Source organism: Prevotella melaninogenica ATCC 25845 (assembly GCF_000144405.1).
In the GTDB taxonomy this organism is placed as follows: Bacteria; Bacteroidota; Bacteroidia; order Bacteroidales; family Bacteroidaceae; genus Prevotella; species Prevotella melaninogenica.
In genome coordinates this window covers 1127230-1357915 of record NC_014370.1, presented here as the reverse complement: position 1 = coordinate 1357915, position 230686 = coordinate 1127230, and the positions used below count along the sequence as shown (strand labels likewise).

Sequence of the window (230686 nt, the reverse complement as noted above, 5' to 3'; positions counted from 1 at the left end):
GTGTTCAAGGAAGTGAGCTAATCCTCTTTGGTTAGGTTCTTCGAGAATACTTCCCACACGCTGTGCAATGTAGAAGTCGGCTATTCCTTTCTCCTTAGCATTGTGGCGTATGTAATAAGTCATACCGTTCTTCAACTTACCCATACGGAAGCTGTTGTCGGTACTGACATTCTGCGCCATAGCACCTGTTACGAGGAGCAGGAGTACAAGCGCATTGATAATTCTTTTGTTTATTAACATAATATGTGATAGATTCCTTTTATAATTCTTTTATGTCTGTCTGATTTTTATTCTTTATAGGATAATGTCTTCCTATCGATGAATTGCTTTCGTCTTAACAGCAAATTGCACCTTTTTAAGTACTCCGCACGAGTGGTGCGGAGGCTCAGCACCATACGTGCGAACGCTTAGCACCATTCGTGCGGACCAATAGTAAGACTGTTAGAAGGTGCAACCAATAGTCAGTCTGCCCGTTGAATAGTTCCTACCTACAAGGTAAGCGTTGCCGTCGTTGGTATGCCGATGAGTGAAGTCGAAGGCTGTGTAGGTCTTCATCTTGGTGCCTGGGAGTATAAAGGCATATTTAAGTCCGAGTTGGAGGGAGTATTGTGGGTCTGTAAGATACTTATACTCACGATACATCAGTACGTCCATCGTAGGGAAACCGTTCTGCTTGTCAGATGGTTTAGCTAATGTTCCATCCTCGAAAGCATCACCTTTTCCCTTCTTATAGGCAAAGCCCGCCTTTAATGACAATACTCCTTTGCGGAAAAGGAGGTTACGTGTAAGACCTGTGTAAGCCTCCATCGTATGGATATCCTGACGGCGGAAGTAAGGATAGCTGTAGCCAGTCTGCTTACGTTGTGCAATGTTCGCACCTGCTTCTACCGTCCAGAGAGGCAACTCGTTTATCACTCTATAATAGCCCGTATAGCCAAGATGCACATCATTCCAAGCCTTATTGGCACTCTTTACGGGGTCAAGATACTGATAGAAGTAGGCTCCCTGTTCATTTTTGTTAGAACGATAAGCATTCATCTCGTTGACAAGGTTCTCGCTTGAGAAACTAAAGTCAAGATGATGTATCTGCTTGTCGAGTTTCAAAGATAGGCGTGTCTGATAGTCATAGATATGGCTGTGATGATTGGTGTGAACAATCGTATAGGGTGACTTCCTACCGTAATAACCTTTTCGATATGTACCGCCAAAGTTGTTAAACCATGAGAGATTAGGTAGGATGTTCCAGCTAAATTGTAGTCCTAAACCATGATATTCATTGAGCATAGGTTGCTCCCTATTGCTATCAGTAAAGCCCGAACTACTGAAGGGTTCCGTCTTACCAATCCACGGACCATAGTTGATATAAGATGTATATTCTTGTGCATTTGAAGCGTAGGTACTAAAGATTACGCTCTCTGTGTTCCGTCGGTAAGTATAGTTAAGACCAAGACTAATAGGCTGTAACGGTACATAGATGCCAGTAGTGAGGACTAAATCCATTAGCTTTGTCTTATGTCTTAAATCCTTATACTTAGCAACGTTTGCTGCAGTGAAGTCCACCTTTGTACCAATGGCAAGTCCTTTATATATCTCCCAAGACAATGCGCCCATAAGATTATAGGTGTCACGATGCTTTGTGCCAGCATTATTTAGTGAGTCTTCGACAATATCGAACGGCAGACGTTGGGTCTGTATGAACGCCGAGCCTGTCATATTACGTCCAGAGAAGTTATCATAACGCATACTCCCCGATAGGACAATCCTGTCTGTTAGGCGATAGAATGAAGATACGTTGGCACCCGCTTGCACGGTACGTGGCGACTCGTCATAGTTGACAAAGCCTCCCTTGCCATATTGTGCATAGACTTCAGCCAAGGAAATGTTCTTTGTCTTAAATCGTGTCAAAGCTGCAGCATTGTCACTTCTCAGCCATGCATCGCTGTTGGCAACGAAGCTAAAATCACGATGGAGCAGACTATCTTTAGCCTGCTCCTGTGCGTTGAGGCTGGCAGAGAGGGTTACTCCTGCCAGTATAAGTGTCATGAACCTATATCTCATCTTACAGGTTATGTTCTTTTATCATCTATTTTACTTGTCTCTAAGTGAGAACTGTTTGCGCTCGTGGAAGTCAGAAGTAGAGTTGTTTGTGTCCATGTAGACGATCTTTGCTCCATTCTTTATAGATGCTTCAGCGTCAATATGACTTGGATCTGCACCATACTGATAGTTATAAACCAATTTAGCAGTATTGCCTTCAATCTTCTTTGTCGCTTCAACGTCTACATTACGATACACGCTATGACCAAGTTTGATAGTCTGCTTCACATAACCAGCATCTACGTCAGAGCCGAAACGCTTCTTACTCTTACTCTCGTTAATATCCTGATAAACCTCAACACCGTCAATAATCCAGTCTGTTGGGACCTTCAATACAGCATTTACATTTGTCTTTGCTTTGCCTGGTACGTATGTGATATTGCTTGCATCCTTAGCAAAAGCGGCAGGTGTTGTGTTCTTTGTTTGGAAGATAAAGAAGGCTGGAGAAGACTGACTAAGTGGCCAAGCATTGGCTTGTCCAAATTTTACTGCCTTAAGGTATTGGCTGGATGGGATTACCTCAGCTGGTGTTGGATAATAGGATGTCATGTTGAAACCAGTCTCAGGATCGTACATTGTGTAATAATCCTTGTTGGCATAGTTAACGCTCTTTGAATAGGTCTTGGTGTTATCTATTGCTCCCATACAGCTGATAACAACCTGTGAATAAGGCTCAATCACCAATGAATTCTGGAAGTACCATATACCTGTAGTTGCTGGGACCCATTTCTCTGATACGTAAGATGGCTCTGTCGCACTTGCACTATACCATGCATTTGCAGCATGTGCATTGTATGGGTCTAACATACCAATAGCCAAGTTGCTGATTACCGCAGTTTTGCCACTATTGTTATAGAGGATAAAACCCTTGTCTGATTGGAAGAACTTCTTGGGGTCTTTATCGTCTGGTACACCAGTCGTGTACAGTTCCTTGATGATAATCTGGTCAGCATTCTGATCAGGTAACTGGAAAGTAACGTTCTTTACATCTGATGCTTTGATAACTTGGACAGTACCATCGTTATGTGTCACAACCATATTCCATGTTTGTGCATTGATGTTGCTGATGGAAGCAAATACAGCAACAAGGAGAAGTAATATTTTCTTCATATCTTTTCTATTTAATTTCTTATGTTATTCTTACTTATTCATAAACTTAAAGCTCTTGGTAGGTGTACGGAGGATGTAGACACCCTTAGGTAAAGACGAGAAATCAAGGGCAACTCGTCCTTCACCATCAGCTGTTACAGAGCTGATTTGTGTACCATTAAGATTGTAAATAGCCACTTTTGCACCTGCTTTCAATCCACTTACTTCTGCATTACTGAATGAGAATTGAGGTGTGTTAGATTCATTCTTTGGGTCATTCGAAGGCACACTACTAATGCTTGTTGTCACCGTCTTCTCAATAAAATGGTAATCCTGTACGCCTGTAAGGGCTGTTGTTAGTTGATTCCCATTATGGGTAATAACAAGGTTGTTACCCTCTATGGTTATAACAGGAAATGACTCCAAAGCGAACTCGGTCGTTGTTCCATTCGTCTCGGTCAAGACAAGGCAGGTTATCATCTTCTTTTGTACTGTCTGTGCAAAGCCACTAAGGGGAATGAACGACAGTGCTAAAGCGATAAGCCCTATAAAACTTATTTTCTTCATAAACATTGTTTTTAATTTATACTATCTTTATTTCTCTTTTAATTTACGATACGTTTCTTCGACATTACTAATGGTAGGGTTACCACGTGAGGAGAGTCTATGGCAACGACTACCTGTGACTTGGCTCCATTGAAGAAGTAACGGTAGTCCACAGTCTCCTTTCTTGCTGAGCTGCTGACCTTATACAAACCTGAGGGAACACTGAAGTGAGCCACTCCTTCAGCGTCTGTACTGTCAACGAAGGTGCTTGCCACGGCATCTTGTAACTCTACACGTAAGCCTTCATAAGAACCTTCATAAGTGTTGGGGAATTCTAACTTTACATCGAAGTTGACTACCTTAATGCCCTCCTCATAATCAGCACACGAGATTAACATTGTCATCACGCATACTGCAAGTAAACTAAATATCTTTTTCATTATATCTTTAATCTTAATGAAAGTCCATAATAGAAGCTCGGAACATATCCACTACCAAAGAGACTTGTCTCAAGTCCTGTCTGAGTAGAGTGTACCTGAGCAAGCGTGTTGAAGAAGTTATTGGCATAAAACGATATAGATACGTGTTTGCCTATTTCCTTTGTTACACTCAAGTTAGCCGACCAGAACGCACTCAACTTATTCGGATTCAACGTGTACGGGTAGTTTGTTCGTACAACCAATTGTGCTAAGTCGTTGTATAACCCTCTGTCATTCGTTGCTGCCCAACGCAATTTCTCTGCAAAAGGAACCAATGTCTCTGGTGCATCCCATGTGCTGTAATACTCTGGATAGACGATAACCGTCTGATTCTCTGTCTTACCATTATACGGCTCACCAAAGTATTCATTGCCACTATTCACAACATATCCTCGACTGCTGGTAGCTCTACTATATGTATAGAGTGAACTTTCCAGACGCAAAGCTACGATAAGTCGAATCTTTGGTATGTGTGTCGTTAGTGTGACATTCATATCTACTTGACCACTGACAGAGCCATTTGAAGCAGAAGCATCAGCTGTATAGTTGGTTGATGAGGCTGCACCGCCACGGTAATAACCAATATATTGATAGAGTCTACCGTCTGACTGACGTGTGTTAAGTCCTACAGGTACGTCCGCAAAGAGGGTTTCGTCCTGTGCCTTATAATGATAATACTTACCATCAACACGCACCTGTGTGCGGAGCGCCTTAATCTGTTTGAAGTCTACAATCCATTCTAAGCCATAGCGACTCAATGGGTCAGCATTCACATATTTTGTGTTGGTAACGTAGGTGTTACGTTCGTCATAACCGAGAACGACTGGGGCTTTCGCACCGCTGGCATCACTTACCGTCACAATACCTGTCTGTGGGTCAATCGCAAAGAGTCGATTAGCCGTCGCAATACCGCTCGCTTGAAGTTTAGCAGGTGATGTGTACTTATAGGTGAAAGGTGTGTAAGTGTTTGTTGCCATGTAAGGATTGAAAGTCTTACTATGGAAGAATGAAAGGTTGATGTCCGCAATTTTTGTTCTCAGTTCCACACCTAAATCCCACTGGTTGGCATATTGCCATTTCAAGTCAGCATTGTATCGTGCCTTTGAAGGGTGAGTGTAATAGGCATAATAAGAACGATTATTAGCATCACTGGTAGATGAGAATGCCAACATATCACGATAAGATGGAGAAGGGTAGAGTACTTGGAAACTTGGGAGTTTCACGCTCTTTCCCCATCCTGAATGCAAGCTAAGACTGTTCACCCAACTTTCTTGTCCAAAGCGAAGCATATAGCGCATATTCACACGTGGTGAAAGACTACCCACTGTTCCATACTCTGAGCCGGGAATAGAGGTGATATCCTCACGCACACCTGCTGTCAGTTCAACATTCTGTTTGGTGTTAATAGCCATTGAGAGCTTATCCTCGGCATAGAGTGCCATGTTGTTCAAAGCGGGTAGGACATCAAAACGATATTCACGCCATGTTGGTGCATAGCGCATATCTTCGTAGTGTGTACCCTTTCCCTTATTCCTACTGCTTGTCCATTCAGCACCAACAAGTAAGCGGTTGCGGAACTTTCCGAATGATTTATTCCAATTAGCCTTTAGCTTCAAGCTATAGGTTAATGGCTTGGAATCGCCAAAAACACGCAGATACCAATAGCCTGTAGGACCAAGAATGATGTTGGCAGAAGGGTTCTTATCGTAGTCTTCTGCAATGTTATATCCTTCCGTCAAGGTGTGTATATAGGGTTGTGTAGAACTACTACTTTCATTGCTGTAGCTTTCTGAGCGTTTGTCAGCGTAGGTGAAGGCTGCTGTAAAATTAAGATTGGTTATCCATGACTTGTTCAATAACCAGTCAAGGCGCACATTACCACCCACATTATTGTCCTTAACCTTATAATAACTGTCCAAGTTGCGGTCTGGGTCAGCCTTTGAATCATAGCCTCCCACACCGCCATTCAACCCAATGTCCAAGGTCAGAGGCTGTGTCTTCTTCATAAAGACATTCATATAGTGCAACGATAGAACGTTGCGCTGATAAGCAGTGTAAGGCGATGCTGCATCCGAGAAAGAGCGTGCATGCTCAAGAGAGAAGTTGATGAGTCCTGTATTCTTGCCCAAGTCTAAGCCTTTGTGAAGGGCTATCTGGCGGGTGTGTTGGTTGATACTTCCTTCCAAGATGAAAGGTGAACTGCCTCTACGTGTCTTCACTTTTACTACACCATTGGTGAGGTCGCCGTATTCTACAGAGGCAATACCGGGTACTACCTCCACACTTTCAATGTTAGAAGCACTTACCCCCCGTGTGCTCACACCAGCTGTTTCACCCATCATAGCATTATTGTTCAGACGAACACCATCCACTTCAATGGCTGTACCAAACGACGCATTGCCTCGCTCTGACGAACCGCTACGCAAAGTCAATTTGCTATCATTCATCAAAGAAGGGTTCACACTCTTACCACCCGGCAGGAGTTGGGCAATATCACCCAAAGTCATTATCTGTTGATTGTCTAATGTCTTACGGTCAATGGTGTAAGAGGTTGTTATCTCGTCTTTCTTTCGATGCGCAACAACCTGTACTTCATCGAGTTGAAGGTTGTCTTCGGCAAGGCGCACGTTGAGCGTGGCACCATCAGTATTAATGGTGACAACTACTGTTTGTTCTGCGTAACCAAGGCAGGAGATAACTGCAGTACACTTTCCTTTCGGTACGTTTTTTATCGTGAAACAACCTTTTTCGTCCGTAAAAGTGTACAAGCGATTTTCCTTCAATGTGACTGATGCGTAGGCTATAGGCTTACGATCATCCTTTCCCACAACACAACCTGTAAGTGTCTGTGCAATTCCATTGATACTTAGTCCGCAAAATACAATAGACGCTATTATCCTATTCGTGAAGTCCATGACTTGCAAAGATAAGATGATTTAACAAACTCTACAATACTCAAAAATAGGTATTTATTTGCTTTTCTTTATGAATAGAAATTGATTTTATCATATTAGATAAGCTCCTTCTGATATATGGAATGATAAGGGGGAGCCCAATGTGTGAGAAGAAACGATATCTAATACTTTATGAGTAGTATATTTTTGTAAGGATATAAACTGCCCAAAAGAGTGGTGTTAAGCATCCGCACTATTGGTGTTTATCGTCCGCACCATGTGTGCGGAGCCTCCGCACGTTTGATAAGAAATTGCATCTGTTATATTGAAGTTCCTTTTGCAGAAGTAAGCTTTATCACTCTATATATCGGATAAAGCTTATAGGATTTTCTAATTTCTCAAGTGATATAACCTATTGCATAGCTCTTGATATTCTCCTAACCCTTTTGGTAGATTCGTAATAATTAGAGGCTCACCACACGCTCTGTTTCAGAGTGCCGATTATATAGTACCTTAAATAAAATAAATTTTGCTGTCATTTCTGTCATCCAATGTTGTGTCCTAACTGATTAGTTTACAGTGTAGTTACATGAAATGTTAAAAATGACAGCAACTTAAAATAAAACTATTCTTGTAAGCTGTGTAATAGTTTTAGTCTTGTTGGGGCTTTGTCACTCGGTAGATTGGAAGGACGCTTTATCTTGAGGTTAGATAGTTCTTTAGAGGACTAAAGAATCTCTAAGACCTCTTGTACATCCTTAATATTCTTCATATTTTCAACGATAAACTGTACATCCTTGCGGTCGTGGACTTGCATCTCAATCGTTCCGTCAAAGATTCCATTATCACTGGAAATTGTTATCTTACGGATATTAACACCTAACTGGTCGGAGAGAACATCAGAGATGTCGTGTAGCATACCACTACGGTCAATACCACGAATCTCAATCGTTGCATCGAAGAACAATCGACGGTGCATATCCCATTTGGCATCCAAGATTCTACCACCATAGCTTGCTTTTAGCTTTGCAGCTACTGGACAGGCACGCTTATGAATCTCGATGTGGTTTTTGTTGTCAATATATCCGAGAATGTCATCACCCGGAATAGCATGGCAGCAGTGTGGGAAGAGATAGCGATGTATGTTTTCTTCGTTGATGAAGATAGGCTTCTTTCTGTTGAGTTCTTTGGTTACAACGATTAAGCCTTCAGTACACTCTATATCTTTAGCCTCTACAGACTCTGTTGTCTTCTTGTCATTCGACTTCAAGAAAGGAACGTATCGACGCCAACCACGTGAGGTAACAGTCTTCTCTGACTTTGACTTTCCACGAAGTTCATTCAAATCAGTGTCGCCAAGGATAACGGTCTTGTCTCCAACGGCAAGGAAAAGACTGTCATGCTTACGAAGGTCGTGTAGTTCGCAAAGCTTATCTAAGGTAGCAGTTGTCATCTCAAGGTCGTGTGCCTTTAGCCACTTCGACAGCTGCTCTTCACCTGCTTTTTGCAACTCACGGCTCTCACGTCGCAAGATAGCTTGTATCTTTGCCTTCGCCTTCGCTGTAGACACAAAGTTAATCCATGAAGGATTGACGTGTTGCGACATCGAAGTCAGGATTTCTACTTGGTCACCACTTTGGAGTTTATGGCTCAATGGGACAAGCTTGTGGTTGACCTTTGCACCGATACAATGGCTACCGAGGAAGGTGTGGATTTGGAAAGCAAAGTCGAGTGCTGTACAACCTGCAGGCATCGTCTTAATCTCTCCCTTTGGTGTAAAGACGAAGATTTCAGAGGCAAAGAGGTTGAGTTTGATAGCATCGAGGAAGTCCATAGCATCTGGCTGTGGGTCGTCGAGAATCTCTTTTATCGTACTGAGCCACTCGTTCAATTCGCCCTCATCCTCAGTAATCTCACCACCATCCTTATATTTCCAATGTGCAGCAAAGCCTTGTTCAGCTAATTCGTTCATGTGCTCAGAACGTATCTGAACCTCAATCCAACGGCCCTTAGCAGACATGAGAGTTACGTGCAATGCCTGATAACCATTAGCCTTAGGATGGTTCACCCAGTCGCGCAGACGGTCAGGATGACTCTTATAAATCTGACTGATAGCCACATAAATTTGGAAACAATTGTTGATTTCCTCATCAGGTGACTTCGGTTTATAGATGATACGTACGGCAAGGATATCGTATATTTCTTCAAAAGTGACGTGTTTGTTCTGCATCTTATTCCAAATAGAATAAGGACTCTTTACACGTGCTTTAAGTTCATATTCAAAGCCCATCTTGTCAAGTTCAGCACGGATAGGTGCTGTGAACTGTTCAAAGAGGGTGTCACGCTGTGCCTGTGTTGAAGCAAGTTTCTTCTCAATAGAGGCATAAGCATCAGGATGTTCGTAGCGGAAACTAAGGTCTTCCTGTTCAGTCTTAATCTTGTTCAGTCCCAGTCGGTTTGCAAGCGGTGCATAGATGTAGAGCGTTTCACCAGCAATCTTATATTGCTTGCTGGCAGGCTGAGAAGCAAGAGTACGCATGTTATGCAGACGGTCGCATATCTTGATAAGAATAACACGAATGTCGTCGCTCATAGTAAGCAAAAGCTTCTTGAAATTCTCAGCTTGTGCTGAAGCCTGTTCGCCAAAGATACCACCAGAAATCTTGGTTAGTCCGTCAACGATTTGTGCAATCTTAGGACCGAAGATATTTTCCATATCTTCCACTGTATAGTCGGTATCTTCTACGACATCATGTAAGAGGGCTGCACAGATACTCGTTGCTCCGAGTCCCATCTCTTCACAAGCAATTTGGGCAACGGCAATAGGGTGCATGATATAAGGTTCGCCCGAGAGTCGGCGCACACCCTTATGCGCTTGTCGTGCGAAGTTGAAAGCCTTGGTAATGATATCAACCTTCTTTCGATGACGTGAAGCAAGATAGGTATCAATGAGATGCTGAAATGCATCATCTACCATCTTCTCATAGTCAATCTCCTTAACTTCAATATTGTCCTTGTCCATTGTGCATCCTCCCTTTATATAATAAGGTAAAAGAATCTTGTTAGTATGGCATGGTTCCTTGGCTTGTATTAGTAGCCGCGATAGTCATGCTTGGTTCTTCGTTTGGTGTTTCGTTTTGGTAAATTAGATCTTTGTAACCTTTGAACTTCTCAATCATTTCAGAAGGTAGGCGTAGCTTAGCAACACCATTGTTAGCAAAAGCCTTGATAAAACCCTGTCGATACTGTGGGTTAAGTACTTTTAAATCGTCCACATTCATACCTAATACGTTGGCAATCTTGGCAAGTGTAACGTCCTTCTCTATAATAATCGTGTCGCAGCAGTTAGGCAGACCTGTTGACAGAGGTGTGATGTTGTAATCAGCATAGTAGTTCATCACATAATTTGCTGCGATGAAAGCGGGAACATAACCGCGTGTCTCCTTTGGTAGATGCTGATAGACAGCCCAGAAGTCAGCACCACCACCAGCCTTTGTGATAGCACTGCTAACACGTCCCGGTCCACAGTTATAGGCAGCAAGTGCCAAAGTCCAGTCGCCAAATCGTTTGTAAAGGTCGCTCAGCATACGTGCTGCTGCGTAGGAAGACTTCTCTGGGTCGCGGCGTTCATCAATATAACTGTCAATCTGAAGGTCATATTGTTTACCGGTTGTTGCCATGAATTGCCATAGTCCTGCTGCTCCCACACGTGAGGTAGCATTAGGGTTTAAGCCCGACTCTATCACAGGAAGATACTTCAGTTCTAATGGTAAACCATAGAAACGCAGTGCTTCTTCAAAGATAGGGTTGTAATAACGTGCACGTCCCAAGAGGTAAGAAGTTGATTGGCGTCCTGCCTTTGTGTAGCGATCGATATATTTCTTAACTTCCTCATTATAGGTCATTGTCATAACATTCGATAGATTGCGCATCTTACGATCTATAACTTCCATACCGTTTTCTGGCTCTGTTGTATTCGTAGAGGGTGTATTCTTAAACCCTGTTTGTATGCCACTATTATAGAACTTATCATCTACATAGTCCACATCAACATATCCTGCCATCGTCTCTGATGCATCTGGAATCATCACATTCACAGCTTTACCACGATTATCAACGACAGTTTGCTGTTGTGCATAGATTCCACAGGTTGCTCCCATTGTAATAAGGAAGGAAACAATATATCTCTTTCTAATCATTATTTCTGATTTAGTTAGCGCAAATACAGTACGCTGCTGCTTAGAATGTCAGACTACATCCAATACCTATTGCCGATGAACGGAAAGGGTTGTTAGGTGTAGCGATACTCTTATTTGATATGACCGTTGGTGCAATATGCAGTGAGAGGTCATCTGATATATCAAAGTCGGATAAGGAAGCATCTACGTAAGCGTCAATAACTGACAAGGCATAAACCGCAATAGTAGTAAAGATACTTAGATCACGCCATCTGCGGTAGCGATCCTTGCGCTGTTTGAAGATGTTCTTATAACGCTCTTCATTGGCAGGGGTAATCGTAGCTCCGAGGTGTAGGAAGTTATTATAACTCTGCGTTGTTGGGTCATTATCCATGATGTCCATATAAGCCTGCGCATAATCATGATACATCTGGTTGTTCCATGTCATGGCATAGATACAGCCTACAAAGCCTCCGTAGAAGATTGGTAGTTTCCAGTACTTACGGTTGTAGACCTGTCCAGCACCAGGGATGACGAGTGCAAGCCACAAAGCACGCTTAGGATTAGGGCGCCACTTAGACCAGTCTCGTCCCTGTTTTTTTACCATGCCGACACTATCCTTTCGCAGAACAGAAGTGAGTTTTCCCTCATCATCTGGTGTGAGGATTGCCTTCTCTTCTATATATTTATCCTGCGAACTCGGTATCTCAACGACTGCGGAGTCGCCTGGATACATAACCTTTAACGTGTCATGGGGCAGATCTTGTGCCTGCATGACCGTAACACTGGTGAGCATTCCGGCTATCAACAGTCCTCTGAGGATTCTATTCTTCATCTTCATCACTACCCTTTGTCTTGCTTAAGTTACTGGTTTGAAGGTTTGTTACTTATTCATTGCTTTGTAGTCAGCCACTTGTTGAGGCTTCCTAATGCTTGTGAATCGTTCTTCTAAACCAGAACACTTGCTTATCTTATACTTACTAATACCTTAATCTTTCCGTATGGGAAGTATTACTTCATCTTATCCATCACTTCCATGATGTGAAGTAATTCCTCTTCTGATGCGAACGGAATACTAATCTTACCCTTTCCATCAGCGTTACAACTCATCTGTACCTTCGTATCGAAGAATGATGAGAGTCGCTGCTTGAGGATATTAAACTCCTCTGGAAGGCGAGTTCGAGCAGAAATCTTCTTCTTTGCACTCTGGATATCTTCTCCGTTATTGAGTTGCTGACACAGTTCTTCAACCTTGCGAACACTATATCCGTTCTTTAAAATCTCACGATAGAGTTTCAATTGCAGTGAAGGACTATCCAAAGAAAGCAATGCACGAGCATGTCCCATGTCTATTTCTTTCTTTTGCAGACCCATCTGTACCAATGCAGGAAGCTTCAACAAACGAAGGTAGTTAGCAATAGCAGCACGGCTTTTACCCACACGCTCTGCTACACGCTCCTGTGTCATTCCGCTCTTTTCAAGCAGATGTTCGTAAGCCAAAGCAATCTCAATCGCATTCAAGTCCTCACGCTGGATGTTCTCAACCAGCGCCAACTCCATTACATTCTCGTCCTTAATCGTACGGATATAGGCTGGAACAGCTTTCAAGCCTGCCAACTGACTGGCACGCCAACGGCGCTCACCAGCAATAATCTGGAAACGGTTATCGTCTACCTGACGTAAGGTTATTGGCTGAACGAGTCCTAATTCACGGATACTATTCGCCAACTCTTCCAACGCAACAGGGTCGAATTCTCGACGAGGTTGGTTAGGATTCGCTTCAATCTGGTCTAAGGCAACCTCGTTGATGGTAGAACTTCCTTGTGTACTGACAGCTTCAGTAGATATTAAGGCATCCAGACCACGGCCGAGGGCATTGGTCTTTGCGTTTCGATTATATTTCTTTTGTACAGCCATAGTCTTTGTTTGGGAGTTAATGGAGTTAAGGAGTTTGGTGGAGTTAGCGGTTGTTTTGCCCGATGCTACGATGCTCTTCGTTTCCAGTCCTTTGTTTCTTTATTTTCTACAGCTAATCAATCTGTGATAGAAACATTAGTTTTACAACCAGAAAACGGCACATCCGTGAGTCTCAAAGCATACCTTTACACTCCGTATCTTTCCCTTTTTTATTTCTTATTCTTTTCAATGATTTCCTTTGCAAGGCTAAGATGATTCTTTGCACCTGTAGAGTCAGCATCATAGAGGATAACTGGTAAACCATGACTCGGACTCTCAGAGAGTTTCACGTTACGCTGGATAACAGCCTTGAATACTAACTCTTGGAAGTGGCGCTTCACCTCATCGTAAATCTGACGGGCAAGACGCAGACGACTGTCGTACATCGTCAGCAGGAAGCCCTCTATCTCCAACTTCGGATTTAGCTTACTCTTGATAATCTTAATGGTGTTCAACAACTTGCTGATACCCTCCAATGCAAAGTATTCACACTGCACAGGAATGATGACAGAGTCAGCTGCTGTCAATGCATTGACAGTAATCAAACCGAGTGACGGACTACAGTCTATGAGGATGTAGTCGTAATCGTCACGGATTGGAGCAAGCAAACTGCTCATAACCTTCTCACGACCATTAAGCTTTAACATCTCAATTTCAGCTCCAACAAGGTCGATATGGCTCGGAACAATGTCCAATCCTTCTATGTCAGTTGTGTAGATAGCGTCTTTTATGTCGGCATGGTCAATGATACATTCGTAAAGCGAACAATCCACCTCCTTGATATCCACGCCCAAACCGCTGGAGGCATTCGCCTGCGGATCGGCATCAATCACCAGTACAGACTTCTCAAGCGTTGCTAAAGAAGCCGCCAAGTTAATGGTGGTAGTCGTCTTTCCGACGCCGCCTTTTTGGTTGGCAAGTGCGATAATCTTTCCCATTTTTCTATTTAATCCTATACATTTATTAGGCTACAAAGATACATATTTTATATGAGATTGGAGGGCTTTATAAACCTTTTTTCGTACTTTTGCACTGAAATCAAAGTGAAATTTATGAATTCTAAGAAACCACTCATACTTATATCTAACGATGATGGATACCACTCTAATGGTATTCGTACGCTCGTTTCATTCCTTACAGATTTTGCAGATGTTGTTGTCTGTGCTCCAGAAGCAGGACGTTCGGGCTTTTCGTGTGCTTTTTCTGTGGTTGATTATCTGTTGTTGAAGAAGCGTCATAATATTCCTGATTGTGAGGTGTGGTCATGTACAGGTACGCCTGTTGATTGTGTGAAGTTGGCGTTAGACCAGATTCTTGTTGACCGAAAGCCTGACCTTATTTTGGGAGGTATCAATCATGGAGATAATTCCTCTGTGAATAATCATTACAGTGGTACGATGGGTATTGCGTATGAGGGTTGTATGAAATATATCCCTTCTATCGCTTTTTCAAGTTGTGATTATGATCCTAATGCCGACCTGTCTTACCTACGTGATTACGTAAGACTTATTGTCAAGAAAGTTCTTGCTGATGGTCTGCCAAAAGGTGTCTGTCTGAATGTGAACTTTCCTAAGGTTGAGAAGTTTGCAGGACTGAAGGTTTGCCGTATGGGTTGGGGTAGTTGGACGAGAGAAGTTGAGGCTTGCAAGCATCCTCGTGGCTTTGATTATTATTGGATGACAGGGCATTATCGTAACGATGAGCCTGATGCAAGCGATAATGATCAGTGGGCTTTAGCGCATGGATATGTAACTGTTACGCCATCAAAGATTGACGTGACGGATTATGAAGTGCTCGATAAGATGAAATCGTGGGAGTCTCTTTAATTCTTTGATATTATGAAGTATTACCTGATAGTTGGTGAAGCATCTGGCGACTTACATGCCTCACGCCTTATGCAGTCGTTGATGCAGTATGATCCAGAGGCTGAGTTTCGCTTTTTTGGTGGTGACCTGATGGCGAAAGTAGGCGGTACACGTGTGAAGCATTATCGTGAACTTGCCTATATGGGCTTCGTTCCTGTATTGCTACACCTACCTACCATCTTCAAGAATATGAAGATGTGTAAGGAGGATATTATGCGTTGGAAGCCTGATGCGGTCATCCTCGTTGACTATCCAGGGTTTAATCTTAGTATTGCAAAGTTTGTAAAGAAGAATACAAATATTCCGGTCTATTACTATATCTCCCCAAAGATATGGGCATGGAAGGAGTGGCGTATCAAAGCTATCAAGCGTGATGTAAAAGAAATGTTCTCTATTCTTCCGTTTGAAGTTCCTTTCTATGAGAAGAAACATAATTACAAAATACATTACGTTGGTAACCCTACTGCCGAGGAGGTTGATAATTTCCGTCATGTTTATTCGGAGTCAAAAGACGAGTTTTGTCAGCGTAATGGCTTGTCTTCTAAGCCTATCATTGCTCTTCTTGCTGGTAGTCGTAAACAGGAGATAAAGGATAATTTGCCTTCAATGTTGGAGGCTGCACGTCATTTTGAAGATTATCAGATGGTGGTTGCTGCAGCACCTTCTATTGCTGAAAGCTATTATAAGAAGTATTTAGGTGATAGTGAAGCAAAGATGGTAAAGACACAGACTTACGAACTTCTGAGTCATGCTACAGTAGCACTTGTTACCAGTGGTACGGCAACTCTTGAGACTGCTTTGCTAAATGTTCCACAGGTTGTTTGCTATGAGACTCCTGTCCCTAAGTTGATTCGTTTTGCTTTTAAGCATATTATCAAAGTGCGTTTTATCTCTCTTGTCAACCTTATTGCTGATAAAGAGATTGTGCAAGAACTGCTTGCTGATCGTTTCTCTATTCGCAACATTGCCAACGAGTTGTATCGTATTCTTCCTGGTCAGCCTTTGCGTGAACGTATGTTGGCGGATTACCAGCTTGTTCGTGACCGTTTAGGAAACAAGGTGGCACCAGATAATGCGGCGAGGATTATGGTCGAAAAACTATCGGGTAGGCAGGTTTATGAGCTGTCAAATGAACCTGAAAATGAGTTTGTAAGTGAGCAAACTTATGAATAAGTAGACTGCTTGAAACCATGTGTATTAGTAAAGTTGTACATTTGTTTTAGTCAAATAAGCCTATCTATTTCGAATTATTTTCACGAACAAAAAGATTTCTTTTCATGAATAAAAATATTTATTGTCGCGTAAATAATTATTTCTTTTCATGTAAATAATTTGAGAGAAATAGGTAAATAAAAAAATAAGGAGAGCCGAAAGCTCTCCTTATTCCTTGTATTTTATAGCATTATAAGCTAATTAATTCAATCACTTTATCCACAGCTGATCTGATGCCATCTGCATTCTTACCACCAGCCTGAGCGTAGTGTGGCTGACCACCACCGCCACCCTGGATGAGTTTAGCAGCCTCGCGAATAATCTTACCAGCGTTCAGATCATAATCTTTCACCATGTCATCACTAAGCATGATTGATAAGAGAGGACGATTCTCGTATACAGAGCCGAGTACGCAAACAAGCTTTTCTGGCAATGCTTCACGTACCTTGAAGACGATGTCCTTGGCAGAAGCTGGGTCAATTGGCAGCACAGTTTTTACGATATGCACGCCATTTACGGTCTCAGCATGCTCAACCATGTTCTTTGCAGCACGGCTAACAGCTTGGGCACGGAAACTCTCAAGCTCCTTCTTAATACTGTCGTTCTCTTCAACAAACTTTGTAAGAACTGCTTTGAGGTCCTTCGCATTGTTGAACATTGATTTTAAATCACGCAAAGTATCTTCAAGAGCGTAGATAGCGTTCTCACAAGTTTCACCTGTCATAGCCTCAATACGGCGTACACCAGCTGCTACACTACTCTCACCGACAATCTTAAAGAAGCCGATACGACCTGTTGATGTAGCATGAATACCACCACAGAACTCACAGCTTGGACCGAAGCGAACAACACGAACCTTGTCGCCATACTTCTCACCGAAGAGGGCTACGGCACCCATCTTCTTTGCCTCCTCCATTGGCGTATCACGATGCTCGTCCATTGGATAATCCTTACGAATCATCTCATTGACAAGCTTCTCTACCTGACGAAGTTCTTCATCAGTAATCTTCTGGAAGTGAGAAACATCGAAGCGGAGGGTGTCAGGACTTACGTATGAACCCTTCTGCTCAGCATGCTCACCGAGAACCTGCTTCAAAGCATAGTCGAGAAGGTGAGTTGCGGTGTGGTTGGCAGCTGAAGCGTCACGCTTCTCAGTGTCAACACAAGCCATGAAATCAGCCTCAAGGTTCTTTGGCAATTCCTTAACGATGTGTACACTCTGATTGTTCTCACGCTTGGTATCGATGACATTAATAGTCTCGTCCTCACTAACAAGTACACCTTGGTCACCTACCTGACCACCCATCTCACCATAGAAAGGAGTATAGTCGAGTACAAGTTCATAGAAACTGTTCTTCTTCTGAGTCACCTTGCGGTAACGGAGGATGTGGCACTCATATTCTGTGTAGTCGTAACCAACAAACTCCTGTTCGCCTTCACGCAGTACTTCCCAGTCACCATTCTCTACAGCGGCAGCATTGCGCGCACGTGCTTTCTGCTGTTCCATCTCCTCGTTGAACTGCTTCTCGTCAACAGTATATCCGTTCTCTGCGCAGATAAGTTCGGTGAGGTCGAGTGGGAAACCGTAGGTATCGAAGAGGCGGAAAGCCTCCTTACCATCGAGTTGGGTCTGACCATGTGCCTTTAGCTCGTCCATTGCACCGTTAAGGAGCATGATACCCTTTTCCAATGTGCGAAGGAAAGAGTCTTCCTCTTCCTTCATTACGCGACCAATCAGTTCACGCTGTGCGGTGAGTTCTGGGTATGCAGTACCCATCTCACGTACCAACACGTTGAGCAACTTATACATGAAAGCTTCCTTCTGACCAAGGAATGTATAAGCGTAACGAACGGCACGGCGAAGGATTCGACGAATAACGTAACCTGCTTTAGCATTGCTTGGCAACTGACCGTCAGCAATAGAGAAGGCAACAGCACGAAGGTGATCGGCTACAACACGCATAGCAATGTCTACCTTCTGCTCTTCATTGATGCCTTCACCATTATCACCCTCAGGGAAGGTGTGGTTATACTTCTTGCCTGAAATCTTCTCAATCTCTGCAATAACTGGTGCAAAGATATCTGTATCGTAGTTAGAGTTCTTGCCCTGCATGAGACGAACGAGACGTTCAAAGCCCATGCCAGTATCGATAACATGCATCTTCAATGGGTCAAGACTGCCGTCAGCCTTACGATTAAACTGCATGAACACGATGTTCCAAATCTCAATAACCTGTGGATGATCCTTGTTTACAAGTTCCTCACCAGGCACCTTTGCCTTCTCTTCCTCTGAACGGAAGTCAATATGAATCTCTGAACAAGGACCACAAGGACCTGTGTCACCCATCTCCCAGAAGTTATCGTGCTTGTTTCCGTTGACGATATGATTCTTTGGGAAATGCTTCTCCCAGTAGCTTGCTGCCTCATCATCACGTGATATTCCCTCTGCCTTATCACCCTCAAAGACAGTTACGTAGAGGTCTTTTGGATCAAGGTGGAGTACGTCTACAAGGTATTCGTAGGCGTAATCAATTGCTCCTTCTTTAAAATAGTCACCGAAACTCCAATTACCTAACATCTCAAACATCGTGTGGTGGCTGAGAGCTGCATCACGACCAACCTCTTCCAAGTCATTGTGTTTACCACTAACACGCAGACATTTCTGTGAGTCAGTGCGGCGGCGAGGCTCTGGATCCTTTGTTCCGAGGATAATATCTTTCCACTGGTTCATACCAGCATTAGTGAACATCAGCGTAGGGTCGTCCTTAATAACCATAGGGGCAGACGGTACGATAACGTGTCCCTTCGACTCAAAGAATTTCAAGTAAGAGTCGCGGATTTCGTTTGCTGTCATCATCTTTATTTTATTTTAATTCAATTTTTCTACCTAAAAGTGTTGCAAAGATACTGACTTTTGAGTATTTTTGCAAACAATTAGGCTGCTGAATACGTAAAAACTTCTTTTAGAGGTGGACATAGTCTTCCTATTCAGACCTAAGATTGTGTAAATAATTGATATAAAAGTTACTAAGACATGGCAGAGAATCCGCGCAAACTGTATTATTCTATCAAGGAAGTGGCACAGCAGATTAACGTTACGGAGAGTCTGTTGCGATACTGGGAAACTGAGTTTCCACACCTTCGTCCTAAGACGACGGGTAATCGTGTACGCCAATATACGGAGAAGGACATTGAACAGATCAAGGTTATTTACAACCTTGTCAAGGTGCGTGGCTTTAAGATTGCTGCAGCTCGCAAGATGTTGCAAGAGAACAGAAGTGGTGCTGACAAGAGCCAAAAGGTTATGGAAACCCTCTTCTCTGTACGCGACCAGCTGAAAGAACTTAAGAAACAGTTAGACGGTTTAGTGTAGAATATCATTATATATTCCCTTTTATTTTTATACAAAAGAAGCATAAAAGGGCTATTTTAACTTTCCACGTAAATACAGAATCTTCACTTCCAGATGGGATTCTCTCTCCAGCCATCAGAAAAGCCAAGCATGTATATGGGAACTTTGGGATGAAGAGAGAAAATTTTTATGATTTGTTCTTTTATAGTATTCTTAGGATTTAAGTTGTTAATGAGATAAAGCACGCATGAAACAACTCCAAAAGCGCGTTTCCTCTGATTATCTGTCATATCTTGATTAAGCCACTTTTCATGATGGCCCTTGATGTTAACAGGTTTCTTTGCAAACACTTTATACCACAATCGTGAGTGGTGGGCTATCATATTTCTTAATAGAGATATTGATTCCAGCCAACTTGAAAGTTCTTTTGATGAATTCAGTCCAAAATCCTTAGCGATTGCCGATTGCAAAGGAGATTGAGCCTTAAGGTTCTTATACATCTTTGAGAGCGTGCCAAATGAAGCTGTCTCTATAATCATCCATGCATCAGGATTATCTCCTTCAAACGATAATTCATCCCAGTGCTTACTCTCACGGATAAAATCACGTGCAAAAGGGTCTGTACTTCTTCCAAATTCATATTTTAATTTTAGAACAAATTCCTTATGATAATACTTATTTTCAAACAGGCTATTATCAAGGTACCATAATCCTGTGCCAGTCGATAATGAAAGGGTAGATATAATTCTGGTACGAAGCCCTATTTCCAAGGTCTCTATCGCATCAAATATTATTTGACGAAAAGATTTGTCTAATTCATATCTATCAATAACATCTTCGAAATATATGTCCTTCTTGAAATCTCCAGATTCCATATCTAACATGTCTATCCAAAAGTACTTCAAACGGAAATAATTTATACGATTAAGAAACTCCTTAGCTAATTGTTCATTAAGGAAATGCATTCCACGATTTTTTAAAGTGGAAAGTTGATCATCTAACGTTCGTGGTTTCTGGTTCTTCATAATAAAAAAAATGACCCACCTGCAGTTCTAATGGGATGCAAGTGAGTTCTGTTATCTTTGTCACGAGCTTAGTCGTGATATTTTAATGAGTTCACACTACTTCAAGGTTTATTTATAGATTCAGTTACATCTTACTTTGCAAAGATAAATAAATTATCTCAATATCGCAAATTCTTAATTAAGAAAATTATAATAATCCTTTTCTACTTTTAGTTGTTGTAAGGCTTACATTGTTTCGTGTTACATACCAACACATAGCGTGTGTGTCCTCAGCACGATATGTGTTGAGTGTATAATGGGATAAAATAAGATATTTTATAATGGATGCTATAGTGATATACGTGTAATGCTACATATTAGACGCTCTTTAACAGAGTGTTTAAATAAAATACATTGTGATATTGTTGCTAATTGAGGATTTAAATTTGCTGTCATTTCTGTCACTTACATTTCTTTTCTAATATGTTATGATCCAGCTAATTATGTGAAGTGTTAAAAATGACAGCAACCGTTTTCAAACTTAATTCTGGTATATGAGTATTGCTTTTACGCCTTCTTTCCCATCAAAGCGTCAATAGTATTTCTCACTCTGCGCTCTGTTGTTAACATGATAGTGTCTTCATCAGCACCCTCAGCACCCATATAGACGGATGGGTTAGAGTAGGTCATGCGACTTGCTTGTGGTTCACGGGCAGAGAAGTGGAAAGCAGGTACACCTGTTTTTTGGCGTATGCGAGCAATGTTCTTTTCGTTCACACCACATCCCGCCATGATTTTTATGCGACCATTAGCTAATTGATTCAATCGCTGGAGTAGGGAAATACCCTTTTCGGCAGTGGGTTGCTGTCCCGATGTAAGTACTCTCTCAAAGCCGAGTGCAATGAGCTGTTCCAAGGCTTTCTCTGGTTCGCGGCAGTGGTCAAAGGCACGATGGAAGGTGACACTCATCCCTTTTGTATGTGACATTAGATATTCGTTGGCAGCCAAGTCGATATCTCCTTCAGGCGTCAGGCAGCCAAAAACAACGCCATCCACACCTAAGTCACGGCAGAGATCAATGTCCATAGCCATGCGCTGAAGTTCCTGTTTAGTATAAAGGAAGTCGCCACCACGGTTGCGGATGATGACATGTAGACGTGTTTCCTTCAACACTTCTCTCGCCATTTTTATTTCACCATACGATGGTGTGGTGCCACCTTCGGGAATACCCATGCAGAGTTCTACACGATTAGCTCCACCTTTCTGTGCTTCGATACAGCTTTCAACGCTATTAGCACATATCTCTATCTCAAAATCAGTTCGGTTCATATTGGATTATTTGAGGAGTTAAAGGAGTTAAGGAGTGAAAGGGAGTTAAGACAACACTATCTGTTAGTGTGATATATGACCGTTTATTGTCTGATATATTACAACTATAAAAGTATTGTCTTAACTCCCTTTCACTCCTTAACTCCTCTCCCTCCTTAATTAAAGTTTACTACTTGTCTTCACGAGCTGCTCACCCAATCCGATTGTATATCCTTGAGAAAGGAAGACAATACGGTTGAAGGTATCAGCGATAATGAATATTGGCAGCTGTTCAGTATTGCGGAGTTTCATCTCTTTCACTATCTCCTGCTGAATGGTTCCATCCTTATCAATACCGAAGATAGTCTTCGCAGGGAGATTAGGGAACTCACCCTTCTGTGCTTGGAACTTCTTAGCTTCCACCTCGTTCTTAAAGAGTAAGACGAATGGACGACCCCATTTATCGAGTTTATCCTTCATCTTTTCAATATCATGCAATGCGTGGTTCGTTGGCTCCTGACCAATACCCAATACGCCGAGAACGTAATAGCCACGTCCCGTCTGGCTTAGGATAGAAACGCTCTGACCGTCTTTGTCAAACAAGTCCTCACTATTGAAGCTACCAATAACCTTCACACCTTCACTTTCCTGACGTACATCGAGTGGGAGAGTGGTCGTCTCGCCTGGTTTAATCTGGAAGAAACGGCTGTGCGCAAGTACACTACCATCTGCCATACGCTGACCAGTCACGAGGATGTAGGTACCCTCATCAAGTGTAGCCCCATTCTTAAAGGTGTTCGACCATGTAGCTCCTCCACCCATATCTACCTGTCCTTCGTCAAAGTTCATCAGCCATGTCTGTCCGTTAACAATCTTACTAATGCTGAAATGGCTATAATACTTAGGATCATCGAGGAAGCCATCAGGGGTGAATGTCAGTACTAATTTACCAGTCTTAGCAGTCTGCTGAGCTGCTGCATCAAAGTCAACATCCACCCATTTGCCCTCTTGTTTATACTGAATCTTCCATGCCACAGGGTCCATACGGGCCTCAATACCAAGACTGCGAGCTACATCTACGAAGAAGATATCACGGCTGCGGCTATCGGTAATACGGCTCTCCCATACACTTCTTGGGGTCTGTGGGATTCTCATCGCACGACTATCAGGGTTCATACGGATATTCTTTTTAATCCATTCAACCAACAAAGCTGGGTTCTTACGGAAACTTGCAGCCTCCTTTGCAAAGGCTTTCTCAAAGAATTGTTTGAACGGTGTGAGAATCATTTCACTCTCAACACGTGGAGAGAGTTGGCTGCTCTTAGCCTTCATGTTATCCTCTAAGATATACATTGGCATGTCACGAAGGTCCTTGTCGCTCAAAGTACTGAGTAACTTTAGTGCACGATCTTGCTGATTAGCATACTTCTCAACAAATGCCTGAATAGTCTTCCAATTTCCACGTGCCTTTATAATATAAGGTGTGGCAGCTGAATAACGATAATCCTTCATTGATTCTGTAGTCGGGAAGGTGGCAATGTAAGCATGACGGATAGAATCCTCATAGGTCAAACGACGCGTGTTCTCATCCCGCTGTGCCTTGGTAACGGCAGGTAATGTAGTATTAGAAGCAGGTGGAACGATGTCGAGATCAGCCTCCTTAGGCATATTTTGCTCGTTATAATCCAGTTTGATAGTGATTGACTTATCCTTTCCAAAGGTAGCTTTAGCAAAGCCAAACTGTCCATCCTTTGATGCCCAGACAATCATATCACCCTTACCAGCAGAGAGGAAGGTAGTTCCATCAGTACCAGTGTACTTAGACACAGCTGTATAGAACTCGGCATAATTATAAATCTTGAAGTCTACCTTTGCGTTGTCAACAGGCTTACCATCCTTGTCGACAATCTTAAAATCAATCTTAGACGTACTGCCATAGTTGTCGATGAGATTAATCTCGGTGAAGTTATTGGTACGTAGCATCACCTCCTCTGGACCCTCATAATCACCGAAAGCACGTGTGTGCATGAGCATTGCACGTGATGCTGGCTCGTTAAACCAAGCAAGGTTGAGTACTGGTTCAGGTTCACAAGCACCTAAGAAATACCATTTACCATCCGCCCACGCTTCTACCCAAGCATGATTGTCGTCCGTATGTGCCCAGCGAGGAGTATATACCTGACGAGCTGGAATACCGATAGAACGCAGGGCAGCTACCGTAAAGGTGCTCTCTTCGCCACAGCGTCCACGCCCCGTACGGATAGACTGTAGTGGTGAAGAAGTACGAGCATCGGAAGGCTCGTAGGTAACTCGCTCATGACACCAGTGGTTCACTTCAAGGATAGCATCCTTCATAGGAAGTCCTTTTACACGCTCACTCAGTTCACGATAGAAAATAGCACGAGAACTATCAAGTGGTTCATTGTTCACACGCATTGGCAGAACGAAATGTCTGAAAAGCAATTCTGGGACATCCTTTCCCCATGCCATCGATTTTCTTGTTTGCAAAGCGGTGCGTATGTTTTTAAGATGATAGGCTGTTGGATAGTCTGTTGCATCAGCAATAGGCATATAAGCATACAAGAAATGTAATGCCTCCTCTTCTTCAGGAGATACCCGAAGTCCCTTTGTGTTATAGAACTTCTTACCAATAACCTTCATCTTGGCTTGGAATGCATTTTCTACTTTCTGTCTGAAATTAGGGTCTGTAATAAAGTGCTGTGCATAACTTGAAAGGCTGACAGCAGCAAGAAACAGACTCAATAAGATTCTCTTCATAGATTTGTTTTTAGTTTATGCGACTTTCATCAGCCGCTAATTTGCGTATGCAATATTCGTAAAAAAAAACAATATACGCAAATGTTTTACATAGAAAATGCCTGAAAGCATGGTCAAAGTGATAGGATAGGATGCCTTCTTTTCATGTACTGCCTTTTATTTTTATGAAATAAACTCTTTTCTCTTCACCAAAAGAAATTGTTAAGCTTTCCCTTTTAGGTAGAATTTATCAATATCAATGATGATTTTCACACATTATTACAACAACAATGGGAAATAAATAGTATCTTTGTAGAAAATAAGTTTTTAATAACCCTTTACCTTAATATTATTAAAAAAACAATGAGAAAGAATATGTTTATAGCCTGTGGCTTGTTAAGTTGTGTGCTTACACTTCAGGCACAGACGAAAGATGGTGGTATTGATGCACAGATGTTGCAGCAGATTCAGAAGTCTGGATTGACAACATCTGACCGTGCTTTATCGAATGCAATCGCCACAAATTCTATTGATGATCTTGCTCGTAACTTCCGTAATTCTGGTCCTGTAGACACCTACTTTAGCGTGGAGACACCGAAACAGAATATCCAAGATCAGAAAAGTTCGGGTCGTTGCTGGCTCTTTACTGGACTGAATGTTTTGCGTGCTAACTTTGCTCGTCGCCATAAGGATACATTGAGAGTGGAATATTCTCACGTTTATCTCTCTTTCTATGACCAGTTAGAGAAGGCAAATTTGATGCTGCAAGGTGTGATAGACAATGCTGGTAAGCCATTAGACGACCCACGTGTGCAGTTCTTCTTTAAGAATCCTATCAGTGATGGTGGTACGTTCTGCGGTGTATCTGACTTGGTTGAGAAGTATGGTGTTGTACCAATGGAAGCCATGCAAGAAACCTATTCAGCTGAAAATACCTCTCGCATGGCAAGGATTGTGTCATCAAAACTACGTGAGTATGGTTTAGAGCTGCGTAAGATGGTAGCTGACAAGAAGTCGAAGGCAGCTATCAAGGCACGCAAGACAGAGATGTTGGGTAATATCTATCATATACTCTCACTTTCTTTGGGTGAGCCAGTGAAGACGTTCACCTTTGCTTTCAAGGATAAGAATGGTAAGCAGATTGGTAAGGCTAAGACCTATACACCACAGGAATTCTATAAGGAGACGGTGGGAGGTCCACTCAATGGAACCTTTATTATGGCTATGAACGATCCTCGTCGTCCTTACTATAAGACCTACGAAATTGAGTATGACCGTCATACCTACGATGGTCATAACTGGAAGTATGTGAACCTTCCAATGGAAGATATTGCGAAGATGGCTATAGCTTCGCTGAAAGACTCAACGAAGATGTACACCAGTTATGATGTTGGTAAGCAGCTCGACCGTAAGCGTGGTTATCTTGACTTAGATAATTATAACTATGCAACACTTTTCGGAACAACCTTCCCAATGAACAAGGCAGAGCGTATTGCAACCTTTGACAGTGGTTCTACGCATGCGATGACACTTACAGCAGTAGACTTAGATGAGAATGGTCAGCCAAAGAAATGGAAGGTAGAGAACTCTTGGAGTGCCTCTTATGGTCAGAATGGTTACTTGATTATGAGTAATCCTTGGTTTAATGAATACACCTTCCGTCTGGTTGTTGATAATAAGTACGTACCAGAGAATATCATGAAGGCTGCTCAGCAGAAACCAATAATGGTTGTTCCTGAGGACCCATTGTTCCAAGAGGATATGTAAAGACCTCCCCCAACCCCTCCAAAGGAGGGGAGAAAGGATAGGCTGGCGGCGATAGATTTCTTAGATAAATACTGACTTTATGTTTTATAGGAAACCTTGGAATGCTATATTAGCTATGCAAGCCATATGAGAAGAAAGCAGGGATAGGCAGCTTCGTCTATCCCTGCTTTCTTTATCTTTTAGGATTCTTCCGAATTATGAAGTGATAGTTTAAACCTATTATATAATAAGATACACAGAGCAACTCTAAGTTTCTTGCAGCAAACTTAGAGCCTTGCTGTGTGATATTTCTTAAGGTTCTAAGCGTAAAATGCAAACCTTATCACTCCAAACTTCTCTATGTTTGTCCGGATTTTTCATATATTGATTTTGTAAAGACCACCAAATGGCTTGCAATTAACGCCCAATTGGCTTGCAAAAGATGCCCTTTTGAAGTCTTGTTAACGCCCTTTTGGAACCTTATTAAGCACCTTTTAAAACCTCTTTTTACAACTACTTGATAACAAGTAACTTACGAAGGTGCTAAAATAACTCGCTTTTAAGCTATTTTCCTACCTTTTCTTTGAATATTTTGTCAATATATTTCTTAGTCTTGCAGCGTTGAACCTCACGCAGAAGCATGGGGTTGACGGAGGTTTTATTTAGCGTTTATAACCTTTATTCTGTTTCAGTTTTTCGTTGAGGTCTAATGCACGTGATGGAATAGGGAAGACGATAGTATGACGGTCGGCTTCTGTTGCGGGTGCAGTATGAAGGTCGTAGGACTGGTGGAAACGATTGAAACGGATGAGGTCATTACGACGCCAGCCCTCCCACATTAGTTCCATCAGGCGTTCAGCAAGAATGTTATCTAATGTAGCAGTTCTATTTCCCATGCCACTACGGCTGCGAACGAGGTTCAGTTCAGTATTACCATTCTCTCCGTTGCGTACTGCAGCTTCAGCCTTCATTAGCAATACATCGGCATAACGGAAGAGAACAATGTCGTTGTCTGGGCTTTTACCATCGTTAAAGGCGTTGCGGTCCACCTCATATTTAGCCATTCTTGCTCCTGCCGTCTTGATATATGGGCTGTTGGTGAGATTTAACTCTACAGCAAGTGGCATATAAACAAGTGGTTTGCCACTTTCTAAATATATGATATTTCCATCTACTCGAACAGTGTCAGAGTAGAGGTTATAAGCATATCGCTTGTCAACATTTTTAGTACCATAGCCGAAAGTCTTCACTGTTGAAATAGTTGCGCAGGCTCCATTCTCAGAGCCTGTACCGAAGGCACCGCCATGTGAGTAGTGACGAGAGCGGAAGAGATACTGGAATTGGCTCTTGTAAAGGTGTTTGTCGAGTGGGATAGTAAAGATATTCTCTGGTGAATTCTCGTTGTTAACAGAGAAGTTGCTGAGATAATCGGCTGCTAAGGTAAAGCCATCAGCAGTCAACTCATCGCAGTAATATTTGCAGGCTTGCCATATATTCATCTGCTGACCATTGATGGTAAAGTAGGTTTGCTTACCATTAGGTTGTTGATTATCTGTCCAATCAGCATCAGAATAAACCTCACCATTCAGCATTAACTTAGCAAGAAGGAAGTTGGCTACAGAACGTGTTACACGTCCATAATTCTTGCCAAGAAGGTTACTATGACCTGTAGGAAGCAGTGGGGTGACTTCTTGTAGTTCTTTTACAATAAACCGATATACCTCAGGGCGACTTGCTTGATCTGCGTTTTCAGTACTTTCGCCAGCCGTAGTTACTAATGGTATATTTCCAAACATATCCATAAGGTAATAGTAGTATAAGGCACGGATAGCCCTAACCTCAGCCCTATAAGCCTTGTATTGCTCATCTGTAAGCAGTTGTTTATGTTTGTCGATGGTTGTAAGTGCATCATTACTGAATACAATTACTTTATAGAGATATTTCCATGTATCGTAGAGCGGTTTGCTGTCTTCTGCCCAGTTATGAGTATATAAATCAGCCCAAAAGCCTCCATCATACCAGTCTCCACCACGGACAGGTATGATTGCTTCATCGGTAGTGAACGTATTATAATCATATACACCACGATAAGTACCTTGTAATCCCTCACTGTCTTTATCACTTCCTATGTAGTTATACAAGGTAGCGACGGCATTGACATATACATCTCTATCTGTCGTGTAGGTATGTTGTTCATCGAGGCTATCTTTGCTATTCTCGTCCAGACAACCAGTCAATGTGAGGAAAGTTAGAAAAAAGAGTGGGCGAAGTAAGTATTTCATACTTGACAGTTGTTTATGTTGTGTTAAATTGCTTAGAACTTAATACTCACACCGATAGAGTAAGTGCGATAAGGAGGATAGGTACGTTTGTCATCAATACCTAAAGTGTTATCTACTACATAACTATTGATAATCGGTGTTAAGCCACTATAACTTGTTATTGTTGCAAGGTTATTGATGCTAAAAGACACACGTAGTGAACTGATATATTTGTTTTTAATAGGCGTATTCCAACCTATCGTAAGATAATCAAAGTTTAGATAATCACCTTTTTCCAACCAATAATCCGTCACATTCTGGTCAACAATATTCCGTGCTGGAGCTTCTGCAAGGACATTATAGTCTGGGAAGTTTGACATGTTCAGGAAAGAAAGAGTTGTTCCGTTAAATATCTTATGTCCGAAAGCACCATTCATCTGTAAGGAAATGTCGAATGCTTTGTATCTGAAACTTATGTTAGAACCTAAGGTCATCTTAGGTGTTGCTTGTCCTGCGATATATCGGTCGCCATGGTCGCTGAGGTCGATTACATTGTCATTGTTCAAATCAGCAATGTCGTATTTGTTGTGTCCATGTCCGTTGTCTACGATTCCTTTGCAGTGAGGAAGATAGAAAACTCCTAAGGGTTGACCTACAATCTGATAGATAATATCATTATATCCACCATGGAAACCTGCGCCATTCATACCACCGATAGGGGTTATTTCTGACGCTGTCATCTGTCTTCCATTATGTTTACCATTGAGAGAAAGGAGTTTGTTCTTTTGCCATGCCATATTGACATTGACATTGAGTTCCATGTCTTTCTTTGATATAGGAACGACGCCAATACCCAACTCAAAACCACTGTTAGACATAGAACCGATATTTGCCAATAGCTTGTCGAAGGCGAAAGTTGGTACAGGTACGTCATATTCGTAAAGCATATCGGTAGTCTTGGAATAGTAATACTCTGCTGTAAGGAGCAGACGATTGTTGAACAACCCAAGGTCTGTACCAATATTAAAGGTGCTGCGCGTCTCCCAACGTAGGTCAGGGTTACTATTGCGTAAGGTACCCATAGTGACTGTTGGTGTACCATTGTACGAGATTAAACCTACTGGGATATATTGCCTTAAGGTCAAATAAGAACTGATTCCACCAAGGTTTCCAGACCGACCATAACCGGTTCGAAGGTTCAGAAGACTAATGCTCTTATTGTTGCGTAGGAAACTTTCTTTCTTCATATCCCAAGTTGCTGAGATAGAAGGGAAGATGCCCCATGTATGGTCTTTGCCAACCATTGACGAACCATCTGCACGTGTTGTCAGATTAAGTGTGTATCGGTCGAGCAGTGTGTAGGTAAGTGTACCCATAAAAGAGGTAAGACTTGGGTCAGCATAACTACTACCAGTTCCTCCATAAGGACGGTCAGAAGCAGCCCCAAGATTGTCATAACCAAAGTAATTGTTGGTTAATCCCTTTACTTGTGTCCAAAAAGCTGCTATCTTTTTCTTCTGATATTCAGCAAGAATGGTGGTAGATAATTTGTTAATCCCCCAACGATATTTCCAATCAAGAGAGATGTTACCTAATATATCTTCGGTCTTTCGTTCTCCTCTATATGCTAATCCTTGCGCCCATACCCATGTCGGGGCAAATCGTCCGTTCTCCGTTGAGGTGTAAGAATAGGAACCTAAGGCTGCTAAATGAAGGTTATGTGTTAACTGTAAGGACAACTGTAGATGTGAATTGAACGTAAGATTCTTTTCATCGTTACGCTCAAACAGCAATGGTTCTGTCGGTCCTATCTGTGATGCATTGCCATTCCTCTGCCATCCGTTTCCTGTTTTGTGGAATGGGAGTGTTGGATTCATTGCAGCAGTAGAGTAGGAAAGTGCTTGAATATCAAATATCTTTTCATCTTGTTGAGATGAACCGAAGGCACCAAAGTCTATCTTTAGTCTCTCGTCAAAGGCAAGCTGTGAGATGTCTAACTTAGCCACGAAGTTATTGTAATCCTTGTTTTTAATAACCGTTTGACCGCGCACATAGCCTAATGAGGCACGATAGTTAGACTTCTCACTGCCTCCACTAAAAGCCACGTGGTGTGAGTTTACGAAACCTGTTCGTACTATTTCTTTTTGGAAGTTAGTATCATAGCCCTTATCAACATAGTCTAATCCCAATGCTTTTGCAGCACTAACATACTCCGTAGCATTGAGCATTCGAAGTCGTTTGTATACAACGTCGAATCCAGCAGTTCCGTCATAGTAAATCTGGAACTTACTACCATTGCCACGCTTTGTCTTTACTTCGATAACACCCGATGCTCCTCGTGAACCATACTTAGACGTTTCTGAAGCATTCTTGAGGATAGTAAAGCTTTCGATATCAGCAGGATAAATGGTGGATAGGGTAGATAAATCAGATGAAACACCATCTATAAGGACCAGAGGGTCATTACCACCAGTAAGCGATGTCGTGCCACGAACACGCACACTGGTCAACATTGCCATACGATCCTGCCCATTCGTAACGACATTTACACCAACGGCTTGTCCGGAAAGGGCATTAATGGCTGAGTTTACCAAACCTTTATTCATCTGTTTCTTACCTATCTTTGCCATTGAACCGACGATAGGTAGGGTATCACTCTTGAGGAATAACGGCTGCTTTTGCTTTTTAGTAATGGCTTTATGTCTTCTTTGCGCATTTGCAATATTTGTAGAGCCAATTAGTAAAAGGCAGCAAACAAGTGAATGGGTTAGGAAGTGTTGTCTGGCCATATAAGGAATACAATAAATGTTATTTATACTGTTTATCTAAGCAAATATACATATTTTTCGTGACATAAGTCGATGATTACAGGTTTTTTTGCTAATTTTGTTGTGTTATCCTTTTATATACTCTTGTGTGAGTTAAGGATTTTAAAGAAAGAAACCTAAATTATTATCAATATGGATAAGCTTTTTCTAACGGCTTTATTGATGGGCATGTCTGTGTCTGGTATTCATGCACAGAACGCCACTATTGAGCCAACTTTCACCGAATGGCATGATCTTCAGGTGAATGCTGTCAATCGTTTTGCAACGCATACAGACTTCTTTGCGTTTGCACCATTTGAAAATCTGCGTGGAACAAAGTTTGATATGAAGAAGTCGGCTAATTACCTTTCACTTGATGGGGACTGGAAGTTCAATTGGGTTGAGAATGCTGATCAACGTCCAACAGATTTCTTCCGTACCGATTTCGATGACTCGCAGTGGAAGACATTCCCTGTTCCTGGTATCTGGGAGGTGAATGGTTATGGCGACCCTGTTTATGTTAACATTGGTTTTGCATGGCGTGGTAATTTCAAAAACAACCCTCCAGAGGTTCCTATTAAGGAAAACCACGTAGGCTCTTACCGTCGTACTATCCGCATACCAGACAACTGGGACGGCAAACAAGTTATTGCTCATTTCGGTTCGGTGACATCTTGTGTATATCTATGGGTGAACGGTAAGTTCGTTGGCTATAGTGAAGACTCTAAGATTGGACCAGAGTTTGACGTAACGAAGTTCCTCAAGAAAGGGGATAACCAGATTGCTTTTCAAGTATTCCGTTGGTCAGATGGCAGCTATTGTGAGGACCAAGACTTCTGGCGTCTCAGTGGTGTTGCTCGTGAAAGTTATCTCTATGCCCGTGATGCAAAGCAGCATTTGAAAGACATTCGTGTAACTCCTGACCTCGTAAATGATTACAAGGACGGTACGCTTAGCGTCAATCTCCAGTTGGCAGGTGGCACAAAAGCTTTCTTAGTCTTGGAGGATGCAGACAATAACCTTGCTGCAAAGACAGTCGTTACGGCAGACAAGGCTGGACAGGCTACGGCTTTTATGGAACTCAGAAACCCAGAGAAGTGGACTGCTGAAACTCCTTATCTCTACAATCTCTATGTTTATGTAGAGGATGCCAAGACTATTGAGACTATCCCGCTCAAAGTTGGTTTCCGTAAGGTTGAAATCAAGAACTCGCAGGTATTAGTCAATGGTCAACCTGTTCTCTTCAAGGGAGCTAACCGTCATGAGATGGATCCAGATGGTGGTTACGTTGTGACACGTGAGCGCATGATTCAGGATATCAAACTGATGAAGCGTTTGAATGTCAATGCAGTGCGTACTTGTCACTATCCTGACGATCCTATTTGGTATGACCTATGCGACGAGTATGGACTCTATGTGGTTGCTGAGGCTAATCAAGAAAGCCACGGTTTTGGCTATAATAAGGATGCAGTGTCGGGTAGTCCGCTTTTTGCTAAGCAGATTATGGAGCGTAATCAGCATAATGTCGGAACGAAGTTCAATCATCCAAGTGTCATTTTCTGGAGTCTTGGTAACGAGACTTGCTACAGCAAGAACTTCGATGATGCATACGATTGGATTAAGTCGCAAGACCAAAGCCGTCCTGTACAGTATGAGCGTGCTGAGTTGAATGGCTATGCTACGGATATTTTCTGCCCAATGTACTATTCTCCAAAAGCTTGTGAGGATTACTCAAAGAACACTCAATACACTCGTCCACTTATCCAGTGCGAGTATAACCATACGATGGGTAACTCTGGTGGTAACTTGAAGGAGTACTGGGACCTTGTTCGTAAGTATCCTAAGTTCCAAGGTGGATTTGATTGGGACTTTGTAGATCAAGGCTTACACCGCAATCCTAAGTTTGATGCTTCTCGTAGGTTGGAAGACTATGAGCGTGCGGCTGATGCGGTTGATGTGAAGACGGAATACACATACGGTGGTGACTATAATAAGACTGACCCATCAGACAACAACTTCAACTGCAATGGTATGATTGGTCCTGACCGTCAGTTGAATCCACATGCTTATGAGGTTGCCTATGAATATCAGAATATCTGGGCTCGACCAGTTGACCTCAAGCAGGGCAAGATAGCTGTTCACAACGAATACTTCTTCCGTGATCTAAGCAACTATCGTATGGAATGGAGCCTTGTTAACGAGGGTAAGGTTGTTGAGAAGGGTGCGATTGAAGAACTGAATGTTGCACCACAGCAGACAGTTGAATACACATTGCCAATAGCTGGTAAGGAGTTTGATGGTGAAGTTCTCTTGAATATCGACTTTAAGTTGAAAACTGCTGAGCCATTGATGGCAGCTGGTCAGACTGTAGCAGAGATGCAGATGGAGGTGCAGCCTTGGCAACCGATGCCAAAGATGGAGCCTGTTGCAAAGAATAAGGTGAAGGTAAGTGACAATGTGAAAGAAGGAGTTGTACGCTTTGCAGGCAACAACTTCGATCTTGTATTCGATCGCAAGACAGGTTTCCTCAGCAGTTATCAGGTTGATGGTCGTAACTTCTTGGGCGAAGGTGGTAGCTTGAAACCTAACTTCTGGCGTGCTATGACAGACAATGATATGGGTACTAACTTCCAAAAACGCCTGTCTGTATGGAAGAATCCTACAATGACATTGAAGTCATTAGAGGTTGATAAAAAGATGAATCGCCTCACAGCAGAATATGATTTGCCACAGGTAGGTGGGCAGTTGTGCCTTGTTTACCATGTTGCAAGCGATGGTGCGCTCCATGTAAGTATGGATATGGAAATGAAGGAGGGTAGTAAGGCTCCTCAGCTTCCACGTTTCGGAATGTTGATGCAGTTGCCTTATAATATGGATAAGTCGGTGTTCTACGGTCGTGGACCTATCGAGAACTATGCCGATCGTAAGCTTTCACAGCGCATCGGATGCTATGAGCAGACTGCTGACAAGCAGTTCTTCCCTTACATTCGTCCACAGGAAACAGGTACGAAGAGCGACATTCGCTGGTGGCAGCAGACTGACAACAGCGGTCGTGGATTCCGAGTATTGTTTGATGAGGCTGTATTCTCTGCGAGTGCATTGCACTATAACATCTCTGACCTTGATGAGGGAAGTGAGAAGCATCAGCGTCATAGCTATCAGGTACCATTGTCTAAGTACACTAACCTCACGTTGGATGCCGCAATGATGGGTGTAGGTGGTATTGATAGTTGGGGTGCTGAACCTCTGAAGAAGTATCAGTTGCCAGCTGAAAACCGAGCTATGCACTTCTGGATTGTGCCAGTGTTCTAAGCTGATAGACATCTTTTATAAAATAGAAAACGCCTTTGCAGAAGTCCTGCAAAGGCGTTTTTTGTTTAATATCCGTACTGTCAGCATACCTATCAATGGCAGTGTCTAAATTCTTTTCATGAAAATAAATATTTTTCTTCACGTAAATAAATATTTTTCTTCATGAAAATAATTCTTTCTTGTTGTGAAAATAATTCGTTTTTAGGCTTCTATCAGCCTTTTATTTTAGTAGTTTCATCTTCTCAATCATCGTTTCGTAGACCTCTGCAGACACTTGTCTACCACGCAAAGAGCGCACACGTGGCATACTGCGGAAGTATTCATCTTGTGACTGATACCACGCGTAATGTGCTATTTCACGAGCGCGAGCAAGGGAAATTGCCAATTTCCCAGCAGCAGAGGGATTGACGGAAGAGAGAAAATACTTGCCATCTTTCATCTTTAATGCCAATATGAGATAGTCTTTGGGTTGTTGTGCGCTGCGTGCTTGTAGGTTGCGTGTGCGCACAGAGATAGTGATGTGTCTATTGAAAGTACGGTTTATTTTGTCCATCATACCACGAAAGACAATGCCATGTGCTGATGTGTCTTTCAATCCTGTATAGGCAATAGAGTAGTGTATCATCTCGTGGATGAGCACATCGTCTATCTGTTCTGTTGTCAGTTTATAATAGTTAGAAACGGAAATACTAAAGTCATAAAACTTTGTACGCCCCCAACTCATCTTTCTTTTACATGCCATCTGTCCTAAACGAGTCTTAGCACGCGACCACTTCAGCTTTGGTACGGGTAGTTTACCGTCAAAGATGAGGTTGTTATAATGTTCAAAAGCTTGTCGAAGATAATCTATGGTGAGTTCTGCGTTCATTGTCGGAATAGGACAAGATTATAAACAATATAGGGACAGACGGCTCCGTCTGTCCCTATACGTCTGTTATTTCTTTTTTTATTATAGTTTAATAGAAGAATGTCAATGTATAGAGATACACGACAGCAGCTGGTATTGCTAAGAGTGATGAGTCAAAGCGGTCGAGCATACCACCATGTCCAGGCAGCATATTACCGCTATCCTTGACACCGAGTGTACGTTTGAGAAGACTTTCAACAAGGTCGCCCCATGTTCCGAAGACCACTACGACGAGTCCGAGACCTACCCATGCAGGAATGCTCAGCATGTGAGGTGTAGCACCGATGTTTGCAAAGTAGCCTATAACACCAGCCACAATCAGAACGAGAATACCGCCACCAATGCTTCCTTCCCAACTCTTCTTAGGACTGATACGTGGGAAGAGTTTGTGCTTGCCGAAGAGCGAACCGCAGAGATAAGCACCTGTATCATTTGTCCAAAGGAAGATGAAGATACTCAATGGAAGAAGGAAATCAAAGGTTACCTGTCCCATCTCACCCTGCTGGAAAGCTAATACGTTAATCATAGAGAAAGGCAATGCGATATACATTTGTCCTAACATCGTGTATGCCCAACTGTTAATAGGGTTCTCATTCTTCAGATACAGTTCTGAAATCAACAGGTAGAGAATTGTCAGAATGTAGGGTACAAAGATGACGAAGCCCTCAACTGGTGTCAGACGTAGTCCTGCAACCGATAGGAAGAAATAGACTCCCGCTATGGTTGAGATAAAGCGGTTTACCCTTACTCCTTTGATATTGTTCACCAATCCTGTGTATTCCCAGATGGAAAGACCCGTGATGAGTGCGAAAAGAGCAATCAGTGCGTGAGGATGAAGGATACCCAACACCATCACGGTGACGAAGAATACGCCTGTAACGGCTCTGACAATCAGGTTCTTTAGTTTATCACTCATAACTGTATGTTTGTTTATAAATCACTTGCGTTGTCGTTACCTTCTTTTGCGATTCTTGCTTCGTGCTCTGCTTGTGCCTGCTTAACCTCCTCTGGCATGTCCTCTAATTTAGGCTGAGACTTCTCTTCCTGCTCAAGCAATTCTTGTGTACGGCTTACCCAAGGACGCTTTCCGAAGATTTCCTCAACGTCTTCTGCCATGATTACCTCACGTTCTATGAGAATCTGTGCCAAACGGTTATGACCTTCTTTGTGCTCTGTCAGAATCTGTTTTGCACGCTCATACTGGCCGTTAATCATCTTCAGAACCTCCTCGTCGATGGTCTTAGCCGTTGTGTCAGAGTATGGCTTCTGGAAGTTATATTCATCATTGTTATAATAACAGATGTTTGGCAACTTGTCACTCATACCTGCATAGGCAATCATACCGTATGCACTCTTGGTCGCACGTTCGAGGTCATTCATTGCACCTGTTGAGATATGACCAGTGAAGAGTTCCTCTGCAGCGCGTCCACCGAGCAATGAACACATCTCATCAAGCATCTGTTCCTTTGTAGTGATAGGACGCTCTTCTGGCAGATACCATGCTGCACCGAGTGCCTGACCACGTGGTACAATGCTCACCTTTACCAATGGGTTGGCATGCTCACAGAACCAACTGATAGTTGCGTGACCTGCTTCGTGAAGGGCAATAGTGCGCTTCTCGTCAGCTGTCATAATCTTTGTCTTCTTCTCTAAGCCGCCGATGATACGGTCTACAGCGTCTAAGAAGTCTTGCTTTGTTACCTCTGTGCTGTCGTGACGGGCTGCAATTAGGGCAGCTTCGTTACATACATTGGCAATATCAGCACCTGAGAAACCTGGCGTCTGACGTGCAAGGAGGTCGATATCAAGATTCTTCTCTAACTTCAAATTGCGCATATGAACGAGGAAGATCTCCTTACGTTCTGGCAAGTCTGGTAGGTCAACGTGGATCTGACGGTCGAATCGTCCGGCACGAAGGAGTGCCTTATCGAGCATGTCAACACGGTTAGTTGCAGCAAGAACGATAACGCCAGAGTTCGTTCCAAAGCCGTCCATCTCGGTCAGAAGGGCGTTGAGCGTATTCTCACGTTCATCGTTTCCGCCCATAGCTGGGTTCTTTGAGCGAGCACGTCCAACGGCATCAATCTCGTCAATAAAGATGATACAAGGCGACTTCTCTTTAGCCTGATGGAATACATCACGTACTCGGCTCGCACCAACTCCGACGAACATTTCAACGAAGTCAGAGCCACTCATAGAGAAGAATGGTACACCAGCCTCACCTGCAACAGCCTTAGCTAAGAGGGTCTTACCTGTTCCCGGAGGACCAACAAGCAGTGCACCCTTAGGGATTTTACCACCTAAATCGGTATATTTCTTAGGATTCTTCAAGAACTCAACAATCTCTTGTACCTCCTGTTTAGCACCTGTCTGACCAGCAACATCCTTGAAGGTGATACCCATTTCGTTGGCTTTCTCATAGAGTTTTGCCTTAGATTTTCCAACGCTGAATACTCCACCACCTCCGCTGGCACCTCCACCCATACGGCGCATGAGGAAGTACCAGATGCCAAAGAAGAATATCCATGGTGCAATAGAGCCAAGAATATCGAGAATCGTGTTGCTTGTTTTGTTCTCATAACTATAGCTTACGATTTTCTTTTGAGCTACAGCTTGATCGAGGAAGGTTTCTACCTTATCAACCGAACCAATCTCCACGGTAACATAAGGGGCTGTACCCACTTCTTGTGTACCCTTCTTAAAGATGTCACGGATATGGTTTGGGCTTACATACATGCGTAGGGTATTGTCATTCCGATTGACAATTACCTTTGTTGCATAGCCTTTAGCAACGTATTGTTTGAACGTGGTATAGTCCTTGTCTATACCTGCACTTGACGGAAAAAGCCCATTCCCCCCAGCAAAGAATACTACTCCGAGGGCAATAATAACGAATATGTAGAGCCAATTCATATTGAATTTTGGCATATTCGGCTTGTTCTTTGGATTTGAATTGTCCATTTTGAAGTCTGATTTTTTATATAAAAAGGCGATTACCAGGTTACTTTATCAGTCTAAATCTGGCAGAGTGGTCAACTTGGCGTCCTCCCAAAGGTGTTCTATGTCATAGAATTCACGTGTCTCTGGGGTGAAGATGTGGACGATAACGTCCGCATAATCAATCGCCACCCACTGTGCATTACCAAGTCCTACGCAGTTGATAGGCTTCTCACCAATCGTTTCACGAACATAATCGCTCACTGATCCGGCAATAGCTTCTACCTGTTGTGTGGAGTTACCCTGGCATATAACGAAATAGCGGCAGATAGTACCATCGATCTCTGATAGGTCTGCAATAACTATGCCATGTCCCTTTTTATCTTGAATTCCCTTCGTAATTAATTCTACTAAATTCTTTGTCTTATCCATTAAATCACATTATAATATACGAGATGCAAAGGTAGCGCAAAAGGAATGAAGCACAAAATAAATTTCATTTTATTTAGCAATTTGTTCCTGTTGGGCTTATTTGGGCTATTTAGCAATGAAAAACTGTCTTTGAGAATATTTTTATCTCTTTTCATGAAAAAAGTTGGTAGAAGTTTTGGTAGTTCAAGAAAAAGTGCTAACTTTGCACTCGCAATTCGGAAATGAGTTGTGAGGTCAATGGGATATGGTGTAATGGTAACACTACAGATTCTGGTCCTGTCATTCCTGGTTCGAGTCCGGGTATCCCAACAAAGTGAGAGAGTTGAGTTTTCAACTCTCTTTTTTTGTTTCATTCAATAGCTTAAATATTTACCTGATAGAGTATGAAGAAGTTATTTACAGCCATTTTGGCAGCATTGGGAATAGGTATGGGTGCATGTGCGCAGAATCCTTATACGGATGTAGATGTTAATCGTTTTGAGCAGATTATTAAGTCTGACTCTGTTCAGTTGGTGGATGTTCGTAAACTTGATGAGTTTACAGAAGGGCATATTCCAGGTGCAACACATATTGATGTGTTGACGCCTTCTTTCCTTTCTAATGCTCTTGCCAAGCTTGATAAGAAACGTCCTTGTGCCGTTTATTGTCGTTCTGGTAAGCGTTCTGCTATGGCAGCGACTCTTCTTGCCAAAGAAGGATACACCGTTACCAACCTTTTAGGTGGTATCATTGCATGGACTGAGGCAAAGAAGAAGACAGTAAAGGAATAAATAAGTCAGCTTTTAGGTTCTTCCGTTAAATCCAAATCGGTCAGTAGAGGCTAAACATATTTTGTTTTATTATCGAACAGATTGTTTGGCTTTGTAACGCAGGCGTAGTGGGTTACGTCAAGTTGCAAAGACGGATATCATAGATGTTTGTAAACTATTTTCATGTGCATCGAAGGCAATACATGGTCTTTTGGCTTCTAAAAGATGCCTAATTGACTTGTAAAAGATGCTCTTTTGGAGTCTAACTAACGCCCTTTTGAAGTCCAATTAAGCATCTTTTCTTGTACTACTTTATAACCATTTGATTTGCTGTTGGTTACAAACTTGCATTTTACATGTGTATTTGCCATTATTTATTGGTATTTTATTCGGATTTATGTAATGATTTTTCGAAAGCTAATCTATGGATTTTCGAGGTATAAAAATTATTGCTTTGCGATAAAAACAAAATATGTTTAGTTTCTAATGACTGATTTGGGGTTAACGGATGAACTTACTTTTAGGGCATATTTTATGGTTGACAGGTACACTTTCTATCTCTCTCTTGGGAAATTCGTATCTGTTACGAATTCTTTTTACGAAAATAATTCGACAATAAAACTTTTTTGTGAGAGAAATAATTGCGTTATAGATGATAAGAAAAGGGGCAATTCTGCAAAGAATTGCCCCTTCTCTTGGTTCTATTTCCTTCAATCTACCCTTGTATTATTATGAAACTGAATAGATAAGAATGTCCTTTTTATTTGTTTTCAGCATCGATAGCCTTAATCTTCTGCTTCACTTCATCCATATCATCTTTGAGTTTCTGGATGCGACGATTCATTTCGTCAATAAGGCTGTTGCCCTTCTTTGAACTGATGTTGAGGAAACCGAGATTGTTCTCGTAAGTGTTTACCTCCTGCTTTAACTGTTCAAAGCGACGGAGCAGACGACCACGCTCGTTGTCGAGTGCATCAATGCCGCGGTCAGCAACCTTCTTGAGGTTATTGCGGAAGTTGTCAACTCGTTTACGTGCTGCAGAGATATGGAGGTCTTTATAAATCTTATCCAATACCTCGTGGTATTCCTTGTAGAGTTTATCTTTCTCTTTATAAGGAACGTGACCCACCTTATTATATTGCTCAGTCAGTTTCTGTACCTTCTCTTGTAAGTTCTCACCTGTTTGTTCAACAAGTTCTTTCAGCTGGCTGATGATATCACGTTTCTTGTCTAAGTTCTCATGTTCCTCATTGCGAGAATCAGCGTGAACGGCGTTGCGGGCCTCGAAGAAACGGTTGCAAGCAGCAAGGAAATCATTCCACAACTGGTCGCCAATCTTCTTAGGAACCATTCCGATGGTCTTCCACTCTTTCTGTAAAGCGATGAGCTTATCAGATGTTGCCTTCCAATCGGTAGACTCACTCAATGCTTGAGCCTTTTCAACAAGTGCCTTTTTCTTTTCTGTATTCTCAGCAAACTGCTCTTTCAACTGCTTGAAGAATTCGCCTTTACGACCAAAGAAGTCGTCACATGCTGCACGGAAACGTTCAAAAATCTTCACGTTCATCTTCTGTGGAGCGAAACCAATGGTCTTCCACTCCTGCTGGATAGCAATGATTTCCTTAGTGCGTTTCTCCCAATCAGCAGAAGACTTATTCTCTTGTTTTGCAAGTTCTTCAGCCTTTTCGCAGAGTGCAGTCTTCTTTGTTAGATTCTCTTCTTCGCGTGTTCGGAGTGTTTCGAAGTGCTGTTGGTGACGCTTGTTGATAACAGTGCTGGCGGCTTTGAAGCGTGCCCAAATCTGCTCGCGAAGTTCCTTAGCAACAGGACCTGTCTCACGATATTCTTGATGAAGTTCCTGTAACTGGTGGAATGCACTGATAACATCTGTTTCTTCCGCCAACTTCTCAGCTGCTTCACAGAGTTTAGTCTTCTTCTCAAGATTCTTCTTGAAGTCGTATTCGCGTGCCTCACGATTGAGGTTTAACAAGTCATAGAATTGCTCAACATAGAGTTGATAGTTGCGCCAAAGTTCGTTAGCTTTTTCAGCAGGAACCATCTTGATTTCTTTCCACTCGTGCTGAAGCTTCTTGAACTGGTCAAAGTTCTTGTTAGCCTCTTCAGGAGTAGTAGCCATCGCCTTAATCTGTTCGATGATAGCTTCTTTCTTCTTGAGGTTCTGCTGCTTCTCCTCTTCAAGTGCGAGGAAAGCCTTTTGGCGTTTTTCCTTAATGATGGTCATCTCTGCCTTGAAGATTTCTTCATCCTCATCAGGCAATACCTGGTATTTCTCTGGGTCACCGCCATTCTCGAGATAAGCCTTCTGCTGTGCTTCGCGTTCAACAAAATGCAGCTTGTAGAATACCGTTTTCAGGTGCTCTACTTCAGCTTTCTCTGGTGTTTCATTACTGTCAACGATAGCTTTCAGGCGCTCAATAATCTCCTTTTTTGAACTATAAGTCTTAGTAGCGAGATTCTCCTTCTCGCTCTCTGACTTCGTTTCAACTGGTTGATTGAGGTTTTCTTCTACAGCATCAGTATTAACATTCTGCACTTCGGAATTCTCCGTTGTAGCATTGGCTGCAACTTCTTCAGACAGCTTAACTTCTTCTGTACCCTGATTCAGGGCTTTTTCTTGAGAGTCCATCATTTCACTTTTTGTTTGTGATTTGGGTTTTTCCACATTTAAGGTTTCAGACCATTGCAAAGATGCACGGTAGTCTTCTACCACTAATATATCAACTGCAAACTTAGATAAAAAGTTTGAAAGTACCTAATTTTAAGTTGATTTTTTTTAATTTCTCTCTTCTAAAGCAGGCGTTTACGGCGTAGCAACCACCATGATGCAGCAGAAACGACGACTGATAAGAACATTGCAACAGGGAATCCCCATGGATTCGTTTCCATTCCATTGACAAGGTTCATACCGAAGAGGGAGGATATAAGCGTTGGCAACATCATAACAATTGACACCGAGGTGAGTGTACGCATCACGGTGTTCATGTTGTTGTTGATAATGCTTGAGTAGGTGTCCATGGTGGATTCAAGAATGTCAGAGTAGATACTCGTTGTTTCTCGTGCCTGTGACATCTCAATATTTACGTCTTCAATCAGGTCGGCATCCAACTCATCAATCTGCAACTTAAACTTCAACTTAGCCAAAAGGTTCTCGTTGCCACGAATGGATGTGATGAAGTAGGTAAGCGAATCCTGCAGACGACTCAGTCCAATCAAACTTTCGTTGTCTACACCTTTGTCCAAGTTACGCTTAGCCTTTTCAATCAAAGTACTGATTTGCTTCAGTCGTTTTAGATACCACACAGCAGAAGAAAGGAAGAGACGGAAGATAAGGTCTACATAGTCAGTAAAGCCCTCATTTCTCTTTTGCTGATAGCTGACGAAGTCGAGCATCATATTTGTCTCGAAATTGCAAACCGTGATGGTTACATCTTTCTTGTGAATGATACCTAATGGTACTGTTGTATATGGGGTTCGTGAGCGAATTTCCTTCACGTAAGGGATACGGAGGATTATCAGCATCCAACCATCATCATATTCATAGCGTGCTCGCTCATCGGTATCGCTGATATCCGATAAGAAGTAGTCTGGAATATGAAAAGTGTTTTCGAGTTCTTGCTGATCCTGCTCTGTTGGGCAAGTAACCTGAATCCAGCAGTTAGGCTGCCATTCCTTAATGGTATTCAGGGTTCCGTTAATGTTCCAATATGTCTTCATTAGCTAATCTCCATAGTTAAATAATAGTGTGGGGATTAGCAACTTCTTGTTGTAATCCTCACGCCTACAGTTTGAAATTCTCCGCGTGATAATCGTCCATTTAAAAATTACGTATTGGTTTTGTGACTGCAAAATTAGCTAAAAAAATCGGTTGTGGCAAACAAAAGGTTAAGTTTTTCATTGTTTGTGAGGGGCTGAGAAGATGTGTCTGGAGATGAGATGAAGAAAAGTTGTAAGGATTAATATCATTTGTGACAACGTGTGTGTTTTTTGCTAATAGTATGTTATATCTTCTCGTCTTGTGCTTTTTTCTAAGCAACTTATGTCTAAGTTAGCTTTTACTTGTTATATCCTACCATTGATTAAGTTCGTTATGACGAATCTCTCTTAACCTTTTTAATAGATGTGCTGATGGTCCGCACGTGTGGTGCTGATAGTTCGCACATATGGCGCTGATAGTCCGCACCATTGGTGCTGAGTACTAAATAGGATGCAGAATGTAGTTGGATTGAGGGCAATGTTATGCTTTTGAATCACATAACTGGCGTGCCAAAGCCTTAATCTCTGCTCTTGCTGGTTTTCCATTACCTGTTTGGGGAAGGGTAGGAACGTGGAAGATGAAACGAGGTTGCCAGAACTTTGGAAGACGTTGTTGGCAGAGTGTTCTGACTGCATTGGTGTTGCCTTGTGTAGTGAGTAAGACCACAGCTTCTCCAAAACGCTCGTCAGGGCAGCTTGTTATTGCAAAATCGGCTGTAAGAGAGGATTTCAGTAGGTGTTCTACTTCCTCAATCTGAATCTTAATACCGCCAGAATCAATCACATTATCTTTTCGTCCAAGGATACGGAAGCAAGGAGTATTAAGTCCTTCCTTTGTGTTCGTAGGGAGAATTTTAGCTCTGTCGTTGGTTACTAACGGGTGAGAGCAAATAGTAGGGGCATCAATAACAAGGCAACCTTCTTCATTGAGCCATACTTTCACACCGTCAAAGGGTTTGTACCACTCACTGGCGTCAGGTCCATTCAGACGTCGGAGCGCAATATGTGAGAGCGTTTCCGTCATCCCGTAGGTACTCCAAACGGCGTTAGGGAAATCCTGTAAAGCAGCTGATAGTTTATCATCAACAGCACCACCGCCTATAATAAGATGGTGGATACGGCGCAAACGCTCACGCTCTTTAGGTACTTGTAGAGAGTTATAGACCTGCAGTGGTACCATTGCAGCAAAGGTTATCTCCTCGTTCGAGATACCTGCTTCAGACAAAGAATGGTCAGAGAGAGGGTGTCCAGACGGTGTTACGCTCAGCAGGCGCAGGTTACGCTCAATACTTCTTACCACTACCATCTTTCCTGCAATGTAGTCGAGTGGCATACAGAGTAGGGCGGTATCGCCAGCCTTTAAGCCCAAGAAATCACAAGTGATGTGGGCTGAATTGAGCATACGTTGCTTCTCTACCCACAGCGGTTTAGGCTTTCCAGTTGAACCACTGGTATGCACAAGGAGTTGTGGATTATCATTATGCCATTCTGAGAGGAAGTCTTGTAGTGTCATTATTGTTTGATTTTATGCTATTGGGCTAATTAGGCTAATTGGCCTAATAGGGCTAATAAATTTTTTCTCAATCGCTTATCCAAAGCTGATCGCCCCTGATTTCTAATGGCATTGGGATATTGTCAGTGAAGAGTTGTCCCGTACCTAAGCCTTGTGGAGTGGTGATGTTTGGACCGTAGATGTCAGCTGTTAGCTGGGCGATAGCATTCAGTCCGATGTTACTCTCAAGTGCTGAGGTTATCCATGAATCAATATTACGTTCTCTTGCTATTGTAATCCATTCTCTTGTTCCAGTCATACCGCCATGTAGACTTGGCTTTAGGATGATATATTGTGGGCGAATCGTATCGAGTAAAAGCACTTTTTCTGCGGGGTCATTGACACCGATAAGTTCCTCATCAAGGGCTATCGGTAGGGGAGAGTCAGCACACAAGCGTGCCATCTCCTGCCATTGATGCTGTCGGATAGGTTGTTCAATGGAGTGGATATCGTATTGTGCCAAAGCTTCTAATCGTTGCATGGCATCTTCTGGAGCAAAGGCACCATTCGCATCAACGCGTAGTTCCACCTGTTCACGTGTGAAAGTTTGACGGATATGGCGTATAAGGTCGAGTTCTTTCTCAAAGTCAATTGCACCAATCTTCAACTTTACACAACGGAAGCCAGCCTTGAGTTTCGTTTCCAATCGCTGATACATCTCATCGAAAGTTCCCATCCATACGAGTCCGTTGATGGTGATTCCTTCCTCTCCTCGTCCAAAAGCCGTGTTGAAGAAGTTGATGCTTCCCTTGGCATCCAACTGTGCCTTAGCTGTTTCTAACCCAAAGAGCATTGAAGGGAAAGGGCGCATAGCATCAATGTCAATAATCCCTGTGCGGCAGAAGTCATCACAGAAACTGCGGAGCTTCTGCTCATATTCCTCGTCAGTCATGGTATCGCAAGACAGGTCGGGGAGTGTTGCGCATTCCCCAATACCCACTACGTCAGGCTGATTCGTGTCAGACAGTGTGACATAATAGCTCTTCCTTGTTGTGTAGACACCGCGTGAAGTACTTGCAGGGCGGAGGAAGTGGAGGGTGCGGGAGGAGATGTTTATCTTGTACATAGTATACTCTTAATTAAACATGATAATTTGGGACAATAGAACCGTGGGGGAATGGAAGACATAGTAACATATGAACATAGTTCTGAAAGTAACATTATCTTTTTGAGATATAGTAACAGAGGGGTACTTTCTTAGTGTAATACGACTCTTTATAGTTTACGATATATACGATACTTTCGCTTAAATTGAAGCTTATCAGCCCCGAAGTTTATAAGTAACCCATCATCTATTTGTGTTGATGTCAGATAGTTTACCAGTTGAACTTCATTGGCTATTGATAGGTCCTGCGTAGCTTTGAGTTCTAAAATGAGCTTTCCCTCAACAATGATGTCAGTACGATATTCACCGACAACAATCCCATCATAGAGTACTTGGATGAGTTTCTCTGTTTCAAAGTTGAGCTTTAGTTTTCGCAGTTCAACAACCATTGCATTTTTATAGACCTTTTCTAAGAATCCTGGTCCAAGTTGTCGACGTATGCGTTTAGCACATTCTATAATCTCAGTTATTAGCTGATCGGCTGTTATAATATCAGGTTCCTTCATGTTAAGTTCCTTTGTATTTTCTCAAAGTATGATTATAAGCATTTGACTCTTTTGTTACTCAGATGCTAAATGTGTTATTAATAGGATACTCTTATATTATCATATAATTAGAAGAATATGTTACTATTAGAACAATGTTCATCTGTTACTATGTCTTAATGGCTCCAATATTTTGTCCCACAGTTCCCTTGTCTTATGGGAACTGCGGATACTTGTCAAAGTCGGGTTTACGTTTCTCAAGGAAAGCTTTGCCACCTTCCTGTGCTTCGTCAAGTGTATAGTAGAGCATGGTGGCGTCACCTGCAAGCTCCTGAATACCTGCCTGACCATCAAGTTCAGCGTTAAAGCCAGCCTTCATCATACGGAGTGCCAATGGAGAACGCTCTATCATTGTTTCTGCCCATTCTATACATTCGTCTTCGAGACGGTCGAAAGGGACCACTTTGTTGACTAATCCCATTCGTTCTGCCTCTACAGCAGAGTACTGACGACACAAGAACCATATCTCACGAGCCTTCTTCTGACCCACGACACGTGCCAGATAAGATGCACCGAAGCCAGCATCAAAGGAACCAACCTTAGGTCCTGTCTGTCCGAAGATAGCATTGTCTGATGCTATTGATAGGTCGCATACCACATGAAGAACGTGTCCACCACCAATGGCATAACCATTAACCATAGCGATGACTGGCTTTGGAAGGCGTCGAATCTGCATCTGTAAGTCAAGCACATTGAGGCGTGGAACACCATCAGTACCTATGTATCCGCCATGTCCCTTTACGTGCATATCACCGCCAGAGCAGAATGCTTTGTCGCCAGCACCAGTCAGAATGACCACGCGGATGTCAAGGGCTTCACGACAGTAGTTGAATGCCTGTGACATTTCCCACACTGTTTTCGGGGTGAAAGCATTACGATAGCGAGGACGATTAATGGTTACTTTTGCTATGTGGTTGTACTCTTCAAAGAGGATTTCCTCAAAGTTAAAGCCTTCAATAGGCTTCCATTCTCTTTTCTCCATAAGGTCTTTTTGTTTTTGATTGATTATAGGGAGCCTGCCAAGTTGTTCCTAAAAGGCGGATAGACTGTGGCAAGTTATTATTATTTATGTTGGATATACAAGCTGAAAGTTGATACGTTGAGGGCCATTAAAAGGCTTGATAATAATCCTTCAAAGCCTGTGTATCTTCCTCTGCGTTGGTGAATACTTCTAAAAGTACTGGTCCTTCCTCTGAGTTAAAGAGCTTGTCAAGACTCTTGTCAAGCTCTTCTTCGTTGCGAGCAGAGAGGTAAACGATGTCGTGTGTCTGACAGATTCCTTCTGCAGAGGTTGTATGTTGGGCAGCAATAGCACTATCCCGATAAGGTGAACGCTCCAAACCTGGCAGCTGATGGAAGATACCTCCACCGCCATTGTTAAGTAGGAGGATAGAAAGATTAGGCGGAAGAGATTCGTTCCAAAGTGCGTTCTGATCATAGAAGAAACTCAAGTCACCAATTACACAGTACACATCCTCTTCTTCCTGATGAGCAATGGCATAGCCAACAGCCGTAGATAATGAACCTTCAATACCATTCACGCCTCGATTAACATAGATATATTGATTAGAGAAGATGTTGCCAAGGCGCACAGCCGAGCTATTTCCATAGAACAATTCACCATCGACAGCCTCCTCTCTCATCTTCTCATGGAAAGCCTTAACAGCCAACATCTGTGAGAAGCGTGGTTTTATCGTTTTTCGGATGGCTAAGGCTTTATCGAAAGCCTTGTCCCATAGCGTTACAAAGTCACGCTTTTTAACGCCTTCTGTCTCATTGGCAAAGATTCCGATAACGTCCTCTGGTAAACCTTGAATCATATCAGTGGTGTACATGAAGGTGTCACAAAACTCATCAATCCCATTCACAACGATAGACATCTTGCACTTACATTCACGCAAGAACTGGCGGAGTCGTTTGCTGACAATTGTTCCTCCTATATATATAAGGTGGTCAGGGCGATAAGCTTCATCCTTCCCAATCATCTTCAACACTTCGTCGATGGGTTGTGCAGGGCCAATATCGTCATCTGCCAACTTCTCTTGAAGGACGACAGCAACCCTCTTTAATGCCTCAATTGCCTCAAGCGAATTGCCCACAACCTCAGGTGTCAGCTGACCAAGAACAAACATTAGCTTCTTTCCACGGAAGAAATCAGCAGCCATTTCATAGACGCAGATACTATCAGTTGTGGCATGAAGCATGAAAATATTACGTTCATCTGGAAGCTTTGGTACGTCGTATTCAAAGAGCGGTTCACTGATAGGAACATTGATATGCACAGGACTGCCATCGTTCATTCGTACTGCATTCAGCGCTTCGTTAACTAATCGATTGCAATACCAGCGTTCCTCCTCGTTATGAGGCTCTGGTAGTGTCACACTCTTACGAACATTTGGTTCCAATGCACGATGTTGTTGAAGCGTTTGTCCATCCTGTTGGTCAATCCACTGTGCTGGTCTATCAGCTGAAATAATAATCAGTGGACGTTTCTGATAGAACGCTTCAGCTGCTGCCGGTGCTAAGTTAAGCAGGGCAGAACCCGATGTAACGCACACAACAACAGGCTCATTGTCTGCTAAAGTCATTCCTAATGCTACGAAACCTGCTGAACGTTCATCGGTAACAGGATAGCACTCAATGTCGGGACAAGCACAGAGATTGTGTACGATAGGTGAGTTGCGAGAACCAGGACATACAACGGCTTTTGTTATTTTTTTCTTTACGAGCAGGGCTGTAAGGATGTTTACGTTTTCTTTGTTGCTGTACATTGTGGGTGTTGGGTGGTGAATGTTGGGTGTTGAGGGTTAGGGATATTGGGCTAATAGGGCTAATAAGGCTCATAAGCCCAATATGCCTATAAATCTAATTATGCTTTAACAACTGGCGCATAGTGTCAAGTTTGGCTTCTGTTTCCTGCCATTCATTCTCTTCAATACTTTCCTTTAAGAGTCCGCCACCTGCATAAAGGCGACACGTAGAACGAGAGAGTTGCATGCAGCGAAGGGTGACATAAAGTTTTGCTGCACCCTTCTCGCCAAGCAATCCACTGAAACCACTGTAATAACTGCGGTTCAGTTGCTCATTATGAAGGATAAACTGCTGTGCCTCATCCTTTGGCATACCGCATACGGCAGGGGTAGGGTGGAAGGCGGTAAGGAATGTTCCGAGTCGCTGTGTGTCTTTAAGTTGAAAAGTGAAGTCTGTGCGAAGATGCGCCAAATGTGCTGCACGTGTAGTGTAAGGCTTACTTTCAGTAATCTCAGCAGCAAACGGTTGCAAGCAAGCACGGATATAGTCGGCAACGAGTTGTTGTTCTTCTTGATTCTTAGAAGACCACTTCATATCCTCACCTTCATATTTCATCGTACCAGCTAATGCCATTGTCTGATAGCCCTCAGCATTACCGCGGAGTAGAACTTCAGGACTTGCAATAAGCCACATGCCTATCTCTGCAGTATAGAAAAGTGCAATATAAGAGCGTGGGTACTTCTCACAAGCCTTAAGAAAAATACTTCGCGGAGTCGTACGCTCGTCTTTTGTTTCGATAATCGAGCGCGCCAGAACTAACTTACGGAATCTATTGTGTTCTAACTCTTTATGAAAACGGCAGAAGTCGTTGTGATAAGCCTCGCGAAGAGAAGGCGTTTCGTTAGTAAGTACCGCCTCGTCCTGCCAGTCGGGAATAGCATCAAAGCCCTTACTACCGTCTAAAGGTAGAACCGTTGAAGAACCTTTCTGACCATCCAGTAAGTAAAGTATGTTACTGTCATCGCAAAAGAAAGGAGCAATGACAAATCCCTTGCGCCCATTAAGTTCAGCAAGTGAGGAAATAGCCGTTGGCTTCTCTGGTTGTGAATAGCAATGACAAACCTTTTCGAAAGGCTCACGATAGATAAAGAAAGCATCCATTTACTTCTCTTGTGGGGCTATGATATAGTTGGTAACTTGTACGCTTGAGATGAGTTCGTCTTCACCATTCTTGATATCAATGTTCCATACGTGTAATGTATGACCCCTGTGAATCAGTTTTCCGTAAGCCGTAACTGTTCCACCGTATGGCATTGCCTTGACGTGATTGCCGTGAACATTAATGCCCATAGCCATTTTCCCGGGGCATAACGCCATCGAACCGACACCTGCAAGATTCTCTGCAAGTGCCAATGAAGCACCGCCAGCGAGGAATCCGAAAGGCTGTTTGTTACGGTCATCGACAGCCATTCTTGCCTTCAAAGTGTCGTCCTCGGGCGTAGAGATAAACTCCATACCGAGTGTACGGCTTAGTCCATCTTCCTGATGAATACTTTTTATGATGTTTTCTACGTTCATAACCTAATCAACTTAATGTAATGCAAAGATAATAAAAGTTGGATAGATAACAAAATCATAGTAGGTTTAATAGGTAGATAAGTATAGACAAAGGTTATGTTTGGGTGCTTTTGAACTTAGCTATAGACACCTTTAAACTAACCTATGGACTTGTTAAAGATGATGTTTTCGCTTCTTGCGAGTGTATTAATGCTCCGCACGTGTGGTGTTAATGCTCCGCACATGTGGTGCTGTTGGTTAGCACCCTATGTGCGAACGGCTAAATAGCTTGCAATATACCATCTGTGTGAGTGCAAGTGTTGGGATGTAGCAACGATATAGATATCATAAGCGACACCATGATTTAGCTTAAACCCCAATCGCTCATTAGACCACAATATGTATAGTTCTTCTTACTATGGTGTTGTTTCCTAACATCTTTTATTTTCTTATCGGCATCTTGTCTGCCTTCGTAACTTGACGTAGCCCGCTACGTCTGCGTTCCAAAGCCAAACAATCTGCTCGATAATAAAACAAAATATGTTTAGGCTCTAATGATCGATTGGGGTTTAAGAATATTCCAATGCCATAAAAAAGGAAAAACCAGTCATAGTTTGCGAATTATTTAGTAAATTTGCAAACTATAAGAATATATTCGATTTAATTATAAATATGAACGTTTTAGAATTATCTGAGCAGGAGATTGGTCGCCGCCAAAGCCTGCAGGAATTGCGTGAGATGGGGATTGATCCCTATCCAGCAGCAGAGTTTCCAACGAATGCTTACTCTACTGATATTAAAGAGCAGTTCAAGGAGGGCGAACAGCGTGAGGTCGTAATCGCTGGTCGTATGATGGGACGCCGTGTCATGGGCAAGGCTTCCTTCGCTGAGTTACAGGATAGCAAGGGTAGAATCCAGGTTTATATCACTCGTGATGACATCTGTCCGGGTGAGGATAAAGAATTTTATAATAAGGTCTTCAAGAAGTTGCTCGATATTGGTGACTTCATCGGAGTGAAGGGTGAAGTGTTTAAGACACAGATGGGAGAAATCTCTGTTCATGCTAAGGAGATTACCGTTTTGTCTAAGAGCTTGAAGCCACTGCCTGTTGTTAAGTATAAGGACGGTGAGGCATACGATAAGTTTGAAGACCCAGAGCAGCGTTATCGTCAGCGTTATGTTGACCTCGTTGTGAATGAGGGTGTGAAAGATACCTTCTTGAAGCGTGCTATCGTATTGCGTACCATGCGTAAGTTCTTCGATGAGGCTGGTTATACTGAGGTAGAAACTCCTACCTTGCAGAGTATTGCTGGTGGTGCAAGTGCACGCCCATTCATCACTCACTTCAATGCTCTCAACGTTGATATGTATATGCGTATCGCAACAGAGCTTTATTTGAAGCGTCTGATTGTTGGTGGTTTCGAGGGTGTTTATGAAATCGGTAAGAACTTCCGTAACGAGGGTATGGACCGCTTCCATAATCCAGAGTTTACTTGTATGGAGCTTTATGTACAATACAAGGACTACAACTGGATGATGTCTTTCACTGAGAAACTTCTTGAGAAGATTTGTATAGAGGTAAATGGTAAGCCAGAGGTACAGGTTGGTGACAAGGTTATCAGCTTCAAGGCACCATTCCGTCGTCTACCTATCCTTGATGCAATCAAGGAGAAGACAGGTTTCGATCTCTATGGTAAGACAGAGGAGGAAATCCGTAATATTGCTGTTAACGAGTTGAAACTCGAAGAAATTGATGAGAGTTTCGGTAAGGGTAAGCTCATAGATGAAATCTTTGGTGAGTTCTGTGAGGGTACATATATCCAACCAACCTTCATCACTGACTATCCAGTTGAGATGTCACCACTGACCAAGATGCACCGTTCTAAGCCAGGACTGACAGAGCGTTTTGAGTTGATGGTAAATGGAAAGGAGCTGGCTAATGCTTATTCAGAGCTGAATGACCCAATTGATCAGGAAGAACGTTTCGTTGAACAGATGCGTTTGGCTGACAAGGGTGACGACGAGGCGATGATTATCGACCAAGACTTCCTTCGCTCTTTGCAGTATGGTATGCCTCCAACTTCTGGTATCGGTATTGGTATTGACCGTTTGGTAATGCTGATGACTGGTAAGGAATACATCCAGGAAGTATTGCTCTTCCCACAGATGAAGCCAGAACCAAAGATTCCACAGTCTTCTGTTAAGGAATGGGCTGAGCTTGGTGTTGCTGAAGAGTGGGTATATGTTTTGCGCAAGGCAGGCTTCAACCTCATCTCTGACATTAGAGAGGAGAAGGCACAGGGCTTGCAGCAGAAGCTCGGAGAAATCAATAAGAAGTACAAGCTCGGTTATGAGAAGCCTTCTGTTGAGGCTATTCAGCAGTGGATTGACGGAGCTAACGAAAAGTAAAAAGTAAAAGAGAAAAAAGTAAAAGGGTAGGAAGTAGGATGAATAACTAAAAGAGAAGTATTATTATAGCAATGGTATTAGGTCATAATACAATGCTGATATTTTTCACTTTCTCTACTTTTTCCCTTTTTACTCTTATTCTTAACGTCTATGTTCGACATCGGTAAAATAGCAATCATAGGAAGCGGTAGCTGGGCAACGGCTATCGCTAAGGTTGTTGTGGAGCATACGCATCATATTGGTTGGTACTTCCGACGTGACGATAAGATAGAAGAATTTAAGCGGAGAGGACACAATCCTTCTTACCTCACAAGTGTTAAGTTTAACATGAATGAGGTGCTGCTCTCTTCGGATATCAATAAGATAGTGCAGGAGTATGACACCTTGGTGTTCGTTACTCCTTCTCCTTATCTGAAAGCTTTACTGAAGAAACTGAAGACAAAGCTCAATACAAAGCTAATCTTAACGGCTATCAAGGGTATTGTTCCTGATGAGAACCTTGTTTGTTCAGAGTATTTCCATGAGGCATACGGCGTTCCATACGATAATCTTGCTGTTATTGGTGGACCGTCTCATGCGGAGGAAGTGGCGATGGAACGACTCACCTATCTTACTGTTGGCTGTTCTGATCTTGAGAAGGCACGTGCCTTCACGGAGGTGTTAGCATCAAACTATGTCAAGACTAAGACCTCTCCCGACGTCCTCGGTATAGAGTATGCTTCTGTCTTGAAGAACGTTTATGCTATCTCTGCTGGTATTTGTTCTGGCTTGAAGTATGGTGATAACTTCCAAGCAGTGTTGATGTCGAATGCAATGCAGGAGATGGAACGCTTCCTTAATACTATCAATCCTATTCAACGGTCCATCATTGACAGTGTATATCTTGGTGACCAGTTGGTGACAGGATATAGTAAATTCTCGCGTAACCATACCTTTGGAACAATGATTGGAAAGGGATACAGCGTCAAGTCGGCACAGATTGAAATGGAGATGGTAGCTGAAGGATATTTTGGTACAAAGTGTATGAAGGAGATTAATCGTCGTCTGCACGTCAATATGCCAATTCTCGATGCGGTTTATAACATCCTCTATGAACGTATCAGTCCACAAATAGAAATTAAATTATTAACAGATTCATTTAGATAAACACAAATGGAAAGTATTAAGTTAGACATCACGAAAGCCGCCCAGTTCTTGAATCCGGGCGCAGTAGAGGCTTATGCTCCTCACGTAGCTGCAGCTCAGGACGCTTTGGAGAAAGCTACTTGTCCTGGTAATGACTTCCTTGGATGGTTGCATTTGCCATCAAGCATTACTCCAGCGTTCCTTAATGAGATTCAGGCGGTTGCCAATACACTCCGTGAGAAGTGTGAGGTGGTTGTCGTTGCTGGTATCGGTGGTTCTTACCTCGGTGCTCGCGCTGTCATCGAGGCTTTGGGTAACAGCTTCGCTTGGCTTGTAAATGACAAGAAGAATCCAACTATTCTCTTTGCTGGTAACAACATCGGTGAGGATTATCTCGCTGAGTTGACAGACTACTTGAAGGATAAGAAGTTTGGTGTTATCAATATTTCTAAGTCTGGTACAACAACAGAGACAGCACTTGCATTCCGCCTTTTGAAGAAGCAGTGTGAGGATCAGTTGGGTAAGGAGGCTGCAAAGGATGTGATTGTTGCTATCACTGATGAGCATAAGGGCGCTGCACGTGCTGCCGCAACTAAGGAAGGTTACAAGACATTTATCATTCCTGACAATGTAGGTGGTCGTTTCTCTGTGCTTACTCCAGTAGGTTTGTTACCAATCGCAGTCGCAGGTTTCGATGTTCAGAAGCTTGTTGAGGGTGCACAGGTAATGGAGAAAGAGACTTCTGCTGACGTTCCTTTCGCAAACAATATTGCTGCACGTTATGCTGCTGTTCGTCAGGGTCTCTACTCACAGGCAGGTAAGAAGATTGAGATTGTTGCTAACTTCCAGCCAAAGCTCCACTTTTTTGCTGAGTGGTGGAAGCAACTTTACGGAGAGAGCGAGGGCAAGGATCGCAAGGGTATTTTCCCTGCAGCTTGTGACTTCACAACCGACCTTCACTCAATGGGTCAGTGGATTCAGGAAGGTGAGCGTTCTATCTTCGAGACTGTTATCTCTATTGAGGAGCCTAATGCAAAGGTACTCTTCCCACATGATGAGGAGAACCTCGATGGCTTGAACTTCCTCGCTGGTAAGCGTGTTGATGAGGTTAACAAGATGGCAGAGCTTGGTACACGTTTGGCTCATGTTGATGGTGGTGTTCCTAACATCCGTGTCAGCGTTCCTACATTGAACGAGTACTATCTCGGTCAGCTTATCTACTTCTTCGAGAAGGCTTGCGGTATCAGCGGTCTTATTCAGGAAGTGAATCCTTTCAATCAGCCAGGTGTTGAGGCTTATAAGAAGAATATGTTTGCTCTTCTCAATAAGCCAGGTTATGAGGCTGAGAGCAAGGCTATTCAGGAAAGACTGACAAAGGAATAAGAACCTCCCTCCAACCCCTCCAAAGGAGGGAAGGGAAGCCCCACCCGACCTCCCCGAAAGGAGAGGAGTTCCTAATGGAATCTAATTTATATAGTGTGGATAGGGCATATAGGAGATAATATTTTTAATGTATCCTCAAGTTCTTCACATAGTTGAGGAACTTGAGGATAATAATATATAATAAAGGTAAAGCAAGCAGCGATGACGTCTCAATCTCAGCAAGACATATCCTCCTTCGGAAAGACTGGTGTAAGTCCCAAAGTTGTTCTCTTTGATATGGATGGTGTTCTTTATGACTCAATGCCAAATCATGGTGTTGCGTGGCAGCGTGCTATGAAGGAGTTTGGTATTCACTTCACCCTTGAAGACTCTTATGCAACGGAAGGAGCGCGTGGTGTAGATACTATCCGTAAGTATGCTAAGGCTCAACTCGGTAAAGAACTAAGTGAGGAAGAGGCACAGCAGATGTATGATGTCAAGGCTCATTACTTCCATGAAATGTCTGAAGCAAAGGTGTTTGATGGTGTCGTCGATCTTATGCAGAAGATTAAGGCGAGCGGATTAAAGATTGGTATTGTAACTGGTAGTGCACAGCTTCCATTGATAGAGCGTGTCACGCGTGACTTCGGTGAGTTCGTTTCTAAGGATCAGATAACAACAGCATACGACGTTAAGCGTGGTAAACCAAATCCTGACCCTTACTTAATGGGATTGAAAAAAGCTGGTAATTATGCGCCCGCAGAAGGTATTGTTGTTGAGAATGCACCACTCGGAGTGCACGCTGGTGCAGCAGCAGGTTGCTATACAGTTGCCATTAATAGCGGTCCTCTGGCTGATTCAGTACTTTTGAACGAAGGTGCTAATATTCTTTTCCCTACTATTCGAGCGTTTGCAGATAATTGGGAGTGTGTTTTGGAGAATCTTTCAAAGCGTTAATTAGGGTGTTTTAGCGGTTAGTGGAATCGTTCTATGCTGTAAACTTTTGTACATTCCAGCTCCCTTCGTTATCTATAAACCTCCCTACGCTTAATAAGTTTGTGTGCTATTGCTCATGATATTATCACAGAGTTAACGCCTTAATAGTCCTTTCTGCTTTAAGAATCCTACGTTGTTAGCATAGCTATAAGTTATCCGCACGATTGGTGTTAAGCCTCCGCACCATGTGTGCTTACCATTCGCACCATGTGTGCTGAGCCTCCACACGATGGCAAGGAGTGGAAAGACAAACTTATTATGGTCTATCCTTACTATGGAGAAAAGAGGTATATTAATGAGAAACGGCTTCTTAATAATTCTCATGAAAAACGTTTCTTTGATGCAATACGCAAATCATCATTTTCATTTTATACCTCTGCCTTGTCACAACAAAGAAAGTTTTTAAATCAAAATTTCCTGTCACTTCCGTCATTGGATTTTGATATCTAACTAATTGATATATAGTCTGTCTGTGCGAAGTGTTAAAAGTGACAGCAAATAGAAAACACAAATACTATGGTATTGTAGTGGCGTACTTCATAATTCGGGAGGTCCGAATAATTCTTTTATCTTCATAAAAGACTTTGAAATAAACAAAAATCGTGAGACTTAAAACGCCTCACGATATTTATTTTCTTCCTTATCTTCGAGCATTGAAAGGTAACTGTTATATCGACTTTCAGCGATATAATGTTCTTCAAGAGCCTTTCTTACAGCGCAGCCAGGCTCATGTGTGTGCGTACAGTTTGAGAACCGACAATCTTTTGAAAACTTAAATATTTCACGGAAGTAGCTTGTCAGCTCTTCAGGTTCTATATCAAAGGTTCCAAATCCCTTGATACCCGGTGTGTCAATAAGATATCCACCCATTGGCAACTCTAACATCTCACTGAATGTAGTTGTGTGCATACCCGTGTTATGTACATCGGAAATCTCTGCCGTACGAAGGTTGACATGGGGTAGGAGGGCATTAATAATCGTTGATTTTCCTACGCCACTATTACCACTCAAGAGGGTTACTTTTCCTGCTAATAACGGCTTCATTTTCTCTACGCTGAATTCATCTTCAGGTTCGGCACTCGCCTGTATTTCTATGCACTGATAACCGATGGTTTCGTAGAGATTCATTACTGCATGCTGGTAACGCAATTCATCCTCATCGAGCAAGTCGTGTTTATTAAAGACGAGTGTTACTGGAATGCGGTAAGCTTCGGCACTGGCAAGGAAGCGGTCGATGAATGTGGTGGAAGTTTCGGGATAGTTTGTTGTGACAATCAAGAACGCTTGGTCGATGTTTGCAGCAATGATATGGCTCTGCTTAGAGAGGTTAGGCGACTTTCGGATAATATAATTCCTACGGTCTTCTATCTCAGTGATGAAAGCCGTTCCCTCCTGATTAGGTGTGATGACAACATGGTCACCAACAGCCACAGGGTTAGTAGAGCGAATTCCCTTCAGACGAAAGTTGCCCTTAATCTTACTATCTATTGTCTTGCCTTCCTCGGTTTTTACCGTGTACCAGCTACCAGTGTTCTTTATTACTAAGCCGCGCATAAAAATAAGGGAGCCTCCCCCAACCCCTCCGAAAGGAGGGGAGTGCCTAACGGAAGCCAGTTAGAATAATATTTTATCGCTTACAAACAGTCTATTATAACCGCTTGTATGTTTTCGTTTGAGAGAGGTATTGATAATATACCAGAAACATTTGCCTATTACATCCCCTCCTTTCGGAGGGGCTTGGGGAGGCTTCCTAAACGGTCATAATCTCTTTCTGCTTATCCTCTAACAGCGTGTCAACCTGCTTGATAAACTTGTCATGAATCTTCTGCAAGCTTTCTTCAGCATCCTTCTCGTTGTCTTCAGAAAGACCATCCTTGATAGCTTTCTTCAGTTTCTCTTTGATGTCAGAACGAACATTGCGAATCTCAACCTTTGTACGCTCACCAATCTTGTTACACTGCTTTACCAAGTCACGACGACGCTCCTCTGTTGGCTGAGGCAAGTTCAGACGAATTAACTCACCATTGTTCTCTGGTGTGATACCAACATCTGAGTCCATGATAGCCTTTTCAATATCTTTGATAGCCTTCTTATCCCATGGCTTGATAGCAATGGTACGTGCGTCAGGCACCATGACTGAGGCAACCTGATTCAAAGGAACCTTTGAACCGTAAGATTCTACTCGTACACCATCGAGGATGGCTACGTTTGCACGGCCAGCACGGATGCGCTGCAACTCATCACCGAGATACATCGTTGCCATTTCCATGCGCTCGCTGGCATCATTTAATGTCTGCTTAACGTCTAACATATATTCGTAATATTAAATTTCTACTTTACAAAAATAGGTATTAATTCGGATATGCACAAGATTTTACTTTACTTTTTTGTCAAAACAAGGTTTTCTATCCTTTCTATTGGAAGAGGTCATGTGTTTCTGCCATTAGTAGTTCGATGATACGTTCCAAACCTTCTTTATCGTCTTCGTTGAAGTCGTTGAGACGAGTGCTATCAATGTCGAGTACACCATGGAAAGTATGTGAGTCATCATACATCGGAACAACAATCTCGCTGCGTGAAAGACTACTACAAGCAATGTGTCCAGGGAATTTCTCTACATCGGGAACAATGAGGGTGCGTCCTTCTTCCCATGCCTTTCCACAGACACCCTTGCCGAATGGGATGACGTAACAGGCTACTGACCCCTGAAAAGGACCTAATCTCAACATATTTCCATTCTCTTGGAGATAAAAGCCCACCCAAAAGAAACGCTCAGGAAAGGTGTCATGCAATGCTGCTGACACATTTGCCAAGATACCCACAAGGTTTGTTTCATCCTTAATAAGTTCGGCAATCTGTAGTATGAGTTGGTTATATTGTTCTTTTCTTGTCATTAGGAGTTATATTTCTTCCTATTTATTGCTCAATAATCTTCAACTGTTCGTCAACCATGTTTGTTAGTTCAACAAACTGAGCGATAGATAATTGCTCTGGACGTTTGGTCATGATGTCTTGCTCATAGAAACCATCAGTAGGTTTAACCGCATTGAATATCTGTCGTAAGCTCACACGTAACATCTTACGACGCTGGTTGAACACAGTCTTCACCACACGTTTAAAGAGTACCTGATCACAGCCAATGTCCGTCACTTCGTTGCGTGTCATACGGATAACGGCACTCTTAACCTTGGGAGGAGGGTTGAAGACATTCTCATCTACGGTAAAGAGATATTCCACATTATACCACGCTTGCATCAAGACGGATAAGATACCATACGTCTTTGAACCAGGTCCAGCAGCCATACGCTGTGCAACCTCACGTTGTATCATACCCGTACAGCAAGGAATAAGATCCTTATACTCAAGCATCTTAAAGAAAATTTGAGACGAGATGTCGTAAGGATAGTTGCCTGTCAACACAAACGGTCTACCATCAAAGACTTCATTTAAATCCATGCGGAGGAAGTCTTGTCCAAGAATATTCTCACGTAACTTAGGGAATTTCTCGTAGAGGAAAGCAACACTTTCCGAGTCTATCTCTACAGCTTTCACTTCACGTGGCTTCTCAACAAGATATTGAGTAAGGACACCCATACCCGGTCCTATCTCTAACACTGGGATATCTGGACAGGCATCAACGGTGTCAGCAATCTGACGAGCTATGCTTAAGTCAGTGAGGAAGTGCTGACCCAAATTCTTCTTTGGCTTGACTAATTTCATAATTTTTCTTTATTTGCCTACAAAGATACTCATTTTATTTTGCATTAAAAAACATTTTAATTATCTTTGCTCCATTATATGAGGACGAAGAAACTGTTCAACAATACTGTAAAGATTGCATTGCCGTTACTACTTGGAAGTGCAATCCTTTATTGGATGTATAGGGGATTCGACTTCTCCAGTATCAAACATGTACTACTACATGAGATGAACTGGACTTGGATGATTCTCTCTCTCCCTTTCGGCATACTGGCGCAGGCTTTTCGTGGGTGGAGATGGAAGCAGAGTCTTGAACCCATCGGTGAGCATCCACGCGCATCGGTCTGTGTTAACTCTATCTTCCTTTCTTACGCTGTCAGTCTACTCATTCCCCGCATTGGTGAGTTTGCTCGTTGTGGAGTGTTGAATAGATATGATAAGGTTGCCTTTCCAAAAGCTATTGGTACAGTAGTGACTGAGCGTGCAGTAGATACGCTTATCGTATTACTTATCAGTGCCACAGCCTTTTTGATGCAGATAAGAGTTTTCACGAACTTCTTTTCAAGGACGGGTACACGTATTGATGATATCTTCGGAATGTTCTCACCAACGGGTTGGCTGGTAACGGCTATCTGTGGTGTTGCATCTATTATCCTCTTCTATTATGTATTTCGTCATCTTGCTTTCTACAAGAAAGTGAAGGAGATGTTAGGTGGTATATGGCAGGGAATAAGCTCTTTGCGTAAAGTTAAGAATATTCCTTTGTTTATCTTCTACAGTCTGGCGATATGGGGAAGTTACTTCCTTCATTATTACTTGACATTCTATTGCTTTGATGCAACAGCAAACCTCGGTCTTTCTTGTGCGCTTGTTAGCTTTGTCGTTGGCTCGGTAGCTGTTATTGTACCAACGCCTAACGGAGCAGGACCATGGCACTTTGCAGTCAAGACAATGCTAATACTTTATGGTGTGGCAGACAATCAGGCACTCTATTTTGTGCTGATTGTACATACCATTCAAACCTTATTGGTTATTCTCTTAGGTGTTTATGCATGGATTGCACTGAGTTTCACTAAGACGCCAGTATCATTGGGTGGACCAACAGAGCTTACTCGTCCAGCAAAGTAATGTAGAGGAAAATAGTTTTGAACGAATGAATAAACAATGATAATAACCTTTTAAAATCAACATTATGAGTGAAATAAGAAATCTTAAGCCAGAAGGCCTTTGGAGAAATTTCGATGATCTGACACAGGTTCCACGTCCTTCTGGATTACCAGAGAAAGTACAGAAGTTCTTGTTAGACTTTGCTGCAAGAGTTGGTGTTGAATCATACGTAGATGCTGGTGGCAATGTTGTAATGCGCAAGCCTGCTACACCGGGATTTGAAAACCGTAAGACAGTTCTGTTGCAGGCGCACATGGACATGGTTCCACAGAAGGCTCCAGATAGTAATCATAACTTTGAAACAGACCCTATCGTGACACATATCGTGGATGGATGGGTATATGCAAACAACACTACACTTGGTGCTGACGATGGTATCGGTGTTGCTGCTATCATGGCTGTCATGGAAGATAAGACGTTGAAGCACGGTGTTGTAGAGGCGTTGATTACTCGTGATGAGGAAACGGGTATGTATGGTGTTAATGAGATGCCAAGTGGTGAGTTGCACAGTGACATCCTTATGAACCTTGACTCTGAGACATGGGGTAAGTTTGTTATTGGTTCTGCAGGTGGTGTTGACATTACTTCAACCATAGCGTATAAGGAAGTTGCAAATGATCAAGAAGCTGCTGTCAAGGTAACTTTGAAGGGTTTCCGTGGTGGTCACTCTGGTCTGGAAATCAATGAGGGGCGTGCCAATGCTAATAAGGAGATGGTTCGCTTTGTACGCAATGCAGTTAACGAACTCGGTGTACGTTTAGCTTCTTGGGAAGGTGGTAATATGCGCAATGCTATTCCATTCAAGGCTGAAGTTGTTTTGGCATTGCCACAGAGCAAAGTTGCAGCTTTAAAGGATATGGTTGCTCGTCAGAAGACACTCCTCGAAGATGAATTCAAGGGTATTGAACCAAATGTAGAGTTCTTCGTAGAGGATGTAGAGAAGCCTGCAAACCTTGTTCCTGCAGATGTTCAGGAGAAGTTAATCAATGCTATCTATGCCTGTCATAATGGCGTTTTGCGTATGATTCCTTCTTATCCAGACGTTGTTGAGACTTCGTCAAACCTTGCAATTATACATATTGAGCCAACTAAGGCCTCTATTATGATTCTTGCTCGCTCAAGCCGTGAGGACATGAGAGACTATATCTCTGCTCAGTTGGAGAGCTGCTTCAATATGGCTGGTATGAAAACAGTCTTCAGTGGCCAATATGGTGGTTGGGATCCAAACCCAGAGAGTGAAATCCTTAACCTCTTGAAGAAGGTTTATAAGGAGCAGAACGGTTTAGAGGGTATTGTGCAGGTAGACCACGCTGGTCTTGAATGTTCAGTCATCCTCGGCAAGTATCCAGGTATGGATGTTGTAAGTCTTGGTCCAACTCTCCGCAGTCCACATACAGCGAAGGAGCGTCTTGAGATAGCAACTGTTGAGCCTTTCTGGAAACTTCTCGTTCAGACTTTGGAGGAAATTCCTGTCAAGTAGAGCTGATGAGGCTGTGATAAACAGCTGAATAGAGGATAAATAAAAGAATAGATAATAGAACTGTTTTCCGTCTTTTTATCTGAAGATGGGAAGCAGTTCTTTTTTATCTATATTATTTAAGGTATAAACTTGCAATGCTAAACTTTTTTATTTATTTTTGTGGGCAAATCTATGAATTAGATTTGTTGTTAATTATAAAAAGAAATACGATGAAAAAGAATAGAAATACAAAGTCATTTAAAGCTTTGTTACTTGTCGCTTTGGGTATAGGTATTCTGTCTGCTTGTTGTGCACCAGGAGTTCGGAAAACTCCTAACGCTGCTCAGGTTGAGGATACATCTGCTGTTCAAGAGGATACATCTGCTGTTCAAGAGGGTAAAACCTTGAAGAAGGAAGATATCTCTAACGAGAATGTGATGATAGATACAGTCTATGGAGACTGGCATGTTCGGGTTGACACTGTTGGTAGTAAGACTAAGGTGAAGAATTCTGATGAGTTTGTACAGAAACTGGTCGTAACGATTTCAAAGGGTGGTAAAGTCTTGTTTGATAAGAAAGTCTTTACACGAGAAGATATTTGGAAAGGTGCAGACGAGGAACTTCAGGTCTATGCTGCTTTACCCCCTGACTTTACTAACACTTCTGTCTATTTGCCAGTTTCTATCTGTTATCCGGAAACGGATGAAGGTTTTGCCTTCTTGTTGGCATTGTCTAAAGATGGAAGCAGTAAGGTTTATCCTGCTCCTATGGGGTGGGAAGAGTCAGATAGAATAACAGATTTTTATGTAAAGTACATTCATGAGTGGCAGCAGAAGCCAGTGGATAAGGCCTCACTATTGAAACTTGCACGAGATTATGGCTCTCCTAAATTTGTGGAACAGTTGACAAAGGGAGGGGTGGATGTTGTCTTTCCTGCAAAGGTGCTTGCTCGAAAGAATATGAAAGTGGTTCCAAAAGCTGAACTTGTGAAGGGTGGATGTCAGGTAAGATTCTCTACTTCATACGATAATACCCAGCCTTTTGATTCAATACGTGTTGAGTTGAAGAAGCGTCAGATCAAGAATGATAACTTTTATGAGTATCTGATTGATAAGGTGATTCACTAATTTCTCAGTGTTTGTAAACACAAAGCAGGGGCGCACGATACGTACGTCCCTGCTTTTGTTATTATCTGTTTCTTAATTAAAATGCCCAACCGAAGCCGAGATATGGATAGAAGAATGCTTTCTTAACTGCATTCTTCTCGCCAAGAGTAAAAGAAGGACTGAAACCTGCACGGAACAGGAAACCCTTGTTAGATACGTGACGATAGCCGATGTTTCCAAAGATATAGTAGCCGAATTTGTTGCGACTCTCATTGTAAGCCAGCCAGGTCTTTGTTCCTTCTGGAGTGTTATACTCTCCCATAACATGCTTCTGTTGGTCAGCTGACAACGAAGACTTCGGACCATCTACAGACTCCACAAAGATACCGTGTATATTGTATATACCCACACTTGTACCTACACCAACCTCAAGGTTGTTCTTTTGGCTACCCAAGAGATAGTTAACTTCCAATGGTACAGCATAGCCACGTACGTCTGAACCTTCCCAGAAAATGCTGGAATTATGACCATAACCGAAGCTCAATCCGGCTCTCCATCCGAAGCGTGTGTGGTCGTTGAAACGTGCATCATAATTGATACCTGCAAGGTTTGATGCGCCCAATAGCTCCAAGTAAACGGCTTTGTCCTTTTCTAATCCGTTAGATTCTTGAGCCATAGCCACTGTGTGTAAGCCGAGAAATAGTGCGAAAATTAGTAATTTCTTCATTCTTTTAGTTATATATGATTATTTGTTACAAAGGTATAAAAAAAACTAACAACAACAAAGAATTTGCTAAGGTTTTATAGAAATGGGATAAGTATTTGGTCGTTGTCAGGGTTTTTATAGATGTAAAGGTGAAAGTTTTAGGATGTTTATATTCGTGTGTTTTGTAATAATATTTCACACTCTCTATTTTTGTTGATGCTTAATTGGCTTCTAAAAGATGCTCTTTTAGCTTGCAAAAGGTGCCCTTTTGAGGTCTTACTAACGCCCTTTTGAAGTCCAATTAGGCATCTTTTAAAATGGTGTTTTGTAATCGGTTGATTTATTGAAAGTTATAGATGTGTGTGAAAAGGGGCATTTCTGTCCTTTTCAGACAATATAACACGAGGATTTTGTAATGATATTTCGCAAGCTTTACATTGTAGTAGAATATGCTTTTAAGTTAAGATAATGAGCTATTTTTATATAAGAATGCACGGCTCTTACATCCGTTTATAATTATTATTAGCGGAGTAGGAGTCGTGCATTCCTATATTTTTACAATAGCCTTTGTTGCAATGTCAGCGGGATATAGTCTTTGTCATGCTGTCTATCAGTTTGTTTTAACCTATCAGACAACGATTTTAGAATGTTTCATCCTCATCATCGTCCTCATCAAAACCAAATAGGGCAGGGTCGACGAAAGCATCCATCTGACGGCGGTCCTTCTTTGTTGGGCGTCCTGTTCCACGTGCTCTGTCGACGAAACCACTGATACGGCTCATCTCCAAGAGTTCGTACTGCTTAGCATCGGTCACATTCTCGTAGACTTCAGGGATGAGTTTAGCACCAACACGTTGTTCAATTGGTTTGAGAACCTTGAACGAATAGATGATAGGCGACTTCTTAACACTCACCACTTCCCCCGCTTTGATTGTGTGGGAAGGTTTTACGTTGATACCTTTTATCGTTACACGACCATTCTTGCAGGCGTCTGCAGCGATGGAGCGGGTCTTATAGATGCGGGCAGCCCATAGCCATTTGTCAATTCTTGCAATATCGTTCATAGTCTCATAATATATTAAAGAGGATGCTCGATTACTTCTTTCCGAGTTTATTAAACTGGTTCATTGTGATGTCGAGACCAGCAAGGGCAAAACTCTTGATAATGTCTACGCCTAAGTCGATAGCTGGCTGAAGTTCTTTCATCTCCTCGTCAGAGTAGCGACCTAATACCCAGTCAACCTGTCCACCACGTGGATAGTCGTTACCAACACCCATACGCAGACGAGCATAGTTCTGTCCGATAAGTTGCTGGATATGTCCTAAACCATTGTGACCACCATTTGATCCGTTTCCTTTCAAGCGGAAAGCACCTAATGGAAGGGCAACATCGTCAGAGACAACCAAGAGTCTACTCTGGTCGATATTCTCCTTGTTGAGCCAGTAGCGCACAGCATTTCCAGAGAGATTCATGAATGTCGTAGGCTTCAAAAGAATAATCTTGCGACCCTTGACCGTTGTCTCAGCAACGAAACCATAACGCTTATCCTCAAAAACAATATTGGACGCTTTAGCGAAAGCGTCCAATACCATAAATCCTGTATTGTGTCTGGTTCCCTCGTATTCATAACCGGGGTTACCCAATCCACAAATCAAATACTTGTCCAATTCTTATATTGAATTAATTATTGTCGTAGAGATTACTCTGCCTCAGCAGCTGCAGCAGCCTGCGCAGCCTGGATAGAATTACGTGTAGCCTTGATAGAGCAAACTACAACCTCCTTTGGAGTTACCAACTCAAGACCCTCGAAGCTCAACTCGCCAACCTTGATACTCTTACCAAGACGAAGCTCAGTAACGTTGATATCGAGGTGCTCTGGAATCTGCTGATAAGGAGCCTTAACGTTAATCTTACGAATAGACATGTTCATACGACCACCATCGCGAACACCCTGTGCCAAACCTACGAGCTTAACTGGTACACCCATAACGATTGGCTTCTGGTCGTTCACCTCATAGAAGTCTACGTGAAGCAGAGCGTCTGTTACTGGGTGGAACTGGAGTTCCTTAAGAACTGCAGTACGTCTCTCGCCATCAATAATCAACTCTACAACGTAGATGTGTGGTGTGTAAACCAACTTACGCAACTCTGACATAGGAGCTGTGAATGAGAATGCTACTGGCTTGCCATCCTGCTGTGCCTCACCATAGAGGTTACATGGAATCAAACCCTCCTTACGGAGCTGCTTAGAAGCTTTCTTTCCAAGGTCTGTACGCTTCTGACCTGTTACTTTAATTTCTTTCATAATTCTGTGTTACTCTAAATTAATATGAACTTTAATTCGCCATCACACACTGAGAGACTAAGGAATTGGAAATCTAATGAATATCACAACTTTCAATCCTCAATTTGCAAAAAGCGTTGCAAAGTTACTTCTTTTCAATGGATTGAGCAAGTATTCTCTAAAAAAACATAGAAAAAGATACTAATGTTTGCATGTACGAAGGAAATTTCCTACATTTGCAAAATAAAGTATTCAATACGAAACACAATCTTTTAGAAAAGACAATGATCAATAGGGAATTAATAAGAATTAAGATTGTCCAGTTAACCTATGCATACTATCAGAACGGTAACAGGAATATGGACAATGCTGAGAAGGAACTTCTTTTCAGCTTGGCGAAAGCGTATGACCTCTACAATTACCTCTTGGCCTTAATCGTATCAGTCACGCAAGAGGAGCGCCATCGCGTGGAGATAGCTGCAAATCGTGCCAACCGTGAGGGGACTGAGGCTCCCTCAAGTCGTTTTGTAAACAATAAGTTTGCTGTTCAGTTGGAAGAGAATAAGCAGCTTAATCTTTTCATGGAATCACAAAAACGTCGTTGGGAAGATGATATGGAGGCTGTTCGTAAACTCTGTGATCAGATTGAACAGAGCACTATCTACCAAGAGTACATGGCAAGTGATGATGATTCGTACGAGACAGACCGTGAGGTGTGGCGAAAGATATATCGTTCTCTCATACAGGAGAATCCTGATTTGGACGCTGTGTTGGAGGAGAAGAGTCTTTATTGGAATGATGATAAGGAGGTTGTTGATACCTTCGTTATCAAGACTATCAAACGATTCGACCCTGCTAACGGTGCTGATCAAGAACTTCTGCCAGAATATCGTGACGAAGAGGACCGTGACTTTGCACTTAAACTCTTCCGTTCAACTATCCTCAATGCAGACGATTATCAGCGTTATATGAGTGAGTCAAGTCGTAACTGGGATTTCTCTCGCTTGGCTTATATGGATGTTGTCATCATGCAGATAGCTATTGCTGAGATGCTTACATTCCCTAATATCCCAGTAACGGTGACCATCAACGAGTATGTTGACTTGGCTAAATTGTATAGTACACCGCGAAGTGGTGGATATATCAATGGTATGCTTGATACGATTGCACGTCATCTCATACAGACTGGTAAGATGATGAAGACAATGCCTGAGCCTCGTCAACATCGTCCTCGCAATGATCGTCAAGAGGAGAGAGCACCACGTCGTGAGGGACGTCGCCCAACGATTGCGCAAACTTCTGCTCAGCGTGTGGCTTATCGTCAGCAGCAAGCAACTGATCAGGTGGAGAATAAGGAATAAAGACATAGGCGGAAAACTTTTAAGAATCTTCACGAAAGAGGCTTGTTTAGCATAATAATGATGAGTGTTTATGAAAGCCTTTCAGACGTTATGCTTGCCTATAGCCTCCTTTTCACGCTCATAAATTAAGAACATAATAACTGATAAATAATGAATACAACATTAATCCTCGCAGCACAGGCTGCAGGTCAAGGCAGCCCAATGCCTATGATTATCATGATGGTAGCTATCTTCGCCATCATGTGGTTTTTCATGATTCGTCCACAGCAGAAGAAGCAGAAGGAGATTCGTGCTTTCCAGAATGCTCTCTCAGCAGGTGATTCTGTTGTGACTGGTGGTGGAATCTATGGCACAGTAAAGCATATTGATATGACAACCAATAAGGTTGAAGTTGAGATTGCACGTGGTGTTGTTATCACTGTTGATAAGAACTACGTATTCGCAAACGTACAGGCTTCTCAGCAGGGTCAGACTAAGTAAACCTTATTGATAGAAAAGAAGGAAAGCATTTGATGAAAACAGGCAAATCGCTTCATACATTCAGTACCTTCAGGAACTTCTTGTTGAGGATCTTCAACAAGGAGTTTCTGATTTTTTTGTTTTTCTTGGTATTGAGTGGAGGGTTCTGGTTGATAATGACACTGAACGAAACTTATGAGGGTGAATTCAGTATACCACTTCGCATGACGGGTGTTCCTCGTAATGTGGTTATTACCAGTGACCTTGATTCTGTTGTCCGTTTTACTGTGCGAGACAAAGGATATATGATTGCGTATTATGGTCTTGATGATACATTCCGCCCTATCTATGTCGACTACAAAGTTCATAGTGACGGACGAAGTAAGGGAGATGTACCCATTGCAGACCTTCAACGTCAGATTTATCTTCAACTGTCAAAGAGTTCAAAGATAGCTTCTGTCAAGGCAGGAAAGTTCTCTTTCTCATTTAACTTTGGTCGTCATAAAAAGGTACCTGTACGCCTTTTGGGGACAGTAACACCTGGTGATAATTATTATCTTGCTCGTGTAGACTTTACTCCAGATAGCGTTCAAGTTTATGCAGCGCGTAATGTGTTGGATAGTATTCAAACAGTCTATACAGAGCGACAGTATATTACCAATTTCACAGATGTCAAGGAGTTGACTGTAGACCTTCGAAAGTTTACGAATGCCAAGTGTGTTCCTTCCAGTGTAAAGATGAAACTCTATCCAGATGTACTTACAGAGGAGACAGTTGAGGTACCAATTGAAGCTGTCAATATGCCTGACAACAAAGTGATGCGTACCTTCCCAAGCAAGATAAAAGTGAAGTTTGTGGTAGGTGCCTATCGTATGCGTTCGATGCCAAAGAATGCGGAGACAAAGGAACTTCTCCCTGTAGGCTTCCGTGTTGTAGTCAACTACGAAGATATAGAGAAAAATAATAGCGAGAAATGTCCTATCTATGTGATAAGTTCTCCTAATGGTGTACGCAACGTTCACCCAGAAGTAAATACGGTTGATTATCTCATTGAGCAGCGATGATAGTAGCGTTGACTGGTGGTATTGGTAGCGGAAAGTCTTACGTCTGTAAGCTTCTTGCGGAGCGAGGTTTCTCTGTTTACGATTGTGATGCGCACGCAAAGGAATTGATGCGCACCTCTCAACCACTACAACAACAGCTTTCTGCACTTGTTGGTGAGGATGTCTTCCGTGATGGTGTCTTGCAAAAAGCCATTCTTGCAGCCTATCTCTTACAGAGTGAGACGCATGTACAGGCGGTCAATGCCGTGATACATCCAGCTGTAGCTCATGATTTTGAGCAATCGGGTCAATCGTGGCTTGAAAGTGCGATACTCTTTGATAGTGGTTTTGATAAGCGTACCCACATTGATAAAGTAGTATGCGTTACGGCTCCAGAAGAAGTACGTATTCGTCGTGTGATGGCACGTGATAGTATTAGTAGGGAAAAGACCCTTGAGTGGATAGCACGTCAACTACCGCAAGAGGAAGTGATACGACGTAGTGATTATGAAATCATCAACGATGGTATATGCCCTCTCGCTCCACAGGTAGACCACTTGCTTTCCGTTATTTCAGAATAATTAAATTATAAACAAGAATAGATTAAAATGTTACAGACAATCCTTTCAATCGCAGGTAAGCCAGGTCTTTATAAGCTGGTAAGCCGTGGTAAAATGAATCTTATTGTTGAGTCGCTTGATGAGAGCCACAAGCGTCAGCCTGCATTCGGCACAGACCGTGTGACGAGTCTTGCTGATATTGCTATGTTCACTGACTCTGACGATGTTCCATTGGGTGAGGTCTTGGCAAAGTTGCGCGACAAGGAAGAGGGCAAGGTGGCTTCTCTGAACTGGCGCAAGGCTTCAGCTAAGGAGTTGCAGAACTACTTTGCAGAGGTTCTTCCTGACTTCGACCGTGATCGTGTACACACAAGCGACATCAAGAAGCTCCTTCAGTGGTATGAAATTCTCGTTAAGGCTGGTATCACCAACTTTGAAGAGGATATGAAACCAACAGAGGGCGATAACATTGATGACAGATTGTAATATTACTTTCAAGTCAGAAAACGAAACAATAAAAGCACTGTGACCGAACTCACAGTGCTTTTTTCTTGTCTATTCTAAGGCTAATTGACGGCTAACTAAAATCGTTTTGCATAGTTACCACGGAAATACCAGTCTGGAGTGTCAAGGTATTTGATCTGTGGATTAATACTGAACCACTGGTTAAAAATCTCAATTTCTTGCGCTGGCGTATAGCCTTGTGCAAGCAGGTAGACGGCTTCTCCCTTCTTGTTGACTGCTTTGTCTACAACAATGACAGTATGTCCGGGATGACCACCGTTGATAATCACATCGCCAACCTGCAATTCTTTGCCTGTAATAGTAGTTAACTCCTTTTCAAGTGAGGCTGTTCCTGCATACGTAAAGACGAGATTTAAATACTTACGGAATGTCTTATAAGAATAATCTGCAGCAGTGTCCTTGCTATACCAGCACCGCCATGTCTTCTTATCAATGTGGATACGCTCTCCTTTTGCCCAACGAGCGTAATCAGCTCTGAAGCCATTGGTAAAGTTGAAGTGAATCTTGTCATACTGCTTTGTTTGCCAAAGCCATAAGGCTCTGAGGTAGATAACAGCGTCAGCACACTGTTCTACCTCTCCATGACCAAAGTCAATGTCTACGACCGCACCAGCATAATTTCGCCGTTTGATACTACCATTATAATAATGTAAGTCACTTCCAACAGGCTTAAGTGGTAAATTTCGTAGGAATGAACCAAATGTACCCTCAGTAAGTTTTACTTTTTTGTAGCCAGGGGGAGATGCTAAACGTTGCTTTTTAGCAGTGGCTGCTTGCTCAACAGTGAGAGTATTCTCTACTGACTGTTGTGATTGTCCGTTAGTCTTTCCTGTACATGAGAGTAAGAAAGCAGACAATATAATGGGGATAGTATACGTTGTCTTCATCGTCTTCCTTAAATGAATATTATCGTCTTCAGTCGCAAATATACGTATAATCTGCTAACTTGTCAAGTTGTTGTTATAAAAAGTGTTGTATGTCTTCTTATTTCAAGAGCGAGTATAGGTGTTTTTCATATAGCTTTAGCGAAAGAACAAAAGTTAAAGGATAAAACAGAAATATAGCTATGACTGTCAAACTATCTATTTTGTTATTACCCTTCGACACAGAAACCCTTTTTGTTTTAAGCCATCAAAGTCGTAAGTGAGGGTTTGAAAAATCATTACATAATTTCAAATAAAACAGCTATAAATAAGGACAAAAATACGAGAAAAAGGCAAGTTTGTAACTAACAGGGAATCAATTAATTACAAAGTAGTAAAGTGAAAGGTGCTTAATAGGACTTCAAAAGGGCGTTAGTTGGCCCTTAAAAGGGCACCTTTTGCAAGTCAATTAAGCGCCTTTTAGAAGCTAAAAGAGCATGTTTTGGTTTTGAGTTGCATGAAAATAGTTTACAGACATTGAATGGTAAGGGAATTAACAGTTGTCGGAAGAATCAAAAAAAGCCCCCAAACATATTCTGTCTGGGGGCATATTCACCAATAACTAATCCATTTTATCAAGGTTCTTCAGCTTATAGCGTCAGAACAAAAACCTTTCATCAGGGAGTAGTGGAGCGTTTAGCCCACTGTAATCTGGCGTGCAACCTTCTGCTCTTCAACCTTAATCTTAGGCAAGGTAATGGTGAGTACACCATTTGCAACACGTGCTGCAATACTTTCCTTCTGAACATCATCAGGCAGAATAAGTGTCTGCTCATACTTGCTATATGCGAACTCACGACGAAGGTAATGAGCCTTTTGCTCGCTCTCCTCGGCTTTCTTTTCCATCTTGATAGTCAAGTCGCCATCGCTGTTGATATTAACATCGAAGTCCTCCTTACTCAGACCTGGTGCTGCAAGTTCTACTATATAATCTTTTTCAGACTCCAGTACGTTGATAGCTGGTGCTGTTGGATTTGCCTTAGGCATATTTGTAGTGTTCAAAAAGTCATTGAAAACCTCTGGTAACCATGAATTTCTATACATAATTTTATCTCCTTTTCTTTAATTTGTTTGTTTATGTTTTGTACTGACTATTATGCAAGGAGCATACCATTAGAGTTTTTGTGACATTTTGTCTGTTACCTCTGACAATTTGACCTATAAGCCAAATTAGGTTTATAGGGCTGATAAGCGTAATAAAACCACCTTTTACTTATAATTAATGGGTGATTATACACCTTTTAGTTTGGATTGATATTATTTTTAATCGATAATAAAATAAAATGTAATAAAACTTTGTTTGTGTGTAAATATTTCCTATATTTGCGGTATGTTAATCAAAAATTAGATGTCAATGAAGAATTTTTACTTATCTGCAAAGCTATTTGTAAGCCTTTGTTTAGTTAGTTTTACAAGTACGGCATACGCGCAAAATGGAACACCTCGAGTGGCTAAACCTATGGGAGAAGTTGCTACTGAGCAGACAACGGTAGAGTTGTTAGATGATCCTTTTTTCTATTCATTTAATGATGGTAAGCCTACGCATTGGGTTACTGCAGGAACTGTTACTCAATTGAAGGCTGGTGATCGATACAGTAGTGATACTGGTTTCGGTGTTGGTATTGAGACTGCTGCTAATGTAGAGGGATGTCTTAAGCAGGTGATTGACCTTAAGCGTACAGGAAAGGAGGTAGTGCAAGGCGATGAGTTAGAATGTCTTGTACATTATAGTACGATAGAGAGCAAGCGCAGGGAAGGTCCATTCCGTCTTGCTTTGCGTTGGTTGGATGCTGCTGGTAACGAACTCGTTTCTACAGAAAAAGACTTTATTAATAATCCTGATATCTACTTTGGACGTATGAAAGCGTATGGCGATTTGAAGTTCCGTACGGTTTGTCCAGCTGGTGCAGTGAAGTTAGAGTTTGCTCTTTTGGTAGCTCCAGGAAGTCAGGTACGCATGGACGACTTCAGTGTGTTACGTTTATCAGACAAGGATAAAACTCCACTCGTAGCTATTCTTCCACAGTATCGTACGATGATGGGTGAGGTCGGACAAGCTACAACCTTCCCAATCGCCTTACAGGGAATGCACCTTAGTGCTGATCAGACACCAAACTTCGGGGGTACTAAGTCTTCTTCTGTAATGAAGTTAGATGTTGAGAAATTACCAAAGAATAGTACTATTAAAGCTAATCTGACAATTACGCCACAGGTAGCAGGCGTTTATGTGGGTAGTAATACCTATAAACTCCGCTTCTCTGGTGCTGATGCTGAAAACAGTGGTTCACTCAATTTGACTGGTTATTTTAAGAAAGCAGGTACTACTCCAACGATAAAACTTAAGTCGGGACAGGTTCGTGAGATGAGTGCAGCACCTAACAAGACTGACGAACAGTTACTTGATTTTGATATAAAAGATGTTATTACGAATGTTAACCTTGCTCTGAAGCATGATGCAAATTCTCCTTTCCGCATTGATGTGGGACAGTATTACTATGCGACAAGTTCTGGTAAACTCTATCATCGTCCTGTAAAGGTGACCTTTGCACCACGTAAAGCAGGAGTCTATGAGGCAGAGTTGAGGGTTTCAAGTGTCTTGGCAGATACGTTGGTTATCAAACTTAAGGGTGTTTCTGAGGCTGCTACTTCAGCTGATTTAGTTGAGAATTTCACGGATAATCGTGCGATGGACAGTCGCTTTACTGGTATGCGTGGAAGGGTTTTCATAAGTTTGACTTAGGTTACTGGAAACTTAATGGTAAATGGAATAGTAAAAGTAATGTTACGTTGGCAGCAAAGGATACACTCTACTATGATGAATTGGTTGCCAATGGAGTTAATACACTTCAGCTATCTCCAGTAAGTAGTGCTGCAAAGTGTACTGCTGAATATTCTATTGATGGTGGTGGTCACTGGAAATCACTCACTGTAGGCGATGCAGATGGTAAATATGTTGTGGGTACGCATCGTCCTACCCTCGTACGCTTTGTATCTTCAGAGAGTTTAGAAGTGCAGCGTGTTACGATCAGTCCAAATACAGTAGATGAACGAGAAACATTCGATAAGATTGAAGAAGCAATGCTGAAGGATGCGGATAGCAAACCTTTAGCAGTCCTTAATGAAACTTTCTCAGACTTACGCCATACACGTATTCTCGGCTTGAAAGGTTGGCAGAATCTCACTATACGCGGTGAACGTCCATTCTATGCATGGCAACAGAAGAATGCTGATCAGTCGGTTGTAGAGAACGAGGTAGCACAGATTTCTTTCTTGAAATATGGTGTTGAGGATAGACGTGAGCATGAAAGCTGGCTTATTTCTCCAACCCTATCTTATAAGAATGCACAAAGTAAGGATTTAACATTCAGTTTGATGTATCGTAATCAGACTACTAATGGCGAAGAACTGTTCGGCTTTTATATCATCACAGAGAAGGATGGTAAGGCTACACCTTACTTCTTAGATATATCTCAATATGTCCCAGCAGGGGTTAAGTTGGAGCCTGATATGTGGTTTGATTATCGTATAGACCTTTCTAAAGTAGAAGGACTTGCAATCGATGATAAGTTCCATGTGGCTTTTTCTTACTATAGTCCTGTGGGGGGTAATGCTACTTCCCTGAACTTTATGATTGATGATGTAACCTTCGGACGTACTGACCTTCCAGAACTGAGTGTTGACAATGACTTCATTCAGTTTGTATTCCGTCCAGGACAAGAGATGACACCTCAGCCACTTAATATATATAGTGATCGTACAACGGCACCTGTAACAATTACCTTGGCACCTTCCGCTCAGAAGAAGTATTTTAAACTTTCACATGAGAAGTTGCCACTCGAAGGTGGTTCGATTGCCGTTGGCTTCAAAAGTAATGACTCAAAGACGCACGCTGCTGCACTACTTGTCCAGACACGTGGGGCAGAACCTATCATCGTGAAGTTGCTTGCTCAACCTATCACTGCAGGTATCAGCAATGTTGCTGGTGGTGATGATGATGCACTGTTACCAATTGTTAGCGGTTCAGAACTGACCATTAACGGCAAGTATCAGACGTATCAGCTTTTCTCAACAGACGGTAGTCTCTTGCAGCAAGGCGGTTATCAGCAGCGTATTGACTTATCTGGTGTTCAGCCAAAGGTATTTGTCTTGAAGCTTAACACCGATAAAGGCGTAAAGTCTTTCACCTTAAAGCGTTAAGGAATCAGTTTCTGATACCTTGAGTGTGTGTCAGAAAAGAGCAACAAGAAAGGGGACAGACGTCGATGTCTGTCCCCTTTTGTTTTACTTTCTCACTTTGTTTCTTTTGCTCCTCCTGTTTTAAACGGATAAAGGATTATTCCTTTTCAAGCAGGTGTTGTAATACAACCGCATTGTTATGTTCCTCATCATGTGCCGCAAAGAGTAGGGTAGCGGTAGGATGTTCCTTGAGGACGGCACGCAGTTCGTCTAAGGCTCCACTTGCAGTTAACTCTGCACGATATCGTTCAGAGAACTCTGCAAACCGTTCGGGGTCATGACCGAACCACTTACGCAGTTCATTACTTGGCGCAACAGATTTCAACCAAAGGTCGATTTGTGCCTTTTCTTTACTGATACCTCGCGGCCATAATCGGTCAACGAGAATTCGATAACCGTCGGTTTCTTCAACCGGCGCGTAAGCACGTTTGATTTTCATTATCTTATTCCATCATTAATGCCCGTGGGAATATTATCTCGTTTTCTACGAAGATATGTTCGAGGAGATTGTTGCGGAACTGACGAAGGTCTGCAAGTGCCTTCACATATTCTGGTTCAGCACCCTCAGGGGCTGTGTAATCATTTGTTAGTTCTGCAATACGCTCATGACGTTCTATCTCGTCGTTGTGGTCAGCCATCATTGCATTGATAGGATGCTGGATTGTACCACAATGGAAAGGCGCATGCTCTTGACCATACTCAGCAGCATTGAAAATGTCGATAATGTATGGAAAGAGAATATTCTCTTCCTTCTGACAGTGAAGGTCGAGGTCGGCAACACTGTTGCGGAAATGATCTACTACACGGTCGAGTTCAGGATGATTAGCTGTAAGTGAGTTCAATCTGATAGCAAGTTCCTCACCCTGCTTGCGAATGTAACGATGATGAAACTTTAGTACATAGTCTACAAGTAGGTCGAGGTCCCATGCTTTAAAAGGGATAATGCTTTGAGAAAATGTTTGTGTCATTGTTATCTTTACTTTATCTTGTTCGTTTTATTTATGTGCAAAATTAAATATAATCGAGGAGAAAGTGGGGTAACAAATGTGTCCAAGTTGAGTTAAATCGAGTTAAATTTGTAGTAATCAAGAGAATCTTTGTAACTTTGTGTCCATGGAAAATAATGTGATGAAAGCACTCCGTTCCTGTCCACTTTTTGCAGGAATGAGTGAGATTGAAATAGACCTAACATTAGGAAATATTAGTTATCAGCTTGTATCTCTGCCTTCACATGAGGTATATGCCTTAGCGGGTATGCCTTGCAAGTATGTTGATATTGTTGTAAGTGGTAAGCTTATCTGTCGTATGGCAGCTTTATCGGGCAAACAGGTAGAGGTGAGTCGATTGCATAGTGGTAATATGGTAGCTCCTGCTTTTATCTTTTCTAAGGACAGGAGTCTACCTGTCAGTGTCGAAACAGATGGTAAAGTACAGCTATTTCGCATGCGTCCAGAGGAGTTGAAGCGTCTAATAGATTTGGATGAGACGATTCGTATGAACTATATTCGTATTCTCTCAAATATTGATGTGTTCTTGACGCAGAAGATGAAGGTGCTTAGTCTGTTTACTGTACGTGAAAAGGTGGCTTATCTTCTGATGGAACGTGCAGGAGAGCAGGGCAGCAATGAGGTACATTTGGAGCGTTCACGTCAGGAGATAGCAGACTCGTTTGGCATCCAGAAGTTCTCCTTGCTTCGTGTTCTATCTGACTTTGAGAAAGAGGGGGCGATAGAGATTCATGGACGAACAATCAAGATTTTGGATCGTAGGAAGATGTTGAAGTAAGTGTTCTATCCCTTAAGTGTATTTTATTTATTCTATATTTTAAGAATTAATGTTACTGAATATTTTATTTATTGTCGTGGGTATAGCCCTCGTTTTATGGGGTGCTGACCGCTTGACAGATGGTGCTGTGGCTGTAGCTGAGAAGATGAAGATGCCGCAAATAGTGATAGGATTGACAATTGTCGCAATGGGTACAAGTATGCCTGAGTTCTGTGTAAGTTTTATTTCTGCATTGAAGGGGACATCAGACTTGGCGGTTGGTAATATTGTTGGCTCCAACATCTTTAATGCTTTACTCATTGTTGGTGTGTCGGCATTGGTGGCACCGATGACGATTATGGAGACAACAGTAAGAAAGGATATTCCTTTTGCACTTGTAGCATCAGCTTTGTTGTTGATAATGTGTCTCGATGGAGATATTAGTAGGCTTGATGCTGGTATTCTCTTTGTGATGTTCCTTATCTTTATGTATATGACACTTAAAGGTGCTAAGAAGCAAGGAGCGGATGCTGAAGAGGCTATAGAGGGTGAAGGAAAGAAGCCGATGTCAACTTGGTTGTCTGTTGTATGGATTCTTGTCGGATTACTTTGTTTGATAGGAGGAAGTAACTTGTTTGTAGAAGGGGCTACGGCTGTTGCAACAAACCTTGGTGTATCGGAGGCTGTGATTGGTTTAACAATCGTGGCAGGAGGAACTTCTCTTCCAGAATTGGCTACAAGTGTTGTATCAGCTCGTAAAGGAAATAGCGGTATTGCAATAGGAAATGCACTTGGTTCTAATGTGTTTAACATTCTTGCAATCCTTGGTATTACGGGTATGATTACCCCAATGACATTGAAAGGTATTACTTATATAGACCTTTCTATGCTGGTTATCTCAATCATGCTCGTATGGCTCTTCTCGTTTACGAAGTACAAGATTGAACGATGGGAGGGAGCTGTGCTTACGGCTGTGTTTGTAGGTTATATCTATTCCTTACTATGATTTATTCCTTTGCTTTAGCTTAGAAGATTGCTTTTGAGCTAAAGCAAAGAAACAATATACTATTGACTTATCAGTAACTACCCATCTTTTTTGGATGTGTTGATGCTCAGCACGTGTTGTGTAAATGCCCAGCACATATTGTGTTAATGGTAAACACAGATAGTGTTTAGCGTTAATTGTCAGGCAAAAGATTGTTATGGTGGAGTCAACTTCTTATTAGTAAAGCGCTGTATAAGCATGATGTAGAAAAGACTTATTGGAGTACAATATACTTAATTCAAGAAAAAGAGTCATATCTGAACTCATGATTAGAGTTAGATATGACTCTTCTTTTATATTTATATGATGTGAAATTTCGGAGTGTCCGGCACAAATTTGCCACTTACTCGAATGAGTTTACAAAAGCTTTTATACTTTTAGGCTTTTGTTTTTCACACCATTACTTTTCTCTTATTTCAACTTCTCAGCCAAGACTTCCTGCAATCTGTTCTCACGGAGGTCCATTGCAACAATCTTACCCTGTGGGTCGATGAGGATGTTAGAAGGAATACTGCGGATACCATAGACAGCTGCTGCACTCGACTCCCAGCCTTTGAGGTCTGACATCTGAGGCCAAGTCATACCTAACTTCTCAACGGCAGCAGACCATTGCAGCTTTTTGCTATCGAAACTGACACCAATAATTTCTAATCCTTTGTCCTTATAACGATTGTAAGCTGCTACAACGTTTGGCATTTCTGCACGGCATGGACCACACCAACTTGCCCAGAAGTCTACCAATACATACTTGCCTTTACCAACCCAATCGCTAAGCTTTACCTGCTTACCATTGAGGTCTTGCATTGTGAGGTCTTTATACATAGAACCTGGCTGACGCAACTTGTAAGACTCGAATAACTGCTTTGGCTTTGCCATTTCAGGCTCGTTATAGTAGCCAGTGTTAGGATCGCAAAGTTCTTTCAACTCATCGAACTCAACGTCATACATAATCTTAGCAACGTATTTCGCTGGGAACTTTGTGTCTTTAAACTTTCTTGCAATCTCTAAGGCAGTAGTCTTCTGTACGTTGTCAAGAGAATCAGCTTTACTCATAATCTCATTCAACTTAGCCTTTTCTGCATCCGTGAAGGTTGCTGGGTCTTTCTTACCGAAAGCCTGATAGGCAGCCTCAAGTGATTTAAACTGTGCCTCTATCTGAGACATTTTCTCTTCGTATGGCTTGATGTCCTGCGCATTTGCAGTGAGAACAGCTGTAGCCAGTGCTGTCATTAAAATAATCTTCTTCATGTTAATCATTCATTTGATAAGGCTACAAAAGTAATGATTTTCTGCTTATCACAATGGTAAATTATGTTTTTTTATGCGTTTACGACCTTTTTATATGTAATTGGGAATGTCGAATATGCCATGAGCGCGAGTTTAATGATGCTTTTATACGGTTATAGTAAGTGAATTTTTATAAATATAAACACAGGTCGTTAATATCTGTATTAAAAAGTTCTGTCTATAAAAGTATTGCAAAGATATTAAAAATACAAGGTGTGAAAGCTATGTTATGTTGAATATTTATTAATAATACATACCTTTTTGTATTGTTTTTTACATAAAGTATTATTTTTGTATGGCTGAATTAGAGAGGATGAACTTATCAGCTAAAAAAACTATTACATAATATAAAACTTTATGGTTAAACATTTACACTCAGTCCTGACACTTGTGTTAGGATTCTTTTCTGTGGCTGCGTCAGCACAAGCACCAGCTACTGTAACAAAACCAGATGATGGTTATTATCGTATTGTAAATGCTCGTCAGCGTACTGATGGCAAGCAGTATGTTTATGTAACTGGTAAGTATGCGGCACAGCCTAATGCCACTAAGGCTGATGCAACCACATTGCCTGGTACTGTAATTCACCTTAAAACAGATGCAAGTAGCAATAATGCAAACTGGCTTGATGTGACGATGCTCCGTTCGCAGGGTGTTGATGTCATCAATGGTTACCTAAACCCTGCAATAGAAAAGGTGGAGAAAGCTGTGAAAGACAAGTTGATTGAAAAGCTTGGTGCTTTTAGGGGTAGCATAGCTTCTGGGTTATTTAATACGAGTGTAATTGGACAGTGGGACTTGAAGATGCACTTAAAGCCTGTTACCACATCTGATGGACGTACTGCTTATTATGCCTTTGCGACAGTTCCTTCCATGCAACCAATCTGTGATCTTTGGTCTATTGTAAAGTCGAGGGCAGGTAATGCACTGGATAGTTATCCTAACTTGAAGGCAGCTTTAGACCGTGGCAATCCAGACGATGTATGGTATGAAATAGAGCGCCTTGCCTTAGCAAAGATAGAAAGTAGTCCAAATGCCAATGCTGATATTGTTAATGTTATAAAGCATTATATTGGTACTACACGTGCAGAAAATCGTATCAATCAGGGACAGACTTACTATCTAATGTCTGGTGCACTCAAGAAGATTGACAACGGTAGAAATTATAATCCAAGTGATTTAACCAATACCTCACATAATGAGTATGAGGGTACACTTCCAAAGTTTGACTTTGTAAACAACAATAATACTGATACTTATTTTGGTCCTGAGCTCCCTGTAACAGGGGATGCTGCTATGTGGATCCTTGAAAAGGTTGATGATACAAACTACTTTGGTGTTAAGCCTTCTACTAACATGAGGGGTAGAGATGGTAAATATTATACTACACTTTATGTAGACTTCCCATTCCAAATTAAGGGTGATGTGAAAGCTTATACTATTGAAGGCGTTGAAGCTAAGAATGCAGATGGTTATTACTTCGCGAAAGTGAAGAAACTTGCTCAGCAAGGCGATGTTGTTCCAGCTCAGACCGCTGTTGTTTTGGAGTGTAATTCAACGAATCCTGCTGATAATCAGTTGTTGCCTACAGGTGATGAAAAACCTAAGCAAAGCAATAACCGTCTTTGTGGAACATTCTTTGGAGAGTCTATCAATGGCTTGACCGTCAAGGATGGTACTGGAGCAGAACGCAATGTAACACATGATAATATCCGTGCATTTAATATCAATACCGCAGATAGCAGAAATCCAATTGGTTTCTATAAACTGAATAACACTGTGACAACAATCCCAGGTAACAAGGCTTTCCTTGTACTTACCAATGCTGAGGCACAAGCTAAGGGCTTTGTCTTAGAGTTTGAGGACGGTGGTACAACTGGTATAGAGACTATCGAAAACTCAAAGCATAGCACTGAGGATGGCATTTACTACGATTTACAGGGTCGTCGTGTTGAGAATCCAACTCGTGGTGTCTATATCGTGAATGGTAAGAAGGTTGTAATTAAGTAAGAAGGGAGTACAATTATGAAGAAGATATATATAGCTCCTCAGAGTGAGAAGGTAGTGCTGAATGTTAATGGTGACATTCTTGATAATCATTTTGGTAACCATAGTGGTGTACCAGTAGAGCCAACTAATCCTAAACCTGGTGACAGAGGTGAAACAGGTGGAGTAGATGGTTTTGAAGCGAAAGAAAACGAATGGGGTGAAATAGCATTCACTCCTTGGGAAGATTAAGCTTCTATAAGACAATTTGCAATAAAGTTTTTAGTTACGTCTAAACTTATATTGTATATAACTTAAGTGTGTTAGAATACTGATTCTATCGACAGACAGAGCGTCTGTTATTGTAGTTCAGTGTTTTAACACACTTTTCTTTTTCTAAAGAAGTTAAGGCTATTTGGATAAAAATGTGTACCTTTGCTGCCACTTAATTAAATAGGGGTACTTGATCAACCCCCTTTAACAAAACAAGAAAATGACAAAAAGTAAACAACAAGTGAGTGTGCTGTTTATGCTTTTCAGCATCCTCTTTTGCGTTTGCCTTATTGCGGCAAACATCCTCGAGACAAAGCAGATCTCAGTGTTAGGTATCTCATTGACAGGTGGATTGATTGTGTTTCCAATCTCTTACATCATCAACGATTGTGTATGTGAGGTTTGGGGATTTCAAAAGGCACGTCTACTGATATGGACAGGCTTTGCGATGAACTTCTTCTTCGTGGCAATGGGTGCGTTGTGTGATTGGATTCCGGGTGCCCCATATTGGACGAATGAAGCAGGCTTCCATGCTATCTTTGGTTTAGCTCCACGTGTGGCAGCAGCCTCTTTTGTAGCCTTCATCGTGGGTTCATTTGCTAATGCCTATGTGATGAGTAAGATGAAGATTCGCGATAAGGGACGTAACTTCTCATTACGAGCAATTCTTAGTACTATTGTGGGTGAGAGTTTCGACTCTGTTATCTTCTTCCCATTAGCGTTGGGCGGTGTTGTTCCAACAGAAGAACTCCCAAAGCTCATGCTATGGCAGGTATTATTGAAGACAGTTTATGAGGTTATCGCTCTTCCAATCACCATTCGTATAGTAAAGGCTTTGAAGGAACATGAGGGAGAGGATACTTATGATAATGATGTAAACTATAGTATTTGGAAGATATTTGCATTAAGTTAAATAAAACACAAGTTAAGCCAATAACGTTTATTGCACATTAGGGTACTAAACTTATTGGCTTAATTTCTTTAAAAAGAAGAATATGGAAAGAGAAAAAGAAGGCTTAAAGTCATTAGGTTCAAAGACTCAATACAGAATGGATTATGCACCAGAGGTGTTGGAATCATTTGTTAACAAGCACCCTGATAATGACTATTGGGTACGCTTCAACTGCCCTGAGTTTACCAGTTTATGTCCTATAACAGGTCAACCAGACTTTGCAGAGATTCGTATTTCATACATCCCAGACGTACGAATGGTTGAGAGTAAGAGTTTGAAGCTATATCTTTTTAGTTTCCGTAACCACGGTGACTTCCATGAGGATTGTGTAAATACGATTATGAAGGACCTTATCAAGTTGATGGATCCTAAGTACATCGAGGTTACAGGAATCTTTACTCCACGTGGTGGTATCAGTATCTATCCATACGCTAACTATGGCCGTAAGGGTACAAAGTATGAACAGTTAGCCGAACAACGATTTATCACGCACGAATAAAGAAGTATGTTCCTTGTTCGTAATAAATGCTGATTGTTATGACAACTAAGCGGATTGTATATTCTATCTTCTTACTTCACATCCTACTGTGCTTCAGTTGGTGGATATTGCACATGTGTCTGCCAGATGGTCTACGGCTCAATGTTGTCTTAGACAGTATTTTGTATTATGGTATGCTCTGCACCCTTCCTATATGGCTTTATCCCATAGGAAGAGTCATCAGAAAGAGCCTAAACCATAATAAGCTGTTAGGTGTGTTGGTGATTATCCTCTCCAGTGTGGTTGTACTTGTTGGTGGATTTATAGCTCTGCTTGTTTTTACTTTTAGTGGTCCAAAGTCTGTATGGTATAAAGATAAGACTTATGTCATTACAGAAGGTTCTGCATTATCTATATATTCTTTCTTCGTGTGCGATAGGGGAGGAATAGTAGATAAGGTGAAGTATAAAGGGTTCACTGGTGGTTCACCGCTCATCCCTGATTCTGCACAATGGAAGTTCTATGACCAGTGGGGAGTACTGATGGCATGGTCGGATAATAAGCTTGATAAAGCCCGAGATATGAAGGCTTATAGTCTTTTTGTTATCGACTCCTTATTATATAATCGGCATCAAAAGGAAATCCTTAATCTGCGTAAGTCGTATCTTGCAAAGGAACAGAATTATATCCTCAAAGGGTTTCTTTCATATGGAGGAGGCTCTATTCCCACATATGAGTTCGGATATAATACGAAGACACGGACGATGACGATATTAAGTGGGGTGGCTATTACGAGGAGGGCAATCGTATTAGATTGTCCAAAGAGGCGAATGATAGCGTCATAACGCTAATCCGTCAACACCCTGAAGCACAGGTAAGAGATGGTGAGCATTATGATTGTTATGGGAAAGGGAAAATGTGTTCATCGCTCGAAGTAAATAATCGCACTATCTTTGATTGTGTTGAAAGTGATTTCTCGCGCATGCCTGCTCCTTTCCGAGATATCATGCGATTGTTTGCAAGTAAGGATGTACAGGGTCGTGATCTATTGTTTTGTTTAGATAAGTCAAGGTGATTTGTCAATATTGAGTGCGCAACAAAACACACTATATACCCCTATTTTAGTTTCTTTTTTGTTTGCTGTCATATTTAACATTTGTCGTAATAATCTAAATTATAGTGTATTACAAGTCGTAAGCGCATGACAGAAGTGACAGCAAATATGATTTTGCTTTGTTTCAGTGTTTGCGATGATAATAAATAAGACAGAAAAGGTTGGACTAACCATTGGTAGTTCAACCTTTTCTGCTTTCTGTACTATATGATAGGAGTTGTATCTCCTAACGGCAAGACGCCCTTCTCACATCGAGGAGGGCGTCTTGTTAGGGGGAAGAGAATATAGCTATGATAACAATTAGGGGCATAGCTCCTTATTCATGATAGCTATTTAGCTTTGAAAGATAGAACTTCTTAAAGTCGCTCCATCGATAGTAATATGGTGTAGAGGTCTTTGGAAGGGGTAGCGTAGCTTCCTCCTCGTTGAGTAAAACCTTCACGAGAACATCAGCTTTTGGATTCTTCGGATTCTTATAGAAAACAAACTGGATGTTAGCAGCCATAGGGACAATGCGTGTAGAACTCCAATCCTTCAGGGTAAGACTGTCTATATCTGAAACCTTGATGTCATTGTTATTAAGATTCAGTAGGCACGTCAATGGCATAACCATCGTGTCATGGCCGAAACGAAGGGTTGCACCTGGATGAGGGAGGGCAAGACAAGAATCAGCATCAGTGATAATCTTGCGCAAGAGATTACGCTGTGAGAAAGGTTGATTACCTCCGCTTTGTGGTGCACTGGCATAACGTAAGTACCACCAAGCATTGCTCCTCTGCCATAGTTGGTACAACTCATCGGCTGTAAAGAGGTTGTATAGCGAGAGCGAATGGCGTATCTCTGAGTTCTGAACAATGCTTGCTAAACTGAAAAGGTCGAAGGTAAGCTGTCCTGCATCCACCTTCTTTGTCACGTATTCTTTATCCTTAAAGAGACGAGCCATCAATGGTTTGGTATCAATATTGCGTTTGCCCCACTCGTCAATCGTATTCTTTACAGCACTGCTATCCCTTTGATGAGAGAGTTTCTTGTCTGGCTGCTTCATAAAATACATGTCATGTGCGCTCGCATCATGCCTAATTCTCAACCGAGGGTTATGTCGAATCAGTTCCTGCAGTTCGTTCTCCATGGATAGAATACAGCGTATAACATCCGTCGACTTGGCATCCACCCATACCGAATCACGGAATACAGATGGGAAACGACGATACATTCTTCGTGCAATCTGCTGATGCTGCTGTGCTCCTAATGGTGTCAGCTCTCCCCATCGTTTATAAGATTCTGTATACATGAGGCGTAATTTCTTCAAGACGTCCTTTCCTTCATTGGTCAACACACCAGCCGAATCAGCTTGCTGTAGGGTTTCTATAGGACGGAGATACTGTTGCTCATGAATGAGATAGCGTGACCCATGTCGCCCATAATGCGATAGATATACAGGAAGATAGCCTGAAGGAGCAGGCGTTAGCCTACCCGAAGGTGCTGGGTAAGCAAGGTAATTGTTGGCAGAAAGCTCAGGATGCTCACTGATCTGCTTTCTGAATGATTGTGCTGTGACGTGTAACGATGCTGAGATGGCTAACGCACAAAGCAAGATAAGTTGTTTTTTCATATCGTTGTGATTTGATCTAAACTACTGTGCAAAGGTAATCATTTTCTATAAACATACGTAATAGAGTGTAAGTTAAAGGCTCATTCCATGTAAATGTCTATACTGCTTTATCCCATTCTTATGGTATTGTTAGTGTCGTTTATGCCCTCCGCACTAATGGTGCTCACCCTCCGCACTATATGTGCTGAGCATTAGCACCAATGGTGTTGGGCATCTATACTTTGGTAGGGAAGGGTAGGATAGGTCTGTCTGAACCTATAAGTGTGTGGGATAAGGTACTAAACGATAGTCTAAAAATACTTAAAACACTTTTGTTTACATGTAAATATCAAAGATAAATACTATCTTTGTTTCGTTCATAGTAGGTTGACTATGCGCAAACTTGACTATAAAAGAATTACAAACTAACATAAACAATTATGCTACGAAAAACGTTTTTCATCATTGCCATGTGCTTGGTAGGACTGAGTGCATGGAGTATGGGAGTAGGGAACAAGGTACGTGTGGGTGTTTTCCAAGGTAATGGCGGTGCACAAACGTGTATTTGGGAGACGATTGCATCCATACAATTGGATCCTGATATGACGGTCCGAACTATCACTACGGGTGATATTGCGAATGGCGTTTTGAAGGATTTGGATGCTATCATTATCCCAGGTGGTGAGGGAGCGACGCAGTATATGAATCTTGGAGAGGAAAACATGGAACGAATAAGAAACTTTATTCGTTCAGGAAAAGGTGCTGTGGGTATCTGTGCTGGTGCCTATCTCTTTACAGACACACCAGGATATGCTTGTATGCACATTAATGGTGGAAAGGCAATTGATATTGAGCATGATAATCGTGGACATGGAATATCAGCCTTCTCCCTCACGGCAGAAGGTAAAAAACTATTCCCTGAGCTTGCTAAGCGTGATAAGTCATACGTCATGTATTACGAAGGTCCTGTCCTTGTAAAGAGTGACAATATTCCACTTCCTTACACGACTATGGCGATAATGGAAACCGATGTGCATGAAGAGGGTAATGCTCCAGCTAACATGACGAATAATCGTCCTTTCTTTATTGCCAATGAATATGGGAAAGGGCGTGTCTTTAGTAGTATCTCGCACCCAGAGGCAACACCAGGAATGATGTGGATGATACCACGCATGGTGCGTTGGACCTTACGCATGCCAGTCGTAGCATATTCGAAGCGAGTCGTTAATCCCGATTTATACAATCGTGAGATTCTCATGACGAAAGATGATTTGAGAAAGGAACGTGGATATTATAGAACATTCTTATACGGTTCGCCTAAGGAGAAGATAGCTGCACTCGACTGGTTACAGGCATGTCGGTCATGGGATGCTAAGCGTTGGGTGCAAGGCTTACTCTTTGACAATAGTCCTGCGGTAAGAGAACGTGCGGCTCGCTTTATTGCTGAGACTGACTATCTTCCCTTCTTATCAGACTTAGAAGCGGCATGTCGGGTAGAACGTGATGAGCAAACGAAACAAAAAATGGTGAAGCATCTTGAGCATCTGAAAGCATTATTGCCACATAAATAACCCTTATCTTGTAGAGTCTATTATAGGGTGGAAATGGATTAGACGTGGGCACTGTCTCGAAGGAGACATTACTTGAAAACAAATTTTCCTGTCATTCTTGTCATTCAAATTGACAGGTTAATGTGTTGATAAACAATGCTGTTATGAGAAATGTTAAAAGTGACAGCAAAACGAAATTAAACTTATTGTGGTAATAGAAGTAATAACTTCTCTTTGTTTTAGTAGGTTAGATTATTTCACTTCTTGGAAGATTCACAGATTAGTTCAATGATGATAAATAAAAAAGGCAGCATCAAAGCTTAATTTGATACTGCCTTTTAATTTTTAGAGAATCCCTTTTAGGATTAAAAAGTGGACCTGGTGGGAGTCGAACCCACGTCCGCACAAGGAAACCATACGCTTTCTACACGTTTATTCCAGCCTTCGATTTTCGTATGTCGGCAAGACCTGGACCACCAACCGACATCTTATCCTCTAAATTTTCATCAGTGCAGCGAGGCATACACTGACTATTTCCGATTGAACCTGCATCGCTTACTCTCTGGATTCGGAACAACATCCTCGGAGCGATGTCTCGTCCAACTATCTAATAGTCGGATAAAGCCAGTAACCTACTGTACTTCGGTTAGGCAGCGAGAGCGTAATTGTTTTCGCCAATTAATTTTTCGATAACTGAGATTTAGGAGCCAGTCAACGATGCTCCGCGTGCTTACGTACCATCTCGTCTTGCCGTCAAATCCAAACAAGCCCATAGTACAATGAGGACTTTTATGGGTTTTAGTCGATGTTATTCGCCTTTATCCCTATGTTTATCCTCTTCTGTTTCCACTGAATCAGACTGCAAATATAAGGAGAGTTCACGAAACTACCAAATCTTTAAGTACTTTTCTGCTTAATTTCATAGATAATTGCCCTCTGTCTGAAATTTGTTGTAACTTTGCAAGTACAACGCATTTGCGATGAAGATACAAGACATACAGAAATTATATGCTATGCTGCCACAGGCAGGAGCGATACAAAAGATACAGAAAGATAAGTCGATAAGAACTGTTTTTCTGCAAGGACTCGTGGCTTCAGCTGCTCCGATGTTCTTTGCATCAATAGCTGAACGATGGAAGACTACGACTGTTTTCGTGTTGAATGACAATGATGAGGCGGGTTATTTCTACAATGACCTCAAGACAATTGCTATGCCTGCAGATGGTGAAGGGAAGGTGGCAGAGGTGCTGTTTTTTCCATCGTCTTATCGTCGTGCAGTGAAATATGGACAGCGTGATGCGGGTAATGAAATCCTGCGTACAGAGGTGCTGACACGTCTTTCAGCCCTTGCCTCGGATGCTGACAACGCTCTACCGCTTTATATTGTCACTGAGCCATCAGCCCTATCAGAACTTGTTGTATCAAAAAAACAGTTGGATGAACGTCGTTTGACATTGACTGTGGACCAGCATATTGATATTGTGGAGGTAGAGAAAACCTTACGTTCTTTTGGTTTTACAGAGACTGATTATGTTTATGAGCCAGGTCAGTTTGCTGTGCGTGGTAGTATTATTGATGTCTATTCCTTCTCAAACGAACTCCCTTTCCGTATCGACTTCTTCGGCGATGACATTGAAACCATTCGCAACTTTGAAGTGGAGACGCAGTTGTCTACAGAGAAGCTGACACGTGTTGAGATTGTTCCAGAGCTGACAACGATGTCAGAAGAGAAGGTGCCTTTCCTTCAGTTCTTGCCAGAAGATGCCGTGTTGGCATTTAAGGACTTCCTCTATGTGCGTGATGCGATTGATAATATCTATCAAGAAGGCTTTACTAATCAGGCTCTGACAGAGAAGTTAGAGGGTAAGACGGAATTAGAACAGCGTGAATTGGAAGTGGCTTTCCGTAAGGAAGGGCAACTGGTGCCAGCCTCACGTTGGATGAATGATGCGCTTGACTTCCGTCGTATAGAGTTTGGTATCAATTATTCCTCTTCAGACCTTGCAAAGAAGAAGGATGGTTCACGGGCTACTATTAACTTCAGTACCTCGCCACAACCACTCTTCCACAAGAACTTTGACTTGCTGTCTAAGACCCTTCGTGACTATCTTATAAAAGGTTATAAACTTTATATCTTTGCAGATAGCGAGAAGCAGACTGTACGTTTGAGAGATATCTTCGATTCATTGTCAGATACAAATGTCTCACCTGACTCTGAGAATCTGTCTGTAGCTGAACTGTCTGGGGAGGGGCAGGATGCGACGGTGGGAGCTTTACCTTTTACACCTGTCAACCGAACGTTGCATGAAGGTTTTGTTGATAGTACGCTGAAGGTATGTTTCTTTACCGATCATCAGATTTTTGACCGTTTCCATAAGTACAATCTCAAGTCAGACAAGGCACGTCAAGGTAAGATGGCTTTGACGATGAAAGAGCTGCAAGAAATGGAACCTGGTGACTTCTTAGTGCATGTTGACTTTGGAATAGGTAAGTTTGCTGGTCTGGTTCGTGTGCCTGCTGGCGACTCTTATCAAGAGATGATACGTCTGGTTTATCAGCATAATGACATTGTAGACGTATCTATTCACTCGCTCTATAAGATTAGTAAGTATCGTCGTGGTGATAGTGGTGAACCACCACGATTGTCTGTTCTTGGTTCAGGTGCTTGGGATCGACTGAAAGAAAAGGCGAAGAAGCGTATCAAGGATATTGCACGCGATCTCATAAAACTCTATGCTAAGCGACGTCGTGAAAAAGGATTTGCCTTTTCTCCAGACTCGTTTATGCAGCATGAATTGGAGGCTTCATTCCTTTATGAGGATACGCCCGACCAGTTGAAGGCTACACAAGAACTCAAACAAGATATGGAAAGCGCACGTCCGATGGACCGTCTGGTTTGTGGTGACGTGGGATTTGGTAAGACAGAGGTGGCTATCCGTGCAGCTTTCAAGGCTGCTGTGGATAATAAGCAGGTGGCTGTATTAGTACCTACAACCGTGTTAGCTTTCCAGCATTACCAAACTTTCAAGAAGCGATTGAAGGATATGCCTGTGCGTGTCGACTACCTCTCACGTGCTCGCAGTGCTAAACAAACAAAACAGGTGTTGGAGGATTTGGCAGAGGGAAAGATAGATATTCTTGTTGGTACGCATAAGTTGATAGGGAAGTCGGTGAAGTGGCATGACCTCGGACTACTTATCATTGACGAAGAGCAGAAGTTCGGTGTGTCGACAAAGGAGAAACTTCGCCAATTAAAAACAAATGTTGACACCCTTACGATGTCGGCAACGCCTATCCCACGTACGCTACAGTTTTCACTGATGGGTGCACGTGATATGAGTATTATGCGTACACCGCCACCCAATCGTTATCCTATTCAGACCGAAATAGCTTCTTTTTCACATGAAGTGATAGCAGATGCAATCAACTTTGAGATGAGCCGTAATGGACAGGTTTACTTTGTAAATGACCGCATCAGCAATCTTCCAGAGATAGCAAATCTTATTAAAAAGTATGTGCCAAACTGCCGTATCGCTATCGGACATGGACAGATGAAACCTGAAGAATTGGAGGAGATAGTGATGGGCTTTATGAACTATGACTATGACGTACTGCTTTCAACAACGATTGTTGAGAATGGTATTGATATTTCCAACGCCAATACTATTATCATTAACGATGCTCATCGTTTCGGACTCTCCGACCTGCACCAGATGCGTGGTCGTGTGGGACGTTCTAATAAAAAGGCTTTCTGTTATCTACTTGCTCCTCCTTTGGCTGCATTAAACCCAGAGGCGCGTCGTCGGCTGGAGGCTTTGGAGACCTTCTCCGACCTCGGTAGTGGATTTAATCTTGCGATGCAGGACCTTGATATCCGTGGTGCTGGTAACCTCTTAGGCTCTGAGCAGAGTGGATTTATGGAGGATTTGGGATACGAGACCTATCAGAAAATCCTCAATCAGGCGGTGATGGAGCTGAAAAATGATGAGTTCCAAGATTTGTATGAAGAGGAGATGGACGAAGGAAAGCAGATTACGGGTGATGACTTTATTGATGATTGTGCCGTAGAGAGCGACCTTGAAATGTACTTCCCTGATAACTACGTGCCGGGTAGTTCAGAGCGTATGCTGCTGTATCGTGAACTGGATAATATAGAAAAAGACGAAGACCTCGATGCCTATCGTAAGCGACTCCAAGACCGTTTCGGTCCTGTTCCACGTCAAGGTGAGGAACTGATGCAGGTCGTTGCACTTCGTCGTGTGGGTAAGCGATTGGGTTGTGAGAAGATTATCCTTAAGCAAGGACGTATGCAGATGCAATTTGTTTCTAATCCTAATAGTGTCTACTATCAGAGTGCTGCCTTTGATAAGGTTCTCAATTACATCGGTTATCATCCTCGTCGTTGCAATCTGAAGGAACGAAATGGCAAACGTTCTATGGTAGTCAGTGATGTGAAGACGGTAGGAGAAGGAGTTAAAGTTTTAAGAGCAATAGAACAAGGGAACAAAATGTCTTGATGAAATGGATACCCTAAGTTCACTTTGAATATTCATCCAATGGTGGAAGACCAACCTCCTTCCGCCATTGATTGACCATTTTCTTATTAAGTAAAGGGCAGATTCCATTGTGATTTCTCTGTGTTCCGTATTTCTGAGGTCGCCCCTCTCTTACATCAATCCTGTCATGTAGAGCAGCAACTAAAGCAGCTTGAATGTTCCCTTCTGTCGCAGCTCTCTCCAACATAGGTAGATATTCTTTCTGTACGTCCAAGGGTGCATGCTGAATGATTATCCATGCTGCCTCACAAGCAGAAGTGCCTACTTCTGTCTTTTTAGGGAAGCCGTGTTCTTTCAATATTTGCCTTATCTCGACTTGGTTGAGAGAGTCAATACTATCAGCACGAAGCCTTAACGCTATATCATATTGTGTCTCCTCATGGTGCAACTGTCGGCTCAATATCCATTGTGTCCTATAAGCTTGGTCACGTTCAAGCATCTCTTCTAAATGGTTCTTCAGTGATAAATCATAGTTATAGATATCTGCTCGCTTATCAAACTCATCTTCATAAGAAGGCACAGTAGCAGAGTCTGGCATCTGATAGTAATCCTTTTCCATTCTTATACGGTGCTTATCAAACTTATAAGCAGCCTCTTCTTTATCAACCATACGTAATTTATAAGCAACACTTGATAACTTGGAAGGAAAGATGTAACGATCATCTGCGAATGCTTCAGTATATACACGGATGGCATCATCATAACGCCCTTGCTCATAAAGAGAGTCGGCATGGAAGATAAGACGCCAATAATCATCCTGTGAGGAAGGTGTCTTGATATCTGAAGACATTAATTTAGGAGTGCTGTTAGAAAGGTTGAATCGTTTTAGAGTTGAGTTCTTCATATCTTCTAAAATAGAGCCAACTAACTCTAAATGTTCCAATCGTGTGACATCCCATTGATAATGTCCATAAGAAGGATAGGACTTGTTCTTGCTCTGAAGAATATAAACTATACCTTTCGTCTTACCATCTATCAATATCCTATCCACACATATTACTCGGTGCTTCTTTCTTATTATGAAGAGATTACGCCATACAATATTGGGCTGCTGTGCTTGTTTCGGTCCATTAAAGAAAGTACGATAAACAAATAATGCACCGTCATCCCTTATTTCATAGTCAGGCTCTGCTGTAATAATACCATTGTTGGTGAAGCTCCAGCTGTTACTATTGGTGGGTTTAAGAGAGTCTAATTGAAAAGGGACATCTCGCCTTATTCCATTCAGCATACGTTGTTCTTCTGTAAGTTTAACAGAGCTACATGCGAATAGTAAAGATGAAAGGATAATAGTTAAGATAATTTTATTCATGGGGTAATGTGTTATTTTTTGCAAATATACAATTTATTTCTATTATCATATATGTGAGCAAGTATAAAATTAAACAAAAAACTTGCGAAACTGATAAATCATGCTTAAATTTGCGAACAGATGATGAAAGAAGTAAGACATAATGATGTGTTGAAGGCTATTAGCAGCATTGCGATGGAGTTAAAACCTGAAAACGGAAAGATAATTCTTTTCGGCTCTCAGGCACGTGGTGATGCAAGTGAACTGTCAGACTGGGATATTCTCATTCTTCTTGATAAGGATAGAATAGAAGAATCTGATCATGATAAGTTCACCTATCCTTTCTGGGAACTTGGATGGAAAATTAATGCAATGATACATCCTATCATCTATACCTTGCAGGAGTGGGCTAATCGAATTCACTCTCCTTTTCATAACAATGTTGAATCAGAGGGAATTTTGTTATGTTGACAAGTGAAGAACGAAAAGCACTTGTAGCATACCGCATTGAGAAAGCAAAAGCGGTGTTAGTAGAGGCACGTGACAACGCTCGTTTAGGCCATTGGAGCCTTGTTGGGAATCGTTTATATTATGCTGTCTATCATATGGCACAGGCTTTACTCCTTGATAAAGGATTATCTGCAAAGACACACGCAGGAACTATTCATATTATAGGACAGCAGTTTATCTCTGTTGGACTTATCGACAAAACTTATGGGAGATTGTTCTCCCGTTTATACGAGTTGCGCCAATCTGGTGACTATGATGATATGTTTGATGCTACGGAGGAAGAAGTTATGCCTTATTTTATTCAGATTGAGAAATTTATCAATGAAATGGAAGCATTGATTACTTTCAAATAATAAAGAAGATAATCACAATAAATAAAGAATTATGATTAAGAAATATGTAGAAGAGAATAAAGACAGAATGCTCGAGGAGTTGTTCAGTCTGATACGTATACCAAGCGTAAGTGCACAACCAGCTCATAAGGAGGACATGGTACGCTGTGCTGAACGTTGGAAGGAATTGCTGCTTGAGGCAGGTGTTGACAAAGCTGAGGTGATGCCATCAAAGGGTAATCCAATGGTTTATGCAGAGAGAATGGTTGACCCTAATGCAAAGACTGTATTGGTTTATGGTCACTATGATGTGATGCCAGCAGAGCCATTTGAACTTTGGAAGACCGAACCATTTGAGCCAGTTATTAAGGATGGTCATATCTGGGCTCGTGGTGCTGATGATGATAAGGGTCAGTCATTCATGCAGGCAAAGGCATTTGAGTATCTTAACAAGAATGACTTGTTGAAGCATAATATGAAGTTCATCTTTGAAGGTGAGGAAGAGATTGGTTCTGGTAGTCTTGGTCCATTCATTGAGGAACACAAGGAACTCTTGGCTTGCGATGTAATCCTCGTTTCAGATACTGGTCTTATCGGTCCTGATACTCCTTCTATCACAACAGGTTTGCGTGGTTTGTCTTATTGGCAGATAGAGGTGACTGGTCCTAACCGTGACCTTCACTCAGGAACCTTCGGTGGTGCAGTGGCTAACCCTATCAATGTTCTTTGTAAGTTGATAGCTGATGTGACTGGTCCTGATGGTAAGATTCGTATCCCTGGTTTCTATGATGATGTTGAGGAGGCTTATGATGAGGAGCGTAAACTCGTTGCATCTATTCCTTTCGATGAGGAGGAATATAAGAAGTCTCTTGGTGTTAAGGCACTCTTCGGAGAAGAAGGTTATAGCACAATCGAGCGCACTGGTTATCGTCCAACATTTGATGTATGCGGTATCTGGGGTGGTTACACAGGTGATGGTGCTAAGACTGTTATTCCATCAAAGGCATACGCAAAACTTTCTTCACGTCTTGTTCCACATCAGGATCATACAAAGATTAGCCAGTTGGTAGTGGATTATTTTAACAGTGTTGCTCCTGATTATGTCACAGTGAACGTAGAGAAGCATCACGGTGGTCATGGTTATGTTTGTCCAATTGACTTCCCTGCTTATAAGGCTGCTGAGCGTGGCTTTGAGGCTGTATTCGGTAAGCGTCCATTGCCAGTACGTATCGGTGGTAGTATTCCAATTATCTCTACTTTCGAGAAGTTGCTTGGCGTGAAGACTGTTCTCATGGGCTTCGGCTTGGAGTCAAATGCTATTCACTCTCCGAACGAGAATATGCCAGTAGATCTCTGGTTGAAGGGAATTGAGACAATCATAAACTTCCACCTCGAGTACGATAAGGAAGCATAAGTTTGATATAAAGACACAATGAGTTGTGTCAAGATATAGTAACAAAGGAACATTGTTTCCCGTAGTAACAGATTCTTTTATCTAAAGGCTTTTATTGCAGGGAATGATGTTCCTTTTGCTTTTTATTAAATCATTGTGTACATACACGTTGGTTGTGTTGGTAGGAATGGACTGGAATAAAACAGAGTAGACTGTGTCAAAATAAAGTAGAGAAAGGTAGTCCTCTATAGTAACAGTCTCATTTAAGTGAGTTTAGTAATGATAAAATATTTTTTTAATTCATATTATTATGATTAAACATCTATACATTATAGCATCTTTAATGTTATTTCTCTTTGTGGGATGTACAAAGGAAGAAGACGTAGACGGCGACTACAAGTATGAAAAAACAGATACGATAAGCGTATTATCGCATAAGGAAGACTACTTCTATCCAGGTACATCTATTAAATCGAAAAATAAAGGCTATGTTATAGTAGACAAAGATATGAGAAAATCTGTTGTATCTCATATTGATGGATTTGATAGTATCTATGAAGAGGGACACGAATACCTTATCATAGTAAAAGTATATGGTCCACGTTATGAGATGCAAGATTTGTATGGATATAGATACAAGTTTGTTAGTTTAATTAGTAAAAAGTAAATTAAACCTGAATCTCCCGTATTTATTTTCTAATGTTTTATACAATTGATTTGTACTACCATAGTTTCTAAGTTGTATAAAGACAAAGTCACTTGTGTAAATAGTAACGGCCATAACCCACTAAGGTTATGGCTGTTACTGTTATTTGGTTTAAATCTTAGTTCTTTATCTTAGGATACTTTCTGAACCAACCATCCATACGGAGTCGGATGACACCGAAGAAGGCTTCTGAGAAGATGCCACCGCTCATCTTACTGGTTCCCTCACGACGATTTACGAAGATGACAGGTACTTCCTTAATCTTGAAACCAATCTTGAAGGAGGTGTATTTCATCTCGATTTGGAAGGCATAACCCTTAAAACGAATCATGTCTAATGGAATTGTCTCAAGAACACGACGACGATAGCATACGAAGCCCGCAGTCGTATCATGCACGTGGAAACCTGTTACTGCACGAACATACTTGCTGGCAAAGTAACTCATCAATACACGTCCGATAGGCCAATTTACAACGTTTACTCCACTGACATAACGTGAACCAACTGCAACATCGTAACCTTCGTCATGGGTTGCAGCATAAAGGCGAGGAAGGTCGTTAGGGTCGTGGCTAAAGTCAGCATCCATCTCAATAATGTATTCGTAGCCATGTTCTAAAGCCCACTTGAAACCTGTGATATAGGCTGTACCCAAACCTAATTTACCAGAACGCTCAATGATAAAGAGGCGGTCAGAGAATTCCGTCTTAATCAGATTATGTACGATTTGTGCTGTCCCATCAGGACTACCATCGTCAATTACCAGAATGTGAAAAAGTTTCTCCAATCGGAATACCGCTCGGATTATCTTCTCTATATTCTCCTTTTCGTTGTATGTCGGTATAATTACAATGCTATCGCTTGTCATAGATTTTTGTTTTTATAGGACAAATGTAGTATAAAAATATGATACTAACAAGTTTTTGTCTATTTTTATTGGTCTGGGTTCTCTACGAAACCTTGGTATTCTGGAGAAAGACCAGCCATAACAGAATCGTATGCTTCATTTAGTGTTTCCTTCTCGAATTCAGCACCTTTCCCTTTTGGGAAGATTGGTTTGTGAATGGTGAGACTCAGTCTATGCCATACAGGAAAATGCCAGTCCTTAGTACGAGGCATTACGTCAAAGGAACCATTGATGGTAAGTGGACATACTGGTAGCTGAAGCTCATCAGCTAACATGAAAGCTCCACGACGGAACTTACCCATGTGACCAGTAAAACTACGTGCACCTTCTGGGAATACGACGACAGACATTCCTTCACGAAGGGTTTCACGTGCAGTATCGTATGTTTTTTTGATTTTACTTGCACCACTCTTATCCACAAAAATATGATGTGCTTTCTCGCATGCTATTCCTACCAAAGGTATCTTACGGATAGCTTTTTTCATCATCCACTTGAAATTACGACCGAGAAAACCGTAAATCAGAAAGATGTCGAAAGCACCTTGATGATTGCTTACAAAGACATAGCTTTGCTTCGGATCAAGATTCTCACGTCCTTCAATCTTTACAGGAAGAAAGAGTATTCGGATGGTAAACCACGACCACCATTTCCCTGGGTAGTATCCCCAGAAATGTCCATTACCGATTTGACAGCCAATAGTTGTTGTTAATGCTGTTAGAACAGATGCAAAGAGGAAGAGTGGGAAGGCGATGAATAGCATGTAAATCCTATACAAGAATGTAATAACCAGCATAACTATTGAGGATTGCCTTTGTTGTTGTGTTGCAGTATTACTCATAGATGTATCCTTTTTAATTTTATTTCTTAACATGTAATGTTATCACCGCTATTTCGTTAGGCATATTGAGGCGGAAGGGTACCAGTCCACCCAATCCAGCTGTAATATATAGATAGCGTCCGTTTTGTTCATAAAGTCCATAATCCTCCTGTTGGCGGATACTTGTTGGTCGCCATCCAAAGATTTGCATCTGTCCGCCGTGTGTATGTCCGCTTAATGTAAGCTGTGCTGGGGTTTTAGGAAGAATAGAACGTTTCCAGGCTGATGGATCATGTTGTAACATAATCACAAACGAATTTGGTCCTATTCCTTGCATCGCTTTTCTATAGTTGGAATAGTTTGGGAATGGTGGTCTTCCGTCGTTTTCTGTACCACAGACATAGATAGACTCTTTTGCTGGTGATGTTATTTCTGTGTTTTGATTGCGTAGAAGAGTCCATTTTAAGATTTTTTCTTCTGCTTTTATTAAGCGTGCTTCCTCTGCAGCCTTCTCTTTAGCATTACCTTTGATGTATTCAGTATAGTCATGGTTTCCTAAGACAGAGATAGTCCCTTTCATAGGCTGACGGATTACTGAAGCCATTTTCTCAACCTCTTCAGGGCGTATGTTTTGTAAATCACCAGTAAAGCAAATGAGGTTAGCTTTCTGCTTTTCAATGCTATCCATCTCTGCTTTTAGAATCTTACTGCGCCAGCCATTGAAGGTGCCGAGGTGTAAGTCAGATACATGCACAATCCGATAGCCATCAAAAGACTTCGGTAAATCTTTGAAATAGAGGTCTACATGTTTTACTTGTATGTTAGAAACCCCATATGTGAGCCCATATATAAATGTTCCAACGGCAAAACAACCAAGGAGTATACCTATATAATGTCCCCAGTTTCGATTTGTGCGGATGATATATTTCCGGATGATTGAACCCAAGAAGGAGATGAGTGCGAAGATAGCCTTAGGACCCACAAGTAAACCGAGAAGGAATATATATGTATTCAACCAAGTGAGGTTGTTAGGCGCAAAGTCACGAATAGATGCCATCGCACAGGTATAGATGACCATACCGATAGAAGGTAACCACCATAATAGGCGTTGCCACCAAGCGATGGGGTAACGTTTGCGGAAATAGTGCATGTCTATATAGAGGTCAGACAGCACAATTATTAATATAAGATATATAACGATTCTGGCTATCATTTCTTCAATAGGGTAGAAGCAAGATATTTCCTTAGCTCTTCAACAGGCTTATTACGACGATGTGCATAATCTTCTAATTGTTCGTCATCAATCTTTCCTAAGTCGAAATATCGGCTTTGAGGATGTGCAAACATAAAGCCCGATACACTGGCATGCGGTACCATCATTCCACTTTCTGTAAGGTTGATACCAATCCCCTTCATATCCAATAGTTCGTACAAAAGAAAATTCATACTTGTGTCAGGGATGGATGGATAGCCCACAGCTGGACGTATGCCTTGATATCTCTCTGCAAGAAGATCTTTTATAGTCAGTTGCTCATCAGTTGCATACCCCCAATATTTCTTGCGTACATCCTCGTGAAACTTCTCAGCTGTAGCCTCAGCTAATCGGTCAGCTAAGGTCTGCGAAAGCATACGTTGGTAGGGATCTCCCTCATTGTTGCTTGTAAATGCAGCATCAACAGAAGTAGCAAAGAGTCCAATTGTATCTTTGATGCCTGAAGAGGCTGGGCGTATGAAATCTGCCAAACAGAGGTTTGGTTTGCCTGGAATAACTTTCTGCTGGCGCAACATTGGAACACGTGTGCCATTGATAATGATATCATCGCCTTCACTATTGGCTTCACATAGTGCAAAGACAGCACGTGTGTGATATCTCCCTTCCATGTCAGCCAATAATTTCTCAGCTTCTGAACGCAGTTCCAGTTGTGCATCTTTAGCCTTACCATTCATAGACCAAGCATAAAAGAAGTATGCCCAGTTGATATAAGGAACTATTTCGCTGATATTGTATGTTATTATCTTACTTTTGTTATCTACTTTATTTTCGATCATTACGACTTAGTTATCATTTCGAAAAGTAATCCTTTCACCATGTATGGTGTTATCAAACTCTTCCTTATTTAACAGGTGGTTTCCATTACAGAAAGTGTGTAAGACACGCCATTGATAGGTGTGTCCCATCATTGGACTCCACTTGCATTTACTCTGAATACAATCTTCGTTCACTGTCCACGGTTGGTCTGGTGCAACGATAGTAATATCGGCTTTATAGCCTTTACGTAGGAAACCTCGTTTATCAATACGGAAAAGTCGAGCCGGTGCGTGTGACATTAGGTTAACCATCTGTTCTATTGTAAGAACACCTTTGTCAACCAATTCAAGCATAGTGACGAGTGAGAACTGAACCATCGGCATTCCTGATGCAGCCTTAGAGCAGCCACCTTGCTTCTGTGCCCATAGGTGAGGAGCATGATCAGTACCAATGACTGTAATACGTCCATCCGTGAGTGCCTGACGAATAGCATCTCTATCAGCTACCGTCTTGACTGAAGGATTGCATTTAATAAGTGCCTTCTTTGTAAGATAATCTTCGTTAGAGAAAGCAATATGTGCAATAACAGCTTCTAAAGTAATCCTTCCTTCATCTTCAGGTAGATTAGCTAATGATAATTCTTTTGCTGTAGAGATATGAGCAATATGCAGTTGTGTTTTGTACTTTCGTGCCAATTCCACAGCTAAGAGCGAGGAAGCCCAGCATGCCTCAGCACTGCGTATTTCCCAATGATGTGTAATATCTGGGTCGTCGCCAAATTGTTCTTTGGCAACTTTCATATTCTCGTTGATAATACCAGAATCCTCACAGTGTGTCATCACTGGCAGATTCAATTCTGCAGCAGTACAGAAAGTCATTTCTAATGCTTCTCGTCGATCAACAAGCATATTCCCAGTTGAGGCTCCCATAAAGAGTTTTATTCCAGGAATAGTGTGGATATCCAATTGAGGGAATAGTGTCTGATTTGTATTTGTAGCCCCAATAAAGAAGCTATAGTTAACATGACTTGAGTACTTTGCTCGTTCCCACTTATCTTGTAAAGCTTCTAATGTTGTTGTCTGTGGATTAGTGTTTGGCATCTCAAAATAAGAGGTGACACCACCATATGCAGCAGCACGACTTTCACTTTCAATATCTGCCTTTTCCGTTAGTCCCGGCTCACGAAAGTGAACATGATCATCAATAACACCAGGTAGTACAAAGCACCCCGTGGCGTTGACGATTTCGTCAAATTCTCCACGGGGTGTTTCGTTGTTTTCTATAATCTCTATGATACAATCGTCCTCTATGATGAGCGAACCAATAAAGCTTCGCCCTTCATTGACGATAGTTCCACCTTGAATGAGTCTCCTCATATATTATATTCTTTATTATTAGAGGTTGTTTGTTGATTCTTCCGAGATAGGAAGTGAGAGAATTCTACTAAAGTAAGAAGGAATATATTACTAATAGTAGTTTTATTTTCTTTTGCTGTCATTTTAACATATCGCTTCAACGTTTTATAAACCAATCAGTTAAATAACAGGATTGAGTGACGGAAGTGACAGCAACCTTCGTGTAGAATAAATAGTTTGTTGTCTATGAACTCTTTATCCGAAGCTCAAAACACTCCTATAGAACCTTATCATGCAATCGTTCTGTCAGCATAGAGCTTAGAACATACGATAGTCGGGACCATAACTTACTCTGGAATAGAGTCACCAGCCATCTGTGCAGGAGTCGGAGGTGCTACAGCAGCATTAGGAGTTGTTCCCGCAGCATCATTGGTTCCGGCTGGATCAACCATTCCGTTCATCTCCTTTTGTGCTTGTAGGAAGTCGGTATAGAATGCTTTTATCTGAGGATTCTGCTTAAATGTATCTGTAGCCTTCGACATAATGAATTCTATCCATGATGGCAACTGATTAATCGCATTGGTATACATATAATCATTCATCCATACAGGGTAAGCATTAGGTGTTGTCTCGTAGCTGATACGTGTAAGGAAACACCATGGACCAAGAATGTTATTGAAGTTCTCTGTAATGAACTTCGTAAAGAGTTTGTCGCCCTTGTCATAAACGTTCAATGCCTTCTTAATAAGTTGGGCATTCACGGTTTCTTCATCATGACCATTCATAATGGCAGCACTTTCCTCATGATCTATTTCTGCATATTGATTGCGGAGTTGTGTAAACTTCGTCCAGAAATCATTTAGCTTGTCATTCAGCGGTGTGCCACTGACACGCTGTTGTGTGTTGTCCAGTTTAACTGCAATATCTCCCTTTTCAATAACTACTGGGAATTGTAAGTTGATATCATCCATGAATATCTGTGCGACCTTAGTAGAGTCGACGGTACCATGGAAAGCAAACTGACCATGAACGACGTCACATGAATCTAAGTTAATCAGTGAGTCAGCTTGGTCTGTTTTTAGGTATAACTTTCTTCCATCCAAGCTTGATACGTTGGATGTTCCCTGTATATTGAATGAGTTGGCACATGACGTAAACACGATAAGTGTTAGAAGTGCGTAAAGAATTTTATTCATAGATAATTAAACTGGTTCTGTTTCTTCTCAGACAAAATTACATTCTATAATTGAAGCCGAGAAACTTTTTTATTCAAATTAAAACTATCTCTAAGCTTTTAGCTTTTTTTAGGTACTTGGACTTTCGCTTTCCTTCTTTAGTTCGTAGCTGATACGATGAGTAGTATACATCTCTATGATAGCAGAAATAAGTAGGAGTATGACCCAATTGTGATGGAAAATACTTACATAGCTGCTATAGCTATCTAATGAACCTGCAAAAACAGGACGAAGAAAATGGTAGGAGTCTTCTACCATAAAGAATCCTGCAAGAATGAATCCCCATCCTGCAAGTGACATAATCTTACGTAAACGACGAATAGAAAGAGATGTTCCAAGGTATCGCTGACGTGACTGCATAAGAGAAAAAGCAACAGCACCAGCAAGCATTAGCCAACAGGCTATTGGTTGAATCAAAAGGAAAGCGTACAAGCCTGCACCTATAACCATTATGATTCCTCCCAAAAGGTAAATAATTGATTCGAGTTTATTCAGTTGTCTCATTTTTAGCTGTGTTTTCAGTTTGATGCTCATCATCGCTCAACACGAAGATATCTTCGTTGTCAGCCTTCATGAAGTAACGCTCTCGGGCAACGCGTGCAATAGCCTTTGGGTCTGTCTTTAGTTCCTTAAGCTGTTGCATGTCATGCTGATATTGGCTGTCATACTTTCGGATTTCAGTTTTTAAGTCGTCAATCTGATAAGCATACTCTATACGTTTCATAAAACTGTTCTCATCTAAAACGCCTACAATGAGTACGCCCAAGATGATGACGATATGAAACTTAAATCGGCTGAAAAAATTGTAAATATGTCCGGTAATCTTACTCACTTCTTTACATTCTTTTTTGCAAAAGTAAGGAAAAGATTGCATATCGGAGCATGAAACATACATATTTTTAGCAAATTAACAATTTAATTCTTTCCTCCTTCCTCCTCTTTTCTTAACTTTTATTACCTTTGCATATACAATTAGATTTTGAAACTATGGATGAATATATTGTTTCGGCGCGAAAGTATCGTCCAATGTCCTTTGATTCCGTTGTAGGACAACAGGCGTTGACGACTACGCTGAAGAATGCTGTGAAGAGTGGTAAGCTGGCTCATGCCTACCTTTTCTGCGGTCCACGAGGAGTGGGCAAGACTACTTGTGCTCGAATTTTTGCGAAGGCAATCAACTGTGAACATCCAACAGCTGATGGTGAGGCTTGTAACGAGTGTGAGAGTTGTAAGGCGTTTGGAGAAGGAAGAAGCTATAATATCTTCGAATTAGATGCTGCCAGCAATAACTCTGTTGAGAACATCAAGTCATTGATGGATCAGACGCGTATTCCGCCACAGGTGGGTCGTTATAAGGTCTTTATTATTGATGAGGTTCATATGCTCTCTACAGCTGCCTTCAATGCTTTTCTAAAGACTTTGGAGGAACCGCCTGCACACGTTATCTTCATCCTTGCAACAACAGAAAAACATAAGATTCTCCCAACGATTCTCTCTCGCTGTCAGATTTACGACTTCGAGCGTATGACGGTTCCTAATATCATCAACCATCTTAAGCGTGTTGCTGAGAAGGAGAACATTCAATTTGACGAAGAGGCTCTGAACGTTATTGCTGAGAAAGCGGATGGCGGAATGCGTGACGCGCTCTCAATATTCGATCAGGCTGCAAGTTTCTCACAAGGAAATATCACTTATCAGAAGGTGATTGAGGACTTGAATGTACTCGATGCGGAGAATTATTTTAATATCATCGACCTTGCTTTAGAGAATAAAGTGAGTGAGATAATGGTTCTCTTGAACAGCGTTATTAATAAGGGATTTGATGGTGGACATCTTGTGAATGGTTTGGCATCTCATGTCCGTAATGTGTTGATGGCAAAGGATGCACAGACACTTCCTTTGCTTGAAGTAAGCGAACAACTGCGTAATCGCTATCAGTTGCAGGCACAAAAATGCCCTGTCAACTTCCTTTATACGGCTTTGCAGATTATGAATCGTTGTGATGTGGAATATCGTCAGAGTTCTAATAAACGTTTGTTGGTGGAACTGACGCTCATCCAAGTAGCGCAAATTACGCAGAAGGATGATGATATCCCTGCCTCGGGGCGCAGCCCTAAGCGATTAAAATCCCTGTTCAAGAATCTTGTTCTGAAGGCTCAACAGAAACCGACTCCGCAGGTGGTCGGGAGCCTAAAGCGTGATGACGATGCTGCTCGTGGTTCTAAGGATAGCGAAGTAGTGTCTGTAGAGGTCGTGTCTTCACCAGAGAAACCCGTCACAGAAACGTCTGGTGTACGCCCTAAGGTGAATGTATCTTCTGGTATTCCGAATTCTGTTAATCTTGGTTCATTGACGATGTCATTTGACAATCTACTCAAGACCGATAAGAAGAAAAAGCAGGATGAGGAAGTTGAAATAACTAATAAGGATGAGCATGAGGGCTTTACACAGCAAGACCTTGTTGTGAGTTGGCGTGCTATGTGTTCACGAATGCCAGAGCGTATGCAAGCTTTGTCGCAACGCATGAAGAATATCACGCCTACTATTTCAGAGTATCCAGTAATCTTGGTACTTGCTGATAATAATATTCAGCTCAACGAAATGCTTGCAATCAAGTCGCGTATTCGTGCTACTTTGGCAAAGGAATTGCGTAATGGGCAGATTGAAGTAGAGATTCGTCTTGCTAAGCATGAGGAAATCAAACCTATGCTTACACCTCGTGAGTCTTTGAGTAAACTTTTGGAAACGAATCATCCTGTTAAGAAACTTATCGATACATTAGGTTTGTGCTTGGATTAAGTAACTCTACGTCTGTCCTGTTACGGCTAATATTGCTCATCAATATCTTGCAGATTAATAAGAAGTTAGTATTCTTTTAGCAGGAAAAGAAAGGTTTAGAAGTGGGTTATAGTCGGCTTTAAGTTGTTGTGTTGTTGCTTCGCACGCTTGGTGCTGATGCTCCGCACATATGGTGCTGATACTTCGCACATGTCGTGCTGATGGTAAACACAAATCTTATTGGGAGGTAAAATTGCTGCGTTTCTAAGTATTTTAGGGTGCTATAATTATCAATGACATTCTGTATTGAGGGTATACTATTCAGGTTCTATTGGACGGCAAAAGAAGAATTTAATATTTTCAGTAAGAGCATATACGTACATTATTGTAAAAGTTAAAATAGCGTAATGGTAGTTCTATTCGGCATTATTTCAGTATTTTTGTACGTTATTTAGGCAATGAGAAATAAGAGCATTATATTCCTATTATCCTTTGTTGTTGTTTTTGCAATGGCAAGTGTCAACATGTCTGTGCCTCAAGGTAAGAAAACCAAGAAGACTAAGGCAAGTGCTGTTGTGGTTGATACGCTACTGAAAGGACAAAGTCCAAAGGATAGTAAGGCGGTCAATAAGAATATCCCAGATACCACGAAGATGGATTCTCTTCAGTTGGCTATCTATCATCATAATAAAGCAATAGACGATTCTATTCGTGCCGATAGCATGATGCGTGCACGTTCGAATGGAATTGATGCACCTGTTAAGTATTCTGCAGAGGACTCTCTCGTTTATGATGCAGAGTCGGGTACAGCGTATCTGTATGGTAACTCGAAGGTTGATTATGAGAATATGAAGCTTACGAGTGACAAGGTTCATATGAATCTTGATAAAAGTACTGTGCGTGCAACAGGTACAGTCGATTCTACAGCAGAGGGTGGAATCAAGGGAAAGCCTGTCTTTACTATGGGTAAAGATGAATATAAGAGTGACACAATGGCTTTCAACTTTAAGTCAAAGAAAGGCTTGATTAAGGGTGTTTACACCGAACAGCAAGATGGTTTCTTGAGTGGAGAAGTTGGAAAACGTGACTCTACGGGTTCTATTTACTTGCAACATGGTCGTTACACTACTTGTGATAAGCCTCATCCAGACTTTTACATTGCTCTTTCTCGTGCAAAGGTTCGTCCAGGTAAGGATGTTGTTTTTGGACCAGCTTATCTCGTAGTGGCGGACGTTCCTTTACCATTGGCAATTCCATACGGTTTCTTCCCATTCTCTAAGAAGTATTCGAGCGGTTTCATTATGCCAAGTTATGGTGATGAAAGCGACCGTGGTTTCTACCTTCGTGATGGTGGTTACTACTTTGCGATTAGTGATAAGTGGGACTTAAAACTCTTAGGAGAAATCTATACTAAGGGTTCTTGGGGTGTGTCTGCAGCCAGCAACTACCGTAAGCGTTACAGATATTCAGGCTCATTCCTCTTTAGTTATCAGGATTCAAAGACGGGTGACAAGGGATTGCCAGACTTTGCTGAGCAGGAAAGCTTTAAGATTCAGTGGAATCACCGCCAAGATCCAAAGGCGAATCCTTATAGTTCTTTGGCGGCAAGTGTGAACTTTGCGACATCAAGCTATGAGCGTAACAACCTCAATAGTATGTATAATCCGCAGACACTCACACAGTCTACGAGAACTTCTTCTGTTAGCTGGAGCACAGGTTTCTCAAGTATTGGACTCTCTTTGAGTGCTACTACGAACCTTGCACAGAATATGCGTGACTCTTCTATTCAGATAACACTGCCAGACTTGAACATTAGTTTGAGCCGATTCTATCCTTTCAAGCGAAAGCATCTTGTGGGTAAGGAACGTTGGTATGAGAAGATTTCGATGAGCTATACGGGCCAGTTGGCTAATTCTATCTCAACGAAGGAAGATAAACTCTTACACTCTAATCTGATCAAAGACTGGAAAAATGCTTTCCAGCATACAATCCCTGTACAGGCAAACTTCACCTTGTTTAATTATATCAATGTGACACCATCTTTCAATTTTACGGATCGTATGTATTCTAAGAAGGTGACACGTGGATGGGATAATACTCTTCAGAAAGAGGTGGTAAGAGATACTACCTATGGTTTCCATAATGTTTACAACTGGAGTATGAATGTGGGTGCCAGCACGAAATTATATGGTTTCTGGGTACCTAATAGAAAATTATTTGGCGATAAGATACAGGCTATCCGCCATGTCATCACTCCACAGGTTTCTTTCTCTTACTCACCAAACTTTGGTGCACGCCGTTATGGCTACTATGATAGCTATCAGTATACAGATGCAAGTGGTAACGTGAAACTTGTTGAATACTCACCTTATCAAGATGAACTTTATAGTGTGCCGGGTAAGTACAAGACTGAGATGATCAGTTGGGATGTTAGCAATAACATCGAAATGAAGATTAAGAGCGATAAGGATACTACTGGTTATAAGAAGATAAGTATCATTGATGAGTTAGGAGCAAGTATGTCTTACAATGCTGCAGCAGACTATCATCGTTGGAGTGACCTTAGTATGCGTCTGCGTTTGAAATGGTGGAAGAATTATACCTTCTCAATGAATGCACAGTTTGCTACTTATGCTTACGAACTTGATGCTAATGGTAAGCCTTACGTAGGTAATCATACAGAGTGGGGATATGGTCGTTTACCTCGTTTCCAAGGTATGTCGCAGAACTTCTCATTCACTTTGAATCCAGAGAAGTTGAAGAAGTGGTTCGGACGTAAGGATGATAAAGATGATGATAAGGTATCAGTAGATAGCGATGGTCCAGATACTAACATCGAATCAAACATGGATGATGACCTTGAAAAGGGAAAATATGCTGCTAAGAAGAAGCGTGGTAATATTGCTGAGACGGATGATGATGGTTACATGAGTTTCAATATGCCATGGTCATTGACAATCGGTTATGGTATTACGATGCGTGAGAATACAGCGGGTAGGTTCAATACTAAGACGATGCGTTACCCTTATAAGTTCACACAGACGTTGAACTTCTCTGGTAATATTCGTATCAGTGATGGCTGGAATATTAACTTCTCAAGTGGTTACGACTTTGAAAACCATGCGATGAGTATGACAACAGCCAGCCTGTCACGTGACCTCCACTGTTTTAATATGAGTGCTTCTGTAGTTTTAGCACCATATACATCTTACAACTTTACCTTCCGTTGTAATGCTGCAACGCTGACAGATGCGTTGAAGTATGATAAGCGAAGTGGTATTACAAATGCTGTACAGTGGTATTAATAAGATAAAATGCACTTCATAAGACGGACGGTTCTGCCGTCCGTTATTGATTTGAATCCTTTTATAAACAATACAAACGTTTAAAAGAAAATGAAGAAACAGACACAGGCTATTCATCAGCCTTATAAGCGTAGAGATGCATATGATGCGTTAAGTATGCCCATCTATAATGCGGTTGCTTTTGAGTTTGACAATGCAAAAGTGATGGCTGATGCCTTTTGTGGACGTATTGATGCACCTGATTATTCACGTGTGGAGAACCCAACAGTGACAAATCTCGAACAGCGTGTTAAGGCTTTGACGGGTGCTGAGAATGTTATTGCTCTCAACTCGGGTATGGCTGCTATCAGTAATACGCTTTTTTCTGTTGTTGAACAGGGTAAGAACGTTATCACGTCACGTCATCTCTTTGGTAATACTTATTCTTTGCTCACATCTACACTGAGCAGATTGGGGGTTGAGGCAAGACTTTGTGACCTTACAGATGTTGAGGCTGTAGAACGATTGATAGACGATAATACGTGCTGTTTGTTCCTTGAAATCATGACAAATCCTCAACTTGAGGTGGTTGATGTACGTGCCTTGACTTCAATAGCACACCAGCATGGCATCCCTGTCATTGCTGATACTACGCTTATTCCTTTCACACAGTTCTCTGCAAAGGACTTGGGCATTGACTTAGAGGTCGTTTCAAGTACAAAGTATATCAGTGGTGGTGCAACTTCTTTGGGCGGTCTTGTTATTGATTATGGTACGTTCCCTTCTATTGGTAAGCGCCTCTTGAATGAGATGCTCTTTAACCTTGGAGCTTATATGACACCACAGGTTGCCTATATGCAGACCTTGGGCTTAGAGACTTTGGACGTACGCTATCGCGCTCAAGCAGGTAATGCTTTGGAATTGGCACAAAGATTACGTACGCTAAAGCCTATTCATAAGGTAAACTATGTGGGCTTGGAGGATAATCCATATCATCAGTTGGCTGTGAGTCAGTATGGTGAAACAGCTGGAGCAATGGTCACAATAGACTTAGAGAGTCAAGAGGCTTGCTTCAGAATGCTCGATAACTTGAAACTCATTCATCGGGCAACTAACCTCTTTGATAATCGTACCTTGGCTATCCACCCAGCAAGTACTATCTTCGGACTTTTCACTGCTGAGGAGCGTGCAGCAATGGATGTGCAAGACACTACCATACGTCTTAGTATTGGTTTGGAAAGTGTTGATGACCTATTCGATGATATTAAGCAGGCTTTGGAAGCATGATGAAAACTTATAATTTTGACGAGATAATCGATCGTTCGGGAAGTGGTGACTTGAAGCATGAGGCACTTCTTCCACGTTGGGGACGTAATGACCTACTGCCTCTCTGGGTAGCTGATATGGATTTTGCTTGTCCAGACTTTGTTGTGGAGGCTCTCAAGGATCGTCTTTCTCATCCTATCTTTGGCTATACAGTCGAACCAGAAGACTTCCGTCCTGCTATCATCGACTGGATACGTGCTCATCATGATTGGGAAGTAAAGCCAGAGTGGTTGAGTTTTATTCCTGGTATTGTTAGGGGTATCGGCTTTGTGGTGAATGTATTTACGGAACTTGACGAAAAGGTTATTATACAACCACCTGTCTATCATCCATTCCGTTTGACGCCAGAGGCTAATCATCGTAAGGTGGTCTTCAATCCGCTTCGTCTCCGTGAGGACGGATATTATGACATGGACTTTGATAATCTTGCAGAGGTTTGCGATGATAAATGCCGTGTACTGATACTCTCCAATCCTCATAACCCTGCAGGATTGTGTTGGTCAGAAGATACATTACGTCGCTTGGCAGACTTCTGTTACGAGCATAATATTATCGTTATCAGCGACGAGATTCACAGTGATATGGCACTTTTTGGTAATCGTCATATTCCGTTTGCCAGTGTGTCAGAGCGTGCAGCACAAATCAGTATCACCTTTGCAGCACCAACAAAGACCTTCAATATGGCAGGTATTGTCAGTTCATTTGCTATCGTTCCAAACGAAGAACTGCGTAATCGCTTCTATGGTTGGTTGAAGGCTAACGAATTAGATGAGCCTACACTCTTTGCACCAATAGCCACGATAGCTGCTTATCGGAAGGGAGAAGAGTGGCGCAAACAGATGTTGGCATATGTAGAAGAGAATGTTCGCTTTGTTGAAGACTTCTGTCGTGAGTATATTCCCGGTATTCGTCCACTCCGTCCGCAGGCAAGTTTCCTTGTTTGGTTGGATTGTCATGGATTGGGATTGAAGCATAAAGAGTTATTGAATCTCTTTATTGATAAGGCTCATCTTGCGTTGAACGATGGTAGAATGTTTGGCCCCGGTGGAGAAGGCTTTATGCGTTTGAATGTTGGTACACCGCGTTCTATTCTTCGTCAGGCGTTGGAACAGTTGGCTGAAGCGGTGAATGAATTATAAAAAAGAACTGTTATGGAAGCATTAGAAGCATTGTTAACACGTCGTAGCGTACGTGCTTATGAAGAGCGTATGCCTGAACAGGACTTGATAGCTAAGGTAATGGAGGCTGGTCTTTACGCTGCAAGCGGAAAGAATATGCAGACTGCTATCATTGTCGAAGTGACCAATAAGGAAGTACGCGATCGCTTATCGGCGATTAATGCTGAGATAATGGGCGTAACGAGCGACCCTTTTTATGGAGCACCCGTTGTCCTTGCTGTGTTAGCGGATAAGAGTAGCCCTAATCATGTCTATGATGGTGCGTTGATGATGGGCAATCTTATGAACGCTGCTCATGCTTTAGGCTTGGGCAGTTGTTGGATTAATCGTGCCAAGCAAACTTTTGAGCGTGAAGATGGTAAGCAGATGTTGAAAGAGTGGGGTATAAAAGGCGATTATGAAGGTGTCGGTTTCTGTATTCTTGGTTATGCTGCAAAGGAGGGTAAGACTGCACCACGTAAGGCAAATCGTATCTTCTATGTGAAGTAAGGCTCTGACTTATCGCTATTGGATTTACATGCCTGTATAAGTTAATCACCCTTGACTTGCTATATATAATAAGGTGAAGCAGACATTTCTTTTACGTCATTAAACGATGTGTTAACGCTCCGCACATATTGTGCTCATGGTAAGCACTATTGGTGCTGATGCTCCGCACATATTGTGTTGACCACTTAAAGCCTTGCTATATGCCGTTAACGAGTGTGCTATTATTGGTTAGTTTCTGTTAGGAAGACGATGTTATCCGTGTTTCGTTGAATAGTATTAATAGCGAGATAATAAAAAGTAGCCTCAATACATAAGAATGCTTTATTTGCATTTCAAATGTATTGAGGCTATTCTTTTTTATCTTTTAGAAGTAGAAAACGGTTGGTTCTCTATCAAAAGAAAGGTTTAATTACTCTCCCTCCTCTTCCTTCTTCTTGCGAGTAGCTCTACGCTTCTTTGGCTTCTCCTCGGTCTTGTCAACCTTTACACCAGCCAACTCTGGGTCGATAAGAATACGACCACAGTACTCACAAACGATAATCTTTTTGTGCATCTTTACATCCAACTGGCGCTGAGGTGGAATCTTATTGAAACAACCACCACAAGCATCACGCTGTACGTAAACAATACCCAAACCGTTACGGGCACCACGACGAATACGCTTGAAGCTACGGAGCAATCCTGGCTCAATCTTAGTCTCAAGCTCTGCGGCCTTCTCTTTGAGCAAACCTTCCTCCTCACGTGTCTCCTGCATAATCTCGTCGAGCTCGTTACGCTTCTCTTCTAAGGCGTGCTGACGATCCTCGAGCAATGCACGGTTGGCTTCCAAGTCCTTACGCTTCTCTTCAACCTTAATCTGAGCCTCTTTAATCTTCTTATTGCAAAGCTCAATTTCAAGTGTCTGGAACTCGATTTCCTTTGTCAATGTGTCGTACTCACGGTTGTTTGCAACAGAGTCCAACTGCTTGTTGTAACGCTCCAAACTTGCTTGAGCGTCAACGATGTTACCCTTCTTCTGGGTAATAGCATTCTGATAATCCTTAATGTCCTGCTCAATCTTCTCAATACGAATGTGCAGACCTTCCAACTCATCTTCCAAGTCGCGTACTTCAAGTGGTAACTCACCACGCAATGCACGCTTCTCGTCGATTCCTGACAGGGTCGTCTGTAACTGGAAAAGGGCTTTCAACTTCTCCTCTACTGGTAACTCTTTTGGATCTTTCTTTGCCATAGTTCTTATGTTTGTTTAATTCAAAATTCAGAATTCATAATTATGATTACTGTTGTTTTAGGAGTTTAGGAGTGAGAGGAGTTAAGACAACACCACAGACTCCATTCGTCCAACTTCTTAACAATTAACTTGTTTACTTGTTCAGCTTGTCAACTCGTCCACTAAAAATACCCTATAGGATTCGTGTTAATCTCAGACAAGTAGCACTTTACGCTTGGGCATTCTCGTTCGATAACGTCACGTAACACCTCAATGGTGAACTGCTCACTCTGATAATGTCCGATAACACATATCTGTATCTCTTGCTCATGACCAAAGAACTCATGATAACTCATCTCACCTGTCATAAAGGCATCTGCGCCTGCTGCAATAGCATCCTGCAAGAGGAATGCCCCCGAACCTCCACAGAGAGCAATGGTACGAATCTCACGACGTAGTAACTCATTGGTTTGAACACACTCTGCATCAAACTTCTTCTTCAATAACAGTATCAAATCGTCTGCAGCCAAGGGCTCCTCAAACTCGCCGATGACACCATCACCACCTGTTACAGATTCGCCGGTCTGTGGATTCACCACCTGCTTGCTTCGACCAAAGAAACGTAGGTCCTTAAGTCCTAACTTCTCTGCTATCTTGTAGTTGACACCGCCCACAGCTGAGTCTAAGTTTGTGTGCATAGCAGCGATGACGATATCGTTCTTAATAGCCTTTATCACTGTGCGCTGCACATAGTTGGCATCTGTCACTTGTGCTAATTTACGGAAGATGAGTGGATGGTGCGCAACAATCAAGTTACACTCCCGACGGATAGCTTCATCAACCACCTTTTCCGTCACGTCAAGACACAATAAAGCCCCTGATACTTCCGCCTCTGTCAATCCAACTTGTAGGCCAGCATTATCATAGCTTTCCTGCAAGGGCAAAGGCGCGAATCGTTCAAGGGCATCAATTACTTCCTTTATTTTCACGCTACGCATAAGTTTTAGGCTGCAAAGATAAGAAAATTATTCGATTTTCACAACCTTTGCAGCCTAATTTATTTTCTTTCTATTTCAAAGTAGTATTACTCTTGAATAATCAAGTAACGCGACACGTTCCAAAACTTCTCTGCATCGGTAATGGTGAGTGTTGTTGTTCCGTCCTCGTTCTCCGTGAGTGTATAACTACCTTCTGGGTTCTGAGATAAGAGCTTTGGACTCGATGAGTTTATCGTCAGTGTCTTCAGATCTTTGCCGTTAGCCTCTGTAAACAGATCTTTTGTTACATTGTTATTATTCACTTTCTTAGAGAAAAGTGATGTCTTCAAAAGACCTTTCTCCTTCAGAGTCTCTTTGTTAGCAATGATATAGTAGACTTTGTCTGACTCCTTATCTTCTTTAATTCTTTGCTTCTCCTTAGCTTTCAGTTGAGCATATTCGCGCTCCAAAGCTGCCATGTTGAACCTGTAACGCATTGCATCAACGCTGTTAGTTTGGTTCATAACGATGTATTTAAGCTGGTCTACAGTGACATCCTTACGACTTGCAACCTGCTCTAATTGGGTTACACGATCTCCTTTCTCCTTCAGCTGTGATGAAAGGAAGTCTATTACCTTGTAAAGATTATCTATTGTAGGATTAGATACTGCTGGAGCATCCACTTTCTTAACCTTTTCGTTTAGAAGTTTGTCAATCTGGTTCTGCTTCTCTTTGAGTAGTGCACCGAGCCCCCTTATCTGCTGAATAATCTTCGATTTCTTATTTGCGTGCTCTGTAGTCTTACAGAGCATTGCCTCTTGAGAAGAGATGGCGTCAAGGTTAGCTGAAATCTCATCTATAGATGCTGTCAGCTGACTTATTGCCTCTGCTTCTCTGGATGGAGGAGTTACATTGATACGTTCTCTGACAGGAGTCGGACGCTTCACATCCTCACAAGATGTGAAAGCTACAATACCTATTAATGCTATCAGAGCTGTTAATTTATTACGTTTCATCTGTATAATCATCGAATGACAATGCAAAGATACTCTAATTATGCGAGGAAACGTCAGATTATATATTAAAAATACTAATAAAAGGAGAAACGAGATTTTGTTCCTCATTTTATTTGGCTGTTTTAGAGAAGTGTAGGATTATATAATCTTCTTATTATCTACTTTGTTTTGTCGGTTTATCGATAGGGGTTTCCTACTTATAAGTTTTATGTATTTGGTTGTATGTTGCATAAATAAATTCATTTGTCAATACTAAGATTTAATATACTTATAGTATATTTGCACTTGCAAATAGAAAAAGTATAAAACTATTAAAGTATCATAGAGTTTATAATATAAAGAACGTTATAGGATATGGATGCCAAGCAATGCATGATTGTGGATTTAGAACGACGTGGTGATAAGCAAATGTTTATTACAGATCAAGTGGATTTTATAAAGAAAGCTGATAATGGGAATTGGATGATTCGATTTTTAAAATCCCCTCGTATATTTCAGTATAATCAAGCACGTATACTTTATTTTACACATGGAGAGCCTGTTAATCTACATGAAAAAGGACTTTATATTGGTAATAAGCACATAACGAGTGCTGTTGAATTACTAAGATTTTCAAATAAACATTATACTTTCTACTATGTAACATATTCCAATGGATACTCTGAAAATCTTGATGGAAATAATGTTTATGTGACACGTACACCAATTGATATGTGTGGTGGTTCCACATGGGATTATTTACGAAAGCTGGCCGATGAAACAGGTTTGCTTGCTGAAGATGAAGAAAGTATTCTTTCAAAGCAGTATGATCTTATCGACTTGAAAAGAGATAATGTGCCATTGGCTCAATACTTAGGTGATAAAACAAAGTTGGCAACTTATCGTTTGCCTCAATTGGTATATTACCCTTTTGGTTGTAATGCAAGTCAGAAAAAGGCTGTTGAAGCAGCTTTGACACACCAAGCAAGTATTATACAAGGACCTCCGGGAACTGGAAAAACGCAAACTATTCTTAATATCGTGTCTAACTTGTTAGTACAGAAAAAGACAGTTCTTGTTGTTTCAAATAACAACTCTGCAGTTGAGAATGTTGCAGAAAAGTTAGAAAAAGAAGGGTTAGGATTTCTTGTTGCTCAGTTAGGAAGCGTAAAGAATAAGGAGGCTTTTGTTGAAAGTCAGTCTGGGTGCTATCCTAATATGGAAGAATGGTATTTAGATAATTCTAAGGAAGTCCGGAAAATAGCAAAAGATTCCCTTGCTGCTGTTTCCTTGGGATTCGATGGACAAACAAGATTGGCACAGTTGAAGGCTGAGTATGATGCACTGGTTACAGAGAAGAAGTATGACGAAAAGCTAAAAATGGCATCTGGTTTTGATAATGATTGGCTTAGTGAAAAGCATTCTTCTAAAATAATGAAACTGCTCAATCTTTGTAAAATAATGCAAGAACATGGAAAAACCCCTTCTTTATTGTTTTGCTTTAAATGGGTGTTTCTGTTAGGTCCTCGTGCTTATTCATTACTTAAAAATAATCTTTTAATTGTAATTGAACAACTGGAAAGTGCTTATTATTTAACCAGAAAGTTTGAGATAGAGCAGGAGGTGGATAGCATTGAACAACAGTTGCTGTCTGTAGACGTTAAGGAAAGTGCAGAAGAACTCCGTAAGTCTTCGCTTCAGGTATTGAAGCAGGCAATAGCAAAACAGTATGGGTCTGGTAGAAGGACACTGTTTACAAGGCAAGATATAAAGCCCCGTACAGAAACTTTTTTAAAGGAGTATCCTATTGTTCTTAGTACGACTTATTCTGCTAAAAGCTGTATTAGTAAGGATTTTGTCTTTGATTATATGATTATGGACGAAGCTTCGCAAGTAGACATCAAAACTGGAGCTTTGGCATTGTCGTGTGCTGCGAATGTTGTGATTGTAGGAGATGATATGCAATTACCTAATGTTGTAAGTTCTGAAGAAGAAAAGGCGCTTAATGCAATCCGGACTACATATAATGTTGATGACCGATATAATGCTGTAACACATAGCTTTTTACGGTCGTGTACAGAAATATTAAAGGATGCACCGACTACGCTTCTACGTGAACATTACCGTTGTCATCCGAAGATAATTCAGTTTTGTAATCAACGCTTTTATGGTGGAGAACTTCTTCCTATGACGATTGACAAAGGCGAAGAGGATGTGTTACAAGTAATTCAGACTGTAAAAGGAAACCATGCGCGTGAACATTTCAATCAACGTGAAATAGATGTTATTGTACAGGAGGTTATGCCGCTATGTGCAGGAAAGGGTTCTGTAGGAATCATAACTCCCTATAGAACACAGGCGGAAGCAATAAATCGTGTGTTAGGTAAAGATATAGCAAGTACTGTACATAAATATCAAGGGCGTGAGTGCGATACAATTATTATGAGTATGGTTGATAATTTGCCTACATCGTTTTCTGATGATAAGAACCTTCTTAATGTTGCTATTTCACGTGCTAAAAGCCAACTTTATATTGTAACTTCTGGTAATGAAATGGCACAAGACACGAATTTAGCGCAGTTAATATCCTATGTCAAGTATAATAATTTTGCAGTGAAAAATAGTAAAATTCACTCGGTATTCGATTTATTATATCAGCAATACACTACGGAACGGTTAGCATATCAATCTGAACACATTATGGTTTCAGATTATATGTCTGAAAATCTTGTGTATAATCTAATAGTTAAGGTTCTTGAAGAATTAAGCTGGAAGAATCTCGCTGTAGTGTGTCATTATCCTCTGGCTAAAATAATATCTGATTGGTCACTGTTAAGTAATCAGGAAAATGATTTTGCTAAAAACTCGCTAACGCATATAGATTTTCTCATTTATAATTCTCTGACAAAGCAACCTCTAATGGCGATAGAGGTGGATGGGTGGCTTTATCATAAGGACAAAGTAGTACAGCAATCAAGAGATAGACTAAAAGACCAAATTCTTACAAAGTATTCATTAATTCCTTATCGTATTTCAACTACTGATACTATAACAGCAGAAAGTTTAAAGGAGGTTTTTGTATCACTTTAATGCGAGAAGGATGCTGTAAAGAGAGAGATAAAAAACACCCTTTTATTTAATTTGTTGTGTCGAAAAAACCTTACAAAAATTAATGCTATTCTGTCTTTAAGAGTTGTAGAAAGGAACTAAAGTCTTAATTTTGTAACCATAAGGAAATCAGTGGTTTATGAGGATGCATATAAAAAGATGCTTAATTGACTTTCAAAAGGGCGTTAGTAACCGTGCAAAAGGGCATTTATTACAAGTCAATTGGGCGTTAATTAAAATGCAATTTGTACTCTTTTGAAAATAAAGACGTGAAAATATATGATAAAGCAGGCAATATCCCTCTCTCTCTGAGTCAATGATTGATGATTAATGATAAGATGTGGAGAGAAGTGTTTATATACAATTCAGGCTTATTAGTCCAATTACTTAATCCAGTAATGAGGGCTAATAAGCCTGAAGGACTTTATCCTAATGCAAGGATACGTTCTAAGTCTTTTTCTTCACCTACTACCCATAGAACGTCGCCTGCCTGCAGGCTGCGGGAAGGAGTGATGAGTGTGAGGTTCTTTTGTCCTTCATCAACACCCACAACCATACAGTTGTATTCATCACGAATACCGCTGTCTTTAAGGGTCTTTCCTATGAAAGGACTTGTTTTAGAGATAGTGAAACTGCGGAGTTTCATTTCATGTTTCTCTATGTCCGTAATCGTTGGCTGTAGTTCAGCCTTCATTGCTTTCGAAAGTTTTGTTAGCTGCTCATCATTACCAATGGCTTGCAGCTTGTCGCCAGGGAAGAGAATCGTGCCGCCATTCGGAATATTGATATGCTTGGAGCCACGAAGAATACTACTGATATGCACACCAAAGCGATTTCGGAGCTTCAAACTATACAAAGTCTTACCAGCCCATAGCGAGTCGTCAGGCAGTTCAAGGTTGGCGATATGAATATCACGATCAATCAGGTGATTGGCAAATAGTGGTTTCTTCTTTCCTTGTTTTTGTGCTTCGATGTCACGGCTTTGAAGGTTCTGGATAAAGAGACGTTCCAAAGTAATACTTCGTTTCTTGAGCCAACGAGATAGTAGCATCAATATCAATAAGCCCACCGCAACAGCAATCATCAATGCATTCTTAAAGCGTGTGAGATAGTTACATATATAGAAGATGAAACTGAGTGCAATAAGTACACGTGCAAGAATGGTTGCAGTGAGAGGTAGACGATTGATACGGCGGTCTGTCCAAAGTGCCTTAAACGCTTCTGAGTGATTCTGTTTCATTACAATAGAACGTAGGAAAGGTGCGATGAAGAGGATTGTAAGGAATCCACATACAGCATTTCCAATCCAGTGACTGCCCGTCCATTTTATAGATAAGTTTCTACAGATGGGTAGGGCAGCAGAGAACATGATAGCGATGACAGCAGCAGAGAGAATACCATAGATAAGAGTATTGAGTATCATCTTCTTCATAAGAACTTTCCAATGGTTGTCAGATGATGCACTCTCTCCAGCACTGTTTGTCTGAATATGAGTAAGACGACGTACCCATCGTTTTGGAAGATGCTTAATGAGGATATTATAGCATGGTTCTGCCGCACGAATCATATACGGAGTGAGGAAGGTTGTGATAACTGATACGGCTACGACAACCGGATAAAGGAATTCGCTGATAACACCTAAGGACTTTCCCAATGTTGCAATAATAAAGGCAAACTCGCCAACTTGTGCCATTGAGAATCCACAGCGCATAGCATTCTTGAGGGTCTGTCCACCGAGAAGATAGCCTAAGGTTCCAAACAGCGCCTGTCCGACGAGGATTGTTATAACAAGTAAGAGGATTGGTATAGCATATTGTACAATAACATCAGGCTTTACCAACATACCAACAGAGACGAAGAAGATAGCTCCAAAGAGATTCTTTACCGGATCTACAAGGCGGATAATTTTATCTGCCTCAACTGTCTCTGCTAAGATACTTCCCATGACGAAAGCACCAAAGGCTGCACTGAAACCTACCTGTGTTGATATAACAGCCATAAGACAACAGAAGCCTAATGACACAATAAGCAGGGTCTCACTGTTAAGGATTTTACGGACAGAACGAAGGAAGAGTGGAATGGCAAAAAGACCGACAACAAACCATAAAACGAGGAAGAATCCAATCTTCATGATGCTTCCAAGAAGTTGTACGCCATCAGGGCTGTTACCACTGGCAACGGTACTGAGCATTACCATCATCACAATGGCAAGGATATCCTCTAAGATAAGTACGCTCATCACGGTAGAAGCGAAGCCTTGCTGTGTGAGTCCCATATCTGAGAAGGCTTTGTATATAATGGTTGTGGAACTCATTGCGACCATACCTCCGAGGAAGATACAGTCCATCTCTTTCCATCCGAAACTGTGTCCTACTATGACACCTAAGAGCATCATACTGAAGATGATAGTACAGGCTGCGATGATGGGGGAGGCTCCCATCTTGAGAATCTTCTTAATAGAGAAGTCTAATCCCAATGAGAACAATAAGAAGATGACACCAATGTCTGCCCATGTTTGTATATCGTCTTTGTCGACAACACTCATGGTATAAGACATGTGGGGTGATACAAGAAAACCTGCTACAATGTATCCTAATACCAATGGTTGTTTGAGTTTCTTGAATAGAAGTGTTACAAATCCTGCTACAACGAGAATAAGGGCAAGGTCTTGGACCAATTCGGGTAGTTCTGACATAAATATTTTATGGAGTTAGAGGAGTTAGTGGGGTAGTTGGATGTTAAACCAATACCTTATTATGAGTAATCTTGTATGTGTTGTTTGTGGGAGAGGTGGGTTATAGTTGAAAATCTCATAGTTAAAAGAAAAGGAGTTAAACCAACATAAATATATAGTTCATAAAAGTGTTGGTTTAACTCCGGTACGATATCTTTAACTAATTGATTTTCTGTAGTTAATCATTAAACTCAGCCGTTAGTCGGCAGATATTAATGATAACCTGCATAGCTTTCTCCATTACCTGAACTGAAACAAATTCGTATGGACCATGGAAGTTTACGCCACCTGCAAAGATGTTTGGACAAGGAAGGCCCTTGAATGAAAGCTGTGCACCGTCCGTACCACCACGGATAGGCTGTACCTTTGGAGCTACATTTGCCTGCTGCATAGCCTGAAGAACTAACTCAATAACATGCATGTTAGGATCAATCTTCTCCTTCATGTTATAGTACTGGTCGTTCATCTTCAGTTCAACAGTTCCTTCACCATACTTCTCATTCATCTTCTTCACGCAGTTCTCCATGAAACGCTTGCGGTCTTCGAAATGCTCACGGTCGTGGTCACGGATGATATAGCTGAGTTTAGCTTCTTCACAGCGACTCTCAATACCGATGAGGTGATAGAAACCTTGATAACCTTCAGTCTCTTCTGGAATCTCTGTCTCTGGAATCATGTTATTGAACTCACATGCTAAACGACTGGCGTTTACCATCTTCCCCTTAGCATAACCTGTATGAACGCTTACGCCATGGATAAACACTTTAGCACCAGCAGCATTGAAGTTCTCATATTCAAGCTCACCGAGGTCGCCACCATCAATGGTATAGCCCCATTCGCAGCCAAACTTCTCTACATCAAAGTGATGTGCACCCATACCAATCTCTTCGTCTGGGTTGAAAGCAATACGGATGTCACCATGCTCAATCTCATCATGGTCGCGGAGGAAGCACATCGCTTGTACAATCTCTGCAATACCTGCTTTATCATCAGCACCCAATAGGGTTGTACCGTCTGTTACGATGAGATCTTCTCCCTTATGCTCTAAAAGCTCTGGGAACATTCGTGGAGAGCTGACCATATTAGGATTCAGTTGTATATCACCGCCATCGTAGTTCTCTACGATACGGGCGTTCACATTAGCACCACTTGCATCAAGTGCTGTGTCGTAGTGAGAAATGAAACCGATTGTAGGAATCTTCTTCTTTGTATTGGCAGGGAGAGTGGCGTAGATATAGCCCATCTCGTCCATTTCTACATCTTTCAATCCTTCACGCTCAAGTTCCTCCTTGAGATATTTCGCAAAGATGAGTTGCTTCGGTGTACTTGGCACTGTCTCTGAATCTTCAGCCGACTGTGTGTCAAACTTGGTGTAGTTAATAAATCTTTCTACTATTTCCATGATGTTACGGATATTTAGTTGTATATCTTTTTGCTGTGTCAGTGCTGCTAATTGCAGTCTGTCATTTGCAAAGATACTATTTAATTTTGAGAATGCCTAATGATAGAGCATCTGCTGTTTCTTTTTAGGATTTCTTATTATGCTGAATAGGATATTACTATACATTCCATGAGTTTAGTTTTTATTCCCTTTGCTGTCATTTTAACATTTGGCATGAACTTATTGTAAACTAATTAGTTATATCTTTGTCGCGACTGACGGAAGTGACAGCAACTCTTGTTTTATATAGTTTCATATCCTAAACCTCACAAGCTATTGCATTCCTTAAGAAAGAACAGTTGTTTCTTTTTTCTTTCCAAAGAATTTATTGACTGCAAGGGCTATAGCTCCATCGCCTGTTACGTTGCAAGCTGTACCGAAGCTGTCCATAGCTATGTACAAGGCAATCATTAATGCTTGTGCCTCTTCGTTAAAACCCAAGATACTTGATAAAGGTGCTAAGGCTGCCATAATTGCTCCACCAGGTACACCAGGAGCTGCTACCATAATAATGGCAAGCATGAGGATAAAGTAAATGAATAGTCCTGGGTCGTGTGGTAGGTCTGTTAACATACAGATTGTCAAAGCACAAGCTGTGATCTTCATTGCACTACCACTGAGGTGAATTGTTGCACAAAGTGGTACGACAAATCCTGCTACCTCTTCGCTGACACCATTCTTCACTGTTTGCTTCAGTGTTACAGGAATTGTTGCTGCAGACGAACTTGTACCTAATGCAGTCAGGTAAGCTGGCAACATGTTCCACAGTAGTCTGAAAGGATTATGCTTAACGATAGCACCTGCAATACAGAACTCATAGATAAGGATGAGAACATGAAGGACGAGGATAACAATGATAATCTGTGAGAACACCAAGAGCACCTGTCGCGCCTGTCCGTTATGGGTCATACTGAGGAAGACTCCAAAGATATAAAGGGGTAGGAGAGGGATAATAGCCTTCTCTATCACTTTCTCAATAACGGTTTTGAACTCATTAAAGAGAGTCTCCATTGTGCGCAAACCACCATATGCAATACCCAATCCAGCAATGAATGAGAAAACTAAACTACTCATCACGTCAACCATTGCAGGAATATTGATAGTAAAGTAAGGTGTAAGTTCTGTTGCCTTGTCAATATGTGGTATTGCTCCTCCTGTAGAAGCAATCATAGAAGGGAATAACCATGTTCCTGTTCCGTAGGACAAGCCACCTGCTACAATCGTGTCTACATAGGCTATCGCTACTGTTGCAAGCAATAACTTACCAGCTCCTTTTCCGATTCCTGCAATAGCAGGCGTTACCAATCCAATGATAATCAGTGGTATCATAAAGCCAAGGAACTGACTGAAAATACTATTGAATGTCAGAAAAACCCTTACTGCTGGGTCTGGGAGATAATAGCCAAGGAATAGGCCAAGTAGTATGGCAATGATAACACGTGGTAGTAGTCCAATTTTGATTTTCTTTTGCATACTCTATTCTTTTAAGATGAATTATTCGATTTCTGAGCTAACGCGGTTGAACAAAAAAAGGATGAACAGTAAACAACCATACATCCTTTGTTACAATCTATGACTCCATCGGGAGTTCTGTTTCTTCTTTTTGTGACTCCGTTGGGATTCAGACCCCAAGACCTTCAGAACATTTTTCTGACCTCATTCAGCTAAATGTCATCAAAGAACTGTCACTTTTTAGTGACTCTATTAGGGAGTTTTGCCACTTTTTCGTGACTCCGTTGGGATTCAAATCCAAGACCTTCAGAACATTTTTCTAACCTCATTCAGCTAAATGTCATCAGAAAGTTGTCACTTTTTGTGACTCCGTTGGGATTCAAACCCAAGACCTTCAGAACCGGAATCTGACGCTCTATTCAGCTAAGCTACGGAGCCTAATGATTGTGCAAAGATACAGTAAAGTTTGCATAATTCCAAACGAACAGTAAACATTCTTGTTAAAGTTTATGATATAGAAGTGATGTTTTCAAAACTTAGTAATATCCTTTATAACAAGTGGGAATATCAGATGTAAACTATCATAAAGTTGCAATTAGTAGATGAAATATGTTATTTTGTAAGATTAAGGCGATGTTTGTTTCTCAGTTTGATAATAAATATATACCTTTGTGTGCAATTGAAATAACTGATAAACCATAAAAAGAAAGGAACCATAATGAGTCAACTGATAAAGCCAGAAGGATATAAAGCAGTACTTGGCAAACGTCAAACCGAGCAGGGTATCAAACTTATAAAGGAGTTTTTTCAGCAGAACTTAGCTACCGAATTACGACTAAGTCGTGTTACAGCACCGTTGTTCGTGTTGAAAGGATTAGGTATCAATGATGACTTGAATGGTGTTGAACGTCCTGTTTCCTTTCCGATTAAGGACTTGGGAGAAGCTGAGGCTGAGGTAGTACACTCTCTGGCAAAGTGGAAACGACTGACGTTGGCTGACTATGACATTCAACCGGGCTATGGTGTCTATACAGATATGAATGCTATTCGAGCCGATGAAGAATTAGACAACCTTCATTCACTTTATGTTGACCAATGGGATTGGGAGGCGGTTATCACCGAAGGCGATAGAACACGTAGCTTTTTAGAGAATGTCGTTCGTCGTATTTATGCTGCTATCCTTCGTACAGAGTTCCTTACTTGTGAGACCTATCCTCAGTTAGAACCCTTCCTTCCACAGACAATTCATTTTATTCATGCGCAAGATTTGTTGGATATGTATCCTACAATGACAGCAAAAGAACGTGAAGATGAGGTTTGTAAGAAGTATGGTGCGGTGTTTATTGAGGGTATTGGTTGTAGATTAAGTAATGGTGAGAAGCACGATGGACGTGCTGCTGATTATGATGACTGGTCAACTGTTGCAGAAGATGGTAAGACTGGCTTGAATGGTGATATTCTCATTTGGTACCCTATCTTAGATCGTAGTATAGAACTTTCGTCTATGGGTGTCCGTGTGGATAAGACTGCCTTACTCCGTCAGTTGACGATAGAGAAGCAAGAAGAACGTCAGCAACTCTTCTTCCATCAGCAGTTACTCTCAGACAAACTGCCGTTATGTATTGGTGGCGGTATCGGACAGAGCCGTCTTTGTATGATAATGTTGCACAAGGCGCATATTGGTGAGATACAAGCAAGTATCTGGCCAGAAGAAATGAGAAGAGAGTGCGAAGAGGCAGGAATGCCGTTGATTTAGAAGCTTACATATTATATTTATAGAACTAAAAAAGAGCCATATCAAACTCTAAAAATAAGTTTGGTATGGCTCTTTTTGTATAACAATTGCAACTCTCAATCCATATCCAGCCTATGTGTTGATGCTCAGCACGTGTGGTGCTCATGGTAAACACCAATGGTGCGGATGGCATATTAAGTCGCACTATCTTGTTAGATAAGTTCTACTTATTATCATATTCCGTGTGGAAGGAGATGTTATTTAAGGCTCTTCCGAAATTTGGAGTGATGCGATAATTTCCTTTATGCCACTTGTTAGTAAAGAAGATTTGTAAATAATTCATTATAAGCGTTTTATAGCGTGTATAACCCATGTGATACAACAACAACTTTCGTAACCTTTAAATTAGTACTTTGTATTCTTTAATATCAGTAAACAAAGGGGATATAAAAGTGTTTAAATTATAAAAGTTATTGATAATCAGATATTAAACACTATCACTCCAAAATACTGAAGGCCCAAACTTATCTCTTGACTTACTTTTTGAACTTTGAACTCTCGTCTATTAAAAGCACCCCAGAAAGGTTACTTTATGGAACATAACAAACTTTCTCTTTCTTTATACTGGCAAGGTGTGTCTTTGTACCACAAATTACCATTTGTACCACAAATACCCCTGCCCCGAAAGGGGGGGGATTAAATCACTCTCAAGTCGTGACTTATTGTTTTACAAAATAGTACTTTCCTTTTCTAATATAACGCTCGTCCTCATATCTGCCAAAGTGATAGATAAACTTCTGTTGAGGTCTATCAGTATATCTAAGTGTAAGTTGATCATTATTTAATACATATATACCTTTTAAAATCTCTATAGAATCTTTGATTGAGTTATAATCATGAAACTCAAAAGTAGAGTCATTTTTGAAAACAATTCGTATATCAGCTGCATGTGGTATTATCCAAATACCTTGTAAATACTTGAATGCTGTAGATTTCTCTGTTTTTATGACTCTTACTTGATTTTTTTGTACAATACACTTCTTGTTAGGTACTGATGTACAACTTACGGTGATGAAGCCAATTAAAATTAACATTTTCATTCTCATTTCTAGTATACTCCATGATTAAACAATTCAACCTCTTTTTTCCTTCTCCCTATTATTTCGCTTGGACGTCTCCAATGGAGCATCAGTGTCCCATCATAGTGCCCTTTATTTAGTTCTTTCAAAAATTCGGAAGAAGGAAATCCTCTTCCAACTCCGATATTAAATGCAAATGAGCAAATGGCATCATATCTCCATTAATAACAGCTTTATATAAAAGGATTTAACGATGTCGCACAGCAGTTCGGCAACGTCGACTTTAGAAAAGCTTGAATTATGATTTTTTGTTTTTATAAAATGGCTTTTTATAGGCTTTTAGTGGAGGCTATTACTTCGTAACTATATGAATATAAGAGCTTATGGTTCATCACTCGAAATGTCGGATGAACCTTATTTAAGTCCTATCAAGCTGTAATTATTAATAAAGAGAGAATCTTTTATTCCGTTAAGACTCCCTCTCTCATTACTTCCCTTCAGTGAGTGACCGTTGATTCTGGAGAGTGGTGGAGCTTTTCCCCTCCTTCGGAAGAGTTAGGCGAAGGTTTTAATCTATAAACCTTTTAGTTATCTCCCCATACTCATCGATTCTTCTGTCACGCAAGAAAGGCCACCAACGGCGTACATTCTCGCTATGGTCGAGGTTGATGCTGAGAATAACACTGTCCTCATCGTTGTCACAAGCGCGATAGAGTAGTTCTCCCTGTGGTCCAGCAACAAAACTGCTTCCCCAGAACTGAATACCTTGAGTTTGCTCGCTTGGGTCGGGTTCATGACCGACACGGTTTACAGCGATTACTGGCAAACCGTTAGCAACGGCATGACCACGCATGACTGTTGTCCAAGCTTCACGCTGACGCTGTTTTTCCTCGTCTGTATCACTACTTTCGTAGCCAATAGCTGTAGGGTAGATAAGCATATCTGCACCTTGCAATGCCATTAGACGGGCTGCTTCGGGATACCACTGATCCCAGCATACAAGTACACCAAGGCGTCCTACGCTTGTATCAATTGGATGAAATCCGAGGTCACCTGGTGTGAAGTAGAACTTCTCATAGTAAGCTGGGTCATCTGGAATATGCATCTTGCGATATTTACCAGCAATACTACCATCCTTCTCTATCACTACGGCTGTGTTATGATAAAGTCCTGGTGCACGTTTTTCAAAAAGTGATGTCACAATGACAATACCCAGTTCACGTGCCAACTCACCATAAAAGCCAGTAGAGGGACCCGGTATAGTCTCAGCCAAGTCAAACTTATTCACATCTTCTGTCTGACAGAAATAAAGTGAATTGTGCAGTTCTTGGAGGATAACAAGTTCCGCACCACGTTGTGCTAAGTTTGTAATTCCCTCAGCCAATCGCTCTATATTGTTTTTGATATCCTCAACATTATGTTGTTGTAGAAAGCCTATTTTAAGTTCTCTCATAATAAAGGTGTTAGCCCTGTTTATGTTTATTGTTCTGTATTCTTTTATTACTATTCCATTTGTTACCAACTCAAACGAAGAGTGGTTTTATCCGTTTGCTGGTAGCTGCATTGTCAGACAGTGTATGGAACCATGCTGTCTGATAATAGTACGGCTGTCAATACCTATGATTTCACGATCAGGGAAAGCTTCTTGAATTGTGTCCAAAGCTTCTTTGTCCTTTTCGGGTTGGTTGTAGGTTGGAACAAGTACAGCTCCATTGATGATAAGGAAGTTTGCGTGTGTTGCAGGCAAACGCTCGTCATCATCATAGATAGCATCAGGCATAGGGAGACGAAGTAGGCGATAAGGCTCACCTTTCTGTGTGCGGAGCTGTTTTAGCTGTTCCTCTAAGAGTTGGAAGTCCTCATAATGCTCATCCTCCTTATCGTCACATCCTATATATAATAAGGTGTCATTTGGTGCAATACGTACGATAGTATCAATATGTCCGTCTGTATCATCACCTGCTAACTGACCATAATCTAACCATATAACTCGCTCTACATTTGGAAAGAAAAGGCGTAATTGCTTGTCTATATCCTCTTGTGTGAGAGGTTGATTACGATGTGGTGCCATCAGACAACTCGTTGTTGTAAAGAGTGTATGGCTTCCATCGCTTTCTATCGAACCACCTTCCAATACAAAATCCTTGTGGTTTTCTAATACTCCTTGGAGGAGTCCTGCCTCGTGAAGCTGACGATTGATTCTATTATCCTTTTCTGCTGCAAACTTCTCACCCCATCCATTGAAACAGAAGTCAAGTAGACGAAGGGGATGGAAACTATCTTTCGATGCTTTGTTTGCTATGAGCGAAATCGGTGCAACGTCTCGTGCCCAAGTGTCATTATTGTCACAAGTAAAGAGCGTTACACGTTTCATCTGTTCCTCTGTCAGCCTTCCTTTCAGTAAGGAACTTACCATTTCTGTTTCACGTGCTGTGATAAGCAATGCCTCGTATCGGGTAATAGCATCTGCCATCTGGAGATAAACTTCAGTAATCTCCTCAAGATAAGGACGCCAATCAGTATCTTCGTGCGGCCATATCAGTATAACTCCGCTTTGTGGTTCCCACTCTGCAGGTAATCGAAAGCTATGATTTTCGTTTGTGTTCATAGTGCAAAGATAAGAAAAGAAAATGTGATACTTGTCTTTCCGTCTTCTTTTTTATTATAATATATTCGTTTAGAGGATGTTGATATAAAGGCACGCATGGGTTGATATATGTCAAATAGCGGGATTGATACGTGTCAATCTTATTGACGCAGGTCAAAATTTAATGGAAAAACAAAGTGAAAGTGTAAGTTTCCTTTGTGAGATTTTGGAAAGTGTACTAACTTTGCAAGCACAAAACAACACAAACGGCACCTCAATAGGATAACAAAGAGGTAGCCACTGAAAGGGCTTCAGTCTCAATAGGGACATAGGTAAAAGATTGTATAACTCAATAGAGGAAAGGAAACGTTATGAAAGAGAAAGTAAAGAATATGAGTGTTATGCGTAAGATGTTTCATTATATGACAAATGTCATTCGTGAATACAATATAGGTCGTGTAAACTGTTTGGCATAAATCAGAAACAGACTTATTCTTGCACGATTCGCATGTAGTTAAGAAGAATAATTGAGAGAATATAAAAAAGAATCGGGTTAGAGTCAATTGACTTTAATCCGATTATTGTTTATGGAAGTTTCTCGGTTTATTTGACTTCGTTTATGAACTTAGGGAAGAATGTATAAAGTTTTGTGATAGTTTTAACATGTTAAAGAATCCCTGATGTATTTGTGGATAGATGAACTAATATAGGTTTACTCGCTTTTCTTGGTTTATTTGTAAATGTTATATTTGTTTAAAATGTAATTTTTTTGTTTATGATAGAAAGAAAAGTTTTTCTTTAGCTTGTATATTTAATCTAAATTACTTAAATTTGTCCTCGGTTAAGTAATAGCTGAAAACAATAACCTGTTTGTGAAGAGGTGTCACTTAAGACTTCCCCACCATAGTAGCAACGTGGTTCAAATAATAAAACAAAAAAAGAATGCCATGGGGAGTCGGCTCAAAAAAAGTTATGGAAGAAATGAACACTCCTAAGCCAAATAACAATTTGGCTCTTGCGATTTTCACAACTGTATGTTGCTGCTTGCCAGCAGGTATTTATGCAATCATTCGCGCTATGAAGGTGAATGAGCTTTATATGATGAAACAATACGATGAAGCTGTTTTAGCTGCTAATGACGCTAAAAAGTGGAGTATTATTGGTATTGTTGTGGGTCTAATTGGTTCTATCCTTTATTTTGTTTGCTTCGGTGGTTTGGCTGCATTGAGCACAATGGCTGGATCTCACTAAATCCTTGAAACGTACTATAAAGTGTATAGGTTGGCTCTGTTTGGGAGCCTCCCTATTAATTCTGTATTATTTCTATAACCCTGTTACGACTTTATGGGCACCTAAATGTCTCCTTAAGGTCGCAACAGGGTTACAATGTCCTGGTTGTGGCATTCAACGTGCGTTGCATGCTTTATTGCAAGGGCGGTTTTCAGAAGCAATTCACTATAATTATTTTCTTCTATTTTCTGGACCATACATATTATCGTTTGGAGTACGTGCCTTACTTCCAAAAGGGAAGGCTAAGGATAGTCTCACAAAGGTAATAGAAGATAAGCGGCTTATATGGTTGTATATAATCCTCTTTTTCATTTGGTTTATTGTAAGAAACATCCTAAAGATATAGTGGATATGGGTTTTGAGAGCATGTGAAGTTATGTAAATTATTAAACCTAAGATAATCATTATGGAATCAGAAAAGGTGAATCATATGTTGATGATGCTTTCATCAAAAATCCCTGCAGGAAGTATTCCGAGTGTTCGTACAAGATTGGAAAACACTGATATTAGTGAGTCAGAGATATTGGCTCTCCAGTCTCAGATGAAAGATCCTTTGCTATCAATTCTTTTGTCAATATTTATCGGGACACTCGGTGTTGACCGTTTTTATATTGGTGATGTTGGTTTAGGTATTGGTAAGTTGTTGACAGGTGGTGGTTGTGGTATCTGGTGGCTTATAGATATCTTCTTGATAGTAGATGCTACTAAGCAGAAGAACTTGGAACTTCTGTCATACTATCTTCGCTAAGAAAGATTAAACCTGCTGGGTTAAATAAGATATCCTTGTATAGTTATTTCTTGCTGGAATAACTATACAAGGATATTATGTCATTTTATGTTTCATTATGTAGGCTTACAATAAGGCTACAGTTTCTATCTTAACATCTTCTGTTGGACGGTCGTTGCGGTCTGTATCGCAGTTTTGTATACGTTCAACGATACCAAGGCCTTCCTCCACCTCACCGAAGACGGTGTACTGATTATCGAGGAAAGGAGTACCACCAACATTAGTATAAACCTCTATTTGTTCTTCTGTAAAGGAAGGCTTACCTTGTTGCTTACAAGTTGTTTTTGTTTGTTCTATTAGTTTGTCTTGTAGCTCTTGCAGTCCTACACGGTCACGATTACGTCTTAAATTCATTATCTCCTCGTGATGTTCTCTTGTAAGCTGATTGAATACCTGCTGCTCTTGTTGCATTGCCATCTGATGCTCCATTTGTTTCAGTTCTGCAGGTTTAAAGGTCTTTCCCCATACAATGTAAAACTGACTACCACTGCTTTCTTTCTCAGGATTAACTTCATCACCTGTGCGGGCTGCACTCAATGCACCACGCTTGTGAAAGTATTGTGGATACACAAACTCAGCAGGAATGGTATAGTCTGGTCCACCTGTACCTAACATCTTACCCTTCGGAGCATTCTTACTATCGGGATCTCCACCTTGTATCATAAAATCCTTTATTACTCGGTGGAAGAGTGTACCATTGAAATACCCTTCCTTTGCAAGCTTTAAAAAGTTATCACGATGTTTTGGAGTCTCGTCATAAAGGCGAATAATGATATCACCTTCTGTTGTTTTTATTTTAAGTCTTGTTGCCATAGTGCAATTTATGATTGTTTCTTAATGAAGATGTTTGTTGTGAATTGATTAGCATTTACTTGTCAATTATAAAACTGTCCACTTTCCTCACAGTCCTCTTGCTTTATAGATTCTTTCTTTGGCGTCGTTAATCTCCTGGAACTTCTTTTCAGCAGCCTTTCGGATATCGTCTCCAAGCGTAGAAACACGGTCTGGATGATGTTTAAGTGCCATCTTGCGGTAAGCAGCCTTGACTTCATCATCAGTTGCTGATGGAGATATGCCTAACACCTTATAAGCATCTTCAATGTTGCTACTTGCTTTTGCTCCACTTTCTAAGTTGAGCATGGACTCTATGTCTTGCGCAGAAAGCCCAAGATATGAGGCAATCTCTTTCAGTGCAACAACTTCTTCTGGGCTTACGATGCCATCAGCTTTTGCTATGATGACAAGATAGTTTAGTAGTTGTAGGCGTTGACTGACACTTGTATGAAAATGTATTTCAACACAGCTCTTACGGATTGTTTCTTTAAATTGGTAAGGGCCTTGTTGCTTCTGTAAATCAAATAACTTTAGCAAAATTGATTCTCCTTGGCTTACAGCCTGCTCGCCGAAGTTATGACGAAGGAATTGGCGTACATATTCCATCTCAGAGTGCATTATCTTTCCATCGGCTTTTATAATGTAAGAGGAAAGGACAAGCATAGAGAACAAAAAGGAGTTGCGGTCTTCTTCAAACGGACGCGTGCCTCCAAAATGACTTTGCTCGCCATATCCGTTCTGCCTATCACCACCTCTATTATCGCCTGCAAATGCTTCGTCAAGCATTGTTCCTATACAATAGCCAACTAAACCACCCAGCATACTTCCGCTAAGTATCCATCCTAATGCGCCACCAATCCATTTGCCTATTGCCATATCATCTTCTATTTATATGAAATAACACCTGTTTATAGTTTCATACTGACCTATAAACAAAGATAGTGCCAAAATATGTTGGCTTATTGATTGTAAAGATTAATAAGAAGACTATATGAGGATTATACAATTGTATTGTTAAATGTTTTGATAATCTGGAATCGTCTCAAGAAATGCGTATGTTTGATTCTCATAATCCATTTTACAGATATAAGTATCTAAGCCATTTGATACAATCAGATAATCAACGTGGAGTAGGAGGTTGTAAACAGAAATCTGTTCAAATACTTTCTGTGTTAATGGTATGGTAGGTGCTTTGTATTCAATAATCATCCTCGGACGAAGCTGATTATCGTAAAGCACGCTATCAGCACGGACTTTCTTCTCGCCAACTTGTAGTGGAACCTCGTTAGCAAGTAGGGTAACAGGGTAGCTCTTATGTTCAATGAGATAATGAATAAAGTGCTGGCGCACCCATTCCTCTGGCGTAAGTGCTATATACTTCCTGCGAAGTACATCAAAAATCTGCTTTCGTCCGTTTTCCTCTCTTACTCTAATCTGATAAGGAGGGAGGTTAAGCTGCATCATATCTAAATATCTTATATATAATAAGGTGTAAGGTGTATAGTGAAAGTCAAATGAAAATTTTGTTTTCTATCTCTTTTCTATTAACTTTGCATGAAAGACCATACAGCAAGATATAGGGAGATATGTTTCCTAAGATAGTTTTCTATCAATATAGGACTTATAATCTCAGTCTTCTTGCCTCTATATATGGTTTATCTTTTATGCAAAGTTAATAAAAAAGTAAATGCCAGCAAAGCAAGGACCAACATTTCAGAGTATTATGCAGGATCTGAAGAATAAGAAGTTTGCTCCCATCTATATGCTGATGGGGGAAGAGTCTTATTATATCGATCAGATTTCTGGTTATATATCAGAGCATGTTCTATCTCCAGAGGAAAGAGATTTTAATCAGACTATCTGTTTTGGATCAGACGTTACTGCTGTTCAGGTAGCGGATATGGCACGACGTTATCCTATGATGGCGGAGTATCAGGTGATAATCGTCAAAGAGGCGCAGAATATTCGTTCTTTGGAAGCATTAGAGAAGTACCTCAAAAATCCCGTAAAATCAACCATCCTTGTATGGTGCCATAAAAACGGGAAAATTGACGCACGTAAAAAAGCTGTAGGATTGGCACAGGCTGTCGGTGTCGTTTTTGAAAGTAAGAAGTTGCGCGACTATCAGCTACCAGATTTTATCCAAAGTTATTTGAAGGAGAGAAAAGTTAGTATCGACTCAAAGGCGTGTCAGATAATTGCTGATCATATTGGTGCGGATTTAAGTCGCCTCACTTCTGAGTTGGATAAGGTGCTTATCTCTCTTCCTGCAGATAATCTTCGTGTCACCCCAGAAGTAGTGGAGAAGGAGATAGGTGTCAGTAAAGACTTCAATACTTTTGAACTTAGAAATGCGATTGTACAGAAGGATTGTTTTAAAGCAAATCAGATTGTGAAATATTTTGACAATAATCCAAAGGCTGGTTCTCTTTATTCTTTCCTTCCATTACTCTTTTCTTATTTCCAAAGTTTGATGATAGTTCATTATTCTCCTCGAAAAAATACGGAACAAGATATTGCTGCTGCTTTAGATTTGCGTAATACATGGGGAGCTAAAGATTTTGTAATAGGGCAAAAGAATTATTCCGCTCGCAAAACGATGGAGATAATTTCTAAGATTCGAGACATCGATGGGAAGAGTAAAGGATTAGATAATCCTAATACTGGTGCAGGAGATTTGATGAAAGAGCTAATTTTCTTCATACTTCACTAAAAAATAGAAGGATTTTTGACGCTTTTGAAGCATAAAAATCTCCTGTTTTTATCAGAAATCATAATTTTTTAAGCTAAAAGGAGCACTCTGAAAAGGGTGCTTTTTTTATGTTTTCTATTGAGTAATAGGGTAGTTAGCTCATTTTACCCTATTCATTTTTCGCGTATTTTTCGTCTTCTTTATCCTTGTTCGTAAATACTTTAAGCACGCAAAAAATGGTAATTTTTCGTAATAGCTGATTTATATTTCACATTCTTTTAGTTTTGGTTTTGTAAAATAGAAAGCAGATGTTTTTATACTTTATATTTGTATATGTTGAGGAATAGGAATAATTTTTGTATTAAAAACTGCACATACAAAAATGTATTTGCAAATTAAAATTAGAATATTTGTATTTACAAATCAATATGTATTTTCATACATTAAGCAGTTATAATATATAATACGTTGTTAATCAGCATTTTATTATAATTTATTGATACTTTTATCAGCTTAAACTCTTGTTATCCCCCTTTTTATTGCATATTCTGCTATTTTAGGTTTGTATACGGCAATAAAGGTTGTTTATAGCCAGTAATTTAGAGTTTTCTGCTTATTTATTTCTTTGATATCGTATAGGTTTGTATATATCGTTTTGTAAAAGTGTATTAGAATTACACATACTTAGTTCTTTATATTTGTAAAATGTAAATATCAAAAGTTAGATATACAAATGAAATATCATTATCTCATTATTTTGATATTTAAAATATTATGTTTACCTTTGTAAAGTTCTTAGAGAAGTGGCTAATCAGCTAAAAAACTTCTCTATTTGCTAACGAACGATAGAATTTGGATATGAAAGATCGAATCAGACAGCTTATGGAGAGTCAGCATATGACTCAACAAACTTTCTCAGATTTCATAGGAATCTCATCAGCATCTCTCAGTAGTATTTTTACTGGAAGAACAAAACCGACTCTAAATACAGTTGAAGCTATCAAGAGTAAGTTCACAAAGATTAATCTTGATTGGCTTCTGTACGGACAAGGACCTATGTTTAAGGATCAGGTTACTGAACCTAATTCTTCAGCTGGAGAAGCTGAGATGATGTCTACAGGAGTCTCTGAGGGTGTGCTTGACTTTCCTTATCCTACTCCATCCTCACAGCCAGAGACAGAACAGATAAGCTCTCCATATAGTGATAATATGTATAAAAGTCCATCTCGCACAGAGGTAAAATATATTGACAAGCCGCAACGTCGTATCACGGAGATTCGTATCTTCTTTGATGACCAAACATGGGAGACTTTTGTACCAAAGAAGTAAGTCTTCGGAATGCGAAATTGATATTTAAAGAATAGCACTCGGAGTTTGTAAACGTATTCGTTAACTTCCGAGTGCAAAGTTAGATTAGATTCTCCTTAAAACAATTTCTAAGTAGCGTACATTATTCTATAAGAATCTATGTAGTCTTTCTTACAAGCCTTTGTTTCTATTTTGATGTATTTGCTCTTACTATAAAGAAATAGGTGTTATAGTATGCAAACGAACTTTAAGCCCACAAAGGTCTTTTCTCTTAATTTAATACTACTGGGTTCTTACGTTTTTATCATGTCTATCCAGAGTTTTGAAGTGTTACGATAGACTTAATTTTAAGCGTTTACTTACAAAACTATTTTCGATTTAGTTTGCTGTCATTTTAACATTTAGTACAAACTCCTTATAAACTAATTAGTTATAAACTCTCTTTGGATGACAGTAGTGACAGGAAAGTGTAAATCTAAGGAATCGTATGTAGGAAGCGGACTATTTATTTAAACTTGATAAAGCAATTACATAGTATCTTATCGTCTCTTTTCTTACTCTTCGAGTTATGTATAGAAAATTTTGCTCTATTTTGTTTGTATTCAGAAGTATTCATCATAAAAACTATATTTTCAATCATAAAAGAAAAGGGGCAGATGTGAGTTTACGAGGTCAATATTTTGTATGTCGATGTTCTTCTCGCTTGTTTTATGTTCATTGTAAATCTCGGTAGATGTTCAGTATTGGTAAGGTCAGCACAAGGTAGCTGTGTGCCAGGCCCTGGTTGAACTGTCTTGTAAGCGCATTGATATATTCTGGACAATCTTCACACAAAGATAACTGAAGAAGAGAGAGCTCAGGATGCTTCCATGGCTGAATGCCTTGCCGCTGCATCCGCGTCTGCCCAACACGGATTCGGTAAGTTTTTCAAAGGCCAAGTTTGAAAAAACGTCCATGATGTGATTAATTCTTCCGAAAGAAGTGATACTCTCGTTTTTAATTGCTACCTTTGTCATGTCAGATTTTTGCTTACTTGTTATGTTTGCAGCACCAAGATAGGTGAAAATTCTGACATATCCAAGTGTTTTGAGAACTTTGTTTCTCAGGCACTTGGAGTTCTCACAAGAATTTATGCTGCGGAATTAAGGCTAAAAATAAAAATATAAACTTACGGAAGATATTATCTCCCAATACCTCACTCAGAAAAGATGATATCAAACAAGGTAAAGCACTACGAAAACAATAAAAAATAGATATGAAAAGATTTGGCTTACTATTGATTGGCGTAATGCTTGTTATTACAACTAACTGTAATAATCAGCAGTTAAATAACACATATTCATCGAATAACTTATCATTTATAAAGAATGATAAACTTCATTATAATATCCTCTTAGTCGCATGTGACACCTGTGTTCCTATTATAAATAAGGGCTATAGAGTGCGTGTTAAGTTGACAGATAAACAGAAAAGTATCGTTAAGAAAATAGAAAAGGAAATGTGGAGGCACTTATTATCTGATAAGAAGACCGATTTTGCAGCAAATCTGATCCTCTATGATATTTATGATAAAGATGCTATTCTACTCTTTGGATTAGGCAACAATATAAGAGATTGGAGAAAAAATCTAAAACGGGATGATACATTGTTTTGGTTGAAGAAATTAAAATGAATTCGTATTGGTCATCAAATATAAAGCGTTATGAGGAATATTATATTCATTTTATCGATGCTTCTCATAAGGGTGAGACACTCCTAAAGCAGATATGAGCAATGGTAGGCTTTGGACAAAGAAAGTGAATTAAGGATTTACAAAGAAAATTCGACAAACTGTTATTTTTCCATCTATTTATTTGGGTGTGAAACTTTAGATATACTTTTAACTATAAACAAAAAAACATCTTTCAAATACCAAGACAAATGAAGTACATCGATTCTAATAAATATACAATGAAATATGTAATAGTTATAATGTTAGCCGCTTCCCTATTTACAGGATGCAGTAGCTCTAATTTCGGATTTATAGATTCATCAGAGCTAAGCATGAACGAAAATACATTTGAGGTCATCAATTTTAAGACGAATGTTAAATATCCGTTGAGAAAAGATTTACTGTCCCCTAATTATACTGGTGGTTATACGTTAAATTTCATAAACCAGTCGAATTTTAATAATCGATATGCAGCTTATGATTTGATTAAAGCAAGCATCAACCAATTACCATTTAAGGACAAGAGGGTAGAATTCGTGTCTGCTGATAAATTTATTATCTTAAGACTTAACAACGAAAATCAAGAGTGGGCGCCTAACTACTCTCTGAATATCAATGGTGATTGTGTAGGAGAATTAGCTGATGAATGGAATAGTAAACGTAAACTAGAGATTGGAGACTTTTGGCGAAACCTCATTATCTCGCCATCGAAGAAACGAGTGTTGTGTGTTGATCGTCTAATGCTTAAAGGCAATTTCTACGCTATTGTTTATATCATACAAGCAGATAAAAAAAACTACCCTTTCCCTGCTCTATATCATTGGGATGTAACGCAACCAGAGATGCTTCCTCGCATAGGGAAAACTCTTGAAGGCTTTACAGATATAACCAGGAGAATCATAATAGCCAACCAATGATAAAATAATGAAGAGATTCCCAGTTTTGCAACAATATGACGCAATGGACTGCGGTCCGACGTGTTTAGCTATGATTAGTAAGTCTTATGGCAAAAACTATAATATAGAACACCTTCATGATTTATGCAATATATCTAATGAAGGTGTATCTTTATATGGTATTAGTATAGCTGCCGAAAAGATTGAATTCCATACAGTTGGCACTCAATTGAGTCTTATTCAATTGATTGATGAGATGCCGTTACCCTGTATTCTTCATTGGAATCAGAACCATTTCGTAGTGCTATATAAAATCAAGAAGACGAAGAAGGGTTGCGCGTTTTTTTGTGTTATTTTCGAGATGTTTACTCCCTTAGCACGTATCGTGCTAATCATCCACACCACGTGTGTTAGGAACTAACACATTATGTGCTGAATTATAGCACGGAGACAGAAAAAGCATAAGATTGTTTCTTTCTGATTATATATAAAGGTGTTAATTGTATTATTAATGCGATAGATGTTTATGGGCATTACTCGTTTTGAAAGGATTTCTTTCTGTTTTTTTCTTCAATCAGTCTATAATCGGGATATTTTACCTATATTTGCATAGTTTTAAAAAGCAAAGCAAGATGAAGAAGTATGTCCTCGACTTGAAGGTATCTTCTGTGGAGCGTGTCAATGCAAGGAATGTCCTTATTAAGCTGACAGATGAGAAACCGCTTCCAGAGATGCTGCCTGGTCAGTTTGTAGAGGTGAGAGTGGACGGCTCGCCTTCTACCTTTCTTCGCCGTCCTATTTCTATTAATTTCGTTGATAAAGAGCGTAATGAGTTGTGGCTGCTTGTTGCAACTGTTGGAGAAGGAACGCACACGCTTGCACGTCTACGTGAAGGTGACGTGTTAAACTGCGTGCTTCCTTTGGGCAATACGTTTGCACCTTTGGCAAGTCCGTCAGAACGAGTATTACTTGTAGGCGGTGGTGTTGGCGTTGCTCCGTTGCTTTATTTTGGTAAGCAGATAAAGGATGCTGGCGGTTCGCCTGTCTTTTTGTTGGGAGCTCGTACAGAAGCCGACTTAGCAGAGGTGTCGCTTTTCGAGAAGTATGGTAAGGTATGTATAACTACTGAGGATGGTTCTGCAGGCGAGAAAGGTTTTGTTACAAACCATTCTGTCCTGACCACAGAGCATTTTGACCGTATCTCTACGTGTGGTCCTAAGCCAATGATGATGGCAGTGGCACGTTATGCCCATCAGGCATCAATTCCTTGCGAGGCTTCGTTAGAGAATATGATGGCGTGCGGTGTTGGTGCTTGTCTGTGCTGTGTAGAGAAAACGACAGAAGGAAATTTGTGCGTTTGTACGGAAGGTCCAGTCTTCGATACACGTAGATTGATGTGGGGAGAATAAAACAGATAGGAGTGGTTGAAGCTTAGTTCCCTTTTATTATACCTATTATATTAATAGTACTAAATAGGAAGAGGAATCATACAATCACATAGTTTTGTAAAAATAGATGATTATAAAATGGCTGATTTAAGTGTAAAGATAAATGACTTGCAGCTCAAGAACCCTGTAATGACAGCCAGTGGCACCTTTGGCTATGGTTTGGAGTTTGCTGATTTCGTACCATTGGAGGAAATTGGAGGTATTATCGTCAAGGGTACGACACTGGAACCACGTGAGGGAAATGACTATCCACGTATGGTAGAGACACCTCAGGGAATGCTTAACTGCGTAGGCTTGCAAAATAAGGGAGTAGATTACTTCATCAAGCATATCTATCCTCAGATAAAAGATATCGACACGAATATGATTGTCAATGTCAGTGGTAATTCGCCCGAAACGTATGCAGAGACCGCAGAGAAACTTGATGCATTGGAAGGGATTCCAGCTATCGAGGTGAATATCTCTTGTCCTAATGTGAAAGAAGGCGGTATGTTGTTCGGTGTCACTTGCTCTGGAGCCGCTTCTATAGTGAAGGCTGTTCGCCAGCATTACCACAAGACCATGATTGTGAAGCTCTCTCCTAATGTCACCGATATAGCCAGCATAGCACGTGCTTGCGAAGATGAGGGTGCTGATTCTGTGTCACTGATTAACACGTTGATGGGAATGGCGATTGATATAGAGCGTCGTCGTCCAAAGTTGAGCATCCGTACGGGTGGTTTGAGTGGTCCAGCTGTAAAACCTGTAGCGGTCAGAATGGTCAATGATGTGGCAAAGGCTGTGAAGATACCAGTCATCGGTTTAGGTGGTATTTCAACAGCTGAGGATGCTATTGAGTTCCTTATGGCAGGCGCTACAGCAATCCAGATAGGAACTGCGAATTTCCTTGATCCACAGGTTACGATAAAGGTGCGCGATGGCATTAATGACTGGCTCGACCGTCACGGCTGTAAGTCTGTAACGGAAATCATCAACTGTCTTGCATAGCTTTATAGGACGTAAATAAGTAGGAGCTACCCTTTACTTGGAAGATTACTCCTAATAAACTAAGTACCGACATCGTTTTTACTTTTTGGTAGAGCGTTGTCGGTACTTCGTTTTGTGTTCATCCGCATAGTTTTCTTTGTGGGCAGCAATCATTTCTTGGTTATTTCTATATTTTCGTAAATGGTAGACGAATAAATTATAGTAATGTGATAAACTCAATCACGCTTATTTTAAAAGAACCTTATTATGTTGTTTGTGGTTGAAAAAATATTTACATTTATTCGTTTTCTTATGCTTCAAAAAAGCAAGAAATGGTTAATTTTAAAGTGATTGTAACTGTCCTATTATCAGTTAGTTATAATGTACTGTACAAAAAGGTGCTTAATAAGGATTCAAAAGGGCGTTAGTAACCTTCCAAAAGGGCACCTTTTGCAAGCTTATTGGGCGTCTTTTAGAAGCGAATTGAGCATCAATTCAAAATGAGTTTGTGAAAAATTAGGACAAAATGGGGTGAGGCTTAATCTCTCCTTGCACGAGGAGTGAATAGTTCTACCTTATTTATTAAGTCTTTTGAATGGATCTTCAGGATTTTGAAGTGATAAGGTTTTTCACTTAAGGTTAGGTTTTTAACAAAATGTCACACGGAGAAAAGGAGAGGACGGAGGATTATTAAAACAAAGCAATGGAAGTCACGGAGGCACCGTCGGTGCATAGAGCGACGGAGCTTGTTTGCCATTTCTATTAGTAATTTATATACAAAGAGTTTATCCCGAAAGACTTCTCAAGAATCTGTACGCTACGCCTCCGTCGCTCTTTGTGCCGTCGGCACCTCCGTAACATTGCATAACCTCCGTCCCCTCCGTGACTCCGTGTGCCTATTATATAAGACCTTTTTGTTTATCACTCCATATTTCGGAAGAACCTCTTTTTTGTTATGTCTTACGTTCTCTTCTCACTCTAAGTGCAAAAGTAGGTGTTAAGCATGATTTGTTTTACATTTTTTTGCACAAAGTCTATTTATATGCGCATTATTATAAGGTTTGTGTTTTAAAATACATTAAAATAGGGGTCGTTCGCTTGCGGTATTATTTTCCTTTTTATTATCTTTGTAAGATAGAATAAGAAAATAGTAAGTTTACTTTTAAAAGCAATGTTTGAAAATTTAAGTGATCGTCTTGAACGCTCCTTTAAGATTCTCAAGGGAGAGGGAAAGATAACAGAGATAAATGTAGCAGAAACCCTGAAGGACGTGCGCAGAGCGCTTCTTGATGCCGATGTTAACTATAAAGTTGCAAAAACCTTTACTGATACCGTAAAGCAGAAGGCGTTAGGTATGAACGTTCTCACAGCCGTTAAGCCTGGACAACTCATGGTTAAGATTGTACATGATGAGTTGGCTGAGTTGATGGGTGGTGAAGCTGTCGGTCTGAATTTATCAGGTCGTCCTTCTATCATTCTTATGAGTGGTTTACAAGGTTCTGGTAAGACAACATTCTCTGGTAAACTGGCAAACATGCTCAAGACAAAGGAGCATAAGAATCCTTTGTTGGTTGCTTGTGACGTCTATCGTCCTGCAGCTATCGACCAGTTGAAGGTTGTTGGTGAACAGGTAGGTGTAGCTGTCTATAGCGAGCCTGAGAACAAGAATGTGAATGAGATTGCTGATCACGCACTTGCTGAGGCAAAGGCAAAGGGTCACGATGTTGTCATCATCGATACAGCTGGACGTCTGGCGGTTGATGAAGAGATGATGAACGAGATTGAGAGTCTCAAGAATCATGTTCATCCTGATGAGACACTGTTTGTTGTTGACTCAATGACAGGTCAGGACGCAGTGAATACAGCCAAAGAGTTCAATGATCGTTTGGATTTCAATGGTGTTGTTCTCACAAAGCTTGATGGTGATACACGTGGTGGTGCGGCATTGTCAATCCGTACAGTCGTTACAAAGCCTATTAAGTTCATTGGTACGGGCGAGAAGATGGAGGCTATTGATGTGTTCCATCCGGGTCGTATGGCAGACCGTATCTTGGGTATGGGTGACGTTGTTTCGCTTGTAGAGCGTGCACAGGAGCAGTTCGACGAGGAAGAAGCAAAGCGTCTGCAGAAGAAGATTCAGAAGAACCAGTTTGATTTCAACGATTTTTATAATCAGATACAGCAAATCAAGAAGATGGGTAACTTAAAGGACCTCGCTTCTATGATTCCTGGAGTAGGCAAGGCTATCCGTGATGTCGATATTGATGATAATGCTTTCAAGGGTATTGAGGCAATTATCCAGAGTATGACACCGAAGGAACGCACGAATCCAGAACTGCTCAACAACTCTCGTCGTCAGCGTATTGCTAAGGGCTCTGGTACCAATATACAAGAGGTGAACCGACTCATTAAGCAGTTTGACCAGACTCGTAAGATGATGAAGATGGTTACTGGCTCGAAGATGGCTGGTATGATGAGCAAGATGAAGGGTATGCCGGGAATGCCAAATATGCCGAAGATGTAAAAGACACATATTCATCAAATAATATCATTACTATGGAATATCAGTTAATAGACGGAAAGGCAACAGCAACTGCGATAAAGCAGGAGATTGCCGAAGAAGTGAAGGCGATTGTTGTCGCAGGTGGTAAACAACCTCATCTGGCTGCCGTTTTGGTGGGACATGATGGCGGAAGTGAAACCTATGTTAAGAATAAGGTAATTGCTTGTGAGCAATGTGGATTCAAGTCTACGCTCATTCGTTTTGAGGCTGATGTGACAGAAGAAGAGCTTTTGGCTTGTGTGGATAAGCTGAATAAGGATGAGGACGTTGATGGCTTCATCGTTCAGCTTCCTTTGCCAAAGCATATCGATGAGCAGAAGATTATTATGGCTGTTGACTATCGCAAGGACGTGGATGGTTTCCATCCTATCAATGTGGGGCGTATGGCTATCGGTCTTCCTTGCTTTATCTCTGCTACACCATTGGGTATCCTCACCTTGTTGCAGCATTATCATATTGAGACTTCTGGTAAGAAGTGTGTTATCTTAGGTCGTAGCAATATTGTTGGTAAGCCTATGGCACAGTTGATGATGCAAAAACAGTATGGTGATTCAACTGTAACCGTGTGCCACTCTCGTTCAAAGGATTTGAAGAAAGAGTGTCAGGAGGCAGATATCATTATCGCAGCTATTGGCAGACCTGAATTTGTAACAGCTGATATGGTAAAGCCAGGTGCAGTGGTTATTGACGTCGGTACAACACGTGTTGAAGACAAGGCACGTAAGAGTGGCTTCAGACTATGTGGTGACGTGAAATTTGATGAGGTTGCTCCTCTCTGCTCTTTCATTACACCTGTTCCAGGTGGTGTTGGTCCTATGACCATCTGTTCACTAATGAAAAATACACTTGCTGCAGGCAAGAAAGAATACTATAAGTAGATGACAGCAGAAGAATATTTCCAACGAGGTAATGAATGCCGACAGAGAGGCGACTGGCAAGAAGCCTTAGCCAATTATATGGAGGCTATCGAGTTGGACCCTAATTCTCCAGCAGTAATCGCAAAAGAGATGGTGGAGAATATTCTCAACTTCTATAACAAGGATGCGTATAATCCTTAAAATACAAAAACTATGAGCAAGATGAAAGGTGCCATTGTGGTAAACACAGATCGATGCAAAGGATGCCAGTTGTGTATCGTTGCATGTCCGAAAGATGTTATTGCTTTGGCTCAGAAAAAGGTTAATGTCCACGGCTATCCGTATACAGAGTCTGCACGACCAGATGATTGTATTGGTTGTGCTGCTTGTGCTACGGTTTGTCCTGATGGCTGTATCACAGTCTATCGTAAAAAAGTGGAGGAATAATTATGGCAGAACAAGATGTAAAACTTATGAAGGGTAATGAGGCTATTGCTCATGCAACTATTCGCTGCGGTGCTGATGGCTATTTCGGTTACCCTATCACTCCTCAGAGTGAGATAATTGAGACACTTTCAGCATTGAAGCCTTGGGAGACAACGGGTATGGTTGTTCTTCAGGCTGAGAGCGAGGTGGCTTCAATCAATATGATTTATGGTGGTGCTGGCGCTGGTAAGCGTGTGCTGACAAGTTCCTCATCACCTGGTGTAGCTTTGATGCAGGAGGGTATCAGCTATATGGCTGGTGCAGAACTTCCAGGCGTCTTTGTTAACGTTCAGCGTGGTGGTCCAGGTCTTGGAACTATCCAGCCAAGTCAGAGTGACTACTTCCAAGCAACACGTGGAGGTGGTAATGGCGATTACAATGTGATTGTATTGGCGCCAAATTCTGTACAGGAGATGGCTGATTTTGTTGACTTGGCTTTCGAGTTAGCATTCAAGTATCGTAACCCTGCAATGATTCTTTCTGACGGTGTGATTGGTCAAATGATGGAGAAGGTTGTCCTTCCTCCACAGAAGCCACGTCGTACAGAGGAGGAAATCCGTAAGGAGTGCCCTTGGGCTTCAATGGGTCGTACAGCTGATCGCAATCCTAATATCATTACCTCTTTGGAATTGAAGCCAGAGATAATGGAAGAAAGAAACCTCCACTTACAGGAGAAGTATCGTCAGATTCGTGAGAATGAGGTACGCTTTGAGACCCAGCAGTGCGAAGATGCAGATTATATTATCGTTAGTTTTGGTAGTGCTGCACGTATCGGCGAGAAGGCTGTTGAGTTAGCTCGTGAGGCAGGATTAAAGGTCGGTTTGTTCCGTCCAATCACTTTATGGCCTTTCCCAAGTAAGCAACTTGCAGAGTTGTGCATGGGTAAGAAGGGTGTATTGGTAAGCGAAATCAATGCTGGTCAGATGGTACAAGACGTGCGCTTGGCTATCAACGGAGCTTTACCAGTAGAACACTTTGGTCGCTTAGGTGGTATCGTTCCTGACCCTGAAGAGATTGTTAAGGCACTCAAGGAAAAGTTAGTAAAGTAAGAAGGGAGGACGTATATTATGGCAAATGATATCATTTCACCTGAGAATCTGGTGTATAAGAAGCCTACTTTGATGAACGATACGACAATGCACTATTGTCCGGGTTGTTCACATGGTGTGGTACATAAGTTAGTTGCAGAAGTAATCGAAGATATGGGAATGAGTGATAAGGCGATTGGTGTATGCCCTGTTGGCTGTGCCGTGTTTGCTTATCGCTATCTTGATATCGACTGGCAGGAGGCTCCTCATGGTCGTGCTCCGGCTGTAGCAACGGGTATTAAGCGCCTTTGGGAAGATCGTTTGGTATTCACTTATCAGGGCGATGGTGACCTTGCCTGTATTGGTACAGCAGAGACACTCCATGCTTTGAACCGTGGTGAGAACTTTACAATTATCTTTATTAATAATGCCATTTATGGTATGACAGGTGGTCAGATGTCGCCTACAACGCTTATGGGTCAGAAGACTGCAACTTGTCCATACGGTCGTGAGCCAGAATTGCATGGCTATAATCTGAACATTACGGAGTTAGCAAGTCACTTGAAAGGAACCTGCTATGTAACTCGTCAGAGTGTTGACACCGTTGCTTCAATCAATAAAGCAAAGCGTGCAATTCGCAAGGCGTTTGAAGCAAGTATGCAAGGAAAGGGAAGCTCGTTAGTAGAGATTGTTGCAACCTGTAATAGTGGTTGGAAACTTACTCCTGTAAAGGCTAACGAGTGGATGCGTGAGAATATGTTCCCTGAATATGAAAAGGGAGATTTGAAAGACACTACAGGTCTTTAAGTCGTCTCCCATATAAATTAAGGTGTAATATGAAAAAAGAGATAATAATTAGTGGCTTCGGTGGTCAGGGCGTACTCTCTATGGGTAAGATTCTGGCTTATTCGGGACTAATGGAAGATAAGGAGATAACATGGATGCCAGCTTATGGTCCAGAGCAGCGTGGTGGTACAGCCAACGTTACTGTCATTGTAAGTGATGAACGTATCTCTTCTCCTATTCTCAGCAAGTATGATGTAGCGATTGTGTTGAACCAGCCTTCACTGGATAAGTTCGAACCAAAGGTTAAGCCAGGCGGTTTACTTATCTATGATGGTTATGGAGTCTTCAATCCTCCTACTCGTAAGGACATCACAGTCTATCGCATCAATGCAATGGATAAGGCTGCTGAGATGAAGAATGCAAAGGTGTTTAATATGATTGTCTTAGGTGGTCTGCTTAAGGTTTGTCCTGTAGTCAGCACCGATGGACTCAAGAAGGCGCTCTTCAAGAGTCTGCCAGAACGCCACCATAAACTCATTCCACTGAATATGGAAGCAGTGGAGGAGGGTATGAAGATTATTGCTCAGCAGTAATCGAATCGCACTGCCACAGAGTCCTCTGTGGTAATGATGAAAGTGAACCTGATTTTTTATAACTCTCTAATTTGTTAAAGGGACCTAAGCAGTGATGCTACGGGTTCCTTTTTTCTTTGCTTATTGGTAATGGCATTTCGACGTATTATTGCTTCGCACGTGTGGTGTTATTGCTTCGCACATGTTGTGCTGATGGTAAACACGAATGGTGCTGAGCGTTAAGTTGCTTGCTATATAAGATAGAGGGCAGGCTCATTTGCTTTTTATTAAAAAGAGCTATTCGGTCGTAACAAACAAGCTAATTTATATGATACGTTTTCTTACTTTTATAAAAGGTAACCAAATGTTATCTATTTTAAAGCTGTTTCTTAATGAGAAAGGATATGCAATTTAATCTTTATAGGGCAATAATAACTCTATAAATAGCGCAGAAGAAAGTCCCTACAAGGCACCGTTTTGCTTTATATCCTTATATATTATTGTATTATTAAGTCGAAAAAAACATAAACATTGTTCTTTATTTCCTTCTTTGTGGTTGCTTTTGCTCATAATATAGGGTGCTGTGCAGATTTTTCTTCTAAAAAATTTGGTTGTTTCATTATTTTTTTATTACTTTGCACCGAGATTAAAACATTGACATTATAGATTTTACAAATATTAATTAATTCAGAGAAAACAATGAAAAAGTTAGTTTTAATGTTGGCTGCTGCTTCTATGGCAGCATCTGTTTCTGCTCAGACTGTAGCAGAGAGCAAGACATTTGATAACATCTACGTTGGTATTAACGGTGGTGTTGCAACAAAGACAACTGGTCATAAGTGGTTGAGCGACCTCGATCCAAACGCTGGTATCCGTATCGGTCGTTACTTCACTCCAGTATTCGGTCTTGCTATTGAGGGTAACGCATACTTCTCAAACAAGCCTTGGGGTTCTACAGGTACAGTAGTTCGCGCTACTAACGCAAGCTTGCTCGGTACTGTAAACCTTAGCAACTGGTTCGGTGGTTACAAGGGTGAGCCACGTACATTCGAGGTTAGCGCACTCTATGGTCTTGGTTGGATGCACGTATTTACAAACAACAAGCTTGTTAAGGCTGCTACTGAGAATCAGCGTAATCGTATGACTTCTAAGGCTGCTCTTGACTTTGCTTTCAACTTTGGTTCAGCAAAGCAGTTCCAGTTCTATGTAGAGCCTTCTATTAACTTCGCATTCTTGGGTCAGTCAAAGAGCAAGGAACTTGTTGCAACTGGTAATGCTTTGGCTCCAGTAGCTGTAGCTGATCATCAGGAGTATGGTTACAAGGCAGCTTCACAGGCAGGTCAGCCAGCTTATAACATCAACAACTCATTCGTTCAGTTGAATGCTGGTCTCGTTTACAAGTTTGCTAATTCTAACGGTACACACAACTTCACAATCGTTACTCCACGTGACCAGGCTGAGATCGATGCTTTGAACGCTCAGATCAACGAGCTCCGCAACCGTAAGCCAGAGGTTATCACTAAGGAGGTTGTTAAGCAAGTTGTTAAGGAAGTTCCTTCTGTTAAGGAGTTCACAGTATCTGACCTCGTATTCGTAACATTCGCTCAGGGTAAGTCTGCTCTTACAAAGGACGCTAAGGCTGCTCTTAACAACGTTAAGCAGGGTGTTCACGTTCAGGTTGTTGGTACAGCTTCTCCAGAGGGTTCTAAGGAACTTAACGATCGTCTCTCACAGGCTCGTGCTGACGTAGTTGCTAACTACCTCAAGGGTCGTGGTGTTATCGTTGACGAGGCAACTGGTAAGGGTGTACAGGGTGTAACTTCTAACCGTCTTGCAGTTGTTTACGTAAAGTAATCTAACCGAATAGGTTAAGAAGGATTATCCTTCGAACGATAAATATTGGGGATGCATCTTTTAGGTGCATCCTCTTTTGTTTTGTTTATATGTGTAGTTTTTCTTAATAAGGTTTATTAATAAGGATGACATTTTAGTTTTCCTTGCAAATAATAGAATAATCTTACTGATTCTCCGTTATATAAAATAAGCAAAGTGGTATAACTGCTTGTAATAACTTGTTAGTGTAAAAAGGGTTATATGGAAAAGTTATCAAAGATAGGTAGATATGAGTTTCTGGCGGAGCCGTTTCATTGCGACTTCTCCAATCATTTGTTTATGGGGCATTTAGGCAATCATATGTTGAATGCTGCCGATTTTCATAGCAACGACCGCGGTTATGGTATGAACTATCTCAATACAGTTAATAAGACATGGGTTTTGAGCCGCTTGGCTATTGAGATGGAAGAAATGCCGAAGGCATATGATAAGTTCTTTGTAGAGACTTGGGTCGATAGTGCTTTGAAATCCTTTACAAGCCGTAATTTTAAGGTGATTGGTGAGACAGGGCATGTTTATGGCTATGGTAAGAGTGTCTGGGCAATGATAGACCTTGACACACGTCAGCCTGCAGACATTCTTGCTGTTCGCGGTGGTTTGATAACCGAGTATATAGAAACAGAATATTCTTGTCCAATAGAGAAGTCATCACGTGTGAAGATGTCTGCTGATGCCACTCCTGTTCGTTCAATAGACACTTATTATAATGATGTTGATATCAATGGACATATTAACTCAGTCAAATATATCGAGCATATATTAGACTTGTGGGACGTGGCTTGGTATAAGCAACATCGTATCAAACGTTTTGAGATAGCTTATGTTGCTGAATCACATCAAGGTGATAAACTTCACTTCTATCGGGAGCAGCGAGGAACGGAGACCGACTTCAATGTAAGGATAACAAAGAGTAATGTGGAAGGAGAAGAGACGGAAGTGTGTCGTTGTAGGGTACAATTTGTTTAACTCGTATCGGTCGTTAGGAAACAATACCTACAGTACAGAATTATACGTGTTGTAATCTAATAAAATTTGGCTTTAAGAGTTGCTGTCACTCGTGTCACTTATTATAGATGTATAATTACTTGTTTTATAATAAGTTATCTCCATATGTTAAAATGACAGCAAACGTAATTTAAAATAAACTTGTTAGAAGTGTAGTGTTTCTGTTCTTGTTATAAGCTTGATCAGTTCAAACTTCAATGAGTTGATGAATATTTTAATAATCATGATATCTGTCTTTGAAAGAATAAAATTAGTTTAGGGTAGAAGTAAGAAACTTCCATCCATAAGGATTTCCTCTTCCAAAACCATTTCTCGCATTACTTGTTGTACAAGATTCCAATCGTCATTTAACTGTCGAATCTCTGTTATAGGGTGCTTTTGGCCATCTGCTAAGAAAGTTAGTAGCTGTTCTCTGATAAGCTCTTTCTCATCGGTATCATCCTCTTTGGTATGTGAAAGGCAGACATCACATTGCTCACAGTCTTTTGACTTCGTTTCCCCGAAGTAAGATAGTAGTTGCCTGCTGCGACATACTCGTTCATTCTGTGCATAATTAATTACAGAATTGATACGCTTTATGAATTGCTCCTTTCTGTCCTCATACACACTCTTGTTAAGGATAACGTCAACACCATCAACACGGTCTTGTGTGTAGCTGATTAGTGGTGTGTTCTTACGTGGAATGAAGTTGATAATACGCTTCTTGCTTAGATTAACCAATACCATATAGGTTTGGTTTCTGTCGAGTCCAGCTTCTTGTGCAATATAGCTTTCATCAATATATCCACTGTCAGAAAATAAACCGCCATAGTTACGGAGTAGGGCAGTGACGACATCATTCTCCTTGTCAGTAAGTGAGTCCAGTCGGTAGAGGTCATCTCTATTCAACAGGAAACGAACACGTGCCTTGGTGTCTGGGTTCTGTTCATAATCAATATAGCCAGCTCGTTGAAGAATTGTTAGCGCAGCATTTACACGTATTGGAAAATGTTTAAAGGTATTGCAGAACTTGTCAATAGGAAACTCAAAGATACATCCATAGCCACTTCCAACACCTATCTGATAGAAGTAGGCTAAGTGTTCGTACACTGTCTGGATATAGTCTTTAGGAGGGAAGGTATCTTCAATGCGTTTTTGCAACGTACGGTTGTCGTGCCCATTATAAAGGAGTACAGCATATGCTTTATTGCCATCACGTCCCGCACGTCCTGCCTCTTGGAAGTAAGCCTCCAAGGAACTTGGACTATCGATATGAATAACCACACGTACGTTAGGTTTGTCGATACCCATACCAAAAGCATTTGTAGCAACCATAACGCGTATCTTATCGTTCTGCCAGTCGTTCTGCCGTTGGTCTTTAATGCCAGGTTCTAAGCCTGCATGATACCATGTAGCCGAGATTCCATGTTCGGTGAGCATTTGTGCAATCTCCTTCGTGCGTTTTCTACTACGGCAGTAGACGATAGCCGTCTTAGGTATAGATTGCAGGATATGTACCATCTCTGCCTCTTTGTCTTCAGTCTGGCGTACGACATAAGCTAAGTTCTTACGTTCAAAGCTCATTCGGAAGACATTCTTCTCTTTAAAACCTAAACGGTCTTGGATATCATCAACAACTTCTGGTGTGGCAGTTGCTGTTAAAGCGAGGATAGGTGCATTGGGAACTAACTTTCGAATGTCTGCAATCTGCAGGTAAGAAGGTCGAAAGTCGTATCCCCATTGGCTGATACAGTGGGCTTCATCAACAGTGATGAAACTCACTTTTATATGTCTTAATTTAGCCTGAAAGATATCAGAACCTATACGTTCAGGAGAAATATAAAGTAGTTTTATCCCTCCAAAGGTACAGTTCTCTAAAGTAGTAATGATGTCATCATGGCGCATACCTGAATAAATCGCAGCAGCCGTGATCCCTTGATGACGAAGATGGTCAACCTGATCCTTCATTAATGCAATAAGAGGAGTAATGACTAAGCATACTCCCTCTTGGGCTAATGCAGGCACTTGGAAGGTGAGAGACTTTCCTCCTCCTGTTGGCATTAGTCCTAAGGTATCCTTTCCTGAACCGATACTTTCGATAATATCTTTCTGTATACCGCGAAAGTCAGGATAGCCCCAATATTGATGAAGAATGTCAAGGTCGGACATTTGACTTTGAACTTTGAGGTTTGAACTTTGAACTTTAGGGGCTTGAAGGAAGCCTATTCGTTCGAATAATACTAATAAAATTCAATCAACCATCAAGACTCTTCAGTTGGTCTAATATCCTCTATCTGTAATTGTACTGCTCCACGCTTAAAGACATTATCCTCAATGGTGTATGCTATGTCAAATGAGCGTTTCGACTTGATATAGCGGGCAGAGGCACTCTGTCCAAAGGCTATACCATTCATTACGTTATTGGATTTAGAATCGACCAGCTCTAACTTGATATGCTCTTGCTCACGTCCAACAACCTTGCTGGTTCCGAAATCGTAGACATCTAACGTACAGAAGAGAGGCTTTGGGTTTCCAGGACCAAATGGTGCGAAGCGTTTTAAATCAGTATGCAGTTTCTTTGTGATATCCTTAAAGTCAATAACAGCATCAATGTCCAAGATAGCTTCGCGTTGTTCTGGTTCGATATGCTCTTCCACATATGCTTGGAATCGTTTACGAAACTCCTTTACATCTGCCCACTTCATGGTTAGTCCAGCAGCATAAGTGTGTCCACCGAAGTTTAATAAGAGGTCACGACAGCTCTTAATAGCTGCATATACGTCAAATCCCGCTACACTACGTGCAGAGCCTGTTGCAAGGTTCTCGTCACGTGTCAGGACTACTGTCGGACGGAAATAGATTTCTGTCAGACGAGAGGCAACGATTCCTATGACACCTTTTTTCCAATGCTCATCATAGAGAACAATGCTCGACTGATGCTTCTGACTTTCCAAGCGAGCCACAATCTGGTTAGCTTCTTCTGTCATCTGACGGTCTACATCCTTTCGCTGTTCGTTGTATTCGTCAATATGCTTTGCTTGATCGAGAGCTAAACTGTATTCTCTTTCAACAAGTAAGTCAACACTCTTCTTACCATTCTCCATACGTCCGCTGGCGTTGATACGTGGTCCAATCTTGAAGATAATATCGCTCATTGACAACTCACGACCATTCAGACCGCAAATATCTACAATAGCTTTCAGTCCAAGGCTTGGATTTTGATTCAACTGCTTTAGTCCGTGGAAGGCAAGAATACGGTTCTCATCCACCACAGGAACCAAGTCGGCCGCTATGCTGACAGCACAGAAGTCGAGTAGGGGAACGAGACGAGAGAATGGAATATTGTTGTTCTTAGCAAATGCCTGCATGAACTTAAAGCCTACACCACAACCACACAGGTCCTTGAAAGGATAGGTGTCATCTGGTCGCTTGGGGTTAAGAATCGCCACAGCAGGTGGCATCACCTCGTCAGGGACGTGATGATCACAGATAATAAAGTCTATCCCTTGCTCTTTGGCATAGGTTATCTCTTCGATTGCTTTTATACCACAATCGAGGATAATGATGAGTTTTACTCCAGTTTCTTTAGCAAAGTCTATTCCCTTCTTGCTAACTCCATACCCTTCATCATAACGATCGGGAATGTAGTAATCAATATTTGAATAGAACTGGCGTAAGAATTTATACACCAACGCTACAGCCGTACAGCCGTCTACGTCATAATCTCCGTAGACAAGAATGCGCTCCTTATGACCCATAGCATCATTGAGTCGATCAACAGCAGCATCCATATCCTTCATTAAGAAAGGATTGATGAGGTCTGCTAATTGTGGGCGGAAGAACCGTTTAGCCGCACTCTCCGTCGTTATACCACGACGAATGAGCAGCGAAGCGAGAATGGGACTAATCCCCAATTTCTCCCCTAAGTCTTTAGCCGCATTGACCTGAGTATCTGCAGGTGGAGTGTAGTTCCATTTAAATTGCATTTTAAATTGTTTTTATTTCTGTCCGTAAAGGTACAAAAAAAATGGCAAATGAGTATGTTATGTGGCGTATTATTTGGTTCTGTTTTTTATGATATTAGCACCATTTGCCTAATTAGTCCAATTGATAATAAAACAACAATCCCGCTCCAAATCATTAGAGCGGGATTGATTATGATTTATAGATTGTTGAAATGATGATATCAGAAAGGCTTGTTCTTTATTATCAATTCAACTTGTCTTATTCTTTTAGAGACCCATCTTCTTGCGGATGTCCTTAGGAATAGCGTTCTTGTTTACCATGTAGTCCATGGTGTTAGCTGCAATAAAGTTCTTGGTCATGTACCAGATACCTTTGTAGTCACCAGTCTCACCCCATGAATTCTTTACCATATAATACTCCTTACCATTCTGGTCTTTAGCAATACCGAAGATGAGCATACCATGATCATCAGTAAGCTCCCAGTTGTCAAAACGCTCCTGACGCTGCTGCTGTGTAGGAACAACCTCTGGTACGTTTACACCGAGTGAGTCGATGATATCTTTCTTCTTTGCAGCAGAAAGACCAAGCCAGTGAGCCATATCACTACCCTTCATGCTTTCAACCTTCTTACCGTCAACCATGTAAGCCAAACCCTTACGAGTGAAACCTGGCTCGCTAACGTCGCCACCCCATGCTACTGTGTAGCCATTCATGACAGCGTTATCAATGATACGCATCATCTCATCCATTGGGAGGTTATAAGACAATGGGAAACGCCAGTTGTCCTGTACTTCAACTGCAAACTGTGAGTAGAATGGGTGATGTGTGTAAGAAGTAATAGTTACATAGTCACTCCAGTTCAAACCAAGGCTTGCAGCGAAGCTCTTTGGAGTGTACTGCTTGCCTTCGTAAGTGAATGTCTCTGGACACTTGCCAAGATAAGCATCGAGGATACCCTGTAAGCCCTGCTTCCATTGACCAGAAATCTTGTTTGCCTTGTTGCGTGCAATACCATTCACATATGGCTCTAACAAAGAGAAGAACTCATTGAAGTTGTTCAATGAATCGCCATAGAGTGAGCCTGGGAATGGCATAGCACTTTCTGGACAAATACCATAAGTCTCAAGGGTGTGCAATACATCGTATGCAGAACCACCTTGAGCAAACTGGCAATCACCATGGAAGCGAACAACCTGAATAGCGCGCTCCATGTATGTCTTGTTAGCAACGAAACTCTCACAGAGGTCGTATGTCTTACCAGTCTTCTTCAAAATCTCAGCCTCGAAGTAGCTAAGAGTTGAATAGTCCCAGCATGTGCCTGAACGGTTCTGGTCCTTAATACTTGTAATTGGAATCTGCTTTACTACAGTAAAAACAGGCTTGTTAGAGGTTGCACCCTCTTTCTTGTCTGCGGCATTAGCACCTATCGCAAGCAAAGCGAGCAATGCTACAACAAAAGTTTTTCTCATAAGTTTTTTCTTATAAATGGGGTTGCCGTTGTGAGTGATACTCTTGCGGCAACCTTGATGTAAATATTAATTATTAAATGTTTTCTTACTTTCGGTTTGCTGCAATGAAGTCTTCGACATCTTGTGGATGATAAGGAATAATATCCTTGCCTATGAATCGGCACCCATCCTTGGTGATGAGAAGATCGTCTTCAAGACGGATACCTCCGAAGTCCTTGTACTCATCTAACTTATCGAAGTTGAGGAAGTCGGCACAATGTTTCTTTGCACGCCACTCGTCAATCAATGCTGGGATAAAATAGATACCCGGTTCATCAGTAACGACAAAGCCCTCTTCCAAGCGACGACCCATACGTAAGCAGTTAGTACCAAACTGCTCAAGGTTAGGACGCGTCTCTTCATCGAAGCCAACATTAATTTGATCGAAAGACTCCATATCGTGAACATCCATACCCATCATATGACCAAGTCCATGAGGCAGGAACATAGCATGTGCACCTGCAGCTACAGCTGCATCAGTGTCGCCCTTAGCCAATCCAAGTTCTTTCATACGATCAAAGATGATACGGCAAATGGCAAAGTGAACGTCCATATACTTAACACCTGGCTTAGAAAGCTTTAATGCAGCATCGTGGCACTCCTCTACGACCTTGTAAATCTCCAATTGTTTCTGAGTGAATTTACCACTTACAGGGAATGTACGGGTGTTATCAGAACAGTAGTGGTTGACAGTCTCAGCACCACAGTCACAGAGAGCAAGGCGACCAGCCTCCAATACTGCCATCGAAGGATTGCCATGCATAATCTCACCATGCTGAGAGAAGATGGTTGGGAATGATACCATGGAACCATATGAGTTAGCGATACCGCTAACCTGACCACCAACGAACTGCTCAGTTACACCTGGCTTACCCAATATCATAGCAGTTGTGTGCATCTTGTAGCCAATAACAGCAGCACGCTCCAACTCCTCAATTTCTTCCTGTGTCTTTACAGAACGCATCTTAACAACCGCACGGATAAGTTCCATACTTGCTGACTCTTTCTGTTGATTAGGATGAATACCAAAGAGGTCGAATATTTGAATCTTAATATCAGCACGATAAGGAGGTAGGAAATGAACCTTACGATGCTCTCGCAACGCATTGTTACAAATGGTCTTTAGACCCTTCATGTTGACAGTGTTGGCTACACCAACGGCATTAGCCATATCTTTTACAGAGTCAACGCTACCGTACCATACAATGTCGTCGATATCAATGTCATCGCCAACAAGTGTTTCTGTGTCATTGTCAATATCAATAACACCAACTAATCCGTCACGTTTCTGACCAAAATAATAGAGGAATGATGAATCCTGACGGAAAGGATAATATCCATTCGCAGGGAAGTTTGCAGGCGACTCATTGTTGCCAAAGAGAATAATAATACCCTCTCCAACAAGCTTCTTAAGCTCTGCACGGCGCTTTACATAGGTTTCTTTGTTAAACATATTTCAATTATTAGTTGGTTTGAATGCAAAGATAGTTATTTTTGTTTGAAAGTTATTAACTTTGCAGTTGTTTTTTAACGAGATTTTATGCAAATAGATAGGAATACGGGTTTAGTGTTAGAAGGAGGAGGGATGCGTGGTGTATTTACCTCTGGTGTTTTGGATGCTTTCATGAAATATAAGCTCTATTTTCATTACATCGTTGCAGTATCTGCAGGAGCATGTAATGGTTTGTCGTATGCCAGTCGTCAACCGCGTCGTGCTCGTATTTCTAATATTGATATGCTTGCCAAGTATGATTACATAGGCTTGCGCCATCTCGTTACGCAGGGATGTATTTTTGACCCAGATTTACTTTATCATCGCTTCCCTTATGAGCTTATTCCTTATGATTATGAAGAGTATTTCTGTAATTGTAGGAATGGGGATATCTTTGAGATGGTGGTAACAAACTGTCAGACTGGTTTTGCAGAATATCTCTCAGAATCGTCAGGTGATACGCATCGTCTTAATGCGTTGGCACGTGCATCTTCAAGTCTTCCTTATGTTAGTAAGATTGTTGAGGTGGATGGTAAGGAGTTATTGGATGGTGGTATTGTTGACTCTATTCCTATACTGCGTTCTATAGAGACTGGACACGAGACAAATGTGGTCATCAGTACGCGTAACAAAGGTTGGAGAGATACTGGACGTGACCATAAACAACCCAAGTTTATCTATCGCAACTATCCACGTTTACGTGTTGCTCTGAGCCGTAGAATAGAAGCATATAATCGGCAACTCGACTTGGTGGATGAGTTGGAGGAACAAGGTAAGATACTTGTTATTCGTCCAGAAGAACCTATTGTTGTAGGACGAATGGAGAAAGATGTTGATAAGCTTGAGCATCTCTATGAGGAAGGCTTCCGAGTAGGTGAACAATTTGTGAAGGAGCATCTTCCTCATCTTCTCTAAAAATGGTGTAAATATCTATTGTACAAAGGAATATGTAGAAGAATAGGGGCTGTCTATAGTTTTTGGTAGATAGCTCCCATTTTTATTGTAATTTAGCTGATTCCTTTCTTTGTAACCATAAGCGCATCTTCTATTATATCCTTTTTAATACTCGAAAAGTCACCGACAAAACCTTGAAAATTCATTACATAATTTCAAATAAAACATTCATAAATAACGCCAAAAGCACAAACAAGTGATAGCTTTGTAACAAGCAGAATATCAATTAGTTATAAATCGGCAACGTAAAAGGTGCTTATTTGGACTTCAAAAGGGCGTTAGTAAGGGTCTTAAAGGGCACCTTTTGCAAGTCAATTAGGCATCTTTTAGAAGCCAAAAGAGTATGTATTGGTTTTGAATCACGTGAAAATAGTTTACAAATAGATAATGATATGAGCATAAGTTATTTGTAGATTAAGGATAGCGATAATATCTATTTGTCTTTTATTGTGCAGTTATCCTCCTTTGTGAGCCCAACTAATAAGAATTATACATATTGTGGTCTAATGACCGATTTGGGTTTAACAGAAGAACCTGAAAAATAGGGGTTCTAAGTGATAAAACTACTATAAAGTTTCTTTTTACAACCTACCTTAATATATTTTCTTACTTCTTATTTTCCCTTTCTAAATACTTTTTCTTATCTTTGCACAACATATTAAAATAAGAAAACGAATGAAGAAGATAAATTTTCTCCTTGTTGTATTAGCTGCAGTGTTGGCGTTTAGTTCATGTAATAAGACTGAGACTTATGCTGATCAGTTGGAGCGAGAGACTGAAGCGATAAACTCTTTTATAGTCAAGAAAGGTATAAAAGTAATTAGTGAAGAGCAGTTTGCTAAACAAGGAAATACTACAGATACAACGAAGAATCAGTATGTTCTTTTCCCAAATACTGGTGTTTACATGCAGATTGTTGAGAAAGGAACTGGCGAAGTAATTAAAAAAGGCGAGACAGCCACTGTCCTCTGCCGTTTTAGCGAGCGCAACCTTATTACAGATACGCTGCAGTTATCTAATCAGTTCCTCGTCTTTGGTCCTAAGGTTGACAAGATGTCTGTAACAAACACAAGTGGAACATACACTGCTTCATTTGACCCTACTTCCAGTGTGATGGCTGACGTCTATCAGAGTACTTCTGTTCCTGCAGGTTGGTTGGTTCCAATGCCTTATATTGCTCTTGGTAGATTGGTTAATGCTTCATCTAAGTTGTCACACGTGAGACTTATCGTTCCTTCACAGCAGGGTCAGCTTAATGCTTCAAAGGCAGTCTATCCTTGCTATTATGACCTTACTTTCCAGAGAGGTCTTTAATAGGCGGTGAAGAAAGAAGAAGTAAAAGAATAGAGCGAGAAAAATTAATAACGCAAGAGAACAATAAGGGGAATACCCTTCAAACATATTTTAAGTATGACGCTTATTAAATCTATTTCCGGCATTCGTGGAACTATCGGAGGTCGTGCGGGGGATACGCTGAACCCGCTGGATATTGTTAAATTTGTTTCAGCATACGCTACTTTCATTGCACGTAAGCACCCTGGAAAGAAGCTAAAAATTGTTGTTGGACGTGATGCACGTATCTCTGGTCCAATGGTTAAGAATGTTGTATGCGGTACGCTGATGGGTATTGGTGCAGATGTTGTGAACATCGGTTTGGCTACAACACCTACAACAGAGTTGGCTGTACGTATGAGTGGTGCAGATGGTGGTATCATTATCACTGCTTCTCATAACCCACGCCATTGGAATGCTTTAAAACTTCTGAATGAGGAGGGTGAATTCCTTACTGCAGCTGATGGTGCTGAGGTCTTGGATATTGCAGAGCGTGAGGACTTCGTCTATGCAGATGTAGATGGTTTGGGTAGTTATACTGATGACGATTCATTTGATGAGCGCCATATAGAAGAGGTGATGAACCTTGAATTGCTCGACCTTGAGGCTGTTAAGAATCGTAAGTTCCGTGTTGTAGTTGATTCTATCAATTCTGTTGGTGGTGTTATCCTGCCTAAGCTTCTCGATCGTTTAGGGGTTGAATATAAGTTCTTGAATGGAGAAGCAACAGGCGACTTTGCTCACAATCCAGAGCCAATCGCAGCAAACCTCACAGGTATCATGGACGAGGTTGCCAAGGGTGGTTATGATTTGGGTATTGTTGTTGACCCTGATGTAGACCGTTTGGCATTCATTCAGGAGGATGGTAAGATGTATGGTGAGGAGTACACACTCGTCACAGTGGCAGACTATATCCTCGAGCATGTAAAGGGTAACACTGTTAGTAACCTCTCTTCAACTCGTGCTTTGCGTGACGTGACAGAGAAGCATGGCGGTAAGTATTATGCTTCTGCTGTAGGTGAGGTGAATGTTACCACAAAGATGAAGGATGTCGGTGCTGTTATTGGTGGTGAAGGTAATGGTGGTGTTATCTATCCAGAAAGCCATTATGGTCGTGATGCCCTTGTTGGTATTGCGCTCTTCCTTAGTTCTTTGGCACAGAAGGGACTGAAGGCAAGCGAACTTCGCAAGACTTTCCCAGAGTATTTCATCGCAAAGAATCGTATCGACCTTACTCCTGATACAGATGTTGATGCAATCCTTGTTCGCGTGAAAGAACTTTATGGACAGGAGAAGGATGTACAAGTAACTGATATTGACGGCGTTAAGCTCGACTTCCCTGATGCTTGGGTTCATCTTCGTAAATCAAATACAGAACCTATTATTCGTGTTTACAGCGAGGCTAACACTATGGAGGCTGCTGATGCGTTAGGTAAGAAACTTATGCAGGTAGTTTACGATATGCAGTAAAATAACCTTATCATATAAAAGAAAAGGATGCTTTAGAGAAACCTCAAAAGCATCCTTTTTTTATTGATATCCGTTTTATGTAATATTTCATCACCACCTTATATATGCCTTTTGTTGACTTATAAGGTGTAGGAGAATTTTGTTCTATACCTCAGTATACGCTCTTTCAATTTTGTGTTAAGGTGCGGCATGAAATACGTTGACTATCAGCAGATTCCGTGCGAAGCTATAGCATGTAGGGGAAATATACAACTTTGCAATGATGAGATGATATTTGTATTTCGTAAATACTATTCATTCTCTGTCTATTGTAGAATATAATTAAAGCAAAAAATATTACTTCTCAATAACATTTGTCAACTTTTTACTTGCTTTTTTCTTATTTATTTTCTTACTTTGTGACGATAGTTATAAAGCCTAAATATAATGTCATATATGCTTGTATACGGCTGAAAAATAGCAGTAAGATGGATAAATGGAAAATAATTTGTGTGATCTTTGGTGTGATGACACTTCCTGCTGTTGCACAGACTGATTCTGTATCAAAGAATGTTCAGCTGAAGGAGGTGGTCGTTGCAGGTGATATGGCGAAACGAGAGGTGGATCATATCGACTGTATTCCTACTCCGAAACAGCGGAAACATGCTCATTCCGGATTTGAGCTTATAAAGAATATGATGTTGGCTGGTGTCAATGTGGATATTGAGAATGGTGTTATAACAACGCCAGCAGGTACGGCAACGCTGTATATCAACGGTAGGAAGGCTTCTGTGAGAGAGATAACTTCGTTACGTCCAAAGGATATCCTGCATGTAGAATACTATGATATGCCTACGGGAAAGTATGCTAACGACAAGGCTGTGATAAACTATATTGTTAAGACTTATACTTCGGGTGGTTATACACAAGTGGATGCTTTGCAGGGAGTAGGCTATCTGAAGGGTGATTACAACCTTACCTCAAAGTATAGTCTCGGGCATTATAATGTCAATCTATGGGCAGGTAGCAGTGTACAGAACCCTAAGGTTTACGGTGAAACGACGACAGATTATCTACTGGATAACCCTATTCATAAACAAGAAGCAGCGTATGATACTGATATGAAGAGTATCGGTCGTTACGTTAATGCCAGTCTTAGTCGGAGGACGGAGCGTACAACGTGGATGATTAGAAGCGGTGTTGAAGTCAGCACAAGGCGTGATGATGTCTTGAATGGTAGTTTGATATATACGGGTTATACCATTCCTTTGTCGTTTACGAATAATGTTCTTGAGCATGATAAGACTGTAAAACCCACTCTTTCCCTTTACTTTAATCGTAATTTCAAGGGTGGAAAGAGCCTTGAATGTTCATTGGATGGTTATTATGCACGTAATACTTATAAGCGTAATAGCCTTGAAGACAGAGTTTTCTTGAGTGATGTGAAAGAAGATTATACGTATCTTAACTTTAACTCAAGCTATGTGATGCCTCTTCCCAAGGGACATAATCTAACGTTTAGTCTGATTGAATTCTTGAAGATAAGTCAAGATGAGTATAGAGGTAGTTCTCCGAGTCTGCAGCATCTGCGGTCTTCTGAATCCTTGTTTTTTGTTGATTATGCGAAGCGGTGGGGGAGAAAGGTAATGTTGGTGGCTCGTCCTGGTGTGTCTTACCTTGCTTACAAGTTGCGTGGAGAGCAGGAGGTGACACATTTGGCACCACGTTTTTACTCAATGTTCTCGTGGAGTCCAAATCAGCATCAGGCTTTACAACTGTTCTTTGCCTTAGGAAATACATTCCCAACACTGAATACTGTGAATGCTGCAGAGCAGCAGGTAGATCGTGTCTTGGTGCGTCGTGGTAACCCTACGATGGATAATTCCACGCTGCTTGGTCCTGCTTTGACTTATTCTGTCAACTTTAAGAAATGGTCAGCTTTACTTTCTGCCAACTATGAATATATGAGTAATGCTATTACCAATGTTTTTCTAAAAGATAATAACAGATTGATAAATACTTATTCGAGCGATACACGCTATCATCAATTCCAACTGTTGCTCTCTGCAACGTGGAAGCCTATGAGTGATTTCAATGTGAAATGGGAGGGCGGATATGATTATTACCGTGTAAGCGGAGCTGCCGACGAACGTTTAGGATGCTTTTATGCACGTATGGAAGCCGGTTATTATTTGGGCGATTTCTCGCTCTCAGCTTCTACACAGACAGCTCGCAAGGATTTGATGGGTTGTCAGGAACGCGTACACCAACCATTCCTCTATGACTTGTCAGCAGAGTGGAGTCATGGAAATCTGTCAGTAATCGTCACCGCACGAAATCTCTTTATACAAGGAAATAAGCGTACACGAAGTTTATTAGCCTCTAACTACCAGTGTTATGAGCATAATGTTAGCGAGCGGGATAATTCTTTTGCTTCTGTAAAAGTAGCCTATTCTCTTGACTATGGTAAGAAGGTTAACCATTCTCCTAAGTATGAATCGAAGGCTGCAGAGAGCTCAATTTTGAAGTGATGAGTGTACACAGCGTAGATTACTTGTCTGCTTAATCTTCTTTTGGGAGTTTAGTAGACCACAATTTGTAGTGCTTTTCTGAAAAAGATTGTGGTTCTTCTGAAATATGGAGTGCTCAACTAAAAGTCTTATATAATAGGCACACGGAGTCACGGAGGGTACGGAGGTTATGCAATGTTACGGAGGTGCCGACGGCACAAAGAGCGACGGAGGCGTAGCGTACAGATTCTTGAGAAGTCTTTCGGGATAAACTCTTTGTATATAAATTGCCAATAGAATTGGCAAACAAGCTCCGTCGCTCTATGCACCGATGGTGCCTCCGTGACTTCCATTGCTTTGTTTTAATAATCCTCCGTTCTCTCCGTGCCTCCGTGTGACATTGCTTCAAACTTTAAACACAAATGGCAAACCTTATCACTCCAAGATCCTGAAGCCCCATTGTTTATAATGACCGTTTCTTGTGATATTTGGGTTTAATATTTTTCTTCCTATATACGTGAGTCATTAGCATATTATTATATGCAAGAATCAGGTCAAAAAGAAGTTAATTTCCCATCTTCTTTTATGCTGTTGATGTTCCGCACGTGTGGTGTTGATGCTCCGCACCATTGGTGCGAGTCGTTAGCACCAATAGTGCGGAGCACTAAATACAATGCTATGGATAGCCTTTTGGGCTATGCTTTACCATAGTCAGAGGGATTTGGGATAGGTCTTAACGCTATTCTCGTTTAATCCATTTTAGAATTGTTGGGTCTTTCAGCTTGTTGTCTTCTGCAAGGAGTACCATTTTGGAAACAATCTCTACCGTCTTTGGGTCTTCATCCATAAATGGGAGATAGAGTTTCCCACGGTGCTGACTGTGTACAGGAATGATAGGAATCTCTACGCCACCAACCTGACGCACATTGCCCGAACCGAGGTGGATAGTATAGTCGGCAAGTGCGCCTTTGACGTGAATAAAGTTGTCAGAAACTGTTACATTCTTAAACTTCATTAAGTCAGCAGTACACTTGACAATAGCTGCACGCAGTTCTTTTGTTGAGTTTCCTGTCTCTGGGTCGACACCACCGACGAAGGCAATGCTAACCGTCATGTCTACATCACGCATCACTTCGCTGTAGAGAATTGGGTCAATATCCGCAATCTTCAGTCGATTGTAAGTGCGTGTAGATGAGAAGTAGACATACTCAATGGCGGGAGCTTCCACATCGGCAGGAGTAAACCAGTTGGCTTGTGCATAGAGTTCAACAGAGATTCCTTGGCGATAGAATACCTTGCGCAGCCCTCCTTCATAGTCTGCACTCCACCCACGGCTACGCAATGCAGCTGCTGCCTGCTTCACCTGAATCTGATACCCACTGTAACGAAGTGACTCGTTTTGTTCTGCTTCATCAGGTGTCGGGATGTAAATCTCACGGAATATCTGTTTGAAAGGTTGTACAATCTTCTTGCTGAAGACGAAGTTTTGCCATTCTGACCACGTGCCATCGGCATAGAGTTGCTGGGCGTGGGTAATGGTAATGGGCTCGTCTGCTTTTATCTTCTGGACGCCATTGAGCGTTTCCAGTCCCTCGTTGGTATAGAATCCTGTGGTTGTTCCTTGTCGAAGGAGTAGCAAGCGGAACATCGGACTGACGATAGGATTCTCAGCAATTACCTTTACATCCTGTGGACGTAATGGTGTCTGGCGTATCATCATATCCTCCATAATCGTGCGGGCACGCTTTCTCTGCTTTGTCCACTCCTTGCCCATAGCGGCAATATTGAGGTAGTCAGGATGCTTCTTAATCTTTGCAGGTACCGTTTTCAGCACCTTCTCACCTTGTTGAATGATGAGTTTGTTGGTGCCATCCTCTGCAAACTGTAGTTTCAGTGTGTATCCCTCCACGTCTATCCCTTGTAGGAAAGCAGCGTTGTCAGTCACCTGCTGGCTCTCCATACGCCACGTTAGCTGTATCGGGTCAGCATATCCGGCACCGCGTGAGAGGTTGAGTAAGGCAATCTCACATACTCTCTTCTCTGATGCCTGACGCTGTGCGCCATACTGCTTAGACTCTTTCAGAAAGGCTTGTATAAGCTGATAGCGTCGTTGCAAAGCCTTGTCGCTCTTGTCTGGGAGTAGTCCCAATGAACATACGGCATCCTTGTTGCGCTTAGAGTGTATCTGTTCTGTGATCGTTTCTTCGTCTATCTTGCCGAGAGCTGTGTCTGCAAAGCGACGTGCCCGACTGTGATAGTTGCTGTTTCCGATGTATCGTGCAGCCTTGTAGAACAGGTCGAAACGCTTTTCTCCAACCACGGTATAAGCTTCGTGGAAGAGTTTTTCGTCAAAGGCTCCATCGGCAAGATCAGCTGGGTCGAGGTCGGTGAAGAGCGCTGTTGCAGCCCTCTTCTCGTCTTCGCCCATCTCCTTAGTATGTGCAATGAAGTAGTAATAGGCAAGGTCGAAGCCTTCCCAGTTGAGATACGCTTTGATAAGTGGAACCCACTGCGGTGCAAAATATGCCAACTCTAAGAGTCTGTCGTCTTTGATTGTCTTAAGTATTTCTGGCGTATCTGTTTCGAGTGGGAAGGTACGCTCAATGATATCGGTCAGCACTGCACGCTTTTCAGTTCCATAGCTACTTGCTATCAGGTGGTCTTTGCCTAATGCTTTCATTGCTGTAACCATGTATTCAGCGCCCTGAAGTACCATTGCGTCATTTATACGGATGATGATATTAGAGGCTGTTGTCGGTGCATTGAGGCGCGTCATTTCAATCTTGAAGAGGTGTTGAGCTATCTTATTGATGATTCTCTCCAGATTCTTGTAAGTCTCTTTGCCGTAACGTGCGTCAACATTCTTCTCATCTTCATATAGTAAAGTAAGTTGGTGCCCTCGTGTATTAGAGATATAATCTCCTGCATTACGTAGTTCTTCTCCTTCGTCATTCAGCAGTAACTCCATAAAGGCATCGTCAGACAGCTTGCCTTGAAGATTGTAATGCGACAATATGAGTGCATCGATTGTATAGTATGAATAGTATAGGTTCTTATCCAGTCGGGCTATTGGCGCATACTTCCCATACATTGCCATTGTCATATCTACAAAGAGTTTGAACTCTTCTTCATTTCTCCAACAGTTTCTTGCGTATCTCATTGCAGTCTGGAAGAGTTCGCTATTGAATACGTGTTCATCATCATCTGAACCGTAACTGGAAATCCTTGTGTATCTGTTGGTTGGACAATGGAAGAATATCAACGCCAGAATGGAGTAGGCTTGAGAGAAAAGTAGGGAAGGAGTCTTCTTTTCTAAATCGTTGAGCAATGCTTGTACGATGAGTCGGAAGTGGCTGCCATACTTCCACGTTTCAATGCTTTTCTTGTTCTTGAATGGATAATTGTCAGCATCAAGTTCTACGAATTCGGTGCTATAGCTGTCTTCAAGTACTGATAGCATTAAGTAGATACCCAACAAATCTTCATCCTTGAGAGTATGATCTGCCAGAAAACTTTTCCAGAGTTCAGGATAAGGGAGTGTATCAAGGGTATGCTCGTCAGACGTAAAGGAAAGATAACTGTCACCAATTGTTTGGGTTCCTCCCCAATAGTTCTTATACTCCTTGTCTGCATTGTCCTCTATAATCTTTTCCAGTTCGGTGTATAGCTTGCGCAGTTCGTCAATGGTGTAGGTAAAGATAGAGCCTGCGTCTGCACGGTTCTTGCTGGTAATCTTATTGAATACCTTACTAAGGAACGACTGCGAATCATTCTCTGTTAGGAAAGGATCAGATAGCTTAATGGTCGGAATATCCCCCGTCTTGTATAGACCGTAACCACCTTCTGCACCGGAATAGGTTGTAGGAGCAGTTGTATTTGCCTCTTCACTCGTAGAAGCAAAGTCCTTTGCAAGCTGTTTGCTGCCCTCCCTAAGCTCAGTCAAAGCGGCTGTTATATAGTCTCCCTTCGTTGTTTGCAAGCGTTCGTATGATGCTTTCAGCTGTTTGTAGGGCAACGTAAGCAGTACACGTACAGCCTTACTTCGTGTGTCAGAAACCTTGGATTTAAGTTTCTTCTCTATATCTTTGACATCTGTTGTGGTAAATTCTTCCTTGTAGAAGAAGGTCAAGAGGAAGGCAAAGCCCTCTTTCTCATAGCCAAAGATATTCTTAACAAGGAACTGGCGACGTGCTTCAGGACTGCCTAAAGGGTAATATTCCTTCATAAAGGTGTATAAAGGCTTCTTTTTCTTATCCTCTTGGCTATAGTTATAATATCTTATGAAGTGCACTCCCCAGTTAGGTATCTTCTCAAGAAGAATATGGTCAATCGTTTCCTGTGTCTTCATTTGGCTGGCAAGTACCCACAGAGCATTGATGAAGTGTTCGCGTGAAAGACGGATATTGAACCATTCAAAGCCTTTGAAGGTGAAGTCCGTGTTATTCTTAACCTCCTTCTCCCATTTCGCAATCTTATCAAAAAACTTTTGGTAAAGTTCACGTTGCTTTCCCGAAACGCAGTCAACCTTTCCATATTCATACTTATCCTCCCTGGCTGTACAACTTAATTGTTCTATGAAGAAAGCCTTTGTGAAAGGATCATCCAGATGCTTTGCAAAGAACTCGAAGTGGTCAGTAACTTTGAAATGACTTGAACGGTCAAGATAGTAGATGGCTGCAATATGGTTCTGGAGAGGGGTGTCGCCATCAATTAACTGTAAGGCATCACGCTGTGCAATACTGAAATTCTCAGCACCAGCGGTATATAAAGCAATGTAAACGAGTAGTGCATTCGGACCCGTATAGGCTTTTACTCGTTCCTCTGGATGGGTCAAGAATAGATGAATTCCTTCGAAGATCGTTTTGATATCCTTGTCGGTAACAGACTCATAGCCGATACCAGCCCATGTCTGAACAGATCGTCTAACGGAACTATAACGCAGAAGTCCTTCTTCGGCAATGACATCCAGCATTCGTTTATAGAATGTCAGGCTGTATTCATTACCACATTCTACGATACTCTGGCGCAGACCCTCTTGTAGTTTTGCAGCCCTCAGCACGTTGAGGAGGAGGGTATGCAACTCCTCGTTATTATTAGATTCTATGGCTGTGATGAGACTTTGCGTAAGGATTCCGACGTTATTTTCACTGGTCAGTACCTCTTTTACTGCCTCAATAGTTTCTGATTTTCCCTGCTGGATGGCAGCTGTAAGTACAGGAGTAAATGAAAGGTAATAGCTGGTTATGTCAGGGTATTGTCCACGGATTAGCTCGTCAATCGTGAGACCGTAGGCAGCTGCGGCAAAGAAGGCACGCATTGTGTCAGATATATCATCTGCTATCTCCTGTAAATCAATGCCTTTTCTTACATCTATACGATAGATACCTTTCGTGTGAGAGAGTTCTTTAAGCTGCTTTAAATGTAGTTCTAAAAGCTGGGAATAGTTCTTTGGAAGAATGTGAGGGAGGTTTGCACCTGCAGAAATAAGTTCCTTTATGGTACGGAAAGGAATCTTCTCTTCGTCATAACCTTTGTAAAAAACATTTTGGTAGTAATTGAATTGATAGTCTTCTTCCTTGCATGTGTTTACAAATCTTTTCTCCCATATATTGCATTGGGATAGGTTGATGCTATTGATATATTGCGAACAGTGTTCCTGTAACTCCTTCTTTGTTTTCATATTTTATTCCTTTCAATAAGTTTTTAGATGGTAAATACGTTCCAGCCAATGCGAATTTGCTGGTTAGTAAGACTTATAAAGTAGTGATCTTTGCTGAATCTAATACTTTTTCCCTCACTATTTTCTCTCTAAGTTTAGCCTTAAAAATAAAGACCTGTGAGCATTGTGAGTCTGAGAAAGACGACTTCTGTTCCTTGGCAGAGGGTGATAGGGCCATTCCATTCCGTCACTTCTTCACCATTGATAAATACTTTGAAGAGACCATCATCGTATGCCTGCTTTGTTCGTTCCATCGCTTTTGCCATTGTGTCGTGGTTTTCGCTATAGTTCTCAGCAAAGCGGATGCGTCCTTCCTCAGCCTGCGCAGCTATCTCACTGTCGGATAACGCATAATTCTCTTTTAGTGTCTGTGCTTCTGTTAGGCCCTTTTGGGTTAAGATGTAGAGAAGGGTCCCGAGCGTATTGGCGGTTTCATTAATCGCTACAGGGTTCCTTCCTAACTCCTTTCTACTTCCTAACTTCTTTTTTATAATGTATATTTCCATTTGTTTAGGGATTTCTTCCTTTTGCAAATATAGGAAATAATTGGTAAACAAATGGATCTTATTACATATCTTTGACTGTGGAGGGGAATAATAGTGGGGAGATTGATAAAGGAGAAAATCGTTAGAATGTCGTTTTTAACCCAAATCATTCATTAGAGGCTAAATATATTTTGTTTTATTGTCGAGCAGATCGTTTGTCTTTGGGCTGCAGGCGTAGTGGGCTACATTAAGCTACAAAGACAAACAAGATGCCCATAAGAAAATAAAAGATGTTAGGAGATGCTGTTTTATGTTTCGAAATCGTTTTCAATTTGCTGTCATTACTGTCACATAAAGTTGTTGTATAACTATTTAATTATCAGTGAAGTTATGCGAAATGTTAAAAGTGACAGCAAACTAAAATAAAAATATCCTTGTAATAGTTTCGGCTCTTGTTAGGGAGTCTATGTCACTTCAAATATTGAAAAGACTTATTTGTATAAGTTCATTACGGTCTTATTCTGGGTTTTAGGACTGACCCTTTATTATTGCTTTAAACATTGTTATATTTCAGTCAATAATTAGTAAATATACAACTTGTAGTATCTTTGCATAGTGACAATGATGTACAAAAGAAAAAGCGGAGGTCTTTAAAAGACTTCCGCTTAATTCTTGAAGGGTGGGTGGTGGGATTCGAACCCACGACATTCAGAACCACAATCTGACGCTCTAACCAACTGAACTACATCCACCATATTGGCTATTTCTTTTTAGCGAGTGCAAAGGTACGGGTTTTATTTGGACTGACCAAATATTTCCCGTACTTTTTTATTATTTTCCCTTATTTTGCTGGTGCTGCTGGTGCAGCTGGAGCAGTAGGTGCCTGTGCTGCTGGAGCAGCCTGCTTCTGCTGGCTTGCACCGAAGTTAGGCAAGTTGTTAGGGTTTGTTGTATTGTCATCTAATGCAGCTTTCTCAACAACACTTGCATCTGTGGTTGCTGATGGTGCAACGTAAGCACTTGCTACACTGATAATAACCATTGCGATAGCTAAGCCCCATGTAGTCTTCTCTACAAAGTCTGTAGTCTTGCGAACACCCATGATAGCATTAGATGATGAGAAGTTTGATGAAAGACCACCGCCCTTTGATTCCTGAATCAGAACGACACCAATCATCAAGAGTGCTGCAATCACGATAAGAATTACGAATAACGTGTACATTTTCTTGTCTTATTTTTTATTGTTATTTATTATCAATTTCTCCAAAAAACGTATTTGGTCTGCAAAGTAACGATTTTTTTTCGGATATACCAAATTTAATCGCCTAATAATTTCCAATGCTTTAGAATATCGACCTTGTTTTATATAAATTCTTGCTAATGTTTCAGTAAAGTAGCCAGTATCTTCATTTTCAGCTGCTTCATTGTGTTCATTCTCTTCAGGTTCGTACTCAGTCTCGTCTTGTAAAGTGATTTTACCCCCTTCATTATAGATGAAATCGTCGATAAGTTCTTGTCCTCTTAGTTGTGGAGTTATATCCTCATTTTGCTTACTTTCACTTTCCAATAAATAGGCAACGTAGTCCACAGTGGCATCAGCAGGTGTCGGCTTGCGCCTTCCTTCTGTTTCCTGTGTTGTATCTTCTTCTTCAGGAATCTGCTCTAAGAATGTATCGATAAGCGATGTTGTACGGTCTTCCTCTGTAGTCGTTTCAGCGTTGATAGTTATTGACTGCTTTTCTGCCTTTTTCTGTTCTGGAATCAGTTGATAATGGGCATCCTCAACGAGCTTGAAGAGGATATGACGGTCAGAGATGTACACCGCTGCACGTCGTAACTCATCATCGAAGGTGGGGTCATGAAGCAGAAAGAGATTCTGCAACAACAGAATACGAGCTGGCTGATAGTAAGGATAGAGCGCAAGCATACTCCGGAGATCATATAAGGTCTCCTTGTTTAGATTCTCCGGATGATTAATAAGATTGGCTATATCCATAGGGTGATAGGTGATTATGAGGGGTGATAAGAATAATAGTCAATGAAATTAAAAGTGATGATGTAAGATGATTACCAGTTAGCAACAGTTGCGTTGAATATCTGGTCGGTAAGGTCCTTCACCATCTGTGTGACGAGTTCCTCCTGTACAGAATTCAGACTACGTACAGTTTCATAGCTTGAAGTAGCTGTGAACTGTCGTTCAAAGTCTTGGCTATGGTTTGTATTGTTTGTGAAGCGCACATTGACAGTGATGGAAAGTTCTGTTTGTGCAGAATATCCTTCACTTGAGACACTCTTATTACGTTGCTGATACTGTGTGATTTCACCTTCAATCTTCATATCACCATTACGCTTTACTTGTTGTAGGCGTGTATGGTTAGCAAAGACATCTTTCAATTGATTGTTGAACATTGGTCCCATTGGTCCCCATACATAGGTAGAGCGGATAGGGAAATCTGCAATTTGAATGGTACGCACTTTACTGTAATCAATACTTGCACCATTAAATTTATAGGATACACTGCAAGCTGCCAATAAGAGCAAGCAGATAGCTGTCACACCCCATGTCAGTGGGCGAATAGATGTGAATTTCTTTCCTATCTTCATTGTATTGTAAGAGGGTAGTCCCTTTTGTATCTATTGATTAATCTTTGTCTAATCCGTATTGTCTGATTCGGCGATAGAGTGTGCGGTCGCTGATGCCCAACTCTAAAGCAGCTTTCTTACGATTTCCATTGTTACGCTCTAAGGCTTTCTCCACCAGTTGCTTTCCAATGTCGTTGAGGTTGAGTGTCTCTGGTTCAGATATTTCTTCTGCCACAGCGTCTTCAACCTGTTCTATCGTTCGTGTTGGAGTGATAGGCTGTTTGCTTGTGGTAGCAGGAAGATTAGAAACTGTTGACGGAGTAGGCTGGAAACCGCTTGCACCATTGAGTTGTCTGCTTTCCTCCAACTGCTTACGAACGTTGTTGAGGTCACGTCGTAAGTCACTTACATTACCTCTCAACTCATAGAGAATTTTATAGAGAATCTCACGTTCACTCTCATAGCTATGTGAACCACCACTTTGTATCGTAGCAAGCTGTGTGCTGTCTTGGTCACGTGGGATGAAATGTAGCAATGTTTCTGCATCAATCTCACGCTTCTCGCTTAGGACAGACATCTGCTCAGTAATGTTCTTTAATTGACGGACATTGCCAGGCCATTTGTACTGTAACAGAATCTGGCGTGCTTCATCTGTGAGTGTAATTTTTGGAAGATGATACTTCTCAGCCATCTGCATAGCAAAGAGGCGGAAGAGAAGAACGATATCTTCGCCACGATCACGGAGTGGTGGCATCTGAATTGGAATAGTGTTAAGACGATAGTATAAATCTTCACGGAACTTACCTTCGCTAACAGCTTTCTGCATGTTGACGTTAGTAGCAGCTACGATACGTACATCTGTCTTACGGATTTCCTGACCACCAACACGGATATATTCACCTGTTTCGAGTACGCGAAGCAGTCGAGCTTGTGTTGCTAAAGGAAGTTCACCCACCTCGTCGAGGAAGATGGTTCCTTTGTTGGCTATACCGAAATAACCTTCACTATCGCCAATAGCTCCTGTGAAAGAACCCTTCTCATGACCGAAAAGTTCACTATCAATGGTCCCTTCTGGGATAGAACCACAGTTGATAGCAAAGTATTTCTCGCGACGACGAGGAGAATTGTCGTGGATTACACGTGGGATAATCTCCTTACCAACACCGCTCTCACCGATAATCAGTACAGACAAATCAGTGGGTGCTACCTGTAAAGCAACATCCAGTGCACGATTCAGTCCGTCGTTGTTACCAACAATGTTATATCGTTGTTTGGTCCTCTGTAATTCTGTTGTATTCATTTAACTGACAAATTTACCTATTTAATTTGAAAAAGCTGCAACTTTGGCAGACTTTAACAACTTTCTTTCTGTCTTTCTTTGTTGTTTTTCAGTGGAATGAATCAACTTGTTCTAAATTATTTTCAAGAAGAAAAAAAAATCTTTTCATAAAGATAATTTGTGAAGTATAAAACTACCGAGTGTATATTACTTGTTCCTCTTCCTATCCAGTTTGATAAGCAATAAGCCAATAGCTGTCCAAATAAGTTCACGGATACGGACAAGTAGAGCAACGAAAATGCCCGCTTCGAGCGTGAGTCCTAAGCCTTTAACAGACATCAGGAAACCTCCTTCACGACCACCTAATTGTAGAGGTATGAAGAAGAGCATATTAGCAAAGAGAGAGGTGAACGCAAGGATGAGAATGCAATCAAAGTAATTGACAGAAGGTAGCAATACCAAAAGGATGAAGAATATCTCTAAAGCACTGCAAATTCTGCAAGATAATTCAAGTAGAACAACGGTGAGGAAGGTACGTGGGTTTTGGTTGTGCAATGATGCTATCTGTGTGTCAATTCTGTCAAGTTCTTCCTTATGATTGGCAACAAAAGGTTCTGCCCATTTCTTAACAAAAGGAATGTGGCGAACAAGGTTCATTACGCGGACTGCTAATCCTTTTTTATAACCAGTGAGGAAGAACCAAATTGCAGATACGCAGAAAACAAAAACGACAGCTAACATCGTGCCCATCAGGAGGTTGACTGGTCGCGTGAAAATATAAAGGAAGATGGATATAAGCCAAAACCAGAAATGACTAAAGATGTGTGTCATAGCATAAAGGACGACAGAAGATGTAGCACGTTCTGCTCCAATCTTCGGTGTCAGCTCCATGATACGATATGGTTCGCCACCCATTAGTCCTCCAGGAGTTGCATAGTTAAGTGCAAAGCCTGATACAGTAACCTTATAAAGCCAGAAGAATGATACTTTCTTCCGCTCCTCAGCGTCTTGTGTCTGACTACGTATAATTGTAAACCAAGCTGCAGTATTAAAGATGTATAAGAATACCCATAGTACAACTACTGCAAAGAACCAGTAGCCTGCATGCTGTATTTTCTGCCATGCATCAGCAAAGTCAAGGTTGTACACCATAATACAGAGTACAACCAAGCCAAAAGTGAAGAAGATGTTCTGAAACTTTTTGTTCATAAGTCTTCTTATTTATATTTGTCGTAAGGAATGAAGGAAGACACGCTTAGTGTGTCTCCTTCGTATTACGGTTTTCATCATTGTTTGGTATGCGATCCTCACGCTTACGTGGAATAGCAAAGCGCACCTTGTCGCTTTCGTCTCTTCTTTCCTTGTAAAGCTTTGGAAGTGGATTGCCCATTGGTGCATCATATTCTGCACGATTGCGGAAGATGTCAATAGCAAGATAGATTGCATGACGGAATGGTAGTTCGTCAACAACGCCCTTACCTGCTAATGAAAGGCTATTAGGTATTTCTGCAGAGGTGCGAACGAGTGGCAATCCTGCTGTGTAAATGATACCATGAGACACAGAAAGTGTACGGAAAGGAGCAAGTCCTTGTTCGTAATACATTGCTAAAATGCCATCAAAATGCTCTGTGTAATTGCAGCCAAAGAACGTATCGGCAGGGTAAGGACCAAAGGCTTGTATGCCATTCTCAACAAGTTCGTCAATAGCTGGCAAGATTATCTCATGCTCTTCAGAGCCTAACAAACCATTGTCGCCAGCCTTAGGATTCAGTCCAAGCACTGCTATGCGTGGACAAGAAAGGCGGAAGTCGCGACGAAGACTCTTAAAGAGTGCACTTGCATTGTTAACAATACTTGCCTTTGATATTGATTCTGCTACTTGGCGCAGTGGGAGATTACGTGTAGCAAGGGCAACTCGCAGTCCATCGTTTATCAAGATTGACAAGCCTTGCTCCTCTGATTCCATGTGATCTTCAATGTAACGGCTCTGACCACTGAAGTGGAAGTGCTCATTATTGTCAATAGGAGCTGTAACGAGAACGTCAAATAGTCCTTGGCGATAGTCCTCTAAAGCCTTGTCTACAGCACGTAAGCCAGCAATACCAGACTCCTCTGAAGCAACGCCCAAATCAACTTTAATTTCGTCATCAAATACAGGGAGCAAGTTGAGTCGTCCGTTCTGTGCTTCTGATGCATCTTTGATGATAGTGAAGTTAGCTTCTATGTCAAGTGCATTACGATGATAGGTGGCTACTTTAGGCGAACCATAAATGATAGGCGTACAAAGCTCCAGCATCTCTGGTTCGGCAAAGGTCTTAAAGATAAGCTCATATCCAATGTCGTTGGTATCTCCGTGTGTGATTGCTACGCGGACTCTTTTATTATCGTTCATATACTTATATCTTGTATTGTTTTGTTATATTCAGTTTCCTATTGGCTCTCTGTGTGTAGTCTGTTAGTCTTTTTGCGTTCTTATTATTTACCTTTTTACTTTTTCCCTCTCCCTCTTTCTTCTTCTATCTTCTTTGCTGTTGAGAGCAGACCGCAGGCTGCAAAGATATCCTGTCCACGACTGGCACGGATAGTTGTGAAGACTCCATGTTGTGTTAGATAGTTTCTGAATTTCTCCATTCTGTGGTCATCAACACCCTGCAATGGGATATTAGGGATAGGATGGAAGCGAATAAGATTCATTCGGCAGTCCAATCCTTTGAGTAGTTGTACGATAGCCTTGGCATGTTCCTCGCTGTCGTTGAAATCCTTGAAGACAATATATTCGAATGACAGACGGCGCTGATGAGAGAAGTCGTAATTGCTGAGTAACTCAATAATACTATCAATAGACATTCCTTTTTCTGCTGGCATCAACTCCGAACGTTGCTCGTGTAAAGGGGTGTGCATACTGATAGCAACGTGGCAGTCGCTCTCATCAAGGAATCGTTTTAGCTTTCCTTTGACACCCACACTGCTTACTGTGATTCGCTTTGGTGACCATCCGTAACCAAAGTCAGCAGTCATAATCTCTGTGGTGCGCAGTACGTTGTCAAGGTTATCCATTGGCTCACCCTGACCCATGAAGACGATATTCGTCAATTTATCACGTTCAGGGAGGGAATAAATCTGATTGAGAATATCTGTAGCTGAAAGACTACCTTCGAATCCCTGCTTTCCTGTCTGACAGAAGAGGCAGTTCATCTTACATCCTACTTGTGAAGAAACACAGAGTGTAGCACGGTCTTCGTCTGGAATATACACCGTTTCAACAAACTTACCACTGTCAGTAGGGAAGAGATATTTGATAGTTCCGTCTTTAGAATGTTGTGCATCGATAGGCTCTTTGCAGCCAATAGCATATTCAGCAGCGAGTTTCTCTCTGTTTGCTTTTGAGATATTCGTCATCTCATCAATACTTTTCACATGCTGTGTATAGAGCCATTTGGCTATCTGTCCGCCTGTAAAAGCTGGCATTCCGAGCGACTTGGCAACCTCTTTTAGTTCGCCAAGTGTCATTCCCAACAAATACTTCTTTGCACTTTCCATTCTCGTTCTCAATGTTTTGTTGCTGCAAAGATAACGAAAAAATAGCTAATATTAGTGTTTTCCTTTCTTTTTTGAAAGGTAAGAACGATAATGAAAAAGAGAATGTATCAAAACAATATTGAATACACAGAATAGTTGCGTACAAAAAGTTTTATCTTTTAAGCAGTAAGTCTTGATACACTCCTCTTCCCTTTTATGCTATATTATTGCCTATTAAAACGAGATTTCAGTGTAGCAAAGAGTTCGTAAATGTCGATTTTGAATAAATTAAAATGCTGGACATTCTCCTTCTCTGTGAAACCTTTTTCAACCTTGTCAAAGCTTCCACACGCCATTTGGTCTACACACCCTGTATCATACATCGCTTTTAATTTAGGAAGAAGTTCTGAAGCTTGTAAATCCATGATGAAAGAGGTAAGGCTTCCTGCCAATACACCATCAATATATTGTACTTCTGGTAGTTTTTCAATAGCAAAGGTGATGATGTCATCGAACCATTCAATACACGTTTGTCTCAGTTCGGGTTGTTTGAATGCTATTAGTGCCATGCTTTCAGCCAAGTAAGCTTTATTGAATGAATATAGTCCAGGCTCTTTCATGAAACAGCGCAATTTATTAAAACTATCCGTTGTTGTCAATTTATATAAAGTCGGAACAAATACATCATCACCACTATCGCCAAAATGGTATTCAAAGAAATCTTCAGATTGTCTGAGACATTCCAAGACAACGTCAAGGCTACTTTCGTTGTTTCCAACTTCTCCTAACAAGATGATAGCAGAAGCAAGGATTCCGTTGTAATCCCCATGATCAAAATTAAAAGGAATATTGCCATTAACTGTTATTGTCATGACATAGCGGATAATCTCTTCTAAATCCGAACGCAGCTCATCCTTTGGCAGAGCAAGAATTCGGTCAATTAATGTTTTTTCTAACCATAAAGAATTTTCTGGCTTGTTTAGTTCTTCTACAATCCATTCGTTGTGTACATTCAACGTTTCAGTATATCGCGGTGGTTTGTAGGTATATTTTGTGTCCATACCATAGGTAGGACATTTCATATAGTAACTATCATCTCCTATCAATTTTTTATTAGGGGAAAGGTATCTGAAGTCATTGCCATAAGTTTTTTTTAGTTTGGGAAGATATTTACTGGCAATATATGAGTCGATAGCAACAAGAAAGTGCTTGCCATCTTTGCCAAACTCATACTCAATGAGTGGTATATCTTCTGTGTCTTCTTCCAGCATATATCTTGTGAGTCTGAAGCTATCGTCTGGGGTTATTTCGATTTCTTCAGCAAAGTCAACTGCTCCATAAATAATATTGTGTGCTTCTTCGTAACTACATTCCTCAAGTTCAGATACTTCGCTGAGGTTTTCAAGGAAATCGTTGAAGTCTTCTTCTTCTATTCTAAGCTTATATAGAGAGTCTTTTACACCAGTGCAGTAAGTGTCTACGAGATAACATGCAAAGCTAATTTTACCGCCAGTATGTAATCTGGAAACTAAGACATATCCTTCTCCCATATTAAACAGCTCTGACGTACGATAGCATTTCCCGATTTTTAAGAATCTGGCTCTTGTTTTTATAAATTTTTCTGGTGAAAGAAACTGTTGTTGTTCACTCTTATTTGTTTTCTTCTTAGGCATATTTTTCTTTTTTGTTTTCAAAATATTATAATGCTTTAATCTGTTTGCTGGCTGTTCCTGATTATATTGATGTCTTAATAATAGTAGATTACTAAACCTCCTTTATTAAATTTTTAAGGCAAAGATAATAAAGAAAAAGGATAAATACAAGATAGAGGTTTATAATAATGCGATTTTTCGTCGGTTGTGATGGTTGATTGATGTGATATGAAGATTAAATTTACGTAAACATTACAAGACTTTAGTAATATTCTTTATAAATAGCTGAGGTTAGCCCTTCCTATGTCGTATACCATTTCTATTGGTGCAGCAAAGGTAAGGAGTAAAATAATAAAAAAGAAGGAATATTTTTATAAAGAACTCTGTATTTAATTCTCTATTTCGTTTTTCTTACAGTTGTTTTTGACTTTTCATAGGTTTTTTGTATCTTTGAAGCGGATTTGGCTAAGCCAGTCCATTACATTGTTGGTAAATAAAGCATTCGCTATTATTCGCGTTCAGCCAAAAGCCTCGGAAACTTCTTGGAAATAATGTAACTTGAATAATATGTGACGGGCGTATCGTATGGGTATGCCTTAGTTGTCTAATTGATAGCAATGCACACGCAATAGGCGTGGTGCATTCTTATTAGATGACTGAGGTTTCCATCCGAGGCTGCCTCATAGCTGAACGCAATAAGGTGCATCCACGCCTTTATTGTGTCTTGGCGTGATTGATAGTCGTAATGCGTAAGACTATCATTCATAATGGCAAACAAAAACCTAAATGCTGCAAAGACAGCTAAAAAAGACGAGTTTTATACGCAGTTGAGCGATATAGAACGAGAATTACAACATTATTGGAAACACTTCTGTGGAAAGACAGTGCTCTGTAATTGTGATGACCCTTACGAGAGTAACTTCTTTAAATACTTTGCTTTACGCTTTAATCAGTTAGGATTAAAGAAACTTATCTGCACCTGTTATAATGGCTCTCCAATGCAAGGTAACGAGTTGGTGTTCCGTTTTGATGACGCAGACTCCGAACCACAGAAAGTTGCTTATAAGATGGAAGTAACCGAAGTGAAGGATATGAATGGGGATGGGGCAGTTGATTTATCCGATGTTCGCTACCTTTTAATGAATGATAAGAATGTGATGTCTATTCTGCAGCCTGGTGATTTCCGTTCACCTGAGTGTGTTGCTCTTTTGAAGGAAGCTGATATCGTTGTTTCTAATCCGCCTTTCTCTTTATTCCGAGAGTATATAGGACAGTTAATGGCTTACGATAAGAAGTTTATTATTTTGGGGCATCAGAATGCTATTACGTATAAGGAAGTATTTCCACTCATCAAAGAGAATAAGCTATGGTTAGGTTATGGATTCAAAGGAGGAGCAACTCATTTCTATTCACCGTATGAAGATACGGCAACGGCTGGTAATCATAAAGAAGACCAAATACGTGTGTCTGGGGTCATTTGGTTTACTAACTTGGAAATACCCAAGCGCAATGAAGAGTTAGATTTAGTATGTCGCTATTCACCAGAAGAGTATCCAAAGTATGATAACTATGATGCTATTAATGTTGGACGTACTCAAGATATTCCCATGGATTATAAAGGGTTAATGGGAGTTCCTATAACTTTTCTCGATAAGTATAATCCAAATCAGTTTGAAATTATTTGGCAAGCAAGTGGGAATACACGTGCTTCTGCTCCCAAGGAAGTATTAGAAATAATGGGTTATACTAATCATAAAGAAGATCGAGGCGGTTGTGGAGTCGTTAATGGTAAACGGCAATATAGTAGAATAATTATTCGTAATAAACGTCTTTAAATATTTTCTGTCTTAAACTATCATAGAATAAGGATATATTCAATAATAAGTCTTATGATGACAATCAAACAAATAGAGGTAACTGTAGGTGATATAGCACGTGGTTACATAAATAACGAGGAACAGGGAGTACGTGGTTATGGTGGACAATTGGACATTCGCCCACCTTATCAACGTGAGTTTATATATAATGAGAACGAACAACAAGCTGTAATATCAACAGTTTTAAAAGGCTACCCACTGAATGTAATGTATTGGGTAAGGCGTAGTGAGGATGCAGAATGCCCTTATGAAGTGATGGATGGACAGCAAAGAACGCTCTCACTCTGTGAGTATGTAGATGGGAAGTTTGCTTATGATTTCAAAAACTTTTTCAATCAACCTGCAGATATACAGAAACTTATCCTCGATTATCCGTTGACTATCTACCTTTGTGAGGGCGAACCCTCTGAGAAGTTAGAATGGTTCAAGACAATAAACATCGCTGGTAAGCCCCTAAACGAGCAGGAGATAAATAATGCTGTCTATGCTGGTCCCTTTGTTACGGATGCTAAACGCCATTTCTCTAAGTCAAACTGTGGTGCATATCGTTTGGGAAAAGACTTGGTTAATGGTACGCCAATTCGACAAGAGTTCTTGAAGAAGGCACTGGAATGGATGGCAGAATACGAAACAAGAGAAGGAAAACCGCAGTCTGTGGTTGGTTATATGGCGGAACATCAGCATGACCCAAATGCAAATAATCTTTGGACTTACTTTCAGAATGTACTTAATTGGACTATAACAAACTTTGATTTGAAGAAGTTTAAAAAGATTATGAAGGGTCTTAATTGGGCTTTATACTATGATAAATATCACAGTACAACTCTTGATACAGCAGACTTAGCCAGCAGAATTTCTAAACTGATTCTTGATAGTGATGTGCAGAAACAAATGGGTATAATTCCATACGTGCTGACGGGAGATGAGCGTCACCTTGATTTGCGTTGTTTTCCAGATGATATTAAACAAGCTGTGTGGGAAAAGCAATATCATATTTGTCCGTCTTGTAAAAAAGAGTTTGATTATGAGTTTATGGAGGGTGACCATATTACTCCATGGCGTGAAGGCGGAAGAACTGTGATAGAAAATTGTCAGATGCTTTGTCGTGAGTGTAATAGGCGGAAAGGAGGTCGGTAGGTTTCTTGTTTTTTATATGTTTTCGAAATAGGGGTGTTTGTTAGTTTTTAATCGTTAAAGGCATTTCTAATTACAAGCGAGTGTGATTTTCCTCAGCATCATTTTGTGTGGTGTTGAGGCTTAGCACCATTGGTGCTTACCATGAGCACAATATGTGTTCGGCACTAACACAACGATAATAAAGAACAAGGGAGGGGCTTATGGTTCCTATTAAGGCAGTTTAATAGTGGTTGTTAAGCATATTATAGATGCAAAATGATGTTAAAATTAATGTGTAATCGCTTGCGATATAAGTATCTTTTTATAACTTTGCAATTGAGAATAATGGTTTAGAAAGATTCGAGTAATAAAAGATTGTAAAGACGATTAGTAAGTAAAGGTATTTTAGGGGGCGTGACACTGATATCAGTTAGCGCTGGGAGAGGGTGATGCGCCCCCATTTAAAAGAAACAGGATGAACAAAGTAAAGATGATTTTCCGCCTCCTTTTAGGAGCCTTTATGACGTATGCAGGTGTTTCTCACCTGACTTTTAACCGATTGGAGTTCGTGGCACAGGTGCCTATGTGGCTTCGATTCTCAGAAGGATTTACCGATTTCGTGGTACTTTCTTCAGGTGTAGTAGAGATTGCTTTGGGTTTGAGTATGCTATTCTTGTATAAGCATAAGGCGGTAGTAGGAGCGTTGCTCGCCCTCTTTTTTGTACTCATCTTCCCTGGAAACCTCAATCAATATTTCTATCATATTGATTCATTCGGGTTGAATACTGACACTGCACGTCTTATCCGACTATTCTTCCAGCCAGTACTGATAGCATGGGCATTGTGGTCTACTGGTGGTTGGCAGGTTTGCAAAGAATGGATGTCGAGATTAAGAAAATAAATCGTAAGGATTAGGAATCAACTTTGATAGGGTAGAAACTTCCTTGGTCGATACTTTCCAAGGCTATGATAGACGAAACACACGAGTTTGAAATATCACTTTTATGGCGTAAAAAATATTATTGTAGAATTTAATAAAGAGTAAAGAATTATGGCAACAGTTTATGATTTCAATTTGAAAGATAAGAAAGGTAACGAGGTAAGTCTCGAGACATATAAGGGTAAGGTACTTCTTATCGTAAACACAGCGACAGGTTGTGGTTTTACTCCACAGTATGAGGAGTTGGAGGCAATGTACCGCAGTCTGAAGGAGAAGGGTCTTGAGATTCTCGATATTCCATGTGATCAGTTCGGTCATCAGGCTCCAGGTACAGACGAGGAGATTCACGAGTTCTGTACAGCAAAGTTTGGTACTGACTTCCCACAGTTCAAGAAGAGCGATGTGAACGGTGCTAACGAGCTCCCTCTCTATACATGGTTGAAGAGTGAGAAGGGCTATGCAGGTGGTGCATATGAGGAGAAGTTGGCTGCTATTATGGAAGACCTTTACAACAAGGCAAACACAGAGCCACGCAAGCAGAACGACATCCAGTGGAACTTCACAAAGTTCCTCGTTAACCGCAATGGTGAGGTTGTTGCACGCTTCGAGCCTACAGTAGACCTCAAGGAGGTTCAGAAGGCTGTTGAGGCTGCGCTTTAAGCAGAAGCTGATAAGTAAGTTTTAATAGTCCTTTGAGGGCAATCGTTTAGGAGTTGAAGGTTTTAGTGGGGTTAAGCCATTACTGTTTCTTTTCGGAGGGCAGCAGTGTAAGGATATGAAAGGTATCGGCTTAACCCCTACTAAATTTCTTCGCTCCTTTTTTATTAAGACAATTTGGAGTACGAATGGCTGTAGATATAGAAGAATTTCGCAAGGAAGTTTATAACGTTGTGGCATCAATCCCGAGCGGTCGTGTACTGAGTTATGGGCAAATAGCATGGCTTGTAGGCTGTCCTCGTCATGCTCGTTTGGTTGGAAAAGTGCTACATGGCGTATCTGAAACAGAAAATTTGCCATGTCATCGAGTTGTAAATGGTAACGGACGTACGGCTCCTTGTTGGGAAGAACAGCGCGGTTTGTTGGAAACTGAAGGAATAACCTTCCGTGCAAATGGTTGTGTCGATATGAGAAAATGGCAATGGAAACTGGAGGAGTAAGGTTTCTGTTGTCATTTATTCCTGAAACATTGTTGTCTAATGACAGATTTGGGTTAAATGTGTGAACGCTTTTCGTATTGCGTTATCGGAAGAATCGAAGTTCCTCATTAGACAAAAATATGGCTAAGGCAGTCAACTATCTATCCTATTATCACCTTCTTTCATTGAAAACCTTTTCATTTTAATACTTCGAAAAGCTGCAGGCAAGGATTTGAAAAATCATTACATAATTTCAAGCAAGACATCTATAAATAACGGCAAAAACACATACATAATGTAGGTTTGTAACCATAAGGAAATCAATTAGTTACAAAGTCGTAACGTAAAAGGTGCTTAATTGGACTTCAAAAGGGCGTTAGTAAGGGTCTTAAAGGGCGTCTTTTGCAAGTCAATTTGGCGTCTTTTTGAAGCCAAAAGAGCATGTATTGGTTTTGAGTCGCATGAAAATAGTTTACAAACCTCAATTAATAAGGGAATAAGTTGTTTGTAGAAGACAGATAGACATTGCATCTAATTACATTTATCATGTAGTTTTTTCCTCTTTATAAAACCATCTAATTGGGGGTAATCATTCCGTTTATGTGGATTAATCTCATTCTGTTAACAATCTACAAATTTAACGGAAGAACTTTTTTTTATCCTTACTCTGTGACTATATTATAACGATAAGATACAAACTAAACCTTTTTCTTTTTGATTTATGTCCGTCATTCCTTTGTAGACTGAAATAAAAGCATTAATTTTGTAGGCATAAAAAGAAAAGCAAATGCAGGCAATGATTTTTGCAGCCGGACTCGGTACCCGTTTGAAACCGCTTACTGACACAATGCCAAAAGCGTTGGTAAGGGTGGGAGGTGCGCCACTGCTTGAGCATGTAATCAGGAGATTAATAGATGCTGGATGCAGTCGTATGGTTGTTAATGTACATCATTTTGCAAACCAGATAACAGACTATTTGGATGCACACAACTATGGTGTGGATATCTATGTGTCTGATGAAACAGAGCAGCTCCTTGACACCGGTGGTGGTATCAAGCGAGCTGCTTCGCTTTTTGATCAGTATCAGCCAGTGCTGATTCACAATGTTGACATATTAAGTAATGTGGATTTAGCTGCTTTCTATCGCCATGCTTTAGAAACAAAGGCAGATGCTCTGCTGTTGGTAAGCCGTCGTGTGACCCAACGTTACTTGATATTTGATAGTAATATGCGCTTGGTGGGCTGGACAAATGTGGCTACAGGCGAGGTGAAGTCACCTCATGCCGAGATACGTCAGTTGCATTTCGTCTCACCAACAGAGGAAGAAAGTTCTTATTATCAGAACAACTGTTACCTCTGTGCCTTCTCTGGTATACACGTGTTAGCTCCCTCTGCGGTACAAACCGTTGAGGCTGTTGATAAGGATAAGTTCCCCATTATGGACTTCTATCTCAACAATTGCGACACACTTGATATCCGTGGCGAACTAAAAACCGACCTTCATCTACTTGATGTAGGCAAACTCGACAGCTTACAAGCTGCTGAAGACTTTATTGCAAATTCAGAGTATCAAAGCTCCAAGACGGAGAACTGATATTTTAAAATACATTCATTTACATGCAACAGAAGATTATCATTTTGGATTTCGGCTCACAGACGACACAGCTTATTGGCCGTCGTGTGCGTGAGTTGGATACCTTCTGCGAGATCCTCCCTTACAACAAGTTCCCGAAGGACGACCCATCTGTGATTGGTGTGATTCTTTCTGGTTCACCTTATTCCGTACATGACCCAGAGGCTTTCAAGGTAGACCTCAGTCAGTTTATCGGTAAGATTCCAGTGCTCGGTATCTGTTATGGTGCTCAGTACATCTCTTATTCAAATGGAGGTAAGGTTGAGCAGACGGGTACACGTGAGTATGGTCGTGCCAACTTAGAGAGTATCGACCTTAACAATCGCCTTTTTACAGGCTTTGAGAAAGGCTCGCAGGTATGGATGAGTCATGGTGATACGATTACAGCAATCCCAGAGGATTACGACATTATAGCTTCTACTGGTGATGTTAAGTATGCTGCCTTTGCATCAAAGACACAACCAGTATGGGCAGTACAGTTCCATCCAGAGGTTTACCACTCATTGCAGGGTAAGCAGTTGTTGGAGAACTTCGTTGTGAATATCTGTGGTAGCAAGCAGGAGTGGAGTGCAGCTTCGTTTGTAGAGAGTGCTGTTCAGGAGATTCGTGAACAGGTGGGTAACGACCGTGTTATCCTTGGTCTTTCTGGTGGTGTCGACTCTTCTGTTTGTGCAGTATTGCTTAATAAGGCTATCGGTAAGAACCTTACTTGTATCTTCGTAGACCATGGTATGCTCCGTAAGAATGAGTTTACAAAGGTGATGGATGCTTATAAGGGACTTGGACTGAACGTTATCGGCGTTGATGCATCGGAACAGTTCTTTAAGGATTTGGAAGGTGTTACCGACCCAGAGCAGAAGCGCAAGATTATTGGTCGTGACTTTGTTGAGGTGTTTAACGCTGAGGCAAAGAAGATTACCGATGCTAAGTGGCTCGCACAGGGTACTATCTACCCAGACCGTATTGAGAGCCTTAGTATTACGGGTATGGTTATCAAGAGTCACCATAACGTAGGTGGACTTCCAGAGGAGATGCATCTTCAGCTTTGTGAGCCACTTCGTTGGCTCTTCAAAGACGAGGTTCGCCGTGTAGGTTATGAGCTTGGAATGCCAGAACGCCTTATCAAGCGTCATCCATTCCCAGGTCCTGGTCTTGCTGTTCGTATTTTGGGCGACATCACTCGTGATAAGGTTCGTATCCTTCAAGATGCAGACGATATCTATATCGAGAAGATGCACAACTATACTATGCCAGATGGTACAAGTCTTTACGACCATGTTTGGCAGGCTGGTACCGTATTGCTCTCTACGATTCGTTCAGTAGGAGTGATGGGTGATGAGCGTACTTACGAGCATCCAGTTGCTCTTCGTGCCGTTACATCAATGGATGCAATGACTGCTGACTGGGCACACCTCCCTTATGATTTCATGGCAGATGTTTCTAATGAAATCATTCGTAAGGTGAAGGGAGTTAACCGCGTATGTTACGATATCTCTTCAAAACCACCTTCAACAATTGAGTGGGAGTAAGAAGGAAAACAGACAAAATAAAAGGATAGGGACGCAGTTGTGTCCCTATTTTTCGTTATACAATATTATAAAGAAATAAGAACAGGATTTGTATAGGACTTTAGGATAGTGTAAGATATTGTTTGTTGCATTGATAATCAGGTTGTAAAGTCTTGTTTTACTTGGTTGGTTTCATTACAGTCTTTTAATCATTGCAAATTATTTACGTGAAAAAAAATATTTATTTTCATGAAGAAAAATATTTATGTTCATGAAAATAATTCTTTTTTATCGTGAAGAAAATTCGAAAGTAACACTTTGTAGACTGAATAAAGGGTAAGGCTCATGGTCTTGAAACAGTGTTTTAACAGCTTTAGAAGGCTGATATTAGGGCGAAGGTGGCGGGAAGGAAAAGTGGTTTGGTAATCTTAATGGAAAGAAATTAGCGCTGTTGTTAAAAAAAAGTCCGAAGACTCATAGTGAATCTTCGGACTGATTATATCTGTATTTCAGATAGTTGCTTACTTGTTCTTCAGCAAATCGCGAATCTCAGAGAGCAGTTTCTCCTCGTTAGTTGGCTCTGGATCAGGTGCAGGAGCAGCTGGTTCCTCTTCCTTCTTCTTAGAGAGCTTGTTGATACCCTTTACCATCATGAATACGCAGAAAGCAATGATAATAAAGTCAAGCAATGTCTGCAAGAAGTTACCATAGTTGATGGTTGCTGGAGCAGGAGCAGTTACACCAGGAATTTCTACTTGTGGAAGTGTGTACTTAAGGTCTGAAAAGTTAACGCCACCGATAAGCCATCCGATAGGAGGCATGATGATATCGTCAACGATAGATGAAACAATCTTGCCGAAAGCACCACCGATGATTACACCGACAGCCATATCAACGGCATTACCCTTTACTGCAAATTCCTTGAATTCTTGAATAAGTTTGCTCATAATTAATTTTGTTGTTAATTTGTTTGTTTGTCTTGCGTTTTATACTAATACCCTTTCTTTTGTTATATAGACTTTGCAATCTTGGTTTGTTAGATTGCATAGAATTGCCTATGTGTGCGAAACGAGTTATTTTTTATAATAATTAATACGCTAAGCGACTGCAAAAATAAAAAAAAAATTGTATCTTTGCAATCGTAAGATAGAAAATCTTCTATAAGGAGGTAAAAAGAAATTCGTTTTTATAAACTTTTATAAATAATTTAAAGTAAAATGGTAAATGTAGCTATTAACGGCTTTGGCCGTATTGGTCGTCTCGCATTCCGTCAGATGTTCGAGGCTGAAGGTTATGAGGTTGTTGCAATTAACGACTTGACAAGTCCTAAGATGCTTGCTCATCTGTTGAAGTATGATACCGCTCAGGGTGGTTTCGCTGGCAAGTTCGGTGAGGGTAAGCACACTGTAGAGGCTACTGAGAATTCTATCATCGTTGATGGTAAGGAGATTAAGATCTCTGCTGAGATGGACGCTGCTAACTGCCCATGGGCTGCTAACAACGTAGACGTAGTTCTCGAGTGTACAGGTTTCTACACATCTAAGGAGAAGGCTTCTGCTCACCTCAAGGCTGGTGCTAAGAAGGTAGTTATCTCTGCTCCTGCAGGTAACGATCTCCCAACAGTTGTTTTCAATACTAACCACAAGACTTTGACTGCAGCTGATACTGTTATTTCTGCAGCTTCTTGTACAACAAACTGCTTGGCTCCAATGGCAGCTGCGTTGAACGCATATGCTCCAATCCAGTCAGGTATCATGTCAACAATCCACGCTTACACTGGTGACCAGATGATTCTCGATGGTCCACAGCGCAAGGGTGACCTCCGTCGTTCACGTGCAGGTGCTTGCAACATCGTTCCTAACTCAACTGGTGCTGCTAAGGCTATCGGTCTCGTTATCCCAGAGTTGAATGGTAAGTTGATCGGTTCTGCACAGCGCGTTCCAACTCCAACAGGTTCTACAACAATCCTCGTTGCTGTTGTTAAGGGTAAGGACGTAACTGTTGAGGGTATCAACGCTGCAATGAAGGCTGCTTCAACTGAGAGCTTCGGTTATACTGAGGATCAGATCGTTTCTTCTGATATCATCGGTATGCGTTTCGGTTCTTTGTTCGATGCAACTCAGACTATGGTAAGCAAGATCAGCGATGATTGCTACCAGGTACAGGTTGTTTCTTGGTACGACAATGAGAACTCTTATACTTCTCAGATGGTTCGTACAATCAAGTACTTCGCAGAGTTGAAGTAATACCAACCGGAAGGTCATCTGCAATCCTCTCTTGCATAGAGAGTGGTTGACGGATAAAATAATAGTCCCTGTCAGCTTGCTGGCAGGGATTTTTTTGTTATCTTTGCGACATGAAGAACGAACAGATAGGTGAGGGTACGGCTGCAGGTATAGCTCTTGACAAGCGTATGATAACCATTCTTGGTCCTACGGCTTCGGGTAAGACCGAACTTGCTGCGCATTTGGCTGCTCGGCTTAACGCTGAAATCATCAGTGCAGATAGCCGTCAGGTCTATCGTGGCATGGATATTGGTACGGGTAAAGACTTGGCTGATTACACAGTTGAGGGGCATGCAATACCTTATCACCTTATAGATATATGTGAACCCGGTACGAAGTATAATCTTTTTCGCTATCAACAGGATTTCCTTGATAGTTATGAAGATATACGGAGTAGGGGAGTGTTGCCTATTCTCTGCGGCGGTACAGGTCTTTATATTGAAGCTGTGCTGAAGGGTTATAGCCTTTCGCCAGTGCCACAGAATCCTGAACTTCGTAAGGCGTTGGAGGAAAAGTCGCTTGAAGAATTGACGGCAATGTTGGTTGAACTGAAGAAAAAGAATCATTCCGTCATGCACAACAAGACGGATGTTGACTCTTGTCAGCGTGCTATTCGTGCGATAGAGATTGAAACTTATAATCTCACAAAGCCAACAGAAGAGCGGCAATGTCCACCAATTGAGTCATTAATAATAGGTGTAGACATAGATCGTGAAGCACGAAGAAAGAAAATAACCAACCGCTTAAAAGCACGTCTTGAAGAAGGAATGGTTGGCGAGGTAGAAGGATTACTGAAGCAGGGTATACCTGCAGAAGACCTTATCTATTATGGTTTGGAATATAAGTTTGTAACAGAGTATCTCATAGGAAAGCTGTCTTACAATGAGATGTTCCGACAGTTAGAAATCGCCATTCATCAGTTTGCTAAGCGACAGATGACGTGGTTTCGTGGTATGGAGCGTCGTGGCTTTACGATTCATTGGGTAAATGCTGCACAAAAGATGGAAGATAAAGTTGAAGAAATATTGAGTTTATGGTAGAGGAAGGAAGATGGGGCATCATTTATTGTCCGAAGGGAGGATTACTTGGTAATCCAGTAAAGCGTTGGGAACAAGCTGAACGCTGTCTGCAAGCACACAACATACAGTATGATATGGTGCAAAGTGAGAATCCACGTAGTGTGGATAGACTCGTGCGGATGCTGATTAGTAATGGTTATAAAACTATTATTATCTATGGCGGTGACTCTGCGTTAAATGATGCGGTCAACTATCTCATGCTCTTAGAACCAGAAGAGCGTGAGCGTATTACGTTGGGTGTTATCCCGAATGGCGTGTTAAATGACTTTGCACACTTCTGGGGTTTCGATGAGTCACACTTAGAACAGACGATTGTTTGGCTTAAGCAGAAGCGTGTAAGACGAGTAGATGTTGGCTGTATTCACTACGAGAATAAGAAGAATGAGCGTTGCCGGCGATATTTTCTTAACTGTGTAAACATTGGTATGGTGGCAAATATCATGAGTCTTCGTCGCCGTTTGCGCCACCTTTTTATATCCCGCACAATCTCCTTCATCCTCTCTTGCTTCCTACTAATGTTCCAGCGTATGGATTATTTCATGTCGCTGAAAATCAATGCAGATAGTATAAAACAGCGTCTGATGACTGTTTGTATTGGTAATGCCCAGGGTTATGGGCAGACCCCGAATGCTGTACCTTATAATGGTCTGCTCGATGTTTCCATCGTTTCTCAGCCAAAGCTGTGGCAAGCAATGGAAGGAATGTATCTCTTGTTGCGAGATAAGATATTGAATCATCGTAATGTGATGCCATATAGAACGCAGGAGCTGAGTGGACAAATAGCTGAGCACACACCAGTCAGTGTTGATGGTCGACGCTTGAATGGCACGCCTGTTGGTACGTTTACGATTGGTGTTGAGAAAGAAGTTATAAACTTTCTTATTCCAGATTAACCTTTTACTATTAAATAGTTATAGATTTTGTCTAAACTACTTATAGAAATGTTGAACGCTGGTTATGAGTGCTCAGCAAAGTGTTTTCGTGTACGTAGGTTTTAGTGGCATTCTCTCTCTTATTATAGAGATAGTAGTTACTCTCTTCTTACCTTTTTTGCTAACGTTTTATTGCCCCGCACAATATGTGCGGAGGCTTCGCACACATGGTGTTGGTGCTTAGTACGCATGGTCTTGTATGCTAAACATTCTGCAATCTATTGTTTGGATAAGCGCAGATTGTTGTTACGAAAAATGTTATATTTTACTCTAAAAAAAAATAGGACTTTCTTGGTTAGGAAACAACACAAAAACAAGAAATTCTGAAACATTGTAGTCTAATGATTGGTTTGGATTTAAATATGTTCAAGCACTGATAAACCAGTTGAAAGAAAAATCAAATTTGCTGTCACTTCTGTCATCTCGTATAAGATGCTAACAAATTAGTTTACAGTTAGTTCTATGAGAATGTTAAAATGACAGCAAATTAAATTAAAAGTAAATTTGTAATAAGAGCTATATTACCCTTCTCATTCTATTAAGTATTATAACTGCAAACACAAGAAAACAGAATATTTCGAAGATGAGAATGGGAGACTTGTAGAGGAATGTTTTATTGTACACTAATAATTGAAAATATTATCTTACTTTATGATGCCATTATGAAAAATATTTGTATCTTTGAAGAGCCGAAGGGCAAAGTCTGTAAAGACTTCTACCAAAGGATAAATAAAAACCAAACAATAAACCTTAAAAGACATGAGCTACTTAAAATTTGAAAAAGCTCTGATGACCAATCTTCAAGATTCGCTTCCCAGAGAGCTGTTACGAACGAATCGCTCTGGTGCCTATTCTTGCTCGACGATTGTTGATTGTAACACACGCAAGTACCATGGACTGCTTGTTGTTCCTGTTCCTGAACTGGACGACGAGAATCACGTACTGCTGAGTTCGCTCGACCCTACCGTCATTCAGCATGGTGCCTCTTTCAATCTGGGTTTGCACAAGTATCAGGGCAATAACTTTAGTCCACAAGGACATAAGTATATTCGTGAATTTGACTGTGATACTGTGCCAACTACGCTTTATAGGGTAGGTGGTGTCTTGTTAAAAAAAGAGGTTGTCTTCCAGCATTATGAAGACCGTATTTTAATCCGTTATACTTTATTAGAGGCTCACTCAAAGACTACTTTGCAGTTCCGCCCATTCCTTGCCTTTCGTAGTGTTCGCCAGTTTACTCATGAAAATGGTGCTGCTAATCGTTCGTATGAGGTTGTGGATAATGGTATCAGCACGTGTATGTATGCTGGTTATCCATCGCTTTTTATGCAGTTCTCAAAGAAGAATGAGTTTCACTTTGAACCCTACTGGTATCGTGGATTGGAATATCCAAAGGAGCAGGAGCGTGGTTATGCTTCTAATGAGGACCTTTATGTTCCTGGCTATTTTGAGATGAATATCAGCAAGGGCGAAAGTATTGTCTTTGCAGCATCAACGGCAGAATGTCGTACATCAACTTTGAAGAATCTGTTTGATAAGGAAGTGGAGTCACGTAGTCCACGTGATAACTTCTTCCACTGCCTTGTTAATGCTGCTCATCAGTTCCATAATCGTACAAAGAACGATGAGCGTTATATTCTTGCAGGCTATCCTTGGTTCAAGTGTCGTGCTCGTGATCAATTCATTGCTTTACCAGGACTTACTTTGAGTATCGAAGAACAAGATTACTTCGAACTGGTAATGGAGACCGCTGCAAAGGGATTACGTGAGTTTATGGAAGGTAAGCCACTCAGCGTGAAGATATACGAGATGGAGAAACCAGACGTTCCTCTTTGGTGCGTGTGGGCTATACAACAGTATGCTAAGGAGGCTGGTAAGGAGCGTTGTAGAAAACTCTACATGGGTTTGATTCGTGATATCGTTGATTATCTCTTAGCAAGTAAGCATCCAAACCTCACTTTAGATACGAATGGATTGCTCTATGCTGATGCAAAGGGAGAAGCGATTACATGGATGAATTCTATGAATAATGGTCAACCAGTTGTTCCACGCTCTGGGTATATCGTAGAGTTTAATGCGCTATGGTACAATGCACTACGCTTTACAGCCGCAATGGAGATGGAGAGTGGTAATGAAGAGCGCGCAAACGAACTTGATGCACTTGCAGAGAAATGTAAGGTTTCATTTGTTGAAACATTCCTCAATGAGTATGGCTACCTTTATGACTATGTTGATGGTAGAATGGTTGACTGGAGTGTACGCCCTAATATGGTGTTTGCTGTAGCACTTGATTATTCTCCACTTGACCAAAAGCAGAGGAGGGGAGTCTTAGATGTTTGTACACGAGAGCTACTTACACCAAAGGGACTGCGTTCGCTTTCTCCAAAGAGTGGTGGATATAATCCGATGTATACTGGTCCACAGAGTCAACGCGACCTTGCCTATCATCAAGGAACAGCTTGGCCATGGTTGGGTGGCTTCTATCTTGAGGCCTGCTTGAAGCTTTATAAGCAGACACGTCTGAGCTTTGTAGAACGTCAGTTGGTAGGTTATGAAGATGAGATGATTAACCATTGTCTTAGTACACTACCTGAACTCTTCGACGGTAATCCACCGTTTAATGGACGTGGAGCTATCTCCTTTGCCATGAACGTAGCTGAGGTGCTTCGTACGTTAGAATTACTTGAGAAGTATAAATTTTAAGAGGAGGAACCAGTATGAAAGTTTTAATGTTTGGATGGGAGTATCCTCCTCATGTATATGGTGGTTTAGCAACTGCTAACTTTGGTATTTCAGAAGGTCTGCATGCACAGGGTGATGTTGAGACGATTCTCTGTTTGCCACATCCTTTTGGTGATGAAGACCATACTTATGCTGAGATTGTAGCAATGAATCATGTGCCTATCGCTTATCGTGAATTGGGTTATGATTATGTAAAGAGTCGTCTTGGCAATATTATGTCACCAGAACTTTACTACAAGTTGCGTGAGCATATTTATGCTGACTTCAATTATATGAACGTCAACGACCTTGGCGCAATGGATTTTGCAGGAGGTTATCCTTCAAATCTGCACGAGGAGATTAATAATTATTCGATTATTGCTGGTGTTGTTGCACGTACATATGATTTCGATATTATTCATGCACACGACTGGTTGACTTATCCTGCTGGTATTCATGCCAAGCGTGTGTCAGGTAAGCCTTTGTGTATTCATGTACATGCAACCGACTTCGACCGTTCACGTGGTAAGGTTAATCCAACCGTATATGGTATAGAAAAGGATGGTATGGACAATGCTGATTGCATTATGTGTGTATCAGAACTTACACGCCAGACGGTAATAAATCAGTATCATCAGGACCCACGCAAGGTGTTTACGGTTCATAATGCCGTTTATCCTTTGCCACAGGAGATTGTTGATATCCCACGTCCTGACCATAAGGGTAAGGAGAAGATTGTTACTTTCCTTGGTCGTTTGACTATGCAGAAAGGGCCAGAATACTTTGTTGAGGCTGCCAATATGGTGTTACATCGTACACGTAACGTTCGTTTCTGTATGGCAGGCTCAGGTGATATGATGGACCAGATGATTTATCTTGCTGCTGAAAGAGGTATTGCGGATCGTTTACATTTCCCTGGTTTTATGCGTGGGAAGCAGGTTTATGAGTGTTTGAAGGCCTCTGATGTCTATGTTATGCCGTCAGTCAGTGAGCCTTTTGGTATCTCTCCTTTGGAGGCAATGCAATGTGGTACACCGAGTATCATTTCAAAACAGAGCGGTTGTGCAGAAATTCTTAGCAACTGCATCAAGGTAGACTATTGGGATATTCATGCGCTTGCTGATGCTATTTACTCCATTTGTCATAATGAGAGCCTTTTCGATTATCTCTCCGTAGAGGGTAAGCGGGAAGTGGACCAGATAACATGGGAGAAGGTTGGTGCGTGGATTCGTGAACTCTACCTTCGTACCTTGGGCTGGCAGTAAAAGCCCTGAGAGTACTAATAACCTTTTTAAAACTAAAACAAAAAGATAATGAAAACAATCTGTTTATATTTCGAGATACACCAGGTAATTCACCTGAAACGCTACCGCTTCTTTGATATTGGTACCGACCATTATTATTATGACGATTTTGAGAACGAACGTTCTGTATCAGAAATCGCTGAGAGAAGCTATATGCCAGCATTGGATACGCTGTTGCAGATGATTAAAGACAATGGGAAAGCATTTAAGGTAGCCTTCTCTCTTTCGGGTGTGGGTATTGAGCAACTTGAAATGCATGCTCCACAGGTGCTTGAAAAACTGCAAGAACTGAATAATACAGGATGTGTAGAATTTCTTGCAGAACCTTACTCTCATGGTTTAGCATCATTAGCTAATGAGGAAAGCTTTAAGTCTGAAGTAAAGCGTCAGGCTCAGAAGATTAAGGAATACTTTGGTCAGACACCAAAGATATTGCGTAACTCATCACTTATTTATAGTGACGATATTGGTTTGATAGCTTCTCAGATGGGCTTTAAGGGAATGTTGACAGAGGGCGCAAAGCATGTCTTGGGTTGGAAGAGTCCACATTATGTATACAACTGTGCTCTTGCTCCTAACTTAAAACTTCTGTTGCGTGATGTGAAGTTGAGTGATGATATCTCATTGCGTTTCAATAATTCAGATTGGGATGGCTATCCATTGTTTGCTGATACATATATGGCACAGATTGTAGCACTCCCAGAGGAGGAGCAGGTAATCGGTATCTTTATGAATCTTTCAGCACTTGGTATAGAACAGCCATTGTCAAGTAATATCCTTGAGTTCTTTAAGGCGTTACCAGTTTGTGCTAAGCAGCAGGGTATTACTTTCTCAACTCCAACTGAAATTTGCATGAAATTGAAGAGCGTTGACAATCTCTATGTGCCAGATACCTTGAGTTGGATGGATGAAGAACGTGATGTCAGCACATGGTTGGGCAATCCAATGCAGCGTGAAGCTTTTAACAAGTTGTATAGTATTGCTGATCGTGTACGTATTGCTAACGACCCACGTATCAATCAAGACTGGGACTATTTGCAGGCAAGTGACAACTTCCGCTTTATGTCAACCAAACCTTCACGTGTTGGAATGGATCGTGGTATCTATGATAGTCCATTTGATGCCTTCACCAATTATATGAATATTCTTGGCGACTTCTTGAATCGTGTCAATACGCTTTATCCTGCTGATATTGATAATGAGGAGTTGAATAGCTTGCTTACCACTATCCGCAACCAGGGCGATGAGATTGAAATGAGAACTAATGATATTAGTAATCTTCAAGCAAAGGTTGACAAATTGGAAGTTGAAGGTGATAAACTTCGTGCGCAGTTAGAGAAAAAATCGTCAGCGAAGAAGGCTACTACATCAAAAACTGCAGCAAAGAAACCTGTCAAGAAAACTTCTGCTAAAAAGGCTGTAAAGGCTGTTGCTGAAGAAGTGAAAGCTAAGTAAGTCTTTTATAACATACGCCTAACGCTCATATAGCAAACTGGTAAATCTATCAGCTGTGCTATATGAGTGTTTTTTTGTTATCGGATAGCAATATTTTGAAATGTCATCTGATATTATTTTTCTCTAATGAAGGTTATTAGGAGTTTGGTTTAAGGGAGTAGGGGGTAGTTGTTATAATGTACAATATCTTAGTGTGGTATGGTATAAAGTGTATAGTAAAACTGATATGGGACTTATTTCTCCTCCATTGAAACACAGCACCAGCGAGAAACCTTGAGCATTACCCCTATGCCAGGGATTTCTTTTAGGAGATAATACTTCTTGCTTGAGCGAACTAATCGCCCAATCATCCCCTTTAATGGTCCAAACTTAACAAGAACCTCGTCCCCAGCTTTCATTTGTGCCTCGTCTGAAGATAGGAACTTACGCATCGTTATCTCTGGATTACACATCAAACGGAACTCATACATCTGGTCGTGTGGGATAAGTGCATACTCTTGTGAATCCTTAGCTTTCTTTACAACGCTAATCTTATAGTTGGCTTCTTGTACAATCTTCTGAAATGAAATGTCTTCTCCAGGTTTCTTAACAAAGATAAGATTGCGAACAACAGGACGAAGAATAGAGTGGGGTTTGCCATCATGTCCTTCTATATCGACATATTGTTCTGGAACGAAACATTCCAAGCCATGACTTGTAAAGTAGGTTCTCACCTCTTCAAGCTTCAGTGTGAATAGCCTCACTGCATACCAAGGCGTTCCATCATCAATGACTCCGTCTATATAGCTTGCTGCTGTTGTCATAGTTTGTACAAGAATAATTATTTGTTAGATGTGTAACCAATTAGCCATAATCCTTTTCCCATCTGGTGTTAGAACGCTCTCTGGGTGGAATTGGATGCCATAGATGTTATGCGTTCTATGGCGTAATGCCATGATAAGTCCTTCTTTGCTTTCGGCTATTATTTCTAAGCAATCGGGGAAGTTTGTTTTCTCTACGACCCAACTATGATAGCGTCCCACGAGAAAGGTTTTAGGCAAACCAGCAAACAATGGCGTTTCAACGATTTGTGTGGTTTCCGTTGTTACACCATGGAAAACATCAGACAAATTCTTCAACTTTGCTCCGAATACCTCACCAATGGCTTGATGTCCTAAGCAAACGCCCAAGATAGGCTTTACCCCAGCGTAACGATGAATAACGTCCAATAGTAAGCCAGCTTCTGAAGGAACCCCAGGGCCAGGACTTAAAACAATACGATCGTAGTTATTCAAATCTTCAAGGGAGAACTGATTGTTGCGAACTACCGTTACATCAACTCCTAATTCCTTTATGAGATGAACAAGATTATAGGTGAAAGAATCGTAGTTATCAATGATAACACAATTTGTTTTCATTCGTGTATCAACCTTCTAATCAATAGACTTACTTTACCTTCTCAAGAAAGTCCTTTAGTAAAGCAACATCCTTTACCGCTGGTGCTGTCTCAAACTTCTCGTTCACACTGATACCATAGAACTGGGGATGAGAAAAGCTTTTAATCTTGTCAATATCTTCGGCACCAATATTCCCACTTACAAGGAAAGGAGCTTTCCCTTCATATGCTCCCAAAATGCTCCAATCCTTTAGATTATCTTGGATGTCAAAGAGGAAATAATCAACCCCTTCTACATATTCTTTGTATTTCTCAATGTCCTCACGCTTTGTAATAACAATACGCTTCATAATCTTTATTCCAGCATGAATGTCTGGGTCAAGGGTGCGGCGAAGATTATCAATCATCACCATACTTTCTTCTCCATTAAGTTGGACAATATCAAGATTGAAGTTTACAACACGTGTAACAATATTCTGTGGCATGTCATCAGCAAAGACTCCACAAAGAGTAGGTCTTTGTTGCTGTTGAGATGATTCATGTGCAGATAAGGCAGACAGCGTCCCATAATCGGGAATAATACCAGCACATGACGATATCTGACTAACGTAACGTTCGCTTTTAGGAAGGAAATTCAATCCCACCCAGTCTATGGCAAGTTGAGAAACTTCGTGAATATTGTGGGCATCACGCATGCCGCATACCTTTATAATCATATAGATATAAAAATCTCAAATTCTTTTACGCTACAAACTTACATAAAATTATCGAATTATACGCTTGTGAATTAAAGAAAAGCTCTTTTATTTAGAGGAAAGACGAATTAAGAGGAATGATTCAAGAGTATTCCTATAAAAAACTTAATGTATTTAATCCAAATCTCTAAGTTTGTAATTTATATTGCAAACTTAGAGATTTGGGTTCAAAGTGAAAATATTCTTGTAGGAAGATATAATAATATCTTTTAGATAGCGTTTAGAAGACATATAACTCTCAACAACTTATTTTTGGCCTATGGTTAGAATATTTACTTCCGAAGAACTTAAGCCGTCTGAGAAGACGCTTAATATTATCCGACAGATAGCTTATACCTATCGTGTTATTAAAATCAATGGGAAGATGCAAACCTTCTGTTTGAATTAATATTTATATGGAAATAATAGTATCACCTTCCCTGCTCTCCGCTGACTTCCTTCATTTGGATAAGGAGATTGAAATGATTAATGAAAGTGAGGCTGATTGGCTTCACATGGATGTAATGGATGGTGTCTTTGTGCCTAATATCTCTTTTGGCTTTCCTGTGCTTGAAGCAGTAGGTAAGGCATGTAAGAAGCCAATGGACGTACACTTTATGATTGTTCATCCAGAGAACTATATTCAACAGACAGCTGACACTGGTGCAGCTATCATGAATGTTCAGTATGAGGCTTGTGTTCATTTACATCGAACGATACAAGCGATTCATGCTGCTGGTATGAAAGCTGGTGTGACGCTTAATCCTTCAACACCTGTCAATGTACTTGAGGATATCATTGGTGATGTGGATATCGTTCAGCTCATGAGTGTAAACCCAGGCTTTGGTGGACAGAAATTCATAGAGAGCAGTATCAAGAAAGTACAACGCCTTCGTCAGTTGATTGACCGTGAAGGTAGTAAAGCTCTGATAGAGGTTGATGGCGGTGTACAGGCTGACACGGCTCCTCGTTTGGTTGAAGCTGGTGTCGACATTCTTGTTAGTGGCAGTTATGTCTTTAAGGCTGCAGATCCTAAGGCAACTATCCATTCACTCAAACAATTACATAGATAATTATAAGGTATAAAAGATACCCTCACTTGTTCTTAACGTGATAGTTAAGAGATAAGTGAGGGCGTTTTGTATCGTTAAGAAAAGAACTATTTGTTCTTATGTTAGTTGCAAACTTACTTTGTGTTCACGAACCATTCTCCGCAAGTTGAATATGGCGTAACGCATACGCCCAAGGCTGGTGTTAATGCTAACACCCGTCGTCTCAGCAATCTCTTTAAAAGACATCTCTTGGTAAAAACGCATAAATACCACTTCACGCTGTGTTGCAGGAAGAAGGTTCATCATTCGTTTTACATCAGAGAGTGTCTGACTGTTAATGAATTGACACTCAATGTTATCAATAACAGTATCATCACCACCAACATTAGATAGGTCATTATCCTTAGGGGCATCAATCACTTTATCTGCACGCTGCGCACGATACCAGTCCATAATCACATTATGAGCGATACGCATAATCCATGCAGAGAACTTACCTGTTGGTGAGTATCTTCCCTGTTGCAACTTCGTGATAATCTTTACGAAGGTTTCTTGAAATAAGTCATCAGCAGCATCCCTATCACGCACAACGAATAGAATATACGAAAAGAGTTTCGATTGATTGCGCGATAGCAACAAATCGAAAGCATCGTTGCTTCCTTCAATGTATGACAATGCCAACTGCTCGTCGGTCATCTCATTCAGATTCTTCATTTTCAATTTTCTTTCTTATGAAGTAGAAGTTTATCGATAGGCTTTTCTAACTTATATAATTATTTGGGAATGCAAATATAATCATTTTTCTTATTTAGAGCAAATCTTTTATATAAAAAGTCATTCATCCAACCATTCACTTGCAAGTATATGTTTTTTCATCCCTGGTATTCCCAAGTACTTTTGTTTAATTCCGAAGAAGGCAATATGTTTACCATAGTTTTGCGGATTGGCTGCTAAGCTTATTTCTTCTTTCATTTGTTTGTTGACCATTTGAATGGAAATAACATTCTCAGGCTCAGACTCTTCTGGGTCATCAGCTAATAGGATTGCAGAGTCATACGTGAAAGGTGCTTCCCATTCAGCCTGCTTGATGCTTCGTTTGCAAGCACCAACAATATAGCCATGTACCCAAACTCCATTATTCCCAAAGTTTCCTTTGATAAATTCTGAAACAGTATAGATCTTTGCTTCATTAGGGGATTGTGTAGGTGAGTGCTTTTCTGTTTCGTCTTCATTATCATCATCTGATGGTAGAATTGTTTTACCGCAGCTAAACAAAAGTACAGCAGCGACAAGTAAAGAAAAAAGTTTGTATATCTTCATAGAATTAAGTTTAATAATCTGATACAAAGGTAAGTAAAGATTATCAATAAGTCAAGAGTTGGACACGTTTTTCTGAAATGTAGGTAAATAAAAAAGAGGTTGGTGCAGGAAGCTACCAACCTCGAAAATGATTTAGCAAAATATCTAAATCAGTGAAAAACACATCGCAAATATAGGATAAATAGTGGAATAAAACAAATTTTATCAACAAAAAAATATGTTTTTAACATTGTATGCGCACACATGGGCTAAATATGAAACGATAGGTTCTTCTAAAATATGCCGTGATAAAGACGCTATATTTGGTGTAAAACGATAATACCTCTTTATACGAATAGTTTTATTTTTATTTTGCTGTCACTTTTAACACTTTTCGTAACACTGCTGTAAATGAGCAAGTTATATTCTTGAAACGACTGACAGGAGTGACAGGAACTTTTTTTTGGGGAGAATTGCTTTGCTATAACCGCTTTTCTTATTTTATATTTAGTGATAAGACGAAAGAGATAATGACAACGCAGAAGTCATTCAATGACTATATTGAAATCTAAGGTCTTGTAGTGAAACAGATGTACCAATATAAAAGAATGATTCCAACAGTAGTCGTATATTGGAGCGCGCATACATGAGTATATGCTAAAAAGAATTCGTATAAGGATTATACATTGATTTATAATTGCATATATCATAATTATTAGCTAAATTTGCACTGTAATTAAACCTTTTTATTAATTAAATAAAGTTATTATGAATAAAATTCTACGCTTTGCTTTTGTTGCAGCATTCGCTGCTGTTAGTTCTTTATCTTTTGCACAGAAAACAGTTACCTTTGAAGCTGGTAAGGATAAGGGAACTGGTCTGGCTGTTGAAAAGGATGGTGTTACTATTACTCTCAGCGCAGGTAAGGTAGATGATAAGTTTTCTTATCGTTTGCACAAGGATGCTACAACAACAATTACCTCGTCTGCAGCAAACATTACCAATGTTGCCTTTATATGTGATACATTTAAACAAAAGGATGGTAAGACATTCTTAGGTGATGGCTTCGATTCATCTATGGAAGGATTGACTATTTCTGCTGACAAAGTTAATGTAACATGGACCGGTGATAAGAATTCTGTCGTGTTCAATACCCCAAAGCATCAGGTGCGTGTTAAGAAAATCACCGTTACTTTGAAGAATGATCCTACTGGTATTAACGAAGTTAGCAACGGTACTGTAAATGAGAATGCATCTATCTACAACCTCGCTGGTCAGCGTGTAGGTAAGGATTATAAGGGAGTAGTTATTCAGAACGGTAAGAAGTTTATCAAGAAGTAAGCAAGTTTATTGAATTATCTGATAAACTCCTCTCATAGATTCGATTCATTAGTGTCTTATCTTATTAATATAGACATTTTTGAACACATATTCTAATCTTTAACCGATGTGTTGAGTGTCCGCACGTGTGGTGTTGATGCCCAACACATGTGGTGTGGATGCTTAGCACATATGGTGCGGTTGGTAAACAGACATCGTTTTGTTAGCAATTACCATTGTAATATAATGGACGGGCAGAAGTCGTTTGCCGTTTGGAAGCGTGTGTGTCTCTCTTAAGATAGAACGATATTTTGATGAACAGAGAGTTTAACTTAGGTTTTTAAGTACAATCAAATAGCTTAACTTGTTTGAAATGAGCGTGTTATTAGAGTATTTTACACGCCTAATCATATAAAAAAAGCACCAAAGAAACGATATATTTCTTTGGTGCTTTTATCATGTCATATTCTTGGATTAGAATTCACTTGTAAAGTGGAAACGGATATTCTCAAAGTCTTGCTGTGCCATACTTAGCACATAACCTGAGTCAGCGAGGAAGACGTCACGTCCCTCAATATCCTTAGCCATATACTGGTATTTACGCTTTTTGAAGTTCTCTAACTCTTTCTCGTCGTCAGCCTCAATCCAACATGCTTTATAGAGGTGTACAGGCTCCCAACGACACTTGGCATTATACTCATGCTCCAATCGATACTGGATAACCTCAAACTGAAGTTGTCCAACGGTTCCCACGATACGACGGTTATTGAATTGATTGACAAATGACTGTGCAACGCCTTCATTCATCAACTGTTCTATACCTTTTTGGAACTGCTTAGACTTCATTGGGTCATCGTTCTCAATGTATTTGAATAGTTCTGGTGAGAAGCTTGGCAAGCCGCGGAAGTGGATGTTTTCTCCCTCAGTTAGTGTGTCACCAATCTTAAATACACCACCACTATCAGGCAGACCAACGATGTCGCCTGGGTAAGCCTCTTCTACTGTACTCTTGCGTTGAGCCATAAACTGAGTAGGAGAGGAGAAGCGCATCGTCTTTCCATTACGAACATGGAGGTAAGGCTGGTTACGTTGGAACTTACCAGAACATACCTTACAGAAAGCAATACAACTACGGTGGTTAGGGTCGATATTGGCTGTAATCTTGAAGATAAAGCCTGTGAACTTTGGTTCACTTGGCTCAACTATACGCTCTTCTGCCTTAGTTGGACGTGGACTTGGTGCTATTTCAACGAAACAATCGAGCAACTCTTGCACACCAAAGTTATTCAATGCAGATCCGAAGAACACTGGTGCAACCTCTGCACGGCGATAAGCTTCAACATCAAAGTCAGGGTAAACACCATTGACTAACTCAAGGTCGTTGCGTAGCTGTTCAGCAAAGTCAGCACCTACTTGCTCGTCCAAATCATTTGAGTTGATATCTACTTCAATTTTCTCTGTCACACGCTGCTTGTTAGGTGTAAAGAGGTTCAACTGCTGTTCGTAGATGTTATATACACCCTTGAAGCGCTGTCCCTGGCCAATAGGCCATGAGAGTGGACGTACACTAATCTTGAGTTCTTCTTCCAACTCGTCTAAAACCTCGAATGGGTCACGACCTTCACGGTCCATCTTATTGATAAAGATGATAACTGGTGTGTTGCGCATACGACACACCTCCATCAACTTACGTGTCTGAGCTTCCACACCCTTGGCAGAGTCAACAACGATGATAGCAGAGTCAACAGCCGTCAGTGTGCGATAAGTATCTTCTGCAAAGTCTTGGTGACCAGGAGTATCAAGTATATTTACCTTATAATCTTTATAGTCAAACTCCATTACAGAAGTTGATACAGAGATACCACGCTGTTTCTCAATATCCATCCAATCGGATGTAGCTGTCTTACGTATCTTGTTGCTCTTCACCGCACCAGCAACCTGAATCTGACCACCGAAGAGAAGGAATTTCTCAGTCAAAGTAGTCTTACCAGCATCTGGGTGAGAGATTATGGCGAACGTTCGCCTGCGTTCTATTTCATTCATTTGTTTTATATTCTTTGGGAGTAAAAACCTTGTCAGCTGTTGTTGAAGTGGAGCTAACTAATTAGCTTATAATTCTTTAAATCAATTTATAGCTGAACTAAGTCTAACAATCTTTCTTTTTAACTCCTATTATTTGTCTTGTTCCTGTAAGCCTTTCATGCACTTCTTCAGTGAATCAACCCAATATGGAATCTTTATGCCAAAGGTTTCCTTAATCTTTGTCTTATCAAGGACAGAGTAGGCAGGACGTGTAACAGGTGAAGGGAACTCGTCGCTGTGGCAAGGTTGGATGTCACATGCTGTGTTTCCAGCAAGTTCTGCAATCTTAATCGTGAAGTCATACCAGCTACATACGCCCTCATTAGAGAAGTGGTAGATGCCACTATTTCCTTCATACTTGCGGTTCTCAACGATATCGAAGATGGCATCTGCTAAGTCGCCAGCATAGGTTGGTGTTCCACACTGGTCGAATACAACCTTCAGCTGTGGCTTAGTAGCTGTGAGATTCATCATCGTCTTAACGAAGTTATGACCAAACTCGCTGTAAAGCCATGCTGTACGAAGAATAATATGGTTTACACCAGTAGCTTGAATCTTCTCCTCACCATGTAGTTTTGTTAAACCATAAACGCCAGTAGGAGTACCCTTCATGTCCTCTTTGCAGGGAGTGTTATATGGGTCGCCACCGAAGACATAGTCTGTGCTGACATGAACAAGCAAGCCACCAACCTCTTTCATAGCCTTTGCAAGGTTCTCTGGTGCAGTCGCATTGAGTAATTCAACAATCTCACCCGCCGTCTCTGCTTTGTCCACATTGGTCCACGCAGCGCAGTTGATGATACATTCAATCTTATTGTCTTGTACCATCTTGCGGATGTCTTCGAGATTAGTAATGTCTAACTTCGTATATCCCTCACATACGTCCGTGAAGATATAGTGGTCTTTACTCTGTTTAGATACAAGCTGTATCTCATTACCAAGCTGTCCGTTAGCTCCAGTAACTAAAATATTCATAAGCTATCTCCTTTATTCTTCTCCGAAGTTTAAGCCTTCAGTCTTATCCTTAATATAGTAGTCTGACAACATACCAATGAAGGTTGTTATCTCGTTAAGCGCACGAGTTGTCTCGGGGGTAATCTCTTTCTTCTGCAAACGAAGCATCATCACTCCATAAAGAAGGTCGAAACAAGTTTCGATCTCACTCTTTCCTAACTGCGCAGCAACACTCTTTAAGCGTTCATCATTTGTACGTGCCATCTTGTCTGCTGTACGTTTTGTCTTACCTCTTAGCTCAACAATGAAGGGTAAAACACGATAATATTCAGCAGAATAGAACGGAAACTTTGATGATTGCAGCAACTGTGCGTGCAATTCTGTAAGGTCCTGCATGATCACCTTGTTAATCTGTAGGTGTCCACCTTCTCGACAACCTTCTTGATTCATCATGCGTACAAGGTCGCCAAACCAGTCTTCCTCTTCCTCCTTTTGTTCTTCGGTGTATTGGAACTGGTCGATATATTCTTTACGGATTCGTGTCAATGAGCAACCGTAAGCACGGATAGTATCTTCTATCTGCCACATATAAAGCAGATATTCTGCTATACTCTTCTTTCTTAATTCCTTAGCTACAAACATAAATTACCCTTATTCCATTAATCCGTCAATCGTTGGCAGATGATAAAGATTAAATACTGTACCCACAAGCATGATGATAGAAAACAGAATGACAACAGACCCTATAACCTTATTTATAATAAGAATACCATTGACATCAAACTTTCCTCTAATCTTATCTATCAACCATGATAAGCCATACCACCAAAGCAACGCGCCAGCAGGGATACAGGCAAAACCGATAATCATCTCTAATGGGCGATTAGGCTGTACGAAAGCGAATTGTGCGTAACTTGCAATGAAGAGGAAGATAATCATTGGATTAGAGAGGGTTACCAAGAAGGCTGTAACGCCATTATGGAAGAGAGACCCCTTCTCCTTACCACTCTGATGAGCTTTCTTCATCGGATCTGACTTGAAGCAATAGACTCCAAAGAGTAATAATAATACACTTCCTGTAATCTGTACTATCAACTTATATGTAGGGTTTTCTAAAGGTCCCATAATGAAACTCATACCTAACCCTACGATAAGTGCATAAATTGTGTCGCTGATAGCGGCTCCAATACCTGTTATAAAACCATACCAACGCCCCTTGTTCAAAGTTCGTTGTATACATAATATTCCAACTGGACCCATGGGAGCCGATGCTATAATTCCAATAAGCAGTCCCTTGAAGATGAAATCCAATATATCTAATTGAATAGGAAATTGCATGCTTGTTATTTTGAGTGCAAAATTGCAAAAATAATACGAGATAAGCAAATTTACCTAACAAAACTTTGTGGCATTCCTCTTTTTTTCATAACTTTGCCCATAGTATATTCAAACTAAAAACTTATTATGTCATGGACGTAACAGAGCAGAAACCAGTTGTAACTGGATTGGAAAAGCCATTTGTAATTGGCTTGGATTTAGGAGGAACAAACGCAGTATTCGGTGTCGTGGATCAGCGTGGTCAGGTACTTGCCACCAATTCTATTAAGACACAGGCTTATAAGACAGTCGACGATTTTGTAGAAGCAGGTGTAGAGGCTATACGTCCTCTCGTTGCTAAATATGGTGGAATTGGTCAGTTCCGTGCTATGGGTATTGGTGCACCTAATGGTAACTTCTATCGTGGCACGATTGAGTTCGCACCAAATCTCTCATGGGGACACGATGGTGTTGTGCCATTGGGCGAAATGTTCTCGCAGAAGTTAGGTATTCCTGTTGGTCTTACCAACGATGCGAATGCTGCTGCTATCGGTGAGATGCAGTATGGTGTAGCACGCGGCTTGAAGGATTTCATCATGATTACTCTTGGTACAGGAGTTGGCTCAGGTATTGTTATTAACGGTCAGATGGTTTACGGCTCTGATGGCTTTGCTGGTGAGTTGGGTCATATGATCATGGTTCGTGGAGAGAAGGGTCGTACTTGCGGTTGTGGTCGTACAGGTTGTTTGGAGACTTACTGCTCTGCAACAGGTGTTGCTCGTACCGCTCGTGAGTTCTTGAAGAATAGCAAGGAAGACTCTTTGTTGCGTGAGATAAAGCCAGAAGATATCACTTCTTTGGATGTTTCTATTGCTGCTGGTCGTGGCGATGCACTTGCTAAGCGTGTTTACGAGTTCACTGGTAATATGTTAGGTGAGGCTTGTGCTGACTTCGCAACCTTCTCTTCTCCAGAGGCTTTTATCTTCTTTGGTGGTCTAACTAAGGCTGGTGACTTATTGATGGAACCTATCATGCGTTCTTATAAGGAGCATGCTTTGGAAATCTTCAAGGACAAACCAAAGTTCTTGGTAAGTTCGCTTGACGATGCTGCAGCAGCCGTTCTCGGTGCTTCAGCAATTGGTTGGGAATTGTAATTAATGATATAAAGTTCAGAGTTCTTTTGAGTTATATGTGCAGTTTGTCTGCTTGTCTACTTGAAAGAGTCTAAAGCTTATATATTAAAAGTAGGGACAAACACCCTTGTCAGACATTCTTTTTATAATTAAAAGAACTGACTTACGAGGTTGTTTGTCCCTATTATGCTTTTTTCTATATTGCTAACTTTATGCGATTTCCTTTTTGTAATGGTGTCTGCAGGCTATGTCTAAGTTGATAGAAGGCGTTTTTCAATAAATTACCTATGTGTGTCTTGCTATATTGATAGTGTTAAAAAGGATTTTTTCTGCCCGTATTCTTTCTATGTGTTGCTATTCCGCACATCTCGTGTTGATGCCCCGCACATATTGTGCTGATGCTTCGCACCAATGGTGTCGAGTATAGAATGTCTTGCTAAACATTGATTAGAAGGAGGCAATTTGTAGTTAGTATAGAATTGTTCAGTCAAAAGTAATCATATGGAAGATTTTTCGTTTGAAAGTTATATCAGGCTGTAAAACTCTTTGTAGACTTTCTTTTTGTAGTTTTTGTTTTGTGTTCTCGTTTTTTTAATCTAACTTTGCGAATACTTATAATACTTAGAAAGAAAAAACAATAACAGAAGATGAAACAGGAAGACGACATCAAGAAAGCGATTGAAGTGATGAGAAAGGGTGGTATCATTCTTTACCCAACTGATACAGTGTGGGGTATAGGTTGCGATGCTACCAATGCGGAAGCTGTAGCAAAGGTATATGCCTTGAAACGCAGAGACGATTCGAAGGCTCTTATTTGCTTAGTTGATTCTGATAACCGACTTCAGCGTTATGTTCGCAATGTTCCTGATGTTGCTTGGCAGTTGATAGAAGCTGTTGAGAAACCAACAACATTGATTCTTGATGGTGCTGTTAATCTTGCCCCAAATCTGATAGCAGAAGATGGCTCTATAGGTATTCGCATTACAAAGGAGCCTTTCTCACATGAGTTATGCTATCGATTCCAGAAGGCTATTGTAAGTACTTCGGCAAATGTCAGTGGTGAACCTGCTGCGCAGAATTATCGTGATATCTCACAGGAGATTCTTGATGGTGTTGACTATGTTTGTGAGTCAAGACGTCAGGAGCACAAACCACATACTCCATCCAGCATTATCAAATTGGCTGCTGATGGCGAAGTAAAAGTTATAAGGAAATAATTGAATAGATAGATGAAAGTATCAGATAGTCAGGAGATTATTTCTCGACTTGATAATTGGCGAAAGAATCATGTTTCCAATCGCGAGTTAGTCTTAGTACTGGCGTTTGCTATTGGTCTTCTTGCTTCATTGGCAGCATATATTCTTCACTTTATTATCAAATTGATAGAGGAATTAGTAACCTCAGGTTTCGATGTTGCAACGATTAACTGGCTCTATCTCATCTATCCAATCGTAGGTATTTGGCTGACAAGTCTATTTGTTAAGTATGTTGTACGTGATAATATTTCGCATGGTATTACGCGTGTCCTCTATGCTATTTCTACGAAACAATCTCGTTTGAAAGCTCATAATACTTGGTCGTCTATCGTTGCTTCTGCCATTACAATTGGTTTTGGTGGTTCGGTAGGAGCAGAGGCACCTATTGTGTTGACGGGTTCAGCTATTGGTAGTAACCTCGGACGTATCTTTAATTTAGATAATCGCACACTCATGCTTCTTGTGGGTTGTGGTGCAACGGCGGCTGTATCTGGTATTTTCAAGGCTCCAATAGCAGGATTGGTATTTACATTGGAAGTGTTGATGGTCGATTTGACCATGGCTTCTCTTTTGCCGATATTGATTGCATCAGTGACGGCAACGTGTTTCTCCTATTTCTTCACAGGTGGTTCGTCAATGTTTCATTTCCAAATGGATAACATCTGGGGACTTGATCGCGTTCCACCAACAATCTTGTTAGGTATCGCTTGCGGTTTTGTATCACTCTACTTCATGCGCTTAATGTCATGGTGTGAGAATGGTTATGGGAAACTTTCTTCTAAGCCTTATCTGAAACTTCTTGTGGGAGGCTTGGTGCTTTCTCCACTTATTTTCCTCTTTCCCTCTCTCTATGGTGAAGGCTATGATAGTTTGAGATTGTTTATAGAAGGAAAGACAGAGGCTGACTGGATGCAAATCATGAGTGGTTCTATGTTTGCTGAAAAGTCAAATTTCTTACTGCTTTATGTGGGATTAGTTGTAATGACGAAGGTCTTTGCAACCAGTGCAACAAATGGTGCAGGCGGTTGTGGTGGAACCTTTGCGCCTTCTTTGTTCATCGGTGGCTTTGGTGGTTTCTTCTTTGCTCGTTTTTGGAATATGGAGCAACTTGGTGTTTATATTCCAGAGAAGAACTTTACGCTCTATGGTATGGCAGCTGTGATGTCGGCTGTGATGCATGCACCTTTGACGGGTATCTTCCTGATTGCCGAGCTAACAGGCGGTTATCAACTCTTCATCCCATTGATTATCGTGACTATCAGTTCTTATCTTACGATAAATATCTTTGAACATCATAGTATATATGCTGTACGTTTGGCAAAGCAAGGTAAACTTCTCACACACCATACAGATAAGTCTATCCTCACTTTGATGAGTATGGATAAGATTATCGATCATGACTTTACATCTGTCGGACCGGATATGGAGATGGGAAAGCTTATTCATGCTATCAGTTCAAGTCGCAATGATTATATTCCTGTGCTCGATGAGTCTCGTAAGTTATTAGGTGAGATTGATATTAACAATCTACGACATATTATTTTCCGTACAGAACTTTATCACCGTTTCCATGTCAATCAATTGATGTCGCCACCAGCAGCAATGCTCGGTGTCAACGACCCAATGGAGGATGTGATGAAGACTTTTGAACGTACGGGTGCACAGTATTTACCTGTTGTGAATATCGATAGCCAGTTGGTTGGCTATATCTCTCGAGCTCGCCTTTATAGTATGTATCGTCAGTTTGTAGCAGACTTTAGTGCAGAATAAATAGGTATCTGCCGTCTCTTACTTATTATCTCATCTCTTGTTAAATTCCCAAAGATAATGAAAAAAGAAAATATACGTATTGTTTTCATGGGTACTCCAGAGTTTGCTGTGGAGTCGTTGAAAGCATTAGTTGAGAATGGATATAATGTTGTAGCTGTAGTCACACAGCCTGATAAACCTGTTGGACGTCATCAAGAACAGCTGCAGCCATCACCGGTGAAACTCTATGCACTTGAACATAACTTGCCTGTTTTGCAGCCTGTAAAGATGAAGGATGCTGATTTTATAGATGAATTGCGTTCTTATAAAGCTGATATGCAGGTGGTTGTAGCCTTTCGTATGTTGCCGGAGATAGTGTGGAGTATGCCTCGCCTGGGTACGTTTAATGTACATGCAGCCTTGCTTCCGCAGTACCGTGGTGCTGCTCCTATCAACTGGGCGGTTATCAATGGTGAGACCGAGACAGGTGTGACGACCTTCTTCCTTGATAAAGACATAGATACTGGTCGCATTATCCTTCAAAAACCATTTGCTATTCCTGATACAGCTGATGTTGAGTATGTCTATGATGGCTTGATGTATTTGGGTGCAAAGATTGCTATGGAAACAATCGATCTCATTGCATCTAAATTGCCTAAAGATAGTTTGGATAATGTTGATTTCTCTGCAGTTCTTGATGGCATAAGTGCTCCTCAGGTGTGTGAAGATGCTGAATTACATCATGCACCGAAGATATTCAAGGAGACATGCGAAATTAATTGGAACCAGTCTGCTAAGAAAGTTTATGATTTTGTGCGTGGACTTAGTCCTTATCCTGGCACTTGGAGTACACTCTGTTCTATTGAAGACAATGGGGTAAAACCTTTGGTAATGAAGGTTTATAAGACGGCAAAGTCAGATCGTACCTCTGTAGGTACCCCTGGTACACTCGTTGTAGAAAAGACCCGTCTCTATGTCAATACGTCTGATAACCTCTTGGAACTTCTTGATATTCAGTTGACAGGTAAGAAACGAATGGATGTTCGCTCATTCTTAAATGGGTTTAAGGATATAGAGAAGTACCTCTTCCAGACAGAATGACGATAGTTTAGACAGAATGACATAAAGACATATTGCTTTAATGACATATTCTAAGGGAAGACAGAATGACATAAAGACATATTGCTTTAATGACATATTTTAATATGGGACGTGTAGGCTGTGAATTAAGATATCTTATGTAGTTCTGTCTGATAGCCTATACTTAACTTCTTTCCAAACAACAAAATATGTCATTAAAACAATATGTCTTTATGTCATTCTGTCTAAATATTTGTCATTCTGTCTAAACTCTTGTCTTTCTGTCTTGTTTTATAGTCTCACAGGCATTGTTATTTGTAATTCTGTGAAGTCTGCCTTCGTTGCATGTGCATTAACGCTAAAGCCTAAAGTAAGATTCTTTAGCTTAGGGAAACTATAAAACACACCAACTTGTTCATGATAAGGTCTTTCCAATCCATTGCGTGATTTATAACCCATGTGTCGGTAGAGGTAATAGCCTAAGCTGACACGAACAGACATGTTACCATAAAAGATCTCGTGACGACCTTCGATGCTAAGTGACCACGGACTATGCTTCTCTCCGATGTATCCATGTTCCTTATCATGTTGTGCAACTCTACTGGCATAATCTCCATAGAAAAGACCAAAGCCTATGCCAGATGCCCAGCGACGTGCATAACGATAGAGTAGGTGAGTATGGAAAGAATAGGCTCCGTAGAAAGCAAACTGCTCCTTACGATAGTCAGGATGTCCTTGCGGTGTTTCAAATTGTGTTTGTTGCCAATCCTCTATTAAGGTTTTACCACCTACTCCAAGTGTAAATTCTGTAAGCCAATACTTTTGGAAGGGATTTTTAGGAAGTGTGTTCCCCTTTGCAACCTTTGTTGTCTCTTTCTCTGGTTCGTATACAATACCCAGGAATGGACCTAAATAGTTTGCGCCTTTGTTGGGTCGTGCCATAGCTCCATTACTATGGTGTGCGAAGTCTAATCCAGCCTTAATGCTCCATTCCTTCGCTACCTTATATTGTCCGTACAGTCCTGCTGTGAAGAAGATATTAAGGTGTGAACCAATATATTCGTTGTCAATATTGTTCTTCTGGTTGTATTTTAGCGAAGTATAGCCTACGCCAGTGCCTAAGTAATAGCCCCATTGCCAGTGCTTACTACGATAAAGTGGACGATTAAAAGTGCCATAGAGTGTCAGAAAGTTGCCTAATTTACTGGTGTAGTCTACTGGCTGTGCTTCTCCCCATGGATTGTCTTTATGCATCGTTGTCCCATGGTTGAAGTTATAACGCAGGCCAACAGAGAAGGTTGGGTAGTTATAATCACGTACAAAATCATTCTCTGAAGGTGTGATATTTAGTTGTGCAGCTATGGCATGCGTCTCTTTCGTCTTAGTCCAGATACGTGGCTCCTTATCTAAACATAAGGTTTGGGCAGGCGTATAATGCACCTCTATACCTACTTTGGGTATAGCGATAGAATCAAACTCCTCTGCAGAAGCAACTGCAGAGAGTAGTAAAAAAGGTATGAAAAGGAGTTTTCTCACTTGTCTTCAAACGGCATCAGAGCACCTGTATTCTGTAGCCAAGTGTTACTTCCAATATACTGTTGCGAGCATTCTTTAACAAATCCTTTGCTTCAGTGTTTTTTGTTAATTTTCTGAGGGATAGGCTGTAACGTCCTTCTATCTGCCATTGTTTCCATTCGTAGCTGACACCGATAGGAATAGATACATCGCCTCTATAGATGCTATTCTTTAAATTAATATCTTCTCCATTCTTTTGCTTAGCGTGTCCACTGATGAGATAGCCTGTGTGTACTCCTGCTGTGAAACTCCAAGGTAAATCTGCCCAAGGATACCAACGTACAAGATAGTTCATATTGAAATAGTGCAAGTTAAAGTTATATGGACCATACGATTGTACAACAGGGTTCCCATAGTCGTCTGTGGTATCAATATTACGATAGACCCCAGAAGAACCTTGGTGACTATAAAGTAGCTCTGCATCAATAGCAATATTGTTAGCAATAAATACTTCAAAATAAGTACCTGCAACAACTCCAACTTTCATTTTTCCATCAATGCCAGAGAGGTTAGATAAGTTTAATCCCACTTTTGGGGCTGCGTAGATGTCCCAAATCGTATGTTCACCAGTTGGTTTGGTATCTTGAACAATAACCCCTTTAACGTCCTGGTAGCCTTCTTTAACGGCTTGTCCAATACGCTTTGCGTAGTTCTTGTTTATTACCTGAGCGTGTCCGTTTGTTAATGCCCCTAAAAGGATGGCAGCAATCAATATAATCTTTTTCATTTTTTAGGAAAACTGATTCTGATGCAAAGATAGTGATTTTTCTTCAAACCATTGATATCTTGTGGCTTTTTCATACATATAAAGATAGAGAATACAATACAGAATGACATAAAAGTATAGATAATGTTAAGCCAGAATGACAAAAAGACATATTTTTAATGACATATTCAATATAGTTTGTGTGAATAAATATGTTATATAGCCATAATGACATATTTTAATTGATGACAGAATGACATAAAAACATTTTCTTTAATGACATATTTCAATGCAGGATATATGGCTGGAGCATTGGGTTTGTCCCTATGTCATTATGTCTTAGCTTTGTCATCATACGTGCGGGGTATCTCGGTGATTACTCCCCCTCCCTATGGGGGAGGGGACAGTTGGTGGGTCAGGCTTTGTTGTCATTTCTTTCTTTTTTATATCGTTTGCCTACAAATATTCTATGAATTTTCTTTCTTTTCTCATTTTTTTTATTTAATTTTGTACCCATAATAAAGGAAATTAGAACTATTAACAGAAAGATTCTGCGAACGAAGCATCTACTGAATTGACCAACACAGTTTTTGTTGTTTAAGTTAACGATTGTTACTGTACCACGTCTATTTGTTTTTGCCCATTCGTTCTTATGTGGAGGAACCTTGATAGTTGTCAGCCTGCAAACTAATCATTGTTTGTAGGGAGGAGATGATATTTTCTCTTTTTAGCCTTAATCGGTATCTACGTCTTCTTTGTTTTGTTCTTTTTCCCTTATCTAATCTTAGAGTATCTTAATATTATGATTAACCAATGGAAATAAACGAATCGCTGAGCTTAGAAACTTTCCCTAAAAGTTATGAAGCTTGCTTTTTGGAATCTTGTTCTGTAAAAGAGAACTGCCTGCATCATTTATATTTCAAACTACAACCATCTACCAACACATGGGGTGGAGCTATTTACCCATCTGCACTCTTACCAGAGAACCTTGTGGATGGCTGTTGCAGGAAATTTCATGATAAAAAGTTAGTAACTTGTCATGCAGGTTTCACTCACTTCTTTGACGAGGTGCGCCGTAAGGACTTACCCGACCTCCGCAATGAAATATATTCCTACTTTCGAGGACGAAGTAATTTCTATCGTTACGGTAATGCTGAGAATGGCTACCTCTTTACATATAGGATGGCAGAAGAGATTAAAGCTATATTCAAAAAATATGGCTACGATGCACCTCGATACGACAGAACATTTGAGTCATTATCTTTTCATGAATATAAATAGACTCGGTTAAACTATAAAAACTTTTAATTCATTCATTATAAATCATCAATTATCTCTGTCCGACAGTGCCGTACACTCTGTCCGAAGGTTTCGGATAATGTGTCCGATTGCTTCGGAAGCATTTAGAAGAGTTCTACTATGAGGAATAATGCTCTTTTATAGCCTCAATATTTGTCGATAATTTAAATGATAAGAGGAGTTAAGTTTGCCTTACATTGTTTCTTTTATGTAAAATATATAAGTGAGAATGTTATAATAGTTTAGGTTAGTATTTTTAAGGTCCAGTGTATTATAATTCCGTTTACCTTAAAAGAATACCAACTTTCTCTCTCCTGAATAATATTGCTATAATTTTATGTCATCCAATAAAGTAATTTTAAAAAATGCCAGTATGCTTTATATGCGCATGTTTATTAGCATGGCAATAAGTTTTTACACTTCTCGTATTGTTTTGCAGGCATTGGGCGTATCAGATTATGGTATTTATAATTTAGTGGGGGGTATAGTAGTTTTAGCAAATATGTTGACTTCTTCTCTTAGTGGAGCTACAAGTCGATATATTACATATAGCTTAGGTGAGAAGGATTTTGAGAAAACCAGAAGAACTTTCTCTACAGCTTTGATGATTCATGTAGGATTAGCTGGATTATTTATTTTTGTTGCTGAAACAGTTGGGTTATGGTTTGTTAATACTCAATTAGTTATAAGTCCAGATAGAATGCTTGCTGCGAACTGGGTATACCAATCAGCTATAATTTCTACAGCTTTGGGCATAACACAAGTTCCGTATAATTCTCTGATAACCTCACATGAACAGTTTGGGGTATTTGCAGTTATAGAAATATTGAGTTCTTGTTTGAAACTTATAATAGCTTTTATAACACTTTATAGTATGCTTGATCATCTTATTTTGTATAGCATACTATATATGGTTATATCTGTTTGTATTATAGTCTTTTATCGCATTTATTGTTTAAGGAATTTCTCTGAGAGTCGTTTTATTAAAATCTTAGATAGAGAGTTATTCCCCAAGTTGCTAAAGTTCTCTGGTTGGACTCTGTTAGGAAATGTGTCGTTAACAGTTTTACAACAAGGTGTTAATATTATTATTAATCTTTTTTTTGGTACAATCATAAACGCTGCTGTTGGAATAGCTACTCAAGTTCAGGGAATGCTCTATTCCTTTATCGGAAACATAACGACGGCATTTACTCCTCAAATTATAAAGGGCTATGTAGAATCTGACTATAAGCGCATGAATTATTTAATATCCATAGGCGGTAAATTTTCTTCAATTTGTATTCTACTTATATCTATCCCAATTATTATAAAGATGGATTTTTTAATGGGATTATGGTTAAAAGAAATTCCAACAGGTGCTATTGTGATATGTCAGATTCTATTGATTAAAAACTTCTTTAATAGCTTTAATCCTTTATTATATACTGCAATTACAGCAACAGGGAATATAAAGAATGCAAATATCTTCTGTGGTATAGAGTATTTGTTATCTGTAGGAATAACTTATCTTATTGTTTTTTGGACTCATTCTTATATATATGCTTTCATATTTAACCTTATAACATCCTTGATTGCATGTGGTATTTATTTATGGGCATTAAAGCATGAGATAAGTAGTTTCTCTGTTTATGACTATGTTGTGCATACTATTTTAGCTGTAACATTATTGGGATGTGTATCTTTTGGGACAGCGTTCTTTACTGAAAGACTTATTCAAAGCGATATTTGGTCTTTTTTTGCAATTTCTTTTATTTCAACTACATTGATAATAATATTATCTTTTTATTTTGTATTAGATAGTAATTCGCGTAGTTTTATTGTTTTAAAAGTTAATTCTTATTTACATTATGGGCATAACTAAAAAACAGGAGATATTGACGTTTTGTAGTAATGCAACTAATAATTGCATTAGTCTTTTCAATTAAGTATGTTATAGGTTAAAATAAGAAATCTATTTAAGTTTAATAGATATGTCATATAAATTGTTTCAGATAAGATTGAAAAAAAAAATAAAGTTATGAAAGTGGAAAATATTAAAATTGCCGTTATTGGCTTAGGTTATGTTGGCTTGCCTTTGGCAAGATTATTCTCAACAAAGTTTAAGACCGTTGGTTTTGATATGAATCAGGGTCGTGTTGATGCGTTAATGGCTGGTCATGATGCTACATTAGAAGTATCAGATGAGTTATTACAGTCTGCTATAAAAAATGGTTTTCTTTGTACAACTAATCTGGAAGACATTAGAGACTGTAATTTCTATGTAGTTGCTGTACCAACACCTGTAGATGTAAACAATCGTCCTGACTTGAAGCCTCTTTGGGGTGCAAGTGAGACGGTTGGTAAAGTTATTTCTAAGGGAGACATTGTTGTTTACGAGTCAACAGTTTATCCAGGCGTAACGGAAGAAGAATGTTTACCTGTAGTAGAGAAGGTTTCTGGCTTAACATTTAATAAAGACTTCTTTGCAGGTTATTCTCCTGAGCGTATAAACCCAGGCGATAAGGAGCATACTGTAGAGAAAATAAAAAAGGTAACATCAGGTTCTACTCCAGAGATTGCTGATTTGGTAGATAATGTGTATAATGCAGTTCTTATTAACGGAACACATAAAGCACCTTCTATAAAAGTAGCTGAAGCTTCAAAGATTATTGAAAACTCTCAACGTGACGTTAATATTGCGTTTATGAATGAGTTGGCTAAGATTTTCAATGCAATGGGTATCGATACAAGAGATGTAATAGATGCTGCTGCTTCTAAGTGGAATTTTATTAAGTTGAATCCTGGTTTAGTTGGTGGTCATTGTATCAGTGTAGATCCTTATTATCTCATTCAAAAGGCACAGGTCTATGGAGTTTTGCCACGTATTATGTCTGCTGCACGTAGATTGAATGATGGTATGGGAGATTACGTTGCAAATCAGACAATCAAGATGATGAATAAGAAGGGTGCACTCGTCAAGGATTCTAATATCTTGATACTTGGTATCACCTTTAAGGAAAATTGTCCTGATGTACGTAATACTAAGGTTGTTGATATCTATTCTACATTGTCGGAATACACTTCAAATATTACGGTCTTAGACCCATGGGCTAATGTTGAAAGAGTGAAGAAAGAATATGGGATTGATGCTGTCGCGTCTTTGCCTAAGGATAAGAAATATGATGCGATTATTCTTGCCGTTTCTCATAAGCAGTTTGCTGATACAGACTGGAGAGAGAAATTAAATGAGAATGGTGTTATTTATGATGTCAAAGGCTTCTTAAATAGAGATATTGTTGATGGACGACTATAAATATAAACTTAGCATAATAATCCCAATGTATAACGCAGAGAAGTACATTGGGATTTGCTTAGACTCTATTCTTGGCTCCAATTTATTAAAAGAGGAGTATGAAATAGTTCTTGTTAATGATGGATCACAGGATAAGTCTCCAGAGATTGCTCAGAACTATGCAGCAAAGTATTCCAATGTAACATACTTAACTCAAGAAAATCAAGGACAGAGTACAGCGAGAAATTATGGAATAAAAACTTGCAAAGGTGAATATGTTTGGTGTGTAGATGCTGATGATGCTGTTGAAAAAGATATTATTGGAATATTATACTTGTTGAAAGAAAACCCTAGTATAGATATACTTGGCGTACAACTAAAAGATGTAGATGAGGAATACAAATTTATATGTTATAGTTGTATTCAACCATCTCTTCCGCATAATAAAATTATATTGGGTAGAGATGCTATCTTATTAGGGTATAAACCTTCTTCCGTGTGTGCTCTTATTACAAGTAAGAAGTTTATAATTGATAATAAACTTTTCTTCGTAGTAGGTATAACACATCAAGATGTAGAGTTATCATACAGATTGGTTTCTCATGCTTCAAAAGTTTTGTTTTCTGATATAGCGCCATATATTTATATTCAACATCCTTTATCTGTACGACATACTCCCAATCCTGAGAAAAGGTTGAAGTATTTAAAAGATGATATTGTTATTTTAGACTCTTTCAAAACTTTGTCGGAAGAATATAACGGTAAAGATAACGAATTGGCTGATTACATTGCTGAGCATCGGAAAAATGTTTTACTTGGGAATATCCTAGCAATTTATAGAGGAAAAAAAGGATTAAAGAAACTCGGTATTTATAGTGCAATTCTTGAGGAGTATCGTAAATGTAATTATTATCCAATACAATTTACTTATACGTCGTTAAAAAAACGTATTTTATCAATGCTGCTTAATAATCGTTTCATGATGAGATAGACGACTACTAATTATGTATATAGGATGAGATATAAAGAATGTTTGGATTATATAAGAAGTGATTATTACCGTATAAAAGGGAGACGGGATGTAGGAATTTTTAGAATGTGGTTGTCAACACTTTTTGATGGTGGATTCCATTTTCTATTGTGGCTGCGTTTGTATAATTGTAATAATTTGTTACGGGAGGGTAAGTAGGTTTATCTATCAGATTATAGGCCTTATTATGCATATTTCTATACATCGCCAAACACAAATTGGTTATGGACTGAGAATAGTTCATAATGGACCTATAGTTATAAATGTTTCTGCAATCATAGGTGATAATGTCGATATTTATCAAATTACCACTATTGGTAGTATGTTTTTAAAAGCTGCTCAAATTGGTAATAATGTTTATATAGGCACATCTGTTTGTATAGTTGAGGATGTAAATATAGGAGATGGAGTAACAATTGGTGCAGGGGCTGTAATTGTAAAAGATGTTGAAGCTGGAACAACTGTTGCAGGGAATCCCGCAAAAGTAATCTCGCATAAGGAACCGGTACGCCTCGTTTGGAGAAGATGGAATCGTGAATGGAATAAATATAATAAAGAATGAATCCACAAATATCTGTTATTGTTCCTGTGTACAATGGAGAGCGTTATCTCCATGAATGCATAGATAGTATTCTTAATCAAAGTTTTACAGACTTTGAGTTAATATTAGTTGATGATGGTAGCATTGATGGCTCTGGTCAGATATGCGATGATTATGCAAAGAAAGATTATCGAGTACGGGTTATACATAAACAAAATGAAGGTATAAACGCAACTCGAAGGCGTGGAGTGTGTGAAGCGAAAGGAATATGGATTAATTTCTGTGATAATGATGATTCTTTACCTCAGGATGCATTAGAGAATTTATATCGTCTTACAGAGGACACAGACATCGTAATTGGTTTTCCAGATACTCCTAATTATCGTAGAGAATTGTCACTTGATGATTGTCGTCGTAATATGATTACAGCAAAGCTCCTCCCTCCGACACCTTGGGCGAAACTATATCGTCGGTCATTATTGACAGATGATATTTTTGATTTTCCTCGGGAAATAGACGGAGAAGAAGATATGATAATGAATATTCGTTTAATGTTCAAGATTACCCGTGCACCACATATCTGTTTTAAGAAGGTGTATAATTTCCGACGTAATACAGCTAGTGTCTCTCACACGAAAAAGGCTTCCTTAGAACATGAGGAGATTTTTGATAAGATAAGGGCTATGTCTATTCCTTCTGATGTAATCTCTTGTTATATGTCAGAGATTTTGTGGAGTAGATTGAATGGCCTTGTTGGTATTGCATTTAATAATCCAGAGTCTATTGTTGAATGGGAACATCCTTATCTTGTCCAGCTTAAGAGAGATATAAAAAGGTATCAATATAAGCTAAATCTTCAACAATGGCTAATGGTATATATTCGCACAAAAAAAATATTAAAGCTTTGTGCTTTCATGATTATGGTAAAGAATTTCATTAGATATCGTTTAGGGCTTAATAACTAATTGTATTTTTATGAGATTGACTTTAATATCCTTATCTACTCCTACATTTAATAATTGTCGTGCAGCGAGTGCTTTACCTTATCATTTGATATCTTCAGTAAAGAAGTCTTTTTCAGCTTCGATCAATGTATATAGCTATAATATTAATGAATTAGATATAGCCCAGATAGAGGAAGTAGAAAAAGAACTGAATATAACAATTCATCTGTTAGATAAGCCCAAGTGGTTAAAAATGATGATGAAGTTACATTTAGTATTTCTTCGAGTTTTCTTGAAATATCCGTTGTATAGTTATTGTAGTTTACCCCCCAAAAATATTGATTCTATTAAAAGTACACACTCTGATGTTATTTGGATTTATGGTGAAGAGTTAGCTAATCATTCTAAATATTTTGAAGGTTCAAAATGTATAGTAACTATGCCTGATTGTGAATCTCTTTATTATTATAGGATGCTTCGGCAGCCTTGGGCAACTATGAGTCTATTGCAAATAATGAAATATTCATTTGCATATTGGCAGTACAAGAGTTTAGAGAGGCGTTTCTGTGAGAAAGATGTAATATATCATTTTGTTGGTAAGGAAGATGCGGATTTTTTTAAATCTATGAACGGTCAAGCTAATTCTTTATTTATGCGCCATCCTTTATATGCCTATAATAGCAAAAAGACTATAAAGTTTCATCAACCAAAGATAAAATTAATATTTACAGGTAGATACGATTTTTATTGTCAGCATGGAAGTGACGATTTTCTGTCAAAACTTGAGAAAAATTGTAATGGTTTATCTTCTTATTTCGAAATAACTTTTTTAGGAAAAGGATGGGAGATGTGGAGTGAAAAACTTCATAAAGTGGGATTTCAGTCTCAGCACATTTCTTTTGCACCAGATTATATAGCAGAATTACAAAATCACGATATACAAGTTAATGCTATAGATGTAGGTACTGGTACGAAAGGTAAGGTGTTAGATGGGATAGCAAATGGTTTGTTAATCATTGGTACACCATACGCATTAGAGAATATATCTGTAAAGAACGGAGATTCGTGTGTTATGGTTTCTAATGGTATTGAATTCATTCAATCTCTTTATGTTATAAAAGCAAATGTATCTCTTTATGAGAGTATTGCTAAAAAAGGGCAAGAGAAAGTCCTGTTAGAGCATAATACAATGGCTATAGCAAGAAATCTTTTTGGGAATTATAAATAAAAAATAATTTATGTGGTTGTATCTTCTAATTTTCTTTATACCAGTTTTTTTCTTCCTATCTACTAACCCAGGAAGGAATCAACATAGTTCATTTTTGTTCCTGTTTCTTTTAGGCTTATCTCTTTTCGTGGGCTTTTCAGATATGTTTGGCGGTTATGACAGATATATTTATGGAGAAGTTTTTGATAATATTGCTGATATAACAACGATAAAAGGTGATTACTCTGATTCATTTCTTTATAATTTCTATAGTAGTGAAATAGGATATACTTTATTAAATGTGATAATCTCTTTTTTTACAGAGAATCGCTATATTTTTATCTTAATTGTTACCTTGATTATTTATACTTTGTTGTTTATTTCGATAAAGAAATATACTGTAAATTATCCTTTGGCGACAATTTTATTTTTGGGATTATGGTTTTTTTTTACGTTTACATATTTAAGACAAGTACTTGGTGCAACTATCGTTTGGTTAGGAGTTCAGTATGTTATTGAACGTAAATTTTGGAAGTTTATGGTGATAGTCCTTATAGGTTTCTCTATGCACAATTCTGCGATTATTTTCTTTCCTCTATATTTTGTACCACGAAGGAAATTTTCACCAAAAATAATTGTGTGGATTATGTTATTTTTACTTATTTTAGGAATGTCATCTTTACCTAATTCACTTTTTGAAGTATATGAAAGCAGTTCTGTTGTTGAGCGGCATGGAGAGTATAATGCAAGTGGAGGCTTAAGAGTTGCATATATTTTAGAAGCATTTTTCTTTTTATACCTTATACTTAAGAACTATAGGTATATTCCTACTGATAAGTCTCATGTAGTCTTGTTGAATATGGCACTTATCTTCTGTGGTATATTATTACTTTTTGTTCGCTCTGAGAATGGTGGTCGTTTGAGTTGGTATTATATGATGGGAATTATTTCTACATTAACATTTATAAATAAATATAGATATAATACTCTATCTTTGGGTTCTTTTCTAATATTAGGGGTTTGTCTATTCCTATATTTGAGAATATATACGAACTGGCAGGCATATAATTTGTTGTCTCCTTATAAAACTTTTCTAACGGACGGATATCGTGATAATGATATAATTCGTAAAACATATGAGTATAACTACAATTATGATGAGGATAAGTTTTGCCGAAAGGCTTTTCGATTTACTCCTAATTTTTAAAGCTTTGCAATGAGTTTTTATGAAATTAATGTTTTAATATGGTTGAAAGAATGATAACAGTTTTTACCCCAACATATAATCGTGCAGACCTTTTGCACCGTTTATATGACACTTTAATTCTTCAAACATATAAGAATTTTGAATGGATTATAGTAGATGATGGTTCTAAGGATAATACTAAAGACGTTGTTAGTTCCTTTGTAAAGGAAGGGAAGTTAAATATACATTATGTGCAGCAAGAGAATGGTGGAAAGCATAGGGCTATTAATACTGGCGTTGGATTAGCTAAAGGAGAACTCTTCTTTATTTTAGACAGTGATGATATCCTTCCTAATAATGCTTTAGAACTGGTAGTTGAAACTTATCAACCTATTAAACATGATATATCTTTTGCTGGTGTGTCAGGCATAGATGGATATTTTGATGGACGTATAATAGGTAGTGGGCTTCCTGATGACTCTATAGATTGCAATTCTGTTGATATTCGATATAAGTTTCATGTAACAGGAGATATGAAAGAAGTCTTTCGTACTTCTGTAATGAAAGAGTTCCCCTTCCCAGATATAGAAGGAGAAAAGTTTTGTCCAGAGGCATTGGTATGGAATCGTATCGCTCAAAAATATAAATTACGTTATTTCAATCAGATAATATACAAAGTGGAGTATCAACCAGAAGGAATAACTTCTAATATAGTTAAAGTTAGGATGAAAAGTCCAATTACCTCTATGATGTGTTATGCAGAAATGTTAGAGCTTAACATTCCATTTAAAGATAAGTTTAAAGCTGCTGCTAACTATTGGAGATTTCGTTTGTGTTATAATGGAAATGGTAGTTATCCGAAGGTTTCTGGACTATGGAATGCTGTAGCACCTTTAGGTTGGTTGATGCATTTGAATGATATACGTGTAATTAAAAGACAGTTATGAGGATTCTATAATTCATTACATCTTGGTATGTATGTGTTAAACAGGAATGTTAGTCATATATTTGGTTCCAAGCATACTAACAGTGAAAATACTATATGATTATGTGTCTTCTCGGGGGCAGATTTATCATAACTATTGCGTAATTTTTCAGTTTTGCTGTCATTTTCGTCACTTGGAAATAAATCATAAACCGATGAATATCAACTATCTATATAGAAATGTTAAAAGTGACAGCAAATAGTTTTTAAACTTATTGTGGTATTCTTATTTGGAATACGATTAAAACAGAATTATTATTATAGAATAAACGCAGCCAGATAATGAAAATATTACAAGTCATTACATCTTTGGATATGGGTGGGGCTGAAACTTTGGTGGTTAATTTAATACCAAGGTTGCAGGCTTTAGGGAATACTGTGGATTTATGTATCTTTAATGGAAAAGAAACACCATTGACCCATAGATTGAAGAAAGAGAGTCCACAGACAAAGATATATGCGTTAGGACATGGGGTTTATAATCCACTCTATATATTAAAGCTAATAAAGATAATGAGGAATTATGACATTGTTCATACTCATAATTCATCACCACAGCTATTTGTTGCAATTGCCAATTTGTTTAGTCACACGAATCTTGTTTCTACAGAACATAATACTTCTAATCGGAAGCGAAATTGGATGTGGTATCGTCCGATAGAAAGTTGGATGTATAGTAGGTATGACCATGTAATATGTATTAGTAAGATTGCAGAAGACAAACTAAGAGAATATATGGGAGGGGATTGGCTTGTCAAATCATCAAATAAGTATAAGTCTATTACCACAATAAATAATGGAATTGATGTCAATATAATATCAGAAGCTGAACCATGTAAAGAATTATTAGATTTAAAAGAAAGTCGTAAATCTATCTTGATGGTGGCTGGATTTCGTAAACAAAAGAACCAAGATACTATTATTAGGGCTTTAACCTTATTAGATAAAGAAAAATATGAGGTCTGGTTTGCTGGTATAGGTGAACGGATGGAAGAAGTAAAACAATTAGCTCTGTCTTTAGGTGTAAGTGAGAGAGTGAGATTTTTAGGCTTACGTACTGATATTCCAAATGTTCTGAGAGCAGCAGATATTATCGTGATGTCTTCTCATTGGGAAGGATTGAGTCTTAGTAATGTAGAGGGAATGAGTGCACATAAGCCATTTATAGCCTCTGATGTAAATGGTTTGAAAGAGGTTACTAAGGGATATGGCATTCTTTTCCCACATGAGGATGCAAAGGTATTGGCTGAAGAAATTAATCGTTTAGCAAGTGATGAAGCTTATTATAATGAAATAGCTGAACGCTGTTACAATAGAGCTTTAGAGTTTGATATCAGCAATACTGTAAGTGGTTATGCTGATGTTTATAAAAATATCTTTAATTAATATCATCAAGTTTTCTTCTTGATAAATAGATTTTTATAATTTGAAAGATATTCAAAGAAAGAAATTAATTCGCGTTACAACTGCGGACATATCTTTAAATAGTTTGCTAAAAGGGCAACTGAATTTTTTGAACCAATACTTTGAGGTTATTGGCGTTGCAAAAGATACAGGTGTTCTGAAGGTAGTTAGTGAACGAGAGGGAATCCGTGTTGTGGATGCTCCGTTAGAACGTCCTATAAGTTTAGTGAAAGATATAAAGGGCTTGTGGTTCTTGTATCGTCTATTCCGTAAGGAGAAGCCATGGTGTGTACATGCTAATACTCCTAAGGGAAGCCTTTTGGCAATGATAGCTGCATGGTTTGCTGGTGTACCCCATAGAGTCTATACCGTTACGGGTTTGCGTTATCAGGGTGCTCATGGAGTTTTAAGGAAGATTCTTAAGACTATGGAGCGCTTGTCATGTCTTTTTGCTACAAATGTTATTCCAGAAGGAAAAGGGGTATTGCAATGTTTAAAACGTGATAATATTACTAAAAAGGCACTGCAGGTAATTCATTATGGCAATATTAATGGAAAGGATACAGAATTCTTCAGTCGTGACAATACAATACAAACTGCTTCTTTAAAGCTAGCTGATAAGCAGATTCACTTACGTAATTTATCAGAGAAAGAGGCAAGAAGTCTAGTCCGCAGTGAATTGGGTTTTTCTAATAATGATTTTATTTTTGTATTTATTGGAAGATTAGTTAACGATAAGGGTTTAGGAGAGTTAGCTGATGCTATACGTAAATTAGAAGATGAAAAATTTGAGATAAAGCTATTATTAATAGGTGAAATTGATGGTGAAGATGATGCGTTGGCAAAAGATAAACTTAATTATCTCATGCAGTCAAAGAACGTTAAATACATAGGTGTACAATCAGATATTCGCCCTTATTTAATGGCAAGTGATGTCCTTGTTTTTCCATCTTATCGTGAAGGATTCCCAAATGTTCCGCTTGAGGCAGGAGCTCTTGGATTACCTGCAATTGTCACTAATATCAATGGATCTAATGAGATAATAGAAGATGGAGTGAATGGTAAAATAATACAAGCACCTTTGGATAACAAAGGAGTGCGTGTAAATGATATTACCATTGAACTTTATACTATGATTAAGTGGTTTTATTACCATCCAGAAGAGGTGAAAAGAATGGGAGAGAATGCTCGACCTATAATTTGTGAGCGATATGAACAACAGAATGTTTGGAAAGCATTACTTAAATTTTATAATGATCTTTGAATAATAATATTTGATGGAATTGAAAACTTATTTTTCGTATTTTAGTAAAACGAATCGATTACTCAAAAAAATCCATGAAAAGGAGGGGCTTTCCTTAATTTATTTGTGGATTGATAGTTCTTGGTGTTTTATTCGTTATGGTTGTACTTCACGACAATATGTACATGGTTCCTTTTATAGATATAGAACTTTTCAGCGTCGCAGAATATTGACAATGAGAGGACTCTTTCGTTTGATACATACTGTAAATAATAAAGAATATATCCCTTTATTAGAAGACAAAGAGAAATTTAACCAGTATTTCTGTAATTATGTTCACAGGAAATGGATAGTTTCTAAGTCAATGACTCTTAAGGACTTTAAAGAATTATATGTTGCAAGCAATGGTCTTATTGTGAAGCCTCTCTCTGGTACGGAAGGTGGTGGAATTTACAGAATTGACACCTCTTCAGTACAAGACGATAAGATAAATAATCTTTTTACAAAGATTAAATCCGAAAATGTAATCATAGAACAACTAATTCAGCAACACCCTGATATGTTCTTTGGTAGTACATCTGTTAATACCTTACGTGTAATGACTATAATGAATAAACAGAGCCATCAGGTGAAAGTTTTTAAGGCTGTACTTCGTGCTGGAACAGGTGATGCTGTTGTTGATAATTATCATGCGGGTGGATATGCTTACGAAATTGATTTGAAAACAGGCTGTGTTTGTTCTAAAGGTGTTTCTGCTAATGGCTCTGGTAATATATTGCATCCTGGAACTAATATTTGTATGTTGGGATTTCAGATTCCGCATTGGTCTCAAGTCATGCATGATTGTATAAATGCTCACATGTTATTACCACAGTGTCGTTTCATTTCATGGGATGTTGCAATAACAAGGGAAGGAACGGAGTTCGTAGAGGGTAATCATAATGGGGATTATGATATGATAGAATTTATAGGGTCAAATATGTATTGGCCATTATTAAAAAAATATTTGTAGTATATGAATGCAACTTCATTAATTTCTGGGCTAAAGAAATATTATCAAGGTGTTTCTGTTATAGCAAAAAAGGAAAAGATTAATCCATGTACAATGATGATTGATTGTATTTGGTCATGGATACGATATGGTTGTGTACTCAATCAGTATCTTGATGGTAAATTTTATTGTAGAAAGGATTTTGAACGACGTCGTATTTTGACATATCGCAAATGGAAAAAAATTATAAAGAATTACAACGACCCTCTTTACACACATTACTTGGAAAATAAAATACATTTTAATCAATTCTTTGATAATCTTATTGGACGCGAATGGTTACAAAGTACGAAAATGACGAAAGATGAATTTATTAACTTTGTAACTCGTCATAGAAGAATCATTTGTAAACCAAGCTCAGATTGGGAAGGAAATGGAATTTTTGTTCTTAATGTTATAGAAAGTGAACAAGAGGCTATTTTTGAAAAGCTAAAAGAGAAAGATCTTATCATAGAAGAATATGTAAAGCAACACAACAAAATGATGTTTGGTGGACATTCTGTTAATACTATTCGTGTTTATACAGTATATGACAAAAAAACGGAAAAGGCTTATGTCTTTAAAACTTCATTGCGTGTAGGTGTTGGAAACTCAATTGTAGATAATAGTCATTCTGGAGGACAAGCGTATGAAGTTGATATTGAGACTGGATATGTTGTTTCTCCTAGTTGGTCACATAATTCACCAGATTTATTGATTCATCCAGGTACCGATATTTTTATGTTGGGTCAATTGATTCCCTTTTGGGAGGAGGTGAAGAATCTTTGTTGTAAAGCAGCAGATAAGATAAATCAAGTTCGCTATATAGGCTGGGATGTCGCAATAAAGGAAGATGGTCCTATTTTAATAGAAGGAAACCATGACCCAGATCTTGATTTAGTAGAATTTGTAGGACAATATGGGTATTATAAACAAATAATGAAACATTTAAATGAATAATTTTTAAGTATGGAATATGTTACTTTAAATAATGGGGTGAAAATGCCGCAGGTAGGACTTGGTACTTTTCTTATTCCTGAAGATAAATTGATAAAGACAATAGGGCAAGCGTATGAATTGGGCTATCGTCAATTTGATACTGCGTGGAGGTACCACAATGAAAGAACTATTGCTCGTGCTCTAAAGGAAAATGGAATCAAAAGGAGTGATGTATTTATTACTACAAAAATTAATGCAGATGCATTATATACATCAGATTATAAATATGGTCTACATAGTTT

At 40.5% G+C, this 230686-nt stretch carries 193 protein-coding genes, 3 tRNA genes, 1 other RNA gene and 1 pseudogene (2 of these 198 running past the window's edge); 99 read left to right on the top strand and 99 right to left on the bottom strand.

Annotation, left to right across the window (positions count from 1 at the left end):
• The 11 genes from HMPREF0659_RS05445 to HMPREF0659_RS05395 all read right to left on the bottom strand — a co-directional run.
• Nucleotides 1-240, bottom strand: partial view of a M16 family metallopeptidase gene (locus HMPREF0659_RS05445; protein WP_013264172.1) — the 5' portion only. The gene continues 2583 nt to the left of window position 1, outside the view; the window shows 240 of its 2823 coding nt (coding positions 1-240); it begins with the start codon at nucleotides 238-240; the stop codon falls past the left edge of the window.
• Between the two features lie 201 nt (nucleotides 241-441).
• Complete coding sequence (locus HMPREF0659_RS05440; RefSeq protein ID WP_013264097.1) at nucleotides 442-2043, bottom strand: DUF6850 family outer membrane beta-barrel protein; 1602 nt, start codon at nucleotides 2041-2043, stop codon at nucleotides 442-444.
• Between the two features lie 45 nt (nucleotides 2044-2088).
• Nucleotides 2089-3207, bottom strand: coding sequence for a DUF4876 domain-containing protein (locus HMPREF0659_RS05435; RefSeq protein ID WP_013264491.1), 1119 nt, complete (start codon nucleotides 3205-3207; stop codon nucleotides 2089-2091).
• Nucleotides 3208-3237: 30 nt separating this feature from the next.
• Nucleotides 3238-3753, bottom strand: a complete 516-nt coding sequence (locus HMPREF0659_RS05430) for a T9SS type A sorting domain-containing protein (RefSeq protein WP_013264219.1) — start codon at nucleotides 3751-3753, stop codon at nucleotides 3238-3240.
• A gap of 38 nt (nucleotides 3754-3791) precedes the next feature.
• Nucleotides 3792-4172 (bottom strand): hypothetical protein, encoded by a 381-nt coding sequence (locus tag HMPREF0659_RS05425; protein WP_013265010.1) that lies wholly within the window; start codon nucleotides 4170-4172, stop codon nucleotides 3792-3794.
• Nucleotides 4172-7126, bottom strand: a complete 2955-nt coding sequence (locus HMPREF0659_RS05420) for a TonB-dependent receptor (RefSeq protein WP_013264414.1) — start codon at nucleotides 7124-7126, stop codon at nucleotides 4172-4174. Before HMPREF0659_RS05420 ends, HMPREF0659_RS05425 begins: the two co-directional genes overlap by 1 nt.
• A gap of 706 nt (nucleotides 7127-7832) precedes the next feature.
• Complete coding sequence (locus HMPREF0659_RS05415; RefSeq protein WP_013264839.1) at nucleotides 7833-10127, bottom strand: RelA/SpoT family protein; 2295 nt, start codon at nucleotides 10125-10127, stop codon at nucleotides 7833-7835.
• Between the two features lie 40 nt (nucleotides 10128-10167).
• A complete protein-coding gene (locus HMPREF0659_RS05410; RefSeq protein ID WP_013264322.1) occupies nucleotides 10168-11304 on the bottom strand; it encodes a lytic transglycosylase domain-containing protein in 1137 nt (378 codons plus the stop codon).
• A gap of 40 nt (nucleotides 11305-11344) precedes the next feature.
• Nucleotides 11345-12124 (bottom strand): DUF5683 domain-containing protein, encoded by a 780-nt coding sequence (locus HMPREF0659_RS05405; RefSeq protein ID WP_013264959.1) that lies wholly within the window; start codon nucleotides 12122-12124, stop codon nucleotides 11345-11347.
• A gap of 170 nt (nucleotides 12125-12294) precedes the next feature.
• Nucleotides 12295-13200: a ParB/RepB/Spo0J family partition protein gene (locus HMPREF0659_RS05400; RefSeq protein WP_004360805.1), complete on the bottom strand. Its 906-nt coding sequence runs from the start codon at nucleotides 13198-13200 to the stop codon at nucleotides 12295-12297.
• A gap of 209 nt (nucleotides 13201-13409) precedes the next feature.
• Nucleotides 13410-14177 (bottom strand): ParA family protein, encoded by a 768-nt coding sequence (locus tag HMPREF0659_RS05395; RefSeq protein WP_004360806.1) that lies wholly within the window; start codon nucleotides 14175-14177, stop codon nucleotides 13410-13412.
• Between the two features lie 114 nt (nucleotides 14178-14291).
• Here HMPREF0659_RS05395 and surE point away from each other — a divergent pair, with 114 nt between their 5' ends.
• Nucleotides 14292-15065, top strand: a complete 774-nt coding sequence (gene surE / locus HMPREF0659_RS05390) for a 5'/3'-nucleotidase SurE (protein ID WP_013264713.1) — start codon at nucleotides 14292-14294, stop codon at nucleotides 15063-15065.
• A gap of 12 nt (nucleotides 15066-15077) precedes the next feature.
• Nucleotides 15078-16277: a lipid-A-disaccharide synthase gene (gene lpxB / locus HMPREF0659_RS05385; protein ID WP_013264118.1), complete on the top strand. Its 1200-nt coding sequence runs from the start codon at nucleotides 15078-15080 to the stop codon at nucleotides 16275-16277.
• Nucleotides 16278-16506: 229 nt separating this feature from the next.
• Here the strand turns inward: lpxB and alaS are convergent, their stop codons facing one another.
• Entirely contained in the window at nucleotides 16507-19173 is a 2667-nt protein-coding gene (gene alaS, locus HMPREF0659_RS05380) for an alanine--tRNA ligase (protein WP_044045900.1), read from the bottom strand.
• Between the two features lie 177 nt (nucleotides 19174-19350).
• On the opposite strand from alaS, the gene HMPREF0659_RS05375 reads away from it, so the two are divergent.
• Nucleotides 19351-19689, top strand: a complete 339-nt coding sequence (locus HMPREF0659_RS05375; RefSeq protein WP_004360810.1) for a MerR family transcriptional regulator — start codon at nucleotides 19351-19353, stop codon at nucleotides 19687-19689.
• Between the two features lie 83 nt (nucleotides 19690-19772).
• Here HMPREF0659_RS05375 and HMPREF0659_RS05370 read toward each other — a convergent pair whose 3' ends face one another.
• The 3 genes from HMPREF0659_RS05370 to HMPREF0659_RS05360 form a co-directional block, all read right to left on the bottom strand.
• Nucleotides 19773-20693, bottom strand: coding sequence for an Abi family protein (locus HMPREF0659_RS05370; RefSeq protein ID WP_013264806.1), 921 nt, complete (start codon nucleotides 20691-20693; stop codon nucleotides 19773-19775).
• Nucleotides 20694-21239: 546 nt separating this feature from the next.
• Complete coding sequence (locus HMPREF0659_RS05365; protein WP_013263950.1) at nucleotides 21240-22001, bottom strand: copper homeostasis protein CutC; 762 nt, start codon at nucleotides 21999-22001, stop codon at nucleotides 21240-21242.
• Between the two features lie 159 nt (nucleotides 22002-22160).
• The gene (locus tag HMPREF0659_RS05360; protein WP_013264486.1) at nucleotides 22161-24758 is read right to left on the bottom strand and encodes a transglutaminase-like domain-containing protein; all 2598 of its coding nucleotides are present in this window, start codon (nucleotides 24756-24758) and stop codon (nucleotides 22161-22163) included.
• 342 nt (nucleotides 24759-25100) lie between these two features.
• Here HMPREF0659_RS05360 and HMPREF0659_RS05355 point away from each other — a divergent pair, with 342 nt between their 5' ends.
• A complete protein-coding gene (locus tag HMPREF0659_RS05355) occupies nucleotides 25101-26504 on the top strand; it encodes a C1 family peptidase (RefSeq protein ID WP_044045899.1) in 1404 nt (467 codons plus the stop codon).
• 641 nt (nucleotides 26505-27145) lie between these two features.
• On the opposite strand, the gene HMPREF0659_RS05350 is transcribed toward HMPREF0659_RS05355, so the two are convergent.
• Entirely contained in the window at nucleotides 27146-28765 is a 1620-nt protein-coding gene (locus HMPREF0659_RS05350; protein ID WP_013264630.1) for a RagB/SusD family nutrient uptake outer membrane protein, read from the bottom strand.
• Between the two features lie 32 nt (nucleotides 28766-28797).
• Nucleotides 28798-31533, bottom strand: a complete 2736-nt coding sequence (locus tag HMPREF0659_RS05345; protein ID WP_013264627.1) for a SusC/RagA family TonB-linked outer membrane protein — start codon at nucleotides 31531-31533, stop codon at nucleotides 28798-28800.
• A gap of 171 nt (nucleotides 31534-31704) precedes the next feature.
• Here HMPREF0659_RS05345 and HMPREF0659_RS05340 point away from each other — a divergent pair, with 171 nt between their 5' ends.
• On the top strand, nucleotides 31705-34863 hold the full coding sequence (locus tag HMPREF0659_RS05340; RefSeq protein ID WP_044045898.1) for a glycoside hydrolase family 2 TIM barrel-domain containing protein: 3159 nt from the start codon (nucleotides 31705-31707) through the stop codon (nucleotides 34861-34863).
• Between the two features lie 220 nt (nucleotides 34864-35083).
• Here HMPREF0659_RS05340 and HMPREF0659_RS05335 read toward each other — a convergent pair whose 3' ends face one another.
• From HMPREF0659_RS05335 to rsfS, 4 genes are all read right to left on the bottom strand, one after another.
• Nucleotides 35084-35731: a SprT-like domain-containing protein gene (locus HMPREF0659_RS05335; RefSeq protein ID WP_013264834.1), complete on the bottom strand. Its 648-nt coding sequence runs from the start codon at nucleotides 35729-35731 to the stop codon at nucleotides 35084-35086.
• Between the two features lie 88 nt (nucleotides 35732-35819).
• Complete coding sequence (locus tag HMPREF0659_RS05330; protein WP_013263812.1) at nucleotides 35820-36686, bottom strand: phosphatidate cytidylyltransferase; 867 nt, start codon at nucleotides 36684-36686, stop codon at nucleotides 35820-35822.
• Nucleotides 36687-36700: 14 nt separating this feature from the next.
• Nucleotides 36701-38731, bottom strand: a complete 2031-nt coding sequence (gene ftsH / locus HMPREF0659_RS05325; RefSeq protein ID WP_013264037.1) for an ATP-dependent zinc metalloprotease FtsH — start codon at nucleotides 38729-38731, stop codon at nucleotides 36701-36703.
• A 48-nt stretch (nucleotides 38732-38779) separates the two neighbouring features.
• On the bottom strand, nucleotides 38780-39139 hold the full coding sequence (gene rsfS, locus HMPREF0659_RS05320) for a ribosome silencing factor (RefSeq protein WP_004361374.1): 360 nt from the start codon (nucleotides 39137-39139) through the stop codon (nucleotides 38780-38782).
• 238 nt (nucleotides 39140-39377) lie between these two features.
• Between rsfS and HMPREF0659_RS05310 the strand changes: the two genes are divergently transcribed.
• Nucleotides 39378-39448 (top strand) — tRNA-Gln (locus HMPREF0659_RS05310).
• 74 nt (nucleotides 39449-39522) lie between these two features.
• A complete protein-coding gene (locus HMPREF0659_RS05305; protein ID WP_013265004.1) occupies nucleotides 39523-39909 on the top strand; it encodes a rhodanese-like domain-containing protein in 387 nt (128 codons plus the stop codon).
• A 739-nt stretch (nucleotides 39910-40648) separates the two neighbouring features.
• On the opposite strand, the gene HMPREF0659_RS05295 is transcribed toward HMPREF0659_RS05305, so the two are convergent.
• The 9 genes from HMPREF0659_RS05295 to HMPREF0659_RS05255 form a co-directional block, all read right to left on the bottom strand.
• The gene (locus HMPREF0659_RS05295; RefSeq protein WP_044045895.1) at nucleotides 40649-42538 is read right to left on the bottom strand and encodes a DUF349 domain-containing protein; all 1890 of its coding nucleotides are present in this window, start codon (nucleotides 42536-42538) and stop codon (nucleotides 40649-40651) included.
• Between the two features lie 158 nt (nucleotides 42539-42696).
• Nucleotides 42697-43623, bottom strand: a complete 927-nt coding sequence (locus HMPREF0659_RS05290) for a magnesium transporter CorA family protein (RefSeq protein ID WP_013264654.1) — start codon at nucleotides 43621-43623, stop codon at nucleotides 42697-42699.
• A gap of 520 nt (nucleotides 43624-44143) precedes the next feature.
• A complete protein-coding gene (locus tag HMPREF0659_RS05285; RefSeq protein ID WP_013263892.1) occupies nucleotides 44144-45175 on the bottom strand; it encodes an AMP-binding protein in 1032 nt (343 codons plus the stop codon).
• A 67-nt stretch (nucleotides 45176-45242) separates the two neighbouring features.
• On the bottom strand, nucleotides 45243-46280 hold the full coding sequence (gene menC / locus HMPREF0659_RS05280; protein ID WP_013264471.1) for an o-succinylbenzoate synthase: 1038 nt from the start codon (nucleotides 46278-46280) through the stop codon (nucleotides 45243-45245).
• A gap of 149 nt (nucleotides 46281-46429) precedes the next feature.
• On the bottom strand, nucleotides 46430-46825 hold the full coding sequence (locus HMPREF0659_RS05275; protein WP_013264847.1) for a GxxExxY protein: 396 nt from the start codon (nucleotides 46823-46825) through the stop codon (nucleotides 46430-46432).
• 193 nt (nucleotides 46826-47018) lie between these two features.
• Nucleotides 47019-47846: a 1,4-dihydroxy-2-naphthoyl-CoA synthase gene (gene menB, locus HMPREF0659_RS05270; RefSeq protein ID WP_013264194.1), complete on the bottom strand. Its 828-nt coding sequence runs from the start codon at nucleotides 47844-47846 to the stop codon at nucleotides 47019-47021.
• A 127-nt stretch (nucleotides 47847-47973) separates the two neighbouring features.
• Nucleotides 47974-49635, bottom strand: coding sequence for a 2-succinyl-5-enolpyruvyl-6-hydroxy-3-cyclohexene-1-carboxylic-acid synthase (gene menD / locus HMPREF0659_RS05265; protein ID WP_013263855.1), 1662 nt, complete (start codon nucleotides 49633-49635; stop codon nucleotides 47974-47976).
• Between the two features lie 94 nt (nucleotides 49636-49729).
• On the bottom strand, nucleotides 49730-50776 hold the full coding sequence (locus HMPREF0659_RS05260; RefSeq protein WP_013264626.1) for an isochorismate synthase: 1047 nt from the start codon (nucleotides 50774-50776) through the stop codon (nucleotides 49730-49732).
• Nucleotides 50777-51193: a PaaI family thioesterase gene (locus HMPREF0659_RS05255; protein ID WP_013264059.1), complete on the bottom strand. Its 417-nt coding sequence runs from the start codon at nucleotides 51191-51193 to the stop codon at nucleotides 50777-50779.
• 651 nt (nucleotides 51194-51844) lie between these two features.
• On the opposite strand from HMPREF0659_RS05255, the gene lysS reads away from it, so the two are divergent.
• The 4 genes from lysS (at nucleotide 51845) to HMPREF0659_RS05235 (ending at nucleotide 57025) form a co-directional block, all read left to right on the top strand.
• Nucleotides 51845-53581 carry a lysine--tRNA ligase gene (gene lysS / locus HMPREF0659_RS05250; protein ID WP_013264709.1) on the top strand — a complete coding sequence of 579 codons (1737 nt, stop codon included), beginning with the start codon at nucleotides 51845-51847 and terminating at the stop codon, nucleotides 53579-53581.
• A gap of 150 nt (nucleotides 53582-53731) precedes the next feature.
• Entirely contained in the window at nucleotides 53732-54727 is a 996-nt protein-coding gene (locus tag HMPREF0659_RS05245; RefSeq protein WP_013264308.1) for an NAD(P)H-dependent glycerol-3-phosphate dehydrogenase, read from the top strand.
• Between the two features lie 6 nt (nucleotides 54728-54733).
• The gene (locus HMPREF0659_RS05240; RefSeq protein WP_013264843.1) at nucleotides 54734-56089 is read left to right on the top strand and encodes a glucose-6-phosphate isomerase; all 1356 of its coding nucleotides are present in this window, start codon (nucleotides 54734-54736) and stop codon (nucleotides 56087-56089) included.
• Between the two features lie 201 nt (nucleotides 56090-56290).
• Complete coding sequence (locus HMPREF0659_RS05235; protein WP_013264489.1) at nucleotides 56291-57025, top strand: HAD family hydrolase; 735 nt, start codon at nucleotides 56291-56293, stop codon at nucleotides 57023-57025.
• Between the two features lie 132 nt (nucleotides 57026-57157).
• Here HMPREF0659_RS05235 and HMPREF0659_RS05230 read toward each other — a convergent pair whose 3' ends face one another.
• The 5 genes from HMPREF0659_RS05230 to rsmA form a co-directional block, all read right to left on the bottom strand.
• Nucleotides 57158-57388 carry a hypothetical protein gene (locus HMPREF0659_RS05230; RefSeq protein ID WP_044045894.1) on the bottom strand — a complete coding sequence of 77 codons (231 nt, stop codon included), beginning with the start codon at nucleotides 57386-57388 and terminating at the stop codon, nucleotides 57158-57160.
• A 285-nt stretch (nucleotides 57389-57673) separates the two neighbouring features.
• Nucleotides 57674-58618 carry a ribosome small subunit-dependent GTPase A gene (gene rsgA, locus HMPREF0659_RS05225; RefSeq protein WP_013264621.1) on the bottom strand — a complete coding sequence of 315 codons (945 nt, stop codon included), beginning with the start codon at nucleotides 58616-58618 and terminating at the stop codon, nucleotides 57674-57676.
• A gap of 196 nt (nucleotides 58619-58814) precedes the next feature.
• Nucleotides 58815-59375, bottom strand: a complete 561-nt coding sequence (gene frr, locus HMPREF0659_RS05220; RefSeq protein ID WP_004361341.1) for a ribosome recycling factor — start codon at nucleotides 59373-59375, stop codon at nucleotides 58815-58817.
• Nucleotides 59376-59478: 103 nt separating this feature from the next.
• Nucleotides 59479-59958, bottom strand: a complete 480-nt coding sequence (locus HMPREF0659_RS05215) for a GAF domain-containing protein (protein ID WP_013263842.1) — start codon at nucleotides 59956-59958, stop codon at nucleotides 59479-59481.
• Between the two features lie 22 nt (nucleotides 59959-59980).
• Nucleotides 59981-60784, bottom strand: coding sequence for a 16S rRNA (adenine(1518)-N(6)/adenine(1519)-N(6))-dimethyltransferase RsmA (rsmA, locus tag HMPREF0659_RS05210; protein ID WP_013264877.1), 804 nt, complete (start codon nucleotides 60782-60784; stop codon nucleotides 59981-59983).
• A 78-nt stretch (nucleotides 60785-60862) separates the two neighbouring features.
• Between rsmA and HMPREF0659_RS05205 the strand changes: the two genes are divergently transcribed.
• The 3 genes from HMPREF0659_RS05205 (at nucleotide 60863) to HMPREF0659_RS05195 (ending at nucleotide 64516) form a co-directional block, all read left to right on the top strand.
• Nucleotides 60863-61891, top strand: coding sequence for a lysylphosphatidylglycerol synthase transmembrane domain-containing protein (locus tag HMPREF0659_RS05205; RefSeq protein WP_044045893.1), 1029 nt, complete (start codon nucleotides 60863-60865; stop codon nucleotides 61889-61891).
• Nucleotides 61892-61955: 64 nt separating this feature from the next.
• On the top strand, nucleotides 61956-63410 hold the full coding sequence (locus HMPREF0659_RS05200) for an aminoacyl-histidine dipeptidase (RefSeq protein WP_013264452.1): 1455 nt from the start codon (nucleotides 61956-61958) through the stop codon (nucleotides 63408-63410).
• 209 nt (nucleotides 63411-63619) lie between these two features.
• Entirely contained in the window at nucleotides 63620-64516 is an 897-nt protein-coding gene (locus HMPREF0659_RS05195; RefSeq protein WP_013264515.1) for a hypothetical protein, read from the top strand.
• Between the two features lie 76 nt (nucleotides 64517-64592).
• Here the strand turns inward: HMPREF0659_RS05195 and HMPREF0659_RS05190 are convergent, their stop codons facing one another.
• From HMPREF0659_RS05190 to HMPREF0659_RS05175, 4 genes are all read right to left on the bottom strand, one after another.
• A complete protein-coding gene (locus tag HMPREF0659_RS05190; RefSeq protein ID WP_013263843.1) occupies nucleotides 64593-65171 on the bottom strand; it encodes a hypothetical protein in 579 nt (192 codons plus the stop codon).
• Between the two features lie 671 nt (nucleotides 65172-65842).
• Nucleotides 65843-66265, bottom strand: coding sequence for an RNA-binding S4 domain-containing protein (locus HMPREF0659_RS05185; RefSeq protein WP_013264577.1), 423 nt, complete (start codon nucleotides 66263-66265; stop codon nucleotides 65843-65845).
• Between the two features lie 31 nt (nucleotides 66266-66296).
• Nucleotides 66297-66869, bottom strand: coding sequence for an aminoacyl-tRNA hydrolase (pth, locus tag HMPREF0659_RS05180; protein ID WP_013264629.1), 573 nt, complete (start codon nucleotides 66867-66869; stop codon nucleotides 66297-66299).
• Between the two features lie 32 nt (nucleotides 66870-66901).
• Nucleotides 66902-67507, bottom strand: a complete 606-nt coding sequence (locus tag HMPREF0659_RS05175) for a 50S ribosomal protein L25/general stress protein Ctc (RefSeq protein WP_013264403.1) — start codon at nucleotides 67505-67507, stop codon at nucleotides 66902-66904.
• A gap of 263 nt (nucleotides 67508-67770) precedes the next feature.
• Between HMPREF0659_RS05175 and nusB the strand changes: the two genes are divergently transcribed.
• The 5 genes from nusB (at nucleotide 67771) to HMPREF0659_RS05150 (ending at nucleotide 71395) form a co-directional block, all read left to right on the top strand.
• Nucleotides 67771-68847 (top strand): transcription antitermination factor NusB, encoded by a 1077-nt coding sequence (nusB, locus tag HMPREF0659_RS05170; RefSeq protein WP_044045892.1) that lies wholly within the window; start codon nucleotides 67771-67773, stop codon nucleotides 68845-68847.
• A 150-nt stretch (nucleotides 68848-68997) separates the two neighbouring features.
• Nucleotides 68998-69327, top strand: coding sequence for a preprotein translocase subunit YajC (gene yajC / locus HMPREF0659_RS05165; RefSeq protein WP_013264801.1), 330 nt, complete (start codon nucleotides 68998-69000; stop codon nucleotides 69325-69327).
• 32 nt (nucleotides 69328-69359) lie between these two features.
• Entirely contained in the window at nucleotides 69360-70370 is a 1011-nt protein-coding gene (locus tag HMPREF0659_RS05160; protein ID WP_044045891.1) for a CdaR family protein, read from the top strand.
• Nucleotides 70367-70930, top strand: coding sequence for a dephospho-CoA kinase (gene coaE / locus HMPREF0659_RS05155; protein ID WP_013264949.1), 564 nt, complete (start codon nucleotides 70367-70369; stop codon nucleotides 70928-70930). Before HMPREF0659_RS05160 ends, coaE begins: the two co-directional genes overlap by 4 nt.
• 27 nt (nucleotides 70931-70957) lie before the next feature.
• Entirely contained in the window at nucleotides 70958-71395 is a 438-nt protein-coding gene (locus HMPREF0659_RS05150; protein ID WP_013264749.1) for a DUF5606 family protein, read from the top strand.
• Between the two features lie 95 nt (nucleotides 71396-71490).
• On the opposite strand, the gene HMPREF0659_RS05145 is transcribed toward HMPREF0659_RS05150, so the two are convergent.
• Nucleotides 71491-72321, bottom strand: a complete 831-nt coding sequence (locus HMPREF0659_RS05145) for a DUF4846 domain-containing protein (RefSeq protein WP_013264201.1) — start codon at nucleotides 72319-72321, stop codon at nucleotides 71491-71493.
• A gap of 672 nt (nucleotides 72322-72993) precedes the next feature.
• Nucleotides 72994-73401, bottom strand: a complete 408-nt coding sequence (locus HMPREF0659_RS05140; protein WP_004361325.1) for an Hsp20/alpha crystallin family protein — start codon at nucleotides 73399-73401, stop codon at nucleotides 72994-72996.
• Nucleotides 73402-73711: 310 nt separating this feature from the next.
• Here HMPREF0659_RS05140 and HMPREF0659_RS12885 point away from each other — a divergent pair, with 310 nt between their 5' ends.
• Complete coding sequence (locus HMPREF0659_RS12885; RefSeq protein WP_226893168.1) at nucleotides 73712-75097, top strand: hypothetical protein; 1386 nt, start codon at nucleotides 73712-73714, stop codon at nucleotides 75095-75097.
• 47 nt (nucleotides 75098-75144) lie between these two features.
• Complete coding sequence (locus tag HMPREF0659_RS12880; protein ID WP_226893167.1) at nucleotides 75145-76554, top strand: choice-of-anchor J domain-containing protein; 1410 nt, start codon at nucleotides 75145-75147, stop codon at nucleotides 76552-76554.
• Nucleotides 76555-76690: 136 nt separating this feature from the next.
• Here HMPREF0659_RS12880 and HMPREF0659_RS05130 read toward each other — a convergent pair whose 3' ends face one another.
• Nucleotides 76691-77032 carry a DUF488 domain-containing protein gene (locus HMPREF0659_RS05130; protein ID WP_013264332.1) on the bottom strand — a complete coding sequence of 114 codons (342 nt, stop codon included), beginning with the start codon at nucleotides 77030-77032 and terminating at the stop codon, nucleotides 76691-76693.
• A gap of 4 nt (nucleotides 77033-77036) precedes the next feature.
• Nucleotides 77037-77561 (bottom strand): hemerythrin domain-containing protein, encoded by a 525-nt coding sequence (locus tag HMPREF0659_RS05125; RefSeq protein ID WP_013264897.1) that lies wholly within the window; start codon nucleotides 77559-77561, stop codon nucleotides 77037-77039.
• 145 nt (nucleotides 77562-77706) lie between these two features.
• On the opposite strand from HMPREF0659_RS05125, the gene HMPREF0659_RS05120 reads away from it, so the two are divergent.
• A complete protein-coding gene (locus HMPREF0659_RS05120) occupies nucleotides 77707-78378 on the top strand; it encodes a Crp/Fnr family transcriptional regulator (RefSeq protein WP_013264218.1) in 672 nt (223 codons plus the stop codon).
• A gap of 49 nt (nucleotides 78379-78427) precedes the next feature.
• On the top strand, nucleotides 78428-79363 hold the full coding sequence (locus HMPREF0659_RS05115; RefSeq protein WP_013264692.1) for a calcium/sodium antiporter: 936 nt from the start codon (nucleotides 78428-78430) through the stop codon (nucleotides 79361-79363).
• A gap of 450 nt (nucleotides 79364-79813) precedes the next feature.
• On the opposite strand, the gene HMPREF0659_RS05110 is transcribed toward HMPREF0659_RS05115, so the two are convergent.
• Nucleotides 79814-80650: a peroxiredoxin family protein gene (locus HMPREF0659_RS05110; RefSeq protein ID WP_013265028.1), complete on the bottom strand. Its 837-nt coding sequence runs from the start codon at nucleotides 80648-80650 to the stop codon at nucleotides 79814-79816.
• Between the two features lie 396 nt (nucleotides 80651-81046).
• Between HMPREF0659_RS05110 and HMPREF0659_RS05105 the strand changes: the two genes are divergently transcribed.
• The 5 genes from HMPREF0659_RS05105 (at nucleotide 81047) to HMPREF0659_RS05085 (ending at nucleotide 85223) form a co-directional block, all read left to right on the top strand.
• Complete coding sequence (locus HMPREF0659_RS05105; protein WP_013265022.1) at nucleotides 81047-82699, top strand: hypothetical protein; 1653 nt, start codon at nucleotides 81047-81049, stop codon at nucleotides 82697-82699.
• 15 nt (nucleotides 82700-82714) lie between these two features.
• On the top strand, nucleotides 82715-82927 hold the full coding sequence (locus tag HMPREF0659_RS05100; RefSeq protein WP_004361317.1) for a hypothetical protein: 213 nt from the start codon (nucleotides 82715-82717) through the stop codon (nucleotides 82925-82927).
• Nucleotides 82928-83168: 241 nt separating this feature from the next.
• Nucleotides 83169-83861, top strand: coding sequence for a queuosine precursor transporter (locus HMPREF0659_RS05095; protein WP_013263994.1), 693 nt, complete (start codon nucleotides 83169-83171; stop codon nucleotides 83859-83861).
• Between the two features lie 82 nt (nucleotides 83862-83943).
• Nucleotides 83944-84399, top strand: coding sequence for a preQ(1) synthase (queF, locus tag HMPREF0659_RS05090; RefSeq protein ID WP_013264236.1), 456 nt, complete (start codon nucleotides 83944-83946; stop codon nucleotides 84397-84399).
• Nucleotides 84400-84437: 38 nt separating this feature from the next.
• Complete coding sequence (locus HMPREF0659_RS05085; RefSeq protein WP_226893166.1) at nucleotides 84438-85223, top strand: endopeptidase; 786 nt, start codon at nucleotides 84438-84440, stop codon at nucleotides 85221-85223.
• A gap of 585 nt (nucleotides 85224-85808) precedes the next feature.
• Here HMPREF0659_RS05085 and HMPREF0659_RS05080 read toward each other — a convergent pair.
• Nucleotides 85809-87104 carry a histidine-type phosphatase gene (locus HMPREF0659_RS05080; protein ID WP_013264558.1) on the bottom strand — a complete coding sequence of 432 codons (1296 nt, stop codon included), beginning with the start codon at nucleotides 87102-87104 and terminating at the stop codon, nucleotides 85809-85811.
• A gap of 419 nt (nucleotides 87105-87523) precedes the next feature.
• Here HMPREF0659_RS05080 and HMPREF0659_RS05075 point away from each other — a divergent pair, with 419 nt between their 5' ends.
• Complete coding sequence (locus HMPREF0659_RS05075) at nucleotides 87524-88654, top strand: BPL-N domain-containing protein (RefSeq protein ID WP_013264048.1); 1131 nt, start codon at nucleotides 87524-87526, stop codon at nucleotides 88652-88654.
• A 349-nt stretch (nucleotides 88655-89003) separates the two neighbouring features.
• Here the strand turns inward: HMPREF0659_RS05075 and ssrA are convergent.
• Nucleotides 89004-89404, bottom strand: a transfer-messenger RNA (tmRNA) gene (gene ssrA / locus HMPREF0659_RS12400).
• A 209-nt stretch (nucleotides 89405-89613) separates the two neighbouring features.
• On the opposite strand from ssrA, the gene mfd reads away from it, so the two are divergent.
• On the top strand, nucleotides 89614-93150 hold the full coding sequence (gene mfd, locus HMPREF0659_RS05070) for a transcription-repair coupling factor (protein ID WP_013264883.1): 3537 nt from the start codon (nucleotides 89614-89616) through the stop codon (nucleotides 93148-93150).
• A gap of 19 nt (nucleotides 93151-93169) precedes the next feature.
• On the opposite strand, the gene HMPREF0659_RS05065 is transcribed toward mfd, so the two are convergent.
• A complete protein-coding gene (locus tag HMPREF0659_RS05065) occupies nucleotides 93170-94501 on the bottom strand; it encodes a DUF6624 domain-containing protein (protein WP_013264256.1) in 1332 nt (443 codons plus the stop codon).
• A gap of 120 nt (nucleotides 94502-94621) precedes the next feature.
• On the opposite strand from HMPREF0659_RS05065, the gene HMPREF0659_RS05060 reads away from it, so the two are divergent.
• The 4 genes from HMPREF0659_RS05060 (at nucleotide 94622) to HMPREF0659_RS05045 (ending at nucleotide 97382) form a co-directional block, all read left to right on the top strand.
• Nucleotides 94622-94951, top strand: a complete 330-nt coding sequence (locus tag HMPREF0659_RS05060) for a nucleotidyltransferase domain-containing protein (RefSeq protein WP_004360074.1) — start codon at nucleotides 94622-94624, stop codon at nucleotides 94949-94951.
• Nucleotides 94945-95343, top strand: a complete 399-nt coding sequence (locus HMPREF0659_RS05055) for a HEPN domain-containing protein (protein WP_013264089.1) — start codon at nucleotides 94945-94947, stop codon at nucleotides 95341-95343. The genes HMPREF0659_RS05060 and HMPREF0659_RS05055 overlap by 7 nt, the downstream gene beginning before the upstream one ends.
• 31 nt (nucleotides 95344-95374) lie before the next feature.
• Entirely contained in the window at nucleotides 95375-96736 is a 1362-nt protein-coding gene (locus tag HMPREF0659_RS05050) for a dipeptidase (protein ID WP_013264291.1), read from the top strand.
• Nucleotides 96737-97025: 289 nt separating this feature from the next.
• A complete protein-coding gene (locus tag HMPREF0659_RS05045; protein ID WP_146160283.1) occupies nucleotides 97026-97382 on the top strand; it encodes a hypothetical protein in 357 nt (118 codons plus the stop codon).
• 157 nt (nucleotides 97383-97539) lie between these two features.
• Here HMPREF0659_RS05045 and HMPREF0659_RS05040 read toward each other — a convergent pair whose 3' ends face one another.
• From HMPREF0659_RS05040 to HMPREF0659_RS05005, 8 genes are all read right to left on the bottom strand, one after another.
• On the bottom strand, nucleotides 97540-98286 hold the full coding sequence (locus HMPREF0659_RS05040) for a polyprenol monophosphomannose synthase (RefSeq protein WP_004360078.1): 747 nt from the start codon (nucleotides 98284-98286) through the stop codon (nucleotides 97540-97542).
• A gap of 65 nt (nucleotides 98287-98351) precedes the next feature.
• Nucleotides 98352-99164: a lysophospholipid acyltransferase family protein gene (locus HMPREF0659_RS05035; protein WP_174254479.1), complete on the bottom strand. Its 813-nt coding sequence runs from the start codon at nucleotides 99162-99164 to the stop codon at nucleotides 98352-98354.
• Between the two features lie 19 nt (nucleotides 99165-99183).
• Nucleotides 99184-100356: a metallophosphoesterase gene (locus HMPREF0659_RS05030; RefSeq protein ID WP_044045888.1), complete on the bottom strand. Its 1173-nt coding sequence runs from the start codon at nucleotides 100354-100356 to the stop codon at nucleotides 99184-99186.
• Nucleotides 100353-101192 (bottom strand): vitamin B12 dependent-methionine synthase activation domain-containing protein, encoded by an 840-nt coding sequence (locus HMPREF0659_RS05025; protein WP_013264860.1) that lies wholly within the window; start codon nucleotides 101190-101192, stop codon nucleotides 100353-100355. The genes HMPREF0659_RS05030 and HMPREF0659_RS05025 overlap by 4 nt, the downstream gene beginning before the upstream one ends.
• A 6-nt stretch (nucleotides 101193-101198) precedes the next feature.
• Nucleotides 101199-102548, bottom strand: a complete 1350-nt coding sequence (locus HMPREF0659_RS05020; RefSeq protein WP_013263927.1) for a dihydroorotase — start codon at nucleotides 102546-102548, stop codon at nucleotides 101199-101201.
• A 326-nt stretch (nucleotides 102549-102874) separates the two neighbouring features.
• A complete protein-coding gene (locus HMPREF0659_RS05015) occupies nucleotides 102875-103723 on the bottom strand; it encodes a DUF4369 domain-containing protein (protein ID WP_013264270.1) in 849 nt (282 codons plus the stop codon).
• 108 nt (nucleotides 103724-103831) lie between these two features.
• Nucleotides 103832-104266 carry a hypothetical protein gene (locus tag HMPREF0659_RS05010; protein ID WP_013264999.1) on the bottom strand — a complete coding sequence of 145 codons (435 nt, stop codon included), beginning with the start codon at nucleotides 104264-104266 and terminating at the stop codon, nucleotides 103832-103834.
• A complete protein-coding gene (locus tag HMPREF0659_RS05005) occupies nucleotides 104250-104594 on the bottom strand; it encodes an FtsB family cell division protein (protein ID WP_036924668.1) in 345 nt (114 codons plus the stop codon). The genes HMPREF0659_RS05010 and HMPREF0659_RS05005 overlap by 17 nt, the downstream gene beginning before the upstream one ends.
• A 155-nt stretch (nucleotides 104595-104749) precedes the next feature.
• Between HMPREF0659_RS05005 and HMPREF0659_RS05000 the strand changes: the two genes are divergently transcribed.
• The 5 genes from HMPREF0659_RS05000 to HMPREF0659_RS04980 all read left to right on the top strand — a co-directional run bounded on the left by HMPREF0659_RS05000 (nucleotide 104750) and on the right by HMPREF0659_RS04980 (nucleotide 112817).
• Nucleotides 104750-106561, top strand: a complete 1812-nt coding sequence (locus tag HMPREF0659_RS05000; RefSeq protein ID WP_013264854.1) for a DNA polymerase III subunit gamma/tau — start codon at nucleotides 104750-104752, stop codon at nucleotides 106559-106561.
• Between the two features lie 437 nt (nucleotides 106562-106998).
• The gene (locus HMPREF0659_RS04995) at nucleotides 106999-109845 is read left to right on the top strand and encodes a putative LPS assembly protein LptD (RefSeq protein WP_013264431.1); all 2847 of its coding nucleotides are present in this window, start codon (nucleotides 106999-107001) and stop codon (nucleotides 109843-109845) included.
• Between the two features lie 90 nt (nucleotides 109846-109935).
• Complete coding sequence (locus HMPREF0659_RS04990; protein ID WP_013264805.1) at nucleotides 109936-111111, top strand: trans-sulfuration enzyme family protein; 1176 nt, start codon at nucleotides 109936-109938, stop codon at nucleotides 111109-111111.
• Nucleotides 111108-112289, top strand: a complete 1182-nt coding sequence (locus HMPREF0659_RS04985) for a MalY/PatB family protein (protein WP_013264078.1) — start codon at nucleotides 111108-111110, stop codon at nucleotides 112287-112289. The genes HMPREF0659_RS04990 and HMPREF0659_RS04985 overlap by 4 nt, the downstream gene beginning before the upstream one ends.
• A 12-nt stretch (nucleotides 112290-112301) precedes the next feature.
• Nucleotides 112302-112817 carry a nitroreductase gene (locus HMPREF0659_RS04980; protein ID WP_013264295.1) on the top strand — a complete coding sequence of 172 codons (516 nt, stop codon included), beginning with the start codon at nucleotides 112302-112304 and terminating at the stop codon, nucleotides 112815-112817.
• Between the two features lie 409 nt (nucleotides 112818-113226).
• Here HMPREF0659_RS04980 and HMPREF0659_RS04975 read toward each other — a convergent pair whose 3' ends face one another.
• The 3 genes from HMPREF0659_RS04975 to HMPREF0659_RS04965 all read right to left on the bottom strand — a co-directional run bounded on the left by HMPREF0659_RS04975 (nucleotide 113227) and on the right by HMPREF0659_RS04965 (nucleotide 116020).
• On the bottom strand, nucleotides 113227-114048 hold the full coding sequence (locus HMPREF0659_RS04975) for a zinc ribbon domain-containing protein (RefSeq protein ID WP_013264276.1): 822 nt from the start codon (nucleotides 114046-114048) through the stop codon (nucleotides 113227-113229).
• A gap of 161 nt (nucleotides 114049-114209) precedes the next feature.
• Nucleotides 114210-115025 (bottom strand): Nif3-like dinuclear metal center hexameric protein, encoded by an 816-nt coding sequence (locus HMPREF0659_RS04970; protein ID WP_044045887.1) that lies wholly within the window; start codon nucleotides 115023-115025, stop codon nucleotides 114210-114212.
• Between the two features lie 86 nt (nucleotides 115026-115111).
• Complete coding sequence (locus HMPREF0659_RS04965) at nucleotides 115112-116020, bottom strand: Cbp1 family collagen-binding glycoprotein adhesin (RefSeq protein ID WP_226893165.1); 909 nt, start codon at nucleotides 116018-116020, stop codon at nucleotides 115112-115114.
• 354 nt (nucleotides 116021-116374) lie between these two features.
• Between HMPREF0659_RS04965 and HMPREF0659_RS04960 the strand changes: the two genes are divergently transcribed.
• Nucleotides 116375-119089, top strand: a complete 2715-nt coding sequence (locus HMPREF0659_RS04960) for an AAA domain-containing protein (RefSeq protein ID WP_013264320.1) — start codon at nucleotides 116375-116377, stop codon at nucleotides 119087-119089.
• 442 nt (nucleotides 119090-119531) lie between these two features.
• On the opposite strand, the gene HMPREF0659_RS04955 is transcribed toward HMPREF0659_RS04960, so the two are convergent.
• The 4 genes from HMPREF0659_RS04955 to HMPREF0659_RS04940 all read right to left on the bottom strand — a co-directional run bounded on the left by HMPREF0659_RS04955 (nucleotide 119532) and on the right by HMPREF0659_RS04940 (nucleotide 125172).
• Entirely contained in the window at nucleotides 119532-121802 is a 2271-nt protein-coding gene (locus tag HMPREF0659_RS04955; protein ID WP_013264961.1) for a cation:proton antiporter domain-containing protein, read from the bottom strand.
• Nucleotides 121803-122019: 217 nt separating this feature from the next.
• Nucleotides 122020-123243 (bottom strand): peptidase T, encoded by a 1224-nt coding sequence (gene pepT / locus HMPREF0659_RS04950; protein ID WP_004360103.1) that lies wholly within the window; start codon nucleotides 123241-123243, stop codon nucleotides 122020-122022.
• A 324-nt stretch (nucleotides 123244-123567) separates the two neighbouring features.
• On the bottom strand, nucleotides 123568-124755 hold the full coding sequence (locus tag HMPREF0659_RS04945) for a dicarboxylate/amino acid:cation symporter (protein ID WP_013264651.1): 1188 nt from the start codon (nucleotides 124753-124755) through the stop codon (nucleotides 123568-123570).
• A gap of 343 nt (nucleotides 124756-125098) precedes the next feature.
• Nucleotides 125099-125172 (bottom strand) — tRNA-Arg (locus HMPREF0659_RS04940).
• Nucleotides 125173-125452: 280 nt separating this feature from the next.
• Here HMPREF0659_RS04940 and asnA point away from each other — a divergent pair.
• Entirely contained in the window at nucleotides 125453-126490 is a 1038-nt protein-coding gene (gene asnA / locus HMPREF0659_RS04935) for an aspartate--ammonia ligase (protein WP_013264855.1), read from the top strand.
• Between the two features lie 698 nt (nucleotides 126491-127188).
• On the opposite strand, the gene HMPREF0659_RS04930 is transcribed toward asnA, so the two are convergent.
• The 4 genes from HMPREF0659_RS04930 to HMPREF0659_RS04920 form a co-directional block, all read right to left on the bottom strand.
• Complete coding sequence (locus tag HMPREF0659_RS04930; protein ID WP_226893164.1) at nucleotides 127189-127569, bottom strand: hypothetical protein; 381 nt, start codon at nucleotides 127567-127569, stop codon at nucleotides 127189-127191.
• 8 nt (nucleotides 127570-127577) lie between these two features.
• Nucleotides 127578-127754, bottom strand: coding sequence for a glycoside hydrolase family protein (locus HMPREF0659_RS13025; protein WP_394330195.1), 177 nt, complete (start codon nucleotides 127752-127754; stop codon nucleotides 127578-127580).
• 362 nt (nucleotides 127755-128116) lie between these two features.
• Nucleotides 128117-129001, bottom strand: coding sequence for a carbon-nitrogen hydrolase (locus HMPREF0659_RS04925; RefSeq protein WP_013264962.1), 885 nt, complete (start codon nucleotides 128999-129001; stop codon nucleotides 128117-128119).
• 87 nt (nucleotides 129002-129088) lie between these two features.
• A complete protein-coding gene (locus HMPREF0659_RS04920; RefSeq protein WP_013263980.1) occupies nucleotides 129089-130156 on the bottom strand; it encodes an agmatine deiminase family protein in 1068 nt (355 codons plus the stop codon).
• Between the two features lie 951 nt (nucleotides 130157-131107).
• On the opposite strand from HMPREF0659_RS04920, the gene HMPREF0659_RS04915 reads away from it, so the two are divergent.
• From HMPREF0659_RS04915 to HMPREF0659_RS04905, 3 genes are read left to right on the top strand one after another with little or no spacing between them, the layout of a single operon-like run.
• On the top strand, nucleotides 131108-131386 hold the full coding sequence (locus HMPREF0659_RS04915) for a CD225/dispanin family protein (protein ID WP_036924459.1): 279 nt from the start codon (nucleotides 131108-131110) through the stop codon (nucleotides 131384-131386).
• Nucleotides 131387-131390: 4 nt separating this feature from the next.
• Entirely contained in the window at nucleotides 131391-131771 is a 381-nt protein-coding gene (locus HMPREF0659_RS12975) for a DUF2752 domain-containing protein (RefSeq protein ID WP_316905116.1), read from the top strand.
• 60 nt (nucleotides 131772-131831) lie between these two features.
• Nucleotides 131832-132173, top strand: coding sequence for a TM2 domain-containing protein (locus HMPREF0659_RS04905; RefSeq protein WP_044045885.1), 342 nt, complete (start codon nucleotides 131832-131834; stop codon nucleotides 132171-132173).
• Nucleotides 132174-132278: 105 nt separating this feature from the next.
• Here HMPREF0659_RS04905 and HMPREF0659_RS04900 read toward each other — a convergent pair whose 3' ends face one another.
• From HMPREF0659_RS04900 to HMPREF0659_RS04890, 3 genes are all read right to left on the bottom strand, one after another.
• Complete coding sequence (locus HMPREF0659_RS04900; protein ID WP_013264667.1) at nucleotides 132279-133025, bottom strand: peptidylprolyl isomerase; 747 nt, start codon at nucleotides 133023-133025, stop codon at nucleotides 132279-132281.
• A gap of 87 nt (nucleotides 133026-133112) precedes the next feature.
• Nucleotides 133113-133922 (bottom strand): DnaJ domain-containing protein, encoded by an 810-nt coding sequence (locus HMPREF0659_RS04895; RefSeq protein ID WP_013263813.1) that lies wholly within the window; start codon nucleotides 133920-133922, stop codon nucleotides 133113-133115.
• 138 nt (nucleotides 133923-134060) lie between these two features.
• Nucleotides 134061-134510: a type I restriction enzyme HsdR N-terminal domain-containing protein gene (locus tag HMPREF0659_RS04890; RefSeq protein ID WP_013264664.1), complete on the bottom strand. Its 450-nt coding sequence runs from the start codon at nucleotides 134508-134510 to the stop codon at nucleotides 134061-134063.
• A gap of 223 nt (nucleotides 134511-134733) precedes the next feature.
• On the opposite strand from HMPREF0659_RS04890, the gene holA reads away from it, so the two are divergent.
• Entirely contained in the window at nucleotides 134734-135759 is a 1026-nt protein-coding gene (gene holA / locus HMPREF0659_RS04885; protein ID WP_013264141.1) for a DNA polymerase III subunit delta, read from the top strand.
• A gap of 837 nt (nucleotides 135760-136596) precedes the next feature.
• A complete protein-coding gene (locus tag HMPREF0659_RS04880) occupies nucleotides 136597-137067 on the top strand; it encodes a helix-turn-helix domain-containing protein (RefSeq protein ID WP_174254478.1) in 471 nt (156 codons plus the stop codon).
• 730 nt (nucleotides 137068-137797) lie between these two features.
• Here the strand turns inward: HMPREF0659_RS04880 and HMPREF0659_RS12990 are convergent.
• Nucleotides 137798-138062: pseudogene (locus HMPREF0659_RS12990) on the bottom strand (IS1380 family transposase); the annotation flags it as partial.
• 239 nt (nucleotides 138063-138301) lie between these two features.
• Here HMPREF0659_RS12990 and HMPREF0659_RS04870 point away from each other — a divergent pair.
• From HMPREF0659_RS04870 to HMPREF0659_RS04805, 14 genes are all read left to right on the top strand, one after another.
• Nucleotides 138302-138718 (top strand): hypothetical protein, encoded by a 417-nt coding sequence (locus HMPREF0659_RS04870; protein WP_036924431.1) that lies wholly within the window; start codon nucleotides 138302-138304, stop codon nucleotides 138716-138718.
• Nucleotides 138719-138966: 248 nt separating this feature from the next.
• Nucleotides 138967-139674 carry a hypothetical protein gene (locus HMPREF0659_RS04865; RefSeq protein ID WP_013264830.1) on the top strand — a complete coding sequence of 236 codons (708 nt, stop codon included), beginning with the start codon at nucleotides 138967-138969 and terminating at the stop codon, nucleotides 139672-139674.
• A gap of 7 nt (nucleotides 139675-139681) precedes the next feature.
• The gene (locus HMPREF0659_RS04860) at nucleotides 139682-140074 is read left to right on the top strand and encodes a cysteine peptidase family C39 domain-containing protein (RefSeq protein WP_044045883.1); all 393 of its coding nucleotides are present in this window, start codon (nucleotides 139682-139684) and stop codon (nucleotides 140072-140074) included.
• 211 nt (nucleotides 140075-140285) lie between these two features.
• Nucleotides 140286-141062 (top strand): dihydroorotate dehydrogenase electron transfer subunit, encoded by a 777-nt coding sequence (locus tag HMPREF0659_RS04855; protein WP_013263939.1) that lies wholly within the window; start codon nucleotides 140286-140288, stop codon nucleotides 141060-141062.
• 117 nt (nucleotides 141063-141179) lie between these two features.
• Nucleotides 141180-142088 carry a dihydroorotate dehydrogenase gene (locus tag HMPREF0659_RS04850; protein WP_013264533.1) on the top strand — a complete coding sequence of 303 codons (909 nt, stop codon included), beginning with the start codon at nucleotides 141180-141182 and terminating at the stop codon, nucleotides 142086-142088.
• A gap of 1150 nt (nucleotides 142089-143238) precedes the next feature.
• Nucleotides 143239-144591, top strand: a complete 1353-nt coding sequence (gene ffh, locus HMPREF0659_RS04845; RefSeq protein ID WP_013264982.1) for a signal recognition particle protein — start codon at nucleotides 143239-143241, stop codon at nucleotides 144589-144591.
• 32 nt (nucleotides 144592-144623) lie between these two features.
• Entirely contained in the window at nucleotides 144624-145508 is an 885-nt protein-coding gene (folD, locus tag HMPREF0659_RS04840; RefSeq protein ID WP_013264555.1) for a bifunctional methylenetetrahydrofolate dehydrogenase/methenyltetrahydrofolate cyclohydrolase FolD, read from the top strand.
• On the top strand, nucleotides 145509-145688 hold the full coding sequence (locus tag HMPREF0659_RS04835) for a tetratricopeptide repeat protein (RefSeq protein ID WP_004360124.1): 180 nt from the start codon (nucleotides 145509-145511) through the stop codon (nucleotides 145686-145688).
• A 12-nt stretch (nucleotides 145689-145700) separates the two neighbouring features.
• Nucleotides 145701-145934 carry a 4Fe-4S dicluster domain-containing protein gene (locus tag HMPREF0659_RS04830; protein WP_004360126.1) on the top strand — a complete coding sequence of 78 codons (234 nt, stop codon included), beginning with the start codon at nucleotides 145701-145703 and terminating at the stop codon, nucleotides 145932-145934.
• Between the two features lie 2 nt (nucleotides 145935-145936).
• A complete protein-coding gene (locus HMPREF0659_RS04825) occupies nucleotides 145937-147022 on the top strand; it encodes a 3-methyl-2-oxobutanoate dehydrogenase subunit VorB (RefSeq protein ID WP_009012057.1) in 1086 nt (361 codons plus the stop codon).
• A gap of 18 nt (nucleotides 147023-147040) precedes the next feature.
• Nucleotides 147041-147808, top strand: coding sequence for a thiamine pyrophosphate-dependent enzyme (locus tag HMPREF0659_RS04820; protein WP_013264800.1), 768 nt, complete (start codon nucleotides 147041-147043; stop codon nucleotides 147806-147808).
• A gap of 29 nt (nucleotides 147809-147837) precedes the next feature.
• Nucleotides 147838-148380, top strand: coding sequence for a 2-oxoacid:acceptor oxidoreductase family protein (locus HMPREF0659_RS04815; protein WP_013264500.1), 543 nt, complete (start codon nucleotides 147838-147840; stop codon nucleotides 148378-148380).
• A 678-nt stretch (nucleotides 148381-149058) separates the two neighbouring features.
• Nucleotides 149059-150213, top strand: coding sequence for an OmpA family protein (locus tag HMPREF0659_RS04810; protein WP_044045882.1), 1155 nt, complete (start codon nucleotides 149059-149061; stop codon nucleotides 150211-150213).
• A gap of 240 nt (nucleotides 150214-150453) precedes the next feature.
• Nucleotides 150454-151218, top strand: a complete 765-nt coding sequence (locus HMPREF0659_RS04805; RefSeq protein ID WP_013264528.1) for an acyl-[acyl-carrier-protein] thioesterase — start codon at nucleotides 150454-150456, stop codon at nucleotides 151216-151218.
• A gap of 294 nt (nucleotides 151219-151512) precedes the next feature.
• On the opposite strand, the gene HMPREF0659_RS04800 is transcribed toward HMPREF0659_RS04805, so the two are convergent.
• The 4 genes from HMPREF0659_RS04800 to HMPREF0659_RS04785 all read right to left on the bottom strand — a co-directional run bounded on the left by HMPREF0659_RS04800 (nucleotide 151513) and on the right by HMPREF0659_RS04785 (nucleotide 158163).
• On the bottom strand, nucleotides 151513-153405 hold the full coding sequence (locus HMPREF0659_RS04800) for a RecQ family ATP-dependent DNA helicase (RefSeq protein WP_013265008.1): 1893 nt from the start codon (nucleotides 153403-153405) through the stop codon (nucleotides 151513-151515).
• A gap of 92 nt (nucleotides 153406-153497) precedes the next feature.
• Nucleotides 153498-155222 (bottom strand): single-stranded-DNA-specific exonuclease RecJ, encoded by a 1725-nt coding sequence (gene recJ / locus HMPREF0659_RS04795; RefSeq protein ID WP_013264929.1) that lies wholly within the window; start codon nucleotides 155220-155222, stop codon nucleotides 153498-153500.
• Between the two features lie 246 nt (nucleotides 155223-155468).
• The gene (locus HMPREF0659_RS04790) at nucleotides 155469-156671 is read right to left on the bottom strand and encodes a C1 family peptidase (protein WP_013264266.1); all 1203 of its coding nucleotides are present in this window, start codon (nucleotides 156669-156671) and stop codon (nucleotides 155469-155471) included.
• An 85-nt stretch (nucleotides 156672-156756) separates the two neighbouring features.
• The gene (locus HMPREF0659_RS04785; RefSeq protein ID WP_013263925.1) at nucleotides 156757-158163 is read right to left on the bottom strand and encodes an aminopeptidase P family protein; all 1407 of its coding nucleotides are present in this window, start codon (nucleotides 158161-158163) and stop codon (nucleotides 156757-156759) included.
• Nucleotides 158164-158250: 87 nt separating this feature from the next.
• Here HMPREF0659_RS04785 and HMPREF0659_RS04780 point away from each other — a divergent pair, with 87 nt between their 5' ends.
• The 4 genes from HMPREF0659_RS04780 (at nucleotide 158251) to HMPREF0659_RS04765 (ending at nucleotide 164468) form a co-directional block, all read left to right on the top strand.
• Nucleotides 158251-159117 carry a patatin-like phospholipase family protein gene (locus tag HMPREF0659_RS04780; RefSeq protein ID WP_013264448.1) on the top strand — a complete coding sequence of 289 codons (867 nt, stop codon included), beginning with the start codon at nucleotides 158251-158253 and terminating at the stop codon, nucleotides 159115-159117.
• A 714-nt stretch (nucleotides 159118-159831) separates the two neighbouring features.
• Nucleotides 159832-160470 (top strand): DUF4827 domain-containing protein, encoded by a 639-nt coding sequence (locus HMPREF0659_RS04775; protein ID WP_013264823.1) that lies wholly within the window; start codon nucleotides 159832-159834, stop codon nucleotides 160468-160470.
• 96 nt (nucleotides 160471-160566) lie between these two features.
• Nucleotides 160567-161958, top strand: a complete 1392-nt coding sequence (gene glmM, locus HMPREF0659_RS04770) for a phosphoglucosamine mutase (RefSeq protein ID WP_013264387.1) — start codon at nucleotides 160567-160569, stop codon at nucleotides 161956-161958.
• Nucleotides 161959-162425: 467 nt separating this feature from the next.
• Nucleotides 162426-164468 (top strand): TonB-dependent receptor, encoded by a 2043-nt coding sequence (locus HMPREF0659_RS04765; RefSeq protein WP_013264499.1) that lies wholly within the window; start codon nucleotides 162426-162428, stop codon nucleotides 164466-164468.
• A gap of 167 nt (nucleotides 164469-164635) precedes the next feature.
• Here the strand turns inward: HMPREF0659_RS04765 and HMPREF0659_RS12625 are convergent, their stop codons facing one another.
• The gene (locus HMPREF0659_RS12625; RefSeq protein WP_155812155.1) at nucleotides 164636-164800 is read right to left on the bottom strand and encodes a hypothetical protein; all 165 of its coding nucleotides are present in this window, start codon (nucleotides 164798-164800) and stop codon (nucleotides 164636-164638) included.
• A 187-nt stretch (nucleotides 164801-164987) separates the two neighbouring features.
• On the opposite strand from HMPREF0659_RS12625, the gene HMPREF0659_RS12620 reads away from it, so the two are divergent.
• Nucleotides 164988-165158 (top strand): hypothetical protein, encoded by a 171-nt coding sequence (locus HMPREF0659_RS12620; RefSeq protein WP_155812154.1) that lies wholly within the window; start codon nucleotides 164988-164990, stop codon nucleotides 165156-165158.
• A gap of 28 nt (nucleotides 165159-165186) precedes the next feature.
• On the opposite strand, the gene HMPREF0659_RS04760 is transcribed toward HMPREF0659_RS12620, so the two are convergent.
• From HMPREF0659_RS04760 to HMPREF0659_RS12615, 12 genes are all read right to left on the bottom strand, one after another.
• Complete coding sequence (locus HMPREF0659_RS04760; RefSeq protein WP_013264701.1) at nucleotides 165187-170127, bottom strand: DUF4132 domain-containing protein; 4941 nt, start codon at nucleotides 170125-170127, stop codon at nucleotides 165187-165189.
• Between the two features lie 140 nt (nucleotides 170128-170267).
• Entirely contained in the window at nucleotides 170268-170672 is a 405-nt protein-coding gene (locus HMPREF0659_RS04755) for a hypothetical protein (RefSeq protein WP_044045990.1), read from the bottom strand.
• A gap of 657 nt (nucleotides 170673-171329) precedes the next feature.
• A tRNA-His gene (locus HMPREF0659_RS04750) sits at nucleotides 171330-171403 on the bottom strand.
• Nucleotides 171404-171492: 89 nt separating this feature from the next.
• The gene (gene secG / locus HMPREF0659_RS04745) at nucleotides 171493-171873 is read right to left on the bottom strand and encodes a preprotein translocase subunit SecG (protein ID WP_013264513.1); all 381 of its coding nucleotides are present in this window, start codon (nucleotides 171871-171873) and stop codon (nucleotides 171493-171495) included.
• A 9-nt stretch (nucleotides 171874-171882) separates the two neighbouring features.
• The gene (locus tag HMPREF0659_RS04740; RefSeq protein ID WP_044045881.1) at nucleotides 171883-172647 is read right to left on the bottom strand and encodes a hypothetical protein; all 765 of its coding nucleotides are present in this window, start codon (nucleotides 172645-172647) and stop codon (nucleotides 171883-171885) included.
• Nucleotides 172648-172718: 71 nt separating this feature from the next.
• The gene (locus HMPREF0659_RS04735) at nucleotides 172719-173255 is read right to left on the bottom strand and encodes an LptE family protein (protein ID WP_013264601.1); all 537 of its coding nucleotides are present in this window, start codon (nucleotides 173253-173255) and stop codon (nucleotides 172719-172721) included.
• Nucleotides 173256-173292: 37 nt separating this feature from the next.
• Complete coding sequence (locus HMPREF0659_RS04730) at nucleotides 173293-174534, bottom strand: sigma-54 interaction domain-containing protein (protein ID WP_013263922.1); 1242 nt, start codon at nucleotides 174532-174534, stop codon at nucleotides 173293-173295.
• 186 nt (nucleotides 174535-174720) lie between these two features.
• Entirely contained in the window at nucleotides 174721-175722 is a 1002-nt protein-coding gene (locus HMPREF0659_RS04725; protein WP_013264731.1) for a lysylphosphatidylglycerol synthase transmembrane domain-containing protein, read from the bottom strand.
• A gap of 46 nt (nucleotides 175723-175768) precedes the next feature.
• Complete coding sequence (locus HMPREF0659_RS04720; RefSeq protein WP_013263918.1) at nucleotides 175769-176905, bottom strand: PdxA family dehydrogenase; 1137 nt, start codon at nucleotides 176903-176905, stop codon at nucleotides 175769-175771.
• Nucleotides 176906-177000: 95 nt separating this feature from the next.
• Nucleotides 177001-178053 (bottom strand): 23S rRNA (adenine(2503)-C(2))-methyltransferase RlmN, encoded by a 1053-nt coding sequence (gene rlmN, locus HMPREF0659_RS04715; RefSeq protein WP_013264567.1) that lies wholly within the window; start codon nucleotides 178051-178053, stop codon nucleotides 177001-177003.
• 203 nt (nucleotides 178054-178256) lie between these two features.
• Nucleotides 178257-179726, bottom strand: coding sequence for a hypothetical protein (locus HMPREF0659_RS04710; RefSeq protein ID WP_227985698.1), 1470 nt, complete (start codon nucleotides 179724-179726; stop codon nucleotides 178257-178259).
• A gap of 562 nt (nucleotides 179727-180288) precedes the next feature.
• On the bottom strand, nucleotides 180289-180450 hold the full coding sequence (locus HMPREF0659_RS12615) for a hypothetical protein (RefSeq protein ID WP_155812153.1): 162 nt from the start codon (nucleotides 180448-180450) through the stop codon (nucleotides 180289-180291).
• A gap of 1 nt (nucleotide 180451) precedes the next feature.
• Between HMPREF0659_RS12615 and HMPREF0659_RS04705 the strand changes: the two genes are divergently transcribed.
• The 7 genes from HMPREF0659_RS04705 to guaA all read left to right on the top strand — a co-directional run bounded on the left by HMPREF0659_RS04705 (nucleotide 180452) and on the right by guaA (nucleotide 187915).
• Nucleotides 180452-181519 carry an adenine-specific methyltransferase EcoRI family protein gene (locus HMPREF0659_RS04705; RefSeq protein ID WP_013264153.1) on the top strand — a complete coding sequence of 356 codons (1068 nt, stop codon included), beginning with the start codon at nucleotides 180452-180454 and terminating at the stop codon, nucleotides 181517-181519.
• A 54-nt stretch (nucleotides 181520-181573) separates the two neighbouring features.
• A complete protein-coding gene (locus HMPREF0659_RS04700; RefSeq protein WP_226893163.1) occupies nucleotides 181574-182698 on the top strand; it encodes an HNH endonuclease family protein in 1125 nt (374 codons plus the stop codon).
• Between the two features lie 454 nt (nucleotides 182699-183152).
• The gene (locus HMPREF0659_RS04695) at nucleotides 183153-183578 is read left to right on the top strand and encodes a DoxX family protein (protein WP_013263931.1); all 426 of its coding nucleotides are present in this window, start codon (nucleotides 183153-183155) and stop codon (nucleotides 183576-183578) included.
• A 150-nt stretch (nucleotides 183579-183728) separates the two neighbouring features.
• Entirely contained in the window at nucleotides 183729-184277 is a 549-nt protein-coding gene (locus tag HMPREF0659_RS04690; protein ID WP_013264722.1) for a glutathione peroxidase, read from the top strand.
• Between the two features lie 185 nt (nucleotides 184278-184462).
• Nucleotides 184463-184774, top strand: a complete 312-nt coding sequence (locus tag HMPREF0659_RS04685) for an MGMT family protein (protein ID WP_013264093.1) — start codon at nucleotides 184463-184465, stop codon at nucleotides 184772-184774.
• Between the two features lie 766 nt (nucleotides 184775-185540).
• Nucleotides 185541-186347 (top strand): sugar phosphate nucleotidyltransferase, encoded by an 807-nt coding sequence (locus HMPREF0659_RS04680; protein WP_013264505.1) that lies wholly within the window; start codon nucleotides 185541-185543, stop codon nucleotides 186345-186347.
• A 23-nt stretch (nucleotides 186348-186370) separates the two neighbouring features.
• Complete coding sequence (guaA, locus tag HMPREF0659_RS04675) at nucleotides 186371-187915, top strand: glutamine-hydrolyzing GMP synthase (protein WP_013263914.1); 1545 nt, start codon at nucleotides 186371-186373, stop codon at nucleotides 187913-187915.
• A gap of 500 nt (nucleotides 187916-188415) precedes the next feature.
• On the opposite strand, the gene mscL is transcribed toward guaA, so the two are convergent.
• Complete coding sequence (gene mscL, locus HMPREF0659_RS04670) at nucleotides 188416-188841, bottom strand: large-conductance mechanosensitive channel protein MscL (protein ID WP_013264510.1); 426 nt, start codon at nucleotides 188839-188841, stop codon at nucleotides 188416-188418.
• Between the two features lie 270 nt (nucleotides 188842-189111).
• On the opposite strand from mscL, the gene gap reads away from it, so the two are divergent.
• The 6 genes from gap (at nucleotide 189112) to HMPREF0659_RS04640 (ending at nucleotide 197670) form a co-directional block, all read left to right on the top strand.
• Nucleotides 189112-190140 (top strand): type I glyceraldehyde-3-phosphate dehydrogenase, encoded by a 1029-nt coding sequence (gene gap / locus HMPREF0659_RS04665; protein WP_004361298.1) that lies wholly within the window; start codon nucleotides 189112-189114, stop codon nucleotides 190138-190140.
• Between the two features lie 110 nt (nucleotides 190141-190250).
• Nucleotides 190251-191219 carry a tRNA (adenosine(37)-N6)-dimethylallyltransferase MiaA gene (miaA, locus tag HMPREF0659_RS04660; RefSeq protein WP_013264131.1) on the top strand — a complete coding sequence of 323 codons (969 nt, stop codon included), beginning with the start codon at nucleotides 190251-190253 and terminating at the stop codon, nucleotides 191217-191219.
• Nucleotides 191213-192151, top strand: a complete 939-nt coding sequence (locus tag HMPREF0659_RS04655) for a diacylglycerol/lipid kinase family protein (RefSeq protein ID WP_013264858.1) — start codon at nucleotides 191213-191215, stop codon at nucleotides 192149-192151. The genes miaA and HMPREF0659_RS04655 overlap by 7 nt, the downstream gene beginning before the upstream one ends.
• A gap of 798 nt (nucleotides 192152-192949) precedes the next feature.
• Nucleotides 192950-194893 (top strand): glycogen debranching enzyme N-terminal domain-containing protein, encoded by a 1944-nt coding sequence (locus HMPREF0659_RS04650; RefSeq protein WP_013264112.1) that lies wholly within the window; start codon nucleotides 192950-192952, stop codon nucleotides 194891-194893.
• A gap of 14 nt (nucleotides 194894-194907) precedes the next feature.
• Nucleotides 194908-196176 (top strand): glycosyltransferase family 4 protein, encoded by a 1269-nt coding sequence (locus HMPREF0659_RS04645; RefSeq protein WP_013264586.1) that lies wholly within the window; start codon nucleotides 194908-194910, stop codon nucleotides 196174-196176.
• Between the two features lie 48 nt (nucleotides 196177-196224).
• Entirely contained in the window at nucleotides 196225-197670 is a 1446-nt protein-coding gene (locus tag HMPREF0659_RS04640) for an alpha-amylase (protein WP_013264506.1), read from the top strand.
• Nucleotides 197671-197903: 233 nt separating this feature from the next.
• Here HMPREF0659_RS04640 and HMPREF0659_RS04635 read toward each other — a convergent pair whose 3' ends face one another.
• Genes HMPREF0659_RS04635 through HMPREF0659_RS04625 form a run of 3 tightly spaced genes read right to left on the bottom strand, consistent with a single transcriptional unit; the run spans nucleotide 197904 to nucleotide 199761 of the window.
• The gene (locus HMPREF0659_RS04635) at nucleotides 197904-198473 is read right to left on the bottom strand and encodes a UpxY family transcription antiterminator (protein WP_013264527.1); all 570 of its coding nucleotides are present in this window, start codon (nucleotides 198471-198473) and stop codon (nucleotides 197904-197906) included.
• Nucleotides 198474-198497: 24 nt separating this feature from the next.
• Nucleotides 198498-199067, bottom strand: coding sequence for an anthranilate synthase component II (locus HMPREF0659_RS04630; protein WP_013263829.1), 570 nt, complete (start codon nucleotides 199065-199067; stop codon nucleotides 198498-198500).
• 28 nt (nucleotides 199068-199095) lie between these two features.
• The gene (locus tag HMPREF0659_RS04625) at nucleotides 199096-199761 is read right to left on the bottom strand and encodes a phosphoribosylanthranilate isomerase (protein WP_013264760.1); all 666 of its coding nucleotides are present in this window, start codon (nucleotides 199759-199761) and stop codon (nucleotides 199096-199098) included.
• Between the two features lie 298 nt (nucleotides 199762-200059).
• Here HMPREF0659_RS04625 and HMPREF0659_RS12970 point away from each other — a divergent pair, with 298 nt between their 5' ends.
• Complete coding sequence (locus HMPREF0659_RS12970) at nucleotides 200060-200188, top strand: hypothetical protein (protein WP_004361286.1); 129 nt, start codon at nucleotides 200060-200062, stop codon at nucleotides 200186-200188.
• A 7-nt stretch (nucleotides 200189-200195) separates the two neighbouring features.
• Nucleotides 200196-200852: a ribulose-phosphate 3-epimerase gene (rpe, locus tag HMPREF0659_RS04620; protein WP_013264849.1), complete on the top strand. Its 657-nt coding sequence runs from the start codon at nucleotides 200196-200198 to the stop codon at nucleotides 200850-200852.
• Nucleotides 200853-200948: 96 nt separating this feature from the next.
• Here the strand turns inward: rpe and HMPREF0659_RS04615 are convergent, their stop codons facing one another.
• The gene (locus HMPREF0659_RS04615) at nucleotides 200949-201545 is read right to left on the bottom strand and encodes a sigma-70 family RNA polymerase sigma factor (RefSeq protein WP_004361282.1); all 597 of its coding nucleotides are present in this window, start codon (nucleotides 201543-201545) and stop codon (nucleotides 200949-200951) included.
• A gap of 120 nt (nucleotides 201546-201665) precedes the next feature.
• A complete protein-coding gene (locus HMPREF0659_RS04610; protein ID WP_013264361.1) occupies nucleotides 201666-202151 on the bottom strand; it encodes a DUF6359 domain-containing protein in 486 nt (161 codons plus the stop codon).
• A 747-nt stretch (nucleotides 202152-202898) separates the two neighbouring features.
• Here HMPREF0659_RS04610 and HMPREF0659_RS04605 point away from each other — a divergent pair.
• Nucleotides 202899-203471, top strand: coding sequence for a hypothetical protein (locus tag HMPREF0659_RS04605; RefSeq protein ID WP_013263831.1), 573 nt, complete (start codon nucleotides 202899-202901; stop codon nucleotides 203469-203471).
• 453 nt (nucleotides 203472-203924) lie between these two features.
• Here the strand turns inward: HMPREF0659_RS04605 and HMPREF0659_RS04600 are convergent, their stop codons facing one another.
• From HMPREF0659_RS04600 to HMPREF0659_RS04585, 4 genes are all read right to left on the bottom strand, one after another.
• A complete protein-coding gene (locus tag HMPREF0659_RS04600; protein ID WP_013264648.1) occupies nucleotides 203925-205493 on the bottom strand; it encodes a peptide chain release factor 3 in 1569 nt (522 codons plus the stop codon).
• Nucleotides 205494-205622: 129 nt separating this feature from the next.
• A complete protein-coding gene (gene rfbD, locus HMPREF0659_RS04595; RefSeq protein WP_004361272.1) occupies nucleotides 205623-206507 on the bottom strand; it encodes a dTDP-4-dehydrorhamnose reductase in 885 nt (294 codons plus the stop codon).
• 12 nt (nucleotides 206508-206519) lie between these two features.
• Nucleotides 206520-207128, bottom strand: coding sequence for a DUF4924 family protein (locus HMPREF0659_RS04590; protein WP_013264920.1), 609 nt, complete (start codon nucleotides 207126-207128; stop codon nucleotides 206520-206522).
• A gap of 9 nt (nucleotides 207129-207137) precedes the next feature.
• Nucleotides 207138-207824, bottom strand: coding sequence for a LysE family translocator (locus HMPREF0659_RS04585; RefSeq protein WP_013264383.1), 687 nt, complete (start codon nucleotides 207822-207824; stop codon nucleotides 207138-207140).
• A 131-nt stretch (nucleotides 207825-207955) separates the two neighbouring features.
• On the opposite strand from HMPREF0659_RS04585, the gene HMPREF0659_RS04580 reads away from it, so the two are divergent.
• The 4 genes from HMPREF0659_RS04580 to fmt all read left to right on the top strand — a co-directional run bounded on the left by HMPREF0659_RS04580 (nucleotide 207956) and on the right by fmt (nucleotide 213042).
• Nucleotides 207956-208957 carry an ROK family protein gene (locus tag HMPREF0659_RS04580; protein ID WP_013264868.1) on the top strand — a complete coding sequence of 334 codons (1002 nt, stop codon included), beginning with the start codon at nucleotides 207956-207958 and terminating at the stop codon, nucleotides 208955-208957.
• 626 nt (nucleotides 208958-209583) lie between these two features.
• Nucleotides 209584-210153, top strand: coding sequence for an L-threonylcarbamoyladenylate synthase (locus tag HMPREF0659_RS04575; RefSeq protein WP_004361264.1), 570 nt, complete (start codon nucleotides 209584-209586; stop codon nucleotides 210151-210153).
• Between the two features lie 12 nt (nucleotides 210154-210165).
• Nucleotides 210166-211962, top strand: a complete 1797-nt coding sequence (locus HMPREF0659_RS04570) for a chloride channel protein (protein WP_013264000.1) — start codon at nucleotides 210166-210168, stop codon at nucleotides 211960-211962.
• Nucleotides 211963-212019: 57 nt separating this feature from the next.
• Entirely contained in the window at nucleotides 212020-213042 is a 1023-nt protein-coding gene (gene fmt / locus HMPREF0659_RS04565; RefSeq protein ID WP_013264579.1) for a methionyl-tRNA formyltransferase, read from the top strand.
• 270 nt (nucleotides 213043-213312) lie between these two features.
• On the opposite strand, the gene HMPREF0659_RS04560 is transcribed toward fmt, so the two are convergent.
• A complete protein-coding gene (locus tag HMPREF0659_RS04560) occupies nucleotides 213313-214557 on the bottom strand; it encodes an acyloxyacyl hydrolase (protein WP_013264212.1) in 1245 nt (414 codons plus the stop codon).
• A 16-nt stretch (nucleotides 214558-214573) separates the two neighbouring features.
• Nucleotides 214574-215323 carry a porin family protein gene (locus tag HMPREF0659_RS04555; protein WP_013263807.1) on the bottom strand — a complete coding sequence of 250 codons (750 nt, stop codon included), beginning with the start codon at nucleotides 215321-215323 and terminating at the stop codon, nucleotides 214574-214576.
• Nucleotides 215324-216115: 792 nt separating this feature from the next.
• Here HMPREF0659_RS04555 and HMPREF0659_RS04550 point away from each other — a divergent pair.
• From HMPREF0659_RS04550 to HMPREF0659_RS04485, 14 genes are all read left to right on the top strand, one after another.
• Complete coding sequence (locus HMPREF0659_RS04550; RefSeq protein WP_013263915.1) at nucleotides 216116-216583, top strand: DUF6078 family protein; 468 nt, start codon at nucleotides 216116-216118, stop codon at nucleotides 216581-216583.
• Between the two features lie 355 nt (nucleotides 216584-216938).
• Nucleotides 216939-218465 carry an oligosaccharide flippase family protein gene (locus tag HMPREF0659_RS04545; protein WP_013264399.1) on the top strand — a complete coding sequence of 509 codons (1527 nt, stop codon included), beginning with the start codon at nucleotides 216939-216941 and terminating at the stop codon, nucleotides 218463-218465.
• 156 nt (nucleotides 218466-218621) lie between these two features.
• Entirely contained in the window at nucleotides 218622-219896 is a 1275-nt protein-coding gene (locus HMPREF0659_RS04540) for a nucleotide sugar dehydrogenase (protein ID WP_013264544.1), read from the top strand.
• Nucleotides 219883-220866: a glycosyltransferase gene (locus tag HMPREF0659_RS04535; RefSeq protein WP_013264675.1), complete on the top strand. Its 984-nt coding sequence runs from the start codon at nucleotides 219883-219885 to the stop codon at nucleotides 220864-220866. Before HMPREF0659_RS04540 ends, HMPREF0659_RS04535 begins: the two co-directional genes overlap by 14 nt.
• A 226-nt stretch (nucleotides 220867-221092) precedes the next feature.
• Nucleotides 221093-221467 (top strand): serine O-acetyltransferase, encoded by a 375-nt coding sequence (locus tag HMPREF0659_RS12870; RefSeq protein WP_226893162.1) that lies wholly within the window; start codon nucleotides 221093-221095, stop codon nucleotides 221465-221467.
• Nucleotides 221464-222411 (top strand): glycosyltransferase family 2 protein, encoded by a 948-nt coding sequence (locus tag HMPREF0659_RS04525; protein WP_013264328.1) that lies wholly within the window; start codon nucleotides 221464-221466, stop codon nucleotides 222409-222411. Before HMPREF0659_RS12870 ends, HMPREF0659_RS04525 begins: the two co-directional genes overlap by 4 nt.
• A gap of 10 nt (nucleotides 222412-222421) precedes the next feature.
• Entirely contained in the window at nucleotides 222422-223618 is a 1197-nt protein-coding gene (locus tag HMPREF0659_RS04520; RefSeq protein ID WP_013264844.1) for a glycosyltransferase family protein, read from the top strand.
• Between the two features lie 10 nt (nucleotides 223619-223628).
• Complete coding sequence (locus HMPREF0659_RS04515; protein WP_013264919.1) at nucleotides 223629-224804, top strand: EpsG family protein; 1176 nt, start codon at nucleotides 223629-223631, stop codon at nucleotides 224802-224804.
• 38 nt (nucleotides 224805-224842) lie between these two features.
• Nucleotides 224843-225730, top strand: a complete 888-nt coding sequence (locus tag HMPREF0659_RS04510) for a glycosyltransferase family 2 protein (RefSeq protein WP_013264429.1) — start codon at nucleotides 224843-224845, stop codon at nucleotides 225728-225730.
• 320 nt (nucleotides 225731-226050) lie between these two features.
• Nucleotides 226051-227154, top strand: a complete 1104-nt coding sequence (locus HMPREF0659_RS04505) for a glycosyltransferase family 4 protein (RefSeq protein WP_013264480.1) — start codon at nucleotides 226051-226053, stop codon at nucleotides 227152-227154.
• Between the two features lie 40 nt (nucleotides 227155-227194).
• Nucleotides 227195-228436 carry a glycosyltransferase family 4 protein gene (locus HMPREF0659_RS04500; protein ID WP_174254477.1) on the top strand — a complete coding sequence of 414 codons (1242 nt, stop codon included), beginning with the start codon at nucleotides 227195-227197 and terminating at the stop codon, nucleotides 228434-228436.
• A gap of 13 nt (nucleotides 228437-228449) precedes the next feature.
• Nucleotides 228450-229427 (top strand): sugar-transfer associated ATP-grasp domain-containing protein, encoded by a 978-nt coding sequence (locus HMPREF0659_RS04495; RefSeq protein WP_044045879.1) that lies wholly within the window; start codon nucleotides 228450-228452, stop codon nucleotides 229425-229427.
• Nucleotides 229428-229430: 3 nt separating this feature from the next.
• Nucleotides 229431-230405 carry a sugar-transfer associated ATP-grasp domain-containing protein gene (locus HMPREF0659_RS12250; RefSeq protein ID WP_013264902.1) on the top strand — a complete coding sequence of 325 codons (975 nt, stop codon included), beginning with the start codon at nucleotides 229431-229433 and terminating at the stop codon, nucleotides 230403-230405.
• 9 nt (nucleotides 230406-230414) lie between these two features.
• Nucleotides 230415-230686, top strand: partial view of an aldo/keto reductase family protein gene (locus tag HMPREF0659_RS04485; protein WP_013264405.1) — the 5' portion only. Its footprint extends 709 nt past the window's final position; only the first 272 of its 981 coding nucleotides appear in the window; it begins with the start codon at nucleotides 230415-230417; its stop codon lies off the right edge, out of view.

Excerpts from the sequence above, each read along its gene's own strand:
- HMPREF0659_RS12625 (WP_155812155.1), bottom strand. The coding sequence starts at position 164,800 with ATGGAAGTCACGGAGGCACCATCGGTGCATAGAGCGACGGAGCTTGTT.
- HMPREF0659_RS05050 (WP_013264291.1), top strand. The coding sequence starts at position 95,375 with ATGATTAAGAAATATGTAGAAGAGAATAAAGACAGAATGCTCGAGGAG.
- folD (WP_013264555.1), top strand. The coding sequence starts at position 144,624 with ATGGAATATCAGTTAATAGACGGAAAGGCAACAGCAACTGCGATAAAG.
- gap (WP_004361298.1), top strand. The coding sequence starts at position 189,112 with ATGGTAAATGTAGCTATTAACGGCTTTGGCCGTATTGGTCGTCTCGCA.
- HMPREF0659_RS04590 (WP_013264920.1), bottom strand. The coding sequence starts at position 207,128 with ATGTTTGTAGCTAAGGAATTAAGAAAGAAGAGTATAGCAGAATATCTG.
- HMPREF0659_RS04625 (WP_013264760.1), bottom strand. The coding sequence starts at position 199,761 with ATGATTATAAAGGTATGCGGCATGCGTGATGCCCACAATATTCACGAA.
- HMPREF0659_RS05120 (WP_013264218.1), top strand. The coding sequence starts at position 77,707 with ATGGAAAATAATGTGATGAAAGCACTCCGTTCCTGTCCACTTTTTGCA.
- HMPREF0659_RS05010 (WP_013264999.1), bottom strand. The coding sequence starts at position 104,266 with ATGAGACAACTGAATAAACTCGAATCAATTATTTACCTTTTGGGAGGA.
- mscL (WP_013264510.1), bottom strand. The coding sequence starts at position 188,841 with ATGAGCAAACTTATTCAAGAATTCAAGGAATTTGCAGTAAAGGGTAAT.
- rsgA (WP_013264621.1), bottom strand. The coding sequence starts at position 58,618 with ATGCGCGGCTTAGTAATAAAGAACACTGGTAGCTGGTACACGGTAAAA.
- queF (WP_013264236.1), top strand. The coding sequence starts at position 83,944 with ATGGAAAGAGAAAAAGAAGGCTTAAAGTCATTAGGTTCAAAGACTCAA.
- holA (WP_013264141.1), top strand. The coding sequence starts at position 134,734 with ATGCCAGCAAAGCAAGGACCAACATTTCAGAGTATTATGCAGGATCTG.
- HMPREF0659_RS05075 (WP_013264048.1), top strand. The coding sequence starts at position 87,524 with ATGCTACGAAAAACGTTTTTCATCATTGCCATGTGCTTGGTAGGACTG.
- HMPREF0659_RS04905 (WP_044045885.1), top strand. The coding sequence starts at position 131,832 with ATGGAATCAGAAAAGGTGAATCATATGTTGATGATGCTTTCATCAAAA.
- HMPREF0659_RS05305 (WP_013265004.1), top strand. The coding sequence starts at position 39,523 with ATGAAGAAGTTATTTACAGCCATTTTGGCAGCATTGGGAATAGGTATG.
- HMPREF0659_RS04510 (WP_013264429.1), top strand. The coding sequence starts at position 224,843 with ATGGTTGAAAGAATGATAACAGTTTTTACCCCAACATATAATCGTGCA.
- HMPREF0659_RS05175 (WP_013264403.1), bottom strand. The coding sequence starts at position 67,507 with ATGAAAGAAATTAAAGTAACAGGTCAGAAGCGTACAGACCTTGGAAAG.
- HMPREF0659_RS04765 (WP_013264499.1), top strand. The coding sequence starts at position 162,426 with ATGGATAAATGGAAAATAATTTGTGTGATCTTTGGTGTGATGACACTT.
- HMPREF0659_RS04705 (WP_013264153.1), top strand. The coding sequence starts at position 180,452 with ATGGCAAACAAAAACCTAAATGCTGCAAAGACAGCTAAAAAAGACGAG.
- HMPREF0659_RS12620 (WP_155812154.1), top strand. The coding sequence starts at position 164,988 with ATGCAAGAATCAGGTCAAAAAGAAGTTAATTTCCCATCTTCTTTTATG.
- HMPREF0659_RS04785 (WP_013263925.1), bottom strand. The coding sequence starts at position 158,163 with ATGTTTAACAAAGAAACCTATGTAAAGCGCCGTGCAGAGCTTAAGAAG.
- rsfS (WP_004361374.1), bottom strand. The coding sequence starts at position 39,139 with ATGGATAAGACAAAGAATTTAGTAGAATTAATTACGAAGGGAATTCAA.
- HMPREF0659_RS04780 (WP_013264448.1), top strand. The coding sequence starts at position 158,251 with ATGCAAATAGATAGGAATACGGGTTTAGTGTTAGAAGGAGGAGGGATG.
- HMPREF0659_RS05235 (WP_013264489.1), top strand. The coding sequence starts at position 56,291 with ATGACGTCTCAATCTCAGCAAGACATATCCTCCTTCGGAAAGACTGGT.
- HMPREF0659_RS04825 (WP_009012057.1), top strand. The coding sequence starts at position 145,937 with ATGGCAGAACAAGATGTAAAACTTATGAAGGGTAATGAGGCTATTGCT.
- HMPREF0659_RS04880 (WP_174254478.1), top strand. The coding sequence starts at position 136,597 with ATGAAAGATCGAATCAGACAGCTTATGGAGAGTCAGCATATGACTCAA.
- HMPREF0659_RS04955 (WP_013264961.1), bottom strand. The coding sequence starts at position 121,802 with ATGTCAGAACTACCCGAATTGGTCCAAGACCTTGCCCTTATTCTCGTT.
- HMPREF0659_RS05060 (WP_004360074.1), top strand. The coding sequence starts at position 94,622 with ATGATGAAAGAAGTAAGACATAATGATGTGTTGAAGGCTATTAGCAGC.
- pepT (WP_004360103.1), bottom strand. The coding sequence starts at position 123,243 with ATGGAAATAGTAGAAAGATTTATTAACTACACCAAGTTTGACACACAG.
- HMPREF0659_RS04585 (WP_013264383.1), bottom strand. The coding sequence starts at position 207,824 with ATGCAATTTCCTATTCAATTAGATATATTGGATTTCATCTTCAAGGGA.
- HMPREF0659_RS05365 (WP_013263950.1), bottom strand. The coding sequence starts at position 22,001 with ATGAACCGAACTGATTTTGAGATAGAGATATGTGCTAATAGCGTTGAA.
- HMPREF0659_RS04640 (WP_013264506.1), top strand. The coding sequence starts at position 196,225 with ATGAAAACAATCTGTTTATATTTCGAGATACACCAGGTAATTCACCTG.
- secG (WP_013264513.1), bottom strand. The coding sequence starts at position 171,873 with ATGTACACGTTATTCGTAATTCTTATCGTGATTGCAGCACTCTTGATG.
- HMPREF0659_RS04925 (WP_013264962.1), bottom strand. The coding sequence starts at position 129,001 with ATGAGAGAACTTAAAATAGGCTTTCTACAACAACATAATGTTGAGGAT.
- HMPREF0659_RS04725 (WP_013264731.1), bottom strand. The coding sequence starts at position 175,722 with ATGAACAAAAAGTTTCAGAACATCTTCTTCACTTTTGGCTTGGTTGTA.
- HMPREF0659_RS04515 (WP_013264919.1), top strand. The coding sequence starts at position 223,629 with ATGTGGTTGTATCTTCTAATTTTCTTTATACCAGTTTTTTTCTTCCTA.
- HMPREF0659_RS04615 (WP_004361282.1), bottom strand. The coding sequence starts at position 201,545 with ATGAAGAATCTGAATGAGATGACCGACGAGCAGTTGGCATTGTCATAC.
- HMPREF0659_RS05360 (WP_013264486.1), bottom strand. The coding sequence starts at position 24,758 with ATGAAGAGAATCTTATTGAGTCTGTTTCTTGCTGCTGTCAGCCTTTCA.
- HMPREF0659_RS05015 (WP_013264270.1), bottom strand. The coding sequence starts at position 103,723 with ATGAATAAAATTCTTTACGCACTTCTAACACTTATCGTGTTTACGTCA.
- rpe (WP_013264849.1), top strand. The coding sequence starts at position 200,196 with ATGGAAATAATAGTATCACCTTCCCTGCTCTCCGCTGACTTCCTTCAT.
- HMPREF0659_RS12250 (WP_013264902.1), top strand. The coding sequence starts at position 229,431 with ATGAATGCAACTTCATTAATTTCTGGGCTAAAGAAATATTATCAAGGT.
- HMPREF0659_RS04540 (WP_013264544.1), top strand. The coding sequence starts at position 218,622 with ATGAAAGTGGAAAATATTAAAATTGCCGTTATTGGCTTAGGTTATGTT.
- HMPREF0659_RS04790 (WP_013264266.1), bottom strand. The coding sequence starts at position 156,671 with ATGAGAAAAACTTTTGTTGTAGCATTGCTCGCTTTGCTTGCGATAGGT.
- HMPREF0659_RS04850 (WP_013264533.1), top strand. The coding sequence starts at position 141,180 with ATGGCTGATTTAAGTGTAAAGATAAATGACTTGCAGCTCAAGAACCCT.
- HMPREF0659_RS05140 (WP_004361325.1), bottom strand. The coding sequence starts at position 73,401 with ATGTATAGAAATTCATGGTTACCAGAGGTTTTCAATGACTTTTTGAAC.
- HMPREF0659_RS04570 (WP_013264000.1), top strand. The coding sequence starts at position 210,166 with ATGAAAGTATCAGATAGTCAGGAGATTATTTCTCGACTTGATAATTGG.
- mfd (WP_013264883.1), top strand. The coding sequence starts at position 89,614 with ATGAAGATACAAGACATACAGAAATTATATGCTATGCTGCCACAGGCA.
- HMPREF0659_RS05125 (WP_013264897.1), bottom strand. The coding sequence starts at position 77,561 with ATGACACAAACATTTTCTCAAAGCATTATCCCTTTTAAAGCATGGGAC.
- HMPREF0659_RS05205 (WP_044045893.1), top strand. The coding sequence starts at position 60,863 with ATGAGGACGAAGAAACTGTTCAACAATACTGTAAAGATTGCATTGCCG.
- HMPREF0659_RS04970 (WP_044045887.1), bottom strand. The coding sequence starts at position 115,025 with ATGCGTAGCGTGAAAATAAAGGAAGTAATTGATGCCCTTGAACGATTC.
- HMPREF0659_RS04545 (WP_013264399.1), top strand. The coding sequence starts at position 216,939 with ATGTCATCCAATAAAGTAATTTTAAAAAATGCCAGTATGCTTTATATG.
- HMPREF0659_RS04945 (WP_013264651.1), bottom strand. The coding sequence starts at position 124,755 with ATGCAAAAGAAAATCAAAATTGGACTACTACCACGTGTTATCATTGCC.
- HMPREF0659_RS05185 (WP_013264577.1), bottom strand. The coding sequence starts at position 66,265 with ATGAACGATATTGCAAGAATTGACAAATGGCTATGGGCTGCCCGCATC.
- HMPREF0659_RS05095 (WP_013263994.1), top strand. The coding sequence starts at position 83,169 with ATGACAAAAAGTAAACAACAAGTGAGTGTGCTGTTTATGCTTTTCAGC.
- HMPREF0659_RS04815 (WP_013264500.1), top strand. The coding sequence starts at position 147,838 with ATGAAAAAAGAGATAATAATTAGTGGCTTCGGTGGTCAGGGCGTACTC.
- HMPREF0659_RS05130 (WP_013264332.1), bottom strand. The coding sequence starts at position 77,032 with ATGAAAATCAAACGTGCTTACGCGCCGGTTGAAGAAACCGACGGTTAT.
- HMPREF0659_RS05085 (WP_226893166.1), top strand. The coding sequence starts at position 84,438 with ATGACAACTAAGCGGATTGTATATTCTATCTTCTTACTTCACATCCTA.
- HMPREF0659_RS05425 (WP_013265010.1), bottom strand. The coding sequence starts at position 4,172 with ATGAAAAAGATATTTAGTTTACTTGCAGTATGCGTGATGACAATGTTA.
- frr (WP_004361341.1), bottom strand. The coding sequence starts at position 59,375 with ATGTTAGACGTTAAGCAGACATTAAATGATGCCAGCGAGCGCATGGAA.
- HMPREF0659_RS05290 (WP_013264654.1), bottom strand. The coding sequence starts at position 43,623 with ATGAAGACATATTGGAACATTAACGGAACCCTGAATACCATTAAGGAA.
- HMPREF0659_RS05440 (WP_013264097.1), bottom strand. The coding sequence starts at position 2,043 with ATGACACTTATACTGGCAGGAGTAACCCTCTCTGCCAGCCTCAACGCA.
- nusB (WP_044045892.1), top strand. The coding sequence starts at position 67,771 with ATGATCAATAGGGAATTAATAAGAATTAAGATTGTCCAGTTAACCTAT.
- rsmA (WP_013264877.1), bottom strand. The coding sequence starts at position 60,784 with ATGAAATTAGTCAAGCCAAAGAAGAATTTGGGTCAGCACTTCCTCACT.
- HMPREF0659_RS05115 (WP_013264692.1), top strand. The coding sequence starts at position 78,428 with ATGTTACTGAATATTTTATTTATTGTCGTGGGTATAGCCCTCGTTTTA.
- ftsH (WP_013264037.1), bottom strand. The coding sequence starts at position 38,731 with ATGGACAATTCAAATCCAAAGAACAAGCCGAATATGCCAAAATTCAAT.
- HMPREF0659_RS05435 (WP_013264491.1), bottom strand. The coding sequence starts at position 3,207 with ATGAAGAAAATATTACTTCTCCTTGTTGCTGTATTTGCTTCCATCAGC.
- HMPREF0659_RS05020 (WP_013263927.1), bottom strand. The coding sequence starts at position 102,548 with ATGAGGAGACTCATTCAAGGTGGAACTATCGTCAATGAAGGGCGAAGC.
- HMPREF0659_RS04605 (WP_013263831.1), top strand. The coding sequence starts at position 202,899 with ATGAATAAAATTCTACGCTTTGCTTTTGTTGCAGCATTCGCTGCTGTT.
- HMPREF0659_RS04995 (WP_013264431.1), top strand. The coding sequence starts at position 106,999 with ATGAGAAATAAGAGCATTATATTCCTATTATCCTTTGTTGTTGTTTTT.
- HMPREF0659_RS04635 (WP_013264527.1), bottom strand. The coding sequence starts at position 198,473 with ATGACAACAGCAGCAAGCTATATAGACGGAGTCATTGATGATGGAACG.
- HMPREF0659_RS05040 (WP_004360078.1), bottom strand. The coding sequence starts at position 98,286 with ATGACAAGCGATAGCATTGTAATTATACCGACATACAACGAAAAGGAG.
- HMPREF0659_RS05415 (WP_013264839.1), bottom strand. The coding sequence starts at position 10,127 with ATGGACAAGGACAATATTGAAGTTAAGGAGATTGACTATGAGAAGATG.
- HMPREF0659_RS05260 (WP_013264626.1), bottom strand. The coding sequence starts at position 50,776 with ATGGATGCTTTCTTTATCTATCGTGAGCCTTTCGAAAAGGTTTGTCAT.
- alaS (WP_044045900.1), bottom strand. The coding sequence starts at position 19,173 with ATGATGACAGCAAACGAAATCCGCGACTCTTACTTGAAATTCTTTGAG.
- HMPREF0659_RS04735 (WP_013264601.1), bottom strand. The coding sequence starts at position 173,255 with ATGAAGATAGGAAAGAAATTCACATCTATTCGCCCACTGACATGGGGT.
- recJ (WP_013264929.1), bottom strand. The coding sequence starts at position 155,222 with ATGCAATTTAAATGGAACTACACTCCACCTGCAGATACTCAGGTCAAT.
- HMPREF0659_RS04775 (WP_013264823.1), top strand. The coding sequence starts at position 159,832 with ATGAAGAAGATAAATTTTCTCCTTGTTGTATTAGCTGCAGTGTTGGCG.
- HMPREF0659_RS04505 (WP_013264480.1), top strand. The coding sequence starts at position 226,051 with ATGAAAATATTACAAGTCATTACATCTTTGGATATGGGTGGGGCTGAA.
- HMPREF0659_RS05345 (WP_013264627.1), bottom strand. The coding sequence starts at position 31,533 with ATGGCCAGACAACACTTCCTAACCCATTCACTTGTTTGCTGCCTTTTA.
- HMPREF0659_RS05430 (WP_013264219.1), bottom strand. The coding sequence starts at position 3,753 with ATGAAGAAAATAAGTTTTATAGGGCTTATCGCTTTAGCACTGTCGTTC.
- HMPREF0659_RS04835 (WP_004360124.1), top strand. The coding sequence starts at position 145,509 with ATGACAGCAGAAGAATATTTCCAACGAGGTAATGAATGCCGACAGAGA.
- rlmN (WP_013264567.1), bottom strand. The coding sequence starts at position 178,053 with ATGGAAAGTGCAAAGAAGTATTTGTTGGGAATGACACTTGGCGAACTA.
- HMPREF0659_RS04520 (WP_013264844.1), top strand. The coding sequence starts at position 222,422 with ATGAGATTGACTTTAATATCCTTATCTACTCCTACATTTAATAATTGT.
- HMPREF0659_RS05355 (WP_044045899.1), top strand. The coding sequence starts at position 25,101 with ATGAGAAAGAATATGTTTATAGCCTGTGGCTTGTTAAGTTGTGTGCTT.
- HMPREF0659_RS04535 (WP_013264675.1), top strand. The coding sequence starts at position 219,883 with ATGGACGACTATAAATATAAACTTAGCATAATAATCCCAATGTATAAC.
- yajC (WP_013264801.1), top strand. The coding sequence starts at position 68,998 with ATGAATACAACATTAATCCTCGCAGCACAGGCTGCAGGTCAAGGCAGC.
- HMPREF0659_RS04930 (WP_226893164.1), bottom strand. The coding sequence starts at position 127,569 with ATGAAAATGTTAATTTTAATTGGCTTCATCACCGTAAGTTGTACATCA.
- ffh (WP_013264982.1), top strand. The coding sequence starts at position 143,239 with ATGTTTGAAAATTTAAGTGATCGTCTTGAACGCTCCTTTAAGATTCTC.
- HMPREF0659_RS04690 (WP_013264722.1), top strand. The coding sequence starts at position 183,729 with ATGGCAACAGTTTATGATTTCAATTTGAAAGATAAGAAAGGTAACGAG.
- HMPREF0659_RS05230 (WP_044045894.1), bottom strand. The coding sequence starts at position 57,388 with ATGAGAATTATTAAGAAGCCGTTTCTCATTAATATACCTCTTTTCTCC.
- HMPREF0659_RS05100 (WP_004361317.1), top strand. The coding sequence starts at position 82,715 with ATGAAGAAGATATATATAGCTCCTCAGAGTGAGAAGGTAGTGCTGAAT.
- HMPREF0659_RS05000 (WP_013264854.1), top strand. The coding sequence starts at position 104,750 with ATGGATGAATATATTGTTTCGGCGCGAAAGTATCGTCCAATGTCCTTT.
- HMPREF0659_RS04580 (WP_013264868.1), top strand. The coding sequence starts at position 207,956 with ATGGACGTAACAGAGCAGAAACCAGTTGTAACTGGATTGGAAAAGCCA.
- HMPREF0659_RS12970 (WP_004361286.1), top strand. The coding sequence starts at position 200,060 with ATGGTTAGAATATTTACTTCCGAAGAACTTAAGCCGTCTGAGAAGACG.
- HMPREF0659_RS05405 (WP_013264959.1), bottom strand. The coding sequence starts at position 12,124 with ATGAAGATGAAGAATAGAATCCTCAGAGGACTGTTGATAGCCGGAATG.
- HMPREF0659_RS05240 (WP_013264843.1), top strand. The coding sequence starts at position 54,734 with ATGGAAAGTATTAAGTTAGACATCACGAAAGCCGCCCAGTTCTTGAAT.
- HMPREF0659_RS05045 (WP_146160283.1), top strand. The coding sequence starts at position 97,026 with ATGATTAAACATCTATACATTATAGCATCTTTAATGTTATTTCTCTTT.
- HMPREF0659_RS05030 (WP_044045888.1), bottom strand. The coding sequence starts at position 100,356 with ATGATAGCCAGAATCGTTATATATCTTATATTAATAATTGTGCTGTCT.
- HMPREF0659_RS04740 (WP_044045881.1), bottom strand. The coding sequence starts at position 172,647 with ATGGATATAGCCAATCTTATTAATCATCCGGAGAATCTAAACAAGGAG.
- HMPREF0659_RS04645 (WP_013264586.1), top strand. The coding sequence starts at position 194,908 with ATGAAAGTTTTAATGTTTGGATGGGAGTATCCTCCTCATGTATATGGT.
- lysS (WP_013264709.1), top strand. The coding sequence starts at position 51,845 with ATGAACGTTTTAGAATTATCTGAGCAGGAGATTGGTCGCCGCCAAAGC.
- HMPREF0659_RS04555 (WP_013263807.1), bottom strand. The coding sequence starts at position 215,323 with ATGAAAAAGATTATATTGATTGCTGCCATCCTTTTAGGGGCATTAACA.
- HMPREF0659_RS05275 (WP_013264847.1), bottom strand. The coding sequence starts at position 46,825 with ATGAAGGAACCTGATATTATAACAGCCGATCAGCTAATAACTGAGATT.
- HMPREF0659_RS12885 (WP_226893168.1), top strand. The coding sequence starts at position 73,712 with ATGAAGAATTTTTACTTATCTGCAAAGCTATTTGTAAGCCTTTGTTTA.
- HMPREF0659_RS04965 (WP_226893165.1), bottom strand. The coding sequence starts at position 116,020 with ATGAAACGTAATAAATTAACAGCTCTGATAGCATTAATAGGTATTGTA.
- rfbD (WP_004361272.1), bottom strand. The coding sequence starts at position 206,507 with ATGAATATTTTAGTTACTGGAGCTAACGGACAGCTTGGTAATGAGATA.
- HMPREF0659_RS05350 (WP_013264630.1), bottom strand. The coding sequence starts at position 28,765 with ATGAAATACTTACTTCGCCCACTCTTTTTTCTAACTTTCCTCACATTG.
- HMPREF0659_RS05145 (WP_013264201.1), bottom strand. The coding sequence starts at position 72,321 with ATGAAGACAACGTATACTATCCCCATTATATTGTCTGCTTTCTTACTC.
- HMPREF0659_RS04525 (WP_013264328.1), top strand. The coding sequence starts at position 221,464 with ATGAATCCACAAATATCTGTTATTGTTCCTGTGTACAATGGAGAGCGT.
- asnA (WP_013264855.1), top strand. The coding sequence starts at position 125,453 with ATGAGTCAACTGATAAAGCCAGAAGGATATAAAGCAGTACTTGGCAAA.
- HMPREF0659_RS05160 (WP_044045891.1), top strand. The coding sequence starts at position 69,360 with ATGAAAACAGGCAAATCGCTTCATACATTCAGTACCTTCAGGAACTTC.
- surE (WP_013264713.1), top strand. The coding sequence starts at position 14,292 with ATGAATTCTAAGAAACCACTCATACTTATATCTAACGATGATGGATAC.
- HMPREF0659_RS04610 (WP_013264361.1), bottom strand. The coding sequence starts at position 202,151 with ATGAAGATATACAAACTTTTTTCTTTACTTGTCGCTGCTGTACTTTTG.
- HMPREF0659_RS04575 (WP_004361264.1), top strand. The coding sequence starts at position 209,584 with ATGAAACAGGAAGACGACATCAAGAAAGCGATTGAAGTGATGAGAAAG.
- HMPREF0659_RS05065 (WP_013264256.1), bottom strand. The coding sequence starts at position 94,501 with ATGAATAAAATTATCTTAACTATTATCCTTTCATCTTTACTATTCGCA.
- menD (WP_013263855.1), bottom strand. The coding sequence starts at position 49,635 with ATGTACAGCAACAAAGAAAACGTAAACATCCTTACAGCCCTGCTCGTA.
- HMPREF0659_RS04990 (WP_013264805.1), top strand. The coding sequence starts at position 109,936 with ATGAAGAAACAGACACAGGCTATTCATCAGCCTTATAAGCGTAGAGAT.
- HMPREF0659_RS05245 (WP_013264308.1), top strand. The coding sequence starts at position 53,732 with ATGTTCGACATCGGTAAAATAGCAATCATAGGAAGCGGTAGCTGGGCA.
- lpxB (WP_013264118.1), top strand. The coding sequence starts at position 15,078 with ATGAAGTATTACCTGATAGTTGGTGAAGCATCTGGCGACTTACATGCC.
- HMPREF0659_RS04685 (WP_013264093.1), top strand. The coding sequence starts at position 184,463 with ATGGCTGTAGATATAGAAGAATTTCGCAAGGAAGTTTATAACGTTGTG.
- HMPREF0659_RS04890 (WP_013264664.1), bottom strand. The coding sequence starts at position 134,510 with ATGATGCAGCTTAACCTCCCTCCTTATCAGATTAGAGTAAGAGAGGAA.
- HMPREF0659_RS12870 (WP_226893162.1), top strand. The coding sequence starts at position 221,093 with ATGCATATTTCTATACATCGCCAAACACAAATTGGTTATGGACTGAGA.
- HMPREF0659_RS04830 (WP_004360126.1), top strand. The coding sequence starts at position 145,701 with ATGAGCAAGATGAAAGGTGCCATTGTGGTAAACACAGATCGATGCAAA.
- fmt (WP_013264579.1), top strand. The coding sequence starts at position 212,020 with ATGAAAAAAGAAAATATACGTATTGTTTTCATGGGTACTCCAGAGTTT.
- HMPREF0659_RS04800 (WP_013265008.1), bottom strand. The coding sequence starts at position 153,405 with ATGTCCGACCTTGACATTCTTCATCAATATTGGGGCTATCCTGACTTT.
- HMPREF0659_RS05105 (WP_013265022.1), top strand. The coding sequence starts at position 81,047 with ATGGTTAAACATTTACACTCAGTCCTGACACTTGTGTTAGGATTCTTT.
- HMPREF0659_RS04700 (WP_226893163.1), top strand. The coding sequence starts at position 181,574 with ATGATGACAATCAAACAAATAGAGGTAACTGTAGGTGATATAGCACGT.
- HMPREF0659_RS04870 (WP_036924431.1), top strand. The coding sequence starts at position 138,302 with ATGAAAAGATTTGGCTTACTATTGATTGGCGTAATGCTTGTTATTACA.
- HMPREF0659_RS05190 (WP_013263843.1), bottom strand. The coding sequence starts at position 65,171 with ATGGCTCAAGAATCTAACGGATTAGAAAAGGACAAAGCCGTTTACTTG.
- HMPREF0659_RS04630 (WP_013263829.1), bottom strand. The coding sequence starts at position 199,067 with ATGAAAACAAATTGTGTTATCATTGATAACTACGATTCTTTCACCTAT.
- HMPREF0659_RS04985 (WP_013264078.1), top strand. The coding sequence starts at position 111,108 with ATGATGAAAACTTATAATTTTGACGAGATAATCGATCGTTCGGGAAGT.
- HMPREF0659_RS05330 (WP_013263812.1), bottom strand. The coding sequence starts at position 36,686 with ATGAGTGATAAACTAAAGAACCTGATTGTCAGAGCCGTTACAGGCGTA.
- miaA (WP_013264131.1), top strand. The coding sequence starts at position 190,251 with ATGAAGAACGAACAGATAGGTGAGGGTACGGCTGCAGGTATAGCTCTT.
- HMPREF0659_RS05400 (WP_004360805.1), bottom strand. The coding sequence starts at position 13,200 with ATGGCTGTACAAAAGAAATATAATCGAAACGCAAAGACCAATGCCCTC.
- HMPREF0659_RS12615 (WP_155812153.1), bottom strand. The coding sequence starts at position 180,450 with ATGAATGATAGTCTTACGCATTACGACTATCAATCACGCCAAGACACA.
- HMPREF0659_RS05110 (WP_013265028.1), bottom strand. The coding sequence starts at position 80,650 with ATGAAGAAGATTATTTTAATGACAGCACTGGCTACAGCTGTTCTCACT.
- HMPREF0659_RS05340 (WP_044045898.1), top strand. The coding sequence starts at position 31,705 with ATGGATAAGCTTTTTCTAACGGCTTTATTGATGGGCATGTCTGTGTCT.
- guaA (WP_013263914.1), top strand. The coding sequence starts at position 186,371 with ATGCAACAGAAGATTATCATTTTGGATTTCGGCTCACAGACGACACAG.
- HMPREF0659_RS05395 (WP_004360806.1), bottom strand. The coding sequence starts at position 14,177 with ATGGGAAAGATTATCGCACTTGCCAACCAAAAAGGCGGCGTCGGAAAG.
- HMPREF0659_RS04975 (WP_013264276.1), bottom strand. The coding sequence starts at position 114,048 with ATGGCAAAGAAAGATCCAAAAGAGTTACCAGTAGAGGAGAAGTTGAAA.
- HMPREF0659_RS05295 (WP_044045895.1), bottom strand. The coding sequence starts at position 42,538 with ATGATGGACTCTCAAGAAAAAGCCCTGAATCAGGGTACAGAAGAAGTT.
- HMPREF0659_RS05195 (WP_013264515.1), top strand. The coding sequence starts at position 63,620 with ATGAAAAAGAATAGAAATACAAAGTCATTTAAAGCTTTGTTACTTGTC.
- HMPREF0659_RS04915 (WP_036924459.1), top strand. The coding sequence starts at position 131,108 with ATGGAAGAAATGAACACTCCTAAGCCAAATAACAATTTGGCTCTTGCG.
- menB (WP_013264194.1), bottom strand. The coding sequence starts at position 47,846 with ATGGAGAAAAGAGAATGGAAGCCTATTGAAGGCTTTAACTTTGAGGAA.
- HMPREF0659_RS04810 (WP_044045882.1), top strand. The coding sequence starts at position 149,059 with ATGAAAAAGTTAGTTTTAATGTTGGCTGCTGCTTCTATGGCAGCATCT.
- HMPREF0659_RS05025 (WP_013264860.1), bottom strand. The coding sequence starts at position 101,192 with ATGATCGAAAATAAAGTAGATAACAAAAGTAAGATAATAACATACAAT.
- HMPREF0659_RS05255 (WP_013264059.1), bottom strand. The coding sequence starts at position 51,193 with ATGAACGTAGAAAACATCATAAAAAGTATTCATCAGGAAGATGGACTA.
- HMPREF0659_RS04655 (WP_013264858.1), top strand. The coding sequence starts at position 191,213 with ATGGTAGAGGAAGGAAGATGGGGCATCATTTATTGTCCGAAGGGAGGA.
- HMPREF0659_RS05035 (WP_174254479.1), bottom strand. The coding sequence starts at position 99,164 with ATGAGTAATACTGCAACACAACAACAAAGGCAATCCTCAATAGTTATG.
- HMPREF0659_RS04920 (WP_013263980.1), bottom strand. The coding sequence starts at position 130,156 with ATGAACACAAACGAAAATCATAGCTTTCGATTACCTGCAGAGTGGGAA.
- menC (WP_013264471.1), bottom strand. The coding sequence starts at position 46,280 with ATGTACAAGATAAACATCTCCTCCCGCACCCTCCACTTCCTCCGCCCT.
- HMPREF0659_RS04730 (WP_013263922.1), bottom strand. The coding sequence starts at position 174,534 with ATGAATACAACAGAATTACAGAGGACCAAACAACGATATAACATTGTT.
- HMPREF0659_RS04900 (WP_013264667.1), bottom strand. The coding sequence starts at position 133,025 with ATGGCAACAAGACTTAAAATAAAAACAACAGAAGGTGATATCATTATT.
- HMPREF0659_RS04720 (WP_013263918.1), bottom strand. The coding sequence starts at position 176,905 with ATGAACGATAATAAAAGAGTCCGCGTAGCAATCACACACGGAGATACC.
- HMPREF0659_RS04865 (WP_013264830.1), top strand. The coding sequence starts at position 138,967 with ATGAAGTACATCGATTCTAATAAATATACAATGAAATATGTAATAGTT.
- HMPREF0659_RS04495 (WP_044045879.1), top strand. The coding sequence starts at position 228,450 with ATGGAATTGAAAACTTATTTTTCGTATTTTAGTAAAACGAATCGATTA.
- HMPREF0659_RS04855 (WP_013263939.1), top strand. The coding sequence starts at position 140,286 with ATGAAGAAGTATGTCCTCGACTTGAAGGTATCTTCTGTGGAGCGTGTC.
- HMPREF0659_RS04960 (WP_013264320.1), top strand. The coding sequence starts at position 116,375 with ATGGATGCCAAGCAATGCATGATTGTGGATTTAGAACGACGTGGTGAT.
- HMPREF0659_RS05335 (WP_013264834.1), bottom strand. The coding sequence starts at position 35,731 with ATGAACGCAGAACTCACCATAGATTATCTTCGACAAGCTTTTGAACAT.
- HMPREF0659_RS05215 (WP_013263842.1), bottom strand. The coding sequence starts at position 59,958 with ATGACAAGAAAAGAACAATATAACCAACTCATACTACAGATTGCCGAA.
- HMPREF0659_RS04895 (WP_013263813.1), bottom strand. The coding sequence starts at position 133,922 with ATGGCAATAGGCAAATGGATTGGTGGCGCATTAGGATGGATACTTAGC.
- HMPREF0659_RS05055 (WP_013264089.1), top strand. The coding sequence starts at position 94,945 with ATGTTGACAAGTGAAGAACGAAAAGCACTTGTAGCATACCGCATTGAG.
- coaE (WP_013264949.1), top strand. The coding sequence starts at position 70,367 with ATGATAGTAGCGTTGACTGGTGGTATTGGTAGCGGAAAGTCTTACGTC.
- HMPREF0659_RS05200 (WP_013264452.1), top strand. The coding sequence starts at position 61,956 with ATGAGTGAAATAAGAAATCTTAAGCCAGAAGGCCTTTGGAGAAATTTC.
- HMPREF0659_RS05420 (WP_013264414.1), bottom strand. The coding sequence starts at position 7,126 with ATGGACTTCACGAATAGGATAATAGCGTCTATTGTATTTTGCGGACTA.
- HMPREF0659_RS04695 (WP_013263931.1), top strand. The coding sequence starts at position 183,153 with ATGAACAAAGTAAAGATGATTTTCCGCCTCCTTTTAGGAGCCTTTATG.
- HMPREF0659_RS05370 (WP_013264806.1), bottom strand. The coding sequence starts at position 20,693 with ATGAAGAACCAGAAACCACGAACGTTAGATGATCAACTTTCCACTTTA.
- HMPREF0659_RS04600 (WP_013264648.1), bottom strand. The coding sequence starts at position 205,493 with ATGAATGAAATAGAACGCAGGCGAACGTTCGCCATAATCTCTCACCCA.
- HMPREF0659_RS04755 (WP_044045990.1), bottom strand. The coding sequence starts at position 170,672 with ATGGAAATATACATTATAAAAAAGAAGTTAGGAAGTAGAAAGGAGTTA.
- HMPREF0659_RS05150 (WP_013264749.1), top strand. The coding sequence starts at position 70,958 with ATGTTACAGACAATCCTTTCAATCGCAGGTAAGCCAGGTCTTTATAAG.
- HMPREF0659_RS04860 (WP_044045883.1), top strand. The coding sequence starts at position 139,682 with ATGAAGAGATTCCCAGTTTTGCAACAATATGACGCAATGGACTGCGGT.
- HMPREF0659_RS04550 (WP_013263915.1), top strand. The coding sequence starts at position 216,116 with ATGGAAATAAACGAATCGCTGAGCTTAGAAACTTTCCCTAAAAGTTAT.
- HMPREF0659_RS05410 (WP_013264322.1), bottom strand. The coding sequence starts at position 11,304 with ATGATTAGAAAGAGATATATTGTTTCCTTCCTTATTACAATGGGAGCA.
- HMPREF0659_RS04680 (WP_013264505.1), top strand. The coding sequence starts at position 185,541 with ATGCAGGCAATGATTTTTGCAGCCGGACTCGGTACCCGTTTGAAACCG.
- HMPREF0659_RS05375 (WP_004360810.1), top strand. The coding sequence starts at position 19,351 with ATGGCAGAGAATCCGCGCAAACTGTATTATTCTATCAAGGAAGTGGCA.
- HMPREF0659_RS04820 (WP_013264800.1), top strand. The coding sequence starts at position 147,041 with ATGGCAAATGATATCATTTCACCTGAGAATCTGGTGTATAAGAAGCCT.
- HMPREF0659_RS05285 (WP_013263892.1), bottom strand. The coding sequence starts at position 45,175 with ATGACACTACAAGACTTCCTCTCAGAATGGCATAATGATAATCCACAA.
- HMPREF0659_RS04980 (WP_013264295.1), top strand. The coding sequence starts at position 112,302 with ATGGAAGCATTAGAAGCATTGTTAACACGTCGTAGCGTACGTGCTTAT.
- glmM (WP_013264387.1), top strand. The coding sequence starts at position 160,567 with ATGACGCTTATTAAATCTATTTCCGGCATTCGTGGAACTATCGGAGGT.
- HMPREF0659_RS04650 (WP_013264112.1), top strand. The coding sequence starts at position 192,950 with ATGAGCTACTTAAAATTTGAAAAAGCTCTGATGACCAATCTTCAAGAT.
- HMPREF0659_RS04805 (WP_013264528.1), top strand. The coding sequence starts at position 150,454 with ATGGAAAAGTTATCAAAGATAGGTAGATATGAGTTTCTGGCGGAGCCG.
- HMPREF0659_RS05080 (WP_013264558.1), bottom strand. The coding sequence starts at position 87,104 with ATGAAAAAACAACTTATCTTGCTTTGTGCGTTAGCCATCTCAGCATCG.
- HMPREF0659_RS04760 (WP_013264701.1), bottom strand. The coding sequence starts at position 170,127 with ATGAAAACAAAGAAGGAGTTACAGGAACACTGTTCGCAATATATCAAT.